Here is a 216643-nt window from a genome sequence, read left to right as displayed (position 1 = left end):
GGTGGCACCCATTCGTTCTGAGAGTTGTCTGCGGGAGTGAGGAGCGGCCGCTCGCCGATCGGGAACCCGATCAGGCGAACTTGGCCTGCACCTCGGCGGCCACGTTCGAGGGCACCTGCTCGTAGTGGTCGAACAGCATCGTGTAGTTCGCCCGGCCCTGGCTCATCGAGCGCAGCGTGTTGACGTAGCCGAACATGTTGGCGAGCGGCACGAAGGCGTTGATCACCACCGCGTTGCCGCGCATGTCCTGGCCCTGAATCTGGCCGCGCCGGGAGTTGAGGTCGCCGATGACCGAGCCCGTGTACTCCTCGGGGGTCACCACCTCGACCTTCATCACCGGCTCGAGCAGAACCGACGCGCCCTTCTGGAGCGCCTCGCGCATCGCCGCGCGGGTCGCGATCTCGAAGGCGAGCACCGACGAGTCGACCTCGTGGAAGGCGCCGTCGATCAGCTGCACCTTGAAGTCCACGATCGGGAAGCCGGCGACGACGCCCGCGCCCATGACCGAGTTGATGCCCTTCTCGACGCCGGGGATGTACTCCTTCGGCACCGAGCCGCCGACGATCTTCGACTCGAACTGGTAGCCGGCACCCGCCTCGTTCGGCTCGACGACGATCTTGACGCGGGCGAACTGGCCCGTGCCGCCGGTCTGCTTCTTGTGGGTGTAGTCGATCTCCGCCTTGCGGGTGATCGTCTCGCGATAGGCCACCTGCGGCGCGCCGACGTTGGCGTCGACCTTGTAGGTGCGGCGCAGGATGTCGACCTTGATGTCGAGATGGAGCTCGCCCATCCCCTTGAGGATGGTCTGGCCGGACTCGCTGTCGGTCGACACGCGGAAGGACGGATCCTCGGCGGCGAGCTTGGAGAGCGCGATGCCGAGCTTCTCCTGGTCCGCCTTCGACTTCGGCTCGATCGCGATCTCGATGACCGGCTCGGGGAACTCCATCTTCTCGAGCAGCGCGGGCTTGAGCGGATCGCACAGCGTGTCGCCGGTGCGCGTCTCCTTCAGGCCCGCGATCGCGACGATGTCGCCCGCCGACGCCTCCTTGATGTCCTCGCGATTGTTCGCGTGCATCAGGAGCATGCGGCCGATGCGCTCCTTCTTGCCGGAGGTCGAGTTCAGCACCGTCGAGCCGGCGAGTACCGTGCCCGAATAGATGCGGCAGAAGGTGATCGTGCCGACGAAGGGGTCGTCCATGATCTTGAAGGCGAGGAGCGAGAACGGAGCCTTGTCGTCGGGCTCGCGCGTCAGCTGCTCCTCCGGATCGGACTCGGGCACGAGGCCCTTCACCGCGCCACGGTCGACCGGCGAGGGCAGGTAGTCCACCACCGCGTCGAGGAGCGGCTGGACGCCCTTGTTCTTGAACGCCGAGCCGCACAGGACCGGGTGGAAGGCGCGCTCCTGGACCGCCTTGCGGACGAGGCGCACGAGCTCCTCCTCGGAGGGCTCCTCGCCCTCGAGGTAGGCCGCCATGGCGTCGTCGTCGAGCTCGACGCAGGCCTCGACCAGCTTGGTGCGGTACTCCTTCGCCTGGTCCTCGAGCTCGGCGGGGATCGCCTCCTCGACGAACTTGGCGCCGAGCGATTCCTCCAGCCAGACGATCGCCTTCATGCGGACGAGGTCGACGACGCCCTTGAAGTCCGACTCGGCGCCGATGGGCAGCTGCAGGCACACCGGCTTGCCGGCCACCCGCTTCACGATGTCGGCGACGCACTTGAAGAAGTCCGCGCCGATCTTGTCCATCTTGTTGACGAACACGACGCGCGGCACGTCGTACTTGTCGGCCTGGCGCCACACCGTCTCGGTCTGCGGCTCGACGCCCTGGTTGCCGTCGAGCACGCACACCGCGCCGTCGAGCACGCGCAGGCTGCGCTCGACCTCGATGGTGAAGTCGACGTGGCCGGGCGTGTCGATGATGTTGAGGCGGTGGCCGCGCCAGAAGCACGTCGTCGCGGCCGACGTGATGGTGATGCCGCGCTCCTGCTCCTGCGTCATCCAATCCATCGTCGCGGCGCCGTCGTGCACCTCGCCGATCTTGTGGGACTTGCCGGTGTAGAAGAGGATCCGTTCCGTCGTGGTCGTCTTGCCCGCGTCGATGTGGGCCATGATCCCGAAGTTACGGTAGTCCTTGATGTCGTGCTCGCGAGGCATCACGTCTCTCCGTTCGATCTCGTGTCCGCGTCCCGATTACCAGCGGTAATGCGAGAAGGCGCGGTTGGCCTCGGCCATCCGGTGCGTGTCTTCGCGCTTCTTCACGGCGCTGCCGCGATTCTGCGCGGCGTCCGCGAGCTCCGCCGCGAGACGCTCGACCATCGTGCGGTCGTTGCGCGCCCGCGCCGCCGTGATGAGCCAGCGGATGGCCAGCGCCTGGCGCCGCTCCGGCCGAACCTCGACGGGCACCTGGTAGGTGGCGCCGCCGACGCGGCGGGAGCGAACCTCGATCGCCGGGGCGACGTTCTCGAGGGCGGCCTTGAACGCCTCGAGCGGGTCGGTCTTCATCCGGCTCTCGACGAGGTCGAAGGCACCGTAGACGATGCTCTCCGCGGCGGACTTCTTGCCGTCGTACATGATCGAGTTCATGAACTTCGACAGCACGACGTCGCCGTACTTCGGATCCGGGTTGATTTCACGCTTCTCGGCGCGATGGCGGCGGGACATGCGATGGCTCCGTCCTGAGACTTCTAGGCGACCGTCCGGTGTAGGACGCGATTACTTCGGACGCTTGGCGCCGTACTTCGAGCGGCGCTGCTTGCGGTTCTTGACGCCCTGGGTGTCGAGCACGCCGCGCAGGATGTGGTAGCGCACGCCCGGCAGATCCTTCACGCGGCCGCCGCGGATCATCACCACCGAGTGCTCCTGCAGATTGTGGCCCTCGCCCGGAATGTAGCCGATGACCTCGAAGCCGTTCGTCAGGCGCACCTTCGCGACCTTGCGCAGCGCGGAGTTCGGCTTCTTCGGCGTCGTCGTGTAGACGCGGGTGCACACGCCGCGCTTCTGCGGGCACGCCTCCAGCGCCGGGACCTTGTTGCGCGCCTTCTGGGCCGTCCGCGGCTTGCGGATCAGCTGGGAGATGGTCGGCATCCTCTGCCCTCTCGTATCGGCCGCGTCGCGGCCGCTCGTTCCTCGAACCCGGATCCGGCGACCCCGGGACTCGCGTCCCGCGGCCGTCCGCCGAATCCTCCACGCATTCACCGCCCGCGCAGCGTGCCGCACCGTTCGGGTCGCCGACGGGACAGGACCCGCTTGCCGGCGACCGTCGACGCAAAGCGAAACCGCGCCGTCGGGTCCGGGTGAGACCTGAGGCGCGACGCCACGCAGAGGACCGAGAGTCGCGAGACCCGCGGTCGTGCCCCAAAAGATGACGTCCGTGAGACGGTCATTGAGTTTCGGTGGCGTCTAGGACGCTCGGGTCGACGCTCGGCGCATCGACATCGCGAACCTACGGCCCACCGGAAGCCCGCGCTACATAAGGGGGCTCGAACCCCGAGTCAACCGCAAACCGAGGCTTCGCGCCCGTTTCCCGCGCCCGCGGCGCGATCCCGGCCCGCGCGCGGCCGTTCGGATGCCGCGCAACGGGTCAACGAAGGATTCACGGGCGGCGTCTAGGATGCACGATCGGACGGGGGAGAGGAGACGACGCCAGCCATGAGCATCGACCCGACGGCGGGCCTTTCGGCCGCCTGGTCCTCGAGCCGGACCGACTTCGCCATGCAGGCGCTCAAGCGCGCCGGCGAGACCGCGAGCGCGAATCGCCTCGTCGAGGCGAGCCTCGCGAGCATGGAGCAGGCGAACGCGCAGCCCGCGGCAGCCCCGCCGCCCGAGCCGGCGCCGCCCCCGCCGGGACAGGGGCGCTGGGTCGACACCCAGGCCTGAACCGGGGCGCACCTCGACGTTTCGCGGACGTTTCCACGGCCCGGGAAGGGATCGCGGGCCGTGCGGCCGGCGCGGCGGCGCCCCTTCGCGCGCCCTGTGCGTCACCGCGGGGCCTGCGGCGCGAACGAGCCTTCACAAGGCTGTCACGATGGGAGTAGATTTTCCGCCGCGGGAGCGACGGAGCGATCCCCTCCCCGCCGGAGGAGGTGACGTGAGCGTACACGTTCAGCCGACTGTCCGGCCGGACGCGTGTCCGGCCCTCGTGCTCAACGCCGATTATCGGCCCCTGAGCTATTACCCCCTGTCGGTCTGGTGCTGGCAGGACACGATCAAGGCGGTGTTCCTCGACCGGGTCAACATCGTCTCGCACTACGACAAGACGGTGCGAAGTCCCACCTTCGAGATGCGGCTGCCCTCCGTCGTCTCGCTCAAGACCTACGTCAAGCCCACGCGCATCCCGGCCTTCACGCGCTTCAACGTCTTCCTCCGCGATCGATTCACCTGCCAATATTGCGGCGCCCGCGAGGACCTCACCTTCGACCACGTGATCCCCCGCTCGAAGGGCGGCCAGACCACCTGGGAGAACGTCGTCGCCGCCTGCTCGCCCTGCAACCTGCGCAAGAGCGACCGCCTCCCGCGCGAGGCCGACATGATTCCCCGGCAGGAGCCCTACGCGCCTTCGCTGAGCGACCTGCACCAGAACGGCCGCCACTTCCCGCCGAACTACCTCCACCAGAGCTGGATGGACTACCTCTACTGGGATACCGAGCTGGAGCCGTGAGGACTCAGCGTGCCGCCGCGCTCGCGAAGGCGAGCCCCGCCAGCCCGGCGGAGATCAGCGCGTTCCAGCCGGCCATCGAGAGGCCGAGGAAGCGCCACGCCGCCTCCGTGCAGGAGACGACGCGCACCGTGTCGAGCTGGGCGAGGAAGTCGTCCATCGTCGCGGCCTGCGGCAGGCCCGCGCCGCCGCAGTCGGACGGGCCGGCCCAGAAGCCCCATTCGACGCCGGCGTGATGGGCGCCCAGCCCCGCGGAGACGACGAACACCAGCCCGAGCAGCGCCAGCAGCCCGCGCCCGACGCCCGCGCGCGGCGCCAGCGCGATCGCCACGGCGCCGAGCGGAAGGGCGACCCAGTAGGGCCAGCGCTGGAGGAGGCACAGGGCGCAGGGCCGGTAGCCGAGCCCGTACTGGAAGACGAGCGCCGAAGCGATCGTGGCGGCGGCCACGACCGTGATCGCGAGGGCGACGAGGCGGCGGTCGCGGACGAGGGGCAGGGGCGAGGCTGTCATGATCGCGTTCGGGCGCTCCGGCGGTTCGGGCTCGCGTCATACCGCGCGCGCGCCCACCTTGGAAGCGGCGCTCCGCCGCGGGCGGGCCTTTCGCGGGGACGCCGAATGCGCTAAGCGCTCCCTCCTGGAACAACGGGACGCCCCATGCTGCAGAACCTTCGCAACGTCGGTAAGACCTGGGTCGGCAAGGCCGTCGCCGGCGTGCTGTTCACCTTGCTGATCCTCTCCTTCGCGGTGTGGGGCATCGGCGACATCTTCCGCGGCGGTGCGTCGACCACGGTCGTGCGCGTGGGCGACACGGAGATCGACGCGCAGACCGTGCGCGACACCTACACGCGCCAGATCCGCCGGCTCTCCGCCCAGCTCGGCCAGCCGATCGGGCCGCAGGAGGCCCAGCTCTTCGGGATCGACCAGCAGGTGCTGGGCCAGATCGTCACGGAGGCGGTGCTGAACGAGCGCGCCGGCATGCTCGGCCTGCGCGCCGGGGAGACGCTGGTCGCCCGCTCGATCGCCGACGATCCGTCCTTCCAGGCCAACGGCCAGTTCGACCCGAACGCGTTCCGGCGCTTCCTCTCGCTCGCCGGCCTCTCCGAGCAGGCCTTCCTCGTAGAGCAGGCGCGGGAGCTCGAGCGGCGCGCCATCGTCGAGGCGGTGGGCGCCGGCATCGACGCGCCGGTGACGGCGGAGGAGGCGTTCTGGCGCTACGAGACGGAGCGGCGGGACGCGGACTACCTCGTCCTGCCCGAGAGCCTCGCGGGCGAGATCCCAGCCCCGGACGAGGAGACGCTCGCGGCCTTCTTCGCCGAGCGCGGCGGCGAGTGGCGCGCGCCCGAGTACCGCACCGCGGAGGTGCTGGCGATCTCCCCGGAGGCGATCGCCGACCCGGACGCGGTCGACGAGGGCGCGATTCGCGCGCGCTACGAGGCGGAGGCGGAGCGGCGCTTCGGCACGCCCGAGCGCCGCGCGATCCAGCGCATCCCCTTCCCCAGCGCGGAGGAGGCGGCGCAGGCGGCCGCGCGGGTCGCGGCGGGCGAGATCGCCTTCGAGGACCTCGCCGCCGAGCGGGAGGTCGCGCCGGACGTGTTCGACCTGGGGACCCTCGCCCGCTCCGAGGTGCTCGACCCCGCCATCGCCGAGGCGGCCTTCGCGCTCGAGGAAGGCGCGGTGAGCGAGCCGGTGGACGGCCGCTTCGGCGCGGCGCTCGTACGCGTGGCCGACGTCGTGCCGGCGGACGTGCGCCCCCTCGAGGAGGTGGCGCCGGCGCTGCGCATGGAGATCGCGCTCGACCGCGCCACCGACCGCATCCGCATCGTCTACGACGAGATCGAGGACCAGCGCGCCGCCGCCATCCCGCTCTCGGACATCGCCGCGCAAACCGGGCTCGAGCTGACCCGCATCGAGGCCATCGACCGCAGCGGGCTCGGCCCGGACGGCGCGCCGGTCGCCCTCCCCGCGCGCGAGGCGCTGGTGCCGGCCCTGTTCGAGACCGACATCGGCGTCGACAATCTCTCCATCCGCACCGAGGGCGGCGGCTACGTCTGGTACGACGTGACCGACATCGCGCCGGCCCGCGACCGCGCGCTCGCCGAGGTCCGCGACGCGGTCGTCGTCGCGTGGCGCAGCGAGCGGGTCGCGGAGATCCTCTCGGAGCGGGCGCGCGACGTCGTCGCGCGGCTCGATGCCGGCGAGACGCTGGAGGCCATCGCGCAGGAGACCGGTCTCTCGGTCGCGCAGGCGCGCGGCCTCGGCCGCGGCCAGGCGACGGCGCCGCTCGACGAGGGCGCGGTGACGCGGCTCTTCGCCACCCGCGTCGGCGAGCCGGGCAGCGCCCCGCTCGGCGCGACCGAGCGCGTCGTCTACCGCGTGCTGTCGGCTTCGGCGCCGGACTACATCGTCACCACGCCGCAGGCGGAGGCGATCGGCACGCAGCTCGCCCAGCTCCTTTCGCAGGACGTGCTCGAGCAGTACCTCGCGTACCTCCAGGACGCGCTCGGGGCCGAGATCGACCGCGAGGCCTTCGAGGCGGCGGTGCGGGGAGGCGCCTTCTGATGGAGGTCGCCCCCGCCTTCGCCGAGGTCGCCGCGGCCTGGGAGGCGGGGCGGCCCTCGCTCGTGGCGACCCGGCTCGTCGCCGACCTGGAGACGCCGGTCGCCGCCTTCCTGAAGCTGAGGCGCGCGCAGGCGGGGCCGGCCTTCCTGCTCGAATCGGTCGAGGGCGGCGCCCAGCGCGGGCGCTACTCGATGATCGGCGTCGCGCCCGATCTCGTCTGGCGCTGCCGCGACGGCGCCTGCGAGATCGATCGCGCGGCGCTCTCGGGCGAGCGTCGCTTCGAGCCCGATCCGCGCCCGCCGCTCGAGAGCCTGCGCGCGCTGATCGCCGAGAGCCGCATCCCGACCGGCGACGACCTGCCGCCCATGGCGGCGGGACTGTTCGGCTATCTCGGCTACGACATGGTGCGCGCGATGGAGCGGCTCGGGCCGCCCAACCCCGACGCGCTCGGGCTGCCGGACGCGGTGCTGGTCCGCCCCACCGTGATGGTGGTCTTCGACGCGGTGCGCGACGAGATCAGCCTCGTCGCGCCGGTTCGCCCGATGGCGGGCGGCTCGGCCAAGGCCGCGTGGGAGAGCGCGATCGCCCGGCTCGAGGCGGTGGTCGACGCGCTCGAGGCGCCCCTGCCCGCGCAGGCCCGCGCCGAGATCGCCGAGACCACGACGATCGACGTCGTCTCGAACACGGAGGACGACGCCTACGAGGCCATGGTCGAGCGGGCGAAGGAGTACATCCGGGCCGGCGACGTCTTCCAGGTCGTGCTCTCGCAGCGCTTCGAGGCCGCCTTCCCGCTGCCGGCCTTCGCGCTCTATCGCTCGCTGCGGCGCACCAACCCCTCGCCGTTCCTGTGCTACCTCGACTTCGAGGACTACCAGATCGTGGTCTCCTCCCCGGAGATCCTGGTGCGCGTGCGCGACGGCGAGGTGACCATCCGTCCCATCGCCGGCACCCGCCCGCGCGGCGCGACGCCGGCGCAGGATCGCGCCAACGCGGAAGACCTCCTGGCGGACCCGAAGGAACGCGCCGAGCACCTGATGCTTCTCGACCTCGGGCGCAACGACGCGGGGCGCGTGTCCGAACTCGGCTCCGTGCGGGTGACGGACTCGTTCTTCCTCGAGTACTACTCGCAGGTCATGCACATCGTCTCGAACGTCGTCGGACGGCTCGATCCGCGCCGCGACGCGCTCGACGCGCTGGTGGCCGGCTTCCCGGCGGGGACCGTGTCGGGCGCGCCGAAGGTGCGGGCGATGGAGATCATCGACGAACTCGAGCGCGACAAGCGCGGGCCGTATGCCGGCTGCATCGGCTATTTCGGCGCCGACGGCGAGATGGACACCTGCATCGTTCTGCGCACGGCGGTGGTCAAGGACGGGCGCATGCACGTCCAGGCAGGCGCGGGCGTCGTCTACGACAGCGTCCCCGCCTCGGAGCGGACGGAGTGCGTCGACAAGGCGAAGGCGCTCTTCCGCGCCGCCGAGGACGCCGTGCGCTTCGCCAGCCGCGCCCGCCGCGGGCAGTAGCCGCGCACGCCCGGGCGCCGCCCGATGAGACGTCCTCGCATGCGGCGTCGCGGCGCGGAACGCCGGGGTCGCGCCGCCGTTCTCTCCGCTCCGAAATCGGAGCGAGGCGGACCGCGTGCTGGCGTTCATCGAAGGAAATCTCACCGTCGCCGTCGGCACGGTGGCCGGCCTGTGCTCGACGGCGAGCTTCGTCCCCCAGGTCTGGAAGTCCTGGCGCGAGGGCGACACCGAGGCGATCTCCAAGCGCATGTACGTGGTGACGGTCACGGCCTTCTCGCTGTGGATCGTCTACGGGCTGATGATCTGGAGCCTGCCGATCATCGTCTTCAACGCGCTGAGCCTCCTCCTCTCCGGCGCGGTCCTCGTCATGAAGCTGCACAACCTGCGCCGGCGGCGCCGCGCCGACGGGCGCGTGGCGGAGGCGCCGTGATGGGGGCCGCGGCGGCGCAGGCCGCCTCGGAGAGCGGGATCGTCGACCCCGTCGACGCCGCGCGGAGCGCGGGCCTCACCTACGTCACCGACGAGATGCCGGGCATCCGGCGCCGCAGGTCCGGCCGGGGCTTCACCTACGTCGACCCGAAGGGCCGCAGGATCGAGGATCCCGCCGAGATCCGCCGGCTGAAGTCGCTGGCCGTGCCGCCCGCCTATACCGACGTGTGGATCTCGCCCGATCCGAACGGGCACATCCAGGCGACGGGACGCGATGCGCGCGGGCGCAAGCAGTACCGCTACCATCCGCGCTTCCGCGAGATGCGCGACTCGACCAAGTTCGAGCACGTGGTCACCTTCGCCGAGGCGCTTCCAGCGATCCGCGCGCGGGTCGACGCGGACATGCGCAAGCGCGCGCCGACGCGCGAGAAGATCCTCGCGACGATCGTCCACCTGCTCGAAACGACGCTGATCCGCGTCGGCAACGCCGACTATCTGCGCACCAACAAGACGCAGGGTCTCACCACGCTCGGCGCCGACCACGTCCGCGTGGAGGGCGACAGCCTGCGCTTCGTGTTCACGGCCAAGGGCGGCAAGGAATGGCGCCTGAAGGTGCGCGACCGGCGCGTGGCGCGTACCGTGCGCATGCTCGCCGACCTGCCCGGCCAGCGCCTGTTCCAGTGGGTCGACGAGGACGGAAACCGTCGCGCCGTCGAGAGCGCGGACGTGAACGCCTACCTGCGCGAGATCACCGGGCGCGAGATCACCGCCAAGGATTTCCGCACCTGGGGCGGGACCGTGCTCGCCGCGACGGCGTTGAAGGAATTCGAGGCCTTCGACACGAAGGCCGCCGCGAAGAAGAACCTGAAGGCGGCGATCGATCGGGTCTCCGCGCGGCTCGGCAACACGCCGACCATCTGCCGTAAGTGCTACGTCCACCCGCAGGTGCTCGACGCCTACCTGGAGGGTGCGCTCGCCGAGCTGGTGGGCCGCGAGGCGGGCCGCGCGTTGGCGCAGGAGTTCGAGGGGCTGGCTCCCGAGGAGGCGGCGGTGCTCGGCCTGCTGCGCGCCCGGCTCCAGGGCGCGGCGCGGGCGGCCTGATCTCAGCCGTCGCCGGGGGCGGCCGTTCCCGGCGACGCGCGTGGGAAGCTCCAGCCGCGCGCGCGCGCGGGCTCGACGAGCGCCATGTGCGGCACGGTGAGCGCGGCGAGCCCGACGAAGAGCACCTGCATCGCCCGCACGTCGAGGGCGACGTCTCGGAGCAGGAACCAGGCCGCGGCCGCGAGCGCGAGCGTGCCGAGCATCGGCAGCGCCGCGACGGCGACGAGCGCCGCCGGCGCCGTCGTCTCGACCGCCCGCGCCGTGCGCAGGACGTGGCGGGCGGCGTGCATCAGGCAGAAATAGACCGCGAAGGCGACGAGCGGCGGCGCGAGGATGGCCAGGACGCCCGTCGCCCCGAGCTCGAGCGCCGTGCGACCCCGGTCGCGATGGGTCTCCCACACGGCGCTGCCGACGAGGAGGAAGACGACGGGCCAGGCGAGACTCGCGAGCGCGCCGGCCACGAGGGCGCCCGGCTCGGGGCCGACGAGCAGACCGAAGAGCCGCGCGACCACGGCCTCGTGGAGCAACGTCGGCAGGACGAGGGGGGCTGCGCCCATGGCCAGCCGGCTCGCGACAGCGGCGCGGCCCTCCGGATCGCCGGAGAAGTGGAGCGCCGAGGCGATCAGGAAGCCGCCGAGGAAGAGCACGGGCGCGAGCGCCCAGATCGCCACGACGAGCGCCGCCGCCGCCCAGTAGGCCAGCCCGAACAGCGCCCATCGCCGAAAGCCGGCGAGCCCGAGCAGCCGGCGTGCCCAGAGCGTGTCGAAGGCCCCGTGCGGAACGCCGAGCACCAGCACCAGAGCGCCGACGACGAGGATCTCCGTCGTGGGCGCGAGAGCGGGAACGGCCGTCGCGCCGAAGCCGACGGCGAGCGCGACGGCGCCGTAGACGGCACCCTGCGCCTGGATGGCGGTCTCGACCCTCATCGCGCCGCCTCCCCGAGCCGACCGCGGGCGGCGGCGGCCGCCGCCGCCCGCGCGCTGTCGCGGGTCGCGAGCGCGCGCAGGAAGGGGGCCGGCGGCAGCGCCGCCGCCATCGCCGCCGCGTCGAGGAGCGTCGGCTCGTCGGAGAGGAAGCGCACGAGCCGCGCCGGCGGCGTGCGGCGGAAGAGCGCGGCGAACAGGTCCGGGCCCCGCGCCGGGTCGGCGGCGAGGACGCGCACGAAAAGCCGATCCATGAAGGCGAGGAGCCGGCCGTCCGGCGCAGCCGCGATCGGGCCGCGGCCGGCGAGGAGCGACGCCGCGCAGGCGTCCGCCCAGGCCTGGATGCGGCGGAAGGCGTAGCCGCTCGACGGGCGCGCGCCGCCCGCCGTCAGCCCCGCGCGCACGAGACCCGATCGCCGGCCGGCTCCCCGCGGGGCCGGGGGCGGCGGGCCGAGCAGGCCCATCGGCAGCACGCCGTGCTCCTCGCGCAGCACCGCGCCGCCGCGCCCGCGCGTCGCCTCGGCGATCGCCGCCTCCAGGTCCGGCACGAGCGCCGGAGGCGGCAGCGGGTCGGCGGCGAAGACCGTCGCCTCGACGAGCGCACGGTCGGGCGCGAAAGGAAGGACGTAGATGAACGCGATCCGGTCGGGATGCGGCGGCAGGAAGCGCATGAGCTCGACCGTGCCGGGATCGAACGAGGCCCGGTCGCAAGCGATCTCACGCCCGAGGAAGCTCTGCCAGAGCCGCGCACCGCCGGGGGCGGGCCGGCGATCGGGACGGGTGTCGACGAGCGCAGTCGCCGTGACCGGTCCGGCGCTCGTCTCGACGCGCCAGAGGCCGTCCGGCGATCGCGTCACCGCGACGACCCGCGTTCCCGAGGCGAGGTCGACCCGGGGCGCGGCCGAGATCGCGGCGCGCGCCGCGTCGTGGAAGTCCGCGCCGCGGATCATCTGGTAGGGGGTCTCCGGCGTCTCGGCGACGCCGCCGCGGCCGTCGTGGGACGCGACCCGCACCCGCGGCCACGCCTGCGCGACGAGGCCCTCGTGCCGGTGCGGGCGCGTGCGCCAGAAGCACCAGGTGCGGTCGTCGCCGAAGCCCGGGCCGGCGTCGCGCGCCTCGATCACCAGCGTGCGCGGGGCGCCGGTACCGGCATCGGCGAGGCGCTCGGCGAGGCTCGCCCCCGTGCACCCCCCGCCGAGGATCACGAGATCGCGATCGGGCCGCATGCCGCGCTCCCTACTCGGCCGGCTCGCGCCCACGCTGCGGACGCTCGACTCGATCCGGGTAGATCTCGCCAGCGACCGCGAGCGAGGGTCCGTAGCCCTCCTCGATGGAGCGGTGGCGCGCGACGCGCGAGAGCATGATGCCGAAGACCAGCTTCGAGGTGACGTCGGCCGTCGTGAACAGGACCTGGCGCACCACGACCGCCACGTCCGACACCCATACCGCCGGGACGACGTAGGCGAGCGGGTAGAGCGTCCAGGCGACGAGGAGCAGGAGCCAGATGCGGTTCATCTCGGTCGCCACCCGAGGCGAGAGGCGCTCCGGCGGCCGGTGCGTCACCGCGTAGACGAGCCAGAGGATGTAGAGATAGAAGATCGTCGAGACGCCACCCCAGATCCAGAAGGGCGCGACGGCCTGCGTGTCCGAGAAGCCGGCCACGGCGGGCTCGTAGTACTGCCCGACGTACCCCGTCCAGATCATCAGCAGGCCGGCGAGCGTGAACTTGCCCCAGTTGCTCCAGAAGGCGCGACCGGAGAAGCCGAGCACGACGAGGAGCTGGGTGAGCAGCATCGGCACGTCGATCGACCAATTGGCGTAGCGATAGCCGTTGGAGAAGATCATCCCCTCGACGCGCGTCCAGGTCTGGGTGGCGGCCTGGAACTCGAAGCTGCGGTTCCACAGGAGCCAGAGCTGGAAGATCTCCAGCGCCGCCGACACCATGACCACCGCCGAGATGATGTTCGAGAGTCGGTAGCGCGGCGCGACGTCCTTGATCGTCAGGGCGAAGTAGACGAGCCCGGCCAGGAAGGCCGCGACGGTCAGGGCGAAGATGTGGCGAATGACGTCGAAATGCCAGTAGCCGTATTCCAGGTAGTTCTCGAAATTGGGCATGAAACCTCCCACCCGCTCGCCGGGTCGCCGCTCGCCGGACGTGCGGCGCCGGCGGCCGCCGGGAGCGACCGGAGCCGCGCCGCTCCGCTTCGATCGGGCCGCCAACGAACGAGGAGGCGCATCCGTTCGCCCCCGGGGCGCCCCGGCGGGCCGGATCGCCGTGCGACCCGCCGTCGCGCCGCTCGACATCCGCGCCGGGAGCGGTATGGTCCGCGCTCTTCGGTTTCCTGGAGTTCGAGAATGGCCAGGCTCAGCGTCAACCTGAACAAGATCGCCCTCCTGCGGAACTCGCGGAAGACCGGCGTCCCCGACCCCGCCGCCTTCGTGCCGCTCGCCGCGCGCGCTGGAGCGCAGGGGATCACGCTGCACCCGCGGCCCGACGAGCGGCACGTGCGGCGCTCCGACGTCGATGCCATCGCCGCCGCGATGGCCGACCTTCGCCCCGCCTTCGAGCTCAACCTCGAGGGCTATCCGGACGCGCGCTTCCTCGAGATCGTGCGCGCGGTGCAGCCCGAGCAGGTGACCTTCGTGCCGGACGCGCCCGACGTCTTCACCTCCGACAAGGGCTTCGACCTCGACGCGGCGCAGGCGGCGCTCGTCTCCGATGCGCTCGCCGCACTCGAGGGCGTCGAGACGCGCATCGTGCTGTTCGTCGATCCGGACCCGGCGGTCGTCCCGCGCGTCGCCGAGATCGGCGCGCACGGCATCGAGATCTACACGGGCTCCTACGCCGAGGCCTGGAAGCACGGCCGGCACGCGCCGCTGCTCGACGCCGCCGCCAAGGCGGCGCTCGCGGCGCGCGCGCACGGGCTCGTCGTCAACGCGGGCCACGACCTCAACCGCGACAACATCCCGCCCCTCGTCGCCGCCATCCCGCACCTGGCCGAGGCTTCGATCGGCCACGAGCTGACGGCGGACGCGCTCGCGATGGGCTTCGAGGCGGCGGTCGACGCCTACGCCGCGGCGCTGCGCGGGGAGAGCTGAGGGCGGTACGAGGGCGGCGAGCACCGTTGGAACACCGACGCGCGCCTTGACACGGAACGGCAGCGCGCGTCTATTCGCGCCCATATGTCTCCGCGTCCGCGGTGACGAGACTGCCGTTGCGGAAGCTCCCCAGCCGAGGGGCCTAACGATTCATTCGATCACGAATTCGTCTCGGGTCGCTCGATTGTCATTGGAGAAATTTCAACCATGAAAGATCAAGAACGTATTGCCGTGTTCATCGATGGCGCCAATCTCTACGCCACGACGAAGACGCTCGGATTCGACATCGACTACAAGCGCCTGCTGAAGGAATTCCAGTCGCGCGGCTACCTGCTGCGAGCGTTCTACTACACGGCGCTCGTCGAGGACCAGGAGTACTCCTCCATCCGCCCTCTGATCGATTGGCTCGACTACAACGGCTACCGCGTCGTCACCAAGCCGACGAAGGAGTTCGTCGATTCGACGGGCCGCCGCAAGGTCAAGGGCAACATGGACATCGAGCTGTGCATCGACGCGCTCGAGCTCGCCGACAAGGTCGATCACATCGTGCTCTTCTCGGGTGACGGCGACTTCCGCTCGCTCGTCGAGGCGCTGCAGCGCAAGGGCGTGCGGGTGTCCGTCGTGTCGACCATCTCGATCCAGCCGCCCATGGTGGCCGACGAGTTGCGTCGGCAGGCGGACGAGTTCATCGATCTCGCCCACCTCCTGCCGAAGATCGGCCGCGACCCCGCGGACCGGCCGGTGCGGGACCATTCCGACCGTCCGTCGCGCTTCCAGCAGGGCGGGCCCGCCGGCCCGGGCCTCGAGCGCCGCTACGGCATCCGCCAGGGCCAGGGCCCGATCGGCGGCGGCACCGGGCGCGGCGACGAGGACGAGGAATACGAGGATTGATGCTGGTCCGGGGCTCGAGAACGGGGGGCGTCACCACGGTGGCGCCCCTTTTTCGTCCGGCTCGGACCGCGCATAGCCCCGGTCCGGAGACGGCGCGGATCGCCGATCACGACGCGGCGCCGGACGCTTGCACGAATCATAAGTCTGTGCTTATCATTCGGGCATGAACGAGACCGACGTCTTCCGAGCCATCGCGGATCCGACCCGGCGCCTTCTGCTGGAGCGGCTGGCGACGCGGGATGCGAACGCCACCGAGCTGCGCGCGGGCCTGTCGATCTCGCAACCCGCCGTCTCGCAGCATCTCGCGGTCCTGCGCACCGCCGGGCTCCTGCGCGAGCGGCGGGAAGGCAGGCAGGTGCGCTACAGCCTCGCGCCCGAGGGGCTGCGGCCGCTCCAGGCTTGGCTCCTGCGATACAGCGCCTTCTGGCCGCAGCGCATCGACGCGCTCGAGCGCCTCCTATCGGAGATGGATCAATGACACGGGACGAGAACGACGAGGTCGTGGTCGAGCGCGATCTCGGCGCGCCGATCGACAAGATCTGGCGCGCCCTGACGATCCCGGAGCTCGTCGCCGAGTGGCTGCTGCCGCTCGTGCAGGACGTGTCGGAACCCGACGTCCTGCGTCTCGACGGCGCCGCGCGGGGACTGGCCGGCGCGGTCTCGATCCGGATCGTCGAGGTCGAGCCGCGCACGCGCATCCTCTACAGCTGGTTCGAATGCGGTGAGCCGCCGGGGCTCGTGGCGTTCGATCTCGAGCCTCTGCCCGACGGTGGAGCGCGCCTGCGCGTGACCCACACGCGTCATGCGCGGACGCCTCCTCGCGCGGCCAACACGAACGTCTGCACGGCACGCGTCCCCATGGCCCGCGCCGCCTGAACGGCGCCGGACCGCGGCTGAACCCGTCTCGACGCGCCCGATCGGCGCCGTCTCGCCCTGCACGCGGTCTCCGCCGCCGCCGGGAGGCGGGATCTCGGCTGCATTCTACATTGCCGACACGAAGAGGAGTTGCGCGATGCGCGACACGATGAATCTCGTCCCCATGGTCGTCGAGACCTCGAGCCGGGGCGAACGCGCCTTCGACATCTACTCGCGCCTGCTGCGCGAGCGGATCGTCTTCTTGAACGGGCAGATCGAGGACGGCATGGCCGCTCTGGTCTGCGCACAGCTGCTGTTCCTCGAGGCGGAGAACCCGCGCCGGGAGATCGCGCTGTACATCAACTCCCCCGGCGGCGTCGTCACCGCGGGATTGGCGATCTACGACACGATGCAGTTCATCAGCAGCCCGGTCGCGACCCTTTGCATGGGGACGGCCTGCTCGATGGGCTCGTTCCTCCTGATGGCAGGGGCAGCGGGCCGGCGCGCGACGCTGCCGAACGCGCGCATCCTCGTGCACCAGCCATCCGGCGGCTATCAGGGGCAGGTCACCGACATCGTGCGGCACGCCGAGGAGAGCAAGCGCCTCAAGGAGCGCATCAACGCTCTCTACGCCAAGCATTGCGGCCGGACGCCGGAGGAGGTCGAGGCGACGTTGGATCGCGACTACTTCATGGATGCGCAGGCGGCTCTGGAGTGGGGCCTCGTCGACGCCATCGCCACCGCGCGAGGGGACCCGCCGCGTGCGGAGCCCGGGGGGCCGCTCTGACCGGGCGCATCCGCGAGCCGGGTCACGAGCCCTTGAGGATGCGCGCCTTCTCGCGGTCCCAGTCGCGCTTCTTCTCGGTCTCGCGCTTGTCGTGCAGCTTCTTGCCCTTGCCGAGACCGAGTTCGACCTTCGCGCGCCCACGCTCGTTGAAGTAGATCCGCAGGGGGACGACCGTGTAGCCCTCGCGCTGGGTGGCGCCGAGCAGCTTGTCGATCTCGCGGCGGTGGAGCAGCAGCTTGCGCGGCCGGCGCGGCTCGTGGTTGAAGCGATTCGCCTGCAGGTACTCGGGAATGTAGGCGTTGTAGAGCATCAGCTCCTCGCCCGAGGGGCCGGCATAGCTCTCCCCGATCGTCGCCTTGCCCGAGCGCAGCGACTTCACCTCCGTGCCGGTCAGCACGATGCCGGCCTCGTAGGTGTCCGAGATCGCATAGTTGAACCGCGCCTTGCGATTGTCCGCCACGACGCGATGGGAATGGGCGTTCTTCTGCGCCATCGAGCTCTCAGGAGTTGATCAGCCCGGCCGCCCGCATCGCCTCGCGCACCGCCTCCCGCGCCGCCGGCGAGGCGGGCACGAGCGGCAGGCGGATCTCGTCGGACATGCGGCCGAGCACGGACAGGGCGAACTTCGCCGGGGTCGGGTTGGTTTCGACGAACAGCGCCTGATGCAGGGGGAAGAGGCGGTCGTGCAGCGTCAGCGCGGTCGCCATGTCGCCCGCGAGGCTCGCCTCCTGGAAATCCGCGCACAGCCGCGGCGCGACGTTGGCCGTCACCGAGATGCAGCCGTGCCCGCCGTGGGCGTTGAATCCGAGCGCCGTCGAATCTTCGCCGGAAAGCTGTACGAAGTCGGGGCCGAGCACGGCGCGTTGATGGCTCACCCGCACCATGCTGGCGGTCGCGTCCTTGACGCCGGCGATGTTGGGAAGCTCGTAGAGACGTGCCATGGTCTCCACCGACATGTCGATGACGGATCGGCCGGGGATGTTGTAGATCAGGATCGGGACCCCGACCGCGGCGTCGATCGCCTTGAAATGCTGATAGAGGCCCTCTTGCGTCGGCTTGTTGTAATACGGCGTCACCACGAGCAGCACGTCCGCGCCGGCGCGCTCGGCGTGGCGCGCGAAATCGATCGCCTCGGCGGTGGAGTTCGAGCCCGCGCCGGCGATCACCGGCACGCGGCCCTTCGCCTGCGCGACGGTGATCTCGACGACGCGCTTGTGCTCGTCGTGGGAGAGGGTCGGGCTCTCGCCGGTGGTGCCCACGGGGACCAGGCCGGAGGAGCCGTTCTCGATCTGCCACTCGACATGGGCGCGCAGCGCCTCCTCGTCGAGGGCGCCGTCCTCGAAGGGCGTGACCATGGCGGGGATCGAGCCGCGAATGCGAGAGAGGACGGCATGGGCGGGCATGGTGACGCTCCGGACGATGCGGGGAGGTCCGCGCGGCGCGCGGCGCCGAGCGGGGGCACACACATAGCGCGCGGACGGCGCCCGCGCAAACGCGGCCTTCTCGCCGCCTCCGCCCTCGCCGGAGCGATTCTCGCCGGCGTGATCCTCGGTGGAGCGCCCGCGGCGCTCGCCGCCACGCTGCTGCCCCCGCCGCGCCCCGATCGACCGGCGGTCGAGGCCTCGGCGGCCACGGCGGAGGACGCCGCGGCGGTCGTCCGCGCGGTCTCCGAGATCGATCCGCGGCGCCTGGCGCTGACCGAGATGCTCAACGCCTACGCCGAGGGGCGCATCCTGCTCGGCGATACGCTCGCCGCCGCCTGGGAGACGGTCGTCGCCGGCGACCCGGCCGCGCGCGTCGCCGGCGAATGGCTCGCGATCCGCGCCGGCGCGGTGCGCGACTTCGCCCGGCTCTCGGCCTTCTTGAGCGACAATCCCGGCTGGCCCGAGACGGGCGTCGCCCGCCGCCGTGCGGAGGAGGCGCTCTTCGCCGACCCGGCCCGCCCGGAGCAGACCATCGCCTTCTTCGCCGGCGCGCGGCCGCGCACGGCCGAGGGGGCGGTGGCGCTCGCCCGCGCCTTCCGCGCCGACGGCGCCGAGGCCGACGCTCGCGCCCTCGCGCGCGAGACCTGGCGCGACATGCGGCTCGGCACCGCCGAGGAGGCTGCGCTCGAGACGGAGTTCGGGGCGGTGCTGACGCTCGCGGACCATCGCGTGCGCTTCGAGCGGTTCCTCTTCCGGGAGGACTGGACGGGCGCGCGGCGCATGCAGGCGCGCTTCCCCGAGGAGGCGCGCGGGGATCTCGAGCTCCTGATCGAGACGCGCCGCGCCGTCGCCGCCCGCGCCCGCGACGCCGGCGCGCAGCTCGACGCGCTCCCGGCTCGGCTGCAGGCCGAGCCGTCGGTGCTCTACTCGCGGCTCAAACACCTGCGCTACGAGGAGCGCTACGACGAGGCCGCGCGCCTGCTCGCGGGGGCGCCGCGGGAGCTCGGGCTCGTCCTCGACGGCGACGCCTGGTGGAACGAGCGACGCATCGTCGCGCGCTCGACGCTCGAGGCCGGCGACAGCGCCCGCGCCTACGCCATCGCCGCCGACCACGCCGCGGAATCCCCGGGCGAGATCATCGAGGCGGAATGGACCGCGGGCTGGATCGCGCTGCGCTTCCTCGACGCGCCCCAGGTCGCCGCCGACCACTTCGCCCGCGCCGCCGAGGAGGCGACGCTGCCGATCTCGATCTCGCGCGTGGCCTATTGGCGGGGGCGCGCCGCTGCGGCGATGGGCGACGACGAGGCGGCGCGGGAGCACTACCGGGCCGCAGGCGCTCATCCGATCACGTATTACGGCCAGCTCGCGCTGGAGGAGCTCGGCGAGACGCGGCTGCCGCTGCGCCGGCCGGAGGGCCTCGACCTCGCCGCGGCCCGCGAGCGGCTCGAGGACGTGCCGGCGGCGCGCGCCCTCGCCTTCCTGCACGAGGCGGGCTTATCGGATCGCACGATCCCGCTCTACTGGGGCCTCGGCGACACGCTCGACGATCCCGCGCTCGTCGCGGCGCTCGGCGAGGCGGCGGCGGAGCGCGGGGACGCGCGTGGGCTCCTGGCGCTCGGGCGCGCCGCGGTGAGTCGCGGCCTGCCGCTCGACGTCTACGCCTATCCGACGCTCGGCATCCCGCCCTTCGAGCCGGCGACGGACGCGGTCGACCCGGCGCTCGTCTACGCCATCGCCCGCCAGGAGAGCGCCTTCCACCCGCAGGCGGTGTCTCACGCCGGCGCGCGTGGCCTCATGCAGCTGATGCCGGCCACGGCGCGGGCGACCGCGCAGCGCTTCGGCCTCTCCTACGCCCCCGAAAGGCTGCTCTCGGACCCCTCGTACAACGCGACCCTCGGCTCGGCGCACCTCGCGGAGCTGATCGAGCGGTGGGGCGGCTCCTACATCCTGGTGTTCGCCGCCTACAATGCCGGCGGCGGGGCGGTGACGCGCTGGATCGAACGCTTCGGCGATCCGCGCGGCGGGGGCATCGACCCGATCGACTGGATGGAGATGATCTCGTTCCCCGAGACGCGCAACTACGTTCAGCGCGTGATGGAGAACTACCAGGTCTACCGGCGCCTCCTGCACGAGGACCGGCCGCTGTCGATCCGGGCCGACCTCGCCCGCGGCGAGCCGGGGTGACCCCGGCCCGGCTCGTGGTCTTCGATCAGCCGTCCATCTTCAGGGCGGCGATGAACGCCTCCTGGGGGATCTCGACGCGGCCGAACTGGCGCATCTTCTTCTTGCCCTCCTTCTGCTTGTCGAGGAGCTTGCGCTTGCGCGAGACGTCGCCGCCGTAGCACTTGGCGGTGACGTCCTTCCTCAACGCGCGGATGGTCTCGCGGGCGATGATCTTGCCGCCGATCGCGGCCTGGATCGGGATCTGGAAGAGGTGCTGCGGGATCAGGTCCTTGAGCTTCTCGCACATCACCCGCCCGCGGGCCTCGGCGCGGCTGCGGTGCACGAGCATCGAGAGCGCGTCGACGGGCTCCGCGTTGACGAGGATCGACATGCGCACGAGGTCGCCCTCGCGATAGTCGGTGATCTGGTAGTCGAACGAGGCGTAGCCGCGGGAGATCGACTTCAGCCGGTCGTAGAAGTCGAAGACGACCTCGTTGAGCGGCAGGTCGTAGACGACCATGGCGCGCTTGCCGACGTAGTTCAGGTCGATCTGCACGCCGCGCCGGTCCTGGCAGAGTTTCAGCACCGCGCCGAGATGCTCGTCGGGCGTGAGGATGGTGGCGCGGATCCAGGGCTCCTCGATCGTCTCGATCTTCATGACGTCCGGCATGTCGGCCGGATTGTGCAGCTCCAGCGTCTCGCCGTCGCGCAGGACGAGCCTGTAGACGACGGACGGCGCCGTCGAGATCAGGTCGAGGTTGAACTCGCGCTCGAGCCGCTCCTGGATGATCTCGAGGTGGAGGAGCCCGAGGAAGCCGCAGCGGAAACCGAAGCCGAGCGCCGCCGAGCTCTCCATCTCGTAGGAGAAGCTCGCATCGTTCAGCCGCAGCCGCCCCATCGCCGCGCGCAGGTCCTCGAAGTCGGCGGCATCGACGGGGAAGAGGCCGCAGAACACGACCGGCTGCGCCGGCTTGAAGCCCGGCAGCATCTCGCTCGTGGGCCGCTTCGCCTCGGTGATGGTGTCGCCGACGCGGGTGTCCGCCACCTCCTTGATGGCGGCGGTGATGAAGCCGACCTCGCCCGGCCCGAGCGCCTCGAGCGGCTGCATCTTCGGCCGGAAGACCCCGACCCGGTCGACCTCGTATTGCGCGTCGGTGCCCATCATCTTGATGGTCATCCCCTTGCGCAGCACGCCGTCCATGACGCGCACGAGCACGATCACGCCGAGATAGGCGTCGTACCAGCTGTCGACGAGCATCGCCTTGAGCGGTGCCTCTCGGTCGCCCTTCGGCGGCGGCAGGCGCTCGACGATGGCCTCGAGCACGAGGTCGACGCCGAGCCCGGTCTTGGCCGAGATCGGCACGGCCTGCGACGCGTCGAGCCCGATCACGTCCTCGATCTGCTCCTTGACGCGCTCGGGCTCGGCGGCGGGCAGGTCGACCTTGTTGAGGACGGGCACGATCTCGTGGTCGGCGTCGAGCGCCTGGTAGACGTTGGCGAGCGTCTGCGCCTCCACGCCCTGCGAGGCGTCGACGACGAGGAGCGAGCCCTCGCAGGCCTTGAGCGAGCGAGAGACCTCGTAGGCGAAGTCGACGTGCCCGGGCGTGTCCATCAGGTTGAGGATGTAGGTCTTGCCGTCCTTGGCGAGGTACTCCAGCCGGACCGTCTGCGCCTTGATCGTGATGCCGCGCTCGCGCTCGATGTCCATCGAGTCGAGCATCTGCTCCTGCATGTCGCGCTCGGACACGGTGCCGGTGAGCTGGATCAGGCGATCCGCGAGCGTCGACTTGCCGTGGTCGATGTGGGCGACGATGGAGAAGTTGCGTATGTTCTCGAGGGTCTCGCGGGTCATGATCATCCGGGCCGGGCACGCCGTCGCGCGCCGATGAGCTAGCGTGATCGGGAGATAGCAGCGACCGGAGGGTTCGCCAAGGGGAGCGGGGTGGGCGCGAGGGACGCAGGGGCGCACGCACCTCCCCCATCGGGGGACGTGGATCGGCGCCGAAGGCGACGAGACGGAGGGGGTGCGCCGCCAGGCGCGCTTCGGCGGAGCCGAAACGACCACCGTCGAGCCGCGGGACCCCGCCCCTGGCTCGCTGCGCTCGCCGTCCCCGCCCCGACGGGGCGGGAGCCGCGTCACCCGTCCGTCGGGTGCCGCCCGGTCTCGCCCTTCGACAGGATCGCCTCCAGCGTCTCCAGGCGGTCGGCCTCGGCGGTCGGCTTGTCCCAGCGGATGCGCGAGACGCGGGGGAAGCGCATCGCCACGCCGGACTTGTGGCGGGTCGAGCGCTGCAGGCCCTCGAAGGCGATCTCGAGCACGAGGCCCGCTTCCATGGTGTGCGTCACCTCGCGCACGGGGCCGAAGCGGTTGACCGTGTTGTTGCGCACGAAGCGGTCGAGCTGCGCGAGCTCCGCGTCGGTGAAGCCGAAATAGGCCTTGCCGACGGGCACCAGCTCCTCCCCGCCCGCGTCGCCGGTGCGCCAGACGCCGAACGTGTAGTCCGAGTAGAAGGACGAGCGCTTCCCGTGGCCGCGCTGGGCGTACATCATCACGGCGTCGACCGTGTAGGGCTCGCGCTTCCACTTGAACCACAGGCCCTTGGGGCGACCCGGCACGTAGGGGCTGTCGACACGCTTGACCATGACGCCCTCGACCGCATCGGCGTCCGCACCCGCGCCGTGGGCGCCGGGGTCGGCGCGCGCCGCGGCCAGCGCGTCCCAGTCCGCGAAGGGCACGAGGGGCGAGAGGTCGAGACGTTCTGGCGCGCGGCGCGCGACGAAGGCCGCCAGCCGCGCGCGCCGCTCGGCGAAGGAGAGCGCCCGCAGGTCCTCGTCCCCCTCCGCCAGGAGGTCGTAGGCGCGCAGGTGCGCCGGGTACTTCGTCGTGAGGGCGTTCGACACGGCCTTGCGGTTGAGCCGCTGCTGCAGGACGTTGAAGCTCTGAACGCGCCCGTCGATCAGCACGAGCAGCTCGCCGTCGATCGCCGCCTCCATGCCGGCGAGCGCCGCCACCAGGTCCGGGAAGGCGCCCGACACGTCCTCGCCGGTGCGCGAGTAGAGCCGTGTCGTCCCGTCGAACGACGCCGCCTGCACGCGGATGCCGTCCCACTTCCATTCCGCGGCGAAGGCCCCCGCATCGAGCGTCCCGATGTCCTCGAGCTCGAGCGGATGGGCGAGCATCGGGGGGCGGAACGGCGCGGGATCGCGGGACACCGGCCGTGGGCCGCGCCCCTCCACCCAGGCGAACAGGTCGACGTAGGGCGGCGCCATCCCGTGCCAGACCTCCTCGATCGCGTCGGGCTCCATGTCGCCCAGGGACGCGAGCGCGGTCTTGGCGAGGCGCGCGGAGACGCCGATGCGGAGCGACCCGGTGATCAGCTTGAGCAGCGCCCAGCGCCCGGTCTCGTCGAGCGCGTCGAGCAGCCCGGCGAGGCGCGCGGGGAGGTCGGACTTGGAGGTGGTGGCGAGGGTCTCGACGACCTCCGAGAGGGATGGCGGCGGAGGACGATTGTGGCCCGACGTCGGCGACACGCGCGACGCGCTCCCCTCCCCCTCGTGGGGAGGGGTCGGGGGTGGGGGGCGTCGGGTGAAGGGCTCGCGGTCCGCGCTCGCGCCCTCTGGCGACATCGACGACGGCGCCTCGTCCTGCACGCCCCGCACACCCGGACCCTCTCCACGAGGGAGAGGGGAGGAGATCGGCGCCGGCCACAGGAGCGCCGTCGTCTCGGCGAGGTCGCCGACGTAGGAATAGGACATCTCGAACAGGACCGGGTCGCAGCGCTCCTGGATCAGCGCCCGGATCAGGTTCGGCTTCGCCTCGCGGAAGGAGAGCTCGCCGGTGAGCGCCGCGAGGGCGAAGCCGCGCTCGGGATCGGGCGTGGCGCGGAGGTGATCCGCGATGAGCCGGATCTTGGCGTTGCGGCGCGATTCGTAGACGAGCCGGTCGAGGAGGGCGGCGAAGGCGTTCACGACACGGCCTCGCCCTGCGCCGCGGGCACGGCCGCATCCGCAGTCTCCTCCCCCTCGTCGCCATACCCCAGCATGTGCAACGGCCGCGCCGCGATTCCCATCGTTCCGCACCAGTGCACCAGCGCGTCCTCCTGCCCGTGCGTGACCCAGACCTCCCCGGCACCGGTCTCCAGGATGCTCCGCGTCAGGTCGTCCCAATCGCAATGGTCCGAGATCACCATCGGCAGCTCCACCCCCTTCTGCCGCGCCCGCGCCCGCACCCGCATCCAGCCCGAGGCGAAGCCGGCGACGGGGTCGGGGAACTTGCGGGCCCACACCTCCTGGATCGCCGAGGGCGGGCAGACGATCACCTCGCCGGCGAGCTTCGCGCGGTCGCCGGGCTGCACCTTGACGATCTCGCCGAGGTCGACGCCGAGGTCGGCGTAGAGCGCGCAGAGCTTCTCCATGGCGCCGTGGACGTAGATGGGGCGGTCGAAACCCGCCTCCCGCATCAGCGCCATCACCCGCTGCGCCTTGCCGAGCGCGTAGGCGCCGACCAGATGCGCGCGCTCCGGGAACAGCGCCAGCGAGGCCAGCAGCTTGGCCACCTCCGCCCGCGCGTCCGGATGGCGGAAGACCGGGAGGCCGAAGGTGGCCTCGGTGATGAAGACGTCGCAGGGGACGATCTCGCAGGGCAGGCAGGTCGGGTCGACGCCGCGCTTGTAGTCCCCCGAGACGACGAGCCGCGTGCCGCCCGCCTCGATCACGATCTGCGCCGAGCCGAGCACGTGGCCGGCCGGCACGAAGCGCACGGAGACGTCGCCCTGCCGGATCGTCTCGCCCAGCGCCGCCGCCTGCGTCGCCCCCGCGAAATCCGCGCCGTAGCGCGCGGCCATGATCGCGAGCGTCTCGGCGGTCGCCAGCACCGCGCCGTGGCCGGCGCGGGCGTGGTCCGAATGGCCGTGCGTCACGAGCGCCCTGTAGACCGGCCGCATCGGGTCGACGTGGAAATCGCCGAGCGGGCAGTAGAGGCCCTGGGGGGTGAGCGTGAGGATGTCGGTCGCGCGCATGCCGACGGATATGGGGCGCCGGCCCGCCGGCGGCAGCCCCGCCGGCTCACGCCAGCAGGGCGTCGAGCACCAGGCCGGCGAACAGGATGAGCCCCGCGTCGCGGTTGGCGCGAAACAGCATCAGCGAACGGCGGCCGTCGGCGGGGTCGAGGGTCGCGACCTGCCAGGCGAGGTGCGCGGCGAAGGCTGCGAGACCCGCCCAGGCGACGGGGCCGGCTCCGACCTGCGCCAGCGCGGCGGCCATCAGGATGAGGCAGGCGGCGTAGCAGACGCCGATCGCGAGCCGCACCCGCGCGCCGAAGAGGCGGGCGGAGGACTTGATGCCGGCGATCTCGTCGTCCTCGATGTCCTGGAGCGCGTAGATCGTGTCGTAGCCCACGACCCAGGCGATCGCGGCGACGTAGAGCAGCAGCGGCGCCAGCGACAGCGATCCGAAGGCGGCCGCCCACCCCATCAGCGCCCCCCAGGAGAAGCAGAGCCCGAGAACCACCTGCGGCAGCCAGATCACCCGCTTCATGAACGGGTACGTCAGCACGATCGCCACCGAGGCGAAGCCGGTCGCCACCGCGAACCAGTTGAACTGGAGCAGCACGGCGAGGCCCACCGCGCATTGCGCGAGCACGAAGGCGGACGCGCCCGCGAGCGTCACCCGGCCCGACGGCAGCGGGCGGTCGCGCGTGCGCGCGACGCGGGCGTCCAGATCGCGGTCGACGATGTCGTTCCAGGTCGAGCCCGCGCCCCGCATGGCCACGGCGCCGATCAGGAACAAGGCGAGGTGCCAGGGGTCGGGGTGAGGCGCGCCGGCGGCGAGTGCGGCGAGCGCGGCGGACCACCAGCAGGGCAGCAGGAGGAGCCACCAGCCGATCGGCCGCTCGATCCGGGCGAGGCGCAGGTAGGGACGCGCGGAGACCGGCGCCAGCCGGTCCGCCCAATGGCCGGTGACGGCGTCCGGCAGTGATCGGTCCGCCCCGCCGCGGAAGAGCCCCCCTCTACGCACGGCGGATCACAGCGCGCCCTGCGGAATCGGGAAGCGGCCGGTCAGGCCCGGGCCGCCGAACTGGTTCGACTCGGCCGCCTCGCGGGCCTGACGCTCGGCGTTGTTGATCTGCGCGGCGACGCGGCAGGCGTCCGCGCGCATGCCGCCGACGCGCTCGTGGTCCTGGCGGACGTTCTGGGCGAAGTCGTTGGGGATCTGGCACCAGGCCTGGTTCTCGTCGATGAAGTCGACGAGCTTCTGGCCGTTCTCCTGGAGGGCGCGCAGCGCCGAGCAGGCCGGGCGCGGGTCGACGTCCTCGGAGCCCAGCGCCTCGAGGCGCTGGACGATGGAGCGGCGCTCCTCGAGCAGCGGCCCGACGGCCCCGCAGACGTCGGCCTGCGCGTGCGCCGCGCCGGGCGCCATCGCCGGTACGAGCGCGCCGAGCGCGATCATCGCCGTGGAGAGCGTCGCGATGGAGATCCGGGTCCTCGTCGCCATGGTCCTCGCCAGGAGCCGTCCGCCCCTGCCCCTCGCGCGCGGGAGAGCGCGCTCGCTTGCATTACGCATCGTCTGCGGGATACCAGATCCCGCACCGGCGCGCCAGCGCGCGTGCCGGTGCGGGCGCGCGCTCTCCACACCACGCCAATGTGGCGAGATTGCCGCGCCTCGCCTCACCAGTGACCGCCGGAGCCGGACCTTGGCCGCCTACGACTTCGCCGCCCCACGCCTGTACCTCGACGCGCCCCTCGCGCTCGGCGCGCGGATCGCCCTCGAACGGGCGCAGGCGAACTACCTGCTCAACGTGCTGCGGCTCGGCGCGGGCGCGGACGTGCTCGTCTTCAACGGGCGCGACGGGGAATGGCGCACGCAGGTCCAGCCGGAGGGCCGCAAGAGCGCGAGCCTGCTCGCGCTCGCCCAGGTCCGCCCGCAGGCGCCCGCGCCGGACCTCGCCTGGCTGTTCGCGCCGCTCAAGCACGCCCGGCTCGACTACATGGCGCAGAAGGCCGTGGAGATGGGCGCGGGCTCGCTGCGGCCGGTGCTCACGCGTCGCACCCAGGCGGCCCGCGTCAACCTCGAGCGCATGCGCGCCAACGTGATCGAGGCCGCCGAGCAGTGCGGCGTCCTCGCGCTGCCGCCGGTACACGAGGAGGCGAAGCTCGAGGCGGCGCTCGCGGCGCTCGAGCCCGAGCGGGTGCTCGTGTTCTGCGACGAGGACGCGCCCATATTCGACCCGCTCGCGGCGCTGGCCGCCGCGCCGCAGGGGCCGCTCGCCGTGCTGATCGGCCCGGAGGGCGGCTTCGATCCCGCCGAGCGCGAGACGCTGCTCGCGCGCGAGCGGGTGGTGCGGCTCTCGCTCGGCCCGCGCATCCTGCGCGCCGACACCGCCGCCGTCGCGGCGCTCGCCGTCGTCCAGGCGGCGCGGGGAGACTGGCGCTGACGAGAAGCGGCTCAGTTCGACCTGTGTTCGACGTTTCGGAAGCGGTATCGGGAGTCGAGGCAGGCGCTTCTCCTTCCCTGTAGGGGAAGGTGGATCGCGCGCAGCGCGAGACGGATGGGGCGCGGCGCGCAAGCGACGCGTTCCGCGAAGCGGAAGGCGACGTGTCCGCCATCCGCCGTCGCATTTCGGCTTCGCCGAACGCGCGTGCCGCGCGCCCCATCCGTCTCGGCTTCGCCGAGACACATTCCCCTACAGGGAAGGACAGGAGTCGCGATGGGCCGAGCGGCGCCCGCAGGCGGGCGATCCGCCGGCGACCTCACCCCGGCAGCGTGAAGATCTCCACGCCGTCCTCGGTGACGCCGACCGAGTGCTCGAATTGCGCCGAGAGCGAGCGGTCGCGGGTCACCGTGGTCCAGCCGTCGGCGAGCGTCTTCACCTCGGAGCGGCCGGCGTTGAGCATCGGCTCGACGGTGAAGAACATGCCGGGCTCGAGCCGTACGCCGCGACCCGGCAGGCCGTAGCTGAGCACCTCGGGCGGGGCGTGGAAGGCGCGGCCGAGGCCGTGGCCGCAGAACTCGCGCACGATCGTGTAGCCCTTGGCCTTCGCCACCGCCTCGATCGCGGCGCCGACGTCGCCGAGGGTCGCGCCGGGGCGCACCCGTGCGATCCCCGCCATCATCGCCTCGTGGGCCGCGGCGACGAGGCGGCGCGCCTTCACCGAGGGCTCGCCCACCGTGAACATGCGGCTCGTGTCGCCGTGCCAGCCGTCGAGGATCGGCGTCACGTCGATGTTGAGGATGTCGCCCTCCGCCAGCCGCTTCTCGTCGTCGGGCACGCCGTGGGTGACGACGTGGTTCACCGAGATGCAGGTCGCGTGGGCGTAGCCGTGGAAGCCGATCGTCGCGGGCACGGCGCCATGGTCGCGCATGAAGGTCTCGCACAGCCGATCGAGATCGCCGGTGGAGACGCCCGGGCGGACGTGGGCGGCGATGAAGTCGAGCGTCGCCGCCGCGAGCCGGCCGGCGCGGCGCATCGCCTCGAACTCCTCCGGCCCGTGCAGGGGGATGCCCCGCGGGCGCTTCTCGCGTACCTCGTCCATGTCCTCTCCTTCGATCGGCGCGACCATAGCACGCGCACGGCGTTTGTGCCCCGCCGCGCCACGGGGTAGAGGAGGCGCATGACGCCGTCCACCCCGCCCGCCCCCGTCCTGCGTTTCGCCCCCTCGCCGACGGGCCTCCTCCACATCGGCAACGCCCGCACGGCGCTCCTCAACGCGCTCCTCGCGCGCCGAGCGGGCGGCACCTTCGTGCTGCGCCTCGACGACACCGATCGCGAGCGCTCCAGGGAGGAATACGCGCAGGCCATCGTCGCGGACCTCGCCTGGCTCGGCATCGCGCCGGATCTCGCCGTGCGCCAGTCCGAGCGCATCGCGCTCTACGGCGCGGCGGCCCAGCGGCTGAAGGCGGCGGGGCGGCTCTACCCGTGCTTCGAGACGCCCGTCGAGCTCGAGCGCAAGCGCCGCGTCCAGCTCGCCCGCGGCCTGCCGCCGATCTACGACCGCGCCGCCCTCGCCCTCTCCGACGCGGACCGCGCGCGGCTCGAGGCCGAGGGCCGCCGGCCGCACTGGCGCTTCCGGCTCGACCACCGCGCCGTCGCCTGGGACGACCGCGTGCGCGGGGAGGTGAGCGTCGACTGCGGCTCGCTCTCCGACCCCGTGCTCGTGCGCGAGGACGGCAGCTACCTCTACACGCTGCCCTCCGTCGTCGACGACGCGTCGCTCGGGGTGACGCTCGTCGTGCGCGGCGAGGACCACGTCACCAACACGGCGGTGCAGATCCAGATCCTGGAGGCGCTCGGCCACGCGCCCCCCGCGTTCGGCCACCACAACCTTCTCACGACCGCGAGCGGCGAGGGTCTCTCCAAGCGCCTCGGGCATCTCTCGCTGAGGGGCCTGCGGGAGGCGGGGCTCGAGCCCCTGGCGGTCGCCACGCTGGCGGTGCTCGTCGGCTCGTCGGACGCGGTGCGCCCGGTCGCGTCGCTCGACGCGCTCGCCGCCCTCGTCGACCTCGGCCACGTGTCGCGCGCCCCCGCCCGCTTCGACGAGGCGGAGCTCGCCGCGCTCAATGCCCGGGTCGTTCACGAGACGCCGTTCGAGGCGGTCGCGGGGCGGCTCGCGGACATGGGCGTCGGCGGCGGCGCGGCCTTCTGGGAGGCGGTGCGCGGCAATCTCGCCACGCTGCGCGAGGCACGGGACTGGTGGGGCGTCGTCGCGGGACCGGTGACGCCCGTGATCGAGGACGCGGACTTCTGCGCCCGCGCCGGCGCGATGCTCCCCCCGGAGCCCTGGGACGCCGGCACCTGGAAGGCCTGGACGAACGCGGTGAAGGCGCACACCGGCGCAAAGGGCCGCGCGCTGTTCATGCCGCTGCGCAAGGCGCTCACCGGGCGCGACCACGGGCCGGAGCTCGCCGCGCTGCTGCCTCTGATCGGCCGCGCCGAGGCGGCGGCGCGTCTGGCCGGGGAGAGCGCCTGAGGCCGCCTCACGCGTCCGGCGCGGGGATCACCTCCGGCGCGACGACGCGCACGCGCCGCCGGCCCTCGCGCGTCTCCATCTCGCGCCATTCCCCCTCCGCGATCCCGAAGAAGGGGATCGGCACGGCGGGCGCGCCGGGGACCGGCGTGGCGACGGCCGAGGGCGCGGTCTCGCGCGGCCGCGAAAGCTCGCGGGCGCGGGCTTCGTCGACGATCTCCGCGCCGTCGCCGACGAGCGCCTCGGCCCGAGCCAGCGCCTCCGACCAGCTCTGTCCCGGCACGCGGCAGGAGCAGGCCGCGTCGTGCGATCGGCGGAAGGCGAGCGCGTCGGGCAGCGCCATGTAGGACTGGCCGTCCGCGGAGATCGCCTGCTCGATCGCCGCGCCCTGCGGCTTGTAGAACAGGGCGGTGGGGGCGGACGGGCACTGCGCCTGGCACAGGTCGCCCGCCGCGCGCGAATCGCGCGGGGTGCTGGCGAGCGGGAAGAACGAGCCGTCGCAGGTGCGCACGCACACGGCCTGACCGGCGATCGGCCGCGCCTCGTCGGGGAAGCCGGGGCCGTCCATAAAGGGCTCGGTCGGCTCGATCCAGGTGTCGAAGACGCCGGGCTGCCCACCGGGGACGCCTCCGGGCGGCTGCGGCGTGCAGTACTGCTCGATCGCCGAGAGGAGCGCGGCGCGACGCTCGTTGCCCGAACGCGAGGACTCCACGAGAAGGCGCTGGTAGTTCGCCTCCATGGCGCCGAGCCGCTCCTCGGCGGCGGCGCATTCGGGGGAGGTCGGCGCGCCGAAGATCAGGAAACGCGAGCGGCCGCAGTCGAGGCTCTGCACGTAGCGGCGCATCTGCTCGAGCTCGATCGCCTGCTGGCGCGCGAGGGCGCCGTAATCGCGCCCGCCCCCGGCATCGATCTGCGCGAGTTCGGCGCGGTAACGCGTGCACGCGTCCTGCGCCAGCACCGCCGCCGGGAGGAGGAGGGAGATCGTGATCGCGAGTGTGCCGAGTAGGGAACCTTGCCGCATCGCTCCGCCGTGGTCGTGGCGCACTCCCGCGAATCGCGGGCCGCATCGCGAGAACCCTTATAGCGTCCGGGATGGCCGCAACATGAACGAATGGTGCCGCTCGGGGGGCACGCGTCACGGGCGGGAGCGCGGAGGGGGAGTTGGAGTGGGAGTGGGTGGCGCCCGCCGCCCGTCAGAGCGAGGCGAGGCAGAGCGCGCGGGCGGACGCCGCGCCGCCGCCGCGCGCGAGCGGTCCCACCGGGCTCTCGCATCCGGCGGCGAGGGCCTCGTCCGGCTCGTCGGTGCTCCCCGGATCGCCGGGCGCGCGTCGCGACGGCTCGGGGGGCCGCGGGGCGTCGCCGGCGGGCGTGGCGAGGAGTCGCGGCAGGTCGGCGCCGCGCGCGATCGTCGTGGTGCGTCCTGCGGGGTCGTGTCGCAGGAGGACGCGCCCCTCGGCATCGAGGATCGCGAGGGCGCCGCCGTCGAGGAGGACGATCTCGGAGGCTACGGGATCGGAGGACCGCGGTTCGCGCGGCTCGACGAAGGAGCGGGCGAGCGCGGGCGCCTTGCGGACGCTCGCACGCGAGGCGCGCAAGGAGTCGGCGTGGGCGTCGCCGGCGACCCGCATGGACACGAGCGTCTCGAGCCCGCCGGCCAGGCGCGTCCATGCGGCGCGCAGCTCGTGGGGCGCCGCCACCGCGCTCGTGAGCACGAAGGCGCCGACGTAGGTCGAGAAGAGAAGCGCGGCGAGGCGCAGCATCGCGAGGCCTCCGGCCGCGCGCCGGTTCCGGCGCGCTCTCGGTCTGGGTCACGGGAACATGGAACGGCGACGGCGCCGGGATGTTCCAGGCGGCCCGTGCCGCTCAGGCGGGCACGAGGGCCCGGGCCAGCGCCCGCGCCAGCGCATCGCGGGTGTAGGGCTTGCGCAACAGCGGTGCGCCGACGAACGCCGGGTCGGGACCGGGGTCGGCGTGGCCGGAGGCGACCACCACGGGCAGGCCCGCCGCGCGGGCGGCACGCGCCACCGGCGTGCCGCTCTCGCCGTCGAGATCGAGATCGAGGACGAGCGCGCGCAGGTCCGTCCGTACCGCGAGCAGCGCATGCGCCGCAGCGGCGTCGCGCGCGACGAGCACTTCCTCGAAGCCGAGGTCGGTCAGCGTCTCCGCGGTGTCGAGCGCGATGATCGCGCTGTCCTCCGCGAGGAGGATGCAGCCGAAGAATGGTGCGACGATGTTCTCGGTGCCTGCGACCAAGGCATGCTCCCGTCGTAGAGCCCCCGAAAGGTAAAGCTTCATCGGGCAGAAGGTTTCGCCATCGGAACGATACGCCATCGCGAACCTTCGCCGGCCACCCGGCCGGAGGGTCCTCCCAGCAGTCCCCGGGGCCGGCCGGCGACTCGCGGCGGGTCGGCCGGGCCGATCCGCCTCCTTCTCTCCGCACCGCGCGCAATCGCGGCCCGCACCGAAGCGTTCGGGCCGCAGACCGGCGCCGCACGCCAGGCTCCCGAACCGCGATGCGAGGCGCTCACGAAAAGGGCCTCCAACGGAGGCCCCGATTCTCGCCGGTGTGTTTCTCGCGGGTCCGCGGCGGCGCGCCTCAGGCCGAGGCGCGCTCGGGGCGGCTGCGGTGCGCGCTCTGCTGGAAGAACAGCGCCTGGCTGATCACCGCCGAGACGTTCGCCGGCTGGAACGGCTTGGCGATCAGGAAGGCGGGCTCCGGCCGCTCGCCGGTGAGGAAGCGCTCCGGATAGGCGGTGATGAAGATCACCGGGACCTGGAACGTGTCGAGGAGGTCGTTCACCGCATCGAGGCCGGAGGATCCGTCCGCGAGCTGGATGTCGGCGAGGATCAGGCCGGGCCGCTTCGATCCGGCGAGCGCCAGCGCCTCGCCACGGGTGCGCGCGACGCCGGTGACGTTGTGGCCGAGGCCCTCGACGAGCGCCTCGAGATCCATCGCGATGAGGGGCTCGTCCTCGATGATCATGATGTCGGTGACGATGTCGGCGGCGAGCTCGCGGCCGGCCTCCTCCACGAGCGCGCGCACCTCGTCGACCGGCACGGCGAGGACGCGCGCCGATTCCTCCTCGGAGAAGCCTTCGAGCGAGGAGAGCAGGAAGGCCTGACGCGGCAGCGGCGTGATCTGGCCCAGCCGCGCCTCCGCCGGCAGGTCGCGCTCGACGCCCTCGGCGCGGCCGTTCACGGACAGCGAGTTCCAGATGCGGGTGAAGACGCGGAAGAGGTCGGCCTTTATGTTGCCCTGGCGATCGATCGTCTCGGGCTCGCCGACGAGCGCCTCGAGCGTCGCGGCGACGTAGGCGTCGCCCGCCTGCTGGCTGCCGGTGAGCGCGCGCGCGTAGCGGCGCAGGTACGGCAGGTACTGGACGACGAGCTGGGCTGTCGACATGCATATCCCCTTGTGGAGTCGCCGGTTCGGCGTTGGTCCTGTGCGCGTTCAACGCGCGCGGCGCCGAAAGGTTCCCGGATCTGCCCCGGGTGATGGAACCCGTCGCCCGCCCGGGACGTTGAGGCCCGCGAGCGCTCGTTATCACGCCTCGAGGATGAGGGTCACGGAATGAAAGTCAACAAGGGCACGGGGGTCCACGAGCTCGGCGCGCGGGAGCCGCGCGCGGGGAGCGGGCACGATGGGGGGTCGGCATCGGCGGCGTCCGATCCGCGGCTCGATCGGGCCATCCAGTCGCGGATCGGCGACCAGCTGCGGGCCATGTATTCCGAGCTGATGGATCAGCCGGTTCCAGACCGCTTCAAGGACCTGCTGGCGCAGCTCGACAAACAGGACAAGACGGAGAACTCGCGATGACCCAGCCGGAACCGGCGCTGCGCGACGCCCTGCTCGCGGCCGTTCCGAGCTTGCGCGCGTTCGCGATCTCGTTGACGGGGCAGGTGGATCGTGCCGACGATCTCGTGCAGGACACGCTCCTGCGCGCCCTGTCGAACATCGACCGCTTCGAGCGCGGCACGAATCTGAACGCCTGGCTGTTCACGATCCTGCGCAACCTCTTCCACTCCGAGTACCGCAAGCGCCGCCGCGAGGTGGAGGACGCCGACGGCTCCTACGCCGCGCGCCTCAAGGCGCAGCCCGAACAGGGCGCGCGCCTCGACTTCGAGGACTTCCGCGAAGCGCTCTCCACGCTTCCGCCCGACCAGCGCGAGGCCCTGCTGCTCGTCGGCGCGTCCGGCTTCTCCTACGAGGAGGCCGCCAACATCTGCGGCTGCGCGGTGGGCACCATCAAGAGCCGCGTGAACCGGGCTCGCTCGCGCCTGACGCAACTCCTCGCGGTGGACGGCGACGAGGATCTCGGTGCGGACCGCATCACCCGCGCCGCGCTCCAGGCCGCGAGCGGCTGAGCGCGCCGCCAGGCCGTCTCGCAGAAGGTGTGAGGCCGAGCAGGAGAGCCGAGCAGAGGAGAGCCGCGCGGGAGACCGCGCGGCTCTCTCGCATTCGCGGCATCGGTTTCACGGTCGGTAGAGCCTCGCCGTGAAACCATCGGACGGTGCGGGCGTTTACGCGTACCGCAGGAGGCCTCCGATGACACGCGATCTGCTCACCCGCTTCAGTGCCGTGTTCCTCGTCCTGGCGCTCGTCGCCGCGGCCACCGCCGCAGCGAGCGTATCCGCACTCCCCGGCGCGATCGCGACCATCGCCGGCGCACTCGCGCTCACCACGCTCCTCTTCGCGCAGGTCGGGCCGGAGCGCCGCCGCCGGCCTGTGCCGGTGCGTGCTCCGCACCGCTTCCGAGCCTGACGCGCAACCGGCCGCGCCCGGTCGTCCATGCCCGGTCGTTCATGCCCGGGCGTGATGCGGGTTCGGGTTCGTCGGCCCGCCGGGAAGGTGGTCCGGGGGCATCCGCCGGCCGGGGTCGCGAACGGTCGGGTCGCCGTCGTCGTCGGCGGGTCCGTCCTGCTCCGGCAGAGGCGGGACCTCGCCGGGGAGGCGACCGCCCGGCGGCAGCGACGGCGGGGGCGTCCTCCGGTCGGTGGGCACGCCGCCCGGACCGGGCGTACGGTCGCCCGGCGCGAGCTGCGCGCCCGCGAGCGATGCGTCGAGGTGGCGAACGACGTCATTCATTGATTTCTCCCGTCTCGGTCCCGCCACGAACCAAACGCGCGGGATGGACCGGGTTCCGCGGCACGGCGTGCGGGATCGCCCCTCGGGGGTCGACCCGCGGGTCTCCGGCGCGCTAGGCTCGCTCGCGGATCGGCGCAGGAGAGGAGAGGCGACGCGGATGGCGGAAAGACGCGGCGAGATCGGCGCACCACGGGCGCTCCATGCGGACGCGGCGACGCGCCAGGCGCTGTTCTCGATGCGTGTCGAGACCCCCGGCCCGGGCTTCGTCGAAGTCACCCGCGAGGCGCGCGCCTGCGTGCGCGAAAGCGGCATCGCGCACGGGCTCGCGACGCTGTTCTGCCGCCACACCTCGGCCTCGCTCGCGATCCAGGAGAACGCCGACCCCGACGTCGGCCGCGACCTCGTCGACGCGCTCGATCGCATCGCCCCGCGAGACGCTCCCTATCGCCACGGGGCGGAGGGGCCCGACGACATGCCCGCCCACGTCCGCGCCATGCTGACGGGCGCGTCGCTGGCGATCCCCGTCGTCGACGGGAAACTCGCGCTCGGGACGTGGCAGGGGGTCTATCTCGTCGAGCACCGCGACAGGCCGCATCGGCGCGAGATCGTGATCGTGGTGCAGGGGGCGTGAGGAGTGCCGCTGCCGCGGCTCAGGCGACCTCGGCCTGAGGCATCTCGTGGCTGCCGGCGAAATCGTCGTCGGTGTCGCAGACGGTGCGGTTGCGGCCCGCCCGCTTGGCGGTGAACATGCACTGGTCGGCGCGCTCGAGCAGAGACACCGCGGTGTCGCCCTTGCGCATGCCGGCGCAGCCCACCGAGATCGTCACCTTGCCCAGCGATTCGCCGGTGGAGCGTTTCACCAGCTCGCGGCTCATCACGCTCGTGCGCACGCGCTCCGCGGCGGCACGGGCGGTGTCGACCGTGGTGTCGGGCAGGATGATGCCGAACTCCTCGCCGCCGAAGCGCGCGAGCGTCGCCTTGGTCTTGACCTGCTCGCGCATGGTCATGCCCACGAGGCGCAGCACCTGGTCGCCGGTGAGGTGGCCGTAGCTGTCGTTGAAGCGCTTGAAGTGGTCGATGTCGATGACGATCAGCGCCAGCGGCGCGCGCTCGACGATGGCCTGGTCGAGCGTCTTGACCAGCATCTCCTCGAAGTGCTTGCGGTTGGCGATGCCGGTGAGCGGGTCGGTGAGCGACTCGATGCGCACGGCCTCCAGCGTCTCGCGCAGGACCTCGATCTCGCCGCGGGTCTCGCGCAGGCGCGCCTCGAGCGTCTTGTTCGTCGCGCCGACGTCCTTCGTCGCGGTGACGAGGGCGGCGACGAGTTCGCGGATGCGGCGCTTGTCGATGGTGATCGCGAGATCGTTGGAGAAGGCCTCGAGCGATTCGCCGTACTTGGCGGTGGAGCCGAGCGCCATCTCGAGCATCTCCATCACCTCGTCGATCTCGCCGATCACGGTGGCGCCGGCCTTCTCCGCCTCCTGGGCGAAGCGCTGGGGCGCGAGATGCTCGTCGAAGAGAGAGGCGACGTCGTCGTCGCGCACGTGGCCGCTCTGGGCGGCGATACGCTTGATGGCGTCGTTGATCACCGGCTTCTGCCCGGTGACGTAGGTGTACCAGACCTCGTACGAGCGTGGGCTCGCCGACGAACCGTAGGTCTTCATCAGTTCCAGGGCGCGCTGCCCTACCTGGAACGTCCGTTCGAGATCCTCGACAGCTGCCGTCATCTGTTCCATCCCGCAAGGCGCACAACCGATAGTCTGGCGGCGCGTCGGCCCCGGGAAGGCAGACTGGGTCCAAACAACGAAAAGTCGGTTAATGCTCCGCCTGGCGAAATTCTATTTCTTCGACTTGATCACGGCCGGCCGCAAGAGGAAGGCCGGGATGTGATCCCCGAAGCTCGGCGTATCGAGCTGCTCCTCCTCGCGGCGGTCGCGGCCACGGGTCGGACGTGCGGCGCGCTCGGCGTCGCGGCGAGGCGCACGCTCGGCATCGCGCCGAGGCGCGCGGTCCGGCGCGCGGTCCTGCGCCCGCTCCGGCGTACGATCCTGCTTGTGTTCCGGCGTGCGTTCCGGTGCGCGTTCCTGCGCGCGCGCGGTCGCGCGGGCCGCCTGCGGCTCGGTGGCGCGAGTCTCGCCGCTCTCGCGACGTCCGCCGCGGCGCGAGCGCGAGGGAGCCTCCTCCGCCTCGCCCCGTCCGCCGCCGCGGCGCGCGCGCTCGCGGGACGGACGCGCCGGAGCGTGCCCGGCCTCCGCGGTCGTCGGGCCGGACCAGACGACCTCGTTGCCGATGAGCTTCTCGATGGCCGTCAGCGACTTCTCGTCGCCGGGCGCGACGAGCGTGAAGGCCGCCCCCGAGCGGCCCGCTCGGCCCGTACGGCCGATGCGGTGGACGTAGTCCTCCGCATGGTGCGGGACGTCGTAGTTGAAGACGTGGCTCACCATCGGGATGTCGAGCCCGCGGGCGGCGACGTCGCTCGCCACCAGGATCGTCGCCTCTCCGGTGCGGAACGACTCGAGCGCCAGCATGCGGGCGCGCTGGTCCATGTCGCCGTGCAGCGCCACCGCGTTGAAATGGTGGCGCTGGAGCGAGCGATGGAGCACCGCGACGTCGCGCTTGCGGTTGCAGAAGATGATCGCGTTCTGCAGGTCGACCGCCTCGCGGATCAGCCCGCGCAGCGTCTCGCGCTTGGCGGCCGGGTCGGCGCCGGTGGAGACGAGGCGCTGCGTGATCGTCTGCGCGGCGGAGGCCGGACGGGCCACCTCGACCTTCACCGGGTTCGACAGGAACTTGTCCGACAGCCGCTGGATCTCCGGCGGCATCGTCGCGGAGAAGAACAGCGTCTGGCGGGTGAAGGGCGTGAGCTTCACGATCCGCTCGATGTCGGGGATGAAGCCCATGTCGAGCATGCGGTCCGCCTCGTCGATGACGAGGAGCTCGACGCCGGTGAGCAGCAGCTTGCCGCGCTCGAAATGGTCGAGCAGGCGCCCCGGCGTCGCGATGAGCACGTCGACGCCGCGCGTGATCTTCACGTCCTGGTCGCCGAAGGACACGCCGCCGATCAGCAGGGCCACCGAGAGCTTGTGGTTGACGCCGTAGCGGACGAAGTTCTCCTCGACCTGCGCCGCGAGTTCGCGCGTCGGCTCGAGGATGAGCGTGCGCGGCATCCGCGCCCGGGCGCGCCCGGTCTCCAGCATGGTGAGCATCGGCAGCGTGAACGCCGCCGTCTTGCCGGTGCCGGTCTGGGCGATGCCGAGCACGTCGCGCCGGGCGAGCACGTGGGGGATCGCCTGGGTCTGGATCGGGGTCGGCTGCGAGTAGCCCGCAGCGCCGGCGGCCTGCAGGACCTTGTCGCTCAGCCCGAGTTCATCGAAGGACATGAAGATGGAGAACTCTCGCGGACGTGCCGCTTTCTTGACGTGCTCGCCCCGCACGGCGACGAAAGGGGCGGGCTTCTCGACATCCGCCCGCCCGTGAGGCGGCGGCCGTGCGAGGGGACCATAGGTGCTCGAAACACCTTGTCAATCGTTTGCAGGCCACGCGGAGGCCGAAATGGAACACTTCGTCCTGATTCCCGGTCTCCTGTGCACGCAGGCGCTGTTCGCGCCGCAGATGCCGATGCTCGCGCGGCACGGGACGACGCAGGTCGCGGACACCACCCGCGACGACACGATCGACGCGATGGCCGAGCGGCTCCTCGCCGACGCGCCGGAGGGAGCGCTCTCCCTCGTCGGGCTGTCGATGGGCGGCTACGTCGCGCTCGAGGTCGCGCGCCGCGCGCCCGACCGGGTGCGCCGCCTCGCGCTCCTCGACACGAGCGCGCGCCCGGACGCGCCCGAGGCGAGCGAGACGCGCCGGCGGCTCGTGGCCCTCGCCGAGGCGGGGCGGTTCGAGGAGGTGATCGACCTGCTCTGGCAGCGCCTGCCGGCGCCGGACCGGCTCGGCGACGCGGCCCTGCGCGCGATCGTCTCGGGCATGGCCCGCGCGGTCGGGCCCGATGCCTTCGCCCGCCAACAGCGGGCCATCATGGCGCGTGCGGACCAGCGCCCCCGGCTCCCGACCCTCGAGATGCCGACCCTCGTGCTGGTGGGGGAGAGCGACGCGATCACGCCGCCGGAGGTCGCGCAGGAGATGGCCGAGGCGATCGCGTGGGCGACGCTCACGCGCGTGCCCGCTTGCGGTCATCTCTCGACGCTCGAGCGACCGGAGCGGGTCGAGGCCGCGCTCGCGGCCTGGCTGGCGGCGACCTGAGCGAACGCGGACGCCGGCTCAGCGGGGCGCTTCGTCGCCGCACGGGTCGAGCCGCACCCGGTCGAGCCCGAGCGAGCCCGTGATCAGGGGCTCGCGCCCGCGCTCGCCGTCCGAGGCGAGCCGGGCCAGCGCGTCGCGGTCGAAGCCCTGCGACACCCAGTCGGCGGCGACCCAGCTCAGCGCGCCGACGACGATCACGATCTTGAGCGTCGTGAAGATGATCGAGGGACGGCCCGAGCCGAACATGAGCGCCTCCCGCGCGGGGTTGAACGGGAGTCATCATGCCCGGCCATGGTTAAGGAGGGCTTGCGAGGGAAGCGCGAAAGCGCGGGAACGATGCCTCGGTGCACAATCGCGGGCCGGCTCACGCCATCCCGAGCGCCTGCATGTAGAGCTCGAGGATCGCCTCCTCCTCCTGGCGCTCGGAGGCGTCCTTCTTGCGGATCTTGAGGATCTGGCGCACGGCCTTGGCGTCGAAGCCGCGGCCCTTGAGCTCGGCGAACACGTCCTTGATGTCGGACTGGATGCCGGCCTTCTCCTCCTCGAGCCGCTCGATGCGCTCGATGAACTGGCGCAGCTCGTCGGCGGCTACCCCGGAATCGGCGACGTCGGCGACCATGGCGGTGTCCTCTCGTGATGCAAACGGAAGCGGCGTGCCGGAGGCGGCACGCGAGACGAGGCGGTTGCGATAGAGAAGCGCGCGGGCTCTGGCAAGAGCGGGGGAGACACAGCCGCGCGCCTCTGCACGCGCCGGCTCAGTGCCCGCCCTGCGCCTTCTCGAACGCCGCCTTCTGCTCGGGCGTCGCCTCCGCCTGGTGCGTCGCCTTCCACTCGTCATAGGGCATGCCGTAGACGGCCTCGCGGCTCTCCTCCTTGGTGAGCGCGACGTCGCGCGCGTCCGCGGCGTCCTTGAGCCAGTTGGACAGGCAGTTGCGGCAGAACCCCGCCAGATTCATCAGGTCGATGTTCTGCGCGTCCGGCCGGGAGGCCAGGTGGGCGAGGAGGCGGCGGAAGGCGGCGGCCTCGAGCTCGGTGCGGGTCGCGGGGTCCAGGTCTGAGAAGCGCATGAAGTTGGCCCTCGAAAGCGTGATGGTCTGCGGATGAGACGTCGTGCCCACGATATGGCGGATGACCCCGCGGCTGAAAAGGCATAAGGAAGGAAAGAGAACCTTCGAGAAGCGCGCAAAGCGTCCGCAGCGGGAGGATGCCGATGGGAGCAGGGACGACCGACGCCGCCGCACGCCGCGCGCATGCCGAGCGGATCTTCGCCGCCGCGGTGGCGCGTGCGCATCCCGCGACGTGCCTGCCCGCGCACCTGCCGCCGCTCTCGCCCCGCGGGCGCATCCTCGTCCTCGCCACCGGCAAGGCCGGAGCGAGCCTCGCCGCGGCCGCCGCGGCGCACTACGCGAGGGCCGGCGTCGCGCGCGATCGGATCGGCGGGCTCGCCGTGTGCCGCCACGGCTACGCCGAGGACGCGGGGCCGATCCGCGTCGTCGAGGCCGGCCATCCGGTGCCGGACGAGGCGGGCGTCGCGGCCACCCGCGAGACGCTGGAGCTGGCGCGCGCCGCCGGGCAGGACGACCTCGTTCTCGCGCTGATCTCGGGCGGCGGCTCGGCCAACTGGATCGCGCCCGCGGGCGACCTGACGCTCGCGGACAAGCAGGCGGTGACGAAGGCGCTCCTGCGCTGCGGCGCCTCGATCGGTGAGATCAACTGCGTGAGGAAGCGCCTGTCGCTGATCAAGGGCGGGCGCCTCGCCGCCCTCGCCGCCCCCGCCCGGCTCGAGGCCTTCGCGATCTCCGACGTGCCCGGCGACGACCCCGCCACCATCGCGTCCGGCCCCACCGTGCCCGACCCGACGACGAGCGCGGACGCCCGCGCCGTCGTGGCGAGGTACGGCCTCGCGCTCCCCGACGCGGCGCGGCGCCTGCTGGAGGACCCCGCCAACGAGACGCCCAAGCCCGGCGACGCCTGCTTCGCGCGCACGCGCTTCACCGTGATCGCCCGCCCCGCCGAGGCGATCGAGGCCGCCGCGCGGGCCGCCCACGAGGCCGGGTACGAGCCGATCGTGCTCGGGGCCGACGTCGAGGGCGAGGCGCGCGAGGTCGCCCGCGCCCACGCGGCCCGCGCCCGCGCCGAGAAGGCGGCGGGGCGGCGCGTCGCCATCCTGTCGGGCGGCGAGCTGACGGTGACGATCCGCGGCGGCGGGCGTGGCGGGCCCAACCAGGAATACGCCCTCGCCCTCGCGCTCGCGCTCGAGGAGACGCCCGGCATCGGCGCGCTCGCCGGCGACACCGACGGGACCGACGGCGGCTCCGGCGCGGCCACCGACCCGGCGGGGGCCCACGTCGACGAGACCACCCTGGCCCGTGCCCGCGCGAAGGGCCTGGACGCCGCGCGCTTTCTGGACGAAAACGATTCAACCTCCTTCTTCGAGGCCCTCTCCGATCTGCACGCCCCCGGCCCCACCCGCACGAACGTCAATGACTGCCGCATCATCCTCGTCGACTGAGCGGCGCGTCCGCGCACGCGCCGCACGCCTCCTCGCCGCCTGCGCCCTCGCCTCGCTCGCGACGACGCTCGCGGCGCGGCCGGCGGCGGCGGACCTGCGCCTGTGCAACATGACGGGCTCGCGCGTCGGCATCGCGGTCGGCCATCGCGACGCCGAGGGCTGGATCACCGAGGGCTGGTGGAATCTCGATCCGCGCGCCTGCGAGACCCTGCTCGAGGGCGTCCTGGCCTCGCGCTTCTACTATGTCTACGCGATCGACTACGACCGCGGCGGCGAGTGGGGCGGGCGCACGCAGATGTGCACGCGCGAGCGCGAGTTCACCATCCGCGGCGTCGAGGACTGCCTCGCCCGCGGCTTCGACCGCAACGGCTTCTTCGAAGTCGACACCGGCCAGCAGCGCAGCTGGACCATTCAGCTCACCGATCCAGACAGACCCGGAGCCGCTCTGCGATGACGCGATCGAGACGTACCAAGATCGTCGCCACCCTGGGACCCGCGTCCAGCACGGTCGAGATGGCCTGCCGGCTGCACGAGGCCGGGGCGGACATGTTCCGCATCAACATGAGCCATCTCTCGCGCGACGACCTGCGCGCGCGCGTCGAGATGGTGCGCGAGGTCGAGGAGCGCGTGCGCACGCCGGTGCCCGTGCTCGTCGACCTCCAGGGCCCGAAGCTGCGCGTGGGCACCTTCTCCGGCGACCGCGCGGAGATCCTGGCCGGAGACCGCTTCGTCCTCGACGACGATCCGCGCCCCGGCGACGCGCACCGCGTCCACCTGCCCCATCCGGAGATCCTCTCCGCGCTCGAGCCCGGGCACGTCGTCATCATCGACGACGGCAAGCTGCGCCTCGTCGTCGAGGACGCGGAGCCCGGCCGCAAGGCGGTGACGCGCGTCGTCGTCGGCGGCACGATCTCGAACCGCAAGGGCGTCTCGCTTCCCGACACCCAGCTCCCCGTCTCCGCCATGACGCCCAAGGACCGCTCGGACCTCGAGGCGGCGATGGAGATCGGCGTCGACTGGGTGGCGCTGTCCTTCGTGCAGCGGCCCGAGGACATCGCCGAGGTCAAGAAGGTCACCCGCGGGCGCGCCCAGGTGCTCGCCAAGATCGAGAAGCCGCAGGCCCTCCAGCGCCTCGACGAGATCATGGAGATCTCCGACGCGCTGATGGTGGCGCGCGGCGATCTCGGCGTCGAGATGCCGCTCGAGCAGGTGCCCGGCATCCAGAAGCGCATCACGCGCGGCGCCCGCCGCCTCGGCAAGCCGGTGATCGTGGCGACGCAGATGCTCGAATCGATGATCACCGCCCCCGTCCCCACCCGCGCGGAGGTCTCCGACGTCGCGACGGCCGTCTACGAGGGCGCCGACGCGGTGATGCTCTCCGCCGAGAGCGCGGCGGGGCAGTTCCCGATCGAGGCGGTCGCCACCATGGACCGGATCGCCACGCAGGTGGAGCAGGAGGAGCTCTACTGGACGATCATCGCCTCGCAGCAGGCGGAGCCCGAGGCGACCGGCTCGGACGCCATCGCGGCGGCGGCGCACCGCATCGCCGACACGCTGGGCATCAACGTCATCTGCGCCTGGACCTCGTCGGGCGCCACCGCCCTGCGCATCGCCCGCGAGCGGCCGAACTCGACCATCGTGGCGCTCACCCCCAGCCGCGGCGCGGCCCGGCGCGCCCAGCTCGGCTGGGGCGTCCACCCGATCATCACCCGCGACGCCCACGACGTCGACGACATGACCTTCCGCGCCTGCAAGTTCGCCGTCCGCACCGGCCTCGCCAAGGTGGGCGAGCGGATCATCGTGGTCGCCGGCGTGCCCTTCGGGACCCCCGGCGCGACGAACATGGTGCGCATCGCGTTCATCAAGCAGGAGCATGCGGACGCGGCGTGAGGAAAGATGAGGGGCTAGCTTTCGGACATGGGGCGGGGTAATTTCCACCTGTCTCCGGCAGAGATCCTGACCCCATCTGGCATAAAGCCGAGTTCTTTGAATTCGGCTTGGAGTTCGTGCGCGCTGTCAATCGCGCCGCGCCAGTCCCCGCGCCTCAACTCAGCCCCAACCTTGGGGTGCACCCCCATTTTCACATCGATCGCCGGAACATCAACCATTCGCGGATTTTCGGCGGTACCGACACCGAGCACCTCAGATAAGAAGGGCATGAAACAGGAAAAGCAGAGCCTCCACGCACCTTCTGGTACTGAAAGGCTCAGTTCACCCTTTGGCGACGGATCGCTCCATGTGTAAGTAAGGATATCCCCGCGGAAGTATGAAATTCCGGCGACGTTGAGATCAGGTAGCTGACCATTTATGTCAACAACTCGCTGAGCTTGCTGCTTTGCTTTTAGTTTGTCGTCTGCAGAAGGCAAAGAGCCCCGACCCTTCGCCTCAAAAACACGCCAATTTCTATTCCAAACATCCTGGCCAAATAGATCTGGCCGAGAGCGACCAGCCAATCTGACCATGCCGGGGAACGCATCAATATGAAGTGTATGGGGCGTGCGGAGAATCAGGGCCGCAAACAATTTACAGACGGTCATTCCAATAAAATAGTTTACTGAACCTTTTTCGGTCGGATCAAGCGTCTTAAAAGCGTCCGTCCTGTAATAGCTAAATCCTTTCTGTTCAATAGCCATCCACAATAGCGAGCATCGGAATAATGCTTCGTAGTAATCGGATTTATTCTGCAGAGCGAGTTGCTGTCTTCCCGGCCGCCCGATGCTTAGAGCTGACCAGATTAACTGATCCCAAGTAATATCATGCCTCTGCATAACGTTCAGATGCATGTGCGCCGGAAACTGCGAACTAAATAAACTTATCGAGTAAGACCTAGGCTTGATACCCATTTGCACCACCTTGCACCGCGATCAGCATGCTCGCCAGATGCGAGAAGCCGCAGCTTCCTCACCCCCGCTCCATCACCGGCGTCGCCACCGGCTGAGGGGTGCGCTGGAACTCGATGCCGCAGCGCTTGCGGGTCGAGACCTGCTCGATCGCGTCCATCTCGCCCTTCAGGCGGGCGAGTTCGGCCGCCTGGGCGCCGTCGCCGCGCACCAGGAAGGCCGCCGGCCAGAACAGAATGAGGCTGACGCCGGTGGCGACCGCGTCGTTCGAGGCGCGCTGGTTCTGCGCGCCGGTCGCGGCGATCGCGCGGGAGGAGACCCGTGTCGCCTCCTCGCGGAGCTGGTCGCAGGTGTAGCTCTCGTAGGTCAGCGGCGAGACGTAGGCCGCCGTGATGTCGCTCGCACGCGAGGCGCAGCCCGCCAGCACGGCCGCCGCCAGGATCGCAACCGAGATACGCATGTGTCGTCCGCCCCCAGATAGTCTTTTGTGGCGTGAATGTGGCACATCCTCGGTGGTTCGTCGATGCCGCTCGCGCGAGCCTGCATCCAAGATGTCGCGCATCCCGCATGCGCAGGCGAGAGCCGGCGGCCGCCCCTTTCAACCTCGCCTTAACCCTACCCGCGCCCGACCCCGACCCGCTGAGACTTTCCTAACGCCCCCTCCCCCCTAATCCGCCGCGGCCCAGAACCCGGGGAGGCCCCATCGTGCCGACGCGCGTCGCCGGAGGCGAGACATCGAGCGCCACACCGCGCTATTCCTTCGTGATCCCGCTCTTCGACGAGGAGCTGGCGCTGCCGATCCTGTTCCACCGGCTCGGACGGCTGATGGAGACGCTCGACGGGCCCGCCGAGGTGATCCTCGTCGACGACGGTAGCCGGGACCGCTCGGGCATCCTCGCCGCCGGCAAGGCGAAGGACGACCCGCGCTGGCGCTACCTCGCGCTGTCGCGCAACTTCGGGCACCAGATCGCGATCACCGCGGGCATGGACGTCGCGCGCGGCGAGGCGGTCGTCGTCATGGACGCGGACCTGCAGGACCCGCCGGAGGTCGTGCACGACCTCGTCGCCAAGTGGCGCGAGGGCTACGAGATCGTCTACGCCCAGCGCGTCTCGCGGGCCGGCGAGAGCCGGCTCAAGCTGTGGACGGCGAGCCTGTTCTACCGGCTGCTCGCGCGGCTCACCCGCGTCGACATCCCGCGCAACGTCGGCGACTTCCGCCTCGTCGACCGCAAGGCGGTGGACGCCTTCAAGGCGATGCCCGAGCGCGACCGCTTCGTGCGCGGCATGTTCGGCTGGATGGGCTTTCGCCAGGCCGCCGTGCCCTACCGTCGGTTGGCGCGGGTGGCGGGCGAGACCAAGTACTCGATGCGCAAGATGATGCGGCTCGCCTTCGACGGCATCGTCGGCTTCTCGGACGCGCCGCTGCGGCTCGTGCTCTGGCTCGGCCTCGCGGTCTCGGCGGGTGCGCTCGGCTACGGCGGATGGGTCGTCGTGCTGAGCTTCCTCGACGCGGCGCTGGTGCCCGGCTGGGCCTCGCTCGCCGTCATCCTGTCCTTCCTCTCCGGCGTCAACCTGATCACGACGGGGGTCGTGGGGCTCTATGTCGGGCGCATCCACAACGAGGTGAAGGGCCGCCCGCTCTACGTGGTGGGGCGCACGGTCAACCTGGAGAACGCGCGCGACGCCGGAGCGGCGACGACGCCGCGGGAGGCCGCCCGATGAACGCCTCCTTCGACACCTATCGCGAGAGCTACGAGGCCGAGGTCGCGCGCTCCATCGCCTTCTCGGGCCTGTCGCACGACTTCTTCCTCGCGGCGAAGGCGGACTTCCTCGCGGGCCTGCTCGCGCGCCGTTTCGGGGACCGCGCGCCCGACCTCCTCGACGTCGGCTGCGGGGTCGGGCGGCTGCATCCGCTCCTCGGCCCCATCGTTGGGCGCCTCGTCGGCACGGACGTCTCCGCGGAGAGCCTGGCGCGGGCGCGGCGGGACAACCCCTTCGCGGACTATCGCGAGAGCGACGGCGAGATCCTCCCCGTGCAGGGCGGCTCGGTCGACGTCGCCCTCGCCACCTGCGTCGTCCATCACGTGCCGCCCGCGCGCTGGCCGGGGTTCGTCGCCGAGATGCGCCGCGTGGTGCGTCCCGGCGGGCTCGTCGTGCTCGTCGAGCACAACCCGCTCAACCCCGGCACGCGGCTCGCGGTGGCGCGCTGCCCGTTCGACCGGGACGCCGTGCTCCTCGGTGCGCGGCGCGCCCGCGCGCTGCTGGCGCAGGCGGGATGCGAGGCGGTCGAGAGCGCGCACATCCTCCTCGCCCCCACCGCCGCGCCCTGGGCGCGTGCGATCGAGCGGCGTCTGGCGCGCCTGCCGCTCGGCGCGCAATACGTCGCCTGGGGGCGGGCGTGAGGGGCGTGGTCGCCGCCACTTCACGGCTCGCCCGCACCCCGCTCGTGCGGCTCCTCGCCGTGGGCGGCGTCTCGACCGGCCTCTACCTCGCGCTCGCCTTCGTCGGCGAGGCGCGGCTCGGCCTGCCCGCCGCCGGCGCCTCGATCGGCGCCTACGCCGTCACGGCATCGTTCTCCTACCTCGCGCACCGCGGCTTCACCTTCCGCTCGACGCGCCCGCATCGCGAGGCCGCATGGCGCTTCTCGGTGCTGACGGCGGCGGGGTGGGGCGCGGCGCTGGCGATCCCCATCGTGCTGACCGACGTCGTCGGCGCGCCGCCGTCGGCGAGCTTCCTCGCCGTGGCGATCGCGATCCCCGCCGCGAACGCGCTGGCGCTGTCGCGCCTCGTCTTCGCGAGGGCACTGACGACGCCCCACACCCGCTAGGCGACGCCCATGCAGCCCACGAGCCCCGCCTTCGCCGCCGCCGACCGGCCGCTGCCGCTCGGCCTCGACAAGACGCTCCTCTACCCGGCCCTCGCCTTCGCCGCGTGCCTCCTCGTCGAGCTCCTGCGTGCGCCGATGCTGCTCGGCGATCCCGATACGCAATGGCACGTCGCGATCGGGCGGCACATCCTCGCGACCGGCACCTGGCCACGCGCGGACCTCTGGTCGCACACCTTCCTGGGCGAGCCCTGGATCGCCAAGGAGTGGATCTCGCAGGTCCTGCTCGGCGGCGCGCATCTCGCGGCGGGCTGGCCGGGCGTCGCGTTCCTCGCCAGCGTCGCCATCGCGGCCAAGGTCTCCTGGCTGCTGGCCTTCCTGATGCGCCGCCTCGAGCCGCGCGTCGCGCTCCTCGCCTTCCTCGTCGGCGTGTTCCTGGTGATGTTCGGCTCGCTCGCGCGTCCGCACGTCCTCGCGCACCTCCTGATGATCGGCTGGCTCGTCGGCGTGACGCGGGCGGTCGAGCGGGGGCGTGCGCCTCCGCTCGCCCTGGCGCTCCTGATGATCCCCTGGGCGAACATGCACGCGAGCTTTCCCCTCGCGATCGGCCTCGCGGGCCTGCTGGGGCTCGAGGCCCTCGCGCGCGCGCCCGCGGCCGAGAGGGTGCGGCTCGCGCTCTCCTGGGCCGGCTTCGGCCTTCTCGCCGTCGCCTGCACCACCGTGACGCCCTACGGCGCGACGCCGCTCCTCGTCGCGATCTCGGTCTTCGAGGCGAAGGAGGCCGTGCTCTACATCGGCGAGTGGCAGCCGCTCGAGCCGCTCGGAACGCACTGGTTCGTGCTGCCGGCCTTCGCGGGGGCGGCGATCGCGGTGGGCGCCATCGGGCTGCGCGACCCGCGCGCCGGGCTCGTCCGCGGCGCGATCGTGCTGGTGTGCGGGTACATGGCGGTCCAGCACCAGCGCTTCGTGCCGGACTTCGCCATCGTGGCGCTCGTCGTGCTGGCCGATCCGCTGGCGCGGCTCCGGCCCGGGCTCGCGGCCCCCCCGCGCGGCGCGCCGACCCGCACGACGCGGCCGGCGGTCGCCGGCGTCCTCACCGCGGCCCTCGTCGCGGCCCTGCTCCTGCCCCGCGCGTCGATGGCGCCGCACCCCCGGGTGACGCCCGTCGCGGCGCTGGAGGCGGCGCGCGCGGCGGGCTCGGCGGGCACGCCGGTCCTCAACGACTACCCGCTCGGCGGCTTCCTCATCCTGGAAGGCGTCCCGACCTTCATCGACGGGCGCTCCGACCAGCTCTTCATCGACGGCTTCATGCATGCCGTGCACGCGGCGCTCGAGACCGCCGACGCGACCGCGCTCACCGCGATGGCGGACCGCCACGCCGTCGGCTGGGCGCTCACCTCGACCGGCACGCTCCTCGACCGGCGGCTCGCCGACGCCGCCGGCTGGCGCGAGATCCACCGGGACCCCCACGCCGCCGTCTTCGTGCGCGCGCGCCCCTGACGCGGCGCCACGGCGTCCCCGTGGAGCCGTCCCTCACCGCCGCTCCCCGCGACACCCGCCCCGCCTCCCGGGCGGGTGTTTTCGTTCCGGATCGGAGCGACCGCCCCTCTCGATCGCTCCGGGAGGACGCGCCTGAGGTTTCAATCATTCCATTCATGCACATTACCGGTTTGGGTGGCGAGTTTTTCGACGGGAGATCTATCCAGAATGAAAATTAATGCGGCCATCCCCCTCCGAAATCATCCAAAGTAGCAGCGATTGCTGAAATACCTACGCACGTATCCATTTCTCTTAAATCTCCATTCAGATGATGGGACTAACATTTGAGCATCTACACGGAGAAATCGACAATGCGCGCCCAGACATTCGGCCTCGCCCTGCTCGCCGCCGGCGCGGCTTCGACCCCGGCCCTCGCCCAAGGCTCTCCCCCCCGCGCGGACCTGCTCATCGACGACGCCGTGATCGCGGACGTCCGCTCCTGGCTGGAGCAGGAGATCGTGCGGCTCTCCGTCGAAAGCCAGAACGAGCGCTACGCCGGCATCGACGCCGCCCGGATCACCGCGCTCGACGCGCAGTGGGTCGAGGAGCGCGCGTCGGCGGACAAGCCGCTGATCGCCGCGACGCTCTCCTCCCCTCTCTCGGTCTATCTCACCCGCGTCCAGGCCGGCGCGCTGGGCCTGTTCGTCGAGGTCTTCGTCACCGACGCCTATGGTCTCAACGTCGGCCAGAGCGCGATCACCTCCGACTACTGGCAGGGCGACGAAGCGAAGTACCAGAAGACCTTCCCCTTCGGTCCGAACGCCGTCTTCATCGACGAGCCCGAGTGGGACGAGGAGATGCGGATCTGGCGCGCCCAGCTCAACCTGACCGTCACCGACGCGTCCCGCACGACGCCGATCGGCTCCGCCACCGTCGAGATCAACCTCACCGAGCTGATGCGCCGCAACGGCTTCGTCGGCGGCTGAACCCGAGGACCCGGACAGAACCCATGCTGAACGATCTCTCCGTCACCAAGAAGGGCCTGGCCGCCTTCGTCGGGCTCGCCCTCGTCGGCGTCGCCGCCGGCCTCGTCTCGTTCGACCGCGCGAGCGTCGCGGGCGACGCCATCGAGCGGGCCCGCGAGGCGCAGGAGCTGATGGCCGACGCCCGCGCCATCGAGGGCGCCGTCCTCGGCCAGGCCTTCGCGTTGCAGAGCTTCATCGTCTCGGGCGACCGCGACCGGCTCGGGGAATTCGAGACCGGGGTCGAGACGACGCGCGCCGTCTTCGTCGAGCTCACCGCCGAGGCGCAGGTCCTCGCGCCGGCGCTCGCCGCGAAGGCGCGGGAGGCCGAGCAGGGCTGGAACGCCTGGCGCGAGGCCTATGCCGGTCCCCAGGTCGAGCGCATGCGCGACCCGATCACCGTCGACCTCGCCCGTGCCGTGGCGAGCACGGTCGAGGCCGATCGCCAGTTCCAGGCGGCGGTCGAGGGTATCAAGGCGGTCGAAGCCGACACGATCGCGCTGAGCGACACGCTGGTCGCGGCCCAGGAGGCGGCGCTCTCCACCGTGAAGGCGATGGGGCTGGGTGCCTCGCTGCTGATCGCAGCCGTGGCGCTGGCGCTCGCCTACATGAACTTCGCCACGATCTCGCGCCCGCTGGCGCGGCTCGCCGACACGACCCAGCGCCTCGCCGAGGGCGATCTCGACGCCGAGGTGGACGCCACCACCCGTCGGGACGAGATCGGTCGCATGGGTTCGGCGCTCGGCGTCTTCCGCGAGAACCTGGTGCGCACCCGCGCGCTCGAGTCCGAGACGGCCGAGCAGCGCGAGCGCGCCGAGCAGCGCCGCCGCGAGGAGATGGCGCGGTTGGCCCAGGAGTTCGAGGCTTCCGTGCTCCAGCTCTCCGACGAGATGCAGGCCGAGACCGCCCGCCTCTCCGAGGCCGCGGCGACCCTGTCGGGCATCGCCGCGCAGACGACCGAGCAGGCTGTGGGTGCCTCCAGCGCCTCCGAGGAGACCGCCGCCAACGTCCGCGGCGTCGCCTCGGCCGCCGAGGAGATGTCCGCCTCCATCAACGAGATCTCGAGCCAGGTGAACGCCTCCTCCGAGATGGCGGTCCAGGCCGCGGGCGACGTCGAGCGCTCGAACGCGGCGCTCTCCAACCTCAACGGCGTGGTCCAGCGCATCGGCGACGTGACGAAGCTCATCTCCGAGATCGCCGCGCAGACGAACCTGCTGGCGCTCAACGCCACGATCGAGGCCGCCCGCGCGGGCGAGGCGGGCAAGGGCTTCGCCGTCGTCGCGGCGGAAGTGAAGTCCCTCGCCGACCAGACCGGCAAGGCGACCGAGGAGATCGCCGGCCAGATCGCCGAGATGCGCGGGGCCGCCCAGGCCTCGATCGAGGCCGCCGCGGCGGTCGCCGAGAAGGTGCGCGCCATCACCGAGCGGATGAACACGGTCGCCGCCGCCGCCGAGCAGCAGAACGCGACGACCGGCGAGATCGCCCGCAACGTGGCGGAGGCGGCCTCCGGCACGCAGGACGTCAGCCGCACCATCGGCGAGGTCTCCGGCCAGGCGACCCGCACGGGCGAGCTCTCCGAGCTGGTCGAGACGTCCTCGGGCACGCTCCAGCAGCGCTCGACCGCGCTGCGCGCGGCGATGGACGCCTTCGTGAGCCGGGTGCGCGCCGCCTGAGGCGACGCGAGACGCATGGCGCCGAAGGGCGCGCGGGGCGGGGCGCCCCGCGCGCCCTTCGCGCGTTCGCGGACATGAATCCTGCCTGAACGCGTGGTTCAAGTCGCGTTCCGCGGCGCTCCTCTACACCTCGGACACGCCGGACGAACGGCGGCCCCGCAACGGAGGAGACCCGCACATGACCACCTTCCGCAAGACCCTCGCCGCAGCCCTCGTCGTGATCGCGACCGCCTCCGCGGCGGCGCTGCCCGCCTCCGCCAACGAGATCTCCATCCGGCAGTACGGCCACGGCCACGGCGCCGGCGGCGACCAGACGGGCTGGCGCAACCGCATCGGCGTGTTCCAGGAGGGGCGCTTCAACGATGCGACCGCCCGCCAGAACGGCCGCCGCAACACCGCCGCGATCGGCCAGAACGGCTTTCGCAACCACGCCGACACGTGGCAGCGCGGGCGCGACAACGCCGCCGGCGTCGGGCAGTTCGGCAGCGACCATTCCTTCGTCGTGACCCAGGACGGCAACGGCAACATCGTCGCCGGCGTCCAGGTGGGCCGCGGCTGCGCGGGGGAGGTCGTCCAGAACGGGAGCGGCAACGTCTCCGCCTTCGTCCAGACCTGCAATTGATCCCGCGATCGGAAGGACGACCGCCATGACCACGACCACCGCGAAGCTGGCCGCCGCCGCCGCAGTCGCGCTCAGCGCGCTCGGCCCCCTCGCCGCGTCGCTCGGCGCCAACGCCGCCGGCGGGACGCCCCCCGGTCTCACCTGCGAGATCCGCACGAGCCGCGCAGGCGGGCTCCTCGTCCTCGAGCCGGTCGTCCGCTCCGATCGCGCCGCTCGCGGCGACTGGGACTTCGTGGTCGAGGGGCGCGGCGCGGGGAGCCGCAGCGACATCGCGCAGGGCGGCGCTCTCACCCTCGCCGCCGGCGAGACGGCCCGGCTCGGGCAGGTGTCGCTCTCGTCCTCCGCGCGCTTCGAGGCGCGCCTCGAGATCGATGCCGGCGGCCGCCGCGCCGCCTGCCGCGCGGTCACCCCGCGCGGTTGACGATGCCGCTTCACGCTCGACCGAACGGAGACGACACGATGGCCCGCACGCTGACGACCCGCATCTTCACGACCCGCGCGCGCCGCGGCCTCGCCGCCGCCGGCTTCCTCGCCGCCGCCCTCGCCGGCGGTCCGGCCCTCGCCGGGGGGACGCTCAGCGTCACCGCGAACCCGGACGGGAACGCCGGACGGCTCCTGGCCGCCGGCCTCGCGATCTACGGCATCGCCAAGGACATCGACGCGAACGGCCGCATCACCCAGCGCGGGCGCGACAACGCGGCGGGCCTGCTCCAGGACGGGCGCGGGCATCTCGGCATCGTGCACCAGGAGGGTACGGGGCACGTGGGTACGCTCGAGCAGAGCGGCGCGGGCAACAGCTACGGCCTGTTCCAGTTCGGCCGCGGCGCCCGCGCCGCCGTGCGCCAGCACGGGGTCGGGCGGAGCGGTGTGACGTTCCAGCTCGGGTTCTGAGGGCGGCTCCCTCGTCAGAACAGGCTCGTGAACAGCGCCCGCCGCGACGGCGCGGGCGCCGCGGGCTCGACGTCCGGCGCCAGGGCGTAGAAGCCGCCGACGTTCTGCTTCACCTTCACGGTCGCGCCGATCTCGGCGCGCTCGTAGAGGTGCAGCGCATCCTGGTTGAGCATGCGGATGCAGCCGGAGGACACCGCCTCGCCGATCGACCAGGGCTCGTTCGTCCCGTGGATGCGGTAGAGCGTGTCGCGGCCGCCCTCGTAGAGGTAGAGCGCGCGGGCGCCGAGCGGGTTGTCGACCCCGCCCTCCATGTGGGACGGCAGCTCGGGCTGGCGCCGGCGCATGGCGGCGGGGGGCGTCCAGCCCGGCCAGCGCGCCTTGCGCCCGACCCGGGCCGTGCCGGACCAGGAAAACCCGTCGCGCCCCACGCCGATCCCGTAGCGCCAGGCGGTGCCGTCGTCGCGCACGAGGTAGAGATGCTTGTCCGCCGTGTCGACGATGATCGTGCCCGGGCGCTCCGGGCCATCGTAGACGACCTGCGTGAGCCGCAGGTGCGCCGGCATCAGCCGCGGGTCGACGAAGGGGATGTCGTAGGGCTCGTCGGGCATGTAGCCGGTGTACCAGCCGGTGGTCTGGGCGAGCACGGGGAGGGACGGAGCGACGGCGACCGTCGCCGCGGCCGCGCTCAGGAGCGAGCGGCGCGTGAGCATGGATACACCTCGGTTCGGATGGTCTCGGCAGGATAAGCTTCGAGCCACATCCGGGTTCCCGAGGCGGACGCCGCGGCGTCCGTCACCCGTTGCGCCAGGCTCTCGCGAGGTCGACGAAGTTCCCGAGGATGGTTTCGCCGTGCTCCGAGAGGATGCTCTCGGGGTGGAACTGGACGCCGTGCACGGGAAGCGTCCGGTGCGAGGCGGCCATGATCTGGCCGTCCCGCGTGTGCGCCGTGACCTCGAGCACGTCCGGGCAGGTGTCGCGGTCGACGACGAGGGAGTGGTAGCGCGTCGCGGTGAAGTCCTGCACGCAGCCGGCGAAGAGCCCCGTCCCGGTGTGCTGCACGCGGCTCGTCTTGCCGTGCATCGGCAGCGGTGCGCGCACGACCGCGCCGCCGAAGGCCTGCCCGATCGTCTGCAGGCCGAGGCAGACGCCGAAGATCGGAACCCGGCCGGCTCCCTTCTCCACCACCTCGAGGCAGACGCCCGCCTCGTTGGGCGTGCACGGCCCGGGGGAGAGCACGATCGCGTCGAAGCCGCCGTCGAGGATCGCGTCCGCGCTCACGACGTCGTTGCGCACGACCTCGATGGCGCGCGTGAACCGGCTCACCAGGTGAACGAGGTTCCAGGTGAAGCTGTCGTAGTTGTCGACGACGAGGAGGCGGGGCGTGTCCGAGGCGGGCATGACGGTCGACATGGGCGGGCGGCTTCCGGTTGCGCCCCCGACCTCTAGCAGGAGCGGTCCGCGGGCGCAAAACGTCCGCGGCCGGCGCCGCGCGGGAACCGCGGGGAGCGGGCACCGTTCTCTGGCGGACGAAACGAGAACGAGCTCGTCCGAGAGCGACATCACGACGGAGAACCCGCATGCCTTCACAGAACGACCACGCCCGCGGCGCGCACGAGGATCCCCCCGAGGTGCAGAACCCCGAGCGGAACCCCGAGGGGAACCCAAAGCAGACGCCGCCCGCCGACAACAAGGAGAAGGATCCGGAGGAGTGGGTCACCGGCCACGAGCCGATGACCGGCGCCCAGGCCTCGTACCTGAAGACCCTGTCGGAGCAGGCGCACGCGCCCGAGCTCTACGACCCGCGGCTCGACAAGGCGGAGGCGTCGAAGCGCATCGACGAGCTGCGGGCGCGGACGGGGAAGGGGTGAGCGTGGCGGCAGCCGGCTCGCGCCGACTGCCGAATGCTGCGAAGCTTCCGTTTGCCGCATCAGCAATGCGTGGTACGGGTCCCCGTCGGGCCGGCATCTCTGGCGGGGGCATTGATGGGGAAGGGAAGTCTCGTCTTCTGGAGCATGGTGCTCGCACTGTGCGCCGCCGTCTTCTTGTCGCGGGCGATCTTCGCGATCGCCGAGACCACCTGGTCGCTCGGCTGGATCGCGGGGCTCATCGCTCTGCTCTACTTCGTCTTCCTTCTCGAAGGCTTGCAGACGGCTGCGACGCAGTTGCTGGCGGCCGACGCCGACAGCCTCCATCGGTTCGTCGACGAAAGCCGCGCGCTCAAGGACACCGAGAGGCGGCGCATCAAGAAGCTGGTCGGCAAGCTCCGCGACGAGGAGACGGCGTTCAAGTCGGGCCGGGAGCTGCTCGCGATCACGGCGATCGTGTGCATCGCGCTGCTCTTCCAGTCTTTGCCGTTCGATCCGACGGGGGCGTCCGTCGCCGCGCTGCTCGGGTCCCTCGCAGGCGACGCGCGGGCGCAATGGGAACAGCCGGTCGCGCTCGCCATCGCAGACATGCTGCTCGGATCGGTGTTCGTGCTGGTGCTCGGGCACGTCGCCACCGCCATCGTGGTCAGCGCACTGCTGCCGTTCTGGGTGAGCCAGCTGCTGCCGCAGGTGCTCGCCGAACGTCGAGGGATCGGCTTCACGCTGCTCTGGCTCGCGCCGCATCTGGCCCGTGCGAGCATACGCCTGGGCCGTCTCCGGATCGGCGAGCCCAGCGTGAAACTCTCGACGGTCATCGCGAAAGCCCTCGAACTCGACGAGGAGGAGCGAATCGTCGTCGGCAGCACGCAGCTGCTCGAGCGCCTCGAATCGTATTTCGGCCTCGTCGTCACGAAGCGGACGATCGACATCGATGCGAGCGGGTGCGTGGTCACCGAAACCTGGACCATTCGCTTCAGCGCGCGACGCCGCGAGGTACGGCAGTTGATCCGGATTCCCGTGACACACGTCCGCCTTCGCCGTTGGGAGGCGCGTCTACCCGATGGGGTTCAGGCCGGCAGGCTGATCAAGATGATGCTGATCACCTATGAAGAGTTGCAGCGAACGTCGGTCGAATCGTCGGACACGATGCGCCACGATGCCGGCGATGACCCGGCTGGAGATGCGCAGCCGAATGGCAAGGGGAATCATCTGGCGCGACGGCAGGTCGGTGAGGAACTCGTCTTCCTGCTGGAGGCACCTCTTCAGGAATCCTTGCCACGGAAGGGCCGGATCTCGGAGGAAGTCGATCTGGAGCTGACGTACGAGATGCCTGCGCTCGACTGCGACCTCGACGACGCGGAGACCTTCTCTTTCGACATCGCCAAGCCGACGGAACTGATCGAGATATCTCTCCGAGCGCGGGGCGGGCAGTTCATTCGTGAGCCCGCCATCCGGTTCGTCCAAGCGGACGAGATGAACATACTGAGCCGACCCGACGAGGTCTTGAGCGTCCAACCGTCGGTCGATCCGGACGGCAGTGGCTACAAGGTGAGGGTCGAGCATCCTCCGTTCGGAAGCCGTATGCTCCTGTCACTCGATCTCAGGGATCACGCCTGAAGTCAGTTGCCGGCACTCGCGGGATGGTTCGAGCGTACACGCGCGCGCTGTGGCTCCGATGTCCCATCCGACCGCCGCGCATCGCGGAGTTTCTCGGGGGTGATGAGGACGTCGATCTCCAGCGGACCTGGAGCCGCACGTGAGTCGGTCGCGCTTCGCTCGACGAGTGGCTTGACGTCTTTCCAGGTCGTCAGAGACTTCATCGCCGCCTTCCCCCGATGTCCGACGAAGCCGGCATGAGCCGCCCGACCGGACGAATGCAACGTTAGACTGCTGTCATCCAAAAGTCAAGAACGCGTTGATCGCGCACGGCGTTCCACCACCACTCCAGCTCGACTCCACCAATGTTTCCCTACTCCGCCGCCTGCCGCACCCCCGCCGCCGCCTCCGCCTTCAGCTCCGCGCGGGTCTTGGGCTTGCCGCGGATCTTGAGGTCCTCCAGGTCCGCCCGGTCGCGCGCGGCGTTGCGCAGGATCTGGTCCTGGCCGGGCAGGTACTGCGGCGGGCAGTGCTGCTTCACGCCGTACCAGGCCGCCGCCTTCATGGTGAACGCGGGATCGACGAGGTGCGGGCGGCCGAGCGCGACGAGGTCGGCGCGGCCGGCGGCGAGGATGGTGTTGACCTGGTCCGCCGTCGTGATGTTGCCCACGCACATGGTCGCGACCCGGGCCTCGTTGCGGATGCGATCGGAGAACGGCGTCTGGAACATGCGCCCGTAGATCGGGCGCGATTCCCGCACCGTCTGGCCGGTCGAGACGTCGATCAGGTCGACTCCGGCCTGGGCGAACGCCCGGGAGATCGCGACGGAATCCTCGGGCGTCAGCCCGCCCTCGGCCCAGTCGGTGGCGGAGATGCGCACCGACATCGGCTTGCGCGCGGGCCAGGCGGCGCGCATCGCCTCGAACACCTCGAGCGGGAAGCGCAGCCGGTTCTCGATCGTGCCGCCATAGGCGTCGGTGCGCTGGTTGGTCAGCGGCGAGAGGAAGCTCGCGAGCAGGTAGCCGTGGGCGCAGTGCAGCTCGATCATGTCGAAGCCCGCCCGCTCGGCGCGTTCCACCGCGGCGACGAAATCGGCCTTCACCGCGTCCATGCCGGCGCGGTCGATCTCGCGGGGCACGGCGCTGTCGGGGAAGTAGGGCAGCGGCGAGGCCGAGCAGACCTCCCAGCCGCCCTCGTCGAGCGGTCGGTCCATCCCCTCCCACATCAGCTTCGTCGCGCCCTTGCGGCCCGCGTGGCCGAGCTGGAGCGCGATCTTCGTCCCCGAGTTGGCGTGGACGAAGTCGACGATGCGCGTCCAGGCGGCCTCCTGCGCGTCGGTCCAGATTCCCGCGCAGCCGGGGGTGATCCGGGCCTCGGGGGAGACCACCACCATCTCGGTGAACATCAGGCCCGGCCCGCCGATGGCGCGTGCGCCGTAGTGCACGAGGTGGAAGTCCGTCGGCATGCCCTCCTGTGCCGAGTACAGGCACATCGGCGACATCACCGCGCGGTTCGCCACCACCATGTCGCGCAGACGGAAGGGCTGGAACATCGGCGCGACGGGGGCATCGACGTCGACGTCGAAACCGGCCTCGCGCACCTCGCGCGCGAACAGCCGGTCGACCTCGGCGACGAAATCCGGCGCGCGGAGCCGCAGGTTGTCGTAGGTGATGGCCTTGGCCCGCGTCATCAGGCCGAAGGCGAACTTCACGGGGTCGAAGTCCCAGAACCGCGCCACGTGCTCGAACCAGACGAGGGAGACGTCGGCGGCGTGCTGGGTCTTCTCGGTCTCCTCGCGGCGCCCGGTCTCGAAGGCGGCGAGCGCGGCCGGCACGTCGTGGGGCTCGCGCCGGAAGCTCTCGTAGAGCGCGATCGCGTCCTCCATGGCGAGCTTGGTGCCCGAGCCGATGGAGAAATGCGCCGTCGACTTCGCGTCGCCGAGCAGCACGATGTTGTCCTTCACCCAGCGCGTGTTGCGGATCATGGGGAAGTTGCGCCACAGGGAGCGGTTGGTGATCAGCCCGTGCCCGTCCAGCCAGTCGGAGAAGATGCGCTCCATGAGCGCGGCGCTCTCCGCCTCGCTCATGGACGCGAGGCCGGCGCGCGCGAAGGTCTCGGGATCGGTCTCGAACACCCAGGTCGAGCGGCCCTTCTCGTACTGGTAGGCGTGCGCGATGAAGGGACCCCACTCCGTGTCGCGGAAGACGAAGGTGAAGGCGTCGAGCGGCCGCGTCGAGCCCATCCAGGCGAACGTGTTGGGGCGCAGGTCCACCCGCGGCGCGAAGTGCTCCGCGTGCCGCTCGCGGATGCGCGAGTTGATGCCGTCGCAGGCGACGATCAGGTCCGCATCGGCGAAACGCGTCTCGTCGTCGATCTCGACCTCGAACTCGAGCGCGACCCCGAGCTCGCGGGCCCGCTCCTGGAGGATGAGCAGCAGCGTGCGCCGCGAGCAGCCGCAGAAGCCGTTGCCGCCGATACGGTGGACGTCGCCCTTGAAGTGGATGGCGATGTCGTCCCAATAGGCGAATTCCTGAGTGATGCGCCGGTAGCTCGGCGCGTCGTAGCGCTCGAACCCGTCGAGGGTCGCGTCGGAGAAGACGACGCCGAAGCCGAACGTGTCGTCGGGGCGGTTGCGCTCGTAGACGGTGATCTCGTGCGCGGGGTCCTGCTTCTTCATCAGGATCGCGAAATAGAGGCCGGCGGGGCCTCCCCCGATGACGGCGATCTTCATGGCGCGCCCTCCGCTGCTGTCGGCGAAATGATTTAAGCTTAAAACAATTCGCCCCGCAAGCCGTGCCGCCCCGGACGGGTCGTCGCGGTTACCCGTCGTCGCGGGGAGCCTCACACCCGCTGGACGCCCGGGTGCGCGTCGCCGAGGAGCCCGCCGGGGCGCAGCGCCAGCAGGAGCGCCAGCGCGCCGAAGACGGCGACGTCGCGATAGGCGCCGGGCAGGAAGGCCGACCACAGGCTCTCGCCGAGCCCGAGCAGCAGACCTCCGAGAAGCGCGCCCGGCAGCGAGCCGATGCCGCCCAGGATCGCGGCGACGAGGGCCTTGAGCCCGAGCATCAGCCCGCCGGCGAAGGAGATGTTGCCGTAGTGCGCCACCACGAACCATCCCGCCAGCGCGGCGAGGACGCCGGCGAGCGTCACCGCGCCCACCAGCGTCGCGCGGGCGTCGACGCCCATCAGAGCGGCGGCGTCGGCGTCGTCCGACACCGCCCGCCAGGCGCGGCCGAAGCGGCTCCCGGCCACGAGGACGATCGCTGCGAGCGCGCCGGCGAGCGCGAGCACGATCGCCGCACCCTGGGTGAGGGTGATCGTGGCGAGGCCGCCGTCCGGGTTGGTGGCGAGCACGAGGCCGCGCACGCGCCCGGGCGCGATCCAGATCTCCGAGCCGCCCTGGACGAGGCGCAGCCCCTCCGAGAGCACGATCACGAGGCCGAAGGAGGCGACGAGCATCGCGTGGCCCGGCTTGTGCGCGAGCGGCGCGACCACGCCCTGCGCGAGGAGCCGCGCCAGCGACGCGGTCGCGATCGGCGCGAGCAGGAGGCCGATGCCGAGCCCGGCATAGACCGCCGCCTCCCCGGCGAGCCCGGACGCCGCGAGCGCGACGCCGACCCCGATCGCCACCGCGTAGCCGCCGACGATGGCGATCTCGCCGAAGGCGAAGAAGATGCGCCCGACGAGGCCGTAGACGAGGCTGTAGGCCACCGCGAGGAGACCGTAGAGCGAGCCGGTCGTCAGCGCGGCGAGCCCGACCTGCAGCGCCTGGACGCCGCCCCGCCCGAGCGGGAGCCCCTCGCCGACGAGCGCGGAGGGCCGCGGCGGTGCCGACGCGGCGGCGTCCGCACCCCGTCCGGTCCAGTAGCGCTCGAGCATGAACAGCCGCATCGGCGAGAGGGCCTCGCCGTCGACCATCACCGAGACGAGGTCGCCCCCGCCCGGCACGGTCCGCTCGCCCGCGAAGCGGCAGGCGGTACGCGCCCGCCGCGGCGGCACACCCGGCTCGGCGACCCGGTAGTCGACGGCGACGCCGCGGGCGTCCGCGTCACCGACCTCGCGCAGGACCTCGATCCGCGTACCGTTCGGGTGGAGGGCGACGAGCGCCGTGCGGCACACGAGCGCCTGGCCCGGATCGGCCGAGGGCGCGCAGCCGGCGAGCGCGAGCAGGACGAGCGCGACGAGGAGGATGCCGGCGCGCGCAGGACGAGAAAGGTCGGCGCGACGGCGAACGTCTCTTCCCCTCCACACGATTCCCTCCGCACCGCGCCGCATCGCCGGATTGAGGCACGGCGGCGGACGCACTGGCAAGGGCGGCGTCCTCCGGCCGCACCGAGGGCGCGCCCGTGCGTGCGACCGCACCCGCGCATCGGTCCGTCACCTCTTCGCGTGCGCCGCCGCCCGTGCTTATCTGCGCGCCGCCACACCGACGACAGAAGAGCGATCCCTCCGATGCCCGTGCCGTCCACCTCCGCCGCCGCCGCCTTCTCCGACCGGAACCGCATCGCCCGGATGGTCGAGGACGTCTGCGCCTGGGCGCGCCACGAGAGCCCCACGGACGACGCCGCCGCCGTCGACGCCATGATGGACCGGCTCGTCGCCGGGCTCGAGGGCGAGCCCGTCGGCATCGAGCGGCTTCCCGGCCGCGAGGGGCTCGGCGGATCGGTGATCCTGCGCGCCGGCCCGACGACGCAGCGCGAGCACGCGCTCGTCCTCTCCCATCTCGACACGGTCCACCCGATCGGCACGCTGGAGGACGGCCTGCCGGTTCGTGTCGAGGGCGACCGGATCTACGGCCCGGGCGTCTACGACATGAAGGGCGGCGCCTACCTCGCGCTCCAGGGCTTCCTCGAGGTCGCCCGCAAGGGCACGGCGAGGCGCCCGATGGTCTACCTGTTCACGCCCGACGAGGAGATCGGCTCGCCCACGACCCGCGCGCTGATCGAGCATCTCGGGCGCGACGCCGCCGCCGTGCTCGTCACCGAGCCCGCCCGCGACGGCGGCAAGATCGTCACCTGCCGCAAGGGCGTGGGCCGCTTCGAGGTCCACGTCGAGGGCCGCCCCGCCCATTCCGGCTCGCGCCACGCGCAGGGCCGCAACGCCATCCACGAGGCGGCGCGCCAGATCGCCGCGATCGAGGCGATGACGGATTACGACCGCGGCGTCACCACCACCGTCGGCCTGATCAAGGGCGGCACCGCGATGAACACGATCCCGCAGCATTGCCGCTTCGCGGTCGACCTGCGCGTCGAGACCGCGGCGGACGGCGACGAGTTCGCGCGCGCCATCCTCGGCCTCGCCCCGCAGCGTCCGGATTTCGAGGTCACGGTGACCGGCGGCATGAACCGACCGACTTTCGAGCGCACGCCCCAGGTCGCCGCGCTCTACGAGACGGCGGTGGGGCTCGCCGCCGAGATCGGCTTCGCGCTCGAGGAGACCGCGCGCACCGGCGGCGGCTCGGACGGCAACTTCACCGCGGGCCTCGGCGTCCCCACCCTCGACGGGCTGGGCATCGACGGCGACGGCGCCCACACGCTGGAGGAGTACGGACTCGTCTCGTCGCTCGGGCCGCGGGCGATGCTGATGGCGCGGCTGCTGGAGACGGTCTGAGGCGCCGGGCGCCTCGTCGCGCCCCCTCGTCGCGCCCCCTCGTTCCCACCCCCTTGCCCGGCGCGGCGGTTCGGTCGATATCGCCCGCATGAAGCTCGACGCCGCCGCCCGCCGCCTCTCCCTCGACCCGCGCGATCCCGCCTTCTACGAGGACCCGTACGCGGCCTATGCGCGCCTGCACGCGCAGGCGCCGGTCGTGTTCTGGGAGGAGTACGGCCACTGGGTCTTCCTCGCGCAGCCGGACGTCGACCGGCTCCTGCGCGATCGGCGCTTCGGGCGCGAGATCCTGCACGTGGCGACCCGCGCCGAACTCGGCCTGCCCGAGCCGGCAGCGCATACCGCGCGGTTCGACGCGATCGACGCGCATTCCATGCTGGAGCGCGAGCCGCCGGTGCACACGCGCCTGCGCACGCTCGTCAACCGCGCCTTCGTCTCGCGGCGCGTCGAGAGCCTGCGCCCGGCGATCGCCGCCCTGGCGCACGCGCTGATCGACGCCTTCCCGACGGGCGAGCCCGTCGACCTGCTCGACGCCTATGCCACCCCGATCCCGGTGCGGATCATCGCGCGCATGCTCGGCGTGCCGGAGGACGAGGCCCCCCGCCTCCTCGACTGGTCGCATCGGATGGTGGCGATGTACGCCTTCGGCCGCACCCGCGCGGTGGAGGAGGACGCGGACGACGCCGCCGCCGCCTTCGCGGGCTTCGTCCGCGCGCAGGTCGCGGCGCGGCGCGGAAGGCCCGGCGACGATCTCCTGTCGGTGCTGATCGCCGCCGAGGAGGCGGGGGACAAGCTGTCGGAGGACGAGCTCGTCTCCACCGCGATCCTCCTCCTCAACGCCGGCCACGAGGCGACCGTGCACGCCCTCGGAAACGCCGTGCGCACGATCCTGGAGACCCGCGCCGACCCTACGGCACTCTTCGCCGATGCCGCCGCGACGGAGCGCACGGTCGAGGAATGCCTGCGCTTCGACCCGCCGCTGCACATGTTCACGCGCTTCGTCCTCGCCGACACGGAAGAGAGCGGCATCCCGCTCCGCAAGGGCGAGCGGATCGGCCTCGTGCTCGGCGCGACCGGCCGCGACCCCGCGGCGAACCCGGACCCGGACCGCTTCGACCCCGCCCGCGAGAAGCCGCTCCACACCGCCTTCGGCGCGGGCATCCACTTCTGCATCGGCGCGCCGCTGGCGCGGCTCGAGCTGCAGGTGGCGCTGCCGATCCTGTTCGAACGATGCCCGGACCTCGCCCTCGCCGAGCGCCCGCGCGTGCGCGACGCCTATCACTTCCACGGGCTCGAGCGGCTGATGGTGACGGCGTGAGGCGGCTTCCCCCGATCGTCTCGCACCAGCACTACGAGGCGCCGCTGCCCGAGCGCCATCGCTTCCCGATGGGCAAGTACGGTGCCCTGCGCCGGGCGCTCGACGCGCAGGGCCTCGTGCCCGACGGCTTCGTGCGGCCCGAGCCGGCGGACCCCGAGACGCTCGCGCTCGCCCACGATCCCGCCTATGTCGAGGCCATCCTGACGCAGAGCGTCGAGAAGGACGTCGAACGGCGCATCGGCCTGCCGATCGACGCCGGCGTCGCGCGCCGCGCCCGCTCCTCCGTCGGCGGCACGCTGCTCGCGGCGCGGCTCGCGCTGGAGCACGGCCTCTCCGGCTCGACCGCCGGCGGCAGCCACCACGCCCGGCGTGCCGGCGGCGCGGGCTTCTGCGTCTTCAACGACGTCGCCGTCGCCGCGCTCGCGCTCCTTCGAGAGGGCGCCATCGCCCGCGCGCTCGTCGTCGACCTCGACGTCCACCAGGGCGACGGCACGGCGGACGTCCTCGCCGGCGAGGCCGACCTCGTGACGCTGTCGGTCCACGCCGAGAAGAACTACCCCGTGCGCAAGGTCCCGAGCGACCGCGACGTCCCCCTGCCGGACGGGATGGAGGACGACGCCTACCTCGCCGTCATCGCCGAGCACCTGCCCGACCTGCTCGACCGCGTGGCGCCCGACATCGTCTTCTACAACGCCGGCGTCGACCCCCACGTGGACGACCGCCTCGGCCGCCTCGCCCTCACCGACGAGGGCCTCTGGCGGCGCGATCGCTTCGTGGTGGGCGAAGCACGGCGCCGCGCGATTCCCCTCGTCGCCGTGATCGGCGGCGGCTACGGCGAGGACGCCGAGGCGATCGGCAGGCGGCACGCGCTGGTGTTCCGGGCGATGGCGGAGGCGGCGGGAGGGTGAGCGGGGCGACGCCGAATTGCGCCGAGCCCCGGCATCCCACGTAAGAACAAACCCTCTCGCGCCTTGGAAACCAAGCGTTAACCATCCGCATTGATCATCGCCGTCACCGCCGACCGGCGTCGGCGGGCGGATTCGGGGAACGACCATGGGCGAGACGCGCTCAGACCGGCGGGACACGCCGTGCGCAGACGCCGTACGGATCGTGCGGCTGGCCGACTACGCGCGCACGCGACCACCCGCGACCCTGCCCGACGACGCCCCGCGGGGGGAGATCCTGCTCTTCACCGGGGTGATGTATGAACGCCGCGCGCCGGACCGCGACGACGCCCACCACGCCCCGCACCATGCGCCGGACGAGCCGAAGCGCCGTCGCCGCCGCTAGCGTCGCCCTTCTCGGTCTTCTGGCCGCCTGCGCCCCGCGCGGCGATTTCGGCCGCCCGGCGCCCTCCGTGATCGGCGCATACGCGATGCCCTTCGCCGGGCGCGTCGCGGCCGAGGTCCGCGGCGAGCCCGCCGCCTGGTCGATCCTCACCGACGACGAGCGCGAACTGCGCGCGCGCGCCTACCGCTTCCTGATGCCCGCCCACGAGTGGCAGGTGCCCGAGCGCGCGCTCGCCGAGCTCACACGCCACCGCGTCACCCCCGCGCCCCTGCGGCTCGGCACGCGGCGGGGCTACTGGGACGCGCTGATCTTCTCGCGCGGCACCTCGCCCGCCCCGCTCTTTCGCCGCATCGCCCAGGACGCGGAGCAGGACCGCATGCTGATCCCGCTCCTGCGCGAGACGGCACTGCGCGTGCTGGAGGCGGACGAGGCGCGGCTGCGCTTCCTCCTCTACGTCACGGTGCTGGAGGAGAACCAGGCGCAGGAGGCGGCCCTGCGCGTCGCCGAGAACCGCTGCCTGATCGCCTGGGTCCGCGCCGAGGCCCGTGAGCGGGCGCTGCGCTACCGCTACGCGCTCGAGCGCCTCGCCATCGAGGCCCCCCAGCGCGCCGCCATCGAGCCCGAGCGCGCGCTCGCCGCGCTCGACGCCGAGATCGCGACGCTCGATGGGCTGGCGGTCGGCGCGCTGGACGCCTGTGCCGAGGCGGTGACGGCGCCCGCCCCGCGGCGGGCGGCGGGGCCGCCACCGGCGATCGTCCCCGCGACGGACGCCCCGCCGCCGGACGGGGTGATCCTGTTCAAGCGCTGACGCCGGCTCACTCGAGCAGCCGATCCACCACCCGATCGATCGGCGCCCCCTCGTCCACCACCCGTCCACGCCCTCTCGCCATGCGGCCGCGAATGGGGGAGGATTCCCTCTCGCCCGTCTCGCGCGTTGTCGGGCGCCGCGCCGTGCGGCGCGCCTCGGAGATGCCCTTCGTGACCACGCCCCAGATCCTCGTCCTCGCCATCCTCGCCGCCGCGATCGTGCTGTTCGTCTCCGGGCGCTGGCGCCACGACATGGTGGCGGTGGCCGCCCTCGTCGCCTGCGTCGTCGCGGGGCTCGTACCGGCGGACGCCGCCTTCGCCGGGTTCGGGCATCCCGCGGTGGTCACGGTGGCGTGCGTGCTGATCCTGTCGCGCTCGCTCCAGACCTCGGGCGCCGTCGAACTCCTCACCCAGCGCGCGCTGCCCGCCGACGTCGGCGGGGCGCGGGCGGTGGCCACGCTCACCGCGCTCGGCGCCTTCCTGTCCGCCTTCATGAACAACGTGGGCGCGCTCGCGCTCCTGATGCCGGTGGCGCTCCAGGTCGCGGCGAAGCGCGACCTGCCGCCGTCGCGGGTGCTGATGCCGCTCTCCTTCGGCTCGATCCTGGGCGGCATGACGACGCTCATCGGCACCCCGCCGAACCTGATCGTCGCGGGCTTCCGGGCGCAGGCCACGGGCGACGGCTTCGGCATGTTCGCGTTCACGCCCGTGGGCCTCGCGGTGGCGCTCGCGGGCGTCGCCTTCGTCGTCGCGCTCGCGCCGACGCTCGTGCCCGCCCGCAAGCGCGCCGGCGCGGAGAGCTTCCAGACCGAGGCCTACATGACGGAGGCGCGCATACCGGAGGATGCGCAGGCCGTCGGCAAGACGCTGCGCGAGATCGAGACCGCTCTCGAGGCGGACGCGCAGGTGATCGGCCTCGTGCGCCGCGAGGTGCGACTCGACGCGCCCAACCCCTGGCGGCGGGTGCGCGCGGGCGACATCCTCATGATCGAGGCCGAGCCCGCGGCACTCGCCGGGGCGCTCTCGCGGCTCGGCCTGGTGCTGGAGGCGGACGCGCGCGCCCGCGAGGCGATGGAACGGGAGGGAGGGGAGCGGGAGGACGAGGTGCGGGACGCGCAGCCGGCGGATGCGGGAGACGGCGGGGAAGGCTCCGACGGCGCGGGCGGTCGTTCGGGCGCGGATGCGCGGGCAGACGCCGGCGAGGACGCTCCCGCTTCCGCCGCGCCCGCCGAGGACGAGGGCCTCGCCCTCGCCGAACTCGTCGTCCTGCCCGGCTCGTCGCTCGCCGGCCGCTCGGCGCGCGACCTGAAGCTGCGCACGCGCCACGGGCTCACCCTGCTCGCCGTCTCGCGCCAGGGGGAGCGCTCGCGCGCGCGCCTGCGCACCATGATGCTGCGTGCCGGCGACGTGCTGCTGATGCAGGGCCCGCCCGAACGGCTGGCCGAGTTCGCCGGGGCCGTGGGCGCGGCCCCCCTCGCCGAGCGCGCGCTCACCATCCCCAACCGGCGCGAGATCGTGCTCTCGATCGCCATCATGGCGGCGGCGATCGCGGCCGCCGCCTTCGGCATCGTGCCCGCGGCGATCGCCTTCGCCGCGGGCGTGCTCGCCGCCATGGCGACGCGCGTCGTCGCCCCACGCACGGTCTACGCCGCCGTCGACTGGCCGGTGATCGTGCTGCTCGGCGCGCTGATTCCCGTCGCCGGCGCCATGGAGACCACCGGCGCCGCCGACCTCCTCGCCCGCGGGTTGCTCGACGTGTTCGCGCAGGGCAACGCGCCGATCGCGCTCGCCCTGGTGCTGGTCGTGACGATGACGCTCTCGGACTTCATGAACAACGCGGCCACCGCCGCGGTCATGGCCCCCGTCGCGATCGGCGCCGCCCACGGCCTCGACGCGAGCCCCGACCCGTTCCTGATGGCGGTGGCGGTGGGCGCGTCCTGCGCCTTCCTCACCCCGATCGGCCACCAGAACAACACGCTGATCCTCGGTCCTGCGGGGCTGCGGTTCGGAGATTATTGGCGATTGGGGCTGCCGCTGGAGGTGCTGGTGGTGGCGGTGTCGGTGCCGGCGATCCTGGTGGTCTGGCCGCTGTGAGGGACGGCAGGCGGCGTTGACGGGGCCGCCGCGAACCCATATGTCTTCTCGCCGTGGAGCCGTGGCCGAGAGGCTGAAGGCGGCGGTTTGCTAAACCGTTATACGGGCCTAAACCCGTATCGAGGGTTCGAATCCCTCCGGCTCCGCCAATGCCTCCTTTGTCCAGCCCTGAGACATGGGTGACATCTTGTTCCTATGACATGGGTGACGACCTCGTGCAGACCGGGTTGTCGAGGGACTGACGGGTGCTCTGCGCGCCTCGTTCGTCTGTCCCGTCCCCCTCCTCACATCATCACCTGCGCCACCACCGCGGACCCGACATACGTCCCCGTGAAGATCACCAGCGCGAGCACCACGAGCTTCCAGCCGCTGGTGCGGGCGACCTCGACCTCGCGCTTGGTCAGAGCGAGGCCGGCATAGGCGAGGGCGGGGGTGACGAGGACGAGGAAGTTCACCTGCGCCACCTGGGCGAGCACCCACTGCGCGGTGGGCATGAACGGCAGGGTGAGCGCGATGCCCACCAGCGAGACCCAGGCGATGGTCGGCAGGTAGAACGGCGCGATCCGCGCGAGCACCACCCCCGCGAGCGCCATCAGGTACAGGACGACGAGCCCGACGAGGCCGCCCAGCACCGGCAGGTTCGCGCCGAACGTGTTGCCGACGAGGCAGATGGCGCAGACGATGGCGAGGACCACGGCGTGGTCGGCGATGTCGATGCCGCGACGCTCGACATCGCTCTCTTCGGTCTCGCGCGTGCCGGACATGACGCTCCCCTCCCCTTCAGACGACGTCGGTGCCGGGCCGCGCGACGGCGCGGGTTCCGGTGAGCTTGCGATAGGCCCAGTCCGTCAAGGGCAGGCTCACGAAGATGGCGACGTAGAGCCCCGTGAGCGTGGTCAGCAGGTTCGAGGCGCCCGCGAGCGCCAGGATCTCCGCCTCCGCCGCGGGCTCGAGCAGCGCCAGCGTGCCGCCGCAGGCCGCGGTCATCGAGCCCGACCCGACGCCGCAGGCCATGGCCAGCGCGCGCGGGTCGAACAGGCCCGTCGCGTGCGCGAGCGAGGCGAGGATCGAGAACACGAAGGTGCCCACGAGCGTGCCCACGACGTACACGCCCATCACGCCGGTCCCCTCGGGGCTCTTCAAGCCGTACTTGTCGGCGACGAGCGCGAGGCTGCCCTCCCGTGCGATGGAGAACGAGGCGCCGACCGCCTCGCGGCCCATGCGCAGCAGGAAGATCGCGATCGGCAGGCCCAGCACGATCGTGCCGAGATTGCCGAGTTCCTGGAGCACCAGCGCGGGCCCGGCCTCGACGACCGTCTCGATCGAGCCGCCGACCAGCGTGCCGAACTTCGCGAGGAACGGCAGGAGCGCGATGACGATGATCCGCCCCGCCACGGCGCCGTCGCTCGCGCCGAGCAGCCGGCGCGCGGGCGCGACCACGTTCGGGTTGGCGAGCACGCCGAGGACGAAGGCGTAGAGCAGCGGCAGGAAGAGGACCGTGCCGACCCAGAACTGAAGCGTGCGCACGCCGATCAGCTCTGCGACGAGCGCGATCGCCAGTACCGCGAGGTGCAGCCGCCAGCTCGACAGATGGGCACGCAGCGGCGCGAGCCCGCGGTTGGACGTGTCGGCGATCGTCATCGGGGCTCCCGCCCCGGGTCGGGGTCGTCAGCGGTCGTTCCAAACTCTGGGTAGCATGTGCGCAGCGTCGGCGTCCACATCGGGGTGTCTACAGAGGCGGAGCCCCCACATCGTCGACCCGCAGGTCCTCACCCCCCTTCGCCGTCGCTGCCCGCGACCGGCCGCCCGAAGGCCGCCATCTGCCGGGCGGCGCGGGCGACGAGCGCCGTCACCGCGGCGGAATGCACCCGCTCGCGACGAAGGAAGATCTGGTTCGCGGCGGTGCGGGCGGGCTCGTCGCGCAAGGGGATCGCGACGAGGACGGCGGGCGCGATCCACTCCCCCTCGCGCAGGTCGTCCACCGCCGAGCGCGGCAGGAAGGTGACGCCGAGCCCCCGCGCGGCGTACAGCCGCAGCAGGTGGAGGGAGTTCGTCTCGAGCCTGAGCGACGGCCGCCGCTCGCCGCCCGCGAGCGCCTTTTCGACCAGCGCGCGAATTCCCGAGCGCGGCGCGTGGAGCGCCGCCGGAAGCTCGGCGAAGTCGGCGATGTCGGCGCTCTCCAAGCGCGCCATCGGGTGATCGGCACGTACCACGGCGCAGAGCGGGTCGCGGGCGCGGGCGGCGACCTCGAGCTTGGGGCTCGGCGCGCAATCGTACGCCATGCCGATGTCGGCGCGGTCGAGCAGCAGGTCCTCGATGATCCGCTCCGTCGGCGCGACGGTGAGGCGCACGAGGATGCCGGGATGGGCGCGCATGAAGTCGGTCAGGACCGTGCGCATCATGTCGTAGGCGAAGCCCTCGCCGGTGCAGATCGTCACCTCGCCGCGCTCCAGGCCCTGGAGCGCGGCGATCTGCTCGAGCACCAGATGGTCGCGCCGGTTGCGCTCGCGCAGGTGCCCGGCGAGCACGTGGGCCGCGGGCGTGGGCACCGAGCCGCGGGCGTGGCGCTCGAACAGCGGCGTGCCGAGCCTGTGCTCCAGCTCCAGGATCTTGCGCCCCACCGCCGACGGCGTCAGCCGCAACGCGTCCGAGGCGCGGCGCAGCGAGCCGCTCGCGTAGACCGCGAGGAAGTACTGGAGCGATCGCTCGTCGAGCCGCAGGAACCTGTCCGTGTCCACCGCCGCGTTCGCCCCACACCCTGGTGCCGCTCGCGGCGGGCGGGGCCTATCTCCAGACCGTCTGCGCCATCGCGAGGAAGTTCTCGCCCAGTATGCCCACGATCTCCGCGTCCGAGAAGCCCCGGCGCACCAGCTCCTCGGTGACGCGAGGGAGCTGCTCGGGCTGGACGAACAGCCAGGGCGGCTCGGAGTACCCCGCCGGGTACATGTAGGCGCGGTCGTAGTACCAGCGGTAGGCGCTGCCCTCCAGGTACATGAAGTCCGAGCCGAGCGCCACGTGCCGCGGCCCCACGAGCCCGGCGACGTGGGCCATGCCCTCGGAGATCCGAGCGGCCATGGTCTGCGCATCCGCGCCGTTGAAGAGCCCGACCCCGTTGATGCCGATCACGCCCCCGCTCGCGGCGGCGGCGCGGATGAGATCGTCGCTCGGGTTGCGGGCGTGGTCGAACAGGGCGCGCGGGGTGACGTGGCTGATCATCACGGGGGCCGCGGAATGCGCGATCGCGTCGAGCGCGGTGCGCTCGCCGGTATGCGCGACGTCGACGAGCATGCCGACGCGGTTCATCTCCGCCACGACGAGCCTGCCGAAGACGCTCAGACCCGCGTTGCCCGGCTCGTGACAGCCGTCTCCGACGAGCGTGCGCTCGTTGTAGACGAGGAGCGCGTGGCGCACGCCGAGCGCATAGTAGAGCGCGATCAGGTCGAGGTTGCGCTCGAACGGGTGCGTGCCCTGGAAGTGCAGCAGCACCGCGAGCCGGCCCTCCGCCCGCGCCGCGCGGATGTCGGCCACCGAGCCGACCAGCCGGTAGAGGTCCGGGCGCCCCTCGATCTCGCGCCGCCGCTTGGCGAGGAGGCGGATCGTGTCGTGCATGCCGTCGACCGCGGCGACGGTCAGCGACACCATGTCGACCCCGCCCGGTCCGTGGACGCGTGCGAGCACCTCGTCCAGCCGCGCGTCCTGGGCGAGGAACTCCTCGTGCCAGGGCATGGTGATGTCGCACACGAGCGCGGCGGCGTGCAGTCGCGCCGCGCGCTCCGCGCGGCTGTCGGCGGGCGTCTCGCAGGCGGGCGCGACGGCATCGTCGCGCCGGTTGGTGGTACGGCTCGGGTGCATCGCCCGCGGTCCTCCCGGGTCTCCTGGGCCTCCTGCCGCGAGCCTATGCACGCGACGATGCGCAGAGAACGTCGAAAGGTTGCGCGACGGTGCTGCGCGAAAGTCGACGCCCGAGGGCGAGGCGCCGCGGCAGGACGGTGAGCGGCGTCGAGCGTCGACATCCGCTCGACGCCGCGGCGCGTCAAATGGAATGGCCGGGCTGCGCCCGCATACCCTATCGTCAGTCCGCCGGAGACGCAGGAGAACCCGTCAGATGCACACGCCCGCGAGGCGCGCGGCATGAGGCAGCCCCCACCGCACCCCTGGATTCGCACCCTCCTCGACGAGGAGCGCGCCGCGCCCTCGGCGCGGAGCCTGTCGCTCGCGCAATTGCGCGCGCGCGCCGTCGCCAGGTACACGAACCCCGCGCTCGCGCGGGCGCCGATGGAGAGCGTCGAGACGACGCGGCTCCCCGGGTCGTCCGGGGCGATCGGCATCCGCGTCTATCGCCCGACGGGTCCTGTGGCCGGGACGCTCGTGTTCCTGCACGGCGGCGGCTTCACGGTCGGCGACCTCGACAGCCACGAGGTGCTCTGCCGCGCGCTCGCGGCCGCGTCCGGCCTCGTCACGGTGGCTGTGGACTACCGGCTCGCGCCGGAGCACCCCTTCCCCGCCGGGCTCGACGATTGCGCGCAGGCCTACGCCTTCGTGGCCGACTCGGGCGCGTTCGACGGGCCGGTCGCGCTCGCGGGCGACAGCGCCGGCGGCGCGCTCGCGTGCGGCGTGGTCCAGCGACGCATCGCCGCCGGACGGCCGCTGCCGGCGGCGCTGGCGCTGATCTATCCGGTCACCGACCATTGCAGCCGCCCGAAGCCGTCCTACGAGGCCTTCGGCGCAGAGTTCGGCTTCACCACGGCGCTGATGGAATGGTTCTGGGACCTCTACCTGCCGGAGCCGGGCCTCGCCGACCATCCCGAGGTCTCGCCGCTGCAATACCCGGGGCTCGCCCGCTTCCCGCCGACGCGGATCGTCACCGCGGGCTACGACCTCCTGTGCGACGAGGGGCGGATGCTCGCCGGGCGCATGCTCGTCGCGGGCGTCGAGGCGGAACTCGTGCACTACCCGGACATGAATCACGGCTTCATGATGTGGCAGGGCCTGCTTGCGCCCGCGGACGAGGCGGTGCGCGCCTGCGGCGATTGGCTCGCTTGGCGCGTCGCGGCGGCGGACGCCGCCGAGGAGCCCATGCCGCTTCGCCGCCCGCTCACTCGCCCCCGTTGAGATCCGCGAGGAAGTCCCGCAGCGCGGCCGAGACGACATCCGGCCGGTCCAGCTGAACGTAATGGCTCACGTCCGGCACGAAGGTGGCGTCCAGCGTCGGGTCGAGCACGTGGAGGCTGAAGGACGCCTCGTTGTCGGGTCCCGTGAGGATCCGCACCGGCCCGCCATAGGCGGCGAGCGCGGCCATCGGGTCGAAGGCGAGGAGCGCGTCGAGCACGCCGGGCACGATCTCGGGCGGGGCGGCCAGCGCCGCCTCGAGCACCGGGGCCGCGGTGCCCTCCGCGGAGCCCGTCAGCAGTGCCTCCCAGTAGGCGCGCAGGCTCGCCTCGTAGTCGCCCTCGCGCAGGGAGGCGACGAAGCCGCGCAGGAAGTCCGCGGGGATCTCGCGCAGGTCGCCCGGCGTGTTGACGAGGAAGAGGCCGCGCACCGCCTCCGGGTTCGCCGCGGCCAGCGCCAGCGCCACCGAGCCGCCGGCGCTGTGGCCGGCGAGGACGTAGGTCGAGACGCCGCCCGCGGCGAGGTCCGCCGCGACGCCGGCCGCGATCGCCTCGATCGTGGCGGGCGGCGCCCCCGCGCCGACGGGCCAGGCTGGTGCGACGCCGACGACGCCCGCGGGCAGGGCGTCGATCTGCGCGCTCCAGAGCGCGGGCGTGCCGGCGAGCGAATGCAGGAAGACGACGGTGTCGGCCGGCTCCTGCGCCCCGGCGGGCGCGGCGATCGACGCGAGGGCGAGAGCGGCGAGAACGAGGCTGCGGCGCATCCTGGGTCACTCCCGCTTCCGGCGCGAACTGCGGGAAACCTACGACGCGACGACCGTGCCGGCGAGAGCGAAGCGACGCGCGGTGGTGTCGCCCAAAAGTGCACACCCCGTGCGGCGACTGCGCTCAGCCGGAGGCCGGCACCGCCGCGTCGACCACCCGCGCCTCGATGCGGGTGCGCCCACCCCAGGCGTTCCGGGTCAGGGAGCCCGCGACGTGGAGTGGGCGCCCCTGCGCCTCGAGCAGCGCGCGGCCGAGCGGCTCCTCCGCGCAGCGGAAGGCGATCGCGTCGATGGTGCGCCCGTCGCCGGCCGACAGCGTCACCTTGACGTGGCCGGAGCCGACGACGAGAGCGCGGGTGACGCGATGGGCGGCGAAGGCGAAGACGGGCTCGGGGCAGCCCGCGCCGAAGGGCCCCGCCCGCTCCAGCGACGCGAGCAGGTCCGGCGTCGCGCCGCCGGCGGTGAGCCGGGCGTCGATCGCGAGAGCGTCCTGCGCCATCGCCGCGGCGACGGGGTCGGCGAGGCGCTCGGCGACGAAGGCGCCGAAGCGCGCGAGCCCGTCTACGGCGACCGTCGCGCCCGCCGCCATGGCGTGGCCGCCGCCCTTCGCGGCGAGCCCCGCCTCGACGGCGGCGCGCACGGCGCGGCCGATGTCGGCGCCGGGCACGGAGCGGCCGGACCCCGTCGCGAGCCCCTCGGGCGAGGGCGCGCCGAAGGCGAAGGCGGGACGGCGGAAGCGCTCCTTCAGCCGGGCCGCGACGAGACCGACGATGCCGGGATGCCAGTCGGCGCCGGCGACGACGAGGACCGGCGCGTCCGGCGCCGCGCCGAGGCTCCGCTCGGCCTGCGATACCGCCTCCTCCAGCGCCGCCGCCTCGATCACCTGCCGCTCGCGATTGTTGCGGTCGAGCGCCTCGGCCATGCGTGCGGCCTCGAGCGGATCGGTCGTGCCGAGCAGCCGCGCCCCGAGCGAGGCGTCGCCGACGCGCCCGCCGGCGTTGATCCGCGGGCCGACGAGATAGCCGAGATGCCACGCCTCCGGCGCCGCCGTGAGGCCCGCCGCGTCGAGCAGCGCGGCGAGGCCGGGGCGGCCGCGCCCGCGCATGACGGCGAGGCCCTGGCGCACGAAGGCGCGGTTGAGGCCGACCAGCGGCACGACGTCGGCGATCGTGGCGAGCGCGACGAGGTCGAGTTCGCCCATCAGGTCCGGCAGCCGGCCTGCGAGCGACGGCTCGCCGCGCAGGCGCCGCGCGAGCGCGACGAGGGCGAGGAAGACCACGCCCGCCGCGCAGAGATGGCCGAGGCCGGAGAGGTCGTCCTGCCGGTTGGGGTTCACGAGCGCCGCGACGGCGGGCAACGCCTCCGGCGCCTGGTGGTGGTCGAGGACGACGACGTCCATCCCGAGCCGCGCCGCCTCGGCGAAGGGCTCGTGGCTCGCGGTGCCGCAATCGACGGTGACCAGGAGCGAGGCACCGGCCTCGGCCAGAGCGCGGATCGCGCCGACGTTGGGGCCGTAGCCCTCGGTGATGCGATCGGGGATGTGGATCTCGGTCGCGAGGCCGAGCGCGCCCAGGAATCGGGCGACGAGCGCGGCGGCGCAGGCGCCGTCGACGTCGTAGTCGCCGAAGATCGCCACACGCTCGCGCCGCTCGACCGCGCGGGCGAGCCGCGCGACGGCGGCGTCCATGTCCACGAGGGTCGAGGGGTCGGGCATCAGGTCGCGCAGCTTGGGCGCGAGGTAGCCGGGCGCCTCCTCGAGGGCCACGCCGCGGCCGGCCAGCACGCGCGCGAGGGCGTCGGGCAGGCCGTGCGCCTGAGCGATCGCGGTCGCGACGAAGCTCGTGCGCGCGTCGAGCCGCTCGCGCCAGGGCCGGCCGGTCACCGACCGGGCGACGTCGAGCACGGCGCGCGGGGCGTCCGCCTCCGGGGCGCCCGGAGGGTCGCCGACGTCGCGTCCCTCGATGCGCGCTGCGCTGTCCAGCATCCCGTCCTCGCCTCGGTTCCGGCTCGCCGGTCGGACCGCCGATCGCGGGAACCGCCCGATTCGCGAGCGACCCTTGTTCCACGGCGGGACAGGGGCGGCAAGGCCGCCGACCGGCATCGCGCGGGCGGTCCACAGGCGGGTGGGGACGCCCGAGTCGATCCGCCGCGGGGCCGCGTCCCCCATTCTTCCGATTGCGGCGCCCCCGGTCGCGCCGCTACGCTCTGCGCCGAGGACGGGGCGCGCCTGCGCCGCGCGCCGAGAACACGCCCGGAGGGCACGCCATGGTGACGATCTACGACCGCGATCTCGACCGGAACCCGGCGAACTTCCAGCCGCTGACGCCGCTCGGCTTCCTGGAGCGCGCGGCGACCGTGTTCCCCGAGCGCACGGCGATCGTCCACGGCGGCCTTCGGCGGACCTACGCCGAGTTCTACGCTCGCTCCCGCCGCCTCGCCTCGGCGCTGGCGAAGCGGGGGATCGGACGCGGGGACACGGTGGCGGCCATGCTGGCGAACACGCCCGCGATGCTCGAGGCGCATTACGGCGTGCCCATGGCCGGCGGCGTGCTCAACACGCTCAACACCCGCCTCGACGCGGCGATCATCGCCTTCTCGCTGAAGCACGGCGAGGCCAAGGTGCTGATCACCGACCGGGAGTTTTCCAAGACGGTCGAGGCCGCGCTGGCGCAGGTCGAGCACGAAATCCTGGTGATCGACTACGACGACCCGGAATATTCGGGCGACGGCGAGCGGCTCGGTGCGCTCGAGTACGAGGCCTTTCTCGCGCAGGGCGATCCCGATTTCGCCTGGTCGCCGCCGGGCGACGAGTGGGACGCGATCACGCTCAACTACACGTCCGGCACCACGGGCGACCCGAAGGGCGTCGTCTACCACCACCGCGGTGCCTACCTGCTGGCGACCGGCAACATCGTCACCTGCGCCATGGGCAAGCACCCGGTTTACCTCTGGACCCTGCCGATGTTCCACTGCAATGGCTGGTGCTTCCCGTGGTCGATCTCGGTGGTCGCCGGCACGCATGTCTGCCTGCGGCAGGTGCGCGCCAAGCCGATGTACGACGCGATCGCCGATCACGGCGTCACGCACCTGTGCGGCGCGCCGATCGTGATGGCGACGCTGCTCAACGCGCCCGAGGCCGAGAAGCGGCCGCTGCCCCGGGAGGTCCAGTTCTTCACCGCCGCCGCGCCCCCGCCCGAGTCGGTGCTCGCCGCCATGCGCGAGGCGGGCTTCGCGGTGACCCACCTCTACGGGCTCACCGAGACCTACGGTCCCTCGGTCGTCAACGACTGGCACGCCGAGTGGGACGCGCTCGACGGGCCGGCCTACGCCCAGAAGAAGGCCCGCCAGGGCGTGCGCTACGCGGCGCTCGAGGGGCTCGCGGTGCGCGACCCGCAGACCATGGCTCCCGTGCCCCCCGACGGCGAGACGATGGGCGAGGTGATGATGCGCGGCAACGTCGTGATGAAGGGCTACCTCAAGAACCCGCGCGCGACGCAGGCCGCCTTCGCCGGCGGCTGGTTCCACTCGGGCGACCTCGGCGTGACGCATCCGGACGGCTACGTCCAGCTCAAGGACCGCTCGAAGGACATCATCATCTCCGGGGGCGAGAACATCTCGTCCATCGAGGTCGAGGACGTGCTCTACAAGCACCCCGCGGTCGCCGCCTGCGGCGTCGTGGCCAAGCCCGACGAGAAGTGGGGCGAGACGCCCTGCGCCTTCGTCGAGCTCCGGGAGGGCGCCAGCGCCACCGCGCAAGAGATCGTCGCCTTCTGCCGCGAGCGGCTCGCGCACTACAAGTGCCCGCGCCACGTGATCTTCGCCGAGATCCCGAAGACGTCGACGGGCAAGATCCAGAAGTTCCGGCTGCGCGAGATGGCGCGGGAGGCGTGACGACCCCCGCCTCAGCCCCGCAGCCAGTCCTGGATCGGCATCTCGCGGTATGCGTCCTCGGCGACGTAGGCGAACATGCGCCGGAAGGTCTCGGGCTCGTGGTAGCCGACGATGCGGAAGACCTCGCGCTCGCGCGGCGGGCGCGCCGCGAGCCCCTCGGCGCTCGGCGGGAAGAACTGGATCGTCGGCGTACCGCGCACGCCGTATTTCGCCGCGAGCGCCTTCTCCGAGAGCGTCTCGCCGTCGAGGTCGACGACCTCGAGGGAACCGACGACGTTGAGCTGGAGGACGGCGAAGTGCGTACGCACGTAGTCGGCGACCGCGGGAACGGCGAAGTTGACGAGGTGCACGTCGCGGCAGGCGGGGCAGCCGCGCAGCTCCCACATCACCGCCAGGCGCTTGCCGGCGGCAGCGGCGTCCGCGAGGTCGGGGCCGAGCTCGAGGAAGCTGTCCAGGAACCAGGGCTGGCGGTAGAGCCCGTCCTCGGTGCGGAAGGCGCCGCCGGGACGCTGCTCGGCCCGCGCGCCACGCCCGGTGGCGGCGAGCCCGGCGAGGCCCATCAGCCCCGCCCCGGCGACGAGGTCGCGTCGTGTCGGCATGCGTCGATCCTCCGAATGCGGCGCTCCAGGATAGCGCGGCGGCGGCCGTCCCGCCATCACGCTCCCGCGATCAGCCGATGAGGCCGAGCGCGGGGACGGCGTCGAGCAGCCAGCCGGCGAGCACCGGCATCAGGCCGAGGAAGACGAGGATGCCGGTCGCCACGAGCGCCGCCCCCATCGTCTTCTCGACCGCGCCGAGATGCCGCCTGAAGCCGGCGAGCCAGCGCAGGAAGGGCCCCGTGAACAGCGCGGCGGCGAGGAAGGGCAGACCGATCCCCGCGGCGTAGGCCCCGAGCAGGGTCGCGCCGCGCCCGGGCGCGTCCTCCATGCCGGCGACCATCAGGATCGAGGCGAGCACCGGACCGACGCAGGGCGACCAGCCGAAGGCGAAGGCGAGCCCGACGACGAAGGCGCCGGCGAGGCTCGCCGGCCGGCTCGCGACCTGGACACGCGCCTCGCGCATCAGGAGGAGCCAGCGGAAGGCGCCCAGCATGTGCAGGCCGAGCACCACGATGATCACGCCGGCGATCTGCGAGAGCAGCACCACGTGCCGCGAGACGAAGCCGCCGAGCGCGGTGGCCGCCGCTCCGAAGGCCACGAAGACGATGCCGAAGCCGAGCACGAAGGCGCCCGCGCGCGCCAGCGCCCGCCCGGTCGTCGCCGCCTTCGGCGCGCGGGTGAGCTCCTCGAGCGACGCCCCGGCGAGAAAGCACAGGTAGGGCGGCACCAGCGGCAGGACGCAGGGCGACAGGAAGGACAAGAGCCCCGCGCCGAACGCGGTCGCGAGCCCCATATCCAGCTCCATGCGGGCCTCCCCTATTACATTCGTGTTGCGCGATATGTTATGGGATCGGGAGCGCGGTGCAAGCGGCACGCGGCTGTGGGATGCGAGGACGGCATGAGGGAGATCGGGCGACGTCGGGTTCTGCGATCGATCGCGTGGCTCGCGGGGGCGGCGGCGCTCGCGCCGACGCGAGCGATCGCCTCGGATCCCGGCGAGCGCGGGATCACCGTGACCATGTTCCGCCGCGCCGGCTGCCCCTGGTGCCATGCGTGGGACCGGGAGATCGGCCCGATCTGGCCGAGGAGCGACGTCGGCGCCCGCCATGCGATGCGCATGGTCGACCTCGACGCCGACCCGATGCCGCCGATCGCGCTCGACCGCCCGGTACGCTACACCCCCACCTTCGTCGTCGCCCGCGACGGCGTGGAGATCGGCCGCATCGACGGCTATCCGGGCCAGGACTTCTTCTGGGGGCTTATCGAGCGGTTGGCCGCGGAGGCGGAGGCGGCGGCGGCGGGCGCGGCATCCTCGAACTGAACTTCACGCGTGCATCCGTGTCGCGTGAACGACCGTACGGCGCCATGGTCCCTACGCACGCGGGAGGCGGGCATGCGGGTCGGCGTCGGCGAAGCCAAGGAACGGCTGGAGGAGTTGCTGGAGCGGGCGGTGGCGGGGGAGATCGTCCTCATCGACCGCGGCCCCGAACAGTCGTCCATCTTCCTCACGGTGGGCACCACGCCGGAGGAACGCGCGCGCCGCGAGGCGGCCATCGCGCAGATCCAGGACTCCGTCCGCAGGAAGCGGGAGGCGGGTCTCGTCGCGGAGGGCCCGGACGCGGCACGCTGCGCGGACTACCCTCTACGACGACGAGACCGGGCTGCCGGTGTGATCGCCTCCTAGCATCGCACCTTCACGCGTCCGCCAGCCGCCGCCCCGTGTCCCTGTCGAACACGTGGAGCGCGCCCTCGGCGACGCGCAGCGGCAGGGTGTCGCCCTCGCGTACGCCGATGCCTCCGGGGAGGCGCGCCGCCAGCACCTCGCCGCCCTCCCCCGCCACCGGCACCACCGCCTGGCTCTCGTCGAGCAGCGCGCCGTGGACGAGCGTATCGGCACCCAGCGTCTCGACGACGCCGACCCGCAGCGTCAGCTCCGCCGCCTCGCCGCCGACGAGCGTCAGGTGCTCCGGGCGCACGCCGATCGTCACCGGCTTCTCGCCGTGGCCGGCGATCGGCTCGGGCAGCGCGCGCAGGTGCGCGCCGGTGTCGAGCGTGATCGCCCGCCCGTCCGCGCCGAGGCGGCCGGGCATGAAGTTCATCGACGGCGAGCCGATGAAGCCGGCGACGAAGGTCGTCGCCGGATGCAGGTAGACGTTCATCGGCGTGTCGATCTGCTCGGCGACGCCCGAATTCATGACGACGAGCCGGTCCGCCAGCGTCATCGCCTCGACCTGGTCGTGCGTGACGTAGAGGGAGGTCGTGCGCAGCGATCGCTGCAGCTGCTTGATCTCCAGCCGCATCTGCACGCGCAGCTTGGCATCGAGGTTCGAGAGCGGCTCGTCGAACAGGAAGGCCGCGGGCTCGCGCACGATGCAGCGGCCCATGGCGACGCGCTGCCGCTGGCCGCCCGACAGCTGGCGCGGCTTGCGGTCGAGATAGGGCTGGAGCTGGAGCATGGTCGCGGCCTTGTCGACGCGCGCGCGGATCGCGTCCCTGGAGAGGCCGGCGATCTTCAGCCCGTAGGCCATGTTGTCGTAGACGCTCATGTGCGGATAGAGCGCGTAGTTCTGGAACACCATGGCGATGTTCCGGTCCTTCGGCTCCAGCCGGTTGACCACCCGCCCGTCGATCGAGACCTCGCCGCCGGTGATCTCCTCGAGGCCGGCGACCATGCGCAGGAGCGTCGACTTCCCGCAGCCCGACGGGCCGACGATGACGATCAGCTCGCCGTCGGCGACGTCGATCGAGACGCCGTGAATGACCTTGGTGTCGCCGTAGCGCTTGACGACGTCGCGGATGCCGATGCCGGCCATGCCCGTTCTCTCACTTCTCGGTTTCGACGAGGCCTTTCACGAAGAGCCTCTGCATGACCAGGATGACGGCGACCGGCGGCAGCAGCGCGAGGATCGCCGTCGCCATGACGAGGTGCCATTGCGGCTGCTCGTCGGAGACGTTCACCATCCGGTAGATGCCCATGACGATGGTGGTGTAGCTCTCGTCCGTCGTCACGATCAGCGGCCAGAGATACTGGTTCCAGCCGAACAGGAACATGATCACGAAGATCGCCGCGATGTTGGTGCGCGAGAGCGGCAGCAGGATGTCGCGGAAGAAGCGCATCGGCCCCGCGCCGTCCATGCGCGCGGCTTCCGCGAGCTCGTCGGGGATCGTCAGGTAGAACTGCCGGAACAGGAAGGTGGCGGTCGCCGAGGCGACGAGGGGGATGGTGAGGCCGGCATACGAGTTCAGCATGCCGAGGTTCGCGATCACCTCGAAGGTCGGCAGGATGCGCACCTCGACCGGCAGCATCAGCGTCAGGAAGATGATCCAGAACGCGATCATCCGGAAGGGGAAGCGGAAGTAGACGATCGCGAAGGCCGAGACGAGCGAGACCGCGATCTTCCCCGTGGCGATGAGGAGCGCCATGATGAACGAGTTGAGCAGCATCAGCCCCACCGGCGTGCCGCCCGCCTGGGACATGCCCGCCGAGAGCAGCTGCGAATAGTTCTCGATCAGCCGATCGCCGGGCAGGAGCGGCGCGGTGCCCGACATCAGCGCCGCCTGCGGATGGGTCGACGCCACGAAGGCGACCCATACGGGGAAGAGCACGATCGCGACGCCGAGCCCCAGGACGAGGTGGCGCAGGATCGTGAGGACGGGACGGTTCTCGACCATGGCGGCGTTCCTCAGTACTGCACGCGCCGCTCGATGTAGCGGAACTGCACGATGGTCAGCACGATGACGATCGCCATCAGGACGACCGACTGCGCGGCGGATCCGCCGAGATCGAGCCCGACGAAGCCGTCGGAGTAGACCTTGTAGACGAGGATCGTCGTCGCCTGGCCCGGCCCGCCGGAGGTCGTCGCGTGGATGATCTGGAACGTGTCGAAGAAGGCGTAGGTGACGTTGACGACCAGCAGGAAGAAGGCGGTCGGCGAGAGCAGCGGGAAGACGATCGTCCAGAACCGCTTCATCGGCCCCGCCCCGTCGATCGCCGCCGCCTCGATCAGCGACTTCGGGATCGCCTGCAGCCCGGCGAGGAAGAAGAGGAAGTTGTAGGAGATCTGCTTCCAGACCGCCGCGACGACGACGAGGATCATCGCCTGGTCGCCGTTGAGCAGGTGGTTCCAGTCGATGCCGACCGCGCGCAGCGCGTGCGCGAACAGGCCGATCGAAGGATTGAACAGGAACCACCACAGCACGCCGGCGACGGCGGGCGCGACGGCGTAGGGCATGACGAGCAGCGTCTTGTAGCCCGACGCGCCCTTGATCACCCGGTCGGCCATCACCGCGAGGAGCAGAGCGAGCGACAGCCCGATCGCGGTCACCGCGACCGAGAAGACGAGCGTCACCTGGAAGGCGTTGAGATAGAGCGGATCGCTGAACAGCCGCTCGAAGTTCGCGAGCCCCACGAAGGTGGTGCGCAGCCCGAACGGGTCCTGGCGCAGCACCGACTGGTAGAGCGCCTGCCCCGCCGGCCACAGGAAGAAGACCGCGGTGATCGCGAGCTGCGGCAGGAGCAGCGCGAGCGGCAGCGCGAAGCCCCGGAAGGTGACTTTCTTGTGCATGGGCGGGTCCGGTCGCGAGCGCCCCGACAGCGCGAGCGGGAGGGCCGGATCGGCGCGCGGGCGCTTCGCCGGCAAAGAAGGACGCCGCCCGTGGAGGGCGGCGTCCCGTGGAGAGGCGCGTCGCCTCAGCTGTTGTCGGCCTCGAACTGGCGCAGCAGCGCGTTGCCGCGCTCGACGGCGGTGTCCAGCGCCTCCTTCGGGGTCTTCTGGCCCGACCACACGAGCTCCAGCTCTTCGTTGATCACGTCACGGATCTGGACGAAGTTGCCCAGGCGCAGGCCGCGCGAGTTGCCGGTCGGCTCGTTGAGGGTCATCTGCCGCACCGACACGTCGGTGCCGGGGTTCTGCGCGTAGAAGCCCTGCTCCTGCGAGAGCTCGAAGGCGGCCTGCGTGATCGGCAGGTAGCCGGTGTCCTGGTGCCAGGAGGCCTGGACCTCGGGCTGCGACAGGTACTCGAAGAACGCCGCGACGCCCGCGTACTCCTCGGCCTCGTGGCCCTGGAGCACCCACAGCGTGGCCCCGCCGATGATCGAGTTCTGCGGCGCACCCTGGACGTCGTCGTAGTAGGGCAGCATCGCCACGCCGACCTCGAAGTCGGTGTTGGCGTTCACGCCCGCCTGCGCGGCCGAGGAGTTCATGTAGATCGCGCACTCGCCCGAGTAGAACAGCGGCGCGGAGTCGGACTGGCGGCCACCGTACTTGAACACGCCCTCGTCCGCCCAGTCCTTCATGTTGGAGATGTGACGGACGTGCAGGTCGCTGTTGAAGGCGAACTCCGTGCCGAGGCCGTTGAAGCCGTTGTCCAGCGTCGCGAGCGGGACGTTGTGGTAGGCCGAGAAGTTCTCGATCTGCACCCAGGACTGCCAGCCGGTCGTGAAGCCGCAGGTGGCGGCGCCGGACTCGATGATGGCGCGCGAGGCCGCGACGACCTCGTCCCAGGTCTGGGGCGCCGTCTCCGGATCGAGGCCGGCGGCCTCGAAGACATCCTTGTTGTAGTACATCACCGGCGTGGACGAGTTGAACGGCATCGAGAGCATGTTGCCCTCCGGATCCGCGTAGTAGCCGACCACCGACGGGAGGTACTCCGACGGATCGAAGTTCTGCCCGTGATCCTGCATCAGCTGGTAGACCGGGTAGATCGCGCCCTGGGCCGCCATCATGGTCGCGGTGCCGACCTCGAAGACCTGCACGATGTGCGGCTGCTCGCGGGCGCGGAACGCCGCGATCGCGCCCGTCATCGTCTCGGTGTAGTTGCCGCGGTAGACGGGAACCACGCGGTACTCCGACTGCGAGGCGTTGAAGCCCTCGGCGACCGCCGCGGTCTTCTCGCCGAGCTCGCCGCCCATCGCGTGCCAGAACTGGACCTCGACCTGAGCATTGGCGGCACCGGCCGCGAGCATGAGCGCCATGGCCGAGGTGCCGGCCAGGATCGTGCGGGTGAAGGACATGGACGTCTCCCGTTTCGTGAGAAGCCGTCGCCCCGGCCGGACGGGCCGGGGACGCGACGTGAGCGCCTTGTCGTGACGCTTCGTTACGGCTCTGTGACATCGAGCCGGCTACCCGATAGGCGGGAGGCTGAAAGCTCGGCACGGACGCCGTCGGCGCGCGCCGGGCGGCCGCGGAGGGTCGCAGGAACTCGCCGGAACGCGACGGCGCGGGGTGCATGGCGCACGACGCCATGCGAGCGTAAGTCGTGTGGACAACCGGTACCGGCGCCGGCCGCCCCGGGAACTCACGCTCCGAAGCTGTGCTGGACCCGCCGCCGGTGCATGGCGTATGCGAACGCGATGCCGCCCACCCGCCAACGGAGCTTGCCATGTCCCTCGACAGCGTGCGCGCCTTCTTCGCCGAGCGCGCGCCGGACATCGACGTCGTCGTCACGGACGCCTCGAGCGCCACGGTCGCCGAGGCGGCCGCCGCGCACGGCGTCGAGCCCGCGCGCATCGCCAAGACGCTGACGCTCGCGATCGGCGAGCGCGTCGTCCTCGTCGTCGCGCGTGGCGACGCCCGTCTCGACAACAAGAAGATGAGGGCGACCTTCGGAGGCAAGGCGAAGATGCCGGACGCCGAGGCCGTCGCCGCGCTCACGGGCCACCCGGTCGGCGGCGTGTGCCCGTTCGGGCTGGCGACGGCGTTGCCGGTCCATTGCGACGTGTCGTTGAAGGCGTTCGACGTCGTGGTGCCGGCCGCGGGCGCCACCAACGCGGCGGTCTACATCGCCCCGGAGCGCATGGCGGATCTCGTCGGCGCGACCTGGGTCGACGTCTGCCGGGACCCGTCCTCCTCGGACGGCGACTGACGAGGCCGCCTCGCTCCCCTCAGAGCACGTCCTGGAGGCTCTTGGGCGCCCAGTCGTTGACGATGCGCCGGCGCTTGGCCTGGCGGCGCAGGACGGACTTGAGCTTCTGCTTGAGGAGCGCGATGTCGAAGGGCTTGAGCAGGAAGGCGTCGACGCCCGCCGCGTGCGCCGCCGTCACCTGCTCGAAGGTGATCGAGGTCTCGGTGAGGATGAAGGCGATCTTGAACATCTCCTCGTCGCTCTTGACCGTGCGCAGCACCTGCAGCCCGTCCACCGGCTCCAGGTCGAGGTCGCAGACGATGAGGCCGTAGCTGCCGTTGCGGATCATTTCGATGCCCTCGACGCCCGAGGGCGTGACGTCGACGTCGGCGAAGCCCAGGCGCAGGAAGATCTCGGCCACGAGCCGGCCGATCTTGGCGTTGTCGTCGATGATCAGGACGGAGGGAAACGGATCGTCGGACATCTGATCGCTCCCTCAGGTCAGGGCCTCGATGCCGCGCTTGGCCAGCAGGCACTGCTGGAGCGCGAGCATGCACTCGTGGACCTGCATCGGCTTGGGCGTGCCGCGCGCGAAGGCCTCGTCGAGGGCGTACTTCTCCAGCACGTCCTGGGTCATGAGGTTGCGCTCGAGCAGTTCCAGCGAGGGCAGGAGCTCGCGGCGCGGGATCTCGCGCCACTCGATGATGCGCACCTCCTTGTGCCGGTTGTCGGAGGCGATCCGCTTGAAGGTCGTGTTGAGCGCGTCGCGGTCCCCCTCCAGCATGTGGCCGAACCACCCGCGGTCGAGGACGAGGATCGAGGTGATCAGCCCGAACTCGTTCTGTCGCCGGCTCGAGCGCACCAGCCGATCGAGCTGCTCCGCCCGTTTCGCCTGGTCGCGATCGAGGGTGCAGCGGCTGAAGTAGCTGATTCTGCTGAGGCTGGAACGGTTGAGCATGGCGCCTGTCGCGTGACGTTCGACGTCACGCTCGCATCATGCGGATAAGAATCGGTAAAGCGCGATTTCCTCAGGGGCACTGCACGGCGATGCGGCGCCCGCGGGCATCGACGGCCGTGCAGGCCCGCGGCGTCGTCTCCGCGCCGACGATCGCACCGGCGGCGCCGCCGATCACGCCGCCGACGAGCGCACCGCCCACGCTGCGCGTGGCGGCTCCGCCGATCACCGCACCGGTTCCGGCACCGATCGCACCGCCGGTCAGCGCGCGGTCGGTGCGGGAGTAGGGGCTGCAGGCGCCGACGGCGAGCGCGAGGACGAGGCAGGCGAAGAGCGGGGCTTTCATGACGTGATCTCCCGGGCGATGGCCGTGAAACGTGCGGCCACGGCCGAGGTTCCCGAGACCGACGCTCACATGCGGAACACGCCGAAGCGCGTCTGCGGGATCGGCGCGTTGAGCGTGGCCGAGAGCGCGAGCGCGAGCACCCGGCGGGTCTCGGAGGGCAGGATGACGCCGTCGTCCCACAGCCGCGCCGTCGCGTGATAGGGCGAACCCTCGGCCTCGTACCTGTCGCGGATCGGGGCCTTGAAGGCCTCCTCCTCCTCCGCCGTCCAGGCCTTCCCCTCCGCCTCGATGTTGTCGCGCCGCACGGTGGCGAGCACGGAGGCCGCCTGCTCGCCGCCCATCACGGAGATGCGCGCGTTCGGCCACATGAACAGGAAGCGTGGGGAATAGGCGCGCCCGCACATGCCGTAATTGCCCGCGCCGAAGGAGCCCCCGACGATCAGCGTGAGCTTGGGCACCTGGGCGCAGGCCACCGCCGTGACGAGCTTCGCACCGTCCTTGGCGATGCCGCCGGCTTCGTACTCGCGCCCGACCATGAAGCCGGTGATGTTCTGGAGGAAGAGGAGCGGGATGCCGCGCTGGCAGCAGAGTTCGACGAAATGCGCCCCCTTCTGCGCGCTCTGCGAGAACAGGATGCCGTTGTTGCCGATGATCCCCAAAGGCATGCCGTGGAGGCGCGCGAAGCCTGTGATCAGCGTCGTGCCGTAGAGGCGCTTGAACTCGTCGAATTCCGAGCCGTCGACGAGGCGCGCGATCACCTCGCGGATGTCGTACTGCTTCTTGAGGTCGGTCGGGACCACCGCCTCGAACTCGTCCTCGTCGTATGCGGGCTCGACCGGCTCCGCGAGCGCGAGGTCGACGCGCTTGACGCCGTTGAGGTTCGCGACGATCCGCCGGACGATGGCGAGGGCGTGCGCGTCGTCCGTGGCATAGTGGTCCGCGACCCCCGAGAGGCGCGCGTGCACGTCCGCCCCGCCGAGGTCCTCCGCCGAGACGACCTCGCCCGTCGCCGCCTTCACCAGCGGCGGGCCGCCGAGGAAGATCGTGCCCTGGCGGCGCACGATCACGGTCTCGTCCGACATCGCCGGCACGTAGGCGCCGCCCGCCGTGCACGAGCCCATGACGCAGGCGATCTGCGGGATGCCCATGCCCGACATCTGCGCCTGGTTGTAGAAGATCCGCCCGAAATGTTCGCGATCGGGGAAGACCTCGGTCTGGTGGGGCAGGTTCGCACCGCCGGAATCGACGAGGTAGATGCAGGGCAGCCGGTTCTCGCGGGCGATCTCCTGGGCGCGCAGGTGCTTCTTCACCGTCATCGGGTAGTAGGTGCCGCCCTTGATGGTCGAATCGTTGCACACGATCATGCATTCGCGGCCCGAGACCCGGCCGATGCCGGCGATGACGCCGGCGGAATGGATCGCGTCCTCGTACATCCCCCATGCCGCGAGGGCGCCGATCTCCAGGAACGGCGCGCCGGGATCGAGGAGGCGCATCACCCGCTCCCGCGGCAGCAGCTTGCCGCGGGCGAGATGCCGCTCGCGCGCCTTCGCCGGCCCGCCCGCGGCGACCTCCTCCCGGCGCGCCCGCAGATCCGCCGCGAGCGCGGCCCAGGCGGCGCGGTTCTCCCGCGCGTCGTGGGACGAGAGGTCGATCTGCGAGGCGATGACGGGCACGGGCGGGCCTCCGAGGGACGCTGTGAGACGACCCGCGGGTTATGCGGCAGCCGCAGGCGGATCACAAGCGGGGGGAGCGCCCGCCCATCACGCCGCCTGCGCCTGCGCGGGCGACGGGGGCCGGATCCGGTCGAGCAGCCGCTCGATCCCCTCGCGGCGCGAGAGCAGCGCCACGGTCTCGGCGCGGTCCATCTCGGCGAGCCCCTCCTCCACACTCTCGGCGGCGTCGAGCCGGGCGAGCGCGACGACGAAGGCCGGGTCGACCCCGATGCGGCCCGCGGGGGGCGGCGGCAGCATCGCGACGTGGAGCGCGGTCAGCGAGGGCGTGTCGAGCAGGCGGGTCGCCGCCGGCCGCTCGGCCCCCAGCGCCGCGGCGATCTCGCCGCGCAGGGCGCGGGCGCGCACCAGCATCGGCGGGGCGGCGCGCTCCTCGGGGGTGCGCAGCAGGCCCGCGTCCGCGATCCGCGGGACGGGCCGCGCGGTCAGCCCGGAGAGCGGGATCGCGAGCACGAGGCCGATCACCGCCGGGCTCGTCCACAGGAACACCGCCGGCGAGACCGCGAGCGCCGCGACGCCCAGCCCGAGGCCGAGCGCCGTGTGCCAGCGGTGGCGCCGGGCGATCTCCGACCACGGCACCGAGCCGTCTTCGCGCCGCTGCGCCTTCCAGCCGGCGTCGCGGCCCGCGAGGATCTGGAACACCGCGGCCGACTGCAGCGCCATCATCACCGGCGCGAGCAGCGCGGAGACGAGCGTCTCCAGCAGGACGCCGGCGGTCGCGCGCAGCGGCCCGCCCAGCCCGCGGCGCACCGGGCCCGACGTCATCGCGACGAGCAGCCCGAAGAGCTTGGGCAGCAGCAGCACCGCCATCGTCGCCCCGAACAGCCCGAGGGCGCGCTCGAAGTCGATCACCGGCCAGGTCGGGAAGAGCGCGAAGTCGGCCGCGAAGTAGTCCGGCCGCACGAACTGGGCCTGGAGCGCGAGCAGCAGGCCCGACAGCAGGAAGGCGAGCCACAGCGGCGCGGAGAGGTAGGACAGGATGCCGATCGCGAAGTGCATCCGGCTCACCGGATGAAGCCCCCGCGCGAACAGCACGCCCGCGTGCTGGAGGTTTCCCTGGCACCAGCGCCGATCCCGCTCGGCGAGATCGACGAGCGAGGGCGGGCTCTCCTCCCACGAGCCGGAGAGCGCCGGGTCGATCTCGACCGCCCAGCCCGCGCGGCGCATCAGCGCCGCCTCGACGAAGTCGTGGCTCATGACCGGCCCGCCGAAGGGCGCGCGCCCCGGCAGGTGCGGCAGGCCCGCGCTCTGCGCGAAGGCCTTCGTGCGGATGATGGCGTTGTGGCCCCAGTAGTTTCCGGCGTCCCCGGAGAACACCGCGAGCCCCGTCGCCATCACCGGCCCGTAGACCCGCGCGGCGAACTGCTGGAGGCGCGCGAACAGGCTCCAGCGCCCCACCAGCAACGGCACGGTCTGGAGCAGGCCGAGTTCCGGGCGGCGCTCGAGCGCCAGTGTCATGCGCACGAGGGTGCGAGGGGTCATGACGCTGTCGGCGTCGAACACGACGAAGGCCGGGTAGGCGTCGCCGAAGCGCCGCACCCATTCGGCGATGTTGCCGGCCTTGCGCTCGACGTTCTTCGGGCGGCGGCGGTAGTAGATCCGCGCCCGCGGGCGGCGGGCGGTGCGGATGGCGAGGAAAGCCGCCTCCTCCGCGAGCCAGACGTCGGGGTCGGTCGTGTCGCTGAGCACGAAGAGGTCGTAGGCCTCGTGCACGTCGGCGTCCGCCAGCGCCTCGGCGGTGGCGACCGCGGTGGCGAAGACCCGCGCCGGGTCCTCGTTGTAGGTCGGCAGCAGGATGGCGGTGCGCGTTCGCGGCCGGGCGCGCGGCGCGAGGAAGTGCGGCGGCGAGAACCGTCGGCGCAACAGCACCGCGGTGCCGAGCACGGCCAGCGCGAAGGCGAAGGCGATCCATCCGATCGTCGTCGCGAACAGGACGAGCATGACGATCTCGACCGACGTCAGGGACGCCACCGAGAGCACCGCGTGCATCTCGCGGGTGAGACCGGCGGCGATCACGACGGCCGTCACGATCGCGAACGCACGCGCGACCCGCGTGCCGCGCCGGGGCGCCGGCGCGCCCTGCGGGACGGGGCGCGCGCCGAGGTCCTGGACCGGCATCGCGAGCGGTGCCTCCGGCGGCAGCGCCGGATCGAGGGAGGTCAGGGGATGAGCGGTCATGCGGGCAGCCACCTGTAGAGCCAGGTCTCGGAGACGACCGTGCCGTCGCGCACGAGCGCGCAGCGCAGCTCGGACACGGGCGCGCCCTGCGGATCGAGCTCGATCGCCACGCGCACGCCGCCGATGTCCGGGTCGGTCTTGACCACCGGCGTCGAGAGCACGCCGGCGGACGCGGTCACCTGCGCCGTGAGCGGCGCGGCGCCCTCCTCCATCAATGCATCGCCGACGAAGTCGACGACGAAGATCCGCTTGTCGCGCTCCGCCTGCGGCCGGCCGACCTCGGACAGGCCCGAGAGCGTGCGGCGGACCTTGGCGAGCCCGTGCTGGACCGGCGGCTCGCCGCGCCAGTGGAGCCGGTAGGCGAGCTGGAAGGGCACGCCCGCGGCGAGCGGCATGCGCGGGCGCCAGAAGGCGACGGTGTTGTCGTGCACCTCGGCGTCCGTGGGGATCTCGACGAGGACGACGGCGCCCTCCCCCCAGTCGCCGATCGGCTCGACCCAGAGGCTCGGGCGACGGTGGTAGTCGGCCTCGAGGTCCTGGTAGACGGCGAGATCGCGCTCGCGCTGCATCAAGCCGAATCCGTGCGGCTTGCTATCGAGGAAGGTGGCGATCTGGAGCGTGCGCGGGTTGAGGATCGGCCGCCAGAGCCATTCGCCCTGGCCGTTCCACATCAGGAGCCCGTCCGAATCGTGCACCGCCCCGCGGAAATCGTCGATCCCGATCCGGTCGTGACCGGAGAAGTAGAACATCGAGGTGAGCGGTGCGACGCCGACCGTCGCGATCTCGACGCGCGGGTAGAGCACCGCCTCCACCTCGATCAGGGTGGAGGCGCCCGGCCGGAGGCTGAAGCGGTATGCGCCCGTGGTGCTCGGGCTGTCGAGGAGGGCGTGGACGACGATCGTGTCCGCGTCCGGCGCGGGCGTCTCGACCCAGAACTCGCGGAAGGTCGGGAACTCCTCGCCCGCCGGATCGGCGGTGCCGACGGCGAGCCCGCGTGCCGAGAGCCCGTAGGCCTGGCCCCTCGCGACCGCGCGGAAGTAGCTCGCGCCCTGGAAGACGGCGAACTCGTCGAAATAGTCGTCCCGGTTGACCGGCGCGTGGATGCGGAAGCCCGAGAAGCCCAGATCCTCGATGTCGGCGGGCGGGTCCTCGACCAGCGGGCCGTAGGAGAACATCGCCGGGTCGAAGATCAGCTTGCGGCTCGTGCCGCCGTCGACGATGCGGATCGCCACCGGCTCGCGGTAGCCGAAGCCGAGGTGGAAGAGCTGGAGCTGGAACGGGCTCTCGCCGCCGGCCCAGATCGCGCTCTCCGGACGGAAGCGGATGTCGCGATATTGGTCGTAGTCGAGACCGGCGAGCGTCTCCGGCAGGTCCTGGGGCGGCGGCACCCAGGGGGCGGCGGCGAGGGCCTGGGCGCGCTCGCGCACCAGAGAGGGACGAAAGGGCTCGGGCGCACCCCAATGCTCCGCGCCCTCGGCGAGGGCTGCGGCGAGCGCGCGACCGGGCGAGCCCGGACGCGGGGCGAGCGCGAGCGCGGCGGCGAGCGCCAGCACCGAGCGGCGAGAGACCGACACGAGGAGTTCTCCGACTGTCATGAAGACGTCCGCCCGGGCCGTTCGCGGGCGCGCGGCAGGGGGGTGCCGCGCGCGGGTCCGCTCGCTCTCGGTCGACGCACTTGCATGATACGCTTCCGTTTCGCGCTGCACAACGGCCGAGGAGGCGGATCGTTCGATCTCGCACGCCGAAACCGTCGCGCTGCGTGCCGGAGGCTGGCGACGATTTCGGCGCAGATCGTGGCGGGCGTCGGGCGAGGATGGGGAATCGATCCCAAACGGCCGCGGCCTTTTCCCGTTTATCGCGTGCGTCCAGCGAACGATCGTCCCGCCGGCCCTGGCGAATCACGCCCGAACCGGTGGAGATGGCGCCCGGAGGACGGATGGTCAGGATCCTGCACACCGCCGATTGGCATCTCGGGCACACGCTCGCCGGCTATTCCCGCGAGGCGGAGCACCGCGCGGCGCTCGACGCGCTCGTCGCGATCGCCGCGCACGAGGCCGTCGACGCGATCGTCGTCGCGGGCGACGTGTTCGACGCGCTCAACCCGTCGGCCGAGGCGCAAACGCTCTTCTTCGACACGCTGGCGCGCCTGCGCGCCGTGCGACCGCACGCGGCGATCGTCGTCGTCGCCGGCAACCACGATCCCGCCGGGCGGCTCGAGGCGCCGGGCGGGCTCTACCGGCTCGCCGAGGTGACGGTGGTCGGCACGATCACGCGGCGCCCGGAGGGACCCGACCTCGCCCGCCACCTCGTGCCGGTGCGCGACGCGCACGGTGCGATCGGCGCCCACGTGCTCGCCGTCCCCTTCCCGCGCGTGGCGGACCTGCCACCGCTCGACGGCGCGGTCGCCGGCTCTCCCGTCGTCGCGGGCGTGCGAGCGCTCTACGGCGACCTGATCGCGCGCGCGAAGGCCGCGATCGGCGAGAGCCCGCTCGTCGTCACCGGGCACCTGCACGTCTCGGGCGGCCTCGAATCGGAGGGCGCCGAGCGGCGCATCCTGGTGGGCGGCGAGCACGCGGTGCCGCCCGACGTCTTCCCGGAGGCGGCCGCCTACGTCGCGCTCGGCCACCTGCACCGCCCCCAGGCGGTCGGGCGCGAGACGATCCGCTACGCGGGCTCGCTCTTCCCGCTCTCGAAGACCGAGAGCGGCTACGATCACGGCGTCACCATCGTCGAGATCGCGGGTGCGGACGTCGCGTCGCGCCACGTCCCCCTCCCCCGCCCCGTCCCCTGCCTGCGCGTCCCCGCGCGCGGCGCGATCCCCGCGGGCGCGGTCGAGGCCGCGCTCGCGGGCCTCGGGCTCGCGGACGACCCGGCGGCGAGCGCGCGCCCCTTCGTCTGGCTGAGCGTCGCCGTGGAGGGTCCCGCCGTCGGGCTGCACGCCGAGATCGGGGACCTCGCCGAGCGCTTCCCCGTGCGCCTCGCGGGGCTCGCGCTGGAGCGCCCGGCCGCCGAGGGCGACGTGGCGCAGGCCGAGGCGCTCGCGGTGCGCCTCGCCGAGCGCGCACCCGCGGAGGTCTTCCGCGAGGCCTACGCCGCACGCCACGGCGCGGCGCCGACGCCCGCCCACGAGGACGCCTTCGCCGCCCTGCTCGGCATGGACGAGGAGGAGGCCTGACATGCGAATCCTCGCGATCCGCGGCGAGAACCTCGCCTCCCTGGCCGAGCCCTTCGAGATCGACTTCGGGGCCGCCCCGCTCGCCGCCGCGGGCCTCTTCGCCATCACCGGCGAGACCGGGGCGGGCAAGTCGACGCTGCTCGACGCCTTGTGTCTCGCGCTCTACGACGAGTTCCCGCGGGTGAAGGCGGAGGGCGCCAACGAGCAGATCCCCGACGGCGAGAACCCGCCGCTTTCGGCCACCGACCCGCGCACGATCCTGCGCCGCGGCGCCGGGCGCGGCTTCGCCGAGGTCGATTTCGCCGCCCGCGACGGTGCCGTCTACCGCGTGCGCTGCGAGCTGAACCGCGCCCGCGGCAAGGCGACGGGCGCTCTGCAGAAACGCGGGCGCGCGCTCTGGAAGCTCGTCCCCGAAGGCGGGCTCGACGCGGTCGCGTCCGGCGTCGTGCCGGTGCGCCAGGAGGTGGAGCGGCTCACCGACCTCACCTGCGACCAGTTCCGCCGCACGGTGCTCCTCGCCCAGGGCGATTTCGACGCCTTCCTGCGCGCCGACGCGCGGGAGCGTGCGGAACTGCTCGAGAAGATCACCGGCACGGAGATCTACGCGACGCTCTCCAGGCGCGCCTTCGAGCACTGGCGCGAGACCAAGACCGCCCTCGAGGCGCTCGAGGCCCGCCGCGCGGGCATCGGCCTCCTCGCGCCCGAGGACCGCGCCGCGCACGAGGCGGAGATCGCGGCGCTCGTGCTGCGCAAGGCCGAGGAGACCGCCGCGCGCGAGGCGGTGGAGGCCGGGCTGCGCCGGCACGAGACGATCGCGACGGCGACGGCCAAGCGCGACGCGGCGGCCGCGGCGCTGGCGGAGCGTCGGGAGGCGGCCGAGGCGCTGACGCCGGAGCGGGCGCGTCAGGCGGCGCTGGAGCGGGCGGAGCCGCTGCGGGGGACGTTCGAGCGTGAGCGCGAGGCGGCGCAACGCCTGTCGACCCTGTGCGAGGCCGCGGCCGAGACGGTCGGCGGGCACGAGAGCGCCGCCGCCGCCCTCGTCGCGGCGCGCATCCGCGCCGAGGAGGCGCAGGCCGCCCGCGCCGAGGCCGAGGCCGCCTGCGAGCGGCTCGCGCCGGTCTGGGAGGAGGCCGCAGCCCTCGATCGGCGCCTCGCCGACGCCGCCGACGAGGCTCGCACGAAGACGGCCGAGCGAGACGGCGCGCACCGCTCCGCGGCCGAAGCGGGGCGTGCCGTCGAGGACCTCGCCGCGCGAATCGCGGCGGCACAATCCGACCGTGCCGAGACCGAAGCGGCGCTCGCGGCGGACGCCGGCCTGGCGCGCCTGGCGGACGGCTTCGAGGACCTCGCCGCGAGCCTCGCCGAGCGCACGCTCCTGCGCGACGAGATTACCGCGTTGCGGGCGAAGCAGGCGGCCGCATTCGCCGTGCTCGAGCAGCTCGCGGGGCGCCGGAGCGCGCTCGACGCGGCGGACGCGGAGGATGCCGCGGCCCGCGACGGCTGCGACGGACGGCTCGCCGAGAAGACCGCGGCGCTCGATGCGCTCGACGCAGCCTCCGCAGTGGCGCGGCTCGCGGCGCTCGACGCGGCGGATCGCACCTGCGCGCGGCTCTCCCCGGCGGCCGAGAGGGCGCGCGACGCGTCGGACGCCCTGGGCGAGGCGCAGGCGCGCCGTACGGCGGCCGCGCAGGCGGGTTCGGCGGCGCGCGACCGTGCGCGCGACGCCGAGACGGCGCTTTCGGCCGCCTCGGCCCGCGCCGACGAGGTCTCCCGCCTCGCGGACCGCGCAGAGGCGAGTGCATCCGCCAACGCTGCGCACCTGCGCGCGACCCTCGTTCCCGGCGAGCCCTGCCCCGTCTGCGGCGCGCGGGAGCATCCGCGCGCGGAGGGGCCGCCGGACGCCGTCGTCGCGGAGATTCGCGCCCGCCGCGCGACGCTCGTCGCCGAGCAGGAGGCCGCCCGCGAGGCCCTGGTGGACGCGACGGCTGCGCAGGCGGCCGCGGAGCGGGACGGCGCCGCGGCGGAGCACGCGATCGCATCGCAGGAAGAGCGGCTCGCTGCGGCGGCGCGGGCCTACGCCGAGGCGCGGGCCTCTTGGCAGGACGATCCCGTCGTCGCGGAACACGCCCCACCCGAGGATTGGCCCGACGCCGTCCCGAGACTCGCTGCGCTCGCCCGGGCGATCGGGACGATGCGGGAGGAGGCCGCGGGCATCGTGCGCAGGGCGGATGCGCTGCGCGCCGACATCGACGCCGAGCGCCGGCGACGCGACGCGGCGGCGCGGGAGATCGAGGCGCGGCGGGCCGCGCGCGCGGCGCTCGAGGCGGAGGAACGAACGGCGCGCGAGGGCAGGCTCGCCGCCGATACGAGCATCCCCGACCGCGAGGGGCGCCTCGTTTCGATCGACCGCGAGTGGACCCGCGTCTACGAGGCTGCCGGCCTCCTGCCCGCCGATCTCGACCGCGACCCCGAGGGCGCGCGCCGGCTGCTCGCGGGGCGCAGGGACGGATACCTCGCCCAGCGGTCGCGTCTGGCCGCGCTCGACGCGCAGATCGCCGCCGACCGCGAGGCGCGCTCCGCCGCCGAAGCCACGGCGCTGGCGGCGACGGCGGCCCTCACCGCCGCCGAGACCGCCGTCGCCGCGATCGCGAACGGTCTCGCGACGCTGCGCGAGGCCCGCGCCGGCCTTCTCGGCGGGGAGGAGACCCGCGCCCACAAGGCCCGACACGTCGAACTGGCGACGAAGGCGCGCGAGGCGTTCGAGGCTGCGCGCACCGACCGTGACGCGGCCGCGCAGGCGCTCGCCGTGGCGCATACGCGGATGACGGGAGCGCAGGCGGCGGTCGAGGAGGCGGTGCTGGGACACGCACGGGCCGAGGCCGGCTTCGCCGCCGCCCTCGCCGCGTCCGGCCTCGCCCGGGAGGACGCCCTCGCCCTCCTCGCCATCGCGCCCGAGGCGCGCGAGGCCCTGCGCGCCCGCCTCGCCGCCGCCGACGAGGCGGTGCGCGAGGCGGCCTCGCAGCTCGGCTTCTGCGAGGCGGCGCTGGCGGACGCGCTCGCGGCGGGCACGCCGGAGGAGGACGTCGAGACGCTCGCCGGCCGGCGCCGTGCGCTCCACGACGCCCTCACCGCGACCGACGAGGCGCTCGTCGCCGCGCGCGTCGCGCTGGAGCAGGACGACCGGGCCCGCACGCAGGCGGGACAGCTCGAAGGGGAGATCGCGGCGGCCGCCATCGTCGAGAAGCTGTGGCACGAGGTATCCGACGCGATCGGCTCCGCCGACGGCTCGAAGTTCCGGCGCTTCGCGCAGTCCGTGACGCTCGACCACCTCGTCGCGCTGGCCAACCGCCATCTCGCGGCGCTCGCCCCGCGCTACCGGCTGGAGCGCGCCGGCGGCGAGGGCGGCGGGGCCGGCGATCTCGGGCTGCAGATCCTCGACCGGGAGCTCGGCGACGCGCGCCGCTCGACCCGCTCGCTGTCGGGCGGGGAGCGCTTCCTCACCTCGCTGGCGCTCGCGCTGGCGCTGTGCTCGCTCGAGGGCCGCGGCTCCTTCGTCGACACGCTGTTCATCGACGAGGGCTTCGGCACGCTCGACGCCGCGACCCTCGACGTCGCCATCGACGCGCTCGAGACGCTCCAGGCGCAGGGGCGCAAGGTCGGCGTGATCAGCCACGTCGAAGCCATGCACCAGCGCATCCCGGTGCAGATCCGCGTGGAGAAGGCCGGCGGCGGCAGGAGCCGCGTGCGGGTGACGGGGGCGGGGCTCGCGATGCCCTGACCCTTTCACCCCGGGTCGCGAAGCGGGCCCGGGACCTAGAACCACAGGGGCGTGCTCAGCGTGCGCGAACGCGCCCACGAACGCCGCCGGGAGCCGTTCCCGCCACGGCGTATGCACGCCGCTCTACGAACACCCGTGATTCTGGGTCCCGGACTTGCTTCGCAATCCGGGATGACACCGTGGTCACCCCGGATCGCTCGAGTCTCACGCCGCGAGCGAGCGCAGCACGTAGTGCAGGATGCCGCCGTTGCGATAGTACTCGAGCTCGTCGAGCGTATCGATGCGGCACACGAGCGGCACCTCGAGCTTGGAGCCGTCGGCGCGGGTGATCTCGGCGATCACCGTCTGGCGCGGCTTCACGTCCGAGAGACCGCGCAGGCTCACCTGCTCGGCGCCGGTCAGCCCCAGCGACTGCCAGGACGTGCCCTCCTCGAAGACGAGCGGCATCACGCCCATGCCGACCAGGTTCGAGCGGTGGATGCGCTCGAAGGACTGGGCGACGACCGCGCGCACGCCGAGCAGCTTCGTGCCCTTCGCCGCCCAGTCGCGGGACGAGCCCGTGCCGTACTCCTTGCCGGCGAAGACGACGAGCGGCACGCCCTCCTCCGCGTAGCGCATGGCGGCGTCGTAGATGAACATCCGCTCGCCCGACGGGTGGTGGATCGTGTAGCCGCCCTCGACGATCGCGCCGCTCTCGTCCTTCACCATCTGGTTCTTGATGCGGATGTTGGCGAAGGTGCCCCGCATCATGATCTCGTGGTTGCCGCGACGGGTGCCGTACTGGTTGAAGTCGGCCACCGCGACCTGATGGCTCTGGAGATAGGCGCCCGCGGGCGAGGCGACGCGGATGTTGCCGGCCGGCGAGATGTGGTCCGTCGTGATCGAATCGAGGAAGAGGCCCAGCACGCGGGCGTTCTCGATGTCGGTGATCGGCTCCGGATCCTTCGTGATGCCCTCGAAATAGGGCGGGTTCTGCACGTAGGTCGAGCCCATCTGCCACTCGTAGGTCAGACCGCCCTCGATCTCGACCGCGCGCCAGTTGTCGTCGCCGGTGAACACGTCGGCGTAGCGCTCGCGGAAGAGCTTGCGCGTCACGGTGCGGTCGATGAATTCCTGAATCTCGGAGGCCGAGGGCCAGATGTCCTTGAGGTAGACCGGCTCGCCGTCCGAGCCCGTGCCGAGCGGCTGGCTCGCCACGTCGACCAGCATGGAGCCGGCGATCGCGTAGGCGACGACCAGCGGCGGCGAGGCGAGGTAGTTCGCCCGCACGTCCGGATTGACGCGGCCCTCGAAGTTGCGGTTGCCCGAGAGCACCGAGACGGCGACGAGGTCGTTGTCGTTGATCGCCTTCGACACCGGCGGCGGCAGCGGGCCGGAATTGCCGATGCAGGTCGTGCAGCCGAAGCCGACGAGGTTGAAGCCGAGCGCGTCGAGATCGTCCTGGAGGCCGGCGTCCTTGAGGTACTCGGCCACGACCTGCGAGCCGGGTGCGAGCGAGGTCTTCACCCAGGGCTTCACCTTGAGGCCCTTGGCGACCGCGTTGCGGGCGAGCAGGCCCGCGCCGATCATCACCGAGGGGTTCGAGGTGTTGGTGCACGAGGTGATCGCCGCGATCACCACGTCGCCGTGGCCCACGTCGAAGTTCGTGCCCTCGACCTTGTAGCGCTCGCCGTCGAGCGGCTTCTTGAACTCGCTCGCCATGGCGCCCTCGAAGGCGGGCTTGGCGTTGGTGAGAAGCACGCGGTCCTGCGGGCGCTTGGGGCCGGCCAGCGAGGGCACGACGTCGGAGAGCTCGAGCTCGAGCGTGTCGGTGAAGACCGGGTCCGGCGTGTCCGCCTCGCGCCACATGCCCTGCGCCTTGGCGTAGTCGCGCACCAGCGCGATGCGGTCCTCCTCGCGGCCCGACACCTCGAGGTAGTCGATCGTGCGCCGGTCGATGGGGAAGAGGCCGCAGGTCGCGCCGTATTCCGGCGCCATGTTGCCGATGGTCGAGCGGTCGGCGACGGGCATGTCCTCGAGGCCGGGGCCGTAGAACTCGACGAACTTGCCCACCACGCCCTTCTTGCGCAGCATCTCGGTCACGGTGAGCACGAGGTCGGTCGCGGTCACGCCTTCCTTGAGCTTGCCGGTGAGCTTGAAGCCGATCACCTCGGGGATGAGCATGGAGACCGGCTGGCCGAGCATGGCCGCTTCCGCCTCGATGCCGCCGACGCCCCAGCCGAGCACGGCGAGCCCGTTGACCATGGTCGTGTGCGAATCGGTGCCCACCAGCGTGTCCGGGTAGGCGACGTCCTCGCCCGTCTCCGGATCCTTGCGCACCCAGACCGTCTGCGAGATGTACTCGAGGTTGACCTGGTGGCAGATGCCGGTGCCGGGCGGCACGACGGAGAAATTGTCGAAGGCGGACTGGCCCCACTTGAGGAAGCGGTAGCGCTCGCCGTTGCGCTGGTACTCCAGCTCGACGTTGCGATCGAACGCCCTGGGCGTGCCGAACTCGTCGACGATGACCGAGTGGTCGATCACGAGGTCGACGGGCACCAGCGGGTTGATCCGCGCCGGATCGCCGCCGAGCGCGGCGATGCCGTCGCGCATGGCGGCGAGGTCGACCACTGCCGGCACGCCAGTGAAGTCCTGCATCAGGACGCGGGCGGGGCGGTAGGCGATCTCGCGACCGGCCTTGCCGCGGTCGTCGAGCCACGCGCCCACGGCCTCGATGTCGTCCTTGGTGACCGTGCGCCCGTCCTCGTGACGGAGCAGGTTCTCGAGCAGGACCTTGAGCGAGAAGGGCAGCCGGGTCACGCCCTCGAGGCCGTTCTTCTCGGCCTCGGTGAGCGAGTAGTAGGTGTAGGTCTTGTCGCCGACCGTGAGGGTGCGGCGGGCCTTGAAGCTATCGAGCGACGTCACTGGCGAATCCTCGCGTGCGCGTTGAACGGACGGTTGGTTTCGGCCTGATGCGCGGTTGCGCGCGCCGCTCCGGGAGCGCCCGGACTTCTCATGCGCGCGAAAACGGTTAGGACGTCAGTCACGCGGCACGGCGCAGCCAACGGCCCCTATAGTCGATTTGCGCGCGCCGCGCTACATGTCCGCGATCCAGTCCGGACTAATGCTGAAGTGGAATTTGGCCGTTGCGTCTCGTCGTCGAGGATCTGGAGAGCCGTCGCTCCGGCCGGCGCATCTTCGAGGGGGTGTCCTTCGCGCTCGGGCCCGGCGAGGCGCTCGTCGTGACCGGGCGCAACGGGGCGGGCAAGTCGACGCTGATCGCGATCCTGTCGGGGCGCCTGCGGCCCGCCGCGGGCCGCGTCGCGCTGGAGGGCGCGGGCGAGCGCACGCTCGCCGAGAGCCTGCACCTCGTCGGCCACCGCGACGGCCTCAAGAGCGCCCTCACCGCCGGCGAGAACCTCGCCTTCGCCGCCGACCTGCTCGGCGCCCGCGGACTCTCCTCGCGCGAGGCCCTGGAGCGCGTCGGCCTCGGGCACGCCCACGACCTGCCGGTCGCCTATCTCTCGGCCGGCCAGCGCCGGCGCACGGCGCTGGCGCGGCTCCTCGTCGCGCACCGCCCGCTCTGGCTCCTCGACGAGCCGACCTCGGCGCTCGACGTCGCCTCGCAGGAGACGCTCGCCGACCTGATGCGGTCCCATCTCGCCGGCGGCGGCATGCTCGTCGTCGCCACCCACCAGGCGCTCGGGCTCGAGAACCCCGAGCGACTCGTCATCGAGCCCGCCGCGGCGCGCTCGGACGCGGCGGCCTTCGATGCGGAGGGCGGCTGGTGACCGCGTTCCTCGCCCTGGTGCGCCGGGACCTGAAGCTGTCGGCCCGCGTCGGCGGCTCCGGCTGGCTCGGCCTCGTCTTCTTCCTGATGATCGTGACGCTCGTGCCCTTCGGGCTCGGGCCCGACCTGAACCTGCTCTCGCGGATCGGCCCGGCCATCCTCTGGATCGGCGCCGTGCTCGCGACGCTCATCGGCCTCGACCGCCTGTTCCAGGCCGACGAGGAGGACGGCTCGCTCGACCTGATGACGGCCTCGCCCCTGCCGCTCGAGCTCGTGGTGCTCGCCAAGGTGATCGCGCATTGGCTGACCACGGGCCTGCCGCTCGCCCTCGCGGCCCCGCTCTTCGGGCTGCTCGTCGCGCTCGATTGGGTCGGCATGGCGGCGGTCTCGGTGACGCTGCTCGTCGGTACGCCGGCGCTCACCTTCATCGGCGCGGTCGGCGCCGCGCTCACCGCCACGATCCGCCGCGGCGGGCTGATCCTGGCGATCCTGGTGCTGCCGCTGATGATCCCGACCCTGATCTTCGGCGTCTCGGCGGCGAACGCGGCACGGGGGGGCGACATCCCTTTCGGGACGCCGCTCATGATCCTCGCGGCGATCACGCTGGTGACGGCGGTGGTGGGAACGGTGGGGGCCGCGCTGGCGCTCAGGCAGGGGGAGTGACGCTAGAGTTTTCTCGCATCATACTTCCCGCGACCGGCATCCACTCGCTGGGATGATGCTCTAGCCCGCCACGCGTTCGAGCGCTTTCGAAACGTATTTGTTGAGGCTGAGACCGGCGCGACGCGCGGCGGTGGCCAGCTCCCTGTGCAGGCCCGGATCGATGCGGACGACGAACTTGCCGGAGAATGGTTTCTCGGACTCTTCGCCGCGCTCTCGGCAGAAAGCGAGGTAGTCCTCGATCGATTCCTGAAACGCGGACTTGAGGTCGTCTACGGAGCGTCCCTGAAAGGTGACGACGTCGCGCAGGTTCATCACCTCGCCGTGGAAGAGCTCGGCGTCCTCGTCGTACTCGACGGCGGCCTCGTAGCCCTTGTAGGTCATCGTCGTCATGGTGCGACACCCGCCTCCTGAAGAAAGCGCCTCACGGACTTCACGGCCCCCTTGTCCGTCTCCTTCGCCGGATGGGGGCGGTGGAACACGGCACGCACGCCGTTCAGCGCGACGCGAACGCGAGATCCGCTGCCTTCGCTGATCTCGGCTCCGACGGCCCGGAGCAGCGCCTCGATCTCCCGCTAGGCGATATCGGCGCGGACCGGATCGGCGAAGATCGCCCCGAGGGTGATCCGATGCTTGCTGCTCAACGCCATCTGATATCACGATCCGATATCATACGCCAGACGAGACGCGGGCGCCTCATCCCACCTGCGCCTCCAACGCCTCCATGTCCTCGTCCGAGAGCCCGAAATGGTGGCCGATCTCGTGGATCAGCACGTGGGCGATGATGGCGCCGAGCGTCTCGTCGTGCTCGGCCCAGTAGTCGAGGATGGGGCGGCGGTAGAGCCAGATCATGTTGGGGAACTGGCCGGACATCGGCTCTCCGGCCTCCGCGAGGCCGATGCCGCGAAAGAGGCCGAGCAGGTCGTATTCGCTCTCGGCCTCGAGCTCGGCGAGCGTCTCCTCGTCGGGCCAGTCGTCGACGCGCACGATCACGTTCGCCGCGAGGTCGCGGAAGGTACGCGGCAGGCGCGCGAAGGCCTCCTCCGCGAGGCGCTCGAACTCCTCCAGGGCGGGGGCCTTGAGCCCGAGCAGGTCGTCGCCTGGATGCGCCATCGTCTTCAGTACCAGCCGAGCGTGAAGCCGAGCCACACGAGGAGGAAGACGAAGAACGGCACCGCGAGCGCCCGCCCGATCCGACGCCCCCAGACCTCCATCGGGTCCGCCTCGCCGTTCGGCCCCGCGCCGGGAGCGTCGCGCCCGCCGAAATGGTCCGCCATGCGCTTGCCGATCTTCGCGCCGGCCGAACGGCCGATCGTCTCGGTGTCCTGGTCGACGCGCTCGAGCGTGCGGCGGGCTTCCGCCGCGCGGGCGTCGTCGTCGGGATGCGGGCGACGAGGCGGGGTGGTGGGCACGGACGCAGCCTCCTGGCGGCGGCGCCTCACTGCGCCGCCGTCTCCATCCCCGCCATCTCCCGCACGTCCACGAACCGCCCCGCGATGGCGGCGGCGGCCGCCATCGCCGGGGAGACGAGGTGCGTGCGGCCCTTGAAGCCCTGGCGGCCCTCGAAGTTGCGGTTCGAGGTCGAGGCGCAGCGCTCCTCCGGCGAGAGCCGGTCGGCGTTCATCGCGAGGCACATGGAGCAGCCCGGCTCGCGCCACTCGAAGCCGGCGGCGAGGAAGATCTCGTGCAGGCCCTCGGCCTCCGCCTGCATCTTCACGAGGCCGGAGCCCGGGACGATCATGGCGGAGACCGTGTCGGCCACGCGCTTGCCCTCGACGACCTTCGCCACGGCCCGCAGGTCCTCGATGCGGCCGTTCGTGCACGAGCCGATGAAGACGCGATCGAGCGTGATGTCGGTGATCCGCGTGCCGGGCTCGAGGCCCATGTACTGGAGCGCACGCCACTTCGACGCGCGCTTGTTCGGGTCCTCGATCTCGTCGGGGTTGGGCACGACGCCCGCGACCGACACGACGTCCTCCGGCGAGGTGCCCCAGGAGACGATGGGGGGCAGGTTCGCCGCGTCGAGCACGATCTCGCGGTCGAAATGGGCACCCTCGTCGGTCTTGAGGCTCTCCCAATAGGCCACCGCCCGATCCCAAGCCTCGCCCTCGGGCGCCTTCGGGCGGTCCTTCAGGTAGGCGTAGGTCTTCTCGTCGGGCGCGATCAGGCCGGCGCGGGCGCCGCCCTCGATCGACATGTTGCAGACCGTCATGCGGCCTTCCATCGACAGCGCCCGGATCGCCGAGCCGGCATATTCGATCACCGAGCCGGTTCCGCCGGCGGTGCCGATCTCGCCGATGATGGCGAGGATGACGTCCTTGGCGGTGACGCCGGCGGGGAGATCCCCCTCGACGCGCACGCGCATGTTCTTCGCCTTCCTCTGGATCAGCGTCTGGGTCGCGAGCACGTGCTCGACCTCGGACGTGCCGATGCCGTGGGCGAGCGCCCCGAAGGCGCCGTGGGTGGAGGTGTGGCTGTCGCCGCACACGATCGTCGTGCCCGGCAGCGTGAAGCCCTGCTCGGGCCCGACCACGTGGACGATGCCCTGGCGGGCGTCGCGCTCGTCGTAGTACTCGACGCCGAACTCCGCGGCGTTCCGGGCGAGCGTCTCCACCTGGATCGCGCTCTCGGGATCGGCGATACCCTTCGAGCGGTCGGTCGTCGGCACGTTGTGGTCCACGACCGCGAGGGTGCGGCTCGGCTGGCGCACCCTGCGGCCGGCGACGCGCAGGCCCTCGAAGGCCTGGGGCGAGGTGACCTCGTGCACGAGGTGGCGGTCGATGTAGAGGAGGCAGGTCCCGTCCGGCTGGGTGTCGACCACGTGGTCGTCCCAGATCTTGTCGTACATCGTGCGGGGCTTCGTCATCGTCTCGACCTCGTGGATACCGTGCCGCCCGAACTTAGCGACGCGCGCGCGCCGTGCAAGGCGTCCCGCCGCCGCGTGGGGCATCCGAAAACGAAACAGCGCGGCCGTGATGGGGCCGCGCTGCGCACACGCCTGCCGCGCCGGAGCGCGAGGAGCGGATCACTCCGCGGCGTTGCCCGCCGCGGCGGCCTGCTTGGCGGCCTCCTTGGCCGCCTTCTCGGCCGCGGTCTTCTCGGCGCGGGCCTGGTTCTCGACGTCGCGCTGGCGCTGGGCGCGGCGATCGGTGCGCTCGGCGATGCGGGCCGACTTGCCGCGGCGATCGCGCAGGTAGTAGAGCTTCGCGCGGCGGACCTTGCCGCGGCGCACGACGTCGATCGACTCGATCATGGGCGAGTAGACCGGGAAGACGCGCTCCACGCCCTCGCCGTAGGAGATCTTGCGAACCGTGAAGCTCTCCTGGATGCCGCCGCCGTTGCGGGCGATGCACACGCCCTCGTAGGCCTGCACGCGGGTGCGGTCGCCTTCGCGGACGCGCACGTTCACGATCACGGTGTCGCCCGGCTCGAAATCCGGGATGGTCTTGCCGAGCTTGGCGATCTGCTCCTGCTCGAGCTGCTGAATGATGTTCATCGGTCCAACTCCTGCCGTTGCGCGGCCGTGACGACCGGCGCGGGATTTCGGCGTCCTGTTTTGAATTGTGGGGCGCTTTAGCCGATGGCGGAGGGTTTGTCGAGAGGCACCTCGCGCGCCGCCTCGGCCCGGCGGACCACCGGCTCGTCGTTCTCGATGCCGACGATCTCGACGAGGTCACCCGGAGCGAGCGCGTCGGCGCTCGACGCGGCGAAGGTCGTGTCCTGGACGCGGATGCGCCCGCGCCCGGCGGCGAACGCCGTCACGGCCACGGTGCGCGTGCCGACCAGGCCGGCGAGCTCGCGGTTGAGCGTCGACGCCGCCGGATCGGTCGCGCCCTTGCGCTGGAGGAGGATCCCCAGGCCGACCGCCGCGAGCATGTTCGCGGCGAAGGTCGCGAGCTGCCAGGCGAGCGGGAGATCCGGCAGGAGGGTGAGGACGAGCCCGGTCGCGAGCGCGCCGAGGCCGATCCACAGCAGGAACACGCCCGGCACCACGATCTCCAGCCCGGCGACGGCCACGCCGGCGATCAGCCAGGCCCAGCTCGCGTCGAACACGGTCTCGAGCAGCGTCGTCATCGTCCCTCCTCCCGCCCGTTCGCGCTCACGTCCGCGTCGTGCCCGTCGTGCCCTGCGCAGCCGGGCCCTGCATGGTGCGCACGAGTTCGCCCACCCCGGCGATCGCGCCGGTGACGCCGGCGGCCTCGAGCGGCATCAGCACGAGCTTGGAGTTGGCCGAGGACCCGATCGCCTGCAAGGCCTCGACGTATTTCTGGCCGAGGAAGAACTGGACGGCCTGGATGTCGCCCTCGGCGATCGCGCGCGAGACCATCTGCGTCGCCTTGGCGTCGGCCTCCGCGGCACGCTCGCGCGCCTCCGCCTCGAGGAAGGCGGCCTCGCGCAGGCCCTGCGCCTTGAGGATCTCCGCCTCGCGCATGCCCTGGGCCTTCAGCACCTCCGCCTCGCGCAGGCCGTTGGCCTCGGTGACCGAGGCGCGGCGGCGGCGCTCCGCCGTCATCTGGAGGTTCATCGCCGCCTGCAGGTCGTCCGACATGCGCAGGTCGCGAATCTCGATGCGCATGATCTTGACGCCCCAGGGATTCGTGGCCTCGTCGATGATCGCCATCAGCGTCTCGTTGATCTCGGCGCGCTTGGAGAGCACGTCGTCGAGATCGAGCGAGCCGATCACCGAGCGCAGGTTCGTCGTCGTCAGGTTGACGATCGCCTCCTGCAAGTCCTTGACCTGGTAGGCGGCACGCGCCGCGTCCTGGACGCGGAAGAACACCACGCCGTCGGCGATCACCGAGGCGTTGTCACGCGAGATCACGGTCTGTGCCGGCACGTCCAGCACCTGCTCCATGATCGAGAGCTTGCGGCCGATCGCGTCGATGAAGGGCACGATGATGTTGAGTCCCGAGTCGAGGGTGCGGGTGTAGCGCCCGAACCGCTCGACGGTCCATTGCTCGCCCTGCGGCACCGTCTTGATGCCCGCGAAGATGGTGGCGACGACGATCGCGACGATGATCGCCATGAAGATGAGAAACGCGTCCATTCCGTTCGCTCCGATTCGGGAATGCACCAGCCGCCGAGGCCCGTGGAGCGTCGTCGCACGCCGATGGTTTACGTCGGCTCACCAGCGGCACGAAGGGCCGCCTCGTCCGAGGCGGCCCTTCCCTCCCCGTCCTCAGTGCAGCGCCGCCCCGGCCGGCTTCGGCCGCGCCGCGCGGTCCTCCCCCGCCGCGTACTCCCCGATCATCAGCCCGAGCGGGCCGACCGTCACCGGCACCGTCTCGCCGTCCTTCACCGCGCCCGACAGGATCAGCTCGGCGAGGGGGTCCTGCACGGACTTCTGGATCGCGCGCTTGAGGGGCCGCGCGCCGTAGGCCGGGTCCCAGCCCTTGTCGGCGAGCCAGTCGCGGGCCTCGTCGGAGAGCTCGACCACGATCTTGCGCTCCTCCAGCAGCCGCGCGAGCCGGCGCATCTGGATGTCGACGATGGCGCCCATCTCGCTCTTCTGGAGGCGGTGGAAGAGGATCACCTCGTCCACGCGGTTGAGGAACTCCGGCCGGAAGGCCGAGCGGACGACGCCCATCACCTCGTCGCGCACGGCGTCCGTGTCCTGGCCCTCGGGCTGGTTCACCAGGTACTCGGCGCCCAGGTTCGAGGTCATGATCACGAGCGTGTTGCGGAAGTCGACCGTGCGGCCCTGCCCATCCGTCAGCCGCCCGTCGTCGAGCACCTGGAGCAGGACGTTGAACACGTCCGGATGCGCCTTCTCGATCTCGTCGAAGAGCACGACCTGGTAGGGTCGCCGGCGCACGGCCTCGGTGAGCGCGCCGCCCTCCTCGTAGCCGACGTAGCCCGGAGGCGCGCCGATCAGCCGGGCGACCGAGTGCTTCTCCATGTATTCCGACATGTCGAGCCGGACGAGCGCCGTCTCGTCGTCGAACAGGAACTGCGCCAGCGCCTTGGTCAGCTCGGTCTTGCCCACGCCCGTTGGGCCGAGGAACATGAACGAGCCGATCGGCCGGTGCGGGTCCTGGAGCCCCGCGCGGGCGCGGCGCACCGCGGTCGAGACGGCGATCACCGCCTCGGCCTGGCCGACGACGCGCTTGGCGATCGCCTCCTCCATGCGCAGGAGCTTCTCGCGCTCGCCCTCCAGCATCCGATCGACGGGCACGCCGGTCCAGCGCGAGACGACGGAGGCGACGTGGTCGGGCGTCACCGCCTCCTCCATCATGCCTTTCGCGTCCCCGTCGCCGCCCGCCGCTTCGATCGCGGCGACTTCACGCTCGAGCTGGGGGATCTCGCCGTAGGCGAGCTCGCCGGCGCGCTGGTACTCGCCCTTGCGCTGGGCCTGGGCGAGTTCGGTGCGGGCCTCGTCGAGGCGCTTCTTGAGGTCGGCAGCGCGGCCGAGCTTGTTCTTCTCCGCCTGCCAGCGCGCCGTGATCGCGGCGGACTGCTCCTCGAGATCGGCGAGCTCGGCCTCGAGCTTCACGAGCCGATCCTTCGAGGCGGCGTCCGTCTCCTTCTTGAGCGCCTCGCCCTCGATCTTCAGGCGCACGATCTCGCGATCGATGGAATCGAGCTCCTCGGGCTTCGAGTCCACCTGCATGCGCAGGCGCGCGGAGGCCTCGTCGACGAGGTCGATCGCCTTGTCGGGCAGGAAGCGGTCGGTGATGTAGCGGTTCGACAGGGTCGCCGCCGCCACGATGGCGGAGTCCGTGATGCGCACGCCGTGGTGCTGCTCGTACTTCTCCTTGAGCCCACGCAGGATCGAGACCGTGTCCTCCACGGTCGGCTCCGACACGAACACCGGCTGGAAGCGGCGGGCGAGCGCCGCGTCCTTCTCGACGTGCTTGCGGTACTCGTCGAGGGTCGTCGCTCCGACGCAGTGCAGCTCGCCGCGGGCGAGCGCGGGCTTGAGCAGGTTCGAGGCGTCCATCGCCCCGTCCGCCTTGCCGGCGCCCACCAGCGTGTGCATCTCGTCGATGAACAGGACGATCCCGCCCTCGGCCGAGGTCACCTCCTGCAGCACGGCCTTCAGACGCTCCTCGAACTCGCCGCGGTACTTCGCGCCGGCGATGAGCGAGCCCATGTCGAGCGCGAGCAGGCTCTTGTCCTTCAGGCTCTCGGGCACGTCGCCGTTGACGATGCGCAGAGCCAGCCCCTCGACGATGGCGGTCTTGCCGACGCCGGGCTCGCCGATGAGGACGGGGTTGTTCTTGGTGCGCCGCGACAGGACCTGGATCGCGCGGCGGATCTCCTCGTCGCGGCCGATGACCGGGTCGAGCTTGCCCTCGCGCGCGGCCTCGGTGAGGTCGCGGGCGTACTTCTTCAAGGCGTCGTATCGGTTCTCGGCGGACGCCGAATCCGCCGTGCGGCCCTTGCGGATGGCGTTGATCGCCTGGTTCAGCGAGGCGGCGGTGACGCCGGCCTTGGCGAGCGCCTTGCCGGCCTCGGTGTCCTTCTCGACCGCGAGCGCGAGGAGGAGCCGCTCCACGGTGACGAACGAATCGCCGGCCTTCTCCGCGGCCTTCTCTGCGGCGTCGAAGACGCGCGCGAGGGAGGGCTGGAGGTAGAGCTGGCCGCCGCCGCCCTCGACCTTGGGCATGCGCGCGAGCGCCTGCTCGACGAGCTGGCGCGCCACCTTGGCGTCGCCGCCGGAGCGCTCGATGAGCCCCGAGGCCATGCCCTCGCCGTCGTCGAGCAGCACCTTGAGCACGTGCTCGGGGGAGAACTGCTGGTGACCTTCGCGCAGGGCGAGGGTCTGCGCGGACTGGAGGAAGCCCCGCGTGCGCTCGGTATATTTCTCGATGTTCATCGCCGAAACCTTCATGACGGACGGCGGGCGCCCTCTTCGAGAGGCACGCGCGCCGAGGGACGCATCATCCGGCCCTCCGAGGAGCGACCGGCTCAGTCCTCAAATGGTGTGACATTTCTGCCGCGCAAGCTGGTCCGGAGCTTTCCGTAGGGTGCGCTCCCGGCTCACACCGCCTTCCACAGCAGTGCGCCGACCCCCGCGACGATGAGCGCCATCCCCGCGAGTTCGCGCAGGGTGGTGGCCTGCGCGAACAGACGGCGCGAGACGATCTGGGCGAAGACCACCTCGACGAGGGCGAGCGTGCGCACGTTCGCCGCCGAGGTGAGCGCGAAGCCGAGGAACCAGAACTGCGAGGCGAGCGCGCCGAGGAAGCCCGCCGTCGACGAGCCGCGCCATTCGCGCAGCGAGCCCGCGAGCGCCCGACGATCGAACGCGAGGAGGTAGACGAGGAGGATCGTCGTCTGGAGCAGGAGCGCCGCGACGAGCGCGGTCGTCGCGCGCACCAGGAAGCCGCCGTCCTCGAAGGCGAGGATGGCGCCGCGGAAGGCCACCGCGGAGAGGCCGAACCCGCCGGCGGCGAGCAGCCCGAGCAGCGCCGGGCGCAGACCTCCGGCCGTCAGCTTCCCCGGGGTGTGCGAGACGAGGATCACGCCGGCCGTCGCCACCGCGATCGCGGCGAGCATCGGCCCGGTGACGGGATCGCCGATCACCGCGATGGCGAAGAGCGCGGTGAGCACGGGCTCCGTCTTCACGTAGGCGGTGACGACCGAGAAGGCGCGCTCGCGCATCGCCGCCAGCATCAGCGCGGTCGCGGCGATCTGCGCGAGCGCGCCCACGACGAGGAAGCCCACGAAGCCCTCGCCCGGCCGCGGCAGCGCCTCCCCGGTCGCGGCCAGGGCGGCGACGAGGAAGAGCGCGGCGAAGGGCAGGCCGAAGAGGAAGCGCACTTGCGTCGCCCCGATCGTGCCGATGCGCGCGGTCAGGTCGCGCTGGAGGGCGTTGCGCCCCGTCTGCACCACGGCGGCGGCGAGCGTGATCGGGATCCACAGGAGGGTGATGTCCATGGCGGCGCGTCCGTCGTCCCGCGCGTGGCGAGGGGCGCACGCGTCCGTTCTCAGGAGCACGTCCGGGCACGGCCGCGCAAGCACGGGCGCGGCAGCCGAGGCATGCACCGAGGAATGCACGCCCCGTCAACGAATTGCCGCCACGATCTGGAATTAGAGCGCACGTTTCGCTATGGTCCGCGTCGTGGTCCCCCGCCTCGCCGCCCGGCCGCCGTCGCGTCCACCCGCCCGCCCGAAGAGCCCGGAGCCCGACCCCTGCTCATGCGCGCGCCTCTCCAAGCGATCGCCGCGATCGCACTCCCGCCCGCCGCGACCACCCGTGGCCTCGTCGCCGCGCTGCTCCTCCTCCTCGCCGCGCTCGGCACCCTCGCCGGGCCTGCGCGCGCGCAGATCGACGAGGCGCCGCTGCTCCTGGCCGATCTCGACACCGGCGCCGTCATCTTCGAGCGCAACGCCACGATGCCGTGGTACCCCGCCTCGCTCACGAAGATGATGACCGCCTACGTCGCGCTCGACGCGGTACGCAACGGCCGCGCCTCGATGAACTCGCTCCTCGTCGTCTCCGAGAAGGCGGCCTCGATGCCGCCGTCGAAGATGGGCTTCGCGCCCGGCTCGCAGATCACCCTCGACAACGCGCTCAAGATCATCTCGGTGAAGTCGGCGAACGACGTCGCCTGGACCATCGCCGAGAACCTCGGCGGCGGCTCGGCGGACAGGTTCGTGGCGGAGATGAACGCCACCGCCCGCCGGCTCGGCATGACCGACAGCCGCTTCACGAACCCGAGCGGATTGCCCGACCTCTCCAAGAGCACCACGGCCCGGGACATGGCGCTTCTCGCACAGGCGCTGTGGCGCGACTTCCCCGGCCACCGCGCGCTCTGGGGCATGGACGCCATCGTCTATGGCTCGTCGGTGATGAGGAACCACAACGGCATCATCGGCCGCTACCCCGGCGCGACGGGTATGAAGACGGGCTACGTCTGCTCGTCGGGCTTCAACGTCGTCGCCACGGCGGAGCGCAACGGCCGGCGGCTCGTCGCCGTGGTCATGGGCCAGATGTCCTCGAACGAGCGCACGGCCCTCACCGCCTCGCTGCTCGAGCACGGCTTCACCGCGCAGCGGGGCCTGTTCGGCATCGGCGGAGGACGCTCGCTCGCCTCGCTGCCACGCTCGGCCGTGACGTCGCCGCCGGACCTGCGGCCGATCGTCTGCGACCCGAACCGCCGCCGCGGCGGCGAGAGCGACAACGATACGGACGCGATCGTCGTCGCCGGCGCGACGCCCGGCGCCTCCGACGCGCTCGCCTTCTTCGCCCAGCAGCGCACGACCCTGCCGCGGGTCGACCTGCCGGCGCGCCGGGCGCCGCAGCCCGTGCGCGTGTTCCTCGGCCTGCCGGAGGGCGTCTCCGCGCCCCCGACGCTGGCCTCCGCCGCGACCGCGACCGCCCCGAGCCCGCTGGGTTCGGGCCTACCGCTCAACATCCTGCCGCCACCGCGCAACGTGCCGCTGATCCCCGGCCTGCCGCCCCCGGACACGCCGCGCACCGTCACGACCCCGCTCCCGCCCCCGCGCCCGGCCTTCTGACCGGGCGCCGAGGCGGGCCGGGCGCACGTCAAACCGGCCAGCGCTCGAGCCGGTACGCGCCGTCCCAGAACAGGTACTCGAGCCGGGTCGCCGCGGTGTAGGCCTCGTGCATGCGCGCGACGAGGCCGGGCGCCGCGTCGGCGGCGGCCTCGTTCGTCGCCTCGATCATGCGCGCCACGGCGTCGTGGAACTCCTCGCCGGCATAGGTGTCGATCCAGGCCTGGTAGGGGTTCTGCGGCGCGGCGCGGCCGTGGATGTCGCGCCCGACCTCGGCGTAGATCCAGAAGCAGGGCAGGAGCGCCGCGAGCACGACCTCGTAGGGCTCGGCGAAGGCGGTCGCCGTCAGGTAGGAGACGTAGTGGTGCGCGCTCGGCTGGACCGGCGTGGCCCGGAAGGCTGCGGCGTCGATGCCGTACTGCTCGAAGAACGAGCCGTGCAGCGCCCGTTCCACCACGATCGCCCCCTCCGCCGCCTTGACGAACTGCACGATCCGCTCCGGCTCGCGCGCCTTCGCGGCGGCGAGCGCCAGCGCGCGGCCGAAGCCGATCAGGTAGTGCGCGTCCTGGACGATGTAGTGGACGAAGCGCTCGCGCGAGAGCCGGCCCTGCGCCAGCTCGGCGTTGAAGGGCATGGTGCGGATCGATTCGTAGGCGGCGGCGTTGCGCGCCCAGGCGTCCTCGGAAAAAGCGTCCTTCGAGACGGGCATGCGGTCTGTTCCTCGCGGCTGGTGATCCCGGTTCCCCGCACCTCGCGCAATCGCGTGGCGATTTCCAGCCCCGTCGGCGCACGCCCGTGTGGGCGCGGTCCGCGACGCCGGGCTCGCTCCGCGCCGCGTTCACTCGACGACGCGCAGCGCCTTGCCCTCGAGCACCCGCAGCACGCGGCCGAGTTCCTGCCCGCGCTTCATCACGAGCCCCGAGGCCGCGACGACGGCGTAGGCGCCCTGGCGGCGGGCGAGCTTGGGGTCCTTCTCGATGCGGTAGAGCGGCATCTCGGAGGCGCGCCGGAACACGGCGAAGACGGCCTTGTCCTTGCGGAAATCGATCGCGTAGTCGCGCCATTCGCCGGCGGCGACCATGCGGCCGTAGACGTTGAGGATCGTCCGCAGTTCGTCGCGATCGAAAGACACCCGGGCGTCCTGCGCCTGCGCGGCGGGGAAGGACACCACCGTCCCGCCGCGCTGGGGCTGCGCCGTCTCGCCGTCGCTCATTGCGCCTCCTCGCCTCGGCGGCCGCTCTCTCCGGCAGCGCTCGGGCCGCCCGTCATCGTCCCGTCATGATGGAGACGGCGCGCCCGCGGTGCAAGCGGGGGCGCGGCCAGGCCGACCGCGGCGCCTCAGCGCCGCGGCGCCGCCTCGGCGATGGCGAGGAAGTCCGCAGCCTTCAGGCTCGCTCCGCCCACCAGGGCGCCGTCGACGTTGGCCACAGCGAGGATCTCGGCGGCGTTGCCGGGCTTCACCGAGCCGCCGTAGAGGATGCGCATGGCGGCGACCTCGGCGGCCGGCGCCTTCGACGCCAGTGCCGCGCGCACGGCCTCGTGCATCTCTCCGATATCCTCGAGCGTCGGCACGAGGCCGGTGCCGATCGCCCAGACCGGCTCGTAGGCGATCACCGTCGTGGCCGCGGCGATCCCTTCGGACAGCGACCCGTCGAGCTGCCCGCGCACGACCTCGAGGGCGCGGCCGGCCTCGCGCTCCTCCCGCGTCTCCCCGACGCACACGATCGCGACGAGCCCGGCGCGATGCGCCGCCGCGAGCTTGGCGCGCACGGCGGCGTCGCTCTCGCCGTGGTTTGCGCGGCGCTCGGAATGGCCGACGATGACGTGGGTCGCGCCCGCGTCGGCCAGCATCTCCGCCGAGACGTCGCCGGTATGCGCACCCGTCGACTGCGCATGGCAATCCTGCCCGCCGACGGCGACGCCGGATCCGCGCAGGCGCTCGGCCATGCGGTGGACGAGGGTGGCCGGCGGGCACAGCGCGAGGTCGACCCGCCCGGAGAGCGCGCCCGCCCCCGCCTTCACGGCGTCCGCCTCGGCGAGCGCGGCGGCGAGGCCGTTCATCTTCCAGTTCCCGGCGACGAAGGGGCGGGGCTGCGTCATGTCGTGCTCCAGTTCGGCTGGTCGGGCGTCGGCGCCGTTCCTACAGCCTATCGCGCGCGGGCTCAAATCGCGCGGCGCGGGCGTCGCGTTGATTTGCGCCCGCGCCGATGCTACCTCCATGGCGTGGCCCCTGTGGCGGAATTGGTAGACGCGCTCGACTCAAAATCGAGTTCCGCAAGGAGTGCTGGTTCGATCCCGGCCAGGGGCACCACGAGCTTCGGAGGCCATCGCTCGTCTCGTATAGGCCGCGCGTCCTCCGGCCACCGGGCCGCCACTGCGCACGACGCCGGGCTACAGGTCCACCGCGATCTCGCCGTCCGCCTCGGCGGCGCGCGAGCAGCAGAGGATGACCTTCCGCTCGCGCTCGCGCGCGGAGAGCGCGAAATCGCGATGGTCGACCGCGCCCGAGACGAGCCCGGCCGCGCAGACTCCGCAGATGCCGCTCGAGCACTTGGTCTCGACGTGCACGCCGATGCGCGAGAGCGCGTCCGTCGCGCTCTCGTCGGCCGCGACGTCGACGGACCGGCCGCTCGTCGCCAGGACGAGCCGGAAGGGGAAGCTCGGCCGGTCGGGCTCCTCGGGCACGGCGAAGTACTCGCGATGCAGCGCCTCCTCCGGCCAGAGGTTCGTCCGCGCGGCGTCGAGAACCGCGTCCATGTAGCGAACCGGCCCGCAGGCGTAGAGATGCATGCCGGGCGCGTAGGCCGCCGTGAGCGCGGCGAGGTCGGCGCGGGTCCCCTCCTGCGAGCAGTGCAGATGCATGCGGTCGCCGAACGGGGCGGCGAGGAGATCCCGCGCGAACGGCGCGCGGTCACGGCTCGGGCAGGAATAATGCAGCGCGAAGTCGCGGCCGAGCGCGTGCAGGCGGTGGGCCATCGGGATCATCGGCGTGACGCCGATGCCGCCGGCGAAGAGCAGCGAGCGGGTCGCGTCCTCGACGAGCGGGAAGTGGTTGCGCGGCGGCGAGACGAAGACCCGCCGCCCCGGCCGGAAGGCGCGGTGCATCAGCTTCGAGGCGCCCTTCCCCTCCGCCTCATTCAGCACGCCGAGCACCCAGCGCGAGCGGTCCGCGGGATCGCCGGCGAGGGAGTATTGCCGCAGGTATTCAGGCGCGATGACGACGTCTACATGGGCGCCGGGCTCGAAGGCGGGCAGCTCCGAACCGTCCGCCGCGACGAGCTCGAACCGCGCCGTGTCGGCAGTCTCCTCGATGCGCGCCGAGAGCACGGTCGCGATCACCGGCGGCGGGCCGTCCGGCATCCGGAACGGCGGCGCGAGCCCCTCGATCTCGCCGGCGACGAGCTTCCGCTTGTAGACGTCGGGCGTGAGCAGCGCGCGATACCGCGCGATGCCGGCCTCGTGGTCCATCGGGAACGGAACCGGATAGGGCGGCGGCATGGCGTCGGCGGGGTAGACGGCGAGCGTCTGGTCCTCGTAGCGCAGGTCGAGCGTGGTCTGGAGTTCGCGTCGATTCGTCTGCGCGGCGGGGACGTAGGCCATCGTGGCGGGGTCCATGTCGATGTCCCACCACCACTTCTTGACCTTGTTCTGCCGCCCGTTCCCCACCGCGTCGTCGAGCTTCGCCAGCGCCTTCGCAAGGAAGGGCGCCTTCATGGCGAGCCAGCGGAACGGCGCCTCCTGGAACAGGCCCTCGAGGTTCCACGGGCAGGTCTTCATGCAGCGCCCGCACATCGAGCCCGCGTCGTTGGTGATGCGGTAGCGGGCGCATTTCTCGGCGTCCGACTTCCAGATCTCGTAGCCGTTGTACATCAGCTTCGGCCCGGCGGTGATCGCGCCGGACGGGCATTCGCGAGCGCACTTGTTGCAGCTCCCGCAGAAGCTCTGCAGGCCGAAATCGATCGGCTGGTCGTGGGCGAGCGGCATGTCGGTGGTGATCACGCCCGACTTCAGGCGCGGGCCGAGATACGGGTTGAGGATCACCTCGCCGATCCGGCTCACCTCGCCGAGACCCGAGAGCAGCAGCAGCGGCGGCTGCAGCACGTCGCCGTCGAGCACCGAGTGCACCCTGGCCGAATAACCCAGCCGCCGGATCTGCTCGGCGACGATGCCGCCGATCAGCGAGGTGCGCAGATACGCGCGCATGGACTGCGCGGCGGAGATCCAGTCGTCCCCCGTCGTCCCATCCATGGTCTCGTGGCCCTGGTCGACCAGAATCGAGATCGCCTCCGCGTGATAGGGCGTGACCGCCTCGCCGGCGGCGTCGTGGGAGTAGTAGGCCCAATCCGGGCAGCGGGAGATCCCCACGGCATCCGCGCCGAGGAAGTAGAGCGCCGCCTTGACCGCGTCCGCGTTGGCCTGCGGGTCCCGCGCCTCCGGCGCGGGCGCGCGATGCGCCTCTCCCTGCTGGAGCAGCAGCAGCGCCCCGAGCGCCCGGCGCGAGCAGTAGCCGAGCGGGTTGCGCAGGACGTAGAAGCCGTTCTTCGCCTTTTCCTGCACGGCCTTGCCCATGTCGCCGAACAGCGCGCGGGCGAAGAAGTCGGCCCGCTTGGGGAAGCGCGGCACGCGCGGCTCGTCGATGAAGGTGGTGGGTTTCTCGCGCCGCGCGATGCGCTCGAACGGGTAGGCGCCGTCCTTGAAGCGGCGGCGGGCATAGGGCAGCCGGTCGCGGGCGCTCTTGAGCGTGCCGCGCCCCGCCCACCAGGCCGGGCCGTGGGAACGCAGCCGCTCGGCGAGGCCGCGGGGGGCGAGCGGGCGATCGGTCTCGACGTCGAGCGTCGTCGTGACCGCGGCGAGCGCGTAGCCGCGGCCCAGATAGGGGTTCGTCGCGCGGCCGTCCGCGCCGATCTCGTTCAGCCCCGCGGCGACGCCGAGCCGCTCGAGGTCGACGTCGGAGGAGGTCGCGGTGTGGGCCCTTGCCCCGTGACCGAGCAGGCGCAGGTAGTTCGCCAGCACGACCGCCGCCTCCGCCGCGCGCACGGCCGAGCGCGCCCGGGTCGTGCCGGCGATCCAGGCCGCGCCGGGCTCGGCCGGATCGGGCTCTCGCGGGTCCTCGACCAGGACGACGATGGAATGGGTGTGGTGGTCGATCGGCCCGGGCGGGGTCGCGGCGGCCTCCTTCACGTCGGCCATGATCACGTCGATGCCGGACGAGAAGGTCTTGGTCTGGCCGCTCTCGATGCGCGCGACGAGCGCGTCGAGGGCCGGGTTGCGGGTCGGCTGCGCGAGGCGCGCCTCCCGGGGCAGGCGGCAGATCCCCATCTGGCTCGCGTCGAAGAAGTAGCCCGCGGCCTTGAGGTTGGCCGCCCGCTCGCCCGGGTCGTCGGGGATCGGCGCCTTCGACGCGGCGACCGCGCCCTCGCGGATCGCGTCGAGCATGCCGATGAACAGCCCGATGGCGCCGTCGATCGTGCCGGCGTCGCCGGAGGCGTCGCAATCGAGCGCCGCGTGCGGCGGCAGGCGTGAGAGATCCGGCGCGGCGTCCCGCCGGGCGAGGCGCTCCAGCGGATAGGGGCCGAGATGGACGGGGCGGTTTCGGGTGGAGAAGAAGCGCATGGGGTCCGTCGGGTTTGCCCGTCAGGGCGTCGCGAACATCGCGTTCGGCAGCGTGAGCGCGATCTCGGGGAAGAGGACGAGGAGGGCGATGCACACCAGCATCGCGCCCCAGAAGGGCATCACGCCCGCGAAGATCGTCTCGAGCCCGGCGTCCCGAGCGATGGTCGAGACGACGAAGCAGTTCACCCCCACCGGCGGGCTGATCAGGCCCATCTCGAGCACGATCACCATGATCACGCCGAACCAGATCGGGTCGAAGCCGAGCCCGACCACGACGGGGAAGGTGATCGGCAGCGTGATCACCATCAGCGACAGCCCCTCGATGACCATGCCGAGCACCGCGTAGAGCGCGACGATGATCAGGATCGCCGTATAGGGTCCGAGTTCGGCCGAGACGAAGCCGTCGGCGACGATGCCGGGCAGGCCGGAGAGCGCCACGAAGGGCGCGAAGACGTTGGCGCCGATCAGGATGAGGAAGCACATCCCCGTCGTGCGCAGCGTGTCGAGCAGGCAGGCGGCGAGCGTCTCGACGGTGAGCCCGCCGCGGAGCGTCAGCATGACGGCCGCGAGGAAAGCGCCGACGCCGGACGCCTCCACGGGCGTGAACACGCCCGTGTAGATGCCCCCGATCGTCACCAGGATGATGCCGACGATGCCCGTCGCCCGCCACAACGAGGCGATGCGCTCGGCCCAGGTCGACGCCGGGCCGCTGGGTCCCTCCTCCGGGCGCAGGCGCACGACGATGGCGATCGTCACGAGGAAGAGCGCGGTGAGCAGCAGTCCCGGCAGCACGCCCGCCATGAACAGGCGCCCGATCGACTGCTCGGTGAGGATGGCGTAGAGCACGAAGCCGGTCGAGGGCGGGATCAGGATGCCGAGCGTGCCGCCCGCCGCGATGGCGCCGGTGGAGAGCCGCTTCCCGTAGCCGTAGCGGCGCATGTTCGGGTAGGCGACCCGCCCCATCGTCACCGCGGAGGCGATGGAGGAGCCGGAGAGCGCCGCGAAGCCGGCGCAGCCGACGATGGTCGCGCCCGCGAGGCCGCCCCTGCGCGCGCCGAGCCAGCGATGGGCGGCGTCGTAGAGATCCTTCGACAGCCCCGCCGCCGAGGCGAGATTGCCCATCAGGATGAACAGCGGCAACACCGTGAGCTCGTAGTGCGAGGCCGTGGCGAAGGCCTGGCCCGAGAGCATGTAGGCCGCGGAGGTCGGGTCGGTGAGCACGACGAGCCCGGCGAGCCCCGCGATCATCATGGCGACGCCCACCGGCACGCCGAGCCCCATGAGGGCGAACAGCCCGAGAAATCCGAGGACCCCGATAACCGCGGCGCTCACGACCCGAGCCTCCCGCGAAGAACGCCGACGGCGAACAGGACGGCCGAGACGCCGAAACCCGCCGAGAGGACATAGTAGAACGGCCCGTACGGGATGCGCAGCAGCATCGTCGTCTCCCCGAACATCGCCGCCTCGCCGCCGTTCACGAAGCAGCGCCAGGCGAGGTAGGCGAGCACCGAGGCCGACGCCGCATAGGCCGCGCGCCGCACGAGCCCGCCGGCCGCCGGCCGCATCCGGTCGACGAGCGCCGTGATGGCGACCGCCCGGTCGCTCGCGACGCACAAGGGCACGGAGGCCGCGACCACGACGGCGAGGATCACCTGGGTGAGGTCGTTCGCCCCGAGGATCGGCGCGTTGGCGAAGGACCGCAGCAGCGCGTCGGCGACGGTGAGCAGCATCAGGGCGACGACGCCGACGCCGCCGACGACGGCGATCGCCGCGCCGGCGAGTCGCTCGAGCCGCGTGCCGCCGCCCGTCGGCCGATCCGAAACCGGGTCCATGCTCTCGCCTTTCGCCCGATCGCGGGACCTCGGCCGGCTCAGTTCGCCGCCGCGAAGCGGGCGACGAAGGCTGCGCCGTCGACGCCGACGGCCTCGCCCTGCGCCTTCAGCTCCGCGGCGACCGGGGCCGCCATGGCCTCGACGAAGGCCGCGCGCGCCTCCGGCTCGAGCGCGATCAGCTCGACGTTCGCGTCGCGCAGCATGGCGATGCCGCGATCCCCCGCCGCCTTGAAGGCCGCCGCCGCGCGCATCGAGAGGTCGCGCCCGGTGAGCGAGTCCAGCACCGCGCGCTGCTCGTCGGAGAGGCCCGCGTGCGCGCCCCTGTTCATGATCAGAGTGAAGGTGGAGAGCGCGCCCGGCACGTTGGTGGTCACGTGCCGGGCGACCTCGTGGAGATTGTAGGAGCCCACCGCCGAGGCGTCGATCATCACCGCGTCGACGACGCCGGTGCTCATGGCATTGTAGACGTCGGTCGCCGGCAGCGAGACCGGGATGCCGCCCCAGGCCTCGACGATCGCCGCGGTGACCGGATCGGGAATGCGCACCTTGAGGCCGGAGACGTCCTCCAGCGCGCGCACGGGCCTCTCGCGGCTGAACAGGATCGAGGGGTTGTTGGTCCAGAAGGCGAGGAGCTCGACCTGCTCGAAATCGCCCTCGAGCGCGTCGATGTTGTCCCAGATCGTCGCGGTCGCACTCTCGGGATCGGCGAAGAGGCCCGGCACGTGCAGCATCACCGAGCGCTGGAACTGCGTGGGGGTGTATTGCGGCAGGTTGAACGCGATGTCCGCGATGCCGGTGACGGCGCGGCGGTACTGCTGGTTCGGCCCCGCGCCGAGTTCCCCGGCGGGGTAGACCTTCACGGTGAGCGCGCCGTCGGTCCTCGCCGCGATCTCCTCGGCCAGCGGCGTCATCACGTGCCGGTCCATCGGATGCTGCGGGGACATGAAATGGGCGAGCTTGAGCTCGGTGGCGGACGCGGCCGCGGCGCACGAGGCGGCGACGGCCACGATCGCCGCGATGGCGATGCGTCGCATTCTGGTTTCCTCCCGTTCGGGTCCCTCTCGACCCGCGCGCGCCCGGTTCGGCGCATTCTTGTTGACGGGTCAACATAGCAGACGGCCGCGACGGCGACAACCTTTCCTCCAGGCGCGAAACACGCTTTGGTGAGGCGTGGAGGCGCGCGATGACGGACGAGAACGGCGGCGACGGGATGGTCCCGCCTCGAGGGGGGCGGCCGAGCGAGACGGCGCGACGCGCGCGCGGGCCGAGGCGCGCGGCCGATCCCCTGCCCGAGCCGCCGCCGGTCGAGACGACCGTCGACTTCACACGGCTCGTGCTGCACCAGGTGGTCACGTTCTCCACCCGCTTCGTGCAGGCCGTCGCCTCGACCTACACGCAGCGCCACGGCATCGGCCTGCCCGAGTTGCGCACGCTCTTCCTGCTCGGCCGCTACGGAAGGCTCGCGCCGATCCGGCTCGCGGAGCTGGCGGGTACGGACCGAGGCACCGTCACGCGGGCCCTGCGCACGCTCGACGCGCTGGGCCTCGTGGTGGTGCGCGCCGATCCGGCGCACGGCCGCCGCACGGCCGCACAGCTCACGCCCGACGGGGCCGCCCTGCACGACCGCCTGGCGCACTTCGTCGACGGCCGCAACGCGTGGCTCGAGGGCCAATTCGGCCCCGGGGAGCTGGACACGCTCCTGGACCTCCTCGGCCGCCTCGACGAGCTCTCGCGGCGCCTGCCGACGGACCCCTGAGCCGGACGCGGGCCGGGCCGAGGACGCGATCTGGCTGCAGCGACGATCCCGCACCGGCGCATCGCCGTTCGGGCGCCGACGGTCAGCTCTCGAAGACCACCTTCACGCCGCGCTGCCGGAAATAGGCCTGCATCGTCTTGCGGCCGGATCGGTTGTTCTGCGGCAGCCGGGCCGGGTCGAACCGGGCCTCGCCGGCGCCCGCGGCGGCGAGCGCCTGTTTCAGGCGGGCGATGTGGTGGTCGATGTCCTCGTTGTCGTTGGCGAGGGCCGCGTAGATGTCCTCGGTCACCGCCGCGATCGTGTCGACATTCATCGATTGCGTCTCCTTGGAGCGTTCGTCCGTTCCGTCGCCCCCTTCTATCCCATTCGCGCCGAAAACCGAGCGCTGGAAGACCAGCAGTGCGGCGACGGCGCAGGGAAACCGGCGACGCGATGGTCTCGCTCACGCGCGCCAGCAGGCCGCGGCGTGCCCCGGCGCGACGTCCGCCAGGGGCGGAACGGCCTCGCGGCAGCGGTCGACGGCGAGCGGGCAGCGCAGATGGAAGGCGCAGCCCGGCGGCGGATCGGTCGGGTCCGGCACCTCGCCGTGCGTCGGCGCCGCGAGTCCGCCGCCGGCGCGCTTCGAAGCGACCACCTCCTTGACCGGCCGCGGCACGGAGGCGAGGAGCGCGCGCGTGTAGGGATGGCGCGGGTCCGCGAACAGCCGGTCGGCGGGGGCGAGCTCGACGAGCTTGCCGAAGTACATCACGCCGACCCGGTCGCTGACGTGGCGCACCACCGAGAGATCGTGGCTGATGAAGATCATCGACAGGCCGAGCCGTGCCCTGAGCGCGACGATCAGGTTGATGATCTGCGACTGGATCGAGACGTCCAGCGCCGAGACCGGCTCGTCGGCGATGATCAGCGCCGGGTCGAGCGCCAGCGCCCGGGCGATGGCGATGCGCTGGCGCTGGCCGCCGGAGAACTCGTGCGGGTAGCGCGCGGCGGCGTCCGCGGGCAGGCCGACGAGATCGAGGAGCTCGGCCACGCGCGCGCGCCCGCCCGGCACGCCGTGGACCACCAGCGGCTCGCCGACGATGGTGCCGACCGTGTGGCGCGGGTTGAGCGAGCCGAACGGGTCCTGGAAGATCATCTGCACCTGCCGCCGCGCAGCCTTCAGCGCGCGGCCGGAGAGCGCGGCGAAATCGACGCCCTGGAGGCGGATCTGGCCAGACGTGGGCTCGATCAGCCGCATTACGGCGCGCCCGAGCGTGGTCTTCCCGCAGCCCGATTCGCCCACGATGCCGACGACCTCGCCGCGCCGCACCGTCAGGCTCACGTCGTCGAGGGCGCGCAGGGTCGCGCCGGAGCCGTCGCGGTAGTGCTTGACGAGGTTGCGCACCTCGAGCAGCGGAGCGTCGGTCTCGGTCATGCGGGGTTCCAGCAGGCGAAGGCGCGCGCGCCGTCGCGCGCGATGGGAGGCGGCTCCGCGCGGCAGCGGTCGAGGGCGGCGCCGCAGCGCTCGGCGAAGGCGCAGCCCGCCGGGCGCGCGCCCGGCGGCGGGACGTTGCCGGGGATCGACGGGAGCGGCGTCCCGGGCGGGTTCGAGGAGGGGATCGTGTCGACGAGCGCGCACGTGTAGCGGTGGCGCGGCGCGCCGAGCGCCTCGACGATCGGCCCGGCCTCGACGATGCGCCCGGCATACATCACGCAGACCCGGTCGCAGATCTCGGCGACGACGCCCAGATCGTGCGTGATCAGCAGGCAGGCGAGGCCCATGTCCCGGCGCAGGCCGTCGATCAGCGCCAGGATCTGCGCCTGGACGGTGACGTCGAGCGCCGTCGTCGGCTCGTCGGCGATGAGCAGCTTCGGCGAGCAGGCGAGCGCGATGGCGATCATCACCCGCTGGCGCTGGCCGCCCGAGAGCTGGTGCGGGTAGCGCGCGAGCTGCGCCTTGGGATTGGGCAGGCCGACGCGGTCGAGCAGGTCCGCGGCCCGGGCGAGCGCGGCGCGCTCGGAGAGACCCTCGTGGATGCGGATCGGCTCGGCGATCTGGCTGCCGACGGTGAAGACCGGGTTGAGCGACGTCATCGGCTCCTGGAAGATCATGCCGATCGCGCGCCCACGCAGGCGCCGCATCTCCGGCTGCGGCAGCCGGGCGAGATCGCGGCCCTCGAACAGGACGCGCCCGCCCGAGACCGCGATCGGCGGCGTCGGCAGGAGGCCCATCACCGAGAGCGCCGTCACGCTCTTGCCGCAGCCGCTCTCGCCGACGAGGCCCAGCATCTCGCCGGGGGCGACGGAGAAGGAGACGTCCTCGACGAGCGGCGTCCCGCGCAGCGAGAGCGAGAGGTTCTCCACCGACAGGATCGGCGCCCGCGCCGTGGCGGGCACTGGACGATCGCCGTCGGCGGCCGGCGGCGCGGAGCCCTGGGCGCCTGGAGGTGTCCCGAGAACCATTCAGAGCGTCTCCGTGACCTTCTCGAGATGCGGCGGGGCGTCTGGATCGTAGCCCATCGCGCGGGCCGTGCGGGCGATCATCATATAGGCCGGGGCGAGGAACGCGATCGCGTCGCAGACGGGATGGTCGTCGCCGATCCAGGGCAGGCGGGTCGCCGGCCCGCCGGCGAGGTGGGGCGGCAGGTCGGCGGCGTCGAGCGCGCCGACGAGGGCGTCCACGGCCGCGGCGGTCTCGTCGCCGACCCGCAGGGCGAGCACCGGCGTCCGCGCGCCCACCGCCGCGCGCGGCCCGTGCGGCAGCTCCGCCGCGGAATAGGCCAGAACCGGCAGCCGCAGCACCTCCATCGCCTTGAGCGCGATCTCGCGGGCCGCGGAGAAGCCGTAGCCGCGACCGGTGACGAAGGCCGCAGTCGCACCCGCCAGCGCCTCCCCGGCGGGCGACCAGTCGAGCCCGCAGGCGCGCTCCAGCCGCTCGGGCAGGCGGGCGAGCGCCGCGAGGAGATCCGTGTCGCCGGTCACGCGCGCGACGAGCAGCGCGCCCAGCGCCATCGCCCCGATGACGCTCTTGGTGGCGGCCACGGAGCGCTCCGGGCCGGCCCCGATCGGCAGCACCCGTTCGGCCGCCTCCGCCACCGGCGAGGCGTCGTCGTTGACGAGGGCCACCGTCAGCGCGCCCGCCGCCCGCGCCGCGCGGGTCGCGGCGACGAGGTCGGGACTGCGGCCGGATTGCGAGATCACGACGAAGAGCGCGCCCGCGAGATCGAGCCGCGCGTCGAGCGCCGTGACCACGGACGGCGCGGTCGTGCTCACGGGGATGCCGAGCTTCGCTTCCAGGAGGTAGCGCAGATGCACGCCCGCATGGCCCGAGCTGCCGCGCCCGCAGATCGCCGCGATGCGAGGCGGACGCGCGGCGAGCGCGGCGGCGAGGGGAGCGATCCGGTCCGGATCGGCGAGCATCCGGGCGACGACGCCCGCGGCTTCGCGGGTCTCGCGCACGAGCGCGGTTCCCTCGACGTCGTCCGTCGGGTGGTCCCTGGTCATGAGCCGGCCCTCGGTTGCGGCCCGGAGCGCACGTCCCGGACCTCGGCGACGAAGTCGTAGCGGTCCCCGCGATAGGCGGAGCGGGTCAGCTCCACCGCGCGCCCGTCCGGCAGATAGGCGCGCCGCTCGATGCGCAGGACGGCGGCCCCGGTGGGCACGCCGAGGAGACGCGCCTCCTCCCGGGTGGCCAGCGAGGCCTGGAGCCGCTGCAGCCCCCGCGCCGGCTCGTAGCCCCGCGCGGCGAGCGCCTCGTAGAGCGATTGCTCGACGCTGTCGGGGCCGGGCAGGAAGACGGTGGGCACGGTCGCGCGCTCGATCGCCAGCGGCTCGCCGTCGGCGGTGCGCACGCGGGCGAGGCGCACGACCCGCGTGCCGAGGTCGAGGCCGAGCGCCATCGCCTCCTCGGACGTGGCGACACCCGCCGACCGCTCGATCCAGACCGCGCCGGGCTCCAGCCCGCGCCCACGCATCTCGGCGGAGAAGCCGGCGAGCAGCGCCGCGGATTGCTGGATGCGCGGGGCGATGTAGGTGCCCGAGCCGCGGCGGCGCGAGAGCAGGCCCTCGCGCAGGAGCAGGTCGAGCGCCTTGCGTACGGTGACGCGGGAGACGCCCCCGATCAGGCTCAGCTCGCGCTCGGACGGCACGGCCTCGCCCACGCGGATCGCCCCCTCCGCGACGCGGGCGCGGATCTGCTCGGCGAGCTGCAGGTAGAGCGGCGTCGGGCTCGCCTGGTCGAGAGCGAGATCGAGGCCGTGCCGAAGCGCGGGTGCGGGCGAAGGTGCGGGCGACGGCGCGGTCATTGCAGGTCCGCGAGCGCGAGGCGCAGGTTGCCGGCGCTCGCCGCGAGCCGCGCGCGCGCCGCATCGGGCTCGGCCCCGAGAACGACGAGCACCGCGACCTTGATGTCCCCGTCGCCCTCGGCGAGCGCGGCGCGGGCGGTCTCCTCGTCGCAGCCGGCGATGCGCGCCACGATGATCTCCGCGCGCCGCCGGAGCTTGGCGTTGGCCGCGCGCATGTTGACCATCATGCCGCGGTACACGCGGCCCATGCGCAGCATGATGCCCGTCGAGATCAGATTGAGCGCGACCTTCTGCGCCGTGCCCGCCTTCATGCGGGTGGAGCCTGCGATCGGCTCGCCGCCGGTCTCGATCAGGATCGGCCGCTCGGCCGCCGCGAGCAGCGGCGCGTCGGCGTTGCTGGCGATGCCGATCGTGAGCGCGCCGGCGGCGCGGGCGCGCGCGATGCCGGCGATGGTGAAGGGCGTCGTGCCGCTCGCGGCGACGCCGATGGCGACGTCCGCCGGTCCGAGCGCGGCGGCGTCCATCGCTGCGACGGCAGCGTCCTCGTCGTCCTCCGCGCCCTCGGCGCTGGCGACGAGGGCGCCCTCCCCGCCGGCGATGGCGAAGACGAGCCGCTCGCGGGGCCAGTCGAAGGTCGGGGTCAGCTCGGCGCCGTCCTGCACGGCGATGCGCCCGGACGTGCCCGCCCCGAGATAGACGAGCCGCCCGGCCTCCCCGAGCCGCGACGCGGCGTCGTCGACCGCGCGCCCGAGCGCCGGCAGCGCAGCGCGCACGGCGGCGACCGCGGAGAGCTGCCCCTCGAGCATGGCCTCCAGCGCCTCCCCGGTCTCCCAGGCGTCGAGATCGACGTAGCGCGCGCTGATTCGCTCGGTGGACATGATCGGCTCTCCTGCGGATGAGACCAATCTAGTGCCTTTGAGCCGCAGGAACAATACCAATAGGTGCCGGGCCCGCCACTCTCGGCCAGGCTCCCAACCGCGGGCGCCCAGCGCGAGCCCGGTGGCCTCAGATCGTTCCCGCCTGTGCGAGCCCGGCGATCTCGTCCTCGCCCATCCCGAGCCATTCCGCCAGCACCTCGGCGGCGTGCTCGCCGAGGCCCGGGGCGCCGCGGCGGATCGTGGTGGGGGTGGCGTGGAGCTTCAGCGCCGGGGCGGGGAACGGCACCGAGCCGAGCGTCGGGTGCGGCACGTCGACGATCATGCCGCGGGCGGCGACCTGCGGGTTGTCGACCACGTCGCCGATCGTGGCGACGCGCTCGGCGGTGACCTCGGCTTCGTGGAGGCGGTGGAGGATCGTCTCGCCGTCGTGGCCTGCCGCCCAGTCCTCGATGATGCGCTCGAGCGCGGCGACGTTCTCGTTGCGCGCGGCGAAGTGGGCGAAGCGGGGGTCGGCGGCGAGATCCGGCATCTCCATCGCCGCGGCCAGGCGGGGGAAGTGCGCGTCGCTGCCGGCGACGACGTAGATCCATGTACCGTCGCGCGCCTGGAAGCAGTGGGAGGGCGAGAGGTAGCGGTCGCGGTTGCCGCGGCGGTCCGGCTCGCGGCCGAAGAGGATGCGCTCGGGGATCGCGGTGGTGAGCATGGAGAGGCCGGAATCCATCAGCGTCGCCTCCACCACCTGGCCCCGGCCCGTGCGGGCGCGGGCCTGGAGCGCCGCGAGCGCTGCCATCGCGCCGTAGAGAGCGGTGGCGTAGTCGCACACGAAGACGCCCGCCATGGTCGGCGGGCCGCCGGGCGGGCCGGTCATCGCCATGATGCCGGAATGCGCCTGCGCCGCGCCGTCGAAGCAGGGATGGCGCGCGAGCGGCCCCTCCTGCCCGAAGCCGGAGATGCGCACCATGACGAGGCCGGGGTTCTCGGCCGACAGCGCCTCGAAGCCCAGCCCCATCGCCTCCATCGTCCCTGGCCGGAAGTTCTCGACGACGATGTCCGCCGCGAGCGCGAGGCGCCGGACCAGGGCGAGGCCGTCGGGATCGCGGAAGTCGACGGCAACGCCGCGCTTGTTGCGGTTCGTCGACAGGAAGAACAGCGTGTCGCCCTCCACCGTCTCCCCGACGCGGCGCCCCTCCTCGCCGCCGTCGATGCGCTCGACCTTGACCACGTCGGCGCCGAGATCGCCGAGCGCCTGGGCGCAGAAAGGACCCGCGATGTAGCGCGAGAGATCCAGGACCTTGATGCCGTCGAGCGCCGCGCTCATGTCGATCTCTCCATGTATCACGCCCGCCGGAGCGAAAATATACCCCGACGAACACTTGACATTACCAGCTTTATTACTTCAGGATACCTCCAATGGGAGGTCTCCATGAAGGTGTCCTACTTCTCCTGGCTGCGCACCAAGACCGGCGTCGCGTCCGAGGACGTCGCGCCGCCCGAGGGCTGCCGTACGGTGGCCGATCTCGTGGCCCATCTCGCCGGTCGCCATCCGGCGCTGGCCGAGATCGCCGACGCGCCGGGCGGCATGCGCTTCACGGTCAACCGGCGCTACGTCGAGCCGCATCACGAGCTCTCCGCGGGCGACGAGGTGAGCTTGTTCCCGCCGGTGACGGGCGGCTGAGGCGCGTCGCAGACGGGGCAGCCGGCCCGGCGCGGCAGGTGCGTGTGCGCCACCTCGTGGCGCCAGGCGTCGACCATCAGCAGCGTGCCCGACAGCCCCTGGTCGTCCCCGAGGATCTCGCGGATCACCGCGGTCGCCTGCATCGAGCCGAGAATCCCGAGCGCCGGACCGAGCACGCCGATCTCCGCGCAGGACGGGGTCAGTGCACGCGGCGGCGCGTCCGGGAACAGGCAGCGGTAGCAGGGGTGCGGCGGGCCGAGCCAGGCCTTGAACGTCGTGAGGATGCCGTCCGTCAGCTGCGCCGCGGCGCTCACCAGCGGCACCCGCGCGGCGAGGCAGGCGGCGTGGACCGCATCGCGGGTGGCGAAATTGTCGCTGCCGTCGGCGACGACGTCGTATTCCGCGACGAGATCGGCGGCGTTGTCGGGGCCGATGGCGCAATCGTGGCGCACGATCGTCACGTGCGGGTTGAGCGCACGCAGCGTCGCCTCCGCGCTCTCGGTCTTGGGCGTGTCGAGGCGGTCGACGCGGTGGAGGATCTGCCGATGCAGGTTCGAGACCTCGACGAGGTCGAAATCGACGATCCCGAGCGTGCCGACCCCGGCGCCGGCGAGATAGAGCAGCAGCGGCGAGCCGAGCCCGCCGGCGCCGATCACCAGGACACGCGCGGCCTTGAGCCGCTCCTGCCCGGCCTCGCCGATCTCCGGCAGCACGGTCTGGCGGCGGTACCAGAGGCGCTCGTCGGCGGTGAGCGGAAGCGACCGGCTCATGACGCGGCTCCGGGTTCGAGATGGGCCCGCGCCGCCGCGCGGATGCGGCGCACGACGAGGTGCAGGCCGTTGGCGCGGCTCGGCGCGAGGCTGCGCCCGGTGAGCAGGCGATCGATCACCGCCGGCTCGTGCGCGAGGATCGCCGCGGGCGGGCGGTCGTCGTAGAGGCGCAGCACGAGGGCGAGGAGCCCGCGCATGAGAGCCGAATCCGACTCGACACCGATCCGCAGCCGGCGCGTCGCGGGATCCCCCTGCACGACGACCCAGACGAGCGACTGGCAGCCGGCGACGCGGTTCTCCTCGCAGCAGGCCTCCCCCGGCAGCCGCTCGATCGCCCGGCCGAGCGCGACGAGGTGGGCGGCGCGGGCGGAGAAGTCCGCGAGGGCGTCGAACTCCGCCTCGATGGCGTGCTCGACCGCCTCGATCGGCTCGGCCTCGAGGGTCGCGCCCATCGCCCCCGCCCTCAGCCGCGCGCCGCGCGGGCGATGCGCCCGCCGGTCATCGGCTCGGGCGCGCCCGTCGTCTCGGGGAAGGAGAGCGGCATCCCGCGCAGCGCGCGCACGGCGAGATAGGCGAAGCACTCCGCCTCCACCGCGTCGCCGCGCAGGCCGACCTCCTCGGCGGGGACGATCGCCGCGCGGGTGCGCCGCTCGAGCTCGCGCATCAGCGCGGGGTTCTTGCGCCCGCCGCCGCAGACGACGAGCCGCTCGGGGCGGGTCGGCAGGATGTCGAGGCCGCGCGCCACCGTGCCTGCGGTGAAGGCGGTGAGCGTCGCCGCGCCGTCCTCGAGCGAGAGGCCGTCCGCCATGTCGGCGGTGAAGTCGTAGCGATCGAGGGACTTCGGGTACGGCGCGGCGAGGAAGGGATGCTCCAGCGCCCGTGCGAGCCGCTCCTCGTCGACGCGGCCCGCGAGCGCCAGCGCCCCGTCCACGTCCATCTCGCCGCGGCCGTGGCGGATGATCCAGTCGTTGATCGGACCGTTGGCGGGGCCGGTGTCGAAGGCGTGGAAGTCGTCCGCGCCGTCCCACCAGGTGATGTTGGCGACGCCGCCGAGGTTGAGCGCGGCGGTCCCCGGCCCGGCGTCGATCTTGCGCAGCAGCGCCGCGTGATAGCTCGCCGAGAGCGGCGCGCCGTGCCCGCCGGCGCGCATGTCGGCGGTGCGGAAGTCGTAGACGACGTCGACGCCCAGCCGCTGCGCCATCAGCGCGCCGTCGCCGAGCTGGCGGGTGTCGCCGGGGCGGCCGGGCTCGGGCGCACGATGCAGCACGGTCTGGCCGTGGAAGCCGACCGCCGCGACGTCCGCGGGGTCGAGTCCGGTCTCGGCCATGAAGTCCGCCACCGCCTCGGCCTGGGCCAGGGTGAGCGCCCGCTCGGCCTCGGCGAAGATCGCCGGCTCGGGTCCCTCGAAGCGCCAGGCCAGCGCCGCGCGCGTCGCCTCGGCGAGGAGCGCGCGGATGTCGGTCTTGTAGGGCGCGAGACGCCAGGCGCCGAACTCCACCGCCCGCTCCCCGTCGGTGCGGATCGAGGCGACGTCGATCATCCCGTCGAGTACCGTTCCCGTCATCAGGCCGATGGCCCAAACCGGCTGCATGCGCGTCTCCCCGAACCCCGCCGCCCCGCGACTGGAAGGCGCCCGGCCGCGGCGGCGTGCGGCCGGGCGCCGAAACGATCAGGCGACCGCGAGGCGGTGCTTGGCGTGGATCGACCCCTCCGGCTTGCGGCAGGTCCGGCAATGGCCGGCGGCGCAGCGACCCTCGCGGTCGAGCCGCGCGCGGAAGTCGAGACCTCGGGCGAGCACCGCCTCGGCGCTCTCGTCGAACAGGTTGCCGATCACGCCCTCACGGCCGTGGCTGATGACGCAGATCGAGACCTTGCCGTCCGGCGCGAGGCACATCGTGTGGCCCGCCCAGAAGCACGCGCCCTGCGGCACCGGCAGGCGCGGGTTGACGTCCTGCATCATGCGCTGGTGCAGGCGATCGTCGGTCTCGAGGTCCGAGAGGCTCATGACCGGGTGGTGCGCGCCGCCGGGCAGGAGCGGCGTCACGAGCACGTGGTCGTCGACCTCCCCGAGCAGCGAGACGAAGCGCGGGTCCCAGCTGTCGCGGGGCTCGCCGAGATCGATCTGGTAGACGCCGATCTCGACGTGATCCGCTCCCCGGCCCGACCGGCGCGCCTCCTCGAGCAGGGTCTCGAGCCCGCGCAGGGTCTTCTCGAAGGTGCCGGCGCCGCGGTTGAGGTCGTGGGAGAGCGCGTTGCCGCCGTCGATCGAGACGAAGATCTTGTGGCGCACGGGGACGGCGAGGATGCTGCGGACGCGCTTGCGCGTCAGCATCGTCCCGTTGGTGTGCCATTGCAGCTTCACGTCGGGGAGCGCCGCGCGGGTCACCGCCAGAAGCTCCTCGAATCGCGGGTTCATCAGCGGCTCGCCCCGCCAGTTGAGGTGAATGCCCTTCACCTCGAGCGCTGGCGAGGCCGTGAGCTTCGCGAGCGCGGCGTCGAGGTCCTCCGGCTCGAGGTCGAGCTTGCCGTGGCTCTGCTTGGTGTAGCACAGCCGGCACTCGAGGTTGCAGCGCGTGGTCGGATCGAGCCACAGCCAGATCGGCTGCGGATCGCGATGCCGGCCTCCGTCGGCGTGGGACATGCGTCCGTCCTCCGCATCAAAGTGGTGCCATACTGGTATGATATGATCCAGTTGGCAAGATGATCCCGTCACGCGCCGCATCACCGCCGCGCGCGCCTGCTCGTCGCCATCCCGAGCCCCTTATTTCATAAGGCTAGCAGGCGCACGCAGCGGCGAGAGCCGACATCGTGCGCAGCTGCGCCCCCTCGGGAATTCACGCGCATTATTCTGTGTTCGCGCGCTCTACTCTACCTCTGCTAGCCTACCGAACACGTACCACTACGTCAACCCGGAGATGTCGCCGATGTCCCGTCCGCCACCCGGCGGGCGAGCACGCCGCCGTCCGCCTAGCCGACGACGATCCCGACGGCGGCGCGCTCGGCCGCGGTCCGCGGGTAGTAGAGCGGCACGCACCAATGGTTCTCGGCCACCCAGTCGGTGTTCGGGAGCGACACGTCCCGGCCGAAGATGCGGTGGCAGGGCAGCTCGTAGACCCGGCCCGTGGAGCGGGCGATCGGCTCGAACACGACATACTTGTACAGCCCGCTCGTCATGCCCTCGGGCAGGCTCAGGCGGCTCGGGTGGCGCGCATCGAGCACGGTGCGGGCGTAGGCGTTCTTCCACGCCACGATCTCGGGCAGGCGCTTGACCTGCACGACGCCGAGCGCGGCGCGGAACTCGTCGAGCCGGTGGTTCATGCCCTGCACCCGGTAGCGCGAGCCGCGCCCGTAGTCCCGGTAGGAGCGCAGGTGCGCGATCAGGCCCTCGTCGGCGCCGACCGCGATGCCGCCCTCCCCCGTCGAGACCGTCTTCGTCGCGTAGAGCGAGTAGATCCCCGCGAGGCCCCAGCTCCCCGGCTTGGCCCCGTTCCAGGAGGCACCGGCCGCGTGCGCGCAATCCTCCAGGAGAACGATGCCCTCGGCCCGGCAATACTCGGCGATGCGGGCGACGTCGAAGGCGATGTGGCCGCCGATGTGGACGATCCAGGCCGCCTTGGGCCGGCACGCCTGCGCCTTCGCGACGAAGTCCTCGAAGGAGCCGCAAAGGTCGGTGCGGTTGCAGTCGTAGAAGACCACCTCGGCGCCTGCGTTCAGCGCCGCGCGCGGCGTCGCGAGGAAGGTGTTGGAGGGGCACAGCACGGTCTCGCCCGCGACACCGACGTAGTCGAGCACCGCGGCCGCCGCCCCGGCCCAATTGTCGAAGGCCACCGCGGGCAGGTCGTTCAGCGCGCTCCACGCCGCTTCCAGCTCGGCGATCTCGTCGCCGTGGCTCCAGCGGCTCGAGCGCAGGACCCGTCGCCAGCGCGCCATCACCTCCTCCTCGTCGCGCTCGTCGAACGCGACGGTGAAGGGCAGGTCCGGCACGGGGTCCCGCGCCAGGTCCTGCGGGGCTGTGTGGTCGATCATGGCACGGTGCTCCGATGCGCTCACAGGACGGTATCCTCGCCGCCGACGCCGAGCAGCGCCGCGCCGAGCGCACGGGCCTGGGCCTCGACCTGGTTCGCGGCGTGCTGGCGCGCGGCGGCGATGTCGGCGGCGTAGCGGCCGAACGGATGCGCGCGCGACAGGCCCGAGGCGCCGCAGGCCTTGAAGAGGCGCGCGGCCAGGAGCGTGCAGCGCTCGGCGCATCGCGTCGCCTGGAGCCGGTAGAGCATCCGGTCGGCGACGGGCGCCTGCACGCCCCGCTCGGCATGCGCCATCAGCCGCGCGAAGTTGATGCGCATCATCGTGGCCATCTCGTCGATCGCCGCGCGGGTCTCGCCGGCGACCTGCTGGGCCACGGGATCGTGCGCGATCGCCTGCCCGGTGACCGCGACGCGCGCGCGCGAATGCTCGAGGAAGGCGTCGAGGAAGCCCTGGAGCGCCCCGATCGCCGGCGTGGTGATGTTGCGGAAGAGGAGCTGCGGCAGCGGCAGCCGGTAGAGGGGCGCCGTGCCGACGGCGAGCCCGGGGCTCGTCCCGGCGAAGCGGTCCGCGTGGCGATGGGCGCGGTGGGCCGGCACGAAGACGCTCTCGACGCTCACGTCCTGGCTGCCCGTGGCGCGCAGGCCCGTCGTGTCCCAGGTCCGGTGGATCGCGACGTCGCCCCGCGGCACGAGGAAGACGCGCAGGTCCGGCGGGCCGTCCGGATGCGCCACCTTCCCGGCCAGGAGCAGCCAGTCGCAATGATCGGCGCCGCTGGCGAAGCCCCAGCGGCCGGAGAGCCGCACGCCGCCCGCGACCGGCTCGGCGACGCCGGTCGGCATGTAGGAGCAGGCCATCAGGGCATCGGGGTCCGTGCCCCAGACGTCGTCCTGGGCGGCCTCGTCGAAGAGCGCGAGATGGAAGGCGAGCGTGCCCATGACGCCCTGCAGCCAGCCCGTCGACATGTCCGCCTCCGACAGGGCCATCTGCACGGCGAAGAAGGTCTCGGGCGCGGCCTCGGCGCCGCCGTACCGGGCCGGCTGGAGCAGCCGGAAGAGCCCCGCGTCGCGCAGGGCGGCGATCACCCGATCCGGCAGCCGCGCCGCCCGCTCGCCCTCGCCGGCGCAGTCGCGTACCAACGGGAGCAACGCGCGCGCCCGCGAGACGGGATCGGCGGCGGCCTGTGCCGGGAAAGCGGGATGCGTCATCGTGCACCTCCTGCCGCGGGCGCCGCGCCGATGAGCATGCCCCATCCGCGATTGCGCCGGGCCACAACGACGGTGGGCGATTGCGGCGATCTCGAGGCGCATGACCGTGCGCCAATCCGACTTCCGGTATGCTACCTTCTCAGGACCATCGGGTCTATCATGGCCCGAACGACAGCGTTCGGGAGGCCGCCGCCGTGCCCACCTTCGCGCTCAAGGGCGCCCTCGCCGACGTCGCCCAGCTGGAGGCGCGCGCCGCCGCGCTCGTCGCCATGGGCCGGCCCGTCGTGCTGGAGCTCCACACCTTCGGCGCGCGGGACGTCGACACGGCGCAGGGCCGCGCCGCCTCCCGCGCCGCCGTCGCACGGCTGCGCGAGCGCGCCCCGGACGCGCGCCTCGTCCTGCACGTGCCGGTCCAGCAGGTGCCGATCGTCACGGAGGTGTTCTTCGACGTCGGCCAGTGCGAGCGGGCGATCGCGCTCGCCGGCGAGATCGGTGCGGAAGCGCTCGTGATCCACCGCTACGGCGCGCTCGTCCTGGGGAACCGGCCGCCGCGGATCGGCTCGAAGGCGGAGGCGGTGGCACGCTTCGAGTCGATCGTGCGCGACCTCGCCCGCCGCGCGCCGGACCTGACGTTGCTCGTCGAGAACATCGGCCACTACGCGCTCCTGCCGCGGGACGGGACGAGCTTCCTCGCCGGGCCGATCGATCACTTCTTCCCCTGGGAGATCGCCGCGTTCCGGGATTTCTGCGCGCGCGAGGGGATCGGCAACGTCGCGCCCTTCGTCGACGTCGCGCACGCGACGCTCTCGTCGAACCTGTTCAACCGCAAGCGCGCCTGCCCCGCGGCCCTCGCCGGGGACCCGCGCGCGGCCTGGATCGACGCCGACGATCTCGACCGGGCGGCACGTCTCCACCCGTTCGACTTCGTCGATCCGGCGATGCCCTGGCTGCACGTCTCGGACGCGGTGCTCCTCGGCGTGGCGGAGGTCGCCGATCCGACGCTGCCGGAGCCGCGGCTCGTGGAGGGCATCGTCTCGGAGGGGCTGGAGATCGGGACGGGCGCCCTCCCCTTCGCCGCGCTCGCGCCCCGGCTCGGCGCGGCGGCGACGCTCGTCGTCGAGGTCGAGCCCGGGCCGGGCGAGAGCCACGTCGAGAACGGCGCGCAGGTGCGCTCCCTCGCGCGGCTCGCCGCGCTGCTCGGGGACGCGCCCCGCACCGTCGGGGACGCGTGAATTCCGCGGCGGATGATGCTAGGCCGAACGCGGAGAGCGGGCGGGCGCGCCGCGGGGCGCACGGAGGCACGATGACGAGCACGGCGAGCGCGGGGCGGGCGCGCCAAGAGGGCGGGGCGAGACCCGACGCCAAGGCCGAGATCCTCGCGGCGCTCGACGCGCGCACCGACGCGACCCCGCGCTACCTCCAGCTCGCGGGAGCGCTGCGCCACGCCATCCAGCGCGGCGTCTTCCGCGCCGACGAGGCGCTCGCCTCCGAGCGCGACCTCTCCGCCTGGACCGGCTTCGCCCGCATCACCGTGCGCCACGCCATCGAGGTGCTCCTGCGCGAAGGCATCCTCGTGCGGCGGCAGGGATCGGGCACCTTCGTCACCCGCCGCATCGAGCAGCCGCTCTCGGTGCTCGCGAGCTTCAGCGAGGAGATGTCGACGCGCGGGCGCCGGGCGGGCTCGCTCTGGCTGTCGAAGGAGGCCGCGCGCGTCTCCCCGGCGGAGGCGCTGGCGCTGGGGCTCGGCCCGCACGAGACGGTCGTGCGCCTCTCGCGGGTGCGCACGGCCGAGGACGAGCCGCTCGCCATCGAGACCGCGACGGTGCCGACCTGGGCGCTCGCCGGACCCGAGGCGGTCGACGCCTCGCTCTACGCCGCGCTGGCCGCCGCCGGCTGCCGTCCCGTGCGGGGCGTGCAGCGCCTGCAGGCGTCCCTCGCCACGGCCGAGGAGGCGCGGCTCCTCGCCGTCGCGCCGGGCTGCGCCATCCTGCGAATCGAGCGCCGGGCCTTCCTCGCCGACGGGCGCCCGGTCGAGCTCACGGTTTCGGCCTATCGCGGCGACCGCTACGACTTCGTCGCGACGCTGCGCGCCACCGACCAGGACGGCGGCTGATCAGGGGAGGCTGCGCACCGGCGCCCAATGCGGCGGCGGGACGACGGGCGCCGTGTCCGCCGCCTGGTCGGCGAAGCCGCGGGTCCGGGTGCAGACGCAGCCCGGCCGCGCGCGCTGCGGGCGGTCCACCGCGCCGAGGCAGTCCGACACGAGGTCGAGCTGGAGGCGCTCGAACCGCGGATCGAAGCGCCCCGTCAGCCAGCCCACGGCGAAGCCCGCCGCGAGCGTGCCCCCCGTCGTCGTGATCCACGAGACGGTGTCGATCTGCGGGATCGCGGTGGCGATCGGGTCCGGCCGCTCGCCGCGGGCGCGGGCCGCCTCGGCCTGGGCCTGCGCGGAGAGCCGATCGGCCGGCGACATCAGCTCCTGGGCGACCCGCACCTCGCTGATCATGCCCCGGCAGCGCGGGCACGGGTCGTCCGGCAGGAATCGCACGAGCTGCACGAGCTGCCCGGTCACGACGCCGTCCGCGCCCTCGATCAGCCCGCCGATGTCGATCGCGGGAATCGCGAAGCGCCGGGCGACGTCGGCCACCGCGAGGCGGCTCGCATGCTGGTCCGTGCAGCCGAGCAGCAGGTCCGCCCGGACCACCGCGTCGACGATCTCCGGCTGCGGCAGCTTGCCGATGTAGGCCTCGACCACGACGTCCGGCGCGAAGGCGGCGACGTGGCGGCGGGCGATCGCGACCTTCGGCACGCGGTCGACCACGTCCTGCGGCACGCTGCCGTGCAGCCGCTCGAGGTTCGAATCGCTCGCGTGGTCGGCGTCGACGACGATGAGGCGGCCGACGCCGGCGCGGGCGAGGATCGGGATCGCCGACGAGCCCGTCGCCCCGGCGCCGACGAGGGCGACGGTCGCGCGCTGGAGGCGCTGGTAGGCCTCGCGCCCGAAGGCGCTGGTGAGCCGCGCGACGCGCTCCGGCGGCATCGGCGCGGGCGGGGGACGGCGGCCCTCGGGCCAGCATACGATATCGGGGCGCCGCCCCGCCGCGACCCGCGTCACCGGGCGCCAGGAACCGCCGACGCACACCCGGCCCGAGACCGCGATCTCCGGGCCGGTGTCGCCGGTCACCCGCGAGAGGATGAGGCTCGCGAACGGCCGGCCGGGTGCGAAATCCGCGAGATACCCGACGAGGTAGTCGTCCAGCTCGTCGTCGGCGGCGCTCGGACGCGGATCGGCGCCGCCCGGGTGCGTGTGGACGAGCCCGACGGCGAGCGGGTGCTCCTCCGCCGCCAGCGCCACGTCGCGCAGCCAGCGGCCGTCGATGCGCACGGCATCGGCGGTGCCGACGACGGCACCCTCCGGCGGCGGATCGACGCCCGCCAAGGCGAGGACGAGCCCCTGCGGCGTCTCGCGCCAGCCGAGCCGGACGAAGGCGGCGCTCTCGCGGGCGTCGTCGGCGAGGAGGAGCCGCTCCAGCGCGTCGAGCTCCGGCGCGGCGAGCCGGACGAGCACGCCCGCGCTCATGGGGCGTCCGCGGCGGGCGCGCCGCCCATGACGTATTGCCGGGTCACGAGGAACTCGGCGTGCGGCGCGATCGGCGCGGGGTCGTCGAGCGCGCAGGCGACCAGCGTCCCGTCGGCCGCCTGCACCTCGACCACCGCGTTGTCGGCGGGAACCCCGAGAAGGGCCGCGATCCCCGACCCGGTGAGGCCGGGGGCGACCGAGAAGGGCCGCCGGTTGACGCGGATCTCGACGATCGCGGCCATATCGCCGGCCGGGGCGGACGTGCTATCCATGTGGTCCTATTCCGCGAGGGCGCCGGTCGCGGCGCGTCGGTCGCGACAGGGTACAACCATCGGCGGTCGTGCGCCATCCTCGCGAGGGGACCGGCGCCGCCGCAGAGGAGTGACGCGATGAGCTCGACCGGCCCCGCCGCGAACGCGCCGCCGCTCTATCTCGGCGTCGACGGCGGCGGCACCGGCTGCCGGGCCCGCGTCGAGACGGCGGAGGGCACGGTGCTCGGGCAGGGTCTCGCCGGGCCGGCGGCGACGCGCTTCGGCATCGAGCGCTCCTGGGCCGCGATCCTCCAGGCCGCCGAGGCGGCGATCGCCGAGGCGGATCTCGGCGCGGCCGAGATCGCGCGCATCCGCGCCGGGATCGGCGTCGCCGGGCTCGGGCGCAAGGGCGCGCGCGAGGCGTTCGAGGCGCTCGCGCACCCCTTCGCGTCGATCGCCTTCGCCACCGACGGCCTCGTCGCCTGCCTCGGCGCGCACGCCGGCCGGGACGGCGCCATCGTGATCTGCGGGACGGGCTCGTGCGGGCTCGGGCGCGTGGAGGGCCGCGACCTGCGGGTGGGCGGCTGGGGCTTTCCCATCTCCGACGAGGGCTCCGGCGCGGATCTGGGGCTCCAGGCCGTCCGAGTCGCCCTGCGCGCCGCCGACGGCCGCCACGAGGCGAGCCCGCTGACCCGCGAGGTGCTCGCCCGCTTCGGCGACGACCCGCTCGAGGCGGTCGCGTGGATGGATCGCGCCACGGCGACGGACTACGCCACCTTCGCGCCGCTGGTGATGCGCCACGCCGATGCGGGAGATCCCGTCGGCCGGCGCCTCGTCCAGGCGGGCGCCGAGCAGATCGACGGGCTGGTGCGCGCGCTCGTCGACCGCGGCGCGCCGCGGGTGAGCCTGATCGGCGGGCTGTCGAGCGCCGTGGAGGCCTGGCTCGCGCCGGACGTGCGCCGGCGCCTCTCGCCCGCGCTCGACGACGCCGTCACGGGCGCGATGCACCTCGCCGGCCGCCCCGCCGGCGACGCTCCGGCCTAGTGCGGCAAGTGGCTTGCAATTGGTATTATAGCGGACTACCAATAACGAAGCAGGCGGCCGGGATCCGCCGACAACGGGAGGACGAGACGATGAAGCGTTTGATCTCGACGGCGGCCCTCGTCGCCGCGATGAGCGTAGGCGCCGGTGCCGCGGGCGCGCAAGTGCTCGAGCTCGCGGTATCGGATTCCCCGGCCGGTCTCGACCCGCACATCGTGACCGCCTTCGCCTCGTTCCAGGTGGTCAACGGCACGGTCTACGAGGCGCTCACGGAGGTCGGTCCCGACCTGCGAATCCGCCCGTCGCTGGCGGAGAGCTGGGAGGTCTCCGACGACGGGACGACCTACACCTTCACCCTGCGCGAGGGCGTGACCTTCCACGACGGCTCGGCCATGACCGCCGAGGACGTGGTCGCCTCGATCGAGCGCGTCAAGTCCGAGGCCATCGGCTCGCCGCTGGCGAGCCGCGTCGCGGCCGTCGCCGGCGCCAGCGCCGTGGACGAGCGCACCGTCGAGATGACGCTCTCCGAGCCCTCCGCGCCCTTCCTCACGCAGCTCGCCTCGATCGCCATCGTGCCGAGCGCGTTCCAGGCCGATGCGGAATCGCTCCAGCAACAGCCGGTCGGCACCGGGCCGTTCGCCTTCGAGGAGTGGCAGCCGAACAACTTCATCCTGCTCGGCGCCAACGAGGACTATTGGCGCGACGGAATGCCCAAGCTGGACGGCGTGCGCTTCAACATCGTACCCGAATCCGCCACCCGCCAGGTCGGCATCGCGAGCGGCCAGTACCAGATGCTGCCGAACATCGACGCGGCGACGGCGCTGCAGCTGCAGGGCCGTCCGGGCGTTGTGCTGCAGGACACGCTCGAGCTGTCGTACACGCTCATCGGCATGAACACGTCGCAACCGCCCTTCGACGATCCGCTGGTGCGCCAGGCGGTGAACTACGCCCTCGATCGCGAGGCGATCGTCCAGGCCGCCCTGTTCGGGTCGGGCGTTCCGGCCGGCCCGCTCTCTCCGGCGCTCGAGGCGTGGGCACGCGACGTGTCGGAGTTCCCGTGCTACCAGCATTCGCCGGAGCGGGCCCGCGAGCTCCTCGCCGAGGCCGGCGTGGAGACGCCGGTGAAGCTGACGATGCTCGTGCTGCCGCGCCAGGACATCCGCGACATCGCCCAGGTGGCGCAGGCGCAGCTCGAGGCGGCGGGCTTCGAGGTGGAGCTCAACATTCCCGAGCTCGGCACCTTCGTGCAGGACTGGCGCAACTCGAACTTCGAGATCTTCGCCTCGGCCAACGCCGGCTCGGTCGATCCGGACGACTTCTTCTACCGCGCCTTCCGCACCGGCGGCTCGACGAACGTGTTCAAGTACTCCGACCCGCGCGTGGACGAGCTGCTCGAGACCGGCCGCACGGAGCGCGACGAGGCGGCGCGCAAGGCCGCCTACGACGAGCTCCAGGGCATCCTCGCCTGCGAGGGCCCGGTGGCGCACGTCGCCTACGGCCAGCTCTACACGGCGACGCGCGAGGGGCTCTCGGGCTTCGAGATCATCGCCAACCGCTCGCTGTCGACCCTCGCCGAGACGTCCACCGCGCAGTGAGACGCGTCGCCCACGGGCGGCCGGCCGGCCCCGCGCCGGCCGGCCGCCCCTCTCGCCGGGACACGGGATGCGCCGCTCCTTCATCCTCTCGCGCCTGACCGACCTCGTCGTCGTGCTCTTCGGCGTGTCGGTGATCACCTTCCTGATGATCCGCCTCGTCCCCGGCGACGCGGTCGCGATCATGCTCGGCGCCAACGCGGAGGTGACGCCGGAGCGGATGGACGAGCTGCGCGCCCGCATCGGCCTCGACCAACCGATCGTCGTGCAGTACCTCCACTGGATCGGCGGCGTCCTCACCGGCGATCTCGGCCAGTCGCTGTGGACCCGCCGTCCGGTGATCGACGAGATCGCGGTGCACATCTGGCCGACGATCCAGCTCGCCGGGCTCTCGCTCGTCATCGGCGCGGCGCTGGCCGTGCCGCTCGGCGTGCTGATGGCGCGGCTGCGCGGGCGCGGCTGGGAGATCGGGCTGCAGATCGGCTCGGTGGCGGGGCTCACCGTTCCGTCCTTCTGGCTCGGGATCATGATGATCCTGGCGCTCACCACGCTCGCGCCGGGCGTGCAGATGCTGGGCTACGTGCCCTTCTCGCAGGATCCGCTCGGCAACCTCGCCCGCCTGATCCTGCCGGCGATCGCGCTCGCGCTGCCGATCCTCGCCAACCTCGCCCGGCTCGTGCGCTCGGCCATGCTCGACGCGCTCCAGCAGGACTACATCCGCACCGCCCGCGCCAAGGGCGTGTCGGAGCGGGCGATCCTCTACAAGCACGCGCTGCGCAACGCGCTGATCCCCTTCGTGACGTCGGTGGGCATCATGACCGGCTACCTGCTCTCCGGCGCCATCGTCGTGGAGCAGGTCTTCGCCATACCCGGGCTCGGCCGGCTCCTGCTCGGCGCCATCGCCGAGCGCAACTATCCCCTCCTCCAGGCGACGATCCTCCTCGTCACCGTGGTCTTCGTGGCGGTGAACTTCGTCGTCGACCTCGTCTACGCCTGGATCGACCCGCGGGTGAAGACCTGATGGCCTCGGCAGCTCCCGCCACCGCGCGGCGCCGGCCGCCGACCGTGCTCATCGTCGCCTCCGGCTTCCTCGCCGCGACCGTTCTACTCGCGCTCGCGGCACCGCTCGTCGCGCCCTACGATCCGCTCGCCCAGAGCGTGATGGCGCGGCTGCGCGGCCCCGGCGCCGCGCATTGGCTCGGCACCGACCAGTTCGGCCGCGACCTGCTCACGCGCATCCTCTACGGCCTGCGCGCCTCCCTCGCGATCTCCTTCGGCGCGGTGGGGCTGGCGCTGCTCGTGGGCGGCACGCTCGGCCTGATCTCGGCCTACTATCGCGGCTGGACGGAACGCATCGTCATGCGCGTCATGGACGTGCTCTTCGCCTTCCCGGTGATGCTGCTCGCCATCGGCATCATCGCCGTGCTCGGCCCCGGCGCGACCACCACCGCGGCGGCGATCGCGATCGTCTACACGCCGATCTTCGCGCGCCTCCTGCGCGGCCCCGCGCTCGTCGTGGCGACGAGCGACTACGTGATGTCGGCGCGCTCGATCGGGGCCTCGGACGCGCGGATCATCGCGCTGCACATCCTGCCCAACCTCGCCAGCGTCGTGCTCGTGCAGATGAGCCTGCTCATGTCCACCGCGATCCTGGTCGAGGCCTCGCTCTCGTTCCTCGGGCTCGGCACACAGCCGCCGACGCCTTCGCTCGGCATGATGCTGGCGGAAGGCCGCAACTTCCTGCTGCTGTCGCCCTGGTCGGCGGTGTTCTCGGGCCTCGCGATCCTGTTCGTCGCCTTCGTGCTCAACTTCTTCGGCGACGTGCTGCGCGACCAGCTCGATCCGCGGCTGCGCTAGAGCATCATCCCAGCGAGTGGAGTCCGGTCGCGGGAAAATGATGCGAAAAATCGAGAATCTAGAGCGCCCGACCCGACCCCGTCGGGTCGGAAGGCGCTCTAGCGCTGCGCGTCAGCGGGCGGCGACGCGGTGTACGGGCGCCGCCTCCTGGAGTGCTTCGGCGGCCGGCAGGACGCGCTTCAGGATCTCGGCGAGGCCGACGATGCCGCGCACGCGGTCGTCCTCCATCACGACGGCGAGCTGGACGCTCGCCGCGCGCATGCGCGCGAGCGCCTCGTAGACGGGCGTCTGCGCCGCGAGCATGAATGCGGGGCGTGCGCTCTCCCGTGCGCAGTGGTCATCCGGCAGCAGCAGGGTGTCGCGCACGTGAACCACCGACGGCGCTCCGTCGGCGTCGAGCATGAGGATGCGCATGTGTCCCGACTGCAATGCGGCGGCGCGCACGGCGGCGACGGTCGCCTCCGAGGTCACGTGCATCGGCGCCGCCCCGGGCGCCACCAGGGCGTCGATCCGCAGGGTTCCGAGGTCGATGAGCCCGGAGATCTGCCGCTGCACGCCCGGCTCGAGCGTACCGACCTTCGCCGAATGTTCGACCAGCTGCCGAATGGTCGCGATGTCCCGCCCGCCGACCGCGGCGCTCTCGACCGGCTCGACCCCCGACGCCTTCACGAGGCGGTTGGCGAGAGCGTTCACCCGGCTCAGCAGCGGCCTGAGCAGCCAGATGTACCCCCGCGAGACGACGCCGATGGCCAACGCGGATCGTTCGGGGTGCGCGATCGCCCAGGACTTCGGCGCCATCTCGCCGATGACGAGATGCAGGAACGTCACGACGAACAGCGAGAGGGCGAACGCCGCGCCGCCGCCGGCCCATTCCGGCGCGCCCCACGTCGTGAACAGCGGGTCGAGCCAGCCGTCGACGGCCGGCTTCGTGATCGCGCCGAGGGCGAAGGTGCAGGCGGTGATGCCGAGCTGCGCCCCGGCGAGCATCAGCGTCAGGTCGTTCATGCCGCGCAACGCGGCGCGTGCGGAGCGGCTTTCCCCGGCGAGCGCTTCGAGGCGTTGCCGCCGGGCGCCGAGGAGCGCGAACTCGATGACGACGAAGAACGCGCTCGCGGCGATGAGGGCGATGGTCGCGAGCGTGACGATCAGCGGGTCGGTCATCGCTCGCCCTCCCCGATCGCCGACTCGACCAGCCGCACGCGGACCTCGGTCGGGACGTGGCGCTCGACGCGCAGGACATCGACCTCCAGCCGCTGCCGCACCGGATCGTCGGAGACGAGCTCGGCGGGGTCGACGGGCAGGTCGATCGTGACCGTGTCTCCTTCCGCCGGCAGGGCGCCGAGTTCGGAGATGAGCATGCCGGCCACGGTCTCGACGTCGCCACGCGGCAGATCGTACCCGATCGCGCGCTCGACCTCGTCGAGATGCACGTCTCCGCTCATGATCCAGACGCCGTCCCCGTCGGACGAGACGGGATCGCGGGCCGCGACGTCGTGCTCGTCGGTGATCTCGCCGACGATTTCCATGGCGAGGTCCTCGATCGTGAGCACGCCGGCGAAGCCGCCGTATTCGTCGATGACGCAGGCGAGCTGGTTGTTGGTGCGGCCGAGTTGGGTGAGGGCGTCGGGCAAGGCCATCAGCGTCGGCAGCACCGACGCGGGCCTCATCACGGAGGCGACGGTCTCTCCGGTCCGCCCCTCGGCGAGGCGGGCGAGCACGTCGGCGAGGTGAACGACGCCGACCGGCGTGTCCTCGTCGTCGATCACCGGGTAGCGCGAGTGGGACCGCGCCATCAGCTCGCGCAGATCGTCGAGCGTCGTCTCCGGGTGCACCCAATCGACCTGAGATCGCGGGATCATCGCGTGCTCGACGTCGCGGTTGGGAAAATCGAGGATGCGGTCCAGCATGATCGAGAGTTCGACCGGCAGATCTCCGCTCTCGCGCGAGTCGGCGATGATGCGCGGCAGATCGTCCGCCGAGGCGCTGACGTCGAGGTCGTGAACCGGCTCGATGCGCAGCGCCCGCAGCAGAAGGTTCGCGGACTTGTCGAAGAACCCGATCAGCCAGCCGAAGACCGTGAGGTAGACGAGGGTCGAGCGGGCGAGCCCGCGCGCGAGCGGCTCCGGGTTCGCGATGGCGAGGTTCTTCGGGTAGAGCTCGCCGAAGATCATCTGAATGATCGTGGCGGCCACCAGGGCCAGCACCGTCCCGGCCGCGATACCCACCTCGGTCGGGACTCCGACCCCGCCGAGCAGCACGCCGAGCGATCGGCCGACCAGCGGTTCGGCCACGTAGCCGACCAGGAGGCCGGTCACCGTGATGCCGAGCTGTGCGCCCGACAGCATGAAGCTCGTGCGCCGCGTCACCGCGAGCGCGCGTTCGGCCGAGACATCGCCCGTGGCCGCCCGCGTCGCGAGACGCGTGCGGTCGACGGCCATGTAGGCGAATTCCTGAGCGACGAAGTATCCGTTCGCGGCGATGATCGCCAGGATGACCAGGATACCGAGGAGGAGAACGATAATCGGTTCGATCACGGCGCGATGGCCTCGTGCGAGGCCGACACGGGTCGAGTACTTGCTGGCGGGTGGTCCACGGCGTGTATGACGCCTCCTGGGAGAGATCCGGCGCGCATATGGCGACGGAACATGGCGGCGTCAAGGCGGGGCCGTCGGTCCGAACGCCCGCGCGGCCTCACGCGCCCGCCCGCGTCTCCCGCCGGATCACCGCGCCGCAGCGCACCAGCTTGCGGTCGAGTTCCTCGTAGCCGCGGTCGAGGTGGTAGACGCGGCTGACCACCGTCTCCCCCGCGGCCGCCAGCCCCGCGATCACGAGGCAGACGGACGCGCGCAGGTCGGTCGCCATCACCGGCGCGCCCTTGAGGCGGCGGCCGCCGCGCACGAGCGCGGAGGTGCCCTCGAGCCGGATGTCGGCGCCGAGCCGGGCGAGCTCGGGGACGTGCATGAAGCGGTTCTCGAACACCGTCTCGCGCACCAGCGCAGCGCCCTCGGCGACGCTCGCGAGCGCCATGTACTGCGCCTGGAGGTCGGTGGGGAAGCCGGGATAGGGCTCGGTCGTGACGTCGACGCCGCGCAGCGGCCCGCTGCCGTCGACCATCAGCCCGCGATCGGTGGGGAAGAGCCGCACGCCGGCGCTCTCGAGCACCTCGCCGACGACGGCCAGATGCTCGAGGTGCGCGCCCGACAGCTCGAGCCGCCCGCCGGTGATCGCGGCGGCGATGGCGTAGGTGCCGGCCTCGATCCGGTCCGGCACGATCTCGTGGCGGGCCGCGCGCCACATGGTCGGGCCGGATACGCGGATCCGGTGCGTGCCCGCGCCCTCGATCGTCGCGCCCATGGCGTGGAGGCAGGCGGCGAGGTCCTGCACCTCGGGATCGCGCGCGGCGTTGAGGATCTCGGTCTCGCCGCGCGCGCGGGTCGCGGCCATGATCGCGGTCTCGGTCGCGCCGACCGACGGGCTCGCCAGCACGATGCGCCCGCCGACGAGGCCGCCGGCGGGCGCCTTCGCCACGATCACGCCCGCCTCGATCCCCACCTGCGCGCCGAGCGCGGAGAGCGCCTTCAGGTGCAGGTCGACGGGCCGCGCGCCGATGGCGCAGCCCCCCGGCAGCGACACCCGCGCCTCGCCGAAACGGGCGAGCAGCGGGCCGAGCACCAGGACGGAGGCGCGCATGCGGCGGACGCTGTCGTAGGGCGCCTCGCCGTTGCGCGCCGCGGCGGCGTCGAGCACGGCCTCGTGGGGGCCGGCGCGCTCGACGTGGAGGCCGTAGCTCTCGACGAGCCGCAGCATGGTCTCCACGTCGGCGACCCGCGGCAGGCCGGCGAGCCGCACCGGCGCGTCCGAGAGGAGCGCCGCGGCGATCTGCGGCAGGGCGGCATTCTTCGCCCCGGCGATCGCCACCGCGCCCTCGAGCCGCCGGCCACCCTCGATCACGAGCACGTCCATGAAGCCCTCCCGCGCATGCCGCCGCTTGCCGCTGCGCACCCTGTGGTCCTATGGTGGTCTTCGTTCGGTGAGCCCGCCCGGCGAGCCACGACCGTCGCAGGCAACGCGCCGCGAGGCAAGACCGCAGCGCCGCTTCCCGCAGCCATTCGTCTGGAGCCGCCCATGACCGCCTTCGCCATCGCGGCCCCGCGCCTGTTCGACGGCGAGACCATCCGGGACGAGGCCGTCGTCGTCGTCGAGGACGGCCGCATCGCCGCCGTCGGCGACGCCGCGCGGGCGCAGGGCCTGCCCTGCACGCGGCTGACGCAGGGCGCGATCCTCGCGCCGGGCTTCGTCGATCTCCAGGTGAACGGCGGCGGCGGCGTCCTCCTCAACGACGACCCGAGCCCCGCCGCCGTCGAAGCCATCGTCGCGGCCCACCGCGCGCACGGGACGACGGCGCTCCTGCCGACGTTGATCAGCGACACGGAAGCGGTGCTCGACCGGCTCGTCGCCGCCGCGCCCGCGATCGCGCGCGTGCCGGGCGTGGCGGGCTTCCACGTCGAGGGTCCGTTCCTCGCGCCGAACCGCCGCGGCGTCCACCGCGCGGAGGTCCTGCGCACGCCGGGCGACGCGGATTTCGCGCGGCTCGCCCGGCTCGCGGCGATCGCGCCGACGATCCTCACGCTCGCGCCGGAGCGGCTCGCGGACGGCGCGATCGCGCGCTTCGTCGCGGCGGGCGTACGGGTCTTCATCGGCCATTCGGACGCCGATGCGGAAACGGTCGCCCGGGCGGTGGCGGAGGGCGCGGTCGGCGCGACGCATCTCTACAACGCCATGTCCCAGTCCACCGCGCGCGAGCCCGGCGTCGTCGGCGCGGTCCTCGACGACCCGCGGCTGGGCGCCGGGATCATCTGCGACGGTCTGCACGTCCATCCTGCGAACCTGCGGGGCGCCTACCGCCTGATGGGCGCGCGCCGCCTCGCCCTCGTCACCGACGCCATGCCCTCGCTCGGGTCGGCCGAGGGCGGATTCGTGCTGCAGGGGCGCCCGATCCGGCTCGAGGACGGCCGTCTCACGGCGCAGGACGGCACGCTCGCGGGGGCGCATCTCGGCATGGACGAGGCCGTGCGCAACGCCGTGCACCTGATGGGCGCCTCCCTCGTCGACACGCTGCGGATGGCGACCGCCACTCCCGCCGGCCTCGCGGGCCTCGGCGACGGGCGCGGCCGCGTCGTCCCCGGCGGCCGTGCGGATCTCGTCGCGCTCGACGCGGCGCTCGCGGTCGTCCAGATCTGGTCGCGCTAATCGTTTTCCTCATGTGGGCGAGTGCTCTAGAGAGTCGTCGTCAGCGCATGGAGGCCCGCCCGTGACCGATCTCGCCAACCGTATCGCCCGACGATTCGGCTCGCCCGCCGTCGTGATCGACCTCGACGTCGTCGCCCGCAACATCGCGCGCCTCCAGGCGGCCTGCGACGCGGCCGGCCTCGCGAACCGCCCGCACGTGAAGACCCACAAGAGCCCGATCCTCGCGCGCATGCAGGTGGAGGCCGGGGCGCGCGGCATCGCCTGCCAGAAGCTCGGCGAGGCGGAGGTGATGGCCCAGGGCGGCCTCGACGACATCCTGATCGCCTACAACATCCTGGGCGCCGACAAGATCGGCAGGCTCGGCGCGCTCCTGCGCACGACCCGCGTCATGGTCTGCGCCGACAATCCCACCGTCGTCGCCGGCCTTCCCGAGGCCGGGGCGATCGCCGGGCGGCCGCTCGGCGTCGTCGTCGAGTGCGACACGGGCCGCGCGCGCGCCGGCGTCACCACCCCCGAGGAGGCTGTGAGCCTCGCGCGCGACATCGCCTCGCGCGACGGGCTCGCCTTCGAGGGCCTCCTCCTCTACGGACCCGAGGACGCCGTCGCGCAGACGCAGGCCTTCCTCGACGCGACGCTGGCCGGGCTCGCCGCGCACGGCCTCGCCGCACGGATCGTCTCGACCGGCGGCACGCCGAACCTGCGCGATCTCGGGCGGATCGTCGGCGCGACCGAGCACCGTTCGGGCACGTCGATCTTCAACGACAGGATGATGATGGCCTGCGGCGCCGCCGGGCTCGCGGACTGCGCGCTCCACGTCGTCGCCACCGTGGTCAGCCGCGCCGCGCCCGATCGCGGCATCCTCGATGCCGGCTCGAAGACGCTCACCAGCGACACCGGCGGCGGGCTCGACGGGTTCGGGCTCGTGCGCGAGTACCCGCAGGCGCGCATCGCCCGCTTCGCCGAGGAACACGGCTTCCTCGACCTCTCGGCCTGCCCGGAGAAGCCGGAGGTCGGCGCGGTCGTGCGCATCGTCCCCAACCACGTCTGCGTCACGGTCAACATGCACGACCGCTACGTCGCGGTACGCGGCGAGGAGATCCTCGGCGAGATCCCGGTCGCCGCGCGGGGTCGCGTGTCCTGATCGGCGCGACGCGCGATCAGCGCCGGGACGCCGCCATCCGCGAGACGACCACCACGAGATAGACCGCGAACAGCAGCGCCGTCGCATACGCGAAGCCGTGCGGACGCACGAGGTCGAGCCCGCCGCCGATCACGGGAGGGCCCACCATCATGCCGACATTGTAGAGGATGACGAAGGCGGCGTTGGCCGAGGCGAGGTCGGGCCCCGAGAAGCGCGCGCCCAGATGCGCGAGCCCCACCGTGTAGAGCGCGCCGACGACGCCGCCCCAGACGAAGAGCACGGCCCAGAACACGACCGGCGTCTCGGCGACGAACGGCATCGCGAGGGAGCCCGCGACGCCGACCAGCGCGGCGGCGAGCAGCACGAGGCGCCGATCCATGCGGTCCGAGAGGAGGCCGATCGGGATCTGGAGCGCGACGTTGCCGAGCGCGACGAGGCTCACCAGGAAGGCGGCGCCCTCGGCGCTCATGCCGAGCGCGACGCCGTAGACCGGCAGGATCGCGAAGCCGCCGGTCTCCACCGCGCCGAACACGAGCGCGGCGATCGTCGCGATGGGGGCGACGAGGATCATCGAGACGACGGAGCGCGCCGGGCCGTGGCCGATGGTCGGGGAGAGGCCGCGGGCGAGGAGCAGCGGCAGCGCGGCGACGCACACCAGCAGCGCGCCGGCGATATAGGGCGCCCAGCCGCTCGTCCCCACGAGGGCGAGCACGGCGGGGCCCGCGGCGAAGCCGAGCGCGAGCACGGTCGCGTAGATGCCCATCACGAGCCCGCGCCGCCCCGGCGGCGCGACGGCGTTGATCCAGTACTCGGAGAGTACGAACAGGCAGCCGATCGCCGCCGAGAACACGAAGCGCAGCGGGAACCAGGCGGCGAAGGAGAAGAACACCTTGAAGGCGATCATCGTCGCCGCGGCGACGAAGACCGCGCCCCACAGCAGCGTCGAGACCCCGAAGCGGGCCGCGAGGCGCGGCGCGAAGGGCACGAACATCACCGCCGCGAGCCCGGCGATCGCCGTGTTCGCCCCGATGCCGATGCCCGAGACGCCCATGCGCTCCATCTCGAGCGAGAGCAGCGGGATCGACAGCGACAGGCCGACGCCGACCGCGCTGATGCAGCCGATCGCGGCGGCGATCGAGGCGACGCGCTGCCGGTCGATGCCGGGCTCGGGGCGCGCGATCTCGCTCATACCTCCTCGCGCACGAAGACGCCGCGGACCATGTGGTAGTAAGGCACCGGCAGCATCGGCGAGAAGCCGGCCTGTACCCGCGCCGCGAGCTCGTCGAGCACGACGGTGGTGACGGTCGGCAGGTCGAGCCTGCGCGCCTCGTCGAGGGAGACCCACACGAGCTCGACGAGTTCGGAACTCTCCCCCACGACGCCCTCGACCTCGTGGCAGATCGCGGCGCGATCGACGGCGAAGAAGCGCGTGTCGAAGCGCTTGGGCCGCCGCGGCGGGGTGATGGCGCGGGCGATGAACCGCAGCGCGTCGAGCTCGGGATAGACGCCCTCGCGCACGAAGTCCGCCCACGACCCCTCGATCTCGAGGTCGGGCGGGCCGTAGTCCTTCGAGCCGAGCATGAGCCCGGTCTCCTCCCAGGTCTCGCGGATGGCGGCGAGCGCCAGCGCGCGGTTCCTGCCCGAGGAGGGCCGCGTCACCCGCGCCGAGAGGGCGGCGTCCGTTCGGTCGTCGAGCATGCCGGCGGCGACCATGCGCCGGTCGCCCGGCTCGATGCGCCCGCCGGGGAACACGAACTTGCCCGGCATGAACTTGTGGCCGTCGTGACGGCGCCCCATCAGCAGCCGGGGCACGCGGCCCGATCCGTCGATGACGATCAGGGTGGCGGCGTCGCGCGGGCGCTGGTTCGCCCACGTCTGCTCGCGCTCGGCCTGCGTCAGGCGCTCCGCCAGCGCCGTCCCGGTCTCGCCCCCGATCGTTGCCCCGGTCTCTCGCCCCGTATCCCGCACCTCACCCCGTCCTTTCCCCGCCCGCACCGAATCCATGCATGCCGAGCGCGTATTGCAGGCCGACGACGGCGCCCTTGACCGGCTGCATCAAGGCGAGCGTCATCGAAAGCGTCAAGGCCGGCCAAACCGCGAGCGTCAGCCACAGGGGCCAGTCGAGGTTGGTCTCCGTGAGCAGGATCCCGTAGCCGACGATGTGGCCGACGATGAAGATCGTCACGTAGGGCGGCAGGTCGTCGGCGCGGTGGTGGTGGAGCTCCTGCCCGCAGGCGTCGCAGACGTCCGCCACCTTCAGGAAGCCGCGGAACGCGCGCCCCTCGCCGCAGGCCGGGCAGCGGCAGGCGAGCCCGCGGCGCACGCCCCGCGTCCAGGAGACGCGCCCCGGCGCCTCGGCGATCGATTCGTCCGGCATCCGCGCCTCTCCTCTCGGCCTCGCCCTCGCGCTCGCGATCGCGCCCTGTCTCGACGAGATCGCGCGCCGGCGCAAGCGCGGCCGTTGCGCGTCCCTCCGCCGCGTCCCGCGTTTGCCCCGCGGCGCGGCTGTGCTAGCGAGGAGCCCCGTTCCGAGGGGCGCCCCCCGCGCCCCGCCGCGTCGAAGACCGCTTCCCGATGGCCCTCATCCTCTCGATCTCGTCGACCTCCCACGACGCCGCGGTGAGCCTGCACGACGATTACCGCACGCTCGCCGCCGTTCCGCTCGAGCGCGTCACCCGCGTGAAGTCGGACGGGCGGCGCCTGCCGCACGAGGCCGTCGCCGAGGCGCTGACGATCGGGGGCGTCGGCGCGCGCGACGTCGACGTGCTGTGCCTCGCGCGCGGGCACATGCCCGCGCGGCTGATGCGCTTCGGGCACGATCTCCACGGCCTGCGCCGGCGTGCGCAGATCCTGCTCGACCGGCTCGCCGGGCGCGAGCGCGGGGCGGTGCTCAAGAGCGAGCTGCACACGGCCCGCACGCTCGACGCGGCGCGCCTCCTCGACGCCGCGGCGCTGATGGCGGAACTCGGCCTGCGGCCCGACACCCGGCTCCACGTCTACAACCATCACCTCGCGCACGCGCTGCCGTGCCTGTTCCACAACCCCGATTGGGAGGACGCCCTCCTCTACACGTCGGACGGCGGGGGCGACGGCGTGTGCTACTCGATCCGCTCCTTCCGCGACGGCGCGCTCGAGACGCTCTACGGCGGCGACGAGTGGGTTCTGAAGGCGCCCCGCGTCGATTCGGTCGCGCTGGCCTACGGCTACGCGACGGAGGCGCTGGGCTACAAGATCCAGCGCCACGAGGGCAAGCTGACGGGGCTCGCCGCCTGGGGCGAACCGGTGCTGCGCGATAGGCTGCGGGGGCACTTCCGGGTCGACCCCGAGACCGGCGAGATCCTCTCCGACTTTCCCTCCACCAGGGCCATGCGCCGGGCGATCTTCGCAATGGCCGAGGGCGTCTCGCGCGAGGACGTCTCGGCGTCGGTGCAGGACCTCGCCGAGGAGACGACGCTCGCCGCCGTGCGCCGGTTGCTGGAGCGGCGCCGAAGCCGCAACCTCGGCGTCGCCGGCGGGCTCTTCGCCAACGTCAAGCTCAACCAGCGCCTCGTCGAGGAGGCGGGGATCGACCGGCTGTTCGTCTATCCCGCGATGAGCGACCAGGGCCTGCCGCCGGGCGGGGCGCTGTCCTACCTGCTCGAGCGCGACGGCCTGCCCCGCTGGCTCGCGAGCCGGGCGCGGCTCGAGAGCGTCTATCTCGGGCGCGACTTCGACGCCGTCGTCGACGCGCATCTCGCGGCCGAGCCCGGCCTCGCGCGGGTGTCGGACGATCCGATCGGCGCGAGCGTCGACGCCCTCGAAAGACGCGAGGCGGTGGCGCTCTACGCGGGGCGCATGGAGTTCGGCCCCCGCGCGCTCGGCGCGCGCTCGGTGCTCGCGGCGCCCGACGACCCGAGCGTCAACCAGACGCTCAACGCCCGCATGGAGCGCTCCGAGTTCATGCCCTTCGCGCCCTTCTGCGCGGAGGAGGACGCGGACACGATCTTCGACCTGCCGGCCGGCGCGCGCTACGCGGCCGAGTTCATGACCGTGACGTGCCGCGTGCGTGCGGACTGGCGCGAGCGGCTGGCCGGCGTGACCCACGTCGACGGCACGGCGCGCCCGCAGGTGATCCGGCGCGCGCTCAACCCGACCTACTGGGACATACTCGCCGCCTGGAAGGCGCGCACGGGGCTCCCGGCGCTGATCAACACGAGCTTCAACGTGCACGAGGAGCCGATCATCGACACGCCGGCACAATGCGCCCGCGCGCTCCTCGACGACCGGGTCGACGCCGTGGCGACCCGGCGCGCGCTCTACCGCCGCAGGACCTGAGCGGCGGCGGGGGCGGGCCCCGGGGCGTCTCACCATTCCTCGCGGCGCAGGCGATTGTGCACGTCGGTCGCCGCGATCTCGCCCTGGGCCATGGCGACGCCGAGCTGGTTCAGGCCCGTCACCACGTCGCCGACGGCCCATACGCCGTCGATCCCCGTCCGCTGGTGCGGGTCGGCGGGGATGCGGCCGTCCTCGGCCAGCGCGACACCGAGGTCGGCGGCGAGGCCGGAATGCGGGCGCATGCCCATCGCCGAGTAGAGCGCGTCGACGCGGATCTCGGCGCCGTCCGCGAGCCGCACCACGACGCCGGTTTCGTCCGCCTCCCGCAGGACGGCGGCGATCGGCACCTCCACGAGGCGGATGCCGGCGGCCTCGAGGCGCGCGCGACCGCCCTCCCCGCAGGCCAGCGCCGCGCCGTTGGTGAGCGCGACGATGTCGGGCGTGTAGCCGCGCAGGAACAGCGCCTCGCCGACGCAATGGTCGCCGCGGCCGAGCACCGCGAGGCGCTTGTCGATCATCTCGTAGGCGTCGCAGATCGGGCAATGGCGCACGAGCCCCGCCTTCACGGCCTCGAAGGCGTCCGCGATCGGCGGCTCGATGTCGGACACGCCGGTGGCGAGGACGAGGGTGCGCGCGCGGGTCTCGGCGCCCGAGGCGCGCCGCAGGAGAAAGACACCGTGCGGCTCGCGCGCGATCGCCTCGACGCGGTCGACGACGGGGCGGACGCCGTGGTCCGCGAGCTGATCGCGAAGCCGGCTCAGGAGCTCGTCGCCGCCGACGCCGCCGGGGAAGGCCGGATGGTTGCGCGAGCGCGGGATCCAGCGTGCGCGGGAATTCGCGCCGTCGAGGAGCGCGATCGTCCGCCGGAAGCGGGCGAGATAGACCGCGGCCGTGAGCCCGCCGATGCCGCCGCCGACGATGGCGCAGTCGTGCGCGTCTTCCATGTCGAGGAGATCTCCGGAGGCTCGGTGCGGCGGTCGGTATCCGGCCAACGCGCGGGAGCGCGGGAACGTTCGCCGCCGCGGGCCGAAGGTCCCCCGTGTACGCGTTGCCGCACCGGAATCCGTGGAAACGGTCATTGAGGTGTTGCAAACGGAGCTTAGCCGGTTTCCTCTCTCCGGGACCCGTCCGGGTCCAAGCCCTTTCGGGAGGAAACCACCATGTCCTTCGCCACCACCCGCCCGACCCGGCGCACGCTGCTGACCGGCGCCGCCGCGCTCGGCCTCGCCGCGCCCTTCGTCTCGCGTCGCGCCTTCGCCCAGTCCGGCACCGTCAACATCTTCGCCTGGGCCGGCTACGTCACCGACGAGATGCTCGCCAAGTTCGAGGCCGACACCGGCATCCGCCCGGTCTTCACGCCCTACGGCACCAACGACGAGCTCCTCAATCAGATGCGCGCCTCGAACGGCGCGGGCTTCGACGTGATCTGGCCGACGGTCGACCGCGTGCCGAACTACGTCGAGTTCGGGCTCGTCCAGCCCATCGACGAGAGCAAGGTGATGTGGGACCGCGTCATCGCCTCCGCCGTCTCCGGCTCGGAGAACATGGGCGCCGTCGTCGACGGCGAGCGCTACCAGGTCCCGTCCGACTGGGGCACCGAGGCGCTCTCCTTCGACCGCGAGCAGGCGCCGCTCGAGTACGGCTCCGCCTCCTACGGCGACATCTGGAAGCCGGAGATGGAGGGCAAGGCGACCGTGCGCGGCCATTCCGCGCTCGTCGGGATCGGCCTGTGGCTCGAGGGCGAGGGCCGGCTGCCGCGCCCGATGCGCGAGGCCTTCGGCTCGGAGGAGGCGATGGTCGAGGTCTACGACGTCATCCTCGCCGAGGCGATCGCGCGCAAGGGCAACGTCGCGCAGTTCTGGTCGAACGAGAACGAGGCTCAAGGAGCGTTCCGCGTCAACGGCGCGGCCATCGGCCAGACCTGGGACTCGACCGCCGCCGGCCTCGCCCGCGAGGGCCTGCCGATCGGCTACATCGCCCCGAAGGAAGGCGCGCTCGCCTGGATGGAGGGTCTCTCCATCCCCTCGCAGGCCGCCAACGTCGACGAGGCCTACGCCTTCATCAACTGGATGCTGACGCCGGAAGCCGGCGCCATGTACTCGAACGCCACCTCGATCAACTCGACCGCGGCCGGCGCGGACGCGCTCCTCTCGGACGAGGCCAAGGCCTTCTTCGCCGCGGCCTATCCGGGCGACGCGCTCGACAAGCTCTGGTGGTGGCCGATCCAGGAGAGCTGGTTCGTCGCCAAGCGCAACGAGTACCAGGACCGCTTCCTGTCGGCGTGATCCGCCGGTCCTTCCCAGTAGGGGAAGGTGGCGCCGGCGAAGCCGGTGACGGATGGGGCACGCCGGAGGCGTGTTCCGCGAAGCGGAAGCCGGGGTGGGGCGCCCGACGCACCCCACCCCTAGCCGGCTTTGCCGGCATTCCCCTCCCCTACAGGGAGGGACACGACACGTTGCGCCACGCTCTCGCGTGACGTGCAAGCCACGAGACACGTCATGTCCCACTCCGTCGCACTCGAGCGCATCACCATGGCCTTCGGCGCGACGAAGGCGGTCGACGACGTCTCCTTCACCGTCGAGCCCGGGGAGTTCTTCTCGATCCTCGGGCCCTCGGGCTGCGGCAAGACGACGATCCTGCGCATGGTCGCGGGGTTCCTCGCGCCGAGCATGGGGCGCGTGCTCATCGGCGATCGCGACATGGGCGGCCTCGGGCCGAACCAGCGCCCGACCGCGATGATCTTCCAATCGCTCGCGCTCTTCCCGCTGATGCCGGTGTGGGAGAACATCGCCTTCGGGCTGGAAGCCCGGGGCGTGCCCAAGGCCGAGCGCCGGCGCCGCGCCGAGGAGCTGCTCGAGCTCATCGCGCTCCCCGGGTACGGCGATCGCAAGATCGCCGAGCTCTCCGGCGGCCAGAAGCAGCGCGTCGCCATCGCCCGCGCGCTCGCCGTCGAGCCGCAGGTGCTGCTGCTCGACGAGCCGCTCTCGGCACTCGATCTCAAGTTGCGCCAGCACATGCGCGCGGAGCTGCGCGCGATCCAGAAGCGCACCGGCGTCACCTTCCTCTACATCACCCACGACCAGTCCGAGGCGCTCGCCATGTCGGACCGCGTCGCGGTGATGAGCGCGGGCGTCCTCCAGCAGGTGGCGGCGCCGCGCACGCTCTACGAGGACCCGGCGACGCCCTTCGTCGCCCGCTTCGTCGGCGAGACGAACGCGATCGCCGGGAGGGTGGCGCACGTCGCCGACGGCATCGCCGCCCTCGACACCGCCCACGGCCGGCTCTCGGCGCGCGCCGGCGCGGGCGTCGAGCAAGGGTGCCCCGCGACGCTCTACGTCCGGCCCGAGGCGCTCGGCATCGCCGCCGCGGACGCGCCGAGCGCGCTCGGCGCGCGGGTCGAGCGGCTCGATTTCGAGGGCGCCTTCGGGCTGCTGCACGCCGTCGCTGCGGACGGCGCGCCGGTTCTGGCCGCGCTGCCCTCCACCGCGCTCGGCGCCGCTCCGGCGCCGGGAGAGGATGTGCGCTTCGCCTTCGCGCCCCGCGACGCCGTCGCGCTCGGCACGGCGCCCGGGGAGGCGTGAGATGGGCGCGCTGACCGCACGCTTCGGCGCAGGGCTGACGGGGTTCTTCGTGCTGCTCGTCGGGTTCTGGCTCGCGGGGCTCGTGCTCGCGCCGAACCTGATGATGATCGACTTCGCGCTGCGCCCCAACCTCCTGCCCGCCGACGTCGGCGGCCCGCTCGACGTCTACTCGCTCGACAACCTCGCCTATCTCGCGAACGAGCCGGTGCACCGGGACATCTTCCTCAAGACCGTCTGGGCGAGCGCGCTCGTGATGCTCGCGACCTTCGTCGTCTGCTATCCCCTCGCCTACTGGCTGGCGCAGACGGCGTCGCCCTCGGCGGCCTCGCTCGTGATGCTGGCGCTGATCATCCCCTTCTGGATCAACGAGGTGCTGCGCACGCTGGCCTGGTACATCCTGTTCGCCTTCCGTGGGCCGCTCAACGCGCTCCTCCTGAACCTCGGCATCCTCGACGAGCCGATGCGCTGGTACGGGGACGGCGGCGTGCTGGTCGGCATGGTCTACGCCTACATCCTGTTCATGCTCTTCCCGATCTACAACTCGATCGAGAGCCTGGAGAAGGCGCAGGTCGAGGCGGCGCGGGATCTCGGTGCCTCGACCTGGCGCATCCACACGCGCATCGTCATCCCCCACGCCAAGGCGGGCATCGCCACGGGCTGCGTCTTCACCTTCATGCTGGCGGCGGGGAGCTACGTGGCGCCGGCGCTGCTCGGCGCGCCGGGGAGCCGCTGGTTCACGCAGATCATCTACAACTGGTTCTTCGAGGGCGGGGACTGGAACCGCGGCGCGGCCTACGCGCTCGTGCTGCTCGTCTTGTGCCTCGCCGTGGTGCTGTTGACGCTGCGCCTGTTCCGCGTCTCGCTCACCGACGTCGCGAAGTGAGGGAGTTCGCCCGATGACGAGCGCCGTCACCCTCCCGCCCCCCGCCACCCCGGCGCCCACGCCGCTCTCCGCGCGCGCGGTCGCCGCGATCCCCGAGATCCTGTTCTGGATCTACGTCCTCGCCTTCTTCGTCTACCTGTTCGCGCCCCTCGTGGTGATGAGCGCGGCCGCCTTCAACACGAGCCGCTTTCCCACCGTGACGCCCTGGCTCGGGACGACGACCGACTGGTTCGCGCAGATGGCCGACGACGCCGCCATGTGGCGGGCGCTGTGGACCTCGGCCCTCGTCGCGCTCGGCGTCGTCGCCATCGCCGTGCCGGTCGGCACGGCCGCCGCGCTCGTGCTGACGAGCCTGCACGCGCGGGCGCGCTCGGTGCTCTACGCGCTGATGGTCTCCCCCCTGCTGACGCCGGGCGTCGTCATCGGCATCGCGACGCTCGTGCTCTGGCGCCAGATCGGGGTCGGCGGCGGGCTCCTGCTGATCGTGCTCGCCCAGGCGAGCTTCATCTCGGCCTACGTGATGCTGATGGTGGCCGCGCGCCTGCAGCGCTTCGACCGCACGCTGGAAGAGGCCGCGCTGGGGCTCGGCGCGACGAAGCTCATGGTCTTCCGCCGCGTGCTGCTGCCCTTCCTCAAGCCGGCGCTCCTCGCGGCGGCGCTGCTCGCGACGCTCCAGAGCGTCGAGAACTACAACACGACCCTGTTCGTGCGCGGCTTCGAGACGCCGCTGACCGTCTACATCGCCACCAAGGTCCGCACGGGCCTGACCCCCGCGGTCAACGCCCTGGCACTGGTGATGATCGCGATCACGATCGCCGGCGCGCTCGCGTGGGAGATCGCCCGGCGGCTCGAGGCGCGCCGCGGCGCGGCCACGGCCGGGTCTTGACCCTCTATGGAGAGGGCGGGCCCCGGTGCTCCAGCCCCCGCGCCGGAACATCGCCCCGCCCACCAACCGGATTCCCCTTCGCGGGCGGATGCTCTAGAACCGTCCCCTGTTCATCGTCGCGGACGCGACGCATCTCGTGAAGGGTCCCATGCGCGTGATCGGGCTCGCCGGCTGGAGCGGCGCGGGCAAGACGACGCTTCTCGCCAAGCTCATCCCGGCCCTCGTCGCACGCGGCGTCGAGGTGTCGACGGTGAAGCACGCCCACCACGCCTTCGACGTCGACCATCCTGGCAAGGACAGCCACACGCACCGCACCGCGGGGGCGCGGGAAGTGCTCGTCGCGTCGGGCCGGCGCTTCGCCTTGATGCGCGAGTACGCGCCGAACGAGGAGGAGCCACCGCTCGGCGCCCTGCTCGCGCGGCTCACGCCGGTCGATCTCGTCATCGTCGAGGGCTTCAAGGCCTGGGGGCACCCCAAGATCGAGATCTTCCGGGCGGCGAACGGCAAGCCGCCTCTCCACGGGCGGGCGCCCGCGGTGCGGGCGATCGCGAGCGACGTCGCCCTGCCGGACGCACCCGTCCCCGTCGTGCCGCTCGACGACATCGACGCCATCGCCGAGATCGCGCTTCGCGAGGCGGTCGACCGCGACGCCCTCGTCGCAGACCTCGCGAGGGCGGCCCCGCCCGCCCGGCTGAAGCCGGCGCGCGCCTGAAGGAACGAGACCGATGGCCCAGCTCTCCGACGATTGCTTCGCCTTCGGCGGCGCGCTGATGCGGGTCGACGAGGCGCGCGCGCTCATCGCGGCACGGCTCGCGCCCGTGACCCGCGTCGAGCGGGTGGCGCTCGCCGAGGCGGACGGGCGGGTGCTCGCCGACGACGTGAGCGCCCCGATCCCGCTGCCGCCCTTCTTCAACGCGGCGGTGGACGGATACGCCGTCGCCCACGCCGACCTCGCGCGGGGCGGCGAGACGCGGCTCCCGGTCGCGGGCCGCCTGCCCGCCGGCGCGGCGCCCGGCGTGGGCGGGCCGCAGGGTACGGCGCTGCGCATCTTCACCGGCGCGGCGATGCCGGACGGCTTCGACACGGTGTTCATGCAGGAGGACGCCGTGCGCGAGGAGGGCGACGTCGTCCTCCCCGCGGGCTTGAAACGCGGCGCCAACGCGCGGCCCGCCGGCGAGGACATCGAGGCGGGCGCCCTCGCGCTGCCGGCCGGCCATCGCATCGGCCCGCGCGGCCTCGCGCTCCTCGCCGGGCTCGGCATCGCCGACGTGGCGGTGCGCGCCCCGTTGCGCGTCGGTGTGTTCTCCACCGGTGACGAGCTCGTCGCACCGGGCGAGCCGCTCGGGCCGGCGCGGCTCTACGACGCCAACCGCTTCATGCTCCTCGCGCTGGCGCGCCGCGCCGGCTGCGACGCGCGCGACCTCGGCATCCTGCCGGACCGGCGCGAGGCGGTCTCCACCGCGCTCGCCGCGGCGGCGCAGGACGTCGACATGCTGATCACGTCGGGGGGCGTCTCCACCGGCGAGGAGGACCACGTCAAGGCGGCGGTGGAGGCGGCCGGCGCGCTGACCTTCTGGCGGGTCGGCATCAAGCCGGGCCGGCCGGTGGCGCTCGGGGTGTTGAAGGGCAAGGCCTTCATCGGCCTGCCGGGCAACCCGGCCGCGGTGCTCGTGACCTTCGCGATGCTGGCGCGCCCGCTGATCGCGCGGCTGTCGGGGGAGGCCTGGCGGCCGCCGACCGCCTTCCCCGTGCGCGCCGGCTTCGCCTACGCGAAGAAGGCGGGGCGGCGCGAGTACGTGCGTTGCACACTCGCGCCGGACGCGGCGGGCGGCCTCGTCGCCCGCAAGCACCCGCGCGAGGGCGCGGGGGTGATCACGTCGCTGACGCAGACGAGCGGGCTCGTCGAGCTCGCCGAGGACGTGACGCGCGTCGCGCCGGGCGAGACGGTGGCGTTCCTGCCCTGGTCCGCGCTCGCCTGAGCCGCCTCAGCTGCGGGAGGAGTACCAGTCCGTACCGACGAGATTGTGGCCCGGATCGCCGACACGCGCGCCGTTGGTGGCGTACGCGTCCGCGGCGGTGGACTGATACGTCGTCTCGAGCAGCCAGGCCGCGCCGACGGCGACGACGAGGGCCACGACGAGAGAGGCGAGGAAGGCTTTCATCGGGGTGTCCTCCCGGGCGGTTTCGATCCTCCATCCATGCCGCGAAACGGCACCGCTTTCAAGACGTCGCACCCCGATCCGGAACGCTTCCGGCCTACCCGGCGCCCGCCAGGAGCCGCTCCGCCTCGGCGATGTCCTCCGGCGTGTTGGCGTTGAAGAACGGGTCGATCGGCTCCGCCGGCCAGGAGGCGTGCGCGATGCCGTGGCGGGCGGTCCAGCGGTCGATCTTGCGCATGTCCTCGACGACGAGCGCCCGGCGCAGATCCTCGCGCAGGTCGACCCGCCAGAGCGCATTCGTCGGGTGCGTGCGCCCGCCGCTCTCGGCGCATGCGAGCGGCGTGCCGGCCTCGGCGCGCGCGGCGTGGAGGCGCGCGACGAAATCGTGCGGGACGAAGGGCGTGTCGGCGGCGAGCGTCGCCACGAAGGCGATCTCCGGCCGGTTCGCCGCCGCCCAGTCGAGCCCGGCGAGCACGCCCGCGAGCGGCCCGGCGAAGCCCTCGACGGTGTCCGCCACCACCGGCAGGCCGGTCTCGGCGAACCGCGCCGGATCGCCGTTGGCGTTGAGCACGAGCCCGTCGCATTGCGCGGCCAGCCGCTCGATGGCACGATCGAGGATGGTGCGCCCGCCGATCGTCCGCAGCGGCTTGTCGCCGCCGCCCATGCGCCGCGCGAGCCCGCCGGCGAGGAGGACGCCGAGGGTCGGGGCGAGGGTGGCGGGATGCATCTCAGTCGTCACCGCCGGCTCCCTCCTTCGACCCCTTGCGGCGAGACTTCGCGCTCTCGTCCGCGACGTAGGCGAGGTCCTGGTCGAACACGATCCGCTCCTCGCCGGCCAGCGCCACGAAGCGCTTGCCGCGCGCGCGCCCGATCAGGGTGAGCCCCGTGCGCCGCGCCAGCTCGACGCCCCAGGCAGTGAATCCCGAGCGCGAGACGAGGATCGGGATGCCCATGCGCACGGTCTTGATCACCATCTCCGAGGTGAGGCGGCCCGTCGTGTAGAAGATCTTGTCGGCGCCGCTCTCGCCGTGGCGGTACATCCAGCCCGCGATCTTGTCGACGGCGTTGTGGCGCCCGACGTCCTCCATGTAGACCAGCGGCTCGTCCGCCCGCGCGAGCACGCAGCCGTGGATCGCCCCCGCTTCCAGGTAGAGCGAGGGCGTCGTGTTGACGGCGTGGGTGAGGCGGTAGAGCCAGGAGGTGCGCAGGGGCGCCTCGGGCAGCACGATCTCGTCGAGCGCCTCCATCAGGTCCCCGAAGGCGGTGCCCTGGGCGCAGCCGGAGGTCTGGGTGCGCTTCTTCAGCTTGTCCTCGAAATTCGTCTCGCGCTCGGTCCGCACCACGACGACCTCGAGATCCTCGTCGTAGTCGACGCCGGTGACGACGTCGTCGGGCTTGAGCATGTTCTGATTGAGCAGGTAGCCGATCGCCAGGTACTCGGGATAGTCCCCGATCGTCATCATCGTGACGATCTCCTGCGCGTTCAGATACAGCGTCAGCCCCCGCTCGACGGTGACGGCGGTCTCGACCGGCCGCCCGGCTTCGTCGATGCCGGTCACCTTGCGGGTGAGGCGGGGGTCGGAGGGGTCGGGGGTGATGCGGTGGGGGTGGTCGGCGTCAGGTGTCATGGAGGCTCGATGCCGCTCCCGATATAGAACGAGCGTACGCTCACGTCGGCCTCGTCTATCACCGCCTGCGCACCTTCGAAATGGCCTTCGAAACGCGCCGGAAATGCATCGGTCTCTTCGAACGGATCGTCGCCGAAGACCCTCAGAACGACGTAGACGTTCATGATGCCGCTGAAGCGATCACCATCGATGATGATCGAATCCGGATTGGCGCGAATGCCGTCGAGAACCGTTTCCTCCGACAACTCGGCCAGCTTGCGCCATTCCGGCGTGCTTGCGATTCGATAGGTCTCGGCCGCGTCGAGGATCGCCTCGACCTTGGTGTGTCTATGTTTTGCGGCCTTGAGCGACATGTGCGTCACCTCAATAGTTGAATGCGCCGACCGCAACCCCGTCGGCGAACTGCCAATCGAGGGTCCCGCCGATACCGTCGAGGTCCGCCTCGATCGCGCTCGACTCGACCGCCAGCTGGAACAGCTTGCGCTCGAAATATTGCCTGAACGCGGCGTCGATGTCGAAATGATCGATGCGCAAGGAAGCCGTAGGACGCCGTTGCCAAGCCATCGTCGGATGCGGGTGCACGGTGAAAAGGCCCCGCTGCGCCACGATTCGCGGAGTGACCGCCGGTGGAACGAACGTGCGAACTCGGGACACGCCGAACGGATCGGGCTCGGACGAGAGGTCGACGAGGCGAGGGGCTTGAGCCGCGAACACGCGTGCGGTCGTATCTCTCGGGTGGCTCGTGACCGCGAAATACGCGCCCACGAGCGGATTCGTCGTCCAGTCGAGAAGACGCGTCGGCAGTCCGTGGTGCTGCCCGAGCGCGAGCACATCCCAGTCCGTCAGCACGGAGACGCCGACGAACTGGTGCGCTCGGCGCTTGAAGTTTCGAAATATCGCGAGTTCCTTCTCGACCGCGTAGACGCCGGGCTCCCGACCGACCTTCGGCACGAGGCGATGTTTCGTGGCATCGGCGACACCACGGAATATCCAGTGGTCCTGGCGATGCTTGTCGACGAATGCGAGGAATTCGATCCACGCGTCTCTGCGACGGCGCAGCAGCAGAGCGGATTGTGTCACGGCCATGTCGGCGATCCCCAATTGCGCCGACATTTCGCACAAGGGTTCGAGATCTGCAACCTTCGGCACTGCCCTTTGAAGACCCCGCGACGCAGCTCCGCCACAACGCCTCCGGCCCGATCACTCCCAAACGATCTTCGGCGCAACCCTCGCGCGTCCACCCGACAACGCCCCCCACACCTTCTCCGCGATCCCGCGATAGACCCTCCCGTGCGCCCCGTCGGGGTCGAGCGCCGTGACCGGGCGGCCGGCGTCCGAGGTCTCGCGGATCGTCATGTTGAGCGGCACCTCGCCGAGGAACGGCACGCCGAGCTTCGTCGCCTCCGCCGCCGCGCCGCCGTGGCCGAAGATGTGCGATGTCTCCCCGCAATGCGGGCAGACGAAGGTCGCCATGTTCTCGACGATGCCGAGGATCGGGATCTGCGTGCGCTGGAACATCGCCACCCCGCGCCGGGCGTCGATCAAGGCGAGGTCCTGCGGCGTCGAGACGATGACGGCGCCCGCGAGTGGCGTCGCCTGCGCCATGGTCAGCTGCGCGTCGCCGGTGCCGGGCGGCATGTCGACGACGAGCACGTCGAGCTCGCCCCACGCGACCTCGCGCAGCATCTGGGTGATGGCCGACATCACCATCGGCCCGCGCCAGATCATCGGCGTCTCTTCCTCGACCATGAAGCCGATCGACATCACCTTGACCCCGTAGCCGTCGAGCGGCTCGAGGATGCGCCCCGAGAGCACCCGCGGCTTGCCGTGCAGGCCGAAGAGCTTGGGCATCGAGGGGCCGTAGATGTCGGCGTCCAGGATGCCGACCGAGAGCCCCATCGCGCGCAGGCCGAGCGCGAGGTTGCAGGCCGTCGTGGACTTGCCCACACCGCCCTTGCCGGAGGCGACCGCGATGACGTGCTTCACGCCCGGGATCCCTTGCGCCTTCGGCTGCGGCGGGCTCGCGGGGCGCCCGGGCTGGACGCCCGCGCGGGCGGGCGGCGTCGAGGAGGGGCCCTTCGGAACGGGGCGATCGGCGGTCAGCGTCGCGAGCACCGTCGCGTCGCCGGCGACGGCGCGCGCGGCGTCTTCGGCCGCCTTGCGCACGCCCTCCATGGCTTGCGCCTCGGTGGCGTCGATCGCGATCGAGAACATCACCCGCCCGCCCTCGACGACGACGTCCGAGAGGCGCCCGGACGCGACGAGGCTCCCCCCGCTCGCGGGAAGCCGGACGGCGGCGAGCGCCTGCAGGACCTGTTCTCTCGTCGTCACGGGCGTGCCTCCGGAACTCGTGTGTCGTGGACCTGATCTAGTGTGTTCCCGCCCCCGCCCGCAACGGCGCGCGCCGCTCAGCGCGTGACTTCCGCCAGGAAGTCGACCAACGCCTGCCTGTCCTCGGCCGCGAGGATGCGCTGCTCGGGCATCTTCGAGCCGGGCGTGTAGGCGGCGGGGCCGTGCTCGAACAGCGCGGCGACGGTCTCCGGCGTCCAGACGATGTTCATCTCGACGAGCGCCGGCGAGTAGTCGTAGCCCTCGGCCGTGCCGATGCGCCGCCCGAAGATCCCCGCCAGCGTCGGCCCGGCGCGCTCGCCCTCGTCCTCCGAGAGGGTGTGGCAGGCGGCACAGGCGCGGAACACCTCCGCTCCCCGCGAGCCGGCGAAGCGCGCGAGCGGGTCCTCGCCGCCCGACAGGATCGGCCCGCCGAGCGGCTCGCCGGTGCGCGCGTCCCAGGCGCGTACCATCGCGTCGCCGCCGCCGGTGTAGAGCGTCGCGCCGTCCGGCGCGAAGGCGGTGGACCACACCGGCAGACCCGGGCCGACGAGGGTGAACATCACGGCCCGCGACGCCACGTCGACGATCGCGACCGAGCCGCGGATCGTCGCCGCCGCGAGCCGCGTGCCGTCGGGCGACAGCGCCAGTGCGATGATCGGCAGGGGCTGCGTCGCGATCTCGGCCCCCGTCTCGCCCGCGGGTGAGACGAGCCGCACGACGCCGTCGGCGCCGCCGGTGGCGATCGTGCCGTCGGGCGCGATCGCGAGGGCGTTGAGCGGCGTCGGCGATTGGACGACCCGCGCCGGGCCGCCGTCGTTCGGCCAGATCCGCAAGGTCGCGTCGTAGCCGGCGCTGACGAGGGTGCCGTCGGGCGCGAAGGCCACGGCGTTCACCTGCCCGCCGTGGCCCGTGAGGACCCGCGCCGTGCCGTCCGTCAGCGGCGTGAGGCGTACCGCGCCGTCCCAGCCGGCGGAGGCGAGGGTCCCGCCGTCGGGCGAGACCGTGAACCCGGCGACCGGCGCCGCGTGTGCGGTCTCGACCCGCACGGGATCGGCCACGCCGACGCGCCAGAAGGCGATCCGCCCGTCGCCACCGCCGGTGGCGATCCCGCCGTCGGGCAGGAACGCGACCGCGTTCACCGCGCCGTCGTGGTGACGCAGCACCTGCCCCGCCGCCTCGCGCTCGAGATCCCAGACGATGGCGCGGTTGTCGAAGGAGCCCGACACGGCGATGTCGCCCGCCGGCGCGACGGCGAGCGCACGCACCGGTCCGCCGTGGCCGCGCATCTCGGCGGATGCGGCGCCCGCGGCGAGGATCAGCGTGAAAGCGACGACGAGAACGCGCATGGACCTGTCAGCTCCTCGGAGCGGGGGTGAAACCGAGCGCGCGGAGCGCAGCGTGCGTCTCCGGCGCGGCGAGCGCCGCGAGGAAGGCCGCGACGCCCGGTCGTGCGCGTCGCGCGGCGACGAGGGCGAAATCGTAGTGCTCTTCCGCCAGCGGCAGGAAGCCGAGCCCGTAGGCCTCCGCCACGGGGGCGATGGCGAGGCCCCAATCGGCGCGCCCCTGCGCGACCGCGGCGGCGACCGCGTTGTGGGATCGCGGCTGGTTCCAGTATCCGTCCGGCCGCGCGCCCGCGAGGAGCCCGTCCAGCAGGATGCGCGTCCCGGCACCCTGGTTGCGGCCCACCATCAGGCAGGCGGGATCGGTCTTCGCCGCCGCCACGGCCTCACGGGCGTCCCGGCCCTCGAAACGATCGTCGCCCTTTCGGAAGACGACGCCCTGCATGCGTCGCCAGCCGGGGACGAGCGCGAGCCCGTCGGTCAGGAAGGGCGCGTTGTAGGCCCCATTCTTCGGATCGAGCAGGTGGATCGGCGCGAGATCGCATTCCCCGCGGTTCGCCGCCGCGAGCCCGCCCAGGCTGCCCACCGCGATCACCCGCGCCGTCACGCCCGGCAGCCGCGCGATCACCGCGTCGAGGCCGGTGCAATGGCTTCCCGCGATCACGAGATCGGGCACGCTCACCTGCGACGTCAGCAGCCGCACGTCGACCTCGGCACCGGCGGGGAGCGCGTCCGCCAGGGCTTCGATGGTGAGGAATCCGTCCGCCTGCGCGAAGGTGGTCACCGAGCCGGAGCCCTTGCCCGTGGGATAGGCGACGAGGCCCCCCTCCCCCGCGACCAGCGCGCTCATCACGTACTCGGTGCGGCCGAGCTCCGAGGCGATGCGCACCGGCACGCGAGCGCGCACGCGCGCCTCCGCGCGGGTGGGGAGCCCGGCGAGAATGCGCAGGACGGGCGCGATCATGTCGTGGAAGGTGAACATCGCGGACGTCGGGAAACCGGGCAGCACCACCACCGCCTTGCCGTCGCACACCGCCAGGCACAGGGGCTTACCGGGCTTCAACGCCACGCCGTGGGCGACGATCCCCGGCGCGCCGAGCCCCGCAACGGCGCGGTAGGTGAGGTCGCCCGCGCCCTTCGAGGTTCCGCCGGACAGGACGACCGCGTCGCACTCCGCGTGCGCCCGGCGCAGGGCCGCCTCCAGCGCGGACGGATCGTCCGGCACGATCCCCCAGGGCACGGGCGTGCAGCCGCATTCGGCGATCGCGGCGGCGATCACCGGGCCGTTCGCGTCGTAGATCCGCGCCGGCCCAAGCGCCTCTCCAGGCGCGACGAGTTCGTCGCCCGTCGAGAGCACCGCCACGCGCGGCCTGGCGAACACCGGGACGCGCGCGATGCCGACCGCGGCCAGCATGCCGATCTCGCGCGCGCCGACGACGGTGCCCGCCCGCAGCAGCATCTCGCCGCGCGCGATGTCGGAGCCGGCGAAGGCGACGAACTGGCCCGGGTTCGCGGCGCGCCGCACCGCGACGGCCGGGCCGTCGGGCCCGTCGAGCGGGCGGGTGTGCTCGATCATCACGACGGCGTCCGCCCCGCGGGGGATCGGCCCGCCGGTGGCGATCGGCGTCGCGCGGCCGGACGTCACCGCGATCGCGGGCGCGACGCCGCAGGCGATGGTCTCGGCATTGAGCAGGAGCCGCACCGGCGCGGCCTCGGAGGCGCCCGCGAGATCGGCCGCGCGCACCGCGAAGCCGTCGACGCCGGAGCGGTCGAAGGGGGGCGCGTCGACCGGGGCCCCCACGTCCGCGGCCAGCGGCAGGCCGAGCGCATCCGCGAGCGCGACCGCGTCGCGCCGCAGCGGCGCGGGGGCCAGCGCCCGGGCGAAGCGGGCGGCGGCCTCCTCGCGCGATCGCACGGTGAGGAACTGCTCCTGGGAACGGCTCGGGTCGTGCGGGGCGGCGGGCGTGTCGGTCATGGCAGCGGCCGGGCGTCGAGGATCGCGCCGTCGGCATAGCCTTCCGCATCGGGAGGCACCAGCGCCCAGAAGTCGGCGCGCGCGAATGCCGCGAGCCCGAGATCGCCGGCGGCGAGCGGGACGAAGCGGCCGTCGCCCTCCCGCGCCAGCAGGACGATCTCCGCGAGGCCGACGGTGGAGGTCACCGGCGCGGCGAGCCGTATCGGGATCCCCGCGGGCGGCGCGCCGTCGGCCAGCGCGGCGAGCGCTTCGGGGACGAGCGCCAGCGCTGCGCCGAGCGCGTCGCTCTCCAGCGCGGGGAGATGGAGGACGAGCGCGCCCCGCGCGTCCCGCGCGAGGCGCGCGGTCTCGCCCGGGCGCAGCGCGAGCCCGTCGGCGACGACCGGGCCGCCTCCCCCGTGAGCGTCCCCGCCGCGCACGAGCACGAGATCGGCCTCGCCTTCCGCGACCTCGCCGCCGAGCGCCGTGACGAGCGGCGCCAGCCTCGCCACGCCGTCGAGCCGTATCCGCGGCCGGCGGACGGCCACCGTCGCGACCCCGAGGGCCGCGAGAACCGAGGCGTCGCTCGCCCGCAGGCGATGCCCGGCGCGCAGGATCGGCGCGCCCGCCCGTGCGTCGTCGCCGGCGCGCCGCACGTCGGTACCGGGCGCGACCTCGGCCAGGAACTCGGCGATCGGCCCCTGCGAGAGCGCCCCCTCGGGCAGGACCGCGTCGCTGCCCGGCGGCAGCGGCGCGCCCGCCGCGATCCGGGCCGGCGGCGTCGCGCAGACGCCGGGGGCATAGGGCGAGGCGCCGATCGTGTCCGCCGCCGCGACGGCGAAACCCGCCCGCCGCGCGCGCGCCGCCGCCGGCACGTCCGCCGGCGCGAAGACGTCCTGCGCCAGCGCCGCACCGACCGCGTCGGCGGGAGCGCAGACGATCGCCGCCACGGGACGCACGCCGTCGAGCCAGCGCGCGAGGGCGACGGGGAGCGGCACGAGCGGCGTTGGCGATGCGGTCGGGGTCACGGCGGGTCCGGGCGCCGGCGGACGATGCGGCATCCGTATCTCTACAGAGTGTCCCTCGCGAGCGGAAGGGGCGCCTTCCGTGCCGGGACGCGAGAGGCCGCGCATCGGCCGAAACCGCTGGACTCCCACTTGAAGAGTTGATATCAACCTATATCGAGGATCGAAACCGCGGGACACGCCATGTCGCTTCCGGAATCGAAGGTTCGCACCTGCTGGTGGTTCGGCGGCGACGGCCACGAGGCGGCGGCCTTCTACGTCTCCCTCCTCCCGGACAGCCGCATCGGGCGCGTGGTCGAGCGGGACGGAAAGCCCCTCGTCGTCGAGTTCACGCTGGCGGGCGCGCCGATGATGATCCTGAACGCGCCGCCCGGTGCCGAGCGGACGCACGCGGCGTCGATCGGCGTTTCGACCGCCGATCAGGCCGAGACCGACCGGCTCTGGGACGCGCTCACCGCGAACGGCGGGGCGGCGGTGGCCTGCGGCTGGCTGACGGATCGCTGGGGCGTCTCCTGGCAGATCGTCCCGCGCCGCCTGCCCGAGATGCTCGCGAGCGACGACCGCGCCGCGGCCGAGCGCGCCTTCGCCGCCATGCAGCGGATGGTCAAGATCGACATCGCCGCCCTCGAGGCGGCCTATCGCGCCCGAAGGGATGATCGCTGATGTACGTCGACGGTTTCGTGGCCGCCGTGCCCACCGCCAACCGGGAGGCCTACCGCGCACACGCGGAGGCCGCCGCGATCGTGTTCAAGGACCACGGCGCGCTCTCGCTGGTCGAATGCTGGGGCGACGACGTGCCGGAGGGCAGGATCAACTCGCTCCACACCGCCGTCCTGCGCAAGGACGACGAGACCGTGGTGTTCTCGTGGATCACCTGGCCCGACAAGGCCACGCGCGACGCGGGGATGCAGAAGGTGTTCGGCGACGCGCGCATGGCACCGGAGACGAACCCGATGCCGTTCGACGGATCGCGGATGATCTTCGGCGGTTTCGAGATGATCGTGGGACCGTGACACCGGTATATTCGCGGACGGGCGGCGAGCCGGAGGGGCGTGCGTCATGCTGATCGGAACATGCCACTGCCGAGCGACCGGATGGGAGCTCGAGGGCGATCCCGGCACGATCACCGTGTGCAACTGCACGCTCTGCCGACGCTGGGGCGTGCTGTGGGCCTACGACTTCGAGAACGAGCGCATCCGTCTCTCCGGCGAGAGCGCCGTCTACACCCGCGCGGAGCGGACCGATCCACATCTCGAGTTCCGCTTCTGCCCGACCTGCGCCTGCGTGCTCGCCTGGCGGGAGCGGCGCCCAGGCGCGGACGGCCGGCGGCGCACGGCGGTCAACGTCCGGCTCGCGCCGCCCGAGGCGGTCGCCGACTTGAGGATCGACTATTTCGACGGCCTCGACACGTTCGAGGACCTGCCGGTCGACGGCCGCTGCGTGCGCCATTTCTGGTTCCGCGCCGACGACCCCGAGGCGGGCCGAGCCGCACCCGACGCTCCACCGGAAGGACCCTGACCATGGAACCGACGATCTACCTCTTCTTCGACGGCGACTGCCTGCCCGCCATGCGCCGCTACGCGGACGTGCTCGGCGGCCGCATCGAGGGCGTGTTCCGAAACGCCGACGCACCCGATCCGCAGAGCCGCATGCCCGGCGGGGACGACCTCGTCATGAACATGAGCCTGCGGCTCGGATCCGCGACGATCATGGCCTCGGACGCGCCCGCAGACTGGTACCGGACGCCGCAGGGCTTCCGGGTGCACATCGAAACGACGTCGCGGGCCGAGTTCGACCGCGTCTTCGACGCTCTGGGCGCCGATGCGCGGGAGGTCGCGATGCCGCCCGGCGAGACCTTCTGGGCCGAGCGCTTCGCGATGTTCACCGACAGTTACGGCACGCCCTGGATGCTGAGCTTCACGGGCGAGAAGGCGGCCGGTTGAGGCGGGCTGACCGCCCGAGCGATTCCTTCGAATCGCCGCATCGGCCGGCGAAGCTCCGCTGAACGTTCCGGCTCGACGGAGGTCACCGTCGCAATGGGAAGATCCATCCTGATCACCGGCATGTCCGGGACCGGCAAGTCCGCTGTCGTCGCTGCGCTGGTGGCGCGGGGCCGGTCGGCGATCGATCTGGACGCCGACGGCTGGTCGGAGTGGGTGCCCTGCGAGGGCGATCCGACCGGCGCGAGAGCCGGCTACGATTGGCTCTGGAACGAGGCGAAGCTCGCCGGTCTGCTCGCGGCGGAGCGCGATGCACCGCTCTTCGTCGCCGGTTGCGCGTCGAATATGGGCGCGTTCGTTCGATTGTTCGACCGCGTCGTCCTGCTGACGGCGCCGCTGCCTCTCCTCCTGGATCGCGTGCGGGCGCGATCGGGCGGTCTCTACGGAAAGACCGCGCACGAGCGCCAGCGTATCGCCGAGAATGCGCGCGCATTCGAACCACGCCTGCGGGCGATCGCGTCGGACGTGATCGAGGTCGATCTACCTCTCGACGAGGTCGTCGCCCGGATCGAGACGATCGCCGCGTGACGGCACCGCTTCGACCGCTCGACCCCGGCCGCGCCGCGCGCGATCACCCGAACAGCAGGTTCGGCAGGAACAGCACCAGCCCCGGCAGGAACACGAGCGCGAGGGCGACCGCCGCGACGGCCGCGAGCAGGCCGATCGATTCGCGCGTGTACTCCCCGATCGGGGTCTTCAGGATCGTGCATACGGCGTACATCGCCGCGCCCACCGGCGGGGTGAAGTTGCCGATCGTCGCCGCGACGATGAAGACGATGCCGAAATGCACGGGGTCCCCGCCCAGCGCGCGGATCGTCGGCAGCAGGATCGGCGTGAGGATGATGATCAGCACCGTCGCGTCGACGAAGAACCCGATGGCGATGACGCACAGCACGATGAGGATCATCGCGACCTCGAGGTTCCCCGCGACGCCGGTCACCGCCGAGGAGACGGCGGCGGGGATCTGCTCGAGCACGATGCCGTAGGAGAAGATCGCCGAGAGCGCGATCAGCAGCATGACCGCGCCGACGTCCGACAGGCTCGTCTCCAGCGCCTCGACGAAGCCGCGAAAGCGCAATTCGCGATAGATCGCGACCCCGACGACGATGGCGTAGAGCACCGCGAAGGCGCCGATCTCGGAGGGCGTGAACACGCCCATTCTGAGGCCGAGCAGCAGGAAGACCGGGAAGAGCAGCGCCCAGATGCCCGCCTTCAGCGCGGTCCCCGCCTCCCGAAGGGTCGGGCGGGTGGTGCGCTCGGGCGGGTAGCCGCGCGCCGTCGCCGTCGCCCAGACGGCGAGGCCGAGCGCGATCCACAGCAGGATCGCCGGCACGATCCCCGCCGCGAACAGCCGGCCGATCGAGACGTTGCCGATCGTGCCGTAGAGGATCATGCCGATTCCCGGCGGCACGATCGGGGTGAGGATCGCGCTGAAGGAGAGCACGCCGGCCGCGAAGCCGCGGCTCATGCCGCGCTTCGTCATCTCCGGGCCGAGCATGCGCGCCTGCATCGCCGCGTCCGCGATGGCCGATCCCGAGACGCCGCCCATCAGGGCCGACAGCGTCACCGAGATCTGCGCGAGCCCGCCGCGCATGCGCCCCGTCAGCACCGAGGCGAGGTCGACGAGCCGGCGCGTCAGCCCCGACCGGTTGAGGAAGTTGCCGGCCAGGATGAACAGCGGCACCGCGAGGAGCGCGAAGTTCTGCGTCTGCGACACCGTCACCTGGACGGGGATGGTGAAGGGCAGATCGGGGTTCTGGACGAAGAAGAGCGCCCCCGAGATGCCGATCGCGAAGGCGACCGGCATGCCCATGACGAGCAGCACGAGGAAGGCGACGACGACGAGGAGCATCGCCTCACCCCTCCCCCGCCGGCACGGGGGCGTGCGGCCCCGCACGCAGATGGCGTGCGAGCTTCACGAGCGTCGTCGCGAGCAGCAGCAGGCCGCCGACGACGAGGCTCATCGTCACCCAGGAATAGCTCACGCCGGGGATCCCCTGAAACGAGCGCGCCCGGCTCACCCAGGAGAGCCAGGCGCCGGCATAGACGACGTAGCCGAGGAAGACGGCGATGATGGCATAGTTGATCGTCTGGAGGAGATGGCGCCCGCGCGGCGGCAGGCGCGGCCCGAGGAGATCCACCGCCATCAGCTTGCCGTTGCGCCAGGCGATGTCCGCGCACAGGAACGCCGCCCAGGCGAAGAAGCAGGTGGCGAGGTCGATGGTCCAGTTCAGCGGGTTGCGCATCATCCGCGCCACCCCGCCCGTGAAGATCAGCCCCACCATGCCCATCAGGAGGAGGCCGGCGAGGATCGCCTCGGCCTTCGCGAGTGCCGGCCCTATCCGTTTCATGACGCCTCCGCCGGCCCCCTCCCAAAGCGGGCGAGTCTCGTCACCCGCCGATCTCGGCCTGGAGCGCGGCTTTCTCCTCCGACAGCCCCAGCGCTTCGTACGCCGCTTCGCCCGCCGCGCGGAAGGCGTCCATGTCGACGTCGTCGACGATCGTCATGCCCGCATCGACCAGCCGCTGCTTGGCGGCCTCGGCGGCGTCGGCGATCTCCGCCGAGGTCGCCTGCCCGGCGGCGCGGCATTCCTCGTTCAAGGCCGCCTGGTACTCGGCGGGGAGCCCGTCGAACCATTGCGCGGAGACGATCTGGAAGTTGACGAGGAGGATGTGCCTCGTCTCGTTGGCGACGTCGAGCACCTCGTTCAGGTTGCCCGCGACGATGTTCGAGTAGGTCAGCTCGGCGCCGTCGATGGCGCGCTGCTGGAGGCCGGGATAGACGTCGCCGAAGGCCATGGCGGTCGGCTGCGCGCCCAGCGCGCGGATCGATTCCTGCCAGATCGGCGCCGGGGGCGTGCGGATGCGCAGGCCCTCGAGGTCGGCGGGCGTACGGATCTCCTCGTTCGTGAAGAAGTTGCGGAAGCCCTGCACCCAGTCGAAGCAGACGACCTCGATGCCGTGCTGGTCGGAGAGTTCGTCGAGCCAGCCCTGCATGGTGGGCGCGTCGGCGAGGGAGAAGGCCTCCTCGGCGGAGGAGACGAAGTAGGGGCCGTTCACGACGGCGATGCCGGGCACCCAGGTGCCGAGCCGGGCCGCGTCGGTGTTCTGGCCGATGTTCGCGCCCTGGCGGATCTGCTCGATGATGTCCTCCTCGACGCCGAGCTGGGCGGAGTGGAAGACCTGGATCTGGAGCCCGCCGTTCGTGCGCTCGGCGACGCGCTCGGCCCAGGCGGTGAAGCCGCGGTGGAAGGGCTCGTTGGGGCCGAGCACGTGGTTGAAGCGCAGGGTGTGCTCCTGCGCCTGTGCGGCGCCGGCGCCGAGCGCGAGCGCGATCGCGGCGCCGCAGGCGGCGGCGAGCGGCCGGATGGTGGTCTTCGTCGTCATCGTGGTTCCTCCCTCTGGTGCGAAACGGCTCGTGCGTTGGAGCCGGTGTCGCCCTCCTCCGGCGCGATGGCCGGGAAGGGTACGTCCCAGGCCTCCGCCAGCCGGCGGAAGGCCTCGAGCGAATGGGGGTCGACGGGGATGCCGGTGCGGGCGCGCGCCTCGGCCTGCGCCCACTCCCGGTCGCCGGGCGCGAGCACGCGCGCGCCGTGGGCGGGCAGCGAGCCGCGCAGCGCGGCGAGGTAGCGGCGCATGCCCGCCTCGAACTCGGCCCGGCCGACGAAGGCGTCCGGGTCGATCGCGAGCACGAACGCGCCGAGCCCGCGGTGGGTCTCGAAATCGGGCCCCGTCATCGGCAGGAGCTCCGCGCTCGTGCCCATGCCGGTCAGGAGCGCGGAGAGGATTTCCACGAGGCCGGCGAGGCCCGCGCCCTTGTAGCCGAACGCGCCGCCGAGCGGCGCCAGCATCGCGGCGAGGTTCGGGTCGCGCGTGTCGCCGCCGTCCTCGGTGGAGGCGACGCCGTCGGGCAGCGGTCGCTCCAGGCTGCGGTGGAGCACGATGCGGTTGTAGGGGATGGCGCTCGTCGCCATGTCGAGCAGCCACGGCCGCCCCTCGCCGCAGGGCGCGGCGGCCGCGATCGGGTTCGTGCCGTGGAAGCGCTCCGCGCCTCCGTGCAGGCGCACGAAGCTGTCGGAATTGCACACGGCGACGCCGACGAGCCCCTCCTCCGCGGCCGCGAGCGCGTAGGCGCCCGCGGCGCCGAAGTGGGAGGAGTTGCGGATCGCGACCGCGCCGATCCCGAACCGCCGCGCCGCGGCGCCCGCGCGCGCCATCGCCGCGTAGGTCGCGCGCGCGCCGTGGGCGTGATCCGCGTCGAGCATCGCCACCGGCCGGTCGGAACGGTCGAAGGCGAGGGTCGGCGTGCCGTTCACGCGCCCGCCGACGAGCGCGCGGACGTAGTGGTCGAGCAGGCGCACGCCGTGGCTGTCGATGCCGTGGCGCGAGGCGTGCAGCATGGCGCGCGTCGCCGCGTCCGCGCTCTCGAGGTCGGCGCCTGCGCCGGCGAGAACCGCGCGGCAGAAGGCGGCGAGCCCGGCCTCTGCGATGCGCGCCACGTAGGCGGCCTCGGGCGCGTCGTCGGCGGCGCTCACAGCGTCTGCCCACCGTCGACGACCATCACCGTGCCGGTGACGAAGGCCGCGTCGTCGCTCGCCAGGTAGAGCGCGGCCGCCGCCATCTCCTCCACGGTGCCGAGCCGCCCCATCGGCTGGCGGGCGACGAAGCGCCGCCGCGCCCCCTCGGGATCGTCGTGGGCCGCGATGCGCGCCTCGAGCGAGGGCGAGGACGTGGTGCCGGGGCACAGCGCGTTGGCGCGCACGCCCTCGCGGATGTGGTCGCGCGCGACCGCCTTGGTGAGCCCGATCAGCGCCGCCTTGCTCGCACCGTAGGCCGCGCGCTCGGCGACTCCGGTGACGGTGGAGGCGACCGACGCGACGTTGACGATCGAACCGCCGCCATGGGCGATCATCGCCGGCAGCGTCGCCTTGAGAACGAGGAAGGCGGAGGTGACGTTCTGGTCGAAGCTCGCGCGCCAGTCCGCGAGCGAGCAGGCGAGCAGCGTGCCCTGGTGCACCCACCCCGCCGCGTTGACCACGACGTCGAACGCGCGCTCCGCGCCCAGCGCGTCCGTGACGGCCTGCGGATCGGTGACGTCGAGCGCCACGGGCGCGATCGCCGCATGGATGCGCGGCATGTCCTCCATCTTGGCGCGCGTGCGGCTCGCCGCGACGACCGTCGCACCCTCCGCCGCGAAGGCGAGCGCGATCGCCCGGCCGATCCCCGCCCCGGCGCCGGTCACCAGCGCGCGCTTGCCCGCGAGCCGTCCACCCATCGCACTTCCTCCCTCGCGCCGGCTCTTCGCGCCGGCGTCGTTCTCCTGACGCGTACCGTAGCGTCGGAAGCCCGTAATGTCTACTGTGTGCATTGTACGTTTTTCTGGGCACGCCGGACGTGCGACGCCGGGCGCGAGCCGGGGGCCGTGCGCCGATGCGTGTCCGGGCGCAGCGGCGAATTGCCCGCGCCCGTCGGCGCCGCTATCGTTCCCGGCGAGCGACGCCCGAGCGTTCGGCGACGGGGGACCCTGCGCGTCGATGGGAGCGGTCCGGCGTCGGGGATCCGAGCGGCGAGCCGCGCCCCGCGGCAATGGGATTGGACTCGTGGCGGCCACGGACGGGACGAGCGATACGTTCGCGCTGGACGAGACGCCCTCCGCGAGGGAGCCGTCGGTCACGGGCGCGGTGCCGCGCCTCTACGAGCGGGTCTACGCCATTCTCGCCGCCGAGATCGCGCAGGGGCGCCTCGCGGCGGGCGAGCGGATCGGGGAGACGCAGGTGGCCGGCCGCTTCGGCGTGAGCCGCCCGCCGGCCCGCCAGGCGCTCGCGCGCCTCGCCGAGGCGGGGCTCGTGCGCAAGACCGACGGGCGCGGCTACGTCGTCGAGGCCGCCGCCGGCGCGAGTGCCCCCGGCGCGCCCGCGGCCGTCGCCGTCCCCGAGCGCCTGCGCGCGGTGGCGACCTGGGAGCGCATCTACGACGAGGTCGAGAGCGAGATCGTGGCGCGCACGCTGCTGGCCGACTGGCGCATCGTCGAGAGCGAGCTCGCGCGCCACTACGGCGTCAGCCGCACCGTGGCGCGCGACGTGGTCGGGCGGCTGCAGCAGGCGGGGGTCGTCAAGAAGGGCGAAGGCGCGCGCTGGGTCGCGCCGGCGCTGACGCCGACGCACGTCGGGGAACTGTACGAGGTGCGCGCGATCCTCGAGCCGGAGGCGCTGGAGAAGGCCGCCGTCCGCGCGCCGGCTGCGCTGCTCGCGCGCATGGAGGCGCGGCTCCGGGCCGGGCTCGCCGCGCCCGAGCGCCTCGGCAGCGCCGAACTCGACGCGCTCGAGGACGAGATGCACGTCCAGTTCCTCGGCCATTGCGGCAACGAGGCCCTGCTCCAGGCGATCCGCCTGCACCAGTCGCTGCTGATCGCCCACCGCTTCCTCTACCCGCGCACGCTGGCGATGTTCGAGGTCGAGCCGTTCCTGCCGGAGCACCTCGCGGTCGTGCGCCTGCTCCGCGCCGGGCGAATCGCGGAGGCGCGCGCGGAGCTGCGCGGCCATCTGATGGTCTCGCGCGAGCGGGCGATGGCGCGCATCGCCCGCATCCGCCGGAGCTTCGACCCGCCGGACCTGCCATATCTCGAGCGGCTCGCCCCGGCGACCGACGCCTGATCAGCGCGCGACGGCGACTGGCGCGAGCCGGCTCCCGGCGCCGTCCACCACCAACGCCGCGCCGGCGAAGACGTCGAGCCCCTCGCGGGCGTAGCGCTCCGCGCGCGCCGTGTGGAAGGCCAGGTTGCCCAGCCCCAGCGCCGCCACGCCGCCGGCGGCGCCGTCCACGAGGCCGTAGGCGACCGGCGGCCCGTGGGCGGCGACGAGGTCCGCGCCGAGCCCGAGGATGCGGGTGCAGACGTCCTCCAGCCAGCCGGGCGGGAGGGTCCAATCCGGCGCCCAATGGTGATGGTGCAGCGAGACGAGGACGCGATCCGCCTCCCGCCGCGCGCCCTCGATCGCCGCGGCCAGACGGTCGAGATCGGCCGGCTCGACGGTGTGCTCCTCTCGGGGGCCGTCGCCTTCGGCGAGGGCGAGGCCGTAGAAGCTCGGCCCCTGGGGCGCGGCGTCGTAGCCGATCGCGACGCGACGCGCGGCACGCTGCGCCTCGCCGGTGGCGCGGGCGATCGCGATCAGGCGCGCGAGGTCCGGGCCGGGCAGCACGAGGCGGCGGCGCACCCGCAACGGGTTGACCCCCGGCCCCTCCCCCGCGATCGCCCAGTCCGGCGTCGGCCCGCAATCGGCGGCGACGAGCGCGACGCCCGCCCGGATCGCCGGCCGCGCGGCCTCCGCCGCGTCCCGGCCGGCGCCCGCGACCGCGAAGCCCGCCGCCCGCGCGGCGTCGCGGGTCGCGAGGATGCCGGGGTGGCCGTAGTCCCAGACGTGGTTGTTGGCGATCGAGAGGTGCGTCACGCCGAGGTCCGCGAGCGCCGCGAGCGCCTCCGCCGGCGCCGGATGGACCGTCTTCGTCTTCATGCGGGTCGCGCCGGGCGGCGCCACGCAGCCCTCGAGGTTGCAGAACACGACCTCGGCGCCGGCCGCCAGCGCGCGCGTCTCCTCCGGCCAGGCGAGCGGCCGGCGGATCAGCGCCTGCCCGAAGGCGACGAGGCGGCTCACGGCGAGACTCTCACGGCGAGACTCTCACGGCACGACGCTCAGGACGAGCCGTGGCGGGCTGCCCGCGCCGCCGAGATGGAACGTCGTCGTCGCGACCCGCCGCCCGAGCGCGCGCCCCTCGGGCTCGCCGGTCTGCGGGTTGACGTCGAAGCGCGGGAAGTTCGACCCGGCGATGTCGAGGCGGATGCGATGCCCCGTGCGGAACAGGTTCGCCACCGGCGGCGCCGTCACCACGATGTCGGCGACCTCGCCGGGCGCCAGGAGGGCGGGCTCCTCGAAGGAGCGGCGGTAGCGCAGGCGCAGGATGCCGTCCGTGAGGTTCATGGCGAAGCCCCGCGGGTAGTCCGCGCTGGGCGGCGCCCAGTCGACGAGCTTCACGGTGACGTCGATGTCCGGCGCATCCGTCGAGACCCGCAGGTGGACGCGCACCGGCCCGGCGATCTCGACGTCGCGCGCCAGCGGCGCGGTGGCGAGGACGACGACGTCGCGCCGCGCCGCGAGCGGCAGGAAGGGGGCGCGCGCGCCGAAGGTCTCCGGCCCGGGCACCTGGTCGTAGGCCCCGCCCTCCATCACCGGCGTGCCGGACGTGATCGCCCCGCCCATGGAGGGGACGGGGTCGGCCGGGTCGGTCTGGATCGTGATGGCACCCTCGGCCGCGGGATCGGCGGCGAGGAGCCCACGGGCGTCGAGGAAGAACGGCGTCTCGACGGCCTCGGGCGGGGGGAAGGACGCCGCCTCCCGCCAGGCGCCGCCGTGCGCGCGCCGACCGTCCGCGTCGCGCCGCCCGCTGCCGCCGCCCATGCAGAACCAGCGCGCGGCGGGCGGGGACGCGGCGCCGGGCGAGGCCTCGCCGCGGGCGGGCCGAGGCCCCATCCAGCGATCGAACCAGGCGCGGCGCAGGCTCGCGTAGTCCGCCGCGATCGCCGCGTCGAGGGTCGCGCCCTCGCCGAAGGCGACGTCGCCCGCGTGCGCCTGGCTGCGCCGCCCGTGCAGCCACGGCCCCATCACCATCTCGACCCGCCCGCCGGCGGCGGCGATGCCGCGGAAATGCTCGCAGATCGTCTCGGCATAGGGGTCGTACCAGCCGCAGATGAGGAACGTCGGCACCCGCGCGAGGGCGTCGTAGTGGTCTGCGGCGTGCAGCTCGGGCCGGCGCCAGAAGGCGTCGAAGGCGCCGCGCTCCCATTGGTCGAAGAGATAATCCTCGTATTCCGGCACGTGCCGCAGCGGCGAGTGGCCGCGTTTCCAGGGCATCGATCGGAACCAGGCCTCGATGTCCTCGGCGTCGAGCGCAGCGGCGACGACGGGGTCCGCCGTCGCCGCCGGCGAGAGGCGCGCGTGCTTGAAGGCCCAGGTCGCCTGCTTGAGCTCGAAGGCGCCCCCTTTCCGCACGCCGCCCTGGTAGGCGTTCCAGAAGCCGCCCGAATCGAGGAACATCGCCGCGAGACCCGGCGGGCGCAGCGCCGCGAGCGCGGTCTGGACGTGGGACGAGTAGGAGAGCCCGAACGTGCCGATCCGCCCGTCGCACCAGGGCTGCGCCCCGATCCAGGCGAGCGTGTCGAACCCGTCCTCGCCCTCGCCGAGATACTTGGCGAACACGCCCTGCGAGCCGTAGCGCCCGCGGCAGTCCTGCATCACGACGGCATAGCCCGCCCGCGCCAGCTCGGCGGCGAGGACGCCGTTGGGGCGAGGGACGGGGTCGGCGACGCTGATCTCGGAGAGCCGCGCCTCCGCCTTGCCGTAGGGCGTGCGGTGGAGGAGCGTCGGATGCGGCCCGGGCAGCGGCACGCCGTCCCGGGCCGGCAGGGTCACGTCGGTCGCGAGACGCACGCCGTCGCGCATGGGCACCATGACGTCCGCGAGGACGACGGCGTCGCCGGCTGCGCCGGGCGTCTCGGGCGTGCGTGCGTCCATGGCGTCACTCGGCCTCCCGCGCGCCCATGGCGAGGGTGCGCTCGTCGCGCCGCGGCTCGAAGACGATGCCGTCGCGTGCCGCCCAGGCGAGGGACTGGAAGTAGAGCGGCACGAGCCCCGACTCCCCGAAGGCGATCGCCGCCGCCGCCTGAAGCGCCGCCTCGCGCTCCTGCGGATCGAAGATCTGCTTCGCGTCCGTGATGGCCGCGTCGAACTCCGGGTTGGAATAGCGGAAGCGGTTGAGCGTGCCGCGGTCGTTCTCCTCGTCGAAGGTGTGCAGCACGCTCTCGAGGCCGCGCGAGGCCTCCCCGGTCGAGTTGCCGTAGGAGAACAGGAAGGCGCCGTACTGGTTGTCGCCCGCACCCTTCGCGAAGACGCTGTAGGGCAGCGTCTCGACGCCGTTCACGGTGAGCCCGCCCCGTGCCAGCAGCTGGCCCACGGCCTGCGCCACGTCGCCGTCCTGGCTGAAGCGGTCGTTCGAGCCGTGGATGGTGATGCCGAACCCGTCCGGGTAGCCGGCCTCGGCGAGGAGCGCGCGGACCGCTTCCGGGTCGGGCCGCGGCACCGCGATGTCCGGGTTGAAGCCGAAGACGCCCTCGGGAACGATCTGGCTCGCCGCGCCGCCCGAGCCGTAGAGCACCCGGTCGATCAGCGCCTCGCGGTCGATCATCATCGAGACGGCGTTGCGCACCCGCGCGTCCTGGAGCGGGTTCTCGGGAAGCGGGTTGCCGGCGACGTCCGTGAGGTGGGGCGCGTCGTCCGCCTGGTTGAGCGCGAGGTAGACGAGGCGCACGGTGGCCGTCTCGAACACGTCGATGCGCGCGTTGGCGCGCAGCGCCGGCAGGTCGGCGGGCGGGACGAGGTCGATCAGGTCCACCGCACCGGAGAGCAGCGCCGCGACGCGGGCCGCGTCGTTGTCGATGAAACGCATGGTGACGTTGGCGAAGTGGGGCTTCTCGCCCCAGTAGTCCTCGTTGCGGACGAGCTCGATGCGGTCGCCCGGCGCCCAGGACACGAAGCGGTACGGCCCCGTGCCGATGGCGGCCTCGCCGGAATTGAAGTCGGCGCTCTCCCGGCCCTCGGTGGCCGCCTTCGAGACGATGTACACGGTGCCGATCGTCTCCATGAAGAGCGGCGTCGGCGCCTTGGTGGTGAAGCGGATCGTGTGGTCGTCGACGATCTCCATGGCCGCGACGTCCGCCACCGACTGGGCGAAGGAGGCCGGCGAGTTCGGCACGTCGGGCGCGCGCTCGAGGGAATAGACCACGTCGGCGGCCGTGAAGGGCGTGCCGTCGTGGAAGGTGACGCCCTCGCGCAGCTTCACCTCCCAGGTGAGGTCGTCGAGCGCCTCCCAGCTCACGGCGAGACCGGGCGTCGCGCGCACGTTGGCGTCGGTCAGCAGCAGCCGGTCGAAGACGTGCAGGGCCGTCATCTGGTTGGGACCCGTGCGGGAGAATTGCGGATCGATCGACTGGGGCTCGTTGCCGCGCCCGATGGTGAGATCCTGCGCGAGCGCCGGCAGGCTCGCGGCCGCGAGCGCGGCCGCGAGGAAAAGGCTGGAAAAGGGCTTCATCCGTTCCTCCGTTATGCTCGATCGTCGAGGTGGCACGCGGCGGCGCGCCCGGGCGCGACGTCCTTCAGGGCGGGCGCCTCCTCCCGGCAGCGGGCGAAGGCGCGGGGGCAGCGCGTGTGGAAGGCGCAGCCCGGTGGCGGCGCCAGCGGCGAGGGGATCTCCCCCGTCAGCGGCGCGTAGACGCGCCGGCCCTGCCCCACCCGCGGCGCCTCGGCGAGGAGCGCGCTCGTGTAGGGATGGGCGGGCCGGGCGAAGATCTCGCGCGTCGGCCCGATCTCGACGATGCGGCCGAGATACATGATCGCCACGCGGTCGGTGAGGTGCTCGACGACGCCGAGATCGTGCGAGATGAACAGGTAGGTGAGCCCGCGCCGCTCACGCAGGTCCATGAACAGGTTGAGGATCTGCGCCTGGATCGAGACGTCGAGCGCCGCCACCGCCTCGTCGCAGACGAGGGCCGCCGGCGAGACCGCGAGCGCGCGGGCGATGCCGATGCGCTGGCGCTGCCCGCCGGAGAACTGGTGCGGAAAGCGGCGCACGTAGCTCGGGTCGAGCCCGACCTCGCGCATCAGCCCCGCCACGAGGTCGTCCCGCTCGCGGCGCGAGACGAGCCCGTGGGCGACGGGCGCCTCGCCGATCGCCGCCCCGATGCGCTTCCTCGGGTTCAGGGACGACATCGGATCCTGGAAGATCATCTGGACCTCGAGCCGCGCGCGATTCGCCCGCGCCGCGTCCCAGCCCGCCTCCTCGACGCCCTCGAACAGGAAGTCGCCGCCGGTCTTGGCGTGGACGCCCGCGAGGATGCGCCCGAGGGTGGACTTGCCGCAGCCCGATTCGCCGACGAGGCCCAGCGCCTCGCCCCGTGCCACGGCGAAGGAGACGCCGTCGACGGCCCGCAGCACGGGGGGCGGCTCGACGAGGCCCAGCGCGATCGCGACGCGCTCGACGATGTCGGGCCGGCGCACGAAGTGCTTGGTGACCCCGCGCACCTCGAGATGGGGCGGCGCGGCGGCCGCCTGCGGCGCTGGGACGGGAGCGGTCGCGAGCCCTCTCATGCCGCCTCCTCCCGCACGAGGGGCGCATGGCAGCGCGCGGTGCGCCCGGGCGCGATCGCGACGATCGGCGGCTCGCTCGCGCAGGCGGGCGCGGCGATCGGGCAGCGCGGCGCGAAGGGGCAGCCCGGCGGCAGGTCGAGCAGCGAGGGCGTCATGCCGGGGATCTGGCGCAGGCGCGCGCCCGCGAGCGCCCCGCCCGGCAGCGAATCGAGGAGCCCGCGTGTGTAGGGATGCGCCGGCGCTGCGACGACCCGCGCCGCCGGCCCCTCCTCCACGATGCGGCCGGCGTACATCACGCAGACCCGATCGGCGAGGCTCTCGACGACGGCGAGATCGTGGCTCACCCAGACGAGGGCCGCGCCGGTCTCGGCGACGAGGCGCTGCATCTCGTAGAGGATCTGGCCCTGGATCGTCACGTCGAGCGCCGTCGTCGGCTCGTCGGCCAGGATCAGCGCCGGGCTGTGGAGGAGCGCGATGGCGATCGCGACGCGCTGGCGCATGCCCCCGGAGAACTGGTGCGGATAGGCGCGGATGCGCTCGGCCGGCGCCGGGATGCCGACACGCGCCAGCGCCTCGATCGCGCGGACCCGCGCGGCCTTGGCCGAGACCCGCTCGTGCGCGCGGATCGCCTCGACCATCTGCGTCTCGATGCGCAGGACGGGCGTGAGCGTCATCAAGGGGTCCTGGAAGATCATGGCGATCTCCCGCCCCCGCAGGCGGCGCAGCCGCGCCGGGTCCGCGCCGACGAGCTCCTCGCCCCGAAACCGGATCGAGCCCGCGACGATGCGGCCGGGCGGATCGACGAGGCCGAGCACCGAGAAGCTCGCCACCGACTTGCCCGAGCCGCTCTCGCCGACGATGCCGACGATCTCGCCGGCCGCGACCCGTAGGTCGAGCCCGTCGACGGCGCGGACCACGCCCGCGCGGGTGTTGAAATGGGTCCTGAGCCCGGTGATCTCGAGGAGGGCGCTCATGTCGCCGACCGCGGGTTGAGCACGTCGCGCAGCCGGTCGCCGACGACGTTGATGGCGAAGATGAGCGCCAGCAGCAGGAGGCCGGGGAAGACGCTGATCCAGTAGAGCCCCGCGAGCATGACGTTGAAGCCGTTGGAGATCAGCAGGCCGAGCGAGGGCTCGGTGATCGGCAGGCCGAGCCCGAGGAAGGAGAGCGTCGCCTCCGCCGAGATGGCGCTCGCCACCTGCATCGTCGCGATGACGATGATCGGGGGCAGGCAGTTGGGCGCGAGATGGCCGAAGACGATGCGCGCGTGCGACAGTCCGAGGGAGCGCGCGGCCTCGACGTATTCCTTCGCCCGCTCGGAGAGCGCGGTGGCGCGCACGGCGCGGGCGAAGTAGGCCCATTGCACCAGGACGAGAGCGAAGACGACCTTGTCGATGCCCTGGCCGAGGATGGCGAGCACCAACAGCGCGACGAGGATCGTCGGGAAGCCGAGCATGAAGTCGACGAGGCGCATGATCGCGGCGTCGACCACGCCCCCGGCATAGGCGGCCACGAGGCCGAGCGAGACGCCGACGACGATGGCGAGCACCCCGGAGAACACGCCCACGAACAGGCTCGTGCGCAGCCCGTAGATCATCGCCGAGAGCATGTCGCGCCCCTGCCCGTCGGTGCCGAGGATGTAGAGCGTGCCCTCGGGCGTGACCGAGAGCGGCGGCAGGCGGGAATCGAGGAAGCTGATGGCGCGCAGGTCGTAGGGGTCCTGCGGCGCGATCCAGGGGCCGACGACGGCGAGGAGGAGGAAGAGCACGCACACGCCGAGCGCGACCACCGCCGAGCGCTTCTCGGCGAACTCCTCCCACACCGCCGCGAGCGGCGAAGGAGCGGGCTCGGGCGCGGCGCGAGCGCCGGCCTTCTCGGGGGAGAGCGCCGTCATGCCCGCCTCCCGAGCCGCACGCGCGGGTCGAGCAGCGAGTAGAGCACGTCGACGACGAGATTGATGACGATGAACAGGAAGGTGACGACGAGGAGGTAGGCCGCCACCACCGGCCGATCCAGGTTGTTGATCGAGTCGATGATGAGCTTGCCCATGCCCGGCCAGGCGAAGATCGATTCCGTGATCACCGCGAAGGCGATCACCGAGCCGAGCTCCATCCCGAGCACGGTGACGATCGGCGCCGCGATGGTCTTGCCGACATGGAGCCCGACGATGCGCCCGTCCCCGAGCCCCTTGGCGCGGGCGAACCTGACGAAGTCGAGCGGCATCGTCTCGCGCACCTGCGCACGGGTGAGCCGGATCATCAGCGCGACCTTGAACAGCGCGAGGTTCGTCGCCGGCAGGATCAGGTGACGGATCCCGTCCCAGGTGGCGAGGCTGGTCTCGACGCCGAGGATCGTGCCCGTCTCGCCGCGCCCGCTCGAGGGCAGCCAGCCGAGGAAGATCGAGAAGACCAGGATCAGCATCAGCCCCTGCCAGAAGTTCGGCAGGGAGAAGCCGAGGATCGAGCCCGTCACGATCGCGGAGTCGGCGCGCGAGCCGGGCCTGAGGCCGGCGTAGAGGCCGAGCGGCACGCCGACGACGAGTGCGATCAGCATCGCGCACAGGGCGAGCTCCAGCGTCGCCGGCATGCGCTGGACGATGAGCGAGATCGACGGGATGTTGTAGACGAAGGAGGTGCCGAGGTCGCCCTGGAGCGCGTTGGCGAGGAAGATGCCGTACTGCGCCCAGATCGGCCGATCGAGGCCGAGCGCGACGACGGCGGCCTGGCGCTCGGCCGCGGTGGCGTCGTCGGGCAGGAGGATGTCGGCGGGGTCGCCCACCGCGTAGAGACCGACGAAGACGACGAGCGAGACCGCGAGGAGCACGAGCCCCGCCTGCAGCGCCCGCCTGACGATGAACAGGACCATGGACCGGCTCGCTCCCCCATGCCAGGCGCCGCGCGCGTTCTGCGCATCGTTCGCGCGACGTTCTCGGCAAGAACCCTGCGTCAGGGTTCCCATTCGCGCAATCTTATTGTCTGATACCGATTCTCCATAAGTGGGACTTATGCCGATGACGCCTGCGATCCTGCGCCGCCTGGAAATCTTCTGCGCCGTGATCGAGGCCGGCGGGGCGACGCAGGCGGCGACGCGCCTGTCCCTGTCGCAGCCCGCCGTCAGCCAGCAGATCGCCCGGCTCGAGGAGGAACTCGGGCTCGCTCTCTTCGCGCGCGCCAACGGGCGCCTGTCGCCCACCGAGAGCGCGCTCGTCCTCTACGAGGAGGCGAGCCACGCCTTCGACGGGCTGGAGCGCGTGGTCAACCTCGCCCGCGACATCCGCGGGCTGGAGCGGGGGCTCCTGCGCATCGCCGCGCCGCATTCGATGGCCGCCGCGCTGCTGCCGCGGGCTCTGGAGCGGCTCGCGGCGGGGCGCGACCGCCTGCGCTTCGACGTCAGGCTCGGGCGCTACGAGACCATCGTGGGCATGGTGGCGGCCCGCGAGGTCGATCTCGGCATCGCCAAGGCGCCGCTCCTCGCGCCCGGCGTCGAGGCGGTGGAGATCGGCACGAGCGGGCTCGTCGCCGTGGCCGCCGCGTCCTCGCCGCTCGCGGCGCGCCCGGTCCTGCGGCTCGCCGATCTCGCGAGCGAGCCGCTGATCATGATCGGCCGCGGCAGGCCCTGGCGCGACGAGATCGACGTCGCCTTCCGCCGCCGGCGGCTGCCGGTCCGCGTCGCCGTCGAGACGCAATCGGTCGCCTCGGCGATCGGCTTCGCGGCGGCCGGCTTCGGCGTGGCGCTGACGCCGGACTGGTTCTCCGACGCGATGGCCCGCGAGGACGTCGTGATCCGCCCGGTCGACATCGACATCCTCCACCGCTTCCTCGTCGTCCACCCCGCGCGCGCCGGCTCGCGCGCGCTGGCGGAAGCCTTCGCCGAGGCGATCCGGGCCGTGCGCGCGCAGATGCCCGGCGGGCCAGCGGTGGAAACGGCGGCGCGCATCCGCTAGCTTCACCCATGATCGTCGCACGCGCACGCATCGCGGAGGCGTGCGCCGGGCGCCCGGGAGGCCCGATGCCGCCGAGTCGTTCCATCTCGAGTATCTCGAGGCCGTGTCCGGGCGCGGCCGCATGAGGGTGCTCGCCGTCTCCGACATCCACATCGACCACCCCGAGAACCTCGCCTGGCTGCGGGGCCTGTCGCGGGTCGACCACCGCGACGACGTGCTCCTCCTGGCGGGCGACGTCGCGAGCGCGCTCCCCCTCCTCGGGCACGGCCTCGAACTGCTCGCCTCACGGTTCCGCACCGTCCTGTTCGTCCCGGGCAATCACGATCTCTGGGTGGGTGTGGACGATGGCGACGGCGATTCCTTCGCCAAGTTCCGCGCGGTCGAGCGGGTCGCCGGGGAGAGCGGCGTCTCGACGCGGGCGTGGCGCGAGGGCGGCCTGCGCATCGTGCCGTTGCTCGGCTGGTACGACTTCAGCTTCGGCGAGCCGGATTCGCGGTTGCGCCTCTCCTGGATGGACTTCCGCGCCTGCCGCTGGCCGGAAGGCCTCGACGAGTGGGAGGTCACCTCCGCGTTCCTGCGGATGAACGGGCCGCTGCGGCCGGTAGCGGACGCGACGACGCTGACCTTCTCGCACTTCCTGCCGCGCATCGACCTGATCCCGGAGCGGATCCCCGCGACCTGGCGGTTCATCGACCCCGTGCTCGGCAGCCGGCGCATGGACGAGCAGGTCCGCGCGCTCGGCGGCAGCCTCCACGTCTACGGCCACAGTCACGTCAACCAGCACACGGAGCGCGACGGGGTGACCTACGTCAACAACGCCTTCGGCTATCCGCGGGAGCAGCGGATCGCGCGCAAGGACCTCCTGTGCGTGTACGAGACATGAGTGCCGCGCGGGCCGAGACGGGAGACGTGCCGGGGGGCCCGCCGCCCGACGGCGTCGATCTGTGGATCGCCCGGATCGACGACGTGAGCGCGACCCCCGGCCTCGTCGAGGCCTATGACGACCTGATGACGGAGGAGGAGCGCGCGCGCGGCGAACGCTTCCACTTCGAGGCCGACCGGCTGCGCCACGCCACCGCCCGCGCCCTCGTGCGCACCATCCTCTCCCGGCACGGCCCTCTGCCGCCGCGGGCCTGGCGCTTCGAGGCGGATCGCTTCGGCAAGCCGCGGCTCGCCGCGGACTGCGCGGCGGCCGTGCCGGGGCTCTCCTTCAACCTGTCGCATTCGGGCGATCTCGTCGTGCTCGCCACGTCCGTCGGGCGCGCCGTGGGCGTCGACGTCGAGCGCATCCGCGACCGGGCCGATCTCCCGGGCCTCGCCGCCTACGCCTTCGCGCCCGAAGAGGCGCGGAGCCTCGCGGAGCTCGCGCCCGCGGACCGCGCCTACCGCTTCTTCGAGCACTGGACGCTGAAGGAGGCCTACATCAAGGCGCGCGGGACGGGCCTGTCGCTGTCGCTCGCATCCTTCTGGTTCGACCTCGCCACCCCGGGCGCGATCCGCTTCTGCACCCGCGAGCCCGGCCAGGACGCCGCCTCCTGGAGCTTCCGGCGCACCGACCCGGACCCGGAGCATCCGCTCGCGCTGTGCATCGCCGACGCCGCTCTCCCCGAGATCCGCACCTGGTCGGCGACGCCGCTCGCCGGCACGCGGGCGATGACGCTCGCCGCAGCACGCACGAGCCCGGCGACGTGAGGGTCGCGCACTGGGGAACTCGGGGCGAACCGGGGGGACGTTGTTGGCGGTGGAGGGACTCGCTACTCCGATCGCCCGCAAGACTTTGCGGATCAACTCATCGCGGCGCACGAGGTCACCAGCATCGGGCACGACCGCGTCCACCTCGCGGCGATGGCGGACAAGGCCAGGGTGGAGAGGGCCCGCGGGGATCTCACGGTCGTTGCCGACCGCGGCTACTTCGACGGCGAGGAGGTGATGGCGTGCGAGGCCGCCGGCGTGGTGCCGATCGTGCCCGCTGAAAGCGCGCTGCACGCCCGCGAAGCAGCGGCGGGTCTCACGTTGGGAGCACGAGGCGGTGCTCGAGGCGATGCACGAGCGCGTCGAGAGCATGCCTGGTGCCATGACGCCGCGTCGATCGGCCGTCGAGCACCCATTCGCCACCCTCAAGCAGTGGACGGGGACGGCGCCGTTCCCAACGAGAGGCCCGAGGAACGTCGGCACCGAGACGAGCCTCTCGGTCCTCGCCCACGACTTGCAGCGGACGATGGGCATCATGGTCACATGATCGTCGTCTTCTCCGCCCGCCGAGCCGCTCATGTGTCGCCGCGCCCGGTCAACCCAGCGATCAACGCACGCACGACGGTGCGACACGCCGCGGGCTCCGCACCGGCGGCCATCGACTCCGCCGCGCGCTCGAAGGCGGCGGAGAGGATCGGCGCGAGGACCGCGACGGGGAGCGGCCGCAGGGCGCCGGCCTCGATCGCCGCCTCGAGACCCTCGCGCAGCGTGGCGTCGCCGCGCGTGTCTTCGATGCAACGACGCTCCGCCTCGCCGAGCACCGCGGGCGCTTCGACGAGGAGGAGACGGGTGCGGCCGGGCTCCGCCATGGCCGTGAGATACGCGTCGGCACCGGCGAGGAGACGGTCGAGGGCGGACTCGGCCCGGTCGTCGGCGGCCTCGATCGCCTGCGCGACCGCCTCCGCCTCCGCCTCCACCACCGCCCGGAACAGAGCGCGCTTGTCGGCGAAGTGGTGATAGAGCGCGCCGCGGGTCACTCCCGCCGCGGTGACGAGGGCTGGCGTGCTCGTCTCGGCATAGCCCTGCGCCACGAAGAGCGCACGGGCCGTCGCGACGAGCCTATCGCGCATGGCGCGGGTGCGCTCGGCGTTCGATCGGCGTCCGGATTTCACTTGCATGCAGTCTGCCTGTTTGTTAATTCAAAAACAGATGCAGGATGTATGTTTCTGCCGGAGATGGAAAGCATGAACATCACGAGCTGGTACCCCGTGCTCATGGTCGCCGACGTCGCCACGACGGCGCGGTTCTGGATCGAGCATTTCGATTTCGCCCCGGCCTTCGAGGCCGATTGGTACGTCCACCTGCAATCGACCGCGGACCCGAGCATCAACCTGGCGATCCTCCGAGGGGACCACGAGACCATACCCGAGAGCGGCCGCGGGCGCGCCGCGGGCGTGTTGCTCAACCTCGAGGTCGAGGACGTGGACGCCGTCCACGCGCGGCTGGCGGGCGCGGGTCTGCCGATTCTCCTGCCGTTGCGCGACGAGGCCTTCGGCCAGCGGCATTTCATCACGACCGATCCGAACGGCGTGCTGATCGACGTGATCACGCCGATCCCGCCGAGCGGAGACTTCGCAACGCAGTACCGACCCGACGCGGTGCCGCGTTGACGGCACTACGCCGAGGGCGGCGGGACCGCGGGGGCCCTCGTGGGCCTCGCCGTCGGGCGCGCGGCGGTGCCTGCGATCTCCGCAGGCGCGAGCCCCAGCAGACGTCGCGTCCAGCGCGACATGTGGCTCTGGTGCGAGAACCCGGTCGCAGCGGCGACTTCCGCCAGCGGCAGGCCGTCGCGGATCATCGCCGTGGCGCGCTCCACGCGACGGCGCATCAGCCATTGGTGAGCCGGCTCGCCAATGGCGTTTCGAAAGGCGGGCTTGAAGTGCGATTCGCTCAGAGCCGCGACCGCGGCGAGGCGCCTCAGGGTGAGCGCCTCGTCGAGCCGCGCGTCGACGTAGGAGACGAGCTGCGCCATCCGCGCCGGCGAAAGCGCCGCGACGGCGGCGCGGTAGCCGGGCGTCTCCTCGGCGCATGCGCAGACGAGACGCAGCGCGAGCGCTTCGCTCAGAGCGACGGCGAAGGGAGCCCCACCCGGGCGCCCGGCCTCGATCTCGCTCGCGAGTGCGAGCCCGCAATGCGCGAGCGCAGGGTCGCGCAGCTGGAAACGGGGTGCGATCCGCAGGCGCCGCGGCACGCGTCCGAGACGCCGCGCCGCCCGTGCGACGAAGGCCGCCGGCATCCGCACCGCGAGCGCGCGGGCGGAAACCTCGTCCTCCCAGTAGCCGGGCACCCCCGGCGGCAGGACGTCGATGTCCCCTTCCCGCTGCAGGACATCGCGAGCCTCGCCGTCGGCACGGCAGCTCGCCGGGATCGGATCGCCGACATGAACGCTCACGAGATAGGCCGCCGCCGGGGGCACGGCGACGAAGCCCGGCGTGAAGTCGTAGAGCTCGGCAGAGAGCCCCTCCGGCAGGGGCTCGCCCGGCGGGTTGATGCGGGTGACGACGGCGGGGCGCTGTTCGGGCATCGGCTCGTCTCCCTCCGCACGGTACGGGCGCGTCCGCCGCCGTCCTTTCATGCTCACGATCGTCCGTCGGTGCGCGATCCGACCGGCGATGCGCGATATCTCTACCGCCCGTTCAGAGCCGTGACGAGGCCACCGTGAGTTCCGGTCGAACAACACACCGTCGCCCGACCGCCTTCGCCCGAACTCTGCCAGCTCTCCCGCGCCTCGTGCTGGACGGGCCGTTCGCGGAGACGAAGGAGTTCGCGCTCGAGCCCACACCGCGTTCATCGGCCGTGACGACGTGCGAGAGGCGCCCCCGCCGGTCCGCGGCGACGCGGGCGGGCGAGTGAGCGCCGATGGACGCCACGCCGGGCGGCCATCGAGATCGGTCCGACGGCGGTCGGGCTCGTCCCGGCCGACGTGGCGGGCACGGCCGTGGCCGGGACGGGTCGTCACGTTGCCCATCGCACCGGCGGGGCCGCCCGCGATCGGCCGGTGCAACTCCCGTCGGAGGACGATCGCCATGCTCGACCACGTCTCGATCACCGTCGCCGACCTGCGGCGCGCCGAGGTCTTCTACGACGCCATCATGGCGGCGCTCTCCATCCCGAAGGTCGGGGTGTCCGACGACTGGATCGGCTACGGAGAGCGATGCGACGCGGCGCATCCCCAGCGCACCTATCTGTCGATCCGCCGCGGGCGCGCGCCGGACGCCTGTCCGGGCCGGCACTGGTGCTTCAAGGCTCCGATGCGGCAGGCGGTCGACGCCTTCTGGACGGCAGGGCTCGTCGCCGGGGGGACCGACGGGGGGGCGCCGGGGATTCGGGAGGCCTATCACCCGGCATACTACGCCGCCTATCTCGTCGACCCGGACGGCAATCGCGTCGAGGCAGTCTGCCATGTCGTGCCGAGCTAGGTCCCGTCCGTCGTGGAGATCCGTTCGCTGCGATCTGCGCGATTTTCGAGAGGACGACCGCGCAGCCTTCCCGGCCTTCACGACGAGAACGGGTGGGCGTAGAGGGTGAGCGGCATGGCCGGTCTCTCTGTCGCGCATGAACTTCCCGTGGCTTTCGGAAAGGCGCGCCTCAGTCGATGATGATGTCGTCTCCGCTCTCGGCCAATCGCTCGAGACCGTCCTTCATCGCAGCGATCGTCGCCGGCGAATGCCCCGTCCAGCCCACGAGCTCGGCGACGACGCGCAGAGGATGGCGCGATCGATAGGAGAGCGTCGGGTTGCCCGGAAACCTCTTGTCCGTGAGGTTGGGATCGTCCTCGATTTCCCCGGTCGGCTCGACGACGTAGATCCGTTCACGCCCGTCGCCCCGCGAGAGTTCGGCGCCCCAGATCGCCGCGTCGAGCGTGGCGGCGAAATAGGTCCAGGAGAGGGCCCCCGCGTCGGTGAAATTCGATCGGTGGCCGACGCGGATGTGATCGCCGGGGCGCAGGTCGGCCTTCGTGCCGTGGAAGTATTGTCGCGTGAACGGCGTGACGTCTGCCGACATGCCCTGGGTTCCTCCTCCCATCGTCGATGAGACCGGCGTCGCGCCGGCGCACGGCGAGGACGCCGGCGGATCGGCCTCGCCGACACGTGGTGGCCCGGTTCGTGAGAGCCCATGCAGTGCAGGGCTACACGATGCCGGCGCCAACGATCTTGACGTGCATCTCAGGTGAAGCAGTCTCTGCCGTTCATGTGCGCCTCGAGGGGCACCAGCATGCGGCGGCAGTTCCGATGCGCGAGCGCGACCTCCTCGGATCGCGGCCCGTGTTCCGCGTGCATCGCGGTGTGCGACGCTTCGCGCCAGAGCGGTTGCTCGATCTCGGTGACGAGGAAGAATATCCACTGGTACATCTCGGTCCGGGTCGCGGGATCGGCGGGGATGAAGCGCACGCTGCCGTAGCGCTCGGCGAAGTACAGCGAAATTGCCGCCGACTCGGCGATGCGCACGTCGCCGTCGACGAGCGCGGGGACCTTGCCGAACGGATTGACCGCGAGGAAGTCGGCGCCGAGGTGGGATCGCTGCGTCGAGGTCCGTTCCACGTCACGTCTCCGTCGCACCTTTGCCGTCGAAAATCCTGTCGCGGAACACCGCGATGCACTCGACGCGCGTGTCCGATCGCTCGACGTTGCGTTTCGCGTACGAATAACACGGCTGGCCCCACTTCACCGCCTCCACGAGACCTGCCGACAGGCAGATGTCACGCAGTGTCGCCAGACCTCGCGCCCAGCTTTTGGTTGAGCAATCCTTCGTATCGAATCGGTCGCACCGCCCGCAACCCTTGGAAAAGTAGTCTTCGATGTCGGCGATCATGCGCGCTCTTCCGACAGCTGGGGCTGCATCGAAACGTCGATGCTCCGCACGAACATCGCCGCCGAAGGGGCAAGTGGTCTGTTCGTGATCAAGACGAGGATCGCGAGGGAGATCCCTCATTCGTCCGCTCGAACACGGCGCGCTGCGCGGCGAAGGCGCGGGCGAAGGCCGGGCGCGCTTCGCCGCGTGCGACGTAGGCGACGAGGTTCGGGAACGTGGCGAGGAGGTCCGATCCACCGAGCCGGCGCAAGACGCTCACCATCATCAGATCGCCGCAGCCGAACCCGTCCTCGAGCCAATCCCGCTCGCCGAGCCGCGCGGAGAGCTGAGCGAGTCGACGGGTCACGCGCTCCTCGGCCCGGGGCAGGCGGTCAGCGAACCAGGGCGCGTCGCGCTCCAGAAGCAGCATCGTCTCGCGTTCGACGATCGGCGGCTCGATCGTGCCGACCGCCGCCGATGTCCACGAGATCGCCCGCGCCCGCGCGGCCGGACCACGCGGGAGCAGCGCGTCGCTCGGGTCCGCGACGTGCAGCACGATGGCGCAGGTCTCGAACAGCACGACGTCCCCGTCCTCGAAGGTGGGGATCTGCGCGAAGGGTTGGAGCGCCAGATGCGCCGGCTCTTTCATCTCGGCGAACGACAGGAGCCGCACGTCGTAGGCGATCCCCGCTTCCTCCAGCGCCCAGCGCACCGGCATGTCGCGGGCGAGGCCGCGGCCGCGGTCGGGCGAGGTGGCGAAGGCGGTGATGGTGGGCCTCACGGCGCGGCCTTCGCACAAGCGGCGACTGCGCGCGCGTAGGCGTCGCGCGTGCGAACCCTCGCCAGGTGAGCCGCTTCCTCGGCGCCCGGCGCGACGTCGGCGAAACGCTCGGCCAGGTCGATGGCGTAGGCGACCGATATGTCGGCGGCGGTGAACGCCTCGCCGGCGAGATACGGCGTCCTGTCGAGCTGCCGCCTCACGAGCGTCAGCCGGTTCTCGTATTGCCGGAGCGCATGGCGCGCCGTCGGGTTCGAGCGCTCCGCCTCGGTCGGCAGCCGGCGCGCGTTGCCGGCGAAAAAGACCGCAGCCGCCATGCCCGCCTCGCCGAGATGCAGGAACTGCTGGTAGGCCGGATAGGCCGTCGAGGTCGGTTCGGGCGAAAGCGGCGTCGGACCGTAGCGCGCCATCAGGTATTCCATGATCGCGATCGACTCGACCATCGTGGCGCTGCCGTCCACCAGAGCCGGAATGAACCCCGCGGGATTGATGCGCAGAAACTCCGCATCGTTCTCGACGCCTGCGCGCATGTCGACGTCTCTCAGGCGGTAGGGCAGCCCCATCTCTTCCAGAAGCCGAACGACGCGGAAGCCGCGTCCACGTCCGTAGATCGTGATCATCGATCGCGCCTCGTCGCCGAGAGACCTGTCGCTGCACGAGGACGCGCGCGCGTCCCTCGCGCCGACAGCGAAGATCACCGTTGCGCGAGATCGCGCGCCGGCGCCGGGAGCGTCTCCCGCTCGCCCCGCGCGGCGCACACGGTGGCGGCGTAGTCGCGGGCCTCCGCGAAAGGGCCGTCGCAGACGAGACCCACGATCGGGGAGAGGACCCGCGTCGCTGGTGGTCGTGCGGGACGGAGCCGATCGCGAGACGGGCGTCGTTCGGTGATCACGACATCGCCCCCCTCGCCGGGCGGCGGCCTGCCGCCGCGAAGCGGCGCAAGCCGTCCACCGCCTCGATCCCCAGCCCCGCGGCGAGATCGCCTTGAACCCGCCGCCACGTCACGAACGCCTCCTCCAGAACGGCCCGTCCCCGCGCGCTGATACCGACGAGCCGCTGGCGCGCGTCCTCGTCGTCGCGGCGCGTGGCGACGAGGCCCGCCTTCTCCGCCACGGCGACGTTGCGGGTCATGGTCGTGCGTTCGGTGCCGACGATCGTCGCCAGCGTGCCGATCCGCGTCGGTCCCTTGATGGCGAGCACAGAGAGAAGCGTGAACTGCGTCGCCCGCAGGCCGTGCGGCTTCAGCGCGCGGTCGAACGCGGCCGTGATCGAGCGCGCGGCGCGGCGGGAAGCGAGGCAGAGGCAGGCACGAGTCTCGTCGATCGACATCCAGTCAGTGTAGATACACTCGTCTCCCATGGTCAAGAACCGCGCCTCGCCTCCTTCTGCTCTCGCTGACGCCCGTCGTGTCGGCAACGGCGGTCGAAGCACGTCGACCCAGGCGGCCCGACGTGGGTGGCCGAAGAGGCTCGGCGATCTTCTCCGAAGACGCCGTCGCCCTGGAGGGCGAGACGGGCGAGTATGCTGGGCGTCACTTCTGCCGGGGCTGCGGCTCGTCGGTCTTCGGGCGGACGGACGACGAGATCGAGGCCGCGGTTCGACCTCGCGCGGCGCTACGGACGCGACCGCGACGGGACGAGCAGCACCGCGCCGTGAGCCGCGGAGTCAGCGCCTCCCGGTCTCACCCGCCAACCCCGCCAGGGTCCGCCGCAGCCGCGCGGCCTGTGCTTCGCCGGTCGCGAGTGCCAGCGCGGTGGTGAAGGCGCGCTGCGCCTCCGCGCCGCGTCCGAGCTGGGTGAGGAGCGCGCCGCGCACGTCGTGAAAGGGAAGATAGCCCTCGAGCGGTCCGGCGAGGTCGTCGATCAGCGACAGTGCCGCCTGCGGCCCGAAGGTCTTCGCCACCGCCACGGCGCGGTTGAGGCGCACCACCGGCGTCGGCTGGACCTGCTCCAGCATGGCGTAGAGGAACGCGATGCGGCGCCAGTCGCAGCCGGCGGCGTCCGCGCAGCGCGCGTGCTCCGCGGCGATGGCGGCTTGCAGGACGTAAGGCCCGGATGCGTCGGCGGCTTCGACGCGGGCGAGGCGCGCGAGGCCCTCCTCAATGGCCTCCGCGTCCCAGAGACGGCGGTCCTGCGCCTCCAGCGGGACGAGGGCCCCGTCGTCGTCGCGGCGCGCGCCCGCACGGGCGCGGTGCAGGAGCATCAGCGCAAGGAGCCCCTCGAGTTCGGCCGTGCCGGGAAACAGGTCGACGAGAAGCCGCGCGAGGCGGATCGCTTCGTCGCAGAACCCGGCCCGCGGGCCGCCCTCCGGCGCCTCGCCGCAATGGCCTTCGTTGAAGAGGAGGTAGAGCGCCGCCGCGACCGCGGCGAGCCGCATCTCGCGCTCCTCGGCGGTGGGGACCTCGAAGCATATGCCCGCCCTGGCGATGGCGCGCTTTGCGCGGGTGATCCGCTGCTCCATCGCGCTCTCCGAGACGAGGAAGGCGCGGGCGATCTCGGCCACGGACAGGCCGCAGACGACTTTCAGGGCGAGCGCGATCTGGTGCGCCGGCGGCAGTTCGGGACGGCAGCAGACGAACAGCAGCCGCAGCACGTCGTCGCCGCAGGTCGCGTGGTCCATGCGCTCGACGAGCGGCGATTCCGCATCGGAGACGTCCGACAGCGCGTCTTCCGGCGGCAGCGGCACGTCGCGGGAGCGGCGCCGCACGCGGTCCGTGCCGGCGTTGCGGCCCACGAGAACGAGCCAGGCGAGCGGGTCGGAGGGCACGCCGCGTTCGGGCCAGGTTCTCAACGCCCGCAGGCACGCCTCCTGGAAGGCGTCCTGGGCCGCATCGAGATCACGGAACCGGCGCAGCAGAGCCGCGAGCGCGCGCGGCCGCGCCGTCGTCAACGCATCGGCGATCGCGCAGGGCTCGGGCATCGGGACGCTCCGCGGGGGACAGGCGATCGAGGACGCACGAGCGCGGCGCGTCCCGACACGCGATCATGCTCCGTTCGGGGTGCGGCCGCCAGCCGCACCGCGCACGGCGGAGACGGTCTCGGCCGAGGCTTCGCTCACCCACAGCCCCGGGTACGTCTCGACGAATCCCGACGGGGAAAGGCGCGAGATTTCCGAACAGGGCACGCTCGGCGCCGCATAGTCGTAGCGGAAGGCATCCAAGAGCCGATAGCGTTGCCGAAGCTCGACGAGGCTCGACGAGCCCGCATCGAGCCAGCCTTGTCTGGCGGCACGAGCAGGCATCAGGCTCTGCTGCCGGAACGAAGCCTTCGAGCCGTGGCGGCGCACCCTTCGGACGGCATCATACCCCCTCCTGCGCATCGGCGGTGACGATCCAGGGCGCGCCGAATCGATCGGTCGTCATGCCGAAGGCCGACGACCAGGACGTCGCCGCCATCGGCATGCCGATCTCGCCGCCCTCCGCGAGCGCCGCGAACAGGCGCTTCGCCTCGGCGGCGCGCTCCACTTCCAGCGTGATCCAGGCACTGCGCGGCGGGGCGTAGGGCATGGACCAGTGCATGTCGCCTCCCATCAGCACCTGATCGCCGACACGCAACTGCACATGGGCAAGGCGTTCCTTCGCCCGCTCGGGGACCTCGCCCATGTCGGGCAGGTCGGCGTAGCGCAGCATGACGAGTTCGCCTCCCAGAAGGTCCCGATAGAACGAGAACGCCTCTCTCGCGCGTCCGTCGAAGGTGATGTTCGCCGAAATCCGCATCGCGTGCTCTCCTGGTGTCAGAGTTCGACGAAGGGCGTGAAGCCGCCCCAGATCATGCGCTTCGTGTCGAAGGGAGGGGCTTCCATGGTCTCCCTCATGCGCGGGTCGGCGGTCACCTTCTGCCAGATCGCGTCGCGCGCGGGCCGCGACGGGTAGACGATCCACGAGAAGACGACGATCTCGTCCTCCGTCGCCAGGACGGAGCGCGGGAACGAGGTGAGCTCTCCGTAGGGGACGTCATCGGCGAGCGCCTCGACATACGCGAGCGCGCCGTGTTCCTTCCAGACTTCGCCCGCGACCTGCGCGAGCGCTTCGTAATCCACGAGACCGTCCTTCGGGACTGCGATGATGAAACCGTCGACGTAAGCCATCGTCCATTCCCCTTGTCCGCGCCGAGGACGCCGCAGGCAGGGCAGCGCCGACATCACGCCGGACGCTCGGCGCGATCGCCGCGCAGCGCCCGCTTCGTCGCATCGTCCGCGGGGAAGGAGTCTTCGATGGCGATCTCCGTGAGCGTGATGTCGGTCGGCGTCCCGAACACGGTCACGGTGGAGATGAAGGCCGGATCTCCCGCCGCCGTGCGAAGCCGCAGCGGCACGGCGATCCCGAGCGGCTCCTTCAAGGCCGGGGTTTCGTATCCGGCACGTGCTCGACCTCCGCCTGGCATACTCCGTCTGTACTTACCTTTTCCCGATCCAATCGCGGATGGCGATGCAGTTGAGGAGGCTGGTCGCCAGGATGTCGATGGCGCCGGTGCGCAAGGCGCCGAGGATGGCGGTCGTCTTGCTCGGTTCGGAGGCGATCGCGATCGTGTTGGAAATGCGCGAGAGATCGTCGCGGGAGAGGCCGATGACGCGCCCGCCGATCTCCTCGTTGCAGGGACGGCCTTCGATGTCGAAGAAGTCGTAGCCCATCAGGTCGCCGACGACGCCGGCCGCCTGGGCGCGCTTGAGTTCGTCGGGGCCGAACCAGCCCATGCGCGCCATGTGGCTGTCGGGCCCGAGATCACCGATGCCGATGAGCGCGTAGTCGGCGCTGCGGGCGAGATTGAGCGTGCGGCGCACGGTCTCGTGCCGCATCAACGCCTCGCGCAGCGCTCCGTCCGGCACGTGGGCCGGCGCGTAGAGCGTCGTCGCCGTCCCGCCGAAGCGGCGCGCCAGCGCACGGCAGATGTGGTCGGCATTGCCCTCGGCCCCCGCCTCCGAGGCGCCGCCGGAGCCGGAAACGAAGGTGATCTGATCGAAGGCCCGGCTCGTCTGGACGGCCGCGACCCGCGCCACGTTGCGGCCCATGCCGACCGTCACCACGCTGTTCTCGCGCAGGTTCGACTCGAGGAAATGGCTCACCAGTGTCGCGACATTGGTGCGCTGTTGCTCGATGGAGCGCGCTTCCGGTGCGACGAGCAAGTGCTTGAGGCCGAAGCGTTCGCAGAATTCCGCCTCGAGCTCGCGGGTTTGCGATGAGTGGAAGCGCACGCGGATTTCGACGAGCCCCGCGTCCTGCGCCTCGCGCAGCATGCGGTTGACCTTCATGCGCGAGAGATCGAGTGCGCGGGCGATGGCGTCCTGCGTTTCGCCCTCGATGTAGTAGCGCCGCGCGATCTCGGCGAGCTGACCGACCGTCGAGGTCTCCGCGGTGGACTGTGGTTTCCTCGGTCGATCCATCCGCCGGCCCCCGGGCACCCTTCAACCAGCGGCGCCGTACCCTGCGCGACTATATAGGCGCGCGCGGGTGGGCGCGAGACCCGTTCAAGCCGCAGGGCCGGCTTCGTAGGAGCGGATCCGCTCGACCTTGGGCGCGGAACGACCGCCCTCGAAATGGGAGCCGAGCCACGCGTCGACGACGGTCTTGGCCAGTTCGTGGCCGATGACCCGTGCGCCGAGGCAGAGGATCTGCGCATCGTTGCTCTTCTGCGCCCGCTCCGCCGAATAGGTGTCGTGCGCCTGTGCGGCGCGCACGCCCTTGACCTTGTTGGCGCTGATCGCGACGCCGATGCCGGTGCCGCAAATCAGGATCGCCCGGTCGTGCGCACCGCGCGCGACCGCCTCCCCGACCGCGATGGCGACGTCGGGATAGAGCGCCGTCTCGCCTTCGCCGACACCGTAATCCGTCAGCTCGTAACCACGGGGAGCCAGCGCGTCTTTGAGCGCTTCCTTGAGCGCGAACCCCGCTTCGTCGCAGCCGATCGCGAGCCGCATCATGGACCTCCTAGTACGAAAGCTGTTTGTGCATTTGACCGCTGTGTGATCAAAAGTCAATCCGCAGCACCGACGCAGCCGCCCTTCGGAGTGGGCAATGAACGTTCTGGAATGCGAAAACGGTACAACTTTACCGCCATGCAGCACGAATGCTGCGGCGCAAACCCGTTCCCGACCGACTCCGGGGCGATCTCCGCCTTGACGGATACGATCATTCGCTCATAATGTTGTGCAAAAGCACAAGAGGAGGAGGCGACGTTGAGCGAGCCGCTGCTCGAGGCCGAGGGTCTTCGCAAGTCGTTCTCGGGCGTTGCGGCGCTCGTCGACGGGCGTTTCCGGCTGCGTGCGGGCTCCGTCCACGCGCTGTGCGGCGGCAACGGCGCCGGCAAGTCGACCTTTCTGAAGATCCTCATGGGCATCCACGCGCGAGACGCCGGCGAGGTCCGCCTGCGTGGTCGCCCCGTCGCTTTCTCCTCGCCGTCCGAGGCGCTGGCGGCCGGCATCTCCATCATCGAGCAGGAGCTGAGCCCCGTCCCCGCGATGACGGTCGCGGAGAACATCTATCTCGGGCGCGAACCGATCGGCCGCTTCGGCCGCGTCGATTTCGAGAACATGAACATCGCGGCGGCGGCGCTGCTCGAACGTCTCCGCTTCGTGCTCGCGCCGACGGACCTCATGATGGATCTGTCGGTCGCGGAAGTGCAGCTCGTCGAGATCGCCAAGGCGCTGAGCTACGATTCCGATGTCATCATCATGGACGAGCCGACTTCGGCGCTCGGCGAGCACGAGGCCGATCACCTTTTCCAGGCGATCTCGGCGCTCAAGGCCGAGGGCAAGGGCATCGTCTACGTCAGCCATCGACTTTCGGAAATCTTCGACATCGCCGACGACTACACGGTCTTCCGCGACGGGCGCTTCGTCGAGGCGGGCGATCTCGCCGACGTGAGCAAAGACAGGCTCGTCCAGCTCATCGTCGGGCGCAAGCTGAGCGAGGAATTCGTCAAGGAGAACGTGCCGCGCGACGAGATCGCGCTCTCGGTCGAAGGTCTCGCGAGCCGCAACGGTGTGCGAGACGTCGCCTTCGAGGCGCGTCGCGGCGAGATTCTCGGCTTCTACGGGCTGATGGGCTCGGGCCGCACCGAGATTTTCGAACGCCTGTTCGGCCTCGCGCACGAGCACGCCGGCGAAATCCGCATCGGCGGCGAAAAGGTGATGCTGCGCTCGCCGGCGGACGCCATCTCGGCCGGCCTCGCCTTCGTCACCGAAGACCGCAAGGGCTCCGGCCTCGTCCTCACCGAGGACGTGCGCGCCAACATCTGTCTCGCGAGGCTCGGCGCACTCGGCTTCGGCCCGGTGATGAGCCGGCGCCGGGAGGCGGACGCGGCCGAGCGCATGATCGCCATGTTCGACATCAAGACCGCGTCGGACCGGCTCGGCGTCGTCAACCTGTCGGGCGGCAACCAGCAGAAGGTGGTGCTCGGCAAATGGTTCTTGACCGAGCCGCGCATCCTGCTCCTCGACGAGCCGACCCGCGGCGTCGACGTCGGCGCCAAGCGGGAGATCTACCGGATCATGTCGGATTTCGCCGCGGCGGGCGGCACCGTGCTGCTCGTCTCGTCGGAGGTCGACGAGGTGCTCGGCATGGCCGATCGCGTCGTGGTCATGCGCGACGGGCGCATGGCCGGGACGATCTCGGGCGCGGACATGAACGCGCAGAACTTGCTTCACCTCGCGACCTGAGCGCGCGCGGGACGACGGATCGAAAAGCGGGAGGTCGGATGTCGAGCGTGGTGGAGAAGGAGCGCGAGCCCGTCGTCGGGGAGAAGACGAAGCGCAGGGCGACGAGCGCGGCGCAGCGCTGGGGCATCCTCATCGCGCTCGTCGTCGTGTGCGTCGCGCTGTCGCTCCTGAACGAGTACTTCCTCACCACGCGCAACATCCTCAACGTGCTTCGCCAGACCGCGATCAACGGCATTCTGGCCATCGGTCTGACCTTCGTCATCCTGGCGCGCGGCATCGACCTCTCCGTGGGATCGGTAGTGGCGCTCGCGGGCGTCGTCGCCGCCTCGCTGGCGACGACGTCCTCGACGGCGATGGTGGCGGGCGGGCCTTACCCCGTCGTGCTGGCGCTCGCCGCCGGCCTCCTCGTCGGCGCGGCGGCGGGCGCGGTGAACGGCGTCGTCGTCGCGCGCTTCTCGGTACCCGCCTTCGTCGCGACGCTCGGCATGCTCTCGATCGCGCGCGGCCTGACCCTGCTCTACGTCGACGGGAGACCGGTGCCCGCGCTGACGCCGGAATTCCGCTGGATCGGGACGGGCGACGTGCTCGGCGTGCCGATGCCGGTGGTGATCTTCGGCCTCGTCTTCCTCGTCTCATGGTGGGTGTTGTCGCAGACCCGCTTCGGGCGGCACGTCTATGCGGCGGGCGGCAATCCGCATGCCGCGACCGTGTCCGGCATCGACGTCACGCGCATCCGGCTGCTCGTCTTCGTGATCTCCGGCGCGCTCGCCGGCCTCGCGGGGATGATGCTCGCCGCGCGCACCGGCTCCGCCCTGCCGCAGGCGGGCGTCGCCTACGAACTCGACGCGATCGCCGCCGTCGTCATCGGCGGGACCAGCCTCGCCGGCGGCGTCGGGCGCGTCACGGGCACGCTGATCGGGGCGCTCCTGATCGGCGTCGTCAACAACGGCCTCGATCTGATGGGGGTCGAATCCTACTACCAGCTGGTCATCAAGGGCATGCTCATCGTGGCTGCGGTGATGCTCGACCAGTCCCGGAACAAGCGGGAATGACCGCTTGAAGAGTGGTGCCCGCGAAGATGCGGCGCATCGGCGAACACACAGAACCGGAGGGAACGACATGAAGCGTCATCTCATCGCCATCGCCGCAGCGGCGAGCCTGGCATCGGGCGCCGCCTCGGCGCAGGACGAGCCCTTGAAGATCGGCGCGGCCGTCTATGGGCTGCAGGCCGAGTTCATGCAGATCTGGTCGGCCGCGCTCGAGGAGCATCCGGCGGTCGAGAGCGGCATGGTCGATCTCACGATCTTCGACGGCCGCTACGACGCACTCGTGCAGCAGGAGCAGTTCGAGACGATGATCACGCAGGGCTTCGACGCGATCATCTTCGTGCCGATCGACATCGAAGCGGGCGCGACCGCCGTCCAGGCGGCGGCAGATGCCGGCATCCCCGTGATCGGCTCGAACACCCGCGTCAATTCCGATCTCCTCACCGCCTATGTCGGCTCGGACGACGTTCAGTCCGGCTACATGGAGGCGAAGATCGTGCTCGACGCCATCGGCTGCGAGGGCAACGTCGTGATCATCGAGGGCCCGATCGGTCAGTCGGCGCAGATCCAGCGCCTCGAGGGCAACGAGAAGGCTCTCGCCGAGTGCCCGAACGTGACCGTGCTCCAGCAACAGACCGCCAATTGGTCACGCGCCGAGGCGCAGACGCTGATGGAGAACTGGATCACCGCGCATCCGGGTGAGATCGACGGTGTCATCGGCCAGAACGACGAGATGGCACTCGGCGCCATCGAGGCGATCAAGGCCGCCGGGCTCGCGGTCGACGACTTCGCCATCGCCGGCATCGACGGCGTCACGGATGCGCTCATGGCGGTGAAGCGCGACGAGATGAGCTCGATCCTCCAGGACGCGCGCGCCCAGGCGCAGGGCGCCCTCGATCTCGCCATCCAGGCGGCGACGGAGGAGGATCATGCGCCGATGTCCGACATCTGGGAGCAGTATCCGGACATGGCGTGGGCCGGCGGCACGGAAGCGGAGTACAACGTGCCGTGGACCCCCGTGACGATGGAGAACGTCGACGCTCTGCTCGAGCGCCGTCAGTGATCGACTAGGGCCGGGCCCGGCCGCACCCACACACATGCGCCAGGCCCGGCTTCCTCGCGCTTCCCACTCCGACAGGTTCCGGCATGACGCACGCACCCGCATCGCTCGATCTCGGCTTTCCGCTCGACGGCAAGGTCGCCCTCGTCACCGGGGCCGCGTCGGGTATCGGCGCGGCCATCGTCGACGCCTTCGCCGCCAAGGGCGCCCGCGTCGCGCTCGTCGACCGCGACGAGACGGCGGCGCGGACGAGGGCGTCCGGCCTGCGGGACGCGCGGGCCTACGGCGCCGACGTCTCCGACGAGGCGAGCGTCGAGGCGGCCGTCTCCGCGATCGACGCCGATTTCGGCCGTATCGACATCCTGGTGAACTCGGCCGGGATCGTCGATCTCGCTCCTGCGGAGGAGATCACCCTCGCCGCCTGGCGGCGCACGATGGACGTCAATCTCACCGGCTCGTTCATCGTCGCTCAGGCGGTGGGGCGGCGGATGATCGCGCGCGGCCACGGGCGGATCGTCAACCTCGCCTCCCAGGCCGGCAGCGTCGCCATAGACGGGCACGTCGCCTATTGCGCCTCGAAATTCGCCGTCATCGGCATGACGAAGACCATGGCGCTCGAGTGGGGCCGACACGGCATCACGGTCAACACGATCTCGCCCACCGTCGTCCTCACCGAGCTCGGCAAGAAGGCCTGGTCCGGCGACAAGGGCGAGGCGATGAAGGGGCTGATCCCGACCGGTCGCTTCGCTGAGCCCGCCGAAATCGCGGCGGCCGCCGTCTTCCTCGCGTCCGATGCGGCTGCGATGATCAACGGCGCCGACTTGCTGATCGACGGCGGATACACCGTCAAGTGAGCGGCCGAGTGAGCGGTCGAGTCCGCCCGACAACGAAAGACGAACGAGGAAACGCCATGCAGCGCTTCGTCAACAATCCCGACGACATCGTCGACGAAACCGTCCGCGGCTTCGTGCGCGCCCACGCCGAACTGGTGCGGCTCGACCCCGGCAATCCGCGCGTCGTCGTCTCGACGGCTGCGCCCGTCGAGGGCAAGGTCGGCGTCGTCACCGGCGGCGGCTCGGGGCACGAGCCGGCATTCATCGGCTATACGGGGCGCAACATGGTGGACGCGGTCGCGGTCGGTGAATTGTTCTCCTCGCCGACCGCGAAGAGCTTTCACGACGCGATCGAGGCGTCGAACGGCGGCGCGGGTGTCGTCGTGCTCTACGGCAATTACGCCGGCGACAACATGAACGTGAAGATGGCCCAGAAGCTCGCCGCCAAGGCGGGGATCGAGGTGCTCACCGTCGTCGCCAACGACGACGTCTCCTCCGCCCCGAAAGATGAGCGCGAGAAGCGCCGCGGGGTGGCGGGCGAGATCTTCATGTGGAAGGTCGGCGGCGCGAAAGCCGCATCGGGCGCCTCGCTCGCCGAGGTGCGCGATACGGCGCAGAAGGCGATCGACGCCTGCCGCTCGGTGGGAGTCGGCCTCGCGCCGTGCACGCTGCCGGCGGTGGGGCGTCCGAACTTCGCGATCGAGCCCGGCAAGATGGAGGTCGGCATCGGCCATCACGGCGAGCCGGGTGTCGCGGTGGAGGATCTGAAGCCGGCGAACGAGATAGCCGACGAGATGGTGCGCATCGTCCTCGACGATCACGATCTCCCCGCCGGCACCCGCGTCGCGGTGCTCGTCTCCGGGCTCGGGGCGACGCCGCGCAACGAGCTCTACGTGCTCTACGATCGCATCGCCGCGCAGATCGAAGCGCGGGGGCTCGTCCTCGCGAAATCGTATGTCGGCGATTACTTCACCTCGCTGGAGATGGTCGGCGCGACGCTCACCGTGATGGCGCTCGACGAGGAACTCGAGGCGCTGCTCGAGGTCGAGACCGCCTGCCCCGGCTTCTGAGACGGTTCGCGAGGAGACATCATGGCGACGCTACGCAATGCCGGTTCGGGTGCGATCGTGTCCGAGATCGCGGCCGTCATCGTCGAGAACCGGGCCTATCTCAGCGAGATCGACGGCAGGATCGGCGACGGCGACCACGGCGTGAACATGGCGAAGGGCTTCTCCCGCGCGGCCGAGCGGCTCGCGGGGCGGGAGACCTCGCTGGCGGAGGCGCTCGACGCACTCGGCCAAGTCCTGATGTCGGAGATCGGCGGTTCGATGGGGCCGCTCTACGGCATGATGTTCATCGAGACGGCCGAGGCGATCGAGGACGCGGAAACGATCGACGTCGCGAAGTTCGCGTCGATGCTGCGGGCGGGGCTCGCGGGCGTCGAAAGCGTCGGCGCGGCGAAGGTCGGCGACAAGACCATGCTCGACGCACTCGTCCCCGCCGTCGAAACCGCCGAGGCCGCGGCCGCAGAGGGCAAGGACTTCCCCGAGGCGCTCGCGGCGACGAAGCAGGCCGCGATCGACGGACGCGAGCGCACCCGCGACCTCGTCGCCAAGATCGGCCGGGCGAGTCGGCTCGGCGAGCGCTCGAAGGGCGTTCTCGATGCGGGCGCGACCTCGTGCAGCCTGATCGTCGGCGCGCTCGCGGACGGCATCGCCGCGCGGCTCGACCGGTGAGCCCGCCGCTCGGCACGCCGCTCGACGCCGTCCTCGCGGGCGACGACCCCGTTGCCCGCACCGTCCGTGCGCTCGCCGGCGCCTGCGCGCGCCTCGCGCGCGTGATCGCTCGCGGATCGCTCGGGGGAGCGCTCGACGAGACGGTGATCGGTGCGGCCGGTGGCGCGGATGCGCAGACGCGGCTCGATCTCATCGCCGATCGGCTGATGCACGAGGCGCTCGCCGGCGCACCCGTGCGCTGGCTCGCTTCCGAGGAACGCGCCGACGTCGAGGCGCTGACGCGAGGCGCGCCGCTGGCGGTCGCGCTCGATCCGCTGGACGGATCGTCGAATATCGCCGTCAACGCGCCGCTCGGGACGATCTTTTCGATTCGCCCGGCCCGCGACGACCCGCGCGCGACGTTTCTGTCGCCGGGGCGGGAGCAACTCGCGGCCGGCTTCGTGATCTACGGCCCGCTGACGGCCCTCGTGGTGACGATGGGCGACCATGTCGACGTCTATGTCCGCGATCCCGACGACGGGGCGTTCCGTCTCGCCGAGCACGCGGTGCGCTGTCCGGAGGACGCGCGCGAGTTCGCGATAAACGCGTCCAACCGGCGGCATTGGGCGGCGGCGCTGCAAAGCTGGTTCGACGAGCGGATCGCGGGTGCCGAGGGGCCGGCGGGGCGTGATTTCAACATGCGCTGGATCGCGTCGCTCGTCGCGGAAGCCTACCGCATCCTCGAGCGCGGTGGCATCTTCCTCTATCCGGGCGATACGCGCCGCGGCTATGCGAAGGGCCGCCTCCGGCTCGTCTACGAGGCGGCGCCGATGGCGCTCCTCGTCGAGGCTGCGGGCGGACGCGCCGTCGTCGGCGACGGCAACCGCGTACTGGACGTCGCGGCGGCGAGCCTGCACGAACGCACACCGCTCGTGTTCGGCTCGCGGGAGATGGTGGAGCATTTGAAATTCCGCCTTCGATGAAGCGGCAATCGCCACGATCGCACGTCTCCGCAACCGTCCGATCAGATCTCGATGGCGCATCCGTCGACCATCGTCAACGTCCGAAATGGACCGAAAGCGGCCTCGTACCCATTGGATGCATAGCCTCGGGTGGAGAACTAGCCTGGCAAGATTTGTGCGGGACGCACGGAGGGAACCGGTCGCAAGCCGGCACGGAGCGGGCGCCGTCCTACCGAGGCGCTACAGAAACCATTCATCGTTCTACCAAACGAGGTTCCGCGGCTTGCCGGCGAGGAAGGCGTCGATGTTGTCGACGAGCTGATCGCCCAGTCCCTGCGTCGCCTCTCGGCTCGCCCACGCGACGTGGGGCGTGACGATGACGTTCTCGCGGCGCGCCAGCGAGTGGATCGGGTGATCGGCGCCCGGAGGCTCCGGGGAAGTCACGTCGATGCCTGCCCCGGACACGAGCCCCGCATCCAGCGCCCGCGCGAGCGCCGCTTCGTCCACGAGCCCGCCGCGGGCGGTGTTGATCAGCAGCGGCGCGCGGCGCATCAGCGCGAATTCCGCGTCCGAGATCAGGTTGCGCGTCTGCGGCGTGAGCGGGCAGTGGAGCGTGATCACGTCGGATCGCGCCATGACCTCCTCGAAGGGCGTGTAGAGCGGCCCCATCCCCGCGACGCCCTTGTAGGAGGAGAACAGGACCTCCATGCCGAACGCCTCGCCGATGCGCGCGACCGCCTTGCCCAGCGCGCCGTCGCCGACGACGCCCAGCGTCGAGCCGGCGAGGTCGGCGATGGGGTAGTCGAAGTAGCAGAACTGCCCGGCCTCCTCCCAGCGTCCCCGCGTCACCGAGCGCGCGTAGGGCACGAGGGAGCGGCGCAGGGCCAGGATCAGCGCGAAGGTGTGCTCGGGGAGCGTGCTCGTCGCGTAGGTGCGGATGTTCGCCACGCGGATGCCCGCCGCCCTGCAGGCCTCGACGTCGACCGGGTCGTAGCCGGTGGCGGCGACCGCGACGAGCCTCAGCCGCGGGGCGCCGGCGATCGCGGCGGCGCCGATGGGCGTCTTGTTGGTGACGACGATGTCGGCGTCGGCGATGCGCGGGGCGACCTCGTCCGGCCGCGTGCGGTCGTGCACGACGAGCCGCGCCGGGCGGGCGAAGTCCCGCAGCCGCACGCTCGGCGGAAGCGTGTCGCGATCGAGGAAGACGATGGTCGGCGGGCCGCCGCCGCCCGCGGCCGCATCCGCGCTCATGCGCCGCCTCCCTCGTCCCCGAGCGGCGCGGCGCCGACCTCGCGCGCGATGGCGTCGAGATCGGCGACGACGTTGTCGGGCAGGGCGATGCCCCGCGCCGCGACGTCGGCGGCACGCTCGGCCTCGACCTCGCCCGGCATGCGGATGCGCTCGAACCCGTCCGCCGTGGCGCTGCCCTTGAGCTCGGCGACGAGCGCGCCGGTGCGCTCGGCGAAGCCGGCGCCGAGATGGGTGCGCGAGAGGTCGACGACGAGGAGGAAGTGCCCGACGTCCTGCGTCAGCTCGTAATCGGAATAGAGGTTGCCCATCGACCCGGCGAACCGCCCGCCGGCGAGCACGCCCGTGAGCACCTCGACCATGATCGCGAGCGCCGAGCCCTTGGCGCCGCCGAAGGGCAGGACGACGCCCTTCTCCGCGGCGCTGGCGTCCGTCGTCGGGCGCCCCTCGCGATCGAGCGCCCAGCCGGGCGGGATCGTCTCCCCGCGCTTGGCGCCCTCGACGATCTTGCCCCGCGCGACGACGGAGGTCGCCATGTCGAGGAGGAGCGGCGCCTCGCTCGTCGTCGGCGCGCCGAAGGTGACCGGGTTCGTTCCGATCACGGCCTCGCGCCCGCCGAACACCGCCATGGACGGCGGCGCGTTCGTCATGGCGAAGGCGAGGCAGCCGGCGGCGATCGCCTTCTCGACGTAGAAGGAGCCGGCGCCGTTGTGGTTGGAATGCGCGATCGAGGCGGCGACGACGCCCTGCTCGCGCGCGGCCTCGATCGCGGCCTCGAGGGCGCGCAGCGTCACGACCGGACCGGGCCCGTTGTCGCCGTCGACGTGGAGGAAGCCCGGCGAGGGCCGCTCGATGCGGATCTCGGGGCGCGCCTTCACGGCGCCCGCGACGACGCGCTTCGCGTAGATCGGGATGCGGGTGAGCCCGTGCGAGCCGTGACCGCGCAGGTCCGCGTGGACGAGGACGTCGGCGACGGTCTGCGCGTCGGCCTCGCTCAGGCCGGCGGCGGCGAAGACGGAGACGGCGAAGGCGCGAAGCCGCGCAACGGGGAACGCGCGGGCCATCACGCGTCTCCCCGTCCGCGACCGTTGAGGAGGTCGTAGAGCCGTCCCATCGCCGCGCTGTCGAGCGTGGCGAAGCCCGCGTTGCAGGTCGCCTGCATCATCTCCCGCGCGAGCGCGGTGGCCGGCTGGGTACGCCTGTAATGGGTGCCGAGCGCTGCAGCGATGCCGAGATCCTTGCGCATCAGCTCGGCTCGGAAGCCGCCCTCGAGCGCGTCGTCGACGTAGCGCTCGGCGTGCATCTCGAGGACGCCGCTGCGCGCCGCGCCCGTCGAGAGCACCGCGCGCATCACGTGCGGATCGACGCCGGCGGCGCGCGCCAGCGCGATCGCCTCGAAGGCGCCCATCATGTTCACCGCGACCATGAGCTGGTTGCAGGCCTTCAACGTCTGCCCCGCGCCGAGCGGGCCCACGTGGTGGACCGCCTTGCCCATGGCGTCGAGCACCGGCCGCGCGCGGGCGACGTCGTTCGCGTCGCCTCCGACCATGATGGTGAGCGCGCCCTCGTCCGCCCCCTTCCTGCCGCCGCTCACCGGCGCGTCGATCATCCGCGCGCCGACCCCGGCGAGGGTCTTCTCCACCGCCTGCGCCTCGAACGGCGCGATGGTGCTGCAGTCGACGAGGAGACCACCCTCCCACGACGCCGACGCGAGGCCGGTCTCGCCGGAGACGACGGTCTCGAGCGCGCTCGCCTCGGGGACGCAGGTGACGACGATCCGCGCCGCCCGCGCGACGTCGGCGGGCGTCGCGACCACGGTGGAGCCGGCCGCGGCGAAGGCGTCGGCCTTCTCCCGCGAGGAGGTGGTGACGACGAGGGGATGGCCGGCGGCGAGGATGTTGCGGGCCATGCCCGCACCCATCACGCCGAGGCCGATGAAGCCGACCGTGTCGATCATGCTCTACCTTCCGATGCTGGGGTGTCCGCCGCCTCGCGGGCCCGGCGGGCGAGCGCGCGCTCGCGCCGGGCCGAGAGGAGCACGAGGAGGATCGCGACGAGCGCGAGGCCGATCGTGACGGGGTTCGTCAGGAACGGCGCGAAGGAGCCCTGCGAGCGCGTCAGCGCCTGGCGCAGCGCCTCCTCGAAGGGCGGGGTGATGATGAAGGTGATGAGCAGCGGCGCCACCGGCACGCCGGTGCGGTTGAACACGAAGCCGAGCACGCCCGCGCCGATCATCACGAACAGGTCCACGATGTTGTTGCGCGCGACATAGCTGCCGGCGACGCAGACGAGGGCCACGCAGGGCATCAGGTAGATCTTCGGGATGCGCAGCGTCATCGCCAGCGGGCGCACGGCGAAGTAGCCGATCACGCCCATCAGGATCGTCGACAGGAAGAGCGCGACGTAGATCGTGTAGACGATCCCCGGCGCCGTCATGAAGATCAGCGGCCCGGGCGCCACGCCCTGGAGCACGAGGGCGCCGAGCAGGATCGCGGTGACCGCGTCGCCGGGGATGCCGAGCGCCAGCGTCGGGATGAAGGTCGCGCCGACGACGGCGTTGTTCGAGCTCTCCGAGGCCGCGACGCCGCGGATGTCGCCCTTGCCGAAGCACGAGGCGTCCTTGGCGGAGCGCTTGGCGTCCGCATAGGCGAGGAAGGAGGCGATGGTCGCGCCGATGCCCGGCAGGATGCCGATGGCCGAGCCGATGGCGGACGCCCTCAGCATCGGCAGGCCCATCGATTTGAGCTCCTTGCCCGTGACGCGGTTGGCGGCGCGGTCCTCCGCGGCGAGCTCGACCTTCTGGGCGCTCTTCGAGAAGCCCTTCGTCGCCTCCTCGATGATCTCGGCCAGCGCGAACAAGCCCACCAGCAGCGGCACGTAGGTGAGCCCGTCCATCAGCGAGGTCGAGCCGAAGGTGAAGCGCGGGATGCCGAGCATCGGGTCCGAGCCGATGGTGGCGAGCGCCATCCCGATCGAGGCGGACAGGAGCCCCTTCATCAGCGAGCCGCCCGACAGCACGCCGATGATGAGGAAGGTGAAGAACAGCAGCGAGGCGATCTCCACGGGCCCGAAGCGCAGGGCGAAGTCGGCGAGCTGCGGGGCGAGCATCACGAGGAGCGCGATGGAGAACACCGAGCCGAACACGGAGGCGATGAGCGAGACCCGCAGCGCCTTCGTCGCGAGCCCGGCGCGCGCCATGGGAAAGCCGTCGAAGATCGTCGCGGCGGACGCGGGCGTACCGGGTGCGTTGAGCAGGATCGCCGAGATCGAGCCGCCGAAGATGCCCGAGCCGTAGAGGCCGATGAGCATGACCAGCGCCTGCTCGGTCGGCATGAAGATCGTCAGCGGCACGGCGAGCGCCACCGCGATGTTCACGGAGAGGCCCGGGATCGCGCCGATGACGAGGCCGATCACCACGGAGCCGAGCAGCGTGAGGAACACCGCGGGCGTCGTGAAGCCCCACAGGGCGAGGGAAAGCGGGTCCATCGGAACGCTCCGGCCGGCTCAGAACAGCCGGCCCGACGGAAGGGGAATGAGGAAGAGCTCGCGCAGGATCACGTCGACCACGATCGGCACGACGATCGCGAGGATCCCCGCGACGACCCAGGAACGGGGCCGGTAGAGCGCGAACACCGCGGCGAGGAAGAGGATCGAGGCCGCGAGGAAGCCGACGAGGAGCATGCCGAGCGCGTAGGCCAGCGTCAGCCCGACGAAGAGGAGACCGAGGCCGAGGCCCCGGCTCCCGCTCCCGCTCCCGTCGGCGTCTCCCGTCGCGGGTTTCGCCTCGAGCGCGACCGCGACGGAGAAGAGCAGGACCAGCCCGCCCGCGAGATAGGGCAACGCGGAAGGGCCGACCGTGTAGAACCGCCCGCCTCCCGAGAACGGGTCGCCGCCGAGATCGGGCACCAGGACCAGCAGGTAGCCCAGCGCGAGGGCGGCGACGACGATCCCGAGGAGGCGGGGGGCGTTCATCAGTTCGCCTCCGGCCGCTCGCCGATGGCCGCGCGGATGGCGGCGGACATCTCGGTCATCGCGGCCTCGAAGTCCTCGCCGCTCAGATAGCCGGGCTCGATGTCGGCGCGCGCGGCGAGCGTGGCGAAGGTGTCGGACCGCATCGCCTCCGCGAACCGCTCCTGCATGTAGGCGATCGCCTCGTCGGGCGTCGCGGCGGGTGCGACGAGCCCCTTCATGTTCTCGAGGTTGACGGCATAGCCGAGCTCGGAGAGCGCCGGCACGTCCGGGATCTGCGGCGCGCGGTCGGAGGTCGTGGCGATGGCGTAGACGTTGCCGGCGTCCATCTGCGCCTTGGCGTCGCCCGGCGTGATGATGGCGAGGTCGACATGGCCGCCGAGCAGCGCCGCCAGCGCCGGCGCGCCGCCCTGGTAGGGCACGTGCTGTATCTCGATGCCGGCTTCCTTCTCGAAGACGAGGAAGGCCGAATGCAGGATGCCGGCGGGGCCGGAGGAGGCGTAGGCGAGATCGCCCGGGTTCTCCTTGGCACGCGCGACGACGGCCTCGACGGAATCGAGCCCGCTGCCCGCCTTCGTGACGATGACCATGTGCTCGCGGTTGACGCGCACGACGCCGCGGAACTGGTCGAGGCTGTAGTTGGTCTCCATGTGGTTGGGCACCGAGGTGCTCTCGCTGCCGCCGCCGACGAGGAGCGTGTGCCCGTCGGGCTCGGCATTGGCGACGATCTCGGCCGCGAGCGTGCCGGAGGCGCCGGGGCGATTGACCACGACGAGCGGGACGGGAAACAGCTCCTGCGCCGCGGACGCGATGAGGCGCGCCGTCTGGTCGGTGCCGCCGCCCGGCGCGAAGCCGACGACGATCTGGATCGGTCGGGTGGGTTCCCAGCCCTGCGCGACGGCGGGGGCGGCGCTCGCGCCGAGGGCGGCCGCGAGGCCGAGGGCGGTCGAGAGCACGGTTCTCCTGGACGGCATCATGCGTTTTCTCCCTTTCGTTGCGATGTCGCGGCGCGCCCTTGGCGGGCGTCTCGTTGGTGGATCCGGTACGGGTCGCGTGGGCGTCAGACGCCCGCGCAGCCCTTCTCCCGGAGGATCTCGTCGACCCAGGCGCGGTCCCAGCCCGCACCGGCTATGGCGGCGAGGGTCTTCGTCTCGCGCTCCATCTGGGCGCGCCCCGCGGCGGCGATCTCGGCCGCGTGGGCGCGCGGCACCGCGACGACCCCGTCGAGGTCGCCGACGATCACGTCGCCCGGCTCGATCACCATCCCGTCGAGCGCGATCGGTACGTTCACCTCGCCCGGCCCGTCCTTGTAGGGGCCGCGATGGCTCACGCCAGCGGCATAGACGGGGAAGTCGTCTTGGCCGATCGCATCCATGTCGCGCACCGCGCCGTCGACGACGAAGCCGACGACGCCGCGCGAGCGGGCATGCGCGATGATCAGCTCGCCGATCAGCGCGTTCGTGAGGTCCCCGCCGGCGTCGACGACGATGACGTCGCCGGGCTCGGCCATGTCGGCGGCCTTGTGGATCATCAGGTTGTCGCCGGGGCGCGTCTTCACCGTCAGCGCCGTCCCGGCGAGGCGCCCGCCCCGGTGCATGGGGCGCAGCCGCGCCCCGCCGGCGACCATCCGGCCGAGATTGTCGCTGAGGATCGCACACGGGATCTCGCCGAGCGCGCGCACCCGCTCGGCATCGGCGCGGACATGGCCGGTCAGGACGCGGAATCCGAGGGTCACGGAAGACCTCCCTTCGATGTTCTTCGTTGGCGGGGAGGTTAGGAATTGGCCCGACGTTGTGTCCAATATATTGTCGGCACCACATTGATGCCCGTTCGGCATCGAGGGGAGACCGGCATGCTCGAGACGCGACTCATCCGTTCCTTCGTCCACGTGGCGGAAGAGCTCCATTTCGGCCGTGCGGCGCAGCGCCTCCACATCGCCCAGCCGGCGCTGAGCCGGCAGATCGCACAGCTGGAGGAGCGCCTCGGCGTCCTCCTCCTGGAGCGCACGCAGCGTGCGGTGACGCTGACCGCGGCGGGCGCCGCCTTCCTGGAGCGCGCCTATCGCATCCTGGCGGACATCGACAAGGCGGCCGACGAGGTGAAGCGCGTCGTCGCGGGGGAGGTCGGGCAGCTCGCGATCGGCTTCATCCATTCCTCCACCTACGGCATCGCGCCCCAGCTCCTGCGACGCTTCCGCGACGCCTATCCGTCGGTGCGGCTCGATCTCTACGAGATGACGATCCAGGAGCAGCTGGAGGCGCTCGCCGAGCGGCGCATCGACATCGGCCTCCTGCGCCCGCCCATCGCCGATCCACTCCTCGACCACGCGGTTCTGGAGGAGCAGGACTTCCTCCTCGCCGTGCCCGGCTCGCATCCTCTGGGCGGGCGCGATCGCGTCTCAATAGCTGAGCTGTCGCAGGAGAGCTTCATCCTGTTCTCGCAGCGCAACAGCCCGCTCTTCTACGGGCGCATCGTCACCATGTGCGAGCGCGGCGGCTTCGTGCCCCGCCTCGTGCAGAACGCGACGCAGATCCACACGGTCGTGGGGCTGGTCAGCGCGAACATGGGTGTCGCGATCGTCCCCTCCGTGGCGCGTAACCTCCATATGCCGAACGTCCGCTTCCTCGTTTTCGAGGAGGCGTTCGACCCCGTGAGCGTCGGTATCGCGTGGAGGCGAGACGCGCGTGCTCCGGTGCTGGGTGCTTTCATCGACATGAGCCGCCGTGGCTACGCTCCTTTGCATCTGTCGAAGGGTACGACAGGCGACGACCGACTGACATGAACGACGGCAGACGCCCGCGTCGACGATGCCCACCGGAGCTCGAGGCGGCTTCGGGCCGAGAGCCGTCGAACGCGGCGGTGCCGCGGAACGTCCGATGCCCGGCTATTCTCTCGGAAAGCGAGGTCGGAGCGCTTTGTTTCCAGCCTCCCCCGTGATGAATATTGAAATCTACGGCACGGCCTTTGGTCCGATTCGCTGCTCGACGAGGTGGGCGCGCCCTTGCGCCCGTAGCGCTCCCTGGAGTGGCCTCGTACCGGCGCAGCTGCCCGAGCATGAGCTGCCCCCCGACGCGCGCAGGTCCGGCGCCGCCACGGCCTCCCTCGCCCCTTTCAACGCCATGACCAGCCTCCGCCTCGCGGCTTTCGAATCTGGGGTGCGCGAGGATAACCGAGGGAGACGCGAGCCGAGAACGGGAACGGGAACGGCGGCGGCGCTCACCCGCATCTGGAGGAGGTAGCGCCCGTCGCGGCGGGCGAGATAGCTCGGACGCATGACGACCCCTGTCGGCGGGGCCGGCGGAGGCGACATGCCTTGCGTGAGACATGTCGCGTCGACCGAAACCCCGATGGGCTTCAGGTCGCTGGTCCGTAGAGGCTTTTGGGAGATCTGTGCGTCCTGAGACATAGGTGACAGATCGTTCCTGAGACATGGGTAACACTTCTCGCTTTT

216 protein-coding genes, 2 tRNA genes and 3 pseudogenes are annotated in these 216643 nt (G+C 72.1%); 89 read left to right on the top strand and 132 right to left on the bottom strand.

Annotated features, from left to right (window positions below; translation table 11 throughout):
• Nucleotides 1-70: 70 nt before the first annotated feature.
• Genes fusA through rpsL form a run of 3 tightly spaced genes read right to left on the bottom strand, consistent with a single transcriptional unit; the run spans nt 71 to nt 3082 of the window.
• On the bottom strand, nt 71-2152 hold the full coding sequence (fusA, locus tag AB9M23_RS12800) for an elongation factor G (protein ID WP_372424931.1): 2082 nt from the start codon (nt 2150-2152) through the stop codon (nt 71-73).
• A 36-nt stretch (nt 2153-2188) separates the two neighbouring features.
• The gene (rpsG, locus tag AB9M23_RS12795) at nt 2189-2659 is read right to left on the bottom strand and encodes a 30S ribosomal protein S7 (protein ID WP_029032355.1); all 471 of its coding nucleotides are present in this window, start codon (nt 2657-2659) and stop codon (nt 2189-2191) included.
• A 51-nt stretch (nt 2660-2710) separates the two neighbouring features.
• A complete protein-coding gene (gene rpsL / locus AB9M23_RS12790; RefSeq protein ID WP_029032354.1) occupies nt 2711-3082 on the bottom strand; it encodes a 30S ribosomal protein S12 in 372 nt (123 codons plus the stop codon).
• A 564-nt stretch (nt 3083-3646) separates the two neighbouring features.
• Here rpsL and AB9M23_RS12785 point away from each other — a divergent pair.
• Together AB9M23_RS12785 and AB9M23_RS12780 are read left to right on the top strand one after the other, a co-directional pair.
• Nucleotides 3647-3874 (top strand): hypothetical protein, encoded by a 228-nt coding sequence (locus AB9M23_RS12785; RefSeq protein ID WP_372424930.1) that lies wholly within the window; start codon nt 3647-3649, stop codon nt 3872-3874.
• A 211-nt stretch (nt 3875-4085) separates the two neighbouring features.
• Nucleotides 4086-4655 (top strand): HNH endonuclease, encoded by a 570-nt coding sequence (locus tag AB9M23_RS12780; protein ID WP_084327693.1) that lies wholly within the window; start codon nt 4086-4088, stop codon nt 4653-4655.
• Nucleotides 4656-4659: 4 nt separating this feature from the next.
• On the opposite strand, the gene AB9M23_RS12775 is transcribed toward AB9M23_RS12780, so the two are convergent.
• Entirely contained in the window at nt 4660-5163 is a 504-nt protein-coding gene (locus AB9M23_RS12775; RefSeq protein WP_372424929.1) for a disulfide bond formation protein B, read from the bottom strand.
• A 144-nt stretch (nt 5164-5307) separates the two neighbouring features.
• Here AB9M23_RS12775 and AB9M23_RS12770 point away from each other — a divergent pair, with 144 nt between their 5' ends.
• The 4 genes from AB9M23_RS12770 to AB9M23_RS12755 all read left to right on the top strand — a co-directional run bounded on the left by AB9M23_RS12770 (nt 5308) and on the right by AB9M23_RS12755 (nt 10262).
• Nucleotides 5308-7212 (top strand): peptidylprolyl isomerase, encoded by a 1905-nt coding sequence (locus AB9M23_RS12770; protein WP_372424928.1) that lies wholly within the window; start codon nt 5308-5310, stop codon nt 7210-7212.
• On the top strand, nt 7212-8732 hold the full coding sequence (gene trpE / locus AB9M23_RS12765; protein WP_372424927.1) for an anthranilate synthase component I: 1521 nt from the start codon (nt 7212-7214) through the stop codon (nt 8730-8732). Before AB9M23_RS12770 ends, trpE begins: the two co-directional genes overlap by 1 nt.
• Before the next feature lie 115 nt (nt 8733-8847).
• Complete coding sequence (locus AB9M23_RS12760) at nt 8848-9162, top strand: SemiSWEET family sugar transporter (RefSeq protein WP_372424926.1); 315 nt, start codon at nt 8848-8850, stop codon at nt 9160-9162.
• Nucleotides 9162-10262, top strand: coding sequence for a DNA topoisomerase IB (locus tag AB9M23_RS12755; protein WP_372424940.1), 1101 nt, complete (start codon nt 9162-9164; stop codon nt 10260-10262). Before AB9M23_RS12760 ends, AB9M23_RS12755 begins: the two co-directional genes overlap by 1 nt.
• A 2-nt stretch (nt 10263-10264) precedes the next feature.
• Here the strand turns inward: AB9M23_RS12755 and AB9M23_RS12750 are convergent, their stop codons facing one another.
• Genes AB9M23_RS12750 through AB9M23_RS12740 form a run of 3 tightly spaced genes read right to left on the bottom strand, consistent with a single transcriptional unit; the run spans nt 10265 to nt 13300 of the window.
• Entirely contained in the window at nt 10265-11188 is a 924-nt protein-coding gene (locus AB9M23_RS12750; RefSeq protein ID WP_372424925.1) for a Brp/Blh family beta-carotene 15,15'-dioxygenase, read from the bottom strand.
• Nucleotides 11185-12411, bottom strand: a complete 1227-nt coding sequence (locus AB9M23_RS12745; protein WP_372424924.1) for a lycopene cyclase family protein — start codon at nt 12409-12411, stop codon at nt 11185-11187. The genes AB9M23_RS12750 and AB9M23_RS12745 overlap by 4 nt, the downstream gene beginning before the upstream one ends.
• Nucleotides 12412-12421: 10 nt before the next feature.
• Nucleotides 12422-13300 (bottom strand): bacteriorhodopsin, encoded by an 879-nt coding sequence (locus tag AB9M23_RS12740; protein ID WP_372424923.1) that lies wholly within the window; start codon nt 13298-13300, stop codon nt 12422-12424.
• 240 nt (nt 13301-13540) lie between these two features.
• Between AB9M23_RS12740 and AB9M23_RS12735 the strand changes: the two genes are divergently transcribed.
• From AB9M23_RS12735 to AB9M23_RS12715, 5 genes are all read left to right on the top strand, one after another.
• Nucleotides 13541-14284: a pyridoxine 5'-phosphate synthase gene (locus AB9M23_RS12735; protein WP_372424922.1), complete on the top strand. Its 744-nt coding sequence runs from the start codon at nt 13541-13543 to the stop codon at nt 14282-14284.
• Between the two features lie 207 nt (nt 14285-14491).
• Entirely contained in the window at nt 14492-15175 is a 684-nt protein-coding gene (locus AB9M23_RS12730; RefSeq protein WP_372424921.1) for a LabA-like NYN domain-containing protein, read from the top strand.
• 163 nt (nt 15176-15338) lie between these two features.
• Nucleotides 15339-15653, top strand: coding sequence for an ArsR/SmtB family transcription factor (locus tag AB9M23_RS12725; RefSeq protein WP_372424920.1), 315 nt, complete (start codon nt 15339-15341; stop codon nt 15651-15653).
• Nucleotides 15650-16051: an SRPBCC family protein gene (locus AB9M23_RS12720; protein WP_372424919.1), complete on the top strand. Its 402-nt coding sequence runs from the start codon at nt 15650-15652 to the stop codon at nt 16049-16051. Before AB9M23_RS12725 ends, AB9M23_RS12720 begins: the two co-directional genes overlap by 4 nt.
• Before the next feature lie 136 nt (nt 16052-16187).
• On the top strand, nt 16188-16817 hold the full coding sequence (locus AB9M23_RS12715; RefSeq protein WP_372424918.1) for an ATP-dependent Clp protease proteolytic subunit: 630 nt from the start codon (nt 16188-16190) through the stop codon (nt 16815-16817).
• Between the two features lie 22 nt (nt 16818-16839).
• Here AB9M23_RS12715 and smpB read toward each other — a convergent pair whose 3' ends face one another.
• Nucleotides 16840-17310, bottom strand: coding sequence for an SsrA-binding protein SmpB (smpB, locus tag AB9M23_RS12710; protein ID WP_372424917.1), 471 nt, complete (start codon nt 17308-17310; stop codon nt 16840-16842).
• A 7-nt stretch (nt 17311-17317) separates the two neighbouring features.
• Complete coding sequence (gene dapA, locus AB9M23_RS12705; RefSeq protein ID WP_372424916.1) at nt 17318-18220, bottom strand: 4-hydroxy-tetrahydrodipicolinate synthase; 903 nt, start codon at nt 18218-18220, stop codon at nt 17318-17320.
• A 138-nt stretch (nt 18221-18358) separates the two neighbouring features.
• Between dapA and AB9M23_RS12700 the strand changes: the two genes are divergently transcribed.
• Complete coding sequence (locus tag AB9M23_RS12700; protein ID WP_372424915.1) at nt 18359-20425, top strand: lytic transglycosylase domain-containing protein; 2067 nt, start codon at nt 18359-18361, stop codon at nt 20423-20425.
• Between the two features lie 25 nt (nt 20426-20450).
• Here AB9M23_RS12700 and lepA read toward each other — a convergent pair whose 3' ends face one another.
• From lepA to AB9M23_RS12675, 5 genes are all read right to left on the bottom strand, one after another.
• Nucleotides 20451-22256: a translation elongation factor 4 gene (gene lepA, locus AB9M23_RS12695; RefSeq protein ID WP_372424914.1), complete on the bottom strand. Its 1806-nt coding sequence runs from the start codon at nt 22254-22256 to the stop codon at nt 20451-20453.
• 284 nt (nt 22257-22540) lie between these two features.
• A complete protein-coding gene (locus AB9M23_RS12690) occupies nt 22541-24373 on the bottom strand; it encodes a cisplatin damage response ATP-dependent DNA ligase (protein ID WP_372424913.1) in 1833 nt (610 codons plus the stop codon).
• The gene (locus AB9M23_RS12685) at nt 24370-25422 is read right to left on the bottom strand and encodes a ligase-associated DNA damage response exonuclease (protein WP_372424912.1); all 1053 of its coding nucleotides are present in this window, start codon (nt 25420-25422) and stop codon (nt 24370-24372) included. The genes AB9M23_RS12690 and AB9M23_RS12685 overlap by 4 nt, the downstream gene beginning before the upstream one ends.
• Before the next feature lie 46 nt (nt 25423-25468).
• Nucleotides 25469-26419 carry a 4-hydroxybenzoate octaprenyltransferase gene (gene ubiA, locus AB9M23_RS12680; RefSeq protein WP_372424911.1) on the bottom strand — a complete coding sequence of 317 codons (951 nt, stop codon included), beginning with the start codon at nt 26417-26419 and terminating at the stop codon, nt 25469-25471.
• A 6-nt stretch (nt 26420-26425) separates the two neighbouring features.
• Entirely contained in the window at nt 26426-26896 is a 471-nt protein-coding gene (locus AB9M23_RS12675; RefSeq protein WP_372424910.1) for a hypothetical protein, read from the bottom strand.
• A gap of 199 nt (nt 26897-27095) precedes the next feature.
• Between AB9M23_RS12675 and AB9M23_RS12670 the strand changes: the two genes are divergently transcribed.
• Nucleotides 27096-27836, top strand: coding sequence for a 16S rRNA (uracil(1498)-N(3))-methyltransferase (locus AB9M23_RS12670; RefSeq protein ID WP_372424909.1), 741 nt, complete (start codon nt 27096-27098; stop codon nt 27834-27836).
• A gap of 316 nt (nt 27837-28152) precedes the next feature.
• Here the strand turns inward: AB9M23_RS12670 and map are convergent, their stop codons facing one another.
• Nucleotides 28153-28935, bottom strand: a complete 783-nt coding sequence (gene map / locus AB9M23_RS12665; RefSeq protein WP_372424908.1) for a type I methionyl aminopeptidase — start codon at nt 28933-28935, stop codon at nt 28153-28155.
• 78 nt (nt 28936-29013) lie between these two features.
• Between map and gltX the strand changes: the two genes are divergently transcribed.
• Entirely contained in the window at nt 29014-30369 is a 1356-nt protein-coding gene (gene gltX, locus AB9M23_RS12660; RefSeq protein WP_372424907.1) for a glutamate--tRNA ligase, read from the top strand.
• A gap of 7 nt (nt 30370-30376) precedes the next feature.
• Here gltX and AB9M23_RS12655 read toward each other — a convergent pair whose 3' ends face one another.
• From AB9M23_RS12655 to AB9M23_RS12640, 4 genes are all read right to left on the bottom strand, one after another.
• Complete coding sequence (locus tag AB9M23_RS12655) at nt 30377-31387, bottom strand: DUF2865 domain-containing protein (RefSeq protein WP_372424906.1); 1011 nt, start codon at nt 31385-31387, stop codon at nt 30377-30379.
• 172 nt (nt 31388-31559) lie between these two features.
• The gene (locus AB9M23_RS12650) at nt 31560-32126 is read right to left on the bottom strand and encodes a hypothetical protein (RefSeq protein ID WP_372424905.1); all 567 of its coding nucleotides are present in this window, start codon (nt 32124-32126) and stop codon (nt 31560-31562) included.
• A gap of 103 nt (nt 32127-32229) precedes the next feature.
• Nucleotides 32230-32619 carry a response regulator gene (locus AB9M23_RS12645; protein ID WP_372424904.1) on the bottom strand — a complete coding sequence of 130 codons (390 nt, stop codon included), beginning with the start codon at nt 32617-32619 and terminating at the stop codon, nt 32230-32232.
• Nucleotides 32620-32962: 343 nt separating this feature from the next.
• Nucleotides 32963-33769 (bottom strand): response regulator, encoded by an 807-nt coding sequence (locus AB9M23_RS12640; protein WP_372424903.1) that lies wholly within the window; start codon nt 33767-33769, stop codon nt 32963-32965.
• A gap of 168 nt (nt 33770-33937) precedes the next feature.
• Here AB9M23_RS12640 and AB9M23_RS12635 point away from each other — a divergent pair, with 168 nt between their 5' ends.
• From AB9M23_RS12635 to AB9M23_RS12625, 3 genes are all read left to right on the top strand, one after another.
• Complete coding sequence (locus tag AB9M23_RS12635; protein ID WP_372424902.1) at nt 33938-34183, top strand: NepR family anti-sigma factor; 246 nt, start codon at nt 33938-33940, stop codon at nt 34181-34183.
• The gene (locus AB9M23_RS12630) at nt 34180-34731 is read left to right on the top strand and encodes a sigma-70 family RNA polymerase sigma factor (protein WP_029031441.1); all 552 of its coding nucleotides are present in this window, start codon (nt 34180-34182) and stop codon (nt 34729-34731) included. The genes AB9M23_RS12635 and AB9M23_RS12630 overlap by 4 nt, the downstream gene beginning before the upstream one ends.
• A gap of 181 nt (nt 34732-34912) precedes the next feature.
• Entirely contained in the window at nt 34913-35128 is a 216-nt protein-coding gene (locus tag AB9M23_RS12625) for a hypothetical protein (protein ID WP_372424901.1), read from the top strand.
• 39 nt (nt 35129-35167) lie between these two features.
• Here the strand turns inward: AB9M23_RS12625 and AB9M23_RS12620 are convergent, their stop codons facing one another.
• Complete coding sequence (locus tag AB9M23_RS12620) at nt 35168-35452, bottom strand: hypothetical protein (protein WP_372424900.1); 285 nt, start codon at nt 35450-35452, stop codon at nt 35168-35170.
• Between the two features lie 157 nt (nt 35453-35609).
• Between AB9M23_RS12620 and AB9M23_RS12615 the strand changes: the two genes are divergently transcribed.
• Nucleotides 35610-36083: a secondary thiamine-phosphate synthase enzyme YjbQ gene (locus AB9M23_RS12615; protein WP_372424899.1), complete on the top strand. Its 474-nt coding sequence runs from the start codon at nt 35610-35612 to the stop codon at nt 36081-36083.
• 19 nt (nt 36084-36102) lie between these two features.
• Here AB9M23_RS12615 and AB9M23_RS12610 read toward each other — a convergent pair whose 3' ends face one another.
• Both AB9M23_RS12610 and AB9M23_RS12605 read right to left on the bottom strand, forming a co-directional pair.
• Nucleotides 36103-37179, bottom strand: a complete 1077-nt coding sequence (locus AB9M23_RS12610) for a GGDEF domain-containing protein (protein WP_372424898.1) — start codon at nt 37177-37179, stop codon at nt 36103-36105.
• Nucleotides 37180-37290: 111 nt separating this feature from the next.
• On the bottom strand, nt 37291-38832 hold the full coding sequence (locus AB9M23_RS12605) for a DEAD/DEAH box helicase (RefSeq protein WP_372424897.1): 1542 nt from the start codon (nt 38830-38832) through the stop codon (nt 37291-37293).
• A gap of 172 nt (nt 38833-39004) precedes the next feature.
• Between AB9M23_RS12605 and AB9M23_RS12600 the strand changes: the two genes are divergently transcribed.
• Nucleotides 39005-39703: an alpha/beta fold hydrolase gene (locus tag AB9M23_RS12600; protein WP_372424896.1), complete on the top strand. Its 699-nt coding sequence runs from the start codon at nt 39005-39007 to the stop codon at nt 39701-39703.
• Nucleotides 39704-39721: 18 nt separating this feature from the next.
• On the opposite strand, the gene AB9M23_RS12595 is transcribed toward AB9M23_RS12600, so the two are convergent.
• The 3 genes from AB9M23_RS12595 to AB9M23_RS12585 all read right to left on the bottom strand — a co-directional run bounded on the left by AB9M23_RS12595 (nt 39722) and on the right by AB9M23_RS12585 (nt 40770).
• Nucleotides 39722-39949 (bottom strand): hypothetical protein, encoded by a 228-nt coding sequence (locus tag AB9M23_RS12595; protein ID WP_372424895.1) that lies wholly within the window; start codon nt 39947-39949, stop codon nt 39722-39724.
• 118 nt (nt 39950-40067) lie between these two features.
• Nucleotides 40068-40322 (bottom strand): DUF2312 domain-containing protein, encoded by a 255-nt coding sequence (locus tag AB9M23_RS12590; protein ID WP_188910342.1) that lies wholly within the window; start codon nt 40320-40322, stop codon nt 40068-40070.
• Between the two features lie 136 nt (nt 40323-40458).
• Nucleotides 40459-40770: a DUF1244 domain-containing protein gene (locus AB9M23_RS12585; protein WP_372424894.1), complete on the bottom strand. Its 312-nt coding sequence runs from the start codon at nt 40768-40770 to the stop codon at nt 40459-40461.
• A gap of 143 nt (nt 40771-40913) precedes the next feature.
• Between AB9M23_RS12585 and AB9M23_RS12580 the strand changes: the two genes are divergently transcribed.
• From AB9M23_RS12580 to pyk, 3 genes are read left to right on the top strand one after another with little or no spacing between them, the layout of a single operon-like run.
• Nucleotides 40914-42215 carry a glycerate kinase type-2 family protein gene (locus AB9M23_RS12580; RefSeq protein WP_372424893.1) on the top strand — a complete coding sequence of 434 codons (1302 nt, stop codon included), beginning with the start codon at nt 40914-40916 and terminating at the stop codon, nt 42213-42215.
• On the top strand, nt 42187-42669 hold the full coding sequence (locus tag AB9M23_RS12575; protein ID WP_372424892.1) for a DUF1036 domain-containing protein: 483 nt from the start codon (nt 42187-42189) through the stop codon (nt 42667-42669). The genes AB9M23_RS12580 and AB9M23_RS12575 overlap by 29 nt, the downstream gene beginning before the upstream one ends.
• On the top strand, nt 42666-44105 hold the full coding sequence (pyk, locus tag AB9M23_RS12570) for a pyruvate kinase (protein WP_372424891.1): 1440 nt from the start codon (nt 42666-42668) through the stop codon (nt 44103-44105). Before AB9M23_RS12575 ends, pyk begins: the two co-directional genes overlap by 4 nt.
• A gap of 14 nt (nt 44106-44119) precedes the next feature.
• Here the strand turns inward: pyk and AB9M23_RS12565 are convergent, their stop codons facing one another.
• The gene (locus tag AB9M23_RS12565; RefSeq protein WP_372424890.1) at nt 44120-45058 is read right to left on the bottom strand and encodes a hypothetical protein; all 939 of its coding nucleotides are present in this window, start codon (nt 45056-45058) and stop codon (nt 44120-44122) included.
• 58 nt (nt 45059-45116) lie between these two features.
• Nucleotides 45117-45515, bottom strand: coding sequence for a hypothetical protein (locus tag AB9M23_RS12560; RefSeq protein WP_372424889.1), 399 nt, complete (start codon nt 45513-45515; stop codon nt 45117-45119).
• 245 nt (nt 45516-45760) lie between these two features.
• Here AB9M23_RS12560 and AB9M23_RS12555 point away from each other — a divergent pair, with 245 nt between their 5' ends.
• The 9 genes from AB9M23_RS12555 to AB9M23_RS12515 all read left to right on the top strand — a co-directional run bounded on the left by AB9M23_RS12555 (nt 45761) and on the right by AB9M23_RS12515 (nt 53566).
• On the top strand, nt 45761-46777 hold the full coding sequence (locus tag AB9M23_RS12555) for a glycosyltransferase family 2 protein (RefSeq protein ID WP_372424888.1): 1017 nt from the start codon (nt 45761-45763) through the stop codon (nt 46775-46777).
• A complete protein-coding gene (locus AB9M23_RS12550) occupies nt 46774-47457 on the top strand; it encodes a class I SAM-dependent methyltransferase (RefSeq protein WP_372424887.1) in 684 nt (227 codons plus the stop codon). The genes AB9M23_RS12555 and AB9M23_RS12550 overlap by 4 nt, the downstream gene beginning before the upstream one ends.
• A gap of 5 nt (nt 47458-47462) precedes the next feature.
• Nucleotides 47463-47882 carry a GtrA family protein gene (locus AB9M23_RS12545; RefSeq protein ID WP_372424886.1) on the top strand — a complete coding sequence of 140 codons (420 nt, stop codon included), beginning with the start codon at nt 47463-47465 and terminating at the stop codon, nt 47880-47882.
• Between the two features lie 9 nt (nt 47883-47891).
• Entirely contained in the window at nt 47892-49379 is a 1488-nt protein-coding gene (locus AB9M23_RS12540) for a hypothetical protein (protein WP_372424885.1), read from the top strand.
• Nucleotides 49380-49729: 350 nt separating this feature from the next.
• Nucleotides 49730-50344, top strand: coding sequence for a hypothetical protein (locus tag AB9M23_RS12535; protein ID WP_372424884.1), 615 nt, complete (start codon nt 49730-49732; stop codon nt 50342-50344).
• A 23-nt stretch (nt 50345-50367) separates the two neighbouring features.
• Nucleotides 50368-52053 (top strand): methyl-accepting chemotaxis protein, encoded by a 1686-nt coding sequence (locus AB9M23_RS12530; RefSeq protein ID WP_372424883.1) that lies wholly within the window; start codon nt 50368-50370, stop codon nt 52051-52053.
• 178 nt (nt 52054-52231) lie between these two features.
• Nucleotides 52232-52675 carry a curlin gene (locus AB9M23_RS12525; RefSeq protein ID WP_372424882.1) on the top strand — a complete coding sequence of 148 codons (444 nt, stop codon included), beginning with the start codon at nt 52232-52234 and terminating at the stop codon, nt 52673-52675.
• A gap of 25 nt (nt 52676-52700) precedes the next feature.
• The gene (csgH, locus tag AB9M23_RS12520) at nt 52701-53096 is read left to right on the top strand and encodes a curli-like amyloid fiber formation chaperone CsgH (protein WP_372424881.1); all 396 of its coding nucleotides are present in this window, start codon (nt 52701-52703) and stop codon (nt 53094-53096) included.
• Nucleotides 53097-53134: 38 nt separating this feature from the next.
• Nucleotides 53135-53566 (top strand): curlin, encoded by a 432-nt coding sequence (locus tag AB9M23_RS12515; protein WP_372424880.1) that lies wholly within the window; start codon nt 53135-53137, stop codon nt 53564-53566.
• Between the two features lie 14 nt (nt 53567-53580).
• Here the strand turns inward: AB9M23_RS12515 and AB9M23_RS12510 are convergent, their stop codons facing one another.
• Together AB9M23_RS12510 and AB9M23_RS12505 are read right to left on the bottom strand one after the other, a co-directional pair.
• On the bottom strand, nt 53581-54276 hold the full coding sequence (locus AB9M23_RS12510) for a L,D-transpeptidase (protein ID WP_372424879.1): 696 nt from the start codon (nt 54274-54276) through the stop codon (nt 53581-53583).
• An 82-nt stretch (nt 54277-54358) separates the two neighbouring features.
• Complete coding sequence (locus AB9M23_RS12505; RefSeq protein ID WP_372424878.1) at nt 54359-54976, bottom strand: anthranilate synthase component II; 618 nt, start codon at nt 54974-54976, stop codon at nt 54359-54361.
• Nucleotides 54977-55143: 167 nt separating this feature from the next.
• Here AB9M23_RS12505 and AB9M23_RS12500 point away from each other — a divergent pair, with 167 nt between their 5' ends.
• Together AB9M23_RS12500 and AB9M23_RS12495 are read left to right on the top strand one after the other, a co-directional pair.
• Complete coding sequence (locus AB9M23_RS12500) at nt 55144-55434, top strand: DUF3072 domain-containing protein (protein ID WP_372424877.1); 291 nt, start codon at nt 55144-55146, stop codon at nt 55432-55434.
• Nucleotides 55435-55467: 33 nt separating this feature from the next.
• On the top strand, nt 55468-57048 hold the full coding sequence (locus AB9M23_RS12495) for a hypothetical protein (protein WP_372424876.1): 1581 nt from the start codon (nt 55468-55470) through the stop codon (nt 57046-57048).
• A gap of 352 nt (nt 57049-57400) precedes the next feature.
• Here the strand turns inward: AB9M23_RS12495 and AB9M23_RS12490 are convergent, their stop codons facing one another.
• Together AB9M23_RS12490 and AB9M23_RS12485 are read right to left on the bottom strand one after the other, a co-directional pair.
• Nucleotides 57401-59758, bottom strand: a complete 2358-nt coding sequence (locus tag AB9M23_RS12490; protein WP_372424875.1) for a bifunctional salicylyl-CoA 5-hydroxylase/oxidoreductase — start codon at nt 59756-59758, stop codon at nt 57401-57403.
• Nucleotides 59759-59868: 110 nt separating this feature from the next.
• Nucleotides 59869-61278: a branched-chain amino acid ABC transporter permease gene (locus tag AB9M23_RS12485; protein ID WP_372424874.1), complete on the bottom strand. Its 1410-nt coding sequence runs from the start codon at nt 61276-61278 to the stop codon at nt 59869-59871.
• 201 nt (nt 61279-61479) lie between these two features.
• Between AB9M23_RS12485 and AB9M23_RS12480 the strand changes: the two genes are divergently transcribed.
• The 7 genes from AB9M23_RS12480 to AB9M23_RS12450 all read left to right on the top strand — a co-directional run bounded on the left by AB9M23_RS12480 (nt 61480) and on the right by AB9M23_RS12450 (nt 68292).
• Nucleotides 61480-62637: a M20 family metallopeptidase gene (locus tag AB9M23_RS12480; RefSeq protein WP_372424873.1), complete on the top strand. Its 1158-nt coding sequence runs from the start codon at nt 61480-61482 to the stop codon at nt 62635-62637.
• A gap of 88 nt (nt 62638-62725) precedes the next feature.
• Nucleotides 62726-63952: a cytochrome P450 gene (locus tag AB9M23_RS12475; protein WP_372424872.1), complete on the top strand. Its 1227-nt coding sequence runs from the start codon at nt 62726-62728 to the stop codon at nt 63950-63952.
• A 68-nt stretch (nt 63953-64020) separates the two neighbouring features.
• Nucleotides 64021-64860, top strand: coding sequence for a histone deacetylase family protein (locus AB9M23_RS12470; RefSeq protein WP_372424939.1), 840 nt, complete (start codon nt 64021-64023; stop codon nt 64858-64860).
• A 145-nt stretch (nt 64861-65005) separates the two neighbouring features.
• Complete coding sequence (locus AB9M23_RS12465; protein ID WP_372424871.1) at nt 65006-65242, top strand: hypothetical protein; 237 nt, start codon at nt 65006-65008, stop codon at nt 65240-65242.
• 67 nt (nt 65243-65309) lie between these two features.
• The gene (locus AB9M23_RS12460; protein WP_372424870.1) at nt 65310-66050 is read left to right on the top strand and encodes a hypothetical protein; all 741 of its coding nucleotides are present in this window, start codon (nt 65310-65312) and stop codon (nt 66048-66050) included.
• A 170-nt stretch (nt 66051-66220) separates the two neighbouring features.
• On the top strand, nt 66221-68143 hold the full coding sequence (locus tag AB9M23_RS12455) for an SLC13 family permease (RefSeq protein WP_372424869.1): 1923 nt from the start codon (nt 66221-66223) through the stop codon (nt 68141-68143).
• 55 nt (nt 68144-68198) lie between these two features.
• Nucleotides 68199-68292 (top strand) — tRNA-Ser (locus AB9M23_RS12450).
• A gap of 135 nt (nt 68293-68427) precedes the next feature.
• Here AB9M23_RS12450 and AB9M23_RS12445 read toward each other — a convergent pair.
• The 4 genes from AB9M23_RS12445 to AB9M23_RS12430 all read right to left on the bottom strand — a co-directional run bounded on the left by AB9M23_RS12445 (nt 68428) and on the right by AB9M23_RS12430 (nt 71995).
• A complete protein-coding gene (locus tag AB9M23_RS12445; protein WP_372424868.1) occupies nt 68428-68907 on the bottom strand; it encodes a hypothetical protein in 480 nt (159 codons plus the stop codon).
• Nucleotides 68908-68923: 16 nt separating this feature from the next.
• Nucleotides 68924-69784, bottom strand: a complete 861-nt coding sequence (locus AB9M23_RS12440) for a DUF3100 domain-containing protein (RefSeq protein ID WP_372424867.1) — start codon at nt 69782-69784, stop codon at nt 68924-68926.
• A 128-nt stretch (nt 69785-69912) separates the two neighbouring features.
• Nucleotides 69913-70881, bottom strand: coding sequence for a LysR family transcriptional regulator (locus AB9M23_RS12435; RefSeq protein WP_372424866.1), 969 nt, complete (start codon nt 70879-70881; stop codon nt 69913-69915).
• A 46-nt stretch (nt 70882-70927) separates the two neighbouring features.
• A complete protein-coding gene (locus tag AB9M23_RS12430) occupies nt 70928-71995 on the bottom strand; it encodes a dipeptidase (RefSeq protein ID WP_372424865.1) in 1068 nt (355 codons plus the stop codon).
• 279 nt (nt 71996-72274) lie between these two features.
• Here AB9M23_RS12430 and AB9M23_RS12425 point away from each other — a divergent pair, with 279 nt between their 5' ends.
• Complete coding sequence (locus tag AB9M23_RS12425; protein WP_372424864.1) at nt 72275-73255, top strand: alpha/beta hydrolase; 981 nt, start codon at nt 72275-72277, stop codon at nt 73253-73255.
• Here the strand turns inward: AB9M23_RS12425 and AB9M23_RS12420 are convergent.
• Nucleotides 73239-74015, bottom strand: a complete 777-nt coding sequence (locus AB9M23_RS12420; protein ID WP_372424863.1) for an alpha/beta fold hydrolase — start codon at nt 74013-74015, stop codon at nt 73239-73241. The genes AB9M23_RS12425 and AB9M23_RS12420 overlap by 17 nt on opposite strands.
• Before the next feature lie 124 nt (nt 74016-74139).
• The gene (gene recJ, locus AB9M23_RS12415; protein WP_372424862.1) at nt 74140-75999 is read right to left on the bottom strand and encodes a single-stranded-DNA-specific exonuclease RecJ; all 1860 of its coding nucleotides are present in this window, start codon (nt 75997-75999) and stop codon (nt 74140-74142) included.
• 281 nt (nt 76000-76280) lie between these two features.
• Here recJ and AB9M23_RS12410 point away from each other — a divergent pair, with 281 nt between their 5' ends.
• Nucleotides 76281-77906 carry an acyl-CoA synthetase gene (locus AB9M23_RS12410; RefSeq protein WP_372424861.1) on the top strand — a complete coding sequence of 542 codons (1626 nt, stop codon included), beginning with the start codon at nt 76281-76283 and terminating at the stop codon, nt 77904-77906.
• A gap of 11 nt (nt 77907-77917) precedes the next feature.
• Here AB9M23_RS12410 and AB9M23_RS12405 read toward each other — a convergent pair whose 3' ends face one another.
• Both AB9M23_RS12405 and AB9M23_RS12400 read right to left on the bottom strand, forming a co-directional pair.
• A complete protein-coding gene (locus AB9M23_RS12405; protein ID WP_372424860.1) occupies nt 77918-78505 on the bottom strand; it encodes a thioredoxin family protein in 588 nt (195 codons plus the stop codon).
• A 70-nt stretch (nt 78506-78575) separates the two neighbouring features.
• Complete coding sequence (locus AB9M23_RS12400) at nt 78576-79310, bottom strand: cytochrome c biogenesis CcdA family protein (RefSeq protein ID WP_372424859.1); 735 nt, start codon at nt 79308-79310, stop codon at nt 78576-78578.
• A 93-nt stretch (nt 79311-79403) separates the two neighbouring features.
• Here AB9M23_RS12400 and AB9M23_RS12395 point away from each other — a divergent pair, with 93 nt between their 5' ends.
• Nucleotides 79404-79826, top strand: a complete 423-nt coding sequence (locus tag AB9M23_RS12395; protein ID WP_372424858.1) for a thioredoxin family protein — start codon at nt 79404-79406, stop codon at nt 79824-79826.
• A gap of 72 nt (nt 79827-79898) precedes the next feature.
• Nucleotides 79899-80189 carry a hypothetical protein gene (locus AB9M23_RS12390; RefSeq protein WP_372424857.1) on the top strand — a complete coding sequence of 97 codons (291 nt, stop codon included), beginning with the start codon at nt 79899-79901 and terminating at the stop codon, nt 80187-80189.
• A gap of 10 nt (nt 80190-80199) precedes the next feature.
• On the opposite strand, the gene AB9M23_RS12385 is transcribed toward AB9M23_RS12390, so the two are convergent.
• The 4 genes from AB9M23_RS12385 to ugpB all read right to left on the bottom strand — a co-directional run bounded on the left by AB9M23_RS12385 (nt 80200) and on the right by ugpB (nt 84518).
• Nucleotides 80200-81318 carry a sn-glycerol-3-phosphate import ATP-binding protein UgpC gene (locus AB9M23_RS12385; RefSeq protein WP_372424856.1) on the bottom strand — a complete coding sequence of 373 codons (1119 nt, stop codon included), beginning with the start codon at nt 81316-81318 and terminating at the stop codon, nt 80200-80202.
• 10 nt (nt 81319-81328) lie between these two features.
• Nucleotides 81329-82177 (bottom strand): sn-glycerol-3-phosphate ABC transporter permease UgpE, encoded by an 849-nt coding sequence (gene ugpE, locus AB9M23_RS12380; protein WP_372424855.1) that lies wholly within the window; start codon nt 82175-82177, stop codon nt 81329-81331.
• A gap of 11 nt (nt 82178-82188) precedes the next feature.
• Entirely contained in the window at nt 82189-83070 is an 882-nt protein-coding gene (gene ugpA, locus AB9M23_RS12375; RefSeq protein ID WP_372424854.1) for a sn-glycerol-3-phosphate ABC transporter permease UgpA, read from the bottom strand.
• 125 nt (nt 83071-83195) lie between these two features.
• Complete coding sequence (ugpB, locus tag AB9M23_RS12370) at nt 83196-84518, bottom strand: sn-glycerol-3-phosphate ABC transporter substrate-binding protein UgpB (RefSeq protein ID WP_372424853.1); 1323 nt, start codon at nt 84516-84518, stop codon at nt 83196-83198.
• 368 nt (nt 84519-84886) lie between these two features.
• Between ugpB and AB9M23_RS12365 the strand changes: the two genes are divergently transcribed.
• A complete protein-coding gene (locus AB9M23_RS12365; protein WP_372424852.1) occupies nt 84887-85369 on the top strand; it encodes a YbaK/EbsC family protein in 483 nt (160 codons plus the stop codon).
• Between the two features lie 19 nt (nt 85370-85388).
• Here the strand turns inward: AB9M23_RS12365 and AB9M23_RS12360 are convergent, their stop codons facing one another.
• The 6 genes from AB9M23_RS12360 to AB9M23_RS12335 all read right to left on the bottom strand — a co-directional run bounded on the left by AB9M23_RS12360 (nt 85389) and on the right by AB9M23_RS12335 (nt 92152).
• Nucleotides 85389-85832: a response regulator gene (locus AB9M23_RS12360; protein WP_372424851.1), complete on the bottom strand. Its 444-nt coding sequence runs from the start codon at nt 85830-85832 to the stop codon at nt 85389-85391.
• A gap of 12 nt (nt 85833-85844) precedes the next feature.
• Nucleotides 85845-86306: a BLUF domain-containing protein gene (locus tag AB9M23_RS12355; protein ID WP_372424850.1), complete on the bottom strand. Its 462-nt coding sequence runs from the start codon at nt 86304-86306 to the stop codon at nt 85845-85847.
• 70 nt (nt 86307-86376) lie between these two features.
• Nucleotides 86377-86649 (bottom strand): YMGG-like glycine zipper-containing protein, encoded by a 273-nt coding sequence (locus tag AB9M23_RS12350; RefSeq protein ID WP_372424849.1) that lies wholly within the window; start codon nt 86647-86649, stop codon nt 86377-86379.
• 65 nt (nt 86650-86714) lie between these two features.
• Entirely contained in the window at nt 86715-88322 is a 1608-nt protein-coding gene (locus AB9M23_RS12345; protein ID WP_372424848.1) for a carboxyl transferase domain-containing protein, read from the bottom strand.
• An 87-nt stretch (nt 88323-88409) separates the two neighbouring features.
• Nucleotides 88410-90557, bottom strand: a complete 2148-nt coding sequence (mdoH, locus tag AB9M23_RS12340) for a glucans biosynthesis glucosyltransferase MdoH (protein WP_372424847.1) — start codon at nt 90555-90557, stop codon at nt 88410-88412.
• On the bottom strand, nt 90554-92152 hold the full coding sequence (locus tag AB9M23_RS12335) for an OpgD/OpgG family glucan biosynthesis protein (protein WP_372424846.1): 1599 nt from the start codon (nt 92150-92152) through the stop codon (nt 90554-90556). Before AB9M23_RS12335 ends, mdoH begins: the two co-directional genes overlap by 4 nt.
• A gap of 341 nt (nt 92153-92493) precedes the next feature.
• Here AB9M23_RS12335 and AB9M23_RS12330 point away from each other — a divergent pair, with 341 nt between their 5' ends.
• Both AB9M23_RS12330 and AB9M23_RS12325 read left to right on the top strand, forming a co-directional pair.
• Nucleotides 92494-93732, top strand: a complete 1239-nt coding sequence (locus AB9M23_RS12330; RefSeq protein ID WP_372424845.1) for an exonuclease SbcCD subunit D — start codon at nt 92494-92496, stop codon at nt 93730-93732.
• Between the two features lies 1 nt (nt 93733).
• Nucleotides 93734-97510, top strand: a complete 3777-nt coding sequence (locus AB9M23_RS12325) for an AAA family ATPase (protein WP_372424844.1) — start codon at nt 93734-93736, stop codon at nt 97508-97510.
• A 204-nt stretch (nt 97511-97714) separates the two neighbouring features.
• Here AB9M23_RS12325 and acnA read toward each other — a convergent pair whose 3' ends face one another.
• Complete coding sequence (gene acnA / locus AB9M23_RS12320) at nt 97715-100414, bottom strand: aconitate hydratase AcnA (protein WP_372424843.1); 2700 nt, start codon at nt 100412-100414, stop codon at nt 97715-97717.
• A 221-nt stretch (nt 100415-100635) separates the two neighbouring features.
• On the opposite strand from acnA, the gene ccmA reads away from it, so the two are divergent.
• Together ccmA and ccmB are read left to right on the top strand one after the other, a co-directional pair.
• Nucleotides 100636-101280: a heme ABC exporter ATP-binding protein CcmA gene (gene ccmA, locus AB9M23_RS12315; protein ID WP_372424842.1), complete on the top strand. Its 645-nt coding sequence runs from the start codon at nt 100636-100638 to the stop codon at nt 101278-101280.
• Entirely contained in the window at nt 101274-101942 is a 669-nt protein-coding gene (gene ccmB / locus AB9M23_RS12310) for a heme exporter protein CcmB (protein WP_372424938.1), read from the top strand. Before ccmA ends, ccmB begins: the two co-directional genes overlap by 7 nt.
• A gap of 60 nt (nt 101943-102002) precedes the next feature.
• Here ccmB and AB9M23_RS12305 read toward each other — a convergent pair whose 3' ends face one another.
• The 10 genes from AB9M23_RS12305 to AB9M23_RS12260 all read right to left on the bottom strand — a co-directional run bounded on the left by AB9M23_RS12305 (nt 102003) and on the right by AB9M23_RS12260 (nt 110822).
• On the bottom strand, nt 102003-102332 hold the full coding sequence (locus AB9M23_RS12305; protein ID WP_372424841.1) for a type II toxin-antitoxin system HicB family antitoxin: 330 nt from the start codon (nt 102330-102332) through the stop codon (nt 102003-102005).
• Nucleotides 102329-102508, bottom strand: a complete 180-nt coding sequence (locus AB9M23_RS12300) for a type II toxin-antitoxin system HicA family toxin (RefSeq protein ID WP_372424937.1) — start codon at nt 102506-102508, stop codon at nt 102329-102331. The genes AB9M23_RS12305 and AB9M23_RS12300 overlap by 4 nt, the downstream gene beginning before the upstream one ends.
• A 127-nt stretch (nt 102509-102635) precedes the next feature.
• Nucleotides 102636-103052 (bottom strand): metallopeptidase family protein, encoded by a 417-nt coding sequence (locus AB9M23_RS12295; RefSeq protein WP_372424840.1) that lies wholly within the window; start codon nt 103050-103052, stop codon nt 102636-102638.
• A 5-nt stretch (nt 103053-103057) separates the two neighbouring features.
• On the bottom strand, nt 103058-103351 hold the full coding sequence (locus AB9M23_RS12290) for a hypothetical protein (protein ID WP_372424839.1): 294 nt from the start codon (nt 103349-103351) through the stop codon (nt 103058-103060).
• Nucleotides 103352-103377: 26 nt separating this feature from the next.
• Nucleotides 103378-104805 carry a 3-isopropylmalate dehydratase large subunit gene (gene leuC / locus AB9M23_RS12285; RefSeq protein WP_372424838.1) on the bottom strand — a complete coding sequence of 476 codons (1428 nt, stop codon included), beginning with the start codon at nt 104803-104805 and terminating at the stop codon, nt 103378-103380.
• Nucleotides 104806-104964: 159 nt separating this feature from the next.
• Nucleotides 104965-105435 carry a 50S ribosomal protein L19 gene (rplS, locus tag AB9M23_RS12280; RefSeq protein ID WP_372424837.1) on the bottom strand — a complete coding sequence of 157 codons (471 nt, stop codon included), beginning with the start codon at nt 105433-105435 and terminating at the stop codon, nt 104965-104967.
• 77 nt (nt 105436-105512) lie between these two features.
• A complete protein-coding gene (locus AB9M23_RS12275; RefSeq protein ID WP_372424836.1) occupies nt 105513-106013 on the bottom strand; it encodes an NfeD family protein in 501 nt (166 codons plus the stop codon).
• Nucleotides 106014-106038: 25 nt separating this feature from the next.
• Entirely contained in the window at nt 106039-106986 is a 948-nt protein-coding gene (locus AB9M23_RS12270; RefSeq protein ID WP_372424835.1) for an SPFH domain-containing protein, read from the bottom strand.
• Between the two features lie 132 nt (nt 106987-107118).
• Entirely contained in the window at nt 107119-109758 is a 2640-nt protein-coding gene (gene clpB / locus AB9M23_RS12265) for an ATP-dependent chaperone ClpB (RefSeq protein ID WP_372424834.1), read from the bottom strand.
• Between the two features lie 164 nt (nt 109759-109922).
• Nucleotides 109923-110822 (bottom strand): EamA family transporter, encoded by a 900-nt coding sequence (locus tag AB9M23_RS12260; protein ID WP_372424833.1) that lies wholly within the window; start codon nt 110820-110822, stop codon nt 109923-109925.
• Between the two features lie 261 nt (nt 110823-111083).
• On the opposite strand from AB9M23_RS12260, the gene AB9M23_RS12255 reads away from it, so the two are divergent.
• The gene (locus AB9M23_RS12255; protein ID WP_372424832.1) at nt 111084-112406 is read left to right on the top strand and encodes a D-alanyl-D-alanine carboxypeptidase family protein; all 1323 of its coding nucleotides are present in this window, start codon (nt 111084-111086) and stop codon (nt 112404-112406) included.
• 28 nt (nt 112407-112434) lie between these two features.
• Here the strand turns inward: AB9M23_RS12255 and tenA are convergent, their stop codons facing one another.
• The 3 genes from tenA to tpiA form a co-directional block, all read right to left on the bottom strand.
• On the bottom strand, nt 112435-113112 hold the full coding sequence (tenA, locus tag AB9M23_RS12250; RefSeq protein ID WP_372424831.1) for a thiaminase II: 678 nt from the start codon (nt 113110-113112) through the stop codon (nt 112435-112437).
• Between the two features lie 129 nt (nt 113113-113241).
• Nucleotides 113242-113616, bottom strand: a complete 375-nt coding sequence (locus AB9M23_RS12245; RefSeq protein ID WP_372424830.1) for a DUF2794 domain-containing protein — start codon at nt 113614-113616, stop codon at nt 113242-113244.
• A 125-nt stretch (nt 113617-113741) separates the two neighbouring features.
• Nucleotides 113742-114503 carry a triose-phosphate isomerase gene (tpiA, locus tag AB9M23_RS12240; protein WP_372424829.1) on the bottom strand — a complete coding sequence of 254 codons (762 nt, stop codon included), beginning with the start codon at nt 114501-114503 and terminating at the stop codon, nt 113742-113744.
• Nucleotides 114504-114629: 126 nt separating this feature from the next.
• Between tpiA and AB9M23_RS12235 the strand changes: the two genes are divergently transcribed.
• Nucleotides 114630-114714: transfer RNA gene (locus AB9M23_RS12235), tRNA-Leu, on the top strand.
• Between the two features lie 80 nt (nt 114715-114794).
• Here AB9M23_RS12235 and AB9M23_RS12230 read toward each other — a convergent pair.
• The 4 genes from AB9M23_RS12230 to AB9M23_RS12215 are packed head-to-tail and all read right to left on the bottom strand — an operon-like array spanning nt 114795 to nt 120882.
• The gene (locus AB9M23_RS12230) at nt 114795-118016 is read right to left on the bottom strand and encodes a reductive dehalogenase (RefSeq protein WP_372424828.1); all 3222 of its coding nucleotides are present in this window, start codon (nt 118014-118016) and stop codon (nt 114795-114797) included.
• A gap of 21 nt (nt 118017-118037) precedes the next feature.
• Complete coding sequence (locus AB9M23_RS12225; protein WP_372424827.1) at nt 118038-119348, bottom strand: TRAP transporter large permease; 1311 nt, start codon at nt 119346-119348, stop codon at nt 118038-118040.
• On the bottom strand, nt 119345-119848 hold the full coding sequence (locus AB9M23_RS12220) for a TRAP transporter small permease (RefSeq protein WP_372424826.1): 504 nt from the start codon (nt 119846-119848) through the stop codon (nt 119345-119347). The genes AB9M23_RS12225 and AB9M23_RS12220 overlap by 4 nt, the downstream gene beginning before the upstream one ends.
• Before the next feature lie 38 nt (nt 119849-119886).
• Nucleotides 119887-120882, bottom strand: a complete 996-nt coding sequence (locus AB9M23_RS12215) for a TRAP transporter substrate-binding protein (RefSeq protein ID WP_372424825.1) — start codon at nt 120880-120882, stop codon at nt 119887-119889.
• Nucleotides 120883-121031: 149 nt separating this feature from the next.
• On the opposite strand from AB9M23_RS12215, the gene AB9M23_RS12210 reads away from it, so the two are divergent.
• Nucleotides 121032-121604 (top strand): MarR family winged helix-turn-helix transcriptional regulator, encoded by a 573-nt coding sequence (locus tag AB9M23_RS12210; protein ID WP_372424824.1) that lies wholly within the window; start codon nt 121032-121034, stop codon nt 121602-121604.
• Nucleotides 121605-121686: 82 nt separating this feature from the next.
• Here the strand turns inward: AB9M23_RS12210 and AB9M23_RS12205 are convergent, their stop codons facing one another.
• The 7 genes from AB9M23_RS12205 to AB9M23_RS12175 all read right to left on the bottom strand — a co-directional run bounded on the left by AB9M23_RS12205 (nt 121687) and on the right by AB9M23_RS12175 (nt 128080).
• Nucleotides 121687-121917, bottom strand: coding sequence for a hypothetical protein (locus AB9M23_RS12205; protein ID WP_372424823.1), 231 nt, complete (start codon nt 121915-121917; stop codon nt 121687-121689).
• Between the two features lie 129 nt (nt 121918-122046).
• The gene (locus AB9M23_RS12200; protein WP_372424822.1) at nt 122047-123015 is read right to left on the bottom strand and encodes an ABC transporter ATP-binding protein; all 969 of its coding nucleotides are present in this window, start codon (nt 123013-123015) and stop codon (nt 122047-122049) included.
• Entirely contained in the window at nt 123012-124043 is a 1032-nt protein-coding gene (locus AB9M23_RS12195; RefSeq protein WP_372424821.1) for an ABC transporter ATP-binding protein, read from the bottom strand. The genes AB9M23_RS12200 and AB9M23_RS12195 overlap by 4 nt, the downstream gene beginning before the upstream one ends.
• Nucleotides 124044-125084 carry an SIS domain-containing protein gene (locus tag AB9M23_RS12190; protein ID WP_372424820.1) on the bottom strand — a complete coding sequence of 347 codons (1041 nt, stop codon included), beginning with the start codon at nt 125082-125084 and terminating at the stop codon, nt 124044-124046. It abuts the gene before it with no gap.
• On the bottom strand, nt 125081-125884 hold the full coding sequence (locus tag AB9M23_RS12185; protein ID WP_372424819.1) for a GntR family transcriptional regulator: 804 nt from the start codon (nt 125882-125884) through the stop codon (nt 125081-125083). Before AB9M23_RS12185 ends, AB9M23_RS12190 begins: the two co-directional genes overlap by 4 nt.
• Nucleotides 125881-126762, bottom strand: coding sequence for an N-acetylmuramic acid 6-phosphate etherase (locus AB9M23_RS12180; protein ID WP_372424818.1), 882 nt, complete (start codon nt 126760-126762; stop codon nt 125881-125883). The genes AB9M23_RS12185 and AB9M23_RS12180 overlap by 4 nt, the downstream gene beginning before the upstream one ends.
• A 127-nt stretch (nt 126763-126889) precedes the next feature.
• Nucleotides 126890-128080, bottom strand: coding sequence for a CaiB/BaiF CoA transferase family protein (locus AB9M23_RS12175; protein ID WP_372424817.1), 1191 nt, complete (start codon nt 128078-128080; stop codon nt 126890-126892).
• Nucleotides 128081-128185: 105 nt separating this feature from the next.
• Between AB9M23_RS12175 and moaD the strand changes: the two genes are divergently transcribed.
• A complete protein-coding gene (moaD, locus tag AB9M23_RS12170) occupies nt 128186-128437 on the top strand; it encodes a molybdopterin converting factor subunit 1 (RefSeq protein WP_372424816.1) in 252 nt (83 codons plus the stop codon).
• On the opposite strand, the gene AB9M23_RS12165 is transcribed toward moaD, so the two are convergent.
• The 6 genes from AB9M23_RS12165 to AB9M23_RS12140 form a co-directional block, all read right to left on the bottom strand.
• Nucleotides 128380-129207, bottom strand: coding sequence for a HesA/MoeB/ThiF family protein (locus AB9M23_RS12165; RefSeq protein WP_372424815.1), 828 nt, complete (start codon nt 129205-129207; stop codon nt 128380-128382). The two genes, moaD and AB9M23_RS12165, sit on opposite strands and share 58 nt — an antisense overlap.
• Nucleotides 129204-129659: a SufE family protein gene (locus AB9M23_RS12160; RefSeq protein WP_372424814.1), complete on the bottom strand. Its 456-nt coding sequence runs from the start codon at nt 129657-129659 to the stop codon at nt 129204-129206. Before AB9M23_RS12160 ends, AB9M23_RS12165 begins: the two co-directional genes overlap by 4 nt.
• 11 nt (nt 129660-129670) lie before the next feature.
• Nucleotides 129671-130798, bottom strand: a complete 1128-nt coding sequence (locus AB9M23_RS12155; RefSeq protein ID WP_372424813.1) for an anhydro-N-acetylmuramic acid kinase — start codon at nt 130796-130798, stop codon at nt 129671-129673.
• A gap of 78 nt (nt 130799-130876) precedes the next feature.
• The gene (locus AB9M23_RS12150; RefSeq protein ID WP_372424811.1) at nt 130877-131848 is read right to left on the bottom strand and encodes a radical SAM protein; all 972 of its coding nucleotides are present in this window, start codon (nt 131846-131848) and stop codon (nt 130877-130879) included.
• 326 nt (nt 131849-132174) lie between these two features.
• A complete protein-coding gene (locus AB9M23_RS12145) occupies nt 132175-133233 on the bottom strand; it encodes a DegT/DnrJ/EryC1/StrS family aminotransferase (RefSeq protein WP_372424810.1) in 1059 nt (352 codons plus the stop codon).
• Between the two features lie 20 nt (nt 133234-133253).
• The gene (locus AB9M23_RS12140; RefSeq protein WP_372424809.1) at nt 133254-134438 is read right to left on the bottom strand and encodes an acyl-CoA dehydrogenase family protein; all 1185 of its coding nucleotides are present in this window, start codon (nt 134436-134438) and stop codon (nt 133254-133256) included.
• Between the two features lie 194 nt (nt 134439-134632).
• On the opposite strand from AB9M23_RS12140, the gene AB9M23_RS12135 reads away from it, so the two are divergent.
• On the top strand, nt 134633-135670 hold the full coding sequence (locus AB9M23_RS12135) for a hypothetical protein (RefSeq protein WP_372424808.1): 1038 nt from the start codon (nt 134633-134635) through the stop codon (nt 135668-135670).
• 71 nt (nt 135671-135741) lie between these two features.
• Complete coding sequence (locus AB9M23_RS12130) at nt 135742-136551, top strand: GntR family transcriptional regulator (protein ID WP_372424807.1); 810 nt, start codon at nt 135742-135744, stop codon at nt 136549-136551.
• Here AB9M23_RS12130 and AB9M23_RS12125 read toward each other — a convergent pair whose 3' ends face one another.
• Both AB9M23_RS12125 and AB9M23_RS12120 read right to left on the bottom strand, forming a co-directional pair.
• The gene (locus tag AB9M23_RS12125) at nt 136552-138018 is read right to left on the bottom strand and encodes a ThiF family adenylyltransferase (RefSeq protein WP_372424806.1); all 1467 of its coding nucleotides are present in this window, start codon (nt 138016-138018) and stop codon (nt 136552-136554) included.
• Nucleotides 138015-138290 carry a hypothetical protein gene (locus AB9M23_RS12120; protein ID WP_372424805.1) on the bottom strand — a complete coding sequence of 92 codons (276 nt, stop codon included), beginning with the start codon at nt 138288-138290 and terminating at the stop codon, nt 138015-138017. The genes AB9M23_RS12125 and AB9M23_RS12120 overlap by 4 nt, the downstream gene beginning before the upstream one ends.
• Nucleotides 138291-138407: 117 nt before the next feature.
• Here AB9M23_RS12120 and AB9M23_RS12115 point away from each other — a divergent pair, with 117 nt between their 5' ends.
• From AB9M23_RS12115 to AB9M23_RS12100, 4 genes are all read left to right on the top strand, one after another.
• Nucleotides 138408-139313: a glucosamine kinase nucleotide-binding domain-containing protein gene (locus AB9M23_RS12115; protein WP_372424804.1), complete on the top strand. Its 906-nt coding sequence runs from the start codon at nt 138408-138410 to the stop codon at nt 139311-139313.
• A gap of 89 nt (nt 139314-139402) precedes the next feature.
• Complete coding sequence (locus AB9M23_RS12110; protein WP_372424803.1) at nt 139403-140905, top strand: ABC transporter substrate-binding protein; 1503 nt, start codon at nt 139403-139405, stop codon at nt 140903-140905.
• Between the two features lie 67 nt (nt 140906-140972).
• Nucleotides 140973-141923, top strand: coding sequence for an ABC transporter permease (locus AB9M23_RS12105; RefSeq protein WP_372424802.1), 951 nt, complete (start codon nt 140973-140975; stop codon nt 141921-141923).
• Nucleotides 141923-142759, top strand: a complete 837-nt coding sequence (locus AB9M23_RS12100; protein ID WP_372424801.1) for an ABC transporter permease — start codon at nt 141923-141925, stop codon at nt 142757-142759. Before AB9M23_RS12105 ends, AB9M23_RS12100 begins: the two co-directional genes overlap by 1 nt.
• Before the next feature lie 111 nt (nt 142760-142870).
• Here the strand turns inward: AB9M23_RS12100 and AB9M23_RS12095 are convergent, their stop codons facing one another.
• From AB9M23_RS12095 to murA, 3 genes are all read right to left on the bottom strand, one after another.
• Entirely contained in the window at nt 142871-143920 is a 1050-nt protein-coding gene (locus tag AB9M23_RS12095; protein ID WP_372424800.1) for a CNNM domain-containing protein, read from the bottom strand.
• Complete coding sequence (locus AB9M23_RS12090) at nt 143917-145293, bottom strand: hemolysin family protein (protein ID WP_372424799.1); 1377 nt, start codon at nt 145291-145293, stop codon at nt 143917-143919. The genes AB9M23_RS12095 and AB9M23_RS12090 overlap by 4 nt, the downstream gene beginning before the upstream one ends.
• Before the next feature lie 157 nt (nt 145294-145450).
• Nucleotides 145451-146722 carry a UDP-N-acetylglucosamine 1-carboxyvinyltransferase gene (gene murA / locus AB9M23_RS12085; RefSeq protein ID WP_372424936.1) on the bottom strand — a complete coding sequence of 424 codons (1272 nt, stop codon included), beginning with the start codon at nt 146720-146722 and terminating at the stop codon, nt 145451-145453.
• Nucleotides 146723-146884: 162 nt separating this feature from the next.
• Between murA and nagA the strand changes: the two genes are divergently transcribed.
• On the top strand, nt 146885-148009 hold the full coding sequence (gene nagA, locus AB9M23_RS12080) for an N-acetylglucosamine-6-phosphate deacetylase (RefSeq protein ID WP_372424798.1): 1125 nt from the start codon (nt 146885-146887) through the stop codon (nt 148007-148009).
• A gap of 61 nt (nt 148010-148070) precedes the next feature.
• A complete protein-coding gene (locus AB9M23_RS12075) occupies nt 148071-149150 on the top strand; it encodes an alanine racemase (protein WP_372424797.1) in 1080 nt (359 codons plus the stop codon).
• Nucleotides 149151-149166: 16 nt separating this feature from the next.
• On the opposite strand, the gene AB9M23_RS12070 is transcribed toward AB9M23_RS12075, so the two are convergent.
• Genes AB9M23_RS12070 through AB9M23_RS12060 form a run of 3 tightly spaced genes read right to left on the bottom strand, consistent with a single transcriptional unit; the run spans nt 149167 to nt 151527 of the window.
• Nucleotides 149167-150339, bottom strand: coding sequence for an MFS transporter (locus AB9M23_RS12070; RefSeq protein WP_372424796.1), 1173 nt, complete (start codon nt 150337-150339; stop codon nt 149167-149169).
• Entirely contained in the window at nt 150336-151118 is a 783-nt protein-coding gene (locus AB9M23_RS12065) for an NUDIX hydrolase (protein ID WP_372424795.1), read from the bottom strand. Before AB9M23_RS12065 ends, AB9M23_RS12070 begins: the two co-directional genes overlap by 4 nt.
• A 1-nt stretch (nt 151119) precedes the next feature.
• Nucleotides 151120-151527: a DUF983 domain-containing protein gene (locus tag AB9M23_RS12060; RefSeq protein WP_372424794.1), complete on the bottom strand. Its 408-nt coding sequence runs from the start codon at nt 151525-151527 to the stop codon at nt 151120-151122.
• A gap of 197 nt (nt 151528-151724) precedes the next feature.
• On the opposite strand from AB9M23_RS12060, the gene AB9M23_RS12055 reads away from it, so the two are divergent.
• A complete protein-coding gene (locus AB9M23_RS12055; protein WP_372424793.1) occupies nt 151725-153464 on the top strand; it encodes a carbamoyltransferase C-terminal domain-containing protein in 1740 nt (579 codons plus the stop codon).
• 29 nt (nt 153465-153493) lie between these two features.
• Here the strand turns inward: AB9M23_RS12055 and AB9M23_RS12050 are convergent, their stop codons facing one another.
• A complete protein-coding gene (locus tag AB9M23_RS12050; protein ID WP_372424792.1) occupies nt 153494-154408 on the bottom strand; it encodes an NAD(P)/FAD-dependent oxidoreductase in 915 nt (304 codons plus the stop codon).
• Nucleotides 154409-154624: 216 nt separating this feature from the next.
• Between AB9M23_RS12050 and AB9M23_RS12045 the strand changes: the two genes are divergently transcribed.
• From AB9M23_RS12045 to AB9M23_RS12020, 6 genes are all read left to right on the top strand, one after another.
• A complete protein-coding gene (locus AB9M23_RS12045) occupies nt 154625-155749 on the top strand; it encodes an extracellular solute-binding protein (protein WP_372424791.1) in 1125 nt (374 codons plus the stop codon).
• A gap of 213 nt (nt 155750-155962) precedes the next feature.
• Nucleotides 155963-157045: an ABC transporter ATP-binding protein gene (locus AB9M23_RS12040; RefSeq protein ID WP_372424790.1), complete on the top strand. Its 1083-nt coding sequence runs from the start codon at nt 155963-155965 to the stop codon at nt 157043-157045.
• A 1-nt stretch (nt 157046) separates the two neighbouring features.
• Entirely contained in the window at nt 157047-157928 is an 882-nt protein-coding gene (locus tag AB9M23_RS12035) for an ABC transporter permease (protein ID WP_372424789.1), read from the top strand.
• A gap of 13 nt (nt 157929-157941) precedes the next feature.
• Entirely contained in the window at nt 157942-158814 is an 873-nt protein-coding gene (locus AB9M23_RS12030; protein WP_372424788.1) for an ABC transporter permease, read from the top strand.
• Nucleotides 158815-158962: 148 nt separating this feature from the next.
• Nucleotides 158963-159526 carry a molybdopterin-guanine dinucleotide biosynthesis protein B gene (gene mobB / locus AB9M23_RS12025; RefSeq protein ID WP_372424935.1) on the top strand — a complete coding sequence of 188 codons (564 nt, stop codon included), beginning with the start codon at nt 158963-158965 and terminating at the stop codon, nt 159524-159526.
• A gap of 13 nt (nt 159527-159539) precedes the next feature.
• Nucleotides 159540-160793 carry a molybdopterin molybdotransferase MoeA gene (locus tag AB9M23_RS12020; protein WP_372424787.1) on the top strand — a complete coding sequence of 418 codons (1254 nt, stop codon included), beginning with the start codon at nt 159540-159542 and terminating at the stop codon, nt 160791-160793.
• Between the two features lie 6 nt (nt 160794-160799).
• Here the strand turns inward: AB9M23_RS12020 and AB9M23_RS12015 are convergent, their stop codons facing one another.
• The 9 genes from AB9M23_RS12015 to AB9M23_RS11975 form a co-directional block, all read right to left on the bottom strand.
• Nucleotides 160800-160976, bottom strand: coding sequence for a hypothetical protein (locus tag AB9M23_RS12015; protein WP_372424786.1), 177 nt, complete (start codon nt 160974-160976; stop codon nt 160800-160802).
• Between the two features lie 94 nt (nt 160977-161070).
• Nucleotides 161071-161700 (bottom strand): molybdenum cofactor guanylyltransferase MobA, encoded by a 630-nt coding sequence (gene mobA, locus AB9M23_RS12010; protein WP_372424934.1) that lies wholly within the window; start codon nt 161698-161700, stop codon nt 161071-161073.
• Between the two features lies 1 nt (nt 161701).
• Nucleotides 161702-162601, bottom strand: coding sequence for a formate dehydrogenase accessory sulfurtransferase FdhD (locus AB9M23_RS12005; protein ID WP_372424785.1), 900 nt, complete (start codon nt 162599-162601; stop codon nt 161702-161704).
• Nucleotides 162598-162954, bottom strand: a complete 357-nt coding sequence (locus AB9M23_RS12000; protein ID WP_372424784.1) for a hypothetical protein — start codon at nt 162952-162954, stop codon at nt 162598-162600. Before AB9M23_RS12000 ends, AB9M23_RS12005 begins: the two co-directional genes overlap by 4 nt.
• 10 nt (nt 162955-162964) lie before the next feature.
• Entirely contained in the window at nt 162965-163714 is a 750-nt protein-coding gene (locus tag AB9M23_RS11995; protein WP_372424783.1) for an FRG domain-containing protein, read from the bottom strand.
• A gap of 87 nt (nt 163715-163801) precedes the next feature.
• A complete protein-coding gene (locus AB9M23_RS11990; RefSeq protein ID WP_372424782.1) occupies nt 163802-164932 on the bottom strand; it encodes an Mrp/NBP35 family ATP-binding protein in 1131 nt (376 codons plus the stop codon).
• Between the two features lie 77 nt (nt 164933-165009).
• The gene (locus tag AB9M23_RS11985) at nt 165010-166278 is read right to left on the bottom strand and encodes a c-type cytochrome (protein ID WP_372424781.1); all 1269 of its coding nucleotides are present in this window, start codon (nt 166276-166278) and stop codon (nt 165010-165012) included.
• Between the two features lie 7 nt (nt 166279-166285).
• On the bottom strand, nt 166286-168247 hold the full coding sequence (locus AB9M23_RS11980) for a molybdopterin biosynthesis protein (RefSeq protein WP_372424780.1): 1962 nt from the start codon (nt 168245-168247) through the stop codon (nt 166286-166288).
• On the bottom strand, nt 168244-169254 hold the full coding sequence (locus AB9M23_RS11975; protein WP_372424779.1) for a MoeA family protein: 1011 nt from the start codon (nt 169252-169254) through the stop codon (nt 168244-168246). The genes AB9M23_RS11980 and AB9M23_RS11975 overlap by 4 nt, the downstream gene beginning before the upstream one ends.
• Nucleotides 169255-169434: 180 nt before the next feature.
• Between AB9M23_RS11975 and AB9M23_RS11970 the strand changes: the two genes are divergently transcribed.
• The 5 genes and pseudogenes from AB9M23_RS11970 to AB9M23_RS11950 all read left to right on the top strand — a co-directional run bounded on the left by AB9M23_RS11970 (nt 169435) and on the right by AB9M23_RS11950 (nt 171779).
• Complete coding sequence (locus AB9M23_RS11970; protein WP_372424778.1) at nt 169435-169914, top strand: VOC family protein; 480 nt, start codon at nt 169435-169437, stop codon at nt 169912-169914.
• Nucleotides 169914-170264 carry a DUF1428 domain-containing protein gene (locus AB9M23_RS11965; protein ID WP_443726250.1) on the top strand — a complete coding sequence of 117 codons (351 nt, stop codon included), beginning with the start codon at nt 169914-169916 and terminating at the stop codon, nt 170262-170264. The genes AB9M23_RS11970 and AB9M23_RS11965 overlap by 1 nt, the downstream gene beginning before the upstream one ends.
• A 46-nt stretch (nt 170265-170310) precedes the next feature.
• Nucleotides 170311-170709: pseudogene (locus tag AB9M23_RS11960) on the top strand (GFA family protein); the annotation flags it as partial.
• A 62-nt stretch (nt 170710-170771) separates the two neighbouring features.
• A complete protein-coding gene (locus AB9M23_RS11955) occupies nt 170772-171194 on the top strand; it encodes a VOC family protein (protein ID WP_372424777.1) in 423 nt (140 codons plus the stop codon).
• A gap of 93 nt (nt 171195-171287) precedes the next feature.
• Entirely contained in the window at nt 171288-171779 is a 492-nt protein-coding gene (locus AB9M23_RS11950) for an AAA family ATPase (RefSeq protein ID WP_372424776.1), read from the top strand.
• Between the two features lie 43 nt (nt 171780-171822).
• Here AB9M23_RS11950 and AB9M23_RS11945 read toward each other — a convergent pair whose 3' ends face one another.
• The 5 genes from AB9M23_RS11945 to AB9M23_RS11925 are packed head-to-tail and all read right to left on the bottom strand — an operon-like array spanning nt 171823 to nt 176526.
• Nucleotides 171823-173103, bottom strand: a complete 1281-nt coding sequence (locus AB9M23_RS11945) for a TRAP transporter large permease (RefSeq protein ID WP_372424775.1) — start codon at nt 173101-173103, stop codon at nt 171823-171825.
• A gap of 4 nt (nt 173104-173107) precedes the next feature.
• Nucleotides 173108-173602, bottom strand: a complete 495-nt coding sequence (locus AB9M23_RS11940; protein WP_372424774.1) for a TRAP transporter small permease — start codon at nt 173600-173602, stop codon at nt 173108-173110.
• 40 nt (nt 173603-173642) lie between these two features.
• Nucleotides 173643-174638: a C4-dicarboxylate TRAP transporter substrate-binding protein gene (locus AB9M23_RS11935; RefSeq protein ID WP_372424772.1), complete on the bottom strand. Its 996-nt coding sequence runs from the start codon at nt 174636-174638 to the stop codon at nt 173643-173645.
• Nucleotides 174635-175786, bottom strand: a complete 1152-nt coding sequence (locus tag AB9M23_RS11930) for an Ldh family oxidoreductase (RefSeq protein ID WP_372424771.1) — start codon at nt 175784-175786, stop codon at nt 174635-174637. The genes AB9M23_RS11935 and AB9M23_RS11930 overlap by 4 nt, the downstream gene beginning before the upstream one ends.
• Nucleotides 175783-176526 carry an SDR family oxidoreductase gene (locus AB9M23_RS11925; protein WP_372424770.1) on the bottom strand — a complete coding sequence of 248 codons (744 nt, stop codon included), beginning with the start codon at nt 176524-176526 and terminating at the stop codon, nt 175783-175785. The genes AB9M23_RS11930 and AB9M23_RS11925 overlap by 4 nt, the downstream gene beginning before the upstream one ends.
• Before the next feature lie 325 nt (nt 176527-176851).
• Here AB9M23_RS11925 and AB9M23_RS11920 point away from each other — a divergent pair, with 325 nt between their 5' ends.
• Nucleotides 176852-177904, top strand: coding sequence for a GntR family transcriptional regulator (locus AB9M23_RS11920; protein ID WP_372424769.1), 1053 nt, complete (start codon nt 176852-176854; stop codon nt 177902-177904).
• Here AB9M23_RS11920 and AB9M23_RS11915 read toward each other — a convergent pair whose 3' ends face one another.
• Genes AB9M23_RS11915 through AB9M23_RS11885 form a run of 7 tightly spaced genes read right to left on the bottom strand, consistent with a single transcriptional unit; the run spans nt 177905 to nt 186307 of the window.
• The gene (locus AB9M23_RS11915; protein ID WP_372424768.1) at nt 177905-178900 is read right to left on the bottom strand and encodes a CapA family protein; all 996 of its coding nucleotides are present in this window, start codon (nt 178898-178900) and stop codon (nt 177905-177907) included.
• Nucleotides 178901-178924: 24 nt separating this feature from the next.
• Nucleotides 178925-180814, bottom strand: coding sequence for a CocE/NonD family hydrolase (locus tag AB9M23_RS11910; RefSeq protein ID WP_372424767.1), 1890 nt, complete (start codon nt 180812-180814; stop codon nt 178925-178927).
• A 4-nt stretch (nt 180815-180818) separates the two neighbouring features.
• Nucleotides 180819-182387: an ABC transporter substrate-binding protein gene (locus tag AB9M23_RS11905; RefSeq protein ID WP_372424766.1), complete on the bottom strand. Its 1569-nt coding sequence runs from the start codon at nt 182385-182387 to the stop codon at nt 180819-180821.
• Between the two features lie 11 nt (nt 182388-182398).
• Nucleotides 182399-183442, bottom strand: a complete 1044-nt coding sequence (locus tag AB9M23_RS11900) for an ABC transporter ATP-binding protein (protein ID WP_372424765.1) — start codon at nt 183440-183442, stop codon at nt 182399-182401.
• Entirely contained in the window at nt 183439-184416 is a 978-nt protein-coding gene (locus tag AB9M23_RS11895) for an ABC transporter ATP-binding protein (protein WP_372424764.1), read from the bottom strand. Before AB9M23_RS11895 ends, AB9M23_RS11900 begins: the two co-directional genes overlap by 4 nt.
• On the bottom strand, nt 184413-185336 hold the full coding sequence (locus AB9M23_RS11890; RefSeq protein ID WP_372424762.1) for an ABC transporter permease: 924 nt from the start codon (nt 185334-185336) through the stop codon (nt 184413-184415). The genes AB9M23_RS11895 and AB9M23_RS11890 overlap by 4 nt, the downstream gene beginning before the upstream one ends.
• Complete coding sequence (locus AB9M23_RS11885) at nt 185333-186307, bottom strand: ABC transporter permease (RefSeq protein ID WP_372424761.1); 975 nt, start codon at nt 186305-186307, stop codon at nt 185333-185335. The genes AB9M23_RS11890 and AB9M23_RS11885 overlap by 4 nt, the downstream gene beginning before the upstream one ends.
• A gap of 145 nt (nt 186308-186452) precedes the next feature.
• On the opposite strand from AB9M23_RS11885, the gene AB9M23_RS11880 reads away from it, so the two are divergent.
• The 4 genes and pseudogenes from AB9M23_RS11880 to AB9M23_RS11865 all read left to right on the top strand — a co-directional run.
• Complete coding sequence (locus tag AB9M23_RS11880) at nt 186453-187385, top strand: LysR substrate-binding domain-containing protein (protein ID WP_372424760.1); 933 nt, start codon at nt 186453-186455, stop codon at nt 187383-187385.
• Nucleotides 187386-187506: 121 nt separating this feature from the next.
• A complete protein-coding gene (locus tag AB9M23_RS11875) occupies nt 187507-188268 on the top strand; it encodes a metallophosphoesterase (RefSeq protein WP_372424759.1) in 762 nt (253 codons plus the stop codon).
• On the top strand, nt 188265-189077 hold the full coding sequence (locus AB9M23_RS11870; RefSeq protein ID WP_372424758.1) for a 4'-phosphopantetheinyl transferase family protein: 813 nt from the start codon (nt 188265-188267) through the stop codon (nt 189075-189077). Before AB9M23_RS11875 ends, AB9M23_RS11870 begins: the two co-directional genes overlap by 4 nt.
• Before the next feature lie 271 nt (nt 189078-189348).
• A pseudogene (locus AB9M23_RS11865) lies at nt 189349-189624 on the top strand (transposase); the annotation flags it as partial.
• Between the two features lie 28 nt (nt 189625-189652).
• Here the strand turns inward: AB9M23_RS11865 and AB9M23_RS11860 are convergent.
• Nucleotides 189653-190255, bottom strand: a complete 603-nt coding sequence (locus AB9M23_RS11860; RefSeq protein WP_372424757.1) for a TetR/AcrR family transcriptional regulator — start codon at nt 190253-190255, stop codon at nt 189653-189655.
• Between the two features lie 66 nt (nt 190256-190321).
• Here AB9M23_RS11860 and AB9M23_RS11855 point away from each other — a divergent pair, with 66 nt between their 5' ends.
• Nucleotides 190322-190747 carry a VOC family protein gene (locus tag AB9M23_RS11855; protein ID WP_372424756.1) on the top strand — a complete coding sequence of 142 codons (426 nt, stop codon included), beginning with the start codon at nt 190322-190324 and terminating at the stop codon, nt 190745-190747.
• 5 nt (nt 190748-190752) lie between these two features.
• On the opposite strand, the gene AB9M23_RS11850 is transcribed toward AB9M23_RS11855, so the two are convergent.
• Nucleotides 190753-191661, bottom strand: coding sequence for a helix-turn-helix domain-containing protein (locus tag AB9M23_RS11850; protein WP_372424755.1), 909 nt, complete (start codon nt 191659-191661; stop codon nt 190753-190755).
• Between the two features lie 502 nt (nt 191662-192163).
• Here AB9M23_RS11850 and AB9M23_RS11845 point away from each other — a divergent pair.
• Nucleotides 192164-192556 (top strand): VOC family protein, encoded by a 393-nt coding sequence (locus AB9M23_RS11845; RefSeq protein ID WP_372424754.1) that lies wholly within the window; start codon nt 192164-192166, stop codon nt 192554-192556.
• Between the two features lie 169 nt (nt 192557-192725).
• On the opposite strand, the gene arr is transcribed toward AB9M23_RS11845, so the two are convergent.
• The 6 genes from arr to AB9M23_RS11815 all read right to left on the bottom strand — a co-directional run bounded on the left by arr (nt 192726) and on the right by AB9M23_RS11815 (nt 196065).
• Entirely contained in the window at nt 192726-193142 is a 417-nt protein-coding gene (gene arr / locus AB9M23_RS11840) for an NAD(+)--rifampin ADP-ribosyltransferase (RefSeq protein ID WP_372424753.1), read from the bottom strand.
• 161 nt (nt 193143-193303) lie between these two features.
• Complete coding sequence (locus tag AB9M23_RS11835; RefSeq protein ID WP_372424752.1) at nt 193304-193678, bottom strand: glutathione S-transferase family protein; 375 nt, start codon at nt 193676-193678, stop codon at nt 193304-193306.
• A gap of 1 nt (nt 193679) precedes the next feature.
• Nucleotides 193680-193949, bottom strand: a complete 270-nt coding sequence (locus AB9M23_RS11830) for a hypothetical protein (RefSeq protein WP_372424751.1) — start codon at nt 193947-193949, stop codon at nt 193680-193682.
• An 88-nt stretch (nt 193950-194037) separates the two neighbouring features.
• Nucleotides 194038-194709, bottom strand: a complete 672-nt coding sequence (locus AB9M23_RS11825) for a glutathione S-transferase family protein (RefSeq protein WP_372424750.1) — start codon at nt 194707-194709, stop codon at nt 194038-194040.
• Nucleotides 194706-195326, bottom strand: a complete 621-nt coding sequence (locus AB9M23_RS11820) for a glutathione S-transferase family protein (protein ID WP_372424749.1) — start codon at nt 195324-195326, stop codon at nt 194706-194708. The genes AB9M23_RS11825 and AB9M23_RS11820 overlap by 4 nt, the downstream gene beginning before the upstream one ends.
• A gap of 268 nt (nt 195327-195594) precedes the next feature.
• Nucleotides 195595-196065 (bottom strand): MarR family winged helix-turn-helix transcriptional regulator, encoded by a 471-nt coding sequence (locus AB9M23_RS11815; RefSeq protein ID WP_372424932.1) that lies wholly within the window; start codon nt 196063-196065, stop codon nt 195595-195597.
• Between the two features lie 110 nt (nt 196066-196175).
• Between AB9M23_RS11815 and AB9M23_RS11810 the strand changes: the two are divergent.
• A pseudogene (locus AB9M23_RS11810) lies at nt 196176-196295 on the top strand (GFA family protein); the annotation flags it as partial.
• A gap of 76 nt (nt 196296-196371) precedes the next feature.
• Here the strand turns inward: AB9M23_RS11810 and AB9M23_RS11805 are convergent.
• The 7 genes from AB9M23_RS11805 to rpiB all read right to left on the bottom strand — a co-directional run bounded on the left by AB9M23_RS11805 (nt 196372) and on the right by rpiB (nt 200619).
• Nucleotides 196372-197625, bottom strand: a complete 1254-nt coding sequence (locus AB9M23_RS11805; protein ID WP_372424748.1) for an RNA polymerase sigma factor — start codon at nt 197623-197625, stop codon at nt 196372-196374.
• A 63-nt stretch (nt 197626-197688) separates the two neighbouring features.
• The gene (locus AB9M23_RS11800; protein WP_372424747.1) at nt 197689-197991 is read right to left on the bottom strand and encodes a hypothetical protein; all 303 of its coding nucleotides are present in this window, start codon (nt 197989-197991) and stop codon (nt 197689-197691) included.
• A gap of 13 nt (nt 197992-198004) precedes the next feature.
• Nucleotides 198005-198421, bottom strand: a complete 417-nt coding sequence (locus AB9M23_RS11795; protein WP_372424746.1) for a VOC family protein — start codon at nt 198419-198421, stop codon at nt 198005-198007.
• Between the two features lie 17 nt (nt 198422-198438).
• Nucleotides 198439-198792: a DUF1428 domain-containing protein gene (locus tag AB9M23_RS11790; RefSeq protein ID WP_372424745.1), complete on the bottom strand. Its 354-nt coding sequence runs from the start codon at nt 198790-198792 to the stop codon at nt 198439-198441.
• Nucleotides 198793-198845: 53 nt separating this feature from the next.
• Entirely contained in the window at nt 198846-199043 is a 198-nt protein-coding gene (locus tag AB9M23_RS11785; protein ID WP_372424744.1) for a hypothetical protein, read from the bottom strand.
• Between the two features lie 58 nt (nt 199044-199101).
• Nucleotides 199102-200085 carry a sugar-binding transcriptional regulator gene (locus AB9M23_RS11780; RefSeq protein ID WP_372424743.1) on the bottom strand — a complete coding sequence of 328 codons (984 nt, stop codon included), beginning with the start codon at nt 200083-200085 and terminating at the stop codon, nt 199102-199104.
• Nucleotides 200086-200169: 84 nt separating this feature from the next.
• Complete coding sequence (gene rpiB / locus AB9M23_RS11775; protein ID WP_372424742.1) at nt 200170-200619, bottom strand: ribose 5-phosphate isomerase B; 450 nt, start codon at nt 200617-200619, stop codon at nt 200170-200172.
• Nucleotides 200620-200877: 258 nt separating this feature from the next.
• Here rpiB and AB9M23_RS11770 point away from each other — a divergent pair, with 258 nt between their 5' ends.
• The 7 genes from AB9M23_RS11770 (at nt 200878) to AB9M23_RS11740 (ending at nt 207996) form a co-directional block, all read left to right on the top strand.
• Nucleotides 200878-202359, top strand: a complete 1482-nt coding sequence (locus tag AB9M23_RS11770) for a sugar ABC transporter ATP-binding protein (RefSeq protein ID WP_372424741.1) — start codon at nt 200878-200880, stop codon at nt 202357-202359.
• 38 nt (nt 202360-202397) lie between these two features.
• Nucleotides 202398-203411: an ABC transporter permease gene (locus tag AB9M23_RS11765; protein WP_372424740.1), complete on the top strand. Its 1014-nt coding sequence runs from the start codon at nt 202398-202400 to the stop codon at nt 203409-203411.
• A gap of 67 nt (nt 203412-203478) precedes the next feature.
• On the top strand, nt 203479-204468 hold the full coding sequence (locus tag AB9M23_RS11760) for a substrate-binding domain-containing protein (protein WP_372424739.1): 990 nt from the start codon (nt 203479-203481) through the stop codon (nt 204466-204468).
• A gap of 83 nt (nt 204469-204551) precedes the next feature.
• Nucleotides 204552-205319: a GolD/DthD family dehydrogenase gene (locus AB9M23_RS11755; protein WP_372424738.1), complete on the top strand. Its 768-nt coding sequence runs from the start codon at nt 204552-204554 to the stop codon at nt 205317-205319.
• Between the two features lie 56 nt (nt 205320-205375).
• Complete coding sequence (locus AB9M23_RS11750; protein ID WP_372424737.1) at nt 205376-206368, top strand: dihydroxyacetone kinase subunit DhaK; 993 nt, start codon at nt 205376-205378, stop codon at nt 206366-206368.
• Between the two features lie 21 nt (nt 206369-206389).
• The gene (gene dhaL, locus AB9M23_RS11745; RefSeq protein WP_372424736.1) at nt 206390-207034 is read left to right on the top strand and encodes a dihydroxyacetone kinase subunit DhaL; all 645 of its coding nucleotides are present in this window, start codon (nt 206390-206392) and stop codon (nt 207032-207034) included.
• On the top strand, nt 206977-207996 hold the full coding sequence (locus AB9M23_RS11740; protein ID WP_372424735.1) for a class 1 fructose-bisphosphatase: 1020 nt from the start codon (nt 206977-206979) through the stop codon (nt 207994-207996). Before dhaL ends, AB9M23_RS11740 begins: the two co-directional genes overlap by 58 nt.
• A 240-nt stretch (nt 207997-208236) precedes the next feature.
• Here the strand turns inward: AB9M23_RS11740 and AB9M23_RS11735 are convergent, their stop codons facing one another.
• The 7 genes from AB9M23_RS11735 to AB9M23_RS11705 form a co-directional block, all read right to left on the bottom strand.
• Nucleotides 208237-209226, bottom strand: coding sequence for a D-2-hydroxyacid dehydrogenase (locus AB9M23_RS11735; RefSeq protein ID WP_372424734.1), 990 nt, complete (start codon nt 209224-209226; stop codon nt 208237-208239).
• A complete protein-coding gene (locus AB9M23_RS11730) occupies nt 209223-210287 on the bottom strand; it encodes an Ldh family oxidoreductase (RefSeq protein WP_372424733.1) in 1065 nt (354 codons plus the stop codon). The genes AB9M23_RS11735 and AB9M23_RS11730 overlap by 4 nt, the downstream gene beginning before the upstream one ends.
• Nucleotides 210287-211180 carry an NAD(P)-dependent oxidoreductase gene (locus tag AB9M23_RS11725; protein ID WP_372424732.1) on the bottom strand — a complete coding sequence of 298 codons (894 nt, stop codon included), beginning with the start codon at nt 211178-211180 and terminating at the stop codon, nt 210287-210289. The genes AB9M23_RS11730 and AB9M23_RS11725 overlap by 1 nt, the downstream gene beginning before the upstream one ends.
• Complete coding sequence (locus tag AB9M23_RS11720; protein ID WP_372424731.1) at nt 211177-212709, bottom strand: tripartite tricarboxylate transporter permease; 1533 nt, start codon at nt 212707-212709, stop codon at nt 211177-211179. The genes AB9M23_RS11725 and AB9M23_RS11720 overlap by 4 nt, the downstream gene beginning before the upstream one ends.
• 18 nt (nt 212710-212727) lie before the next feature.
• The gene (locus AB9M23_RS11715) at nt 212728-213195 is read right to left on the bottom strand and encodes a tripartite tricarboxylate transporter TctB family protein (RefSeq protein WP_372424730.1); all 468 of its coding nucleotides are present in this window, start codon (nt 213193-213195) and stop codon (nt 212728-212730) included.
• Nucleotides 213195-214169: a Bug family tripartite tricarboxylate transporter substrate binding protein gene (locus AB9M23_RS11710; protein WP_372424729.1), complete on the bottom strand. Its 975-nt coding sequence runs from the start codon at nt 214167-214169 to the stop codon at nt 213195-213197. Before AB9M23_RS11710 ends, AB9M23_RS11715 begins: the two co-directional genes overlap by 1 nt.
• A gap of 83 nt (nt 214170-214252) precedes the next feature.
• Nucleotides 214253-214927: an RraA family protein gene (locus AB9M23_RS11705; RefSeq protein WP_372424728.1), complete on the bottom strand. Its 675-nt coding sequence runs from the start codon at nt 214925-214927 to the stop codon at nt 214253-214255.
• Between the two features lie 117 nt (nt 214928-215044).
• Between AB9M23_RS11705 and AB9M23_RS11700 the strand changes: the two genes are divergently transcribed.
• A complete protein-coding gene (locus tag AB9M23_RS11700; protein WP_372424727.1) occupies nt 215045-215974 on the top strand; it encodes a LysR family transcriptional regulator in 930 nt (309 codons plus the stop codon).
• Nucleotides 215975-216643: the final 669 nt, after the last annotated feature.

Origin of the sequence: Salinarimonas chemoclinalis (genome assembly GCF_041514305.1) — a bacterium.
Classification (GTDB): Bacteria; Pseudomonadota; Alphaproteobacteria; order Rhizobiales; family Beijerinckiaceae; genus Salinarimonas; species Salinarimonas chemoclinalis.
Note: the sequence above shows the minus strand (reverse complement) of the source record. Positions and strands in the feature narration are given on the sequence as shown.

Bases quoted from the DNA above. Each gene is read 5' to 3' on its own strand.
- fusA (WP_372424931.1), bottom strand. From the start codon at position 2,152: ATGCCTCGCGAGCACGACATCAAGGACTACCGTAACTTCGGGATCATG.
- rpsG (WP_029032355.1), bottom strand. From the start codon at position 2,659: ATGTCCCGCCGCCATCGCGCCGAGAAGCGTGAAATCAACCCGGATCCG.
- rpsL (WP_029032354.1), bottom strand. From the start codon at position 3,082: ATGCCGACCATCTCCCAGCTGATCCGCAAGCCGCGGACGGCCCAGAAG.
- AB9M23_RS12785 (WP_372424930.1), top strand. From the start codon at position 3,647: ATGAGCATCGACCCGACGGCGGGCCTTTCGGCCGCCTGGTCCTCGAGC.
- AB9M23_RS12775 (WP_372424929.1), bottom strand. From the start codon at position 5,163: ATGACAGCCTCGCCCCTGCCCCTCGTCCGCGACCGCCGCCTCGTCGCC.
- AB9M23_RS12770 (WP_372424928.1), top strand. From the start codon at position 5,308: ATGCTGCAGAACCTTCGCAACGTCGGTAAGACCTGGGTCGGCAAGGCC.
- trpE (WP_372424927.1), top strand. From the start codon at position 7,212: ATGGAGGTCGCCCCCGCCTTCGCCGAGGTCGCCGCGGCCTGGGAGGCG.
- AB9M23_RS12755 (WP_372424940.1), top strand. From the start codon at position 9,162: ATGGGGGCCGCGGCGGCGCAGGCCGCCTCGGAGAGCGGGATCGTCGAC.
- AB9M23_RS12750 (WP_372424925.1), bottom strand. From the start codon at position 11,188: ATGAGGGTCGAGACCGCCATCCAGGCGCAGGGTGCCGTCTACGGCGCC.
- AB9M23_RS12745 (WP_372424924.1), bottom strand. From the start codon at position 12,411: ATGCGGCCCGATCGCGATCTCGTGATCCTCGGCGGGGGGTGCACGGGG.
- AB9M23_RS12740 (WP_372424923.1), bottom strand. From the start codon at position 13,300: ATGCCCAATTTCGAGAACTACCTGGAATACGGCTACTGGCATTTCGAC.
- AB9M23_RS12735 (WP_372424922.1), top strand. From the start codon at position 13,541: ATGGCCAGGCTCAGCGTCAACCTGAACAAGATCGCCCTCCTGCGGAAC.
- AB9M23_RS12730 (WP_372424921.1), top strand. From the start codon at position 14,492: ATGAAAGATCAAGAACGTATTGCCGTGTTCATCGATGGCGCCAATCTC.
- AB9M23_RS12725 (WP_372424920.1), top strand. From the start codon at position 15,339: ATGAACGAGACCGACGTCTTCCGAGCCATCGCGGATCCGACCCGGCGC.
- AB9M23_RS12720 (WP_372424919.1), top strand. From the start codon at position 15,650: ATGACACGGGACGAGAACGACGAGGTCGTGGTCGAGCGCGATCTCGGC.
- AB9M23_RS12715 (WP_372424918.1), top strand. From the start codon at position 16,188: ATGCGCGACACGATGAATCTCGTCCCCATGGTCGTCGAGACCTCGAGC.
- smpB (WP_372424917.1), bottom strand. From the start codon at position 17,310: ATGGCGCAGAAGAACGCCCATTCCCATCGCGTCGTGGCGGACAATCGC.
- dapA (WP_372424916.1), bottom strand. From the start codon at position 18,220: ATGCCCGCCCATGCCGTCCTCTCTCGCATTCGCGGCTCGATCCCCGCC.
- lepA (WP_372424914.1), bottom strand. From the start codon at position 22,256: ATGACCCGCGAGACCCTCGAGAACATACGCAACTTCTCCATCGTCGCC.
- AB9M23_RS12685 (WP_372424912.1), bottom strand. From the start codon at position 25,422: ATGCGCGCGACCGACATCCTCACGCTCACCCCCCAGGGCCTCTACTGC.
- AB9M23_RS12675 (WP_372424910.1), bottom strand. From the start codon at position 26,896: ATGGCGACGAGGACCCGGATCTCCATCGCGACGCTCTCCACGGCGATG.
- map (WP_372424908.1), bottom strand. From the start codon at position 28,935: ATGGACGAGGTACGCGAGAAGCGCCCGCGGGGCATCCCCCTGCACGGG.
- gltX (WP_372424907.1), top strand. From the start codon at position 29,014: ATGACGCCGTCCACCCCGCCCGCCCCCGTCCTGCGTTTCGCCCCCTCG.
- AB9M23_RS12655 (WP_372424906.1), bottom strand. From the start codon at position 31,387: ATGCGGCAAGGTTCCCTACTCGGCACACTCGCGATCACGATCTCCCTC.
- AB9M23_RS12650 (WP_372424905.1), bottom strand. From the start codon at position 32,126: ATGCTGCGCCTCGCCGCGCTTCTCTTCTCGACCTACGTCGGCGCCTTC.
- AB9M23_RS12640 (WP_372424903.1), bottom strand. From the start codon at position 33,769: ATGTCGACAGCCCAGCTCGTCGTCCAGTACCTGCCGTACCTGCGCCGC.
- AB9M23_RS12635 (WP_372424902.1), top strand. From the start codon at position 33,938: ATGAAAGTCAACAAGGGCACGGGGGTCCACGAGCTCGGCGCGCGGGAG.
- AB9M23_RS12630 (WP_029031441.1), top strand. From the start codon at position 34,180: ATGACCCAGCCGGAACCGGCGCTGCGCGACGCCCTGCTCGCGGCCGTT.
- AB9M23_RS12625 (WP_372424901.1), top strand. From the start codon at position 34,913: ATGACACGCGATCTGCTCACCCGCTTCAGTGCCGTGTTCCTCGTCCTG.
- AB9M23_RS12620 (WP_372424900.1), bottom strand. From the start codon at position 35,452: ATGAATGACGTCGTTCGCCACCTCGACGCATCGCTCGCGGGCGCGCAG.
- AB9M23_RS12615 (WP_372424899.1), top strand. From the start codon at position 35,610: ATGGCGGAAAGACGCGGCGAGATCGGCGCACCACGGGCGCTCCATGCG.
- AB9M23_RS12610 (WP_372424898.1), bottom strand. From the start codon at position 37,179: ATGACGGCAGCTGTCGAGGATCTCGAACGGACGTTCCAGGTAGGGCAG.
- AB9M23_RS12605 (WP_372424897.1), bottom strand. From the start codon at position 38,832: ATGTCCTTCGATGAACTCGGGCTGAGCGACAAGGTCCTGCAGGCCGCC.
- AB9M23_RS12600 (WP_372424896.1), top strand. From the start codon at position 39,005: ATGGAACACTTCGTCCTGATTCCCGGTCTCCTGTGCACGCAGGCGCTG.
- AB9M23_RS12595 (WP_372424895.1), bottom strand. From the start codon at position 39,949: ATGTTCGGCTCGGGCCGTCCCTCGATCATCTTCACGACGCTCAAGATC.
- AB9M23_RS12590 (WP_188910342.1), bottom strand. From the start codon at position 40,322: ATGGTCGCCGACGTCGCCGATTCCGGGGTAGCCGCCGACGAGCTGCGC.
- AB9M23_RS12585 (WP_372424894.1), bottom strand. From the start codon at position 40,770: ATGCGCTTCTCAGACCTGGACCCCGCGACCCGCACCGAGCTCGAGGCC.
- AB9M23_RS12580 (WP_372424893.1), top strand. From the start codon at position 40,914: ATGGGAGCAGGGACGACCGACGCCGCCGCACGCCGCGCGCATGCCGAG.
- AB9M23_RS12575 (WP_372424892.1), top strand. From the start codon at position 42,187: ATGACTGCCGCATCATCCTCGTCGACTGAGCGGCGCGTCCGCGCACGC.
- pyk (WP_372424891.1), top strand. From the start codon at position 42,666: ATGACGCGATCGAGACGTACCAAGATCGTCGCCACCCTGGGACCCGCG.
- AB9M23_RS12565 (WP_372424890.1), bottom strand. From the start codon at position 45,058: ATGGGTATCAAGCCTAGGTCTTACTCGATAAGTTTATTTAGTTCGCAG.
- AB9M23_RS12560 (WP_372424889.1), bottom strand. From the start codon at position 45,515: ATGCGTATCTCGGTTGCGATCCTGGCGGCGGCCGTGCTGGCGGGCTGC.
- AB9M23_RS12550 (WP_372424887.1), top strand. From the start codon at position 46,774: ATGAACGCCTCCTTCGACACCTATCGCGAGAGCTACGAGGCCGAGGTC.
- AB9M23_RS12540 (WP_372424885.1), top strand. From the start codon at position 47,892: ATGCAGCCCACGAGCCCCGCCTTCGCCGCCGCCGACCGGCCGCTGCCG.
- AB9M23_RS12535 (WP_372424884.1), top strand. From the start codon at position 49,730: ATGCGCGCCCAGACATTCGGCCTCGCCCTGCTCGCCGCCGGCGCGGCT.
- AB9M23_RS12530 (WP_372424883.1), top strand. From the start codon at position 50,368: ATGCTGAACGATCTCTCCGTCACCAAGAAGGGCCTGGCCGCCTTCGTC.
- AB9M23_RS12525 (WP_372424882.1), top strand. From the start codon at position 52,232: ATGACCACCTTCCGCAAGACCCTCGCCGCAGCCCTCGTCGTGATCGCG.
- csgH (WP_372424881.1), top strand. From the start codon at position 52,701: ATGACCACGACCACCGCGAAGCTGGCCGCCGCCGCCGCAGTCGCGCTC.
- AB9M23_RS12515 (WP_372424880.1), top strand. From the start codon at position 53,135: ATGGCCCGCACGCTGACGACCCGCATCTTCACGACCCGCGCGCGCCGC.
- AB9M23_RS12510 (WP_372424879.1), bottom strand. From the start codon at position 54,276: ATGCTCACGCGCCGCTCGCTCCTGAGCGCGGCCGCGGCGACGGTCGCC.
- AB9M23_RS12505 (WP_372424878.1), bottom strand. From the start codon at position 54,976: ATGTCGACCGTCATGCCCGCCTCGGACACGCCCCGCCTCCTCGTCGTC.
- AB9M23_RS12500 (WP_372424877.1), top strand. From the start codon at position 55,144: ATGCCTTCACAGAACGACCACGCCCGCGGCGCGCACGAGGATCCCCCC.
- AB9M23_RS12495 (WP_372424876.1), top strand. From the start codon at position 55,468: ATGCTGCGAAGCTTCCGTTTGCCGCATCAGCAATGCGTGGTACGGGTC.
- AB9M23_RS12490 (WP_372424875.1), bottom strand. From the start codon at position 59,758: ATGAAGATCGCCGTCATCGGGGGAGGCCCCGCCGGCCTCTATTTCGCG.
- AB9M23_RS12480 (WP_372424873.1), top strand. From the start codon at position 61,480: ATGCCCGTGCCGTCCACCTCCGCCGCCGCCGCCTTCTCCGACCGGAAC.
- AB9M23_RS12475 (WP_372424872.1), top strand. From the start codon at position 62,726: ATGAAGCTCGACGCCGCCGCCCGCCGCCTCTCCCTCGACCCGCGCGAT.
- AB9M23_RS12470 (WP_372424939.1), top strand. From the start codon at position 64,021: ATGGGCAAGTACGGTGCCCTGCGCCGGGCGCTCGACGCGCAGGGCCTC.
- AB9M23_RS12465 (WP_372424871.1), top strand. From the start codon at position 65,006: ATGGGCGAGACGCGCTCAGACCGGCGGGACACGCCGTGCGCAGACGCC.
- AB9M23_RS12445 (WP_372424868.1), bottom strand. From the start codon at position 68,907: ATGTCCGGCACGCGCGAGACCGAAGAGAGCGATGTCGAGCGTCGCGGC.
- AB9M23_RS12440 (WP_372424867.1), bottom strand. From the start codon at position 69,784: ATGACGATCGCCGACACGTCCAACCGCGGGCTCGCGCCGCTGCGTGCC.
- AB9M23_RS12430 (WP_372424865.1), bottom strand. From the start codon at position 71,995: ATGCACCCGAGCCGTACCACCAACCGGCGCGACGATGCCGTCGCGCCC.
- AB9M23_RS12425 (WP_372424864.1), top strand. From the start codon at position 72,275: ATGAGGCAGCCCCCACCGCACCCCTGGATTCGCACCCTCCTCGACGAG.
- AB9M23_RS12420 (WP_372424863.1), bottom strand. From the start codon at position 74,015: ATGCGCCGCAGCCTCGTTCTCGCCGCTCTCGCCCTCGCGTCGATCGCC.
- recJ (WP_372424862.1), bottom strand. From the start codon at position 75,999: ATGCTGGACAGCGCAGCGCGCATCGAGGGACGCGACGTCGGCGACCCT.
- AB9M23_RS12410 (WP_372424861.1), top strand. From the start codon at position 76,281: ATGGTGACGATCTACGACCGCGATCTCGACCGGAACCCGGCGAACTTC.
- AB9M23_RS12405 (WP_372424860.1), bottom strand. From the start codon at position 78,505: ATGCCGACACGACGCGACCTCGTCGCCGGGGCGGGGCTGATGGGCCTC.
- AB9M23_RS12400 (WP_372424859.1), bottom strand. From the start codon at position 79,310: ATGGAGCTGGATATGGGGCTCGCGACCGCGTTCGGCGCGGGGCTCTTG.
- AB9M23_RS12395 (WP_372424858.1), top strand. From the start codon at position 79,404: ATGAGGGAGATCGGGCGACGTCGGGTTCTGCGATCGATCGCGTGGCTC.
- AB9M23_RS12390 (WP_372424857.1), top strand. From the start codon at position 79,899: ATGCGGGTCGGCGTCGGCGAAGCCAAGGAACGGCTGGAGGAGTTGCTG.
- AB9M23_RS12385 (WP_372424856.1), bottom strand. From the start codon at position 81,318: ATGGCCGGCATCGGCATCCGCGACGTCGTCAAGCGCTACGGCGACACC.
- ugpE (WP_372424855.1), bottom strand. From the start codon at position 82,177: ATGGTCGAGAACCGTCCCGTCCTCACGATCCTGCGCCACCTCGTCCTG.
- ugpA (WP_372424854.1), bottom strand. From the start codon at position 83,070: ATGCACAAGAAAGTCACCTTCCGGGGCTTCGCGCTGCCGCTCGCGCTG.
- ugpB (WP_372424853.1), bottom strand. From the start codon at position 84,518: ATGTCCTTCACCCGCACGATCCTGGCCGGCACCTCGGCCATGGCGCTC.
- AB9M23_RS12365 (WP_372424852.1), top strand. From the start codon at position 84,887: ATGTCCCTCGACAGCGTGCGCGCCTTCTTCGCCGAGCGCGCGCCGGAC.
- AB9M23_RS12360 (WP_372424851.1), bottom strand. From the start codon at position 85,832: ATGTCCGACGATCCGTTTCCCTCCGTCCTGATCATCGACGACAACGCC.
- AB9M23_RS12355 (WP_372424850.1), bottom strand. From the start codon at position 86,306: ATGCTCAACCGTTCCAGCCTCAGCAGAATCAGCTACTTCAGCCGCTGC.
- AB9M23_RS12350 (WP_372424849.1), bottom strand. From the start codon at position 86,649: ATGAAAGCCCCGCTCTTCGCCTGCCTCGTCCTCGCGCTCGCCGTCGGC.
- mdoH (WP_372424847.1), bottom strand. From the start codon at position 90,557: ATGACCGCTCATCCCCTGACCTCCCTCGATCCGGCGCTGCCGCCGGAG.
- AB9M23_RS12335 (WP_372424846.1), bottom strand. From the start codon at position 92,152: ATGACAGTCGGAGAACTCCTCGTGTCGGTCTCTCGCCGCTCGGTGCTG.
- AB9M23_RS12330 (WP_372424845.1), top strand. From the start codon at position 92,494: ATGGTCAGGATCCTGCACACCGCCGATTGGCATCTCGGGCACACGCTC.
- AB9M23_RS12325 (WP_372424844.1), top strand. From the start codon at position 93,734: ATGCGAATCCTCGCGATCCGCGGCGAGAACCTCGCCTCCCTGGCCGAG.
- AB9M23_RS12305 (WP_372424841.1), bottom strand. From the start codon at position 102,332: ATGACGACGATGACCTACAAGGGCTACGAGGCCGCCGTCGAGTACGAC.
- AB9M23_RS12295 (WP_372424840.1), bottom strand. From the start codon at position 103,052: ATGGCGCATCCAGGCGACGACCTGCTCGGGCTCAAGGCCCCCGCCCTG.
- leuC (WP_372424838.1), bottom strand. From the start codon at position 104,805: ATGACGAAGCCCCGCACGATGTACGACAAGATCTGGGACGACCACGTG.
- rplS (WP_372424837.1), bottom strand. From the start codon at position 105,435: ATGAACATCATTCAGCAGCTCGAGCAGGAGCAGATCGCCAAGCTCGGC.
- AB9M23_RS12275 (WP_372424836.1), bottom strand. From the start codon at position 106,013: ATGACGACGCTGCTCGAGACCGTGTTCGACGCGAGCTGGGCCTGGCTG.
- AB9M23_RS12270 (WP_372424835.1), bottom strand. From the start codon at position 106,986: ATGGACGCGTTTCTCATCTTCATGGCGATCATCGTCGCGATCGTCGTC.
- clpB (WP_372424834.1), bottom strand. From the start codon at position 109,758: ATGAACATCGAGAAATATACCGAGCGCACGCGGGGCTTCCTCCAGTCC.
- AB9M23_RS12260 (WP_372424833.1), bottom strand. From the start codon at position 110,822: ATGGACATCACCCTCCTGTGGATCCCGATCACGCTCGCCGCCGCCGTG.
- AB9M23_RS12255 (WP_372424832.1), top strand. From the start codon at position 111,084: ATGCGCGCGCCTCTCCAAGCGATCGCCGCGATCGCACTCCCGCCCGCC.
- tenA (WP_372424831.1), bottom strand. From the start codon at position 113,112: ATGCCCGTCTCGAAGGACGCTTTTTCCGAGGACGCCTGGGCGCGCAAC.
- AB9M23_RS12245 (WP_372424830.1), bottom strand. From the start codon at position 113,616: ATGAGCGACGGCGAGACGGCGCAGCCCCAGCGCGGCGGGACGGTGGTG.
- tpiA (WP_372424829.1), bottom strand. From the start codon at position 114,503: ATGACGCAGCCCCGCCCCTTCGTCGCCGGGAACTGGAAGATGAACGGC.
- AB9M23_RS12230 (WP_372424828.1), bottom strand. From the start codon at position 118,016: ATGCGCTTCTTCTCCACCCGAAACCGCCCCGTCCATCTCGGCCCCTAT.
- AB9M23_RS12220 (WP_372424826.1), bottom strand. From the start codon at position 119,848: ATGGACCCGGTTTCGGATCGGCCGACGGGCGGCGGCACGCGGCTCGAG.
- AB9M23_RS12215 (WP_372424825.1), bottom strand. From the start codon at position 120,882: ATGCGACGCATCGCCATCGCGGCGATCGTGGCCGTCGCCGCCTCGTGC.
- AB9M23_RS12210 (WP_372424824.1), top strand. From the start codon at position 121,032: ATGACGGACGAGAACGGCGGCGACGGGATGGTCCCGCCTCGAGGGGGG.
- AB9M23_RS12205 (WP_372424823.1), bottom strand. From the start codon at position 121,917: ATGAATGTCGACACGATCGCGGCGGTGACCGAGGACATCTACGCGGCC.
- AB9M23_RS12200 (WP_372424822.1), bottom strand. From the start codon at position 123,015: ATGACCGAGACCGACGCTCCGCTGCTCGAGGTGCGCAACCTCGTCAAG.
- AB9M23_RS12195 (WP_372424821.1), bottom strand. From the start codon at position 124,043: ATGGTTCTCGGGACACCTCCAGGCGCCCAGGGCTCCGCGCCGCCGGCC.
- AB9M23_RS12190 (WP_372424820.1), bottom strand. From the start codon at position 125,084: ATGACCAGGGACCACCCGACGGACGACGTCGAGGGAACCGCGCTCGTG.
- AB9M23_RS12185 (WP_372424819.1), bottom strand. From the start codon at position 125,884: ATGACCGCGCCGTCGCCCGCACCTTCGCCCGCACCCGCGCTTCGGCAC.
- AB9M23_RS12180 (WP_372424818.1), bottom strand. From the start codon at position 126,762: ATGTCCACCGAGCGAATCAGCGCGCGCTACGTCGATCTCGACGCCTGG.
- AB9M23_RS12175 (WP_372424817.1), bottom strand. From the start codon at position 128,080: ATGAGCGCGGCGCTCGACGGCATCAAGGTCCTGGATCTCTCGCGCTAC.
- moaD (WP_372424816.1), top strand. From the start codon at position 128,186: ATGAAGGTGTCCTACTTCTCCTGGCTGCGCACCAAGACCGGCGTCGCG.
- AB9M23_RS12165 (WP_372424815.1), bottom strand. From the start codon at position 129,207: ATGAGCCGGTCGCTTCCGCTCACCGCCGACGAGCGCCTCTGGTACCGC.
- AB9M23_RS12160 (WP_372424814.1), bottom strand. From the start codon at position 129,659: ATGGGCGCGACCCTCGAGGCCGAGCCGATCGAGGCGGTCGAGCACGCC.
- AB9M23_RS12155 (WP_372424813.1), bottom strand. From the start codon at position 130,798: ATGCAGCCGGTTTGGGCCATCGGCCTGATGACGGGAACGGTACTCGAC.
- AB9M23_RS12150 (WP_372424811.1), bottom strand. From the start codon at position 131,848: ATGTCCCACGCCGACGGAGGCCGGCATCGCGATCCGCAGCCGATCTGG.
- AB9M23_RS12145 (WP_372424810.1), bottom strand. From the start codon at position 133,233: ATGATCGACCACACAGCCCCGCAGGACCTGGCGCGGGACCCCGTGCCG.
- AB9M23_RS12140 (WP_372424809.1), bottom strand. From the start codon at position 134,438: ATGACGCATCCCGCTTTCCCGGCACAGGCCGCCGCCGATCCCGTCTCG.
- AB9M23_RS12130 (WP_372424807.1), top strand. From the start codon at position 135,742: ATGACGAGCACGGCGAGCGCGGGGCGGGCGCGCCAAGAGGGCGGGGCG.
- AB9M23_RS12125 (WP_372424806.1), bottom strand. From the start codon at position 138,018: ATGAGCGCGGGCGTGCTCGTCCGGCTCGCCGCGCCGGAGCTCGACGCG.
- AB9M23_RS12120 (WP_372424805.1), bottom strand. From the start codon at position 138,290: ATGGATAGCACGTCCGCCCCGGCCGGCGATATGGCCGCGATCGTCGAG.
- AB9M23_RS12115 (WP_372424804.1), top strand. From the start codon at position 138,408: ATGAGCTCGACCGGCCCCGCCGCGAACGCGCCGCCGCTCTATCTCGGC.
- AB9M23_RS12110 (WP_372424803.1), top strand. From the start codon at position 139,403: ATGAAGCGTTTGATCTCGACGGCGGCCCTCGTCGCCGCGATGAGCGTA.
- AB9M23_RS12105 (WP_372424802.1), top strand. From the start codon at position 140,973: ATGCGCCGCTCCTTCATCCTCTCGCGCCTGACCGACCTCGTCGTCGTG.
- AB9M23_RS12100 (WP_372424801.1), top strand. From the start codon at position 141,923: ATGGCCTCGGCAGCTCCCGCCACCGCGCGGCGCCGGCCGCCGACCGTG.
- AB9M23_RS12095 (WP_372424800.1), bottom strand. From the start codon at position 143,920: ATGACCGACCCGCTGATCGTCACGCTCGCGACCATCGCCCTCATCGCC.
- murA (WP_372424936.1), bottom strand. From the start codon at position 146,722: ATGGACGTGCTCGTGATCGAGGGTGGCCGGCGGCTCGAGGGCGCGGTG.
- nagA (WP_372424798.1), top strand. From the start codon at position 146,885: ATGACCGCCTTCGCCATCGCGGCCCCGCGCCTGTTCGACGGCGAGACC.
- AB9M23_RS12070 (WP_372424796.1), bottom strand. From the start codon at position 150,339: ATGAGCGAGATCGCGCGCCCCGAGCCCGGCATCGACCGGCAGCGCGTC.
- AB9M23_RS12060 (WP_372424794.1), bottom strand. From the start codon at position 151,527: ATGCCGGACGAATCGATCGCCGAGGCGCCGGGGCGCGTCTCCTGGACG.
- AB9M23_RS12055 (WP_372424793.1), top strand. From the start codon at position 151,725: ATGGCCCTCATCCTCTCGATCTCGTCGACCTCCCACGACGCCGCGGTG.
- AB9M23_RS12050 (WP_372424792.1), bottom strand. From the start codon at position 154,408: ATGGAAGACGCGCACGACTGCGCCATCGTCGGCGGCGGCATCGGCGGG.
- AB9M23_RS12045 (WP_372424791.1), top strand. From the start codon at position 154,625: ATGTCCTTCGCCACCACCCGCCCGACCCGGCGCACGCTGCTGACCGGC.
- AB9M23_RS12040 (WP_372424790.1), top strand. From the start codon at position 155,963: ATGTCCCACTCCGTCGCACTCGAGCGCATCACCATGGCCTTCGGCGCG.
- AB9M23_RS12035 (WP_372424789.1), top strand. From the start codon at position 157,047: ATGGGCGCGCTGACCGCACGCTTCGGCGCAGGGCTGACGGGGTTCTTC.
- AB9M23_RS12030 (WP_372424788.1), top strand. From the start codon at position 157,942: ATGACGAGCGCCGTCACCCTCCCGCCCCCCGCCACCCCGGCGCCCACG.
- mobB (WP_372424935.1), top strand. From the start codon at position 158,963: ATGCGCGTGATCGGGCTCGCCGGCTGGAGCGGCGCGGGCAAGACGACG.
- AB9M23_RS12020 (WP_372424787.1), top strand. From the start codon at position 159,540: ATGGCCCAGCTCTCCGACGATTGCTTCGCCTTCGGCGGCGCGCTGATG.
- AB9M23_RS12015 (WP_372424786.1), bottom strand. From the start codon at position 160,976: ATGAAAGCCTTCCTCGCCTCTCTCGTCGTGGCCCTCGTCGTCGCCGTC.
- mobA (WP_372424934.1), bottom strand. From the start codon at position 161,700: ATGCATCCCGCCACCCTCGCCCCGACCCTCGGCGTCCTCCTCGCCGGC.
- AB9M23_RS12005 (WP_372424785.1), bottom strand. From the start codon at position 162,601: ATGACACCTGACGCCGACCACCCCCACCGCATCACCCCCGACCCCTCC.
- AB9M23_RS12000 (WP_372424784.1), bottom strand. From the start codon at position 162,954: ATGTCGCTCAAGGCCGCAAAACATAGACACACCAAGGTCGAGGCGATC.
- AB9M23_RS11995 (WP_372424783.1), bottom strand. From the start codon at position 163,714: ATGTCGGCGCAATTGGGGATCGCCGACATGGCCGTGACACAATCCGCT.
- AB9M23_RS11985 (WP_372424781.1), bottom strand. From the start codon at position 166,278: ATGCGCGTTCTCGTCGTCGCTTTCACGCTGATCCTCGCCGCGGGCGCC.
- AB9M23_RS11980 (WP_372424780.1), bottom strand. From the start codon at position 168,247: ATGACCGACACGCCCGCCGCCCCGCACGACCCGAGCCGTTCCCAGGAG.
- AB9M23_RS11970 (WP_372424778.1), top strand. From the start codon at position 169,435: ATGTCGCTTCCGGAATCGAAGGTTCGCACCTGCTGGTGGTTCGGCGGC.
- AB9M23_RS11965 (WP_443726250.1), top strand. From the start codon at position 169,914: ATGTACGTCGACGGTTTCGTGGCCGCCGTGCCCACCGCCAACCGGGAG.
- AB9M23_RS11955 (WP_372424777.1), top strand. From the start codon at position 170,772: ATGGAACCGACGATCTACCTCTTCTTCGACGGCGACTGCCTGCCCGCC.
- AB9M23_RS11950 (WP_372424776.1), top strand. From the start codon at position 171,288: ATGGGAAGATCCATCCTGATCACCGGCATGTCCGGGACCGGCAAGTCC.
- AB9M23_RS11945 (WP_372424775.1), bottom strand. From the start codon at position 173,103: ATGCTCCTCGTCGTCGTCGCCTTCCTCGTGCTGCTCGTCATGGGCATG.
- AB9M23_RS11940 (WP_372424774.1), bottom strand. From the start codon at position 173,602: ATGAAACGGATAGGGCCGGCACTCGCGAAGGCCGAGGCGATCCTCGCC.
- AB9M23_RS11935 (WP_372424772.1), bottom strand. From the start codon at position 174,638: ATGACGACGAAGACCACCATCCGGCCGCTCGCCGCCGCCTGCGGCGCC.
- AB9M23_RS11925 (WP_372424770.1), bottom strand. From the start codon at position 176,526: ATGGGTGGACGGCTCGCGGGCAAGCGCGCGCTGGTGACCGGCGCCGGG.
- AB9M23_RS11910 (WP_372424767.1), bottom strand. From the start codon at position 180,814: ATGGACGCACGCACGCCCGAGACGCCCGGCGCAGCCGGCGACGCCGTC.
- AB9M23_RS11905 (WP_372424766.1), bottom strand. From the start codon at position 182,387: ATGAAGCCCTTTTCCAGCCTTTTCCTCGCGGCCGCGCTCGCGGCCGCG.
- AB9M23_RS11900 (WP_372424765.1), bottom strand. From the start codon at position 183,442: ATGAGAGGGCTCGCGACCGCTCCCGTCCCAGCGCCGCAGGCGGCCGCC.
- AB9M23_RS11895 (WP_372424764.1), bottom strand. From the start codon at position 184,416: ATGAGCGCCCTCCTCGAGATCACCGGGCTCAGGACCCATTTCAACACC.
- AB9M23_RS11890 (WP_372424762.1), bottom strand. From the start codon at position 185,336: ATGACGGCGCTCTCCCCCGAGAAGGCCGGCGCTCGCGCCGCGCCCGAG.
- AB9M23_RS11885 (WP_372424761.1), bottom strand. From the start codon at position 186,307: ATGGTCCTGTTCATCGTCAGGCGGGCGCTGCAGGCGGGGCTCGTGCTC.
- AB9M23_RS11880 (WP_372424760.1), top strand. From the start codon at position 186,453: ATGACGCCTGCGATCCTGCGCCGCCTGGAAATCTTCTGCGCCGTGATC.
- AB9M23_RS11875 (WP_372424759.1), top strand. From the start codon at position 187,507: ATGAGGGTGCTCGCCGTCTCCGACATCCACATCGACCACCCCGAGAAC.
- AB9M23_RS11870 (WP_372424758.1), top strand. From the start codon at position 188,265: ATGAGTGCCGCGCGGGCCGAGACGGGAGACGTGCCGGGGGGCCCGCCG.
- AB9M23_RS11860 (WP_372424757.1), bottom strand. From the start codon at position 190,255: ATGCAAGTGAAATCCGGACGCCGATCGAACGCCGAGCGCACCCGCGCC.
- AB9M23_RS11855 (WP_372424756.1), top strand. From the start codon at position 190,322: ATGAACATCACGAGCTGGTACCCCGTGCTCATGGTCGCCGACGTCGCC.
- AB9M23_RS11850 (WP_372424755.1), bottom strand. From the start codon at position 191,661: ATGCCCGAACAGCGCCCCGCCGTCGTCACCCGCATCAACCCGCCGGGC.
- AB9M23_RS11845 (WP_372424754.1), top strand. From the start codon at position 192,164: ATGCTCGACCACGTCTCGATCACCGTCGCCGACCTGCGGCGCGCCGAG.
- arr (WP_372424753.1), bottom strand. From the start codon at position 193,142: ATGTCGGCAGACGTCACGCCGTTCACGCGACAATACTTCCACGGCACG.
- AB9M23_RS11830 (WP_372424751.1), bottom strand. From the start codon at position 193,949: ATGATCGCCGACATCGAAGACTACTTTTCCAAGGGTTGCGGGCGGTGC.
- AB9M23_RS11820 (WP_372424749.1), bottom strand. From the start codon at position 195,326: ATGATCACGATCTACGGACGTGGACGCGGCTTCCGCGTCGTTCGGCTT.
- AB9M23_RS11815 (WP_372424932.1), bottom strand. From the start codon at position 196,065: ATGGGAGACGAGTGTATCTACACTGACTGGATGTCGATCGACGAGACT.
- AB9M23_RS11805 (WP_372424748.1), bottom strand. From the start codon at position 197,625: ATGCCCGAGCCCTGCGCGATCGCCGATGCGTTGACGACGGCGCGGCCG.
- AB9M23_RS11795 (WP_372424746.1), bottom strand. From the start codon at position 198,421: ATGCGGATTTCGGCGAACATCACCTTCGACGGACGCGCGAGAGAGGCG.
- AB9M23_RS11790 (WP_372424745.1), bottom strand. From the start codon at position 198,792: ATGGCTTACGTCGACGGTTTCATCATCGCAGTCCCGAAGGACGGTCTC.
- AB9M23_RS11780 (WP_372424743.1), bottom strand. From the start codon at position 200,085: ATGGATCGACCGAGGAAACCACAGTCCACCGCGGAGACCTCGACGGTC.
- rpiB (WP_372424742.1), bottom strand. From the start codon at position 200,619: ATGCGGCTCGCGATCGGCTGCGACGAAGCGGGGTTCGCGCTCAAGGAA.
- AB9M23_RS11765 (WP_372424740.1), top strand. From the start codon at position 202,398: ATGTCGAGCGTGGTGGAGAAGGAGCGCGAGCCCGTCGTCGGGGAGAAG.
- AB9M23_RS11760 (WP_372424739.1), top strand. From the start codon at position 203,479: ATGAAGCGTCATCTCATCGCCATCGCCGCAGCGGCGAGCCTGGCATCG.
- AB9M23_RS11755 (WP_372424738.1), top strand. From the start codon at position 204,552: ATGACGCACGCACCCGCATCGCTCGATCTCGGCTTTCCGCTCGACGGC.
- AB9M23_RS11750 (WP_372424737.1), top strand. From the start codon at position 205,376: ATGCAGCGCTTCGTCAACAATCCCGACGACATCGTCGACGAAACCGTC.
- dhaL (WP_372424736.1), top strand. From the start codon at position 206,390: ATGGCGACGCTACGCAATGCCGGTTCGGGTGCGATCGTGTCCGAGATC.
- AB9M23_RS11735 (WP_372424734.1), bottom strand. From the start codon at position 209,226: ATGAGCGCGGATGCGGCCGCGGGCGGCGGCGGCCCGCCGACCATCGTC.
- AB9M23_RS11730 (WP_372424733.1), bottom strand. From the start codon at position 210,287: ATGGCCCGCGCGTTCCCCGTTGCGCGGCTTCGCGCCTTCGCCGTCTCC.
- AB9M23_RS11725 (WP_372424732.1), bottom strand. From the start codon at position 211,180: ATGATCGACACGGTCGGCTTCATCGGCCTCGGCGTGATGGGTGCGGGC.
- AB9M23_RS11720 (WP_372424731.1), bottom strand. From the start codon at position 212,709: ATGGACCCGCTTTCCCTCGCCCTGTGGGGCTTCACGACGCCCGCGGTG.
- AB9M23_RS11715 (WP_372424730.1), bottom strand. From the start codon at position 213,195: ATGAACGCCCCCCGCCTCCTCGGGATCGTCGTCGCCGCCCTCGCGCTG.
- AB9M23_RS11710 (WP_372424729.1), bottom strand. From the start codon at position 214,169: ATGATGCCGTCCAGGAGAACCGTGCTCTCGACCGCCCTCGGCCTCGCG.
- AB9M23_RS11700 (WP_372424727.1), top strand. From the start codon at position 215,045: ATGCTCGAGACGCGACTCATCCGTTCCTTCGTCCACGTGGCGGAAGAG.